The organism is Thalassotalea euphylliae (assembly GCF_042682785.1).
In the GTDB taxonomy this organism is placed as follows: domain Bacteria; phylum Pseudomonadota; class Gammaproteobacteria; order Enterobacterales; family Alteromonadaceae; genus Thalassotalea_F; species Thalassotalea_F euphylliae.
This window is the reverse complement of sequence record NZ_JBHUIB010000001.1, coordinates 115,344-346,029: the sequence shown is the minus strand read 5'-3', so window position 1 is coordinate 346,029 and position 230,686 is coordinate 115,344. Positions and strand designations below refer to the sequence as shown.

206 protein-coding genes, 8 tRNA genes and 1 riboswitch (2 of these 215 only partly in view) are annotated in these 230,686 nt (G+C 43.2%); of the genes, 139 read left to right on the top strand and 75 right to left on the bottom strand.

From position 1 onward, the window contains the following. From ACFSJY_RS01575 to rpsU, 5 genes are all read right to left on the bottom strand, one after another. Positions 1 to 272: the 5' portion of a hypothetical protein gene (locus ACFSJY_RS01575; RefSeq protein WP_386030404.1), read on the bottom strand. 343 nt of this gene lie to the left of the window's left edge; only the first 272 of its 615 coding nucleotides appear in the window; it begins with the start codon at positions 270 to 272; its stop codon lies off the left edge, out of view. A gap of 101 nt (positions 273 to 373) precedes the next feature. Further along, positions 374 to 2,227: an RNA polymerase sigma factor RpoD gene (rpoD, locus tag ACFSJY_RS01570; RefSeq protein WP_386030402.1), complete on the bottom strand. Its 1,854-nt coding sequence runs from the start codon at positions 2,225 to 2,227 to the stop codon at positions 374 to 376. Positions 2,228 to 2,351: 124 nt separating this feature from the next. Next, a complete protein-coding gene (dnaG, locus tag ACFSJY_RS01565) occupies positions 2,352 to 4,121 on the bottom strand; it encodes a DNA primase (protein ID WP_386030400.1) in 1,770 nt (589 codons plus the stop codon). 171 nt (positions 4,122 to 4,292) lie between these two features. Next, entirely contained in the window at positions 4,293 to 4,739 is a 447-nt protein-coding gene (locus ACFSJY_RS01560; RefSeq protein WP_386030398.1) for a GatB/YqeY domain-containing protein, read from the bottom strand. Between the two features lie 44 nt (positions 4,740 to 4,783). After that, positions 4,784 to 4,999: a 30S ribosomal protein S21 gene (gene rpsU / locus ACFSJY_RS01555; RefSeq protein WP_074500846.1), complete on the bottom strand. Its 216-nt coding sequence runs from the start codon at positions 4,997 to 4,999 to the stop codon at positions 4,784 to 4,786. A 217-nt stretch (positions 5,000 to 5,216) separates the two neighbouring features. On the opposite strand from rpsU, the gene tsaD reads away from it, so the two are divergent. After that, the gene (tsaD, locus tag ACFSJY_RS01550) at positions 5,217 to 6,254 is read left to right on the top strand and encodes a tRNA (adenosine(37)-N6)-threonylcarbamoyltransferase complex transferase subunit TsaD (protein WP_386030396.1); all 1,038 of its coding nucleotides are present in this window, start codon (positions 5,217 to 5,219) and stop codon (positions 6,252 to 6,254) included. Positions 6,255 to 6,297: 43 nt separating this feature from the next. Here tsaD and plsY read toward each other — a convergent pair whose 3' ends face one another. Beyond that, on the bottom strand, positions 6,298 to 6,885 hold the full coding sequence (gene plsY, locus ACFSJY_RS01545; RefSeq protein ID WP_386030394.1) for a glycerol-3-phosphate 1-O-acyltransferase PlsY: 588 nt from the start codon (positions 6,883 to 6,885) through the stop codon (positions 6,298 to 6,300). Between the two features lie 129 nt (positions 6,886 to 7,014). On the opposite strand from plsY, the gene folB reads away from it, so the two are divergent. The 6 genes from folB to ACFSJY_RS01515 all read left to right on the top strand — a co-directional run bounded on the left by folB (position 7,015) and on the right by ACFSJY_RS01515 (position 11,432). After that, positions 7,015 to 7,377, top strand: coding sequence for a dihydroneopterin aldolase (gene folB / locus ACFSJY_RS01540; protein ID WP_386030392.1), 363 nt, complete (start codon positions 7,015 to 7,017; stop codon positions 7,375 to 7,377). Next, complete coding sequence (gene folK / locus ACFSJY_RS01535; protein WP_386030390.1) at positions 7,370 to 7,864, top strand: 2-amino-4-hydroxy-6-hydroxymethyldihydropteridine diphosphokinase; 495 nt, start codon at positions 7,370 to 7,372, stop codon at positions 7,862 to 7,864. Before folB ends, folK begins: the two co-directional genes overlap by 8 nt. A gap of 4 nt (positions 7,865 to 7,868) precedes the next feature. After that, positions 7,869 to 8,696: an undecaprenyl-diphosphate phosphatase gene (locus ACFSJY_RS01530; protein WP_386030388.1), complete on the top strand. Its 828-nt coding sequence runs from the start codon at positions 7,869 to 7,871 to the stop codon at positions 8,694 to 8,696. Positions 8,697 to 8,823: 127 nt separating this feature from the next. Further along, positions 8,824 to 9,975: an acyl-CoA dehydrogenase family protein gene (locus ACFSJY_RS01525; RefSeq protein WP_386030386.1), complete on the top strand. Its 1,152-nt coding sequence runs from the start codon at positions 8,824 to 8,826 to the stop codon at positions 9,973 to 9,975. Positions 9,976 to 10,080: 105 nt separating this feature from the next. Beyond that, positions 10,081 to 10,515: a BLUF domain-containing protein gene (locus ACFSJY_RS01520; RefSeq protein ID WP_386030384.1), complete on the top strand. Its 435-nt coding sequence runs from the start codon at positions 10,081 to 10,083 to the stop codon at positions 10,513 to 10,515. A gap of 68 nt (positions 10,516 to 10,583) precedes the next feature. Beyond that, positions 10,584 to 11,432: a co-chaperone YbbN gene (locus ACFSJY_RS01515; protein WP_386030382.1), complete on the top strand. Its 849-nt coding sequence runs from the start codon at positions 10,584 to 10,586 to the stop codon at positions 11,430 to 11,432. A 69-nt stretch (positions 11,433 to 11,501) separates the two neighbouring features. Here ACFSJY_RS01515 and msrA read toward each other — a convergent pair whose 3' ends face one another. Continuing rightward, a complete protein-coding gene (gene msrA, locus ACFSJY_RS01510) occupies positions 11,502 to 12,041 on the bottom strand; it encodes a peptide-methionine (S)-S-oxide reductase MsrA (protein WP_386030380.1) in 540 nt (179 codons plus the stop codon). A gap of 67 nt (positions 12,042 to 12,108) precedes the next feature. Next, positions 12,109 to 13,236, bottom strand: a complete 1,128-nt coding sequence (locus ACFSJY_RS01505) for a DUF3083 family protein (RefSeq protein ID WP_386030378.1) — start codon at positions 13,234 to 13,236, stop codon at positions 12,109 to 12,111. Between the two features lie 253 nt (positions 13,237 to 13,489). Here ACFSJY_RS01505 and ACFSJY_RS01500 point away from each other — a divergent pair, with 253 nt between their 5' ends. Further along, positions 13,490 to 13,690 carry a DUF3820 family protein gene (locus tag ACFSJY_RS01500; RefSeq protein WP_386032193.1) on the top strand — a complete coding sequence of 67 codons (201 nt, stop codon included), beginning with the start codon at positions 13,490 to 13,492 and terminating at the stop codon, positions 13,688 to 13,690. A gap of 24 nt (positions 13,691 to 13,714) precedes the next feature. Here ACFSJY_RS01500 and ACFSJY_RS01495 read toward each other — a convergent pair whose 3' ends face one another. Beyond that, on the bottom strand, positions 13,715 to 14,095 hold the full coding sequence (locus ACFSJY_RS01495) for a MaoP family protein (protein ID WP_386030376.1): 381 nt from the start codon (positions 14,093 to 14,095) through the stop codon (positions 13,715 to 13,717). A 394-nt stretch (positions 14,096 to 14,489) separates the two neighbouring features. Between ACFSJY_RS01495 and rmf the strand changes: the two genes are divergently transcribed. Continuing rightward, a complete protein-coding gene (gene rmf, locus ACFSJY_RS01490) occupies positions 14,490 to 14,663 on the top strand; it encodes a ribosome modulation factor (RefSeq protein ID WP_386030374.1) in 174 nt (57 codons plus the stop codon). Between the two features lie 116 nt (positions 14,664 to 14,779). On the opposite strand, the gene ACFSJY_RS01485 is transcribed toward rmf, so the two are convergent. From ACFSJY_RS01485 to moaA, 10 genes are all read right to left on the bottom strand, one after another. Beyond that, on the bottom strand, positions 14,780 to 15,526 hold the full coding sequence (locus ACFSJY_RS01485) for a HesA/MoeB/ThiF family protein (protein WP_386030372.1): 747 nt from the start codon (positions 15,524 to 15,526) through the stop codon (positions 14,780 to 14,782). A gap of 9 nt (positions 15,527 to 15,535) precedes the next feature. Next, positions 15,536 to 16,612, bottom strand: coding sequence for an ATP-binding cassette domain-containing protein (locus ACFSJY_RS01480; protein WP_386030370.1), 1,077 nt, complete (start codon positions 16,610 to 16,612; stop codon positions 15,536 to 15,538). Beyond that, the gene (modB, locus tag ACFSJY_RS01475; protein ID WP_386030368.1) at positions 16,609 to 17,325 is read right to left on the bottom strand and encodes a molybdate ABC transporter permease subunit; all 717 of its coding nucleotides are present in this window, start codon (positions 17,323 to 17,325) and stop codon (positions 16,609 to 16,611) included. The genes ACFSJY_RS01480 and modB overlap by 4 nt, the downstream gene beginning before the upstream one ends. Next, on the bottom strand, positions 17,322 to 18,092 hold the full coding sequence (gene modA, locus ACFSJY_RS01470) for a molybdate ABC transporter substrate-binding protein (protein WP_386030366.1): 771 nt from the start codon (positions 18,090 to 18,092) through the stop codon (positions 17,322 to 17,324). The genes modB and modA overlap by 4 nt, the downstream gene beginning before the upstream one ends. A 2-nt stretch (positions 18,093 to 18,094) precedes the next feature. After that, positions 18,095 to 18,538, bottom strand: coding sequence for a molybdopterin synthase catalytic subunit MoaE (gene moaE, locus ACFSJY_RS01465; protein ID WP_386030364.1), 444 nt, complete (start codon positions 18,536 to 18,538; stop codon positions 18,095 to 18,097). A gap of 2 nt (positions 18,539 to 18,540) precedes the next feature. Then, a complete protein-coding gene (moaD, locus tag ACFSJY_RS01460; RefSeq protein ID WP_386030362.1) occupies positions 18,541 to 18,792 on the bottom strand; it encodes a molybdopterin converting factor subunit 1 in 252 nt (83 codons plus the stop codon). Positions 18,793 to 18,795: 3 nt separating this feature from the next. Further along, on the bottom strand, positions 18,796 to 19,272 hold the full coding sequence (moaC, locus tag ACFSJY_RS01455) for a cyclic pyranopterin monophosphate synthase MoaC (RefSeq protein WP_386030360.1): 477 nt from the start codon (positions 19,270 to 19,272) through the stop codon (positions 18,796 to 18,798). Next, on the bottom strand, positions 19,272 to 19,814 hold the full coding sequence (gene moaB / locus ACFSJY_RS01450; protein ID WP_386030358.1) for a molybdenum cofactor biosynthesis protein B: 543 nt from the start codon (positions 19,812 to 19,814) through the stop codon (positions 19,272 to 19,274). Before moaB ends, moaC begins: the two co-directional genes overlap by 1 nt. Next, entirely contained in the window at positions 19,792 to 20,379 is a 588-nt protein-coding gene (gene mobA / locus ACFSJY_RS01445; protein WP_386030356.1) for a molybdenum cofactor guanylyltransferase, read from the bottom strand. Before mobA ends, moaB begins: the two co-directional genes overlap by 23 nt. Position 20,380: 1 nt before the next feature. Beyond that, entirely contained in the window at positions 20,381 to 21,352 is a 972-nt protein-coding gene (moaA, locus tag ACFSJY_RS01440; RefSeq protein WP_386030354.1) for a GTP 3',8-cyclase MoaA, read from the bottom strand. After that, a riboswitch (molybdenum cofactor riboswitch) is annotated at positions 21,339 to 21,482 on the bottom strand. It overlaps the preceding gene by 14 nt. Before the next feature lie 115 nt (positions 21,483 to 21,597). Between moaA and moeA the strand changes: the two genes are divergently transcribed. Next, positions 21,598 to 22,833 carry a molybdopterin molybdotransferase MoeA gene (gene moeA / locus ACFSJY_RS01435; RefSeq protein WP_386030352.1) on the top strand — a complete coding sequence of 412 codons (1,236 nt, stop codon included), beginning with the start codon at positions 21,598 to 21,600 and terminating at the stop codon, positions 22,831 to 22,833. Between the two features lie 131 nt (positions 22,834 to 22,964). Here the strand turns inward: moeA and ACFSJY_RS01430 are convergent, their stop codons facing one another. Continuing rightward, entirely contained in the window at positions 22,965 to 24,722 is a 1,758-nt protein-coding gene (locus tag ACFSJY_RS01430) for a cyanophycinase (RefSeq protein WP_386030350.1), read from the bottom strand. 425 nt (positions 24,723 to 25,147) lie between these two features. On the opposite strand from ACFSJY_RS01430, the gene ACFSJY_RS01425 reads away from it, so the two are divergent. From ACFSJY_RS01425 to iadA, 3 genes are all read left to right on the top strand, one after another. Further along, positions 25,148 to 28,060 carry a TonB-dependent receptor plug domain-containing protein gene (locus ACFSJY_RS01425; RefSeq protein WP_386032191.1) on the top strand — a complete coding sequence of 971 codons (2,913 nt, stop codon included), beginning with the start codon at positions 25,148 to 25,150 and terminating at the stop codon, positions 28,058 to 28,060. 99 nt (positions 28,061 to 28,159) lie between these two features. Beyond that, positions 28,160 to 29,632: a putative basic amino acid antiporter YfcC gene (yfcC, locus tag ACFSJY_RS01420; protein WP_386030348.1), complete on the top strand. Its 1,473-nt coding sequence runs from the start codon at positions 28,160 to 28,162 to the stop codon at positions 29,630 to 29,632. 19 nt (positions 29,633 to 29,651) lie between these two features. Continuing rightward, positions 29,652 to 30,812, top strand: coding sequence for a beta-aspartyl-peptidase (gene iadA / locus ACFSJY_RS01415; protein ID WP_386030346.1), 1,161 nt, complete (start codon positions 29,652 to 29,654; stop codon positions 30,810 to 30,812). 98 nt (positions 30,813 to 30,910) lie between these two features. Here iadA and ACFSJY_RS01410 read toward each other — a convergent pair whose 3' ends face one another. Continuing rightward, on the bottom strand, positions 30,911 to 31,258 hold the full coding sequence (locus ACFSJY_RS01410; RefSeq protein ID WP_386030344.1) for a DUF3718 domain-containing protein: 348 nt from the start codon (positions 31,256 to 31,258) through the stop codon (positions 30,911 to 30,913). 383 nt (positions 31,259 to 31,641) lie between these two features. Between ACFSJY_RS01410 and ACFSJY_RS01405 the strand changes: the two genes are divergently transcribed. The 8 genes from ACFSJY_RS01405 (at position 31,642) to thrC (ending at position 40,021) form a co-directional block, all read left to right on the top strand. Then, positions 31,642 to 31,962, top strand: coding sequence for a YebG family protein (locus tag ACFSJY_RS01405; RefSeq protein ID WP_386030342.1), 321 nt, complete (start codon positions 31,642 to 31,644; stop codon positions 31,960 to 31,962). Then, entirely contained in the window at positions 31,962 to 32,684 is a 723-nt protein-coding gene (locus ACFSJY_RS01400; protein ID WP_386030340.1) for a M48 family metallopeptidase, read from the top strand. The genes ACFSJY_RS01405 and ACFSJY_RS01400 overlap by 1 nt, the downstream gene beginning before the upstream one ends. Before the next feature lie 453 nt (positions 32,685 to 33,137). Then, positions 33,138 to 33,503 carry a response regulator gene (locus tag ACFSJY_RS01395; RefSeq protein ID WP_386030338.1) on the top strand — a complete coding sequence of 122 codons (366 nt, stop codon included), beginning with the start codon at positions 33,138 to 33,140 and terminating at the stop codon, positions 33,501 to 33,503. Beyond that, positions 33,503 to 34,108: a chemotaxis protein gene (locus tag ACFSJY_RS01390; protein WP_386030336.1), complete on the top strand. Its 606-nt coding sequence runs from the start codon at positions 33,503 to 33,505 to the stop codon at positions 34,106 to 34,108. Before ACFSJY_RS01395 ends, ACFSJY_RS01390 begins: the two co-directional genes overlap by 1 nt. Further along, positions 34,108 to 35,058 carry a sensor domain-containing diguanylate cyclase gene (locus ACFSJY_RS01385; protein WP_386030334.1) on the top strand — a complete coding sequence of 317 codons (951 nt, stop codon included), beginning with the start codon at positions 34,108 to 34,110 and terminating at the stop codon, positions 35,056 to 35,058. The genes ACFSJY_RS01390 and ACFSJY_RS01385 overlap by 1 nt, the downstream gene beginning before the upstream one ends. 262 nt (positions 35,059 to 35,320) lie before the next feature. Then, the gene (gene thrA / locus ACFSJY_RS01380) at positions 35,321 to 37,777 is read left to right on the top strand and encodes a bifunctional aspartate kinase/homoserine dehydrogenase I (RefSeq protein WP_386030332.1); all 2,457 of its coding nucleotides are present in this window, start codon (positions 35,321 to 35,323) and stop codon (positions 37,775 to 37,777) included. Continuing rightward, positions 37,777 to 38,718, top strand: coding sequence for a homoserine kinase (thrB, locus tag ACFSJY_RS01375; RefSeq protein WP_386030330.1), 942 nt, complete (start codon positions 37,777 to 37,779; stop codon positions 38,716 to 38,718). The genes thrA and thrB overlap by 1 nt, the downstream gene beginning before the upstream one ends. Positions 38,719 to 38,737: 19 nt before the next feature. Then, positions 38,738 to 40,021 carry a threonine synthase gene (gene thrC / locus ACFSJY_RS01370; RefSeq protein ID WP_386030328.1) on the top strand — a complete coding sequence of 428 codons (1,284 nt, stop codon included), beginning with the start codon at positions 38,738 to 38,740 and terminating at the stop codon, positions 40,019 to 40,021. On the opposite strand, the gene ACFSJY_RS01365 is transcribed toward thrC, so the two are convergent. Continuing rightward, the gene (locus ACFSJY_RS01365) at positions 39,997 to 40,572 is read right to left on the bottom strand and encodes a GNAT family N-acetyltransferase (protein WP_386030326.1); all 576 of its coding nucleotides are present in this window, start codon (positions 40,570 to 40,572) and stop codon (positions 39,997 to 39,999) included. The genes thrC and ACFSJY_RS01365 overlap by 25 nt on opposite strands. A 77-nt stretch (positions 40,573 to 40,649) precedes the next feature. Here ACFSJY_RS01365 and ACFSJY_RS01360 point away from each other — a divergent pair, with 77 nt between their 5' ends. Beyond that, positions 40,650 to 41,987: an NAD(P)/FAD-dependent oxidoreductase gene (locus ACFSJY_RS01360; protein ID WP_386030323.1), complete on the top strand. Its 1,338-nt coding sequence runs from the start codon at positions 40,650 to 40,652 to the stop codon at positions 41,985 to 41,987. Positions 41,988 to 42,054: 67 nt separating this feature from the next. Here the strand turns inward: ACFSJY_RS01360 and ACFSJY_RS01355 are convergent, their stop codons facing one another. Then, positions 42,055 to 44,466 (bottom strand): Ig-like domain-containing protein, encoded by a 2,412-nt coding sequence (locus ACFSJY_RS01355; protein WP_386030321.1) that lies wholly within the window; start codon positions 44,464 to 44,466, stop codon positions 42,055 to 42,057. A gap of 123 nt (positions 44,467 to 44,589) precedes the next feature. Continuing rightward, the gene (locus ACFSJY_RS01350; protein WP_386030319.1) at positions 44,590 to 45,546 is read right to left on the bottom strand and encodes a D-2-hydroxyacid dehydrogenase; all 957 of its coding nucleotides are present in this window, start codon (positions 45,544 to 45,546) and stop codon (positions 44,590 to 44,592) included. Between the two features lie 161 nt (positions 45,547 to 45,707). On the opposite strand from ACFSJY_RS01350, the gene ACFSJY_RS01345 reads away from it, so the two are divergent. Next, on the top strand, positions 45,708 to 46,244 hold the full coding sequence (locus ACFSJY_RS01345; RefSeq protein WP_386030317.1) for a GNAT family N-acetyltransferase: 537 nt from the start codon (positions 45,708 to 45,710) through the stop codon (positions 46,242 to 46,244). Positions 46,245 to 46,266: 22 nt separating this feature from the next. Here the strand turns inward: ACFSJY_RS01345 and ACFSJY_RS01340 are convergent, their stop codons facing one another. Beyond that, the gene (locus tag ACFSJY_RS01340) at positions 46,267 to 47,049 is read right to left on the bottom strand and encodes a DUF2189 domain-containing protein (protein ID WP_386030315.1); all 783 of its coding nucleotides are present in this window, start codon (positions 47,047 to 47,049) and stop codon (positions 46,267 to 46,269) included. A gap of 144 nt (positions 47,050 to 47,193) precedes the next feature. Between ACFSJY_RS01340 and ACFSJY_RS01335 the strand changes: the two genes are divergently transcribed. Further along, positions 47,194 to 47,451 (top strand): DUF3081 family protein, encoded by a 258-nt coding sequence (locus tag ACFSJY_RS01335; RefSeq protein WP_386030313.1) that lies wholly within the window; start codon positions 47,194 to 47,196, stop codon positions 47,449 to 47,451. A 45-nt stretch (positions 47,452 to 47,496) separates the two neighbouring features. Here ACFSJY_RS01335 and ACFSJY_RS01330 read toward each other — a convergent pair whose 3' ends face one another. The 4 genes from ACFSJY_RS01330 to ACFSJY_RS01315 form a co-directional block, all read right to left on the bottom strand. Further along, positions 47,497 to 48,225, bottom strand: a complete 729-nt coding sequence (locus ACFSJY_RS01330; protein ID WP_386030311.1) for an SDR family NAD(P)-dependent oxidoreductase — start codon at positions 48,223 to 48,225, stop codon at positions 47,497 to 47,499. Continuing rightward, positions 48,222 to 48,674 carry a thiol-disulfide oxidoreductase DCC family protein gene (locus tag ACFSJY_RS01325; protein WP_386030309.1) on the bottom strand — a complete coding sequence of 151 codons (453 nt, stop codon included), beginning with the start codon at positions 48,672 to 48,674 and terminating at the stop codon, positions 48,222 to 48,224. The genes ACFSJY_RS01330 and ACFSJY_RS01325 overlap by 4 nt, the downstream gene beginning before the upstream one ends. After that, positions 48,671 to 49,102, bottom strand: a complete 432-nt coding sequence (locus ACFSJY_RS01320; RefSeq protein WP_386030307.1) for a DUF3429 domain-containing protein — start codon at positions 49,100 to 49,102, stop codon at positions 48,671 to 48,673. Before ACFSJY_RS01320 ends, ACFSJY_RS01325 begins: the two co-directional genes overlap by 4 nt. Positions 49,103 to 49,167: 65 nt before the next feature. Then, positions 49,168 to 49,407 (bottom strand): DUF2164 domain-containing protein, encoded by a 240-nt coding sequence (locus tag ACFSJY_RS01315; protein WP_386030305.1) that lies wholly within the window; start codon positions 49,405 to 49,407, stop codon positions 49,168 to 49,170. Positions 49,408 to 49,598: 191 nt separating this feature from the next. On the opposite strand from ACFSJY_RS01315, the gene ACFSJY_RS01310 reads away from it, so the two are divergent. The 13 genes from ACFSJY_RS01310 to ACFSJY_RS01250 all read left to right on the top strand — a co-directional run bounded on the left by ACFSJY_RS01310 (position 49,599) and on the right by ACFSJY_RS01250 (position 65,934). Beyond that, positions 49,599 to 51,911: an aminotransferase class V-fold PLP-dependent enzyme gene (locus ACFSJY_RS01310; RefSeq protein WP_386030303.1), complete on the top strand. Its 2,313-nt coding sequence runs from the start codon at positions 49,599 to 49,601 to the stop codon at positions 51,909 to 51,911. A gap of 230 nt (positions 51,912 to 52,141) precedes the next feature. Then, a complete protein-coding gene (iscX, locus tag ACFSJY_RS01305) occupies positions 52,142 to 52,345 on the top strand; it encodes a Fe-S cluster assembly protein IscX (protein WP_386030301.1) in 204 nt (67 codons plus the stop codon). A gap of 137 nt (positions 52,346 to 52,482) precedes the next feature. Beyond that, positions 52,483 to 54,174, top strand: coding sequence for an NAD-dependent malic enzyme (locus ACFSJY_RS01300; protein WP_386030299.1), 1,692 nt, complete (start codon positions 52,483 to 52,485; stop codon positions 54,172 to 54,174). Between the two features lie 232 nt (positions 54,175 to 54,406). Continuing rightward, positions 54,407 to 54,838 (top strand): nucleoside-diphosphate kinase, encoded by a 432-nt coding sequence (gene ndk / locus ACFSJY_RS01295; RefSeq protein WP_386030297.1) that lies wholly within the window; start codon positions 54,407 to 54,409, stop codon positions 54,836 to 54,838. Positions 54,839 to 55,153: 315 nt separating this feature from the next. Then, positions 55,154 to 56,311, top strand: coding sequence for a dual-specificity RNA methyltransferase RlmN (gene rlmN / locus ACFSJY_RS01290; RefSeq protein ID WP_386030295.1), 1,158 nt, complete (start codon positions 55,154 to 55,156; stop codon positions 56,309 to 56,311). Positions 56,312 to 56,428: 117 nt separating this feature from the next. Next, entirely contained in the window at positions 56,429 to 58,249 is a 1,821-nt protein-coding gene (gene pilW, locus ACFSJY_RS01285) for a type IV pilus biogenesis/stability protein PilW (RefSeq protein WP_386030293.1), read from the top strand. A 9-nt stretch (positions 58,250 to 58,258) separates the two neighbouring features. Then, complete coding sequence (locus ACFSJY_RS01280) at positions 58,259 to 59,242, top strand: RodZ domain-containing protein (protein WP_386030291.1); 984 nt, start codon at positions 58,259 to 58,261, stop codon at positions 59,240 to 59,242. A gap of 9 nt (positions 59,243 to 59,251) precedes the next feature. After that, a complete protein-coding gene (gene ispG / locus ACFSJY_RS01275; RefSeq protein WP_386030289.1) occupies positions 59,252 to 60,370 on the top strand; it encodes a flavodoxin-dependent (E)-4-hydroxy-3-methylbut-2-enyl-diphosphate synthase in 1,119 nt (372 codons plus the stop codon). A 71-nt stretch (positions 60,371 to 60,441) separates the two neighbouring features. Further along, entirely contained in the window at positions 60,442 to 61,716 is a 1,275-nt protein-coding gene (hisS, locus tag ACFSJY_RS01270; protein WP_386030287.1) for a histidine--tRNA ligase, read from the top strand. Between the two features lie 9 nt (positions 61,717 to 61,725). Then, positions 61,726 to 62,364, top strand: coding sequence for a YfgM family protein (locus ACFSJY_RS01265; RefSeq protein WP_386030285.1), 639 nt, complete (start codon positions 61,726 to 61,728; stop codon positions 62,362 to 62,364). Between the two features lie 26 nt (positions 62,365 to 62,390). Beyond that, positions 62,391 to 63,587 carry an outer membrane protein assembly factor BamB gene (gene bamB / locus ACFSJY_RS01260; protein WP_386030283.1) on the top strand — a complete coding sequence of 399 codons (1,197 nt, stop codon included), beginning with the start codon at positions 62,391 to 62,393 and terminating at the stop codon, positions 63,585 to 63,587. Between the two features lie 119 nt (positions 63,588 to 63,706). After that, entirely contained in the window at positions 63,707 to 65,164 is a 1,458-nt protein-coding gene (gene der / locus ACFSJY_RS01255; RefSeq protein ID WP_386030281.1) for a ribosome biogenesis GTPase Der, read from the top strand. Positions 65,165 to 65,247: 83 nt separating this feature from the next. Beyond that, positions 65,248 to 65,934: a PilZ domain-containing protein gene (locus tag ACFSJY_RS01250; RefSeq protein ID WP_386030279.1), complete on the top strand. Its 687-nt coding sequence runs from the start codon at positions 65,248 to 65,250 to the stop codon at positions 65,932 to 65,934. Between the two features lie 18 nt (positions 65,935 to 65,952). Here the strand turns inward: ACFSJY_RS01250 and xseA are convergent, their stop codons facing one another. Then, positions 65,953 to 67,293 carry an exodeoxyribonuclease VII large subunit gene (xseA, locus tag ACFSJY_RS01245; protein WP_386030277.1) on the bottom strand — a complete coding sequence of 447 codons (1,341 nt, stop codon included), beginning with the start codon at positions 67,291 to 67,293 and terminating at the stop codon, positions 65,953 to 65,955. Between the two features lie 175 nt (positions 67,294 to 67,468). On the opposite strand from xseA, the gene guaB reads away from it, so the two are divergent. Both guaB and guaA read left to right on the top strand, forming a co-directional pair. After that, positions 67,469 to 68,941, top strand: a complete 1,473-nt coding sequence (gene guaB / locus ACFSJY_RS01240) for an IMP dehydrogenase (protein WP_386030275.1) — start codon at positions 67,469 to 67,471, stop codon at positions 68,939 to 68,941. A gap of 242 nt (positions 68,942 to 69,183) precedes the next feature. Next, positions 69,184 to 70,761, top strand: a complete 1,578-nt coding sequence (gene guaA, locus ACFSJY_RS01235; RefSeq protein ID WP_386030273.1) for a glutamine-hydrolyzing GMP synthase — start codon at positions 69,184 to 69,186, stop codon at positions 70,759 to 70,761. A 221-nt stretch (positions 70,762 to 70,982) separates the two neighbouring features. Here guaA and ACFSJY_RS01230 read toward each other — a convergent pair whose 3' ends face one another. Continuing rightward, positions 70,983 to 71,132, bottom strand: coding sequence for a hypothetical protein (locus tag ACFSJY_RS01230; RefSeq protein ID WP_386030271.1), 150 nt, complete (start codon positions 71,130 to 71,132; stop codon positions 70,983 to 70,985). A 132-nt stretch (positions 71,133 to 71,264) separates the two neighbouring features. Further along, positions 71,265 to 72,110, bottom strand: a complete 846-nt coding sequence (locus tag ACFSJY_RS01225) for a M61 family metallopeptidase (RefSeq protein ID WP_386030269.1) — start codon at positions 72,108 to 72,110, stop codon at positions 71,265 to 71,267. A 120-nt stretch (positions 72,111 to 72,230) separates the two neighbouring features. On the opposite strand from ACFSJY_RS01225, the gene chrA reads away from it, so the two are divergent. The 3 genes from chrA to ACFSJY_RS01210 are packed head-to-tail and all read left to right on the top strand — an operon-like array spanning position 72,231 to position 74,400. Next, the gene (chrA, locus tag ACFSJY_RS01220) at positions 72,231 to 73,403 is read left to right on the top strand and encodes a chromate efflux transporter (protein ID WP_386030267.1); all 1,173 of its coding nucleotides are present in this window, start codon (positions 72,231 to 72,233) and stop codon (positions 73,401 to 73,403) included. Positions 73,404 to 73,424: 21 nt separating this feature from the next. Then, positions 73,425 to 73,850, top strand: coding sequence for a hypothetical protein (locus ACFSJY_RS01215; protein ID WP_386030265.1), 426 nt, complete (start codon positions 73,425 to 73,427; stop codon positions 73,848 to 73,850). 52 nt (positions 73,851 to 73,902) lie between these two features. Next, complete coding sequence (locus ACFSJY_RS01210; protein WP_386030263.1) at positions 73,903 to 74,400, top strand: LURP-one-related/scramblase family protein; 498 nt, start codon at positions 73,903 to 73,905, stop codon at positions 74,398 to 74,400. A 12-nt stretch (positions 74,401 to 74,412) separates the two neighbouring features. Here ACFSJY_RS01210 and ACFSJY_RS01205 read toward each other — a convergent pair whose 3' ends face one another. The 6 genes from ACFSJY_RS01205 to ACFSJY_RS01180 form a co-directional block, all read right to left on the bottom strand. Beyond that, the gene (locus ACFSJY_RS01205) at positions 74,413 to 74,583 is read right to left on the bottom strand and encodes a hypothetical protein (RefSeq protein WP_386030261.1); all 171 of its coding nucleotides are present in this window, start codon (positions 74,581 to 74,583) and stop codon (positions 74,413 to 74,415) included. Positions 74,584 to 74,660: 77 nt separating this feature from the next. Beyond that, positions 74,661 to 76,256 (bottom strand): AmpG family muropeptide MFS transporter, encoded by a 1,596-nt coding sequence (locus ACFSJY_RS01200; protein WP_386030258.1) that lies wholly within the window; start codon positions 76,254 to 76,256, stop codon positions 74,661 to 74,663. An 89-nt stretch (positions 76,257 to 76,345) separates the two neighbouring features. Continuing rightward, a complete protein-coding gene (locus ACFSJY_RS01195) occupies positions 76,346 to 76,675 on the bottom strand; it encodes a hypothetical protein (protein ID WP_386030256.1) in 330 nt (109 codons plus the stop codon). Between the two features lie 210 nt (positions 76,676 to 76,885). Then, the gene (locus ACFSJY_RS01190; RefSeq protein WP_386030254.1) at positions 76,886 to 77,470 is read right to left on the bottom strand and encodes a peptidylprolyl isomerase; all 585 of its coding nucleotides are present in this window, start codon (positions 77,468 to 77,470) and stop codon (positions 76,886 to 76,888) included. Positions 77,471 to 77,474: 4 nt separating this feature from the next. After that, positions 77,475 to 78,044: a YajG family lipoprotein gene (locus tag ACFSJY_RS01185; RefSeq protein WP_386030252.1), complete on the bottom strand. Its 570-nt coding sequence runs from the start codon at positions 78,042 to 78,044 to the stop codon at positions 77,475 to 77,477. 11 nt (positions 78,045 to 78,055) lie between these two features. Continuing rightward, the gene (locus tag ACFSJY_RS01180) at positions 78,056 to 79,192 is read right to left on the bottom strand and encodes a methyltransferase (RefSeq protein ID WP_386032189.1); all 1,137 of its coding nucleotides are present in this window, start codon (positions 79,190 to 79,192) and stop codon (positions 78,056 to 78,058) included. Between the two features lie 122 nt (positions 79,193 to 79,314). Here ACFSJY_RS01180 and ACFSJY_RS01175 point away from each other — a divergent pair, with 122 nt between their 5' ends. From ACFSJY_RS01175 to ACFSJY_RS01110, 14 genes are all read left to right on the top strand, one after another. Beyond that, a complete protein-coding gene (locus ACFSJY_RS01175; RefSeq protein ID WP_386030250.1) occupies positions 79,315 to 79,869 on the top strand; it encodes an alpha-ketoglutarate-dependent dioxygenase AlkB family protein in 555 nt (184 codons plus the stop codon). Positions 79,870 to 80,011: 142 nt separating this feature from the next. Then, complete coding sequence (bolA, locus tag ACFSJY_RS01170) at positions 80,012 to 80,332, top strand: transcriptional regulator BolA (RefSeq protein ID WP_386032187.1); 321 nt, start codon at positions 80,012 to 80,014, stop codon at positions 80,330 to 80,332. 156 nt (positions 80,333 to 80,488) lie between these two features. Beyond that, positions 80,489 to 81,031 (top strand): TRAP transporter small permease subunit, encoded by a 543-nt coding sequence (locus tag ACFSJY_RS01165; protein WP_386030248.1) that lies wholly within the window; start codon positions 80,489 to 80,491, stop codon positions 81,029 to 81,031. Beyond that, the gene (locus ACFSJY_RS01160; RefSeq protein ID WP_386030246.1) at positions 81,022 to 82,407 is read left to right on the top strand and encodes a TRAP transporter large permease; all 1,386 of its coding nucleotides are present in this window, start codon (positions 81,022 to 81,024) and stop codon (positions 82,405 to 82,407) included. The genes ACFSJY_RS01165 and ACFSJY_RS01160 overlap by 10 nt, the downstream gene beginning before the upstream one ends. A 4-nt stretch (positions 82,408 to 82,411) precedes the next feature. Then, complete coding sequence (locus tag ACFSJY_RS01155; protein WP_386030244.1) at positions 82,412 to 83,503, top strand: TRAP transporter substrate-binding protein; 1,092 nt, start codon at positions 82,412 to 82,414, stop codon at positions 83,501 to 83,503. A gap of 128 nt (positions 83,504 to 83,631) precedes the next feature. Continuing rightward, positions 83,632 to 84,822: an enoyl-ACP reductase FabV gene (fabV, locus tag ACFSJY_RS01150; RefSeq protein ID WP_386030242.1), complete on the top strand. Its 1,191-nt coding sequence runs from the start codon at positions 83,632 to 83,634 to the stop codon at positions 84,820 to 84,822. A gap of 323 nt (positions 84,823 to 85,145) precedes the next feature. Continuing rightward, a complete protein-coding gene (locus ACFSJY_RS01145; protein ID WP_386030240.1) occupies positions 85,146 to 86,483 on the top strand; it encodes a Na(+)-translocating NADH-quinone reductase subunit A in 1,338 nt (445 codons plus the stop codon). A 2-nt stretch (positions 86,484 to 86,485) separates the two neighbouring features. Next, positions 86,486 to 87,697: an NADH:ubiquinone reductase (Na(+)-transporting) subunit B gene (locus tag ACFSJY_RS01140; RefSeq protein WP_386030238.1), complete on the top strand. Its 1,212-nt coding sequence runs from the start codon at positions 86,486 to 86,488 to the stop codon at positions 87,695 to 87,697. Further along, positions 87,687 to 88,475: a Na(+)-translocating NADH-quinone reductase subunit C gene (locus ACFSJY_RS01135; RefSeq protein ID WP_386030236.1), complete on the top strand. Its 789-nt coding sequence runs from the start codon at positions 87,687 to 87,689 to the stop codon at positions 88,473 to 88,475. The genes ACFSJY_RS01140 and ACFSJY_RS01135 overlap by 11 nt, the downstream gene beginning before the upstream one ends. After that, positions 88,475 to 89,098, top strand: a complete 624-nt coding sequence (locus ACFSJY_RS01130) for an NADH:ubiquinone reductase (Na(+)-transporting) subunit D (protein WP_386030234.1) — start codon at positions 88,475 to 88,477, stop codon at positions 89,096 to 89,098. Before ACFSJY_RS01135 ends, ACFSJY_RS01130 begins: the two co-directional genes overlap by 1 nt. 5 nt (positions 89,099 to 89,103) lie before the next feature. Continuing rightward, positions 89,104 to 89,727, top strand: coding sequence for an NADH:ubiquinone reductase (Na(+)-transporting) subunit E (gene nqrE / locus ACFSJY_RS01125; RefSeq protein ID WP_386030232.1), 624 nt, complete (start codon positions 89,104 to 89,106; stop codon positions 89,725 to 89,727). A gap of 64 nt (positions 89,728 to 89,791) precedes the next feature. After that, positions 89,792 to 91,015, top strand: a complete 1,224-nt coding sequence (gene nqrF, locus ACFSJY_RS01120) for an NADH:ubiquinone reductase (Na(+)-transporting) subunit F (RefSeq protein WP_386030230.1) — start codon at positions 89,792 to 89,794, stop codon at positions 91,013 to 91,015. A 240-nt stretch (positions 91,016 to 91,255) separates the two neighbouring features. Beyond that, positions 91,256 to 92,209 (top strand): ATP-grasp domain-containing protein, encoded by a 954-nt coding sequence (locus tag ACFSJY_RS01115; protein WP_386030228.1) that lies wholly within the window; start codon positions 91,256 to 91,258, stop codon positions 92,207 to 92,209. Positions 92,210 to 92,377: 168 nt separating this feature from the next. Beyond that, positions 92,378 to 92,929 (top strand): flavodoxin family protein, encoded by a 552-nt coding sequence (locus ACFSJY_RS01110; protein ID WP_386030226.1) that lies wholly within the window; start codon positions 92,378 to 92,380, stop codon positions 92,927 to 92,929. A 71-nt stretch (positions 92,930 to 93,000) separates the two neighbouring features. Here the strand turns inward: ACFSJY_RS01110 and ACFSJY_RS01105 are convergent, their stop codons facing one another. Continuing rightward, positions 93,001 to 94,509: a leucyl aminopeptidase gene (locus tag ACFSJY_RS01105; protein WP_386030224.1), complete on the bottom strand. Its 1,509-nt coding sequence runs from the start codon at positions 94,507 to 94,509 to the stop codon at positions 93,001 to 93,003. A 167-nt stretch (positions 94,510 to 94,676) separates the two neighbouring features. Here ACFSJY_RS01105 and ACFSJY_RS01100 point away from each other — a divergent pair, with 167 nt between their 5' ends. Both ACFSJY_RS01100 and nqrM read left to right on the top strand, forming a co-directional pair. Further along, positions 94,677 to 95,708, top strand: a complete 1,032-nt coding sequence (locus ACFSJY_RS01100) for an FAD:protein FMN transferase (protein ID WP_386030222.1) — start codon at positions 94,677 to 94,679, stop codon at positions 95,706 to 95,708. A 166-nt stretch (positions 95,709 to 95,874) separates the two neighbouring features. After that, the gene (nqrM, locus tag ACFSJY_RS01095; protein ID WP_386030220.1) at positions 95,875 to 96,096 is read left to right on the top strand and encodes a (Na+)-NQR maturation NqrM; all 222 of its coding nucleotides are present in this window, start codon (positions 95,875 to 95,877) and stop codon (positions 96,094 to 96,096) included. 11 nt (positions 96,097 to 96,107) lie between these two features. Here the strand turns inward: nqrM and ACFSJY_RS01090 are convergent, their stop codons facing one another. Then, positions 96,108 to 96,854 (bottom strand): substrate-binding periplasmic protein, encoded by a 747-nt coding sequence (locus ACFSJY_RS01090; RefSeq protein WP_386030218.1) that lies wholly within the window; start codon positions 96,852 to 96,854, stop codon positions 96,108 to 96,110. A gap of 127 nt (positions 96,855 to 96,981) precedes the next feature. On the opposite strand from ACFSJY_RS01090, the gene dinB reads away from it, so the two are divergent. The 15 genes from dinB (at position 96,982) to ACFSJY_RS01015 (ending at position 112,472) form a co-directional block, all read left to right on the top strand. After that, on the top strand, positions 96,982 to 98,046 hold the full coding sequence (dinB, locus tag ACFSJY_RS01085; RefSeq protein ID WP_386030216.1) for a DNA polymerase IV: 1,065 nt from the start codon (positions 96,982 to 96,984) through the stop codon (positions 98,044 to 98,046). Between the two features lie 85 nt (positions 98,047 to 98,131). Further along, on the top strand, positions 98,132 to 98,980 hold the full coding sequence (locus ACFSJY_RS01080) for an MBL fold metallo-hydrolase (RefSeq protein WP_386030214.1): 849 nt from the start codon (positions 98,132 to 98,134) through the stop codon (positions 98,978 to 98,980). A gap of 156 nt (positions 98,981 to 99,136) precedes the next feature. After that, positions 99,137 to 99,577 (top strand): regulatory protein RecX, encoded by a 441-nt coding sequence (locus ACFSJY_RS01075; RefSeq protein WP_386030212.1) that lies wholly within the window; start codon positions 99,137 to 99,139, stop codon positions 99,575 to 99,577. An 18-nt stretch (positions 99,578 to 99,595) separates the two neighbouring features. Further along, the gene (gene alaS / locus ACFSJY_RS01070) at positions 99,596 to 102,220 is read left to right on the top strand and encodes an alanine--tRNA ligase (RefSeq protein WP_386030210.1); all 2,625 of its coding nucleotides are present in this window, start codon (positions 99,596 to 99,598) and stop codon (positions 102,218 to 102,220) included. 6 nt (positions 102,221 to 102,226) lie between these two features. Then, the gene (locus ACFSJY_RS01065; protein WP_386030208.1) at positions 102,227 to 103,456 is read left to right on the top strand and encodes an aspartate kinase; all 1,230 of its coding nucleotides are present in this window, start codon (positions 102,227 to 102,229) and stop codon (positions 103,454 to 103,456) included. A gap of 134 nt (positions 103,457 to 103,590) precedes the next feature. Beyond that, complete coding sequence (csrA, locus tag ACFSJY_RS01060; RefSeq protein ID WP_386030206.1) at positions 103,591 to 103,788, top strand: carbon storage regulator CsrA; 198 nt, start codon at positions 103,591 to 103,593, stop codon at positions 103,786 to 103,788. 118 nt (positions 103,789 to 103,906) lie between these two features. After that, positions 103,907 to 106,636, top strand: a complete 2,730-nt coding sequence (locus ACFSJY_RS01055) for a M16 family metallopeptidase (protein WP_386030204.1) — start codon at positions 103,907 to 103,909, stop codon at positions 106,634 to 106,636. A 223-nt stretch (positions 106,637 to 106,859) separates the two neighbouring features. Next, positions 106,860 to 106,952: transfer RNA gene (locus ACFSJY_RS01050), tRNA-Ser, on the top strand. 21 nt (positions 106,953 to 106,973) lie between these two features. Beyond that, positions 106,974 to 107,050 (top strand) — tRNA-Arg (locus ACFSJY_RS01045). A gap of 70 nt (positions 107,051 to 107,120) precedes the next feature. Continuing rightward, positions 107,121 to 107,197 (top strand) — tRNA-Arg (locus tag ACFSJY_RS01040). Between the two features lie 118 nt (positions 107,198 to 107,315). After that, a tRNA-Arg gene (locus ACFSJY_RS01035) sits at positions 107,316 to 107,392 on the top strand. 699 nt (positions 107,393 to 108,091) lie between these two features. After that, positions 108,092 to 108,355: an OadG family protein gene (locus ACFSJY_RS01030; protein ID WP_386030202.1), complete on the top strand. Its 264-nt coding sequence runs from the start codon at positions 108,092 to 108,094 to the stop codon at positions 108,353 to 108,355. A 16-nt stretch (positions 108,356 to 108,371) separates the two neighbouring features. Continuing rightward, complete coding sequence (oadA, locus tag ACFSJY_RS01025) at positions 108,372 to 110,150, top strand: sodium-extruding oxaloacetate decarboxylase subunit alpha (RefSeq protein ID WP_386030200.1); 1,779 nt, start codon at positions 108,372 to 108,374, stop codon at positions 110,148 to 110,150. 9 nt (positions 110,151 to 110,159) lie between these two features. Further along, complete coding sequence (locus ACFSJY_RS01020) at positions 110,160 to 111,293, top strand: sodium ion-translocating decarboxylase subunit beta (RefSeq protein ID WP_386030198.1); 1,134 nt, start codon at positions 110,160 to 110,162, stop codon at positions 111,291 to 111,293. Positions 111,294 to 111,728: 435 nt separating this feature from the next. Next, positions 111,729 to 112,472, top strand: coding sequence for a PEP-CTERM sorting domain-containing protein (locus ACFSJY_RS01015; RefSeq protein ID WP_386030196.1), 744 nt, complete (start codon positions 111,729 to 111,731; stop codon positions 112,470 to 112,472). A 482-nt stretch (positions 112,473 to 112,954) separates the two neighbouring features. Here the strand turns inward: ACFSJY_RS01015 and ACFSJY_RS01010 are convergent. The 7 genes from ACFSJY_RS01010 to mutY form a co-directional block, all read right to left on the bottom strand. Next, positions 112,955 to 113,030, bottom strand: a tRNA-Thr gene (locus ACFSJY_RS01010). 74 nt (positions 113,031 to 113,104) lie between these two features. Beyond that, positions 113,105 to 113,180 (bottom strand) — tRNA-Phe (locus ACFSJY_RS01005). Positions 113,181 to 113,303: 123 nt separating this feature from the next. Further along, positions 113,304 to 113,379: transfer RNA gene (locus ACFSJY_RS01000), tRNA-Thr, on the bottom strand. A 72-nt stretch (positions 113,380 to 113,451) separates the two neighbouring features. After that, positions 113,452 to 113,527 (bottom strand) — tRNA-Phe (locus ACFSJY_RS00995). Positions 113,528 to 113,757: 230 nt separating this feature from the next. Then, on the bottom strand, positions 113,758 to 114,048 hold the full coding sequence (locus ACFSJY_RS00990) for a TMEM165/GDT1 family protein (protein ID WP_386030194.1): 291 nt from the start codon (positions 114,046 to 114,048) through the stop codon (positions 113,758 to 113,760). Further along, entirely contained in the window at positions 114,048 to 114,320 is a 273-nt protein-coding gene (locus tag ACFSJY_RS00985) for an oxidative damage protection protein (RefSeq protein ID WP_386030192.1), read from the bottom strand. The genes ACFSJY_RS00990 and ACFSJY_RS00985 overlap by 1 nt, the downstream gene beginning before the upstream one ends. 158 nt (positions 114,321 to 114,478) lie before the next feature. Continuing rightward, on the bottom strand, positions 114,479 to 115,555 hold the full coding sequence (mutY, locus tag ACFSJY_RS00980) for an A/G-specific adenine glycosylase (RefSeq protein ID WP_386030190.1): 1,077 nt from the start codon (positions 115,553 to 115,555) through the stop codon (positions 114,479 to 114,481). 146 nt (positions 115,556 to 115,701) lie between these two features. Between mutY and ACFSJY_RS00975 the strand changes: the two genes are divergently transcribed. The 3 genes from ACFSJY_RS00975 to trmB all read left to right on the top strand — a co-directional run bounded on the left by ACFSJY_RS00975 (position 115,702) and on the right by trmB (position 117,391). Next, positions 115,702 to 116,037: a YggL family protein gene (locus tag ACFSJY_RS00975; protein ID WP_386030188.1), complete on the top strand. Its 336-nt coding sequence runs from the start codon at positions 115,702 to 115,704 to the stop codon at positions 116,035 to 116,037. Continuing rightward, on the top strand, positions 116,028 to 116,570 hold the full coding sequence (locus ACFSJY_RS00970) for a GNAT family N-acetyltransferase (protein ID WP_386030186.1): 543 nt from the start codon (positions 116,028 to 116,030) through the stop codon (positions 116,568 to 116,570). The genes ACFSJY_RS00975 and ACFSJY_RS00970 overlap by 10 nt, the downstream gene beginning before the upstream one ends. A gap of 95 nt (positions 116,571 to 116,665) precedes the next feature. After that, positions 116,666 to 117,391, top strand: a complete 726-nt coding sequence (trmB, locus tag ACFSJY_RS00965) for a tRNA (guanosine(46)-N7)-methyltransferase TrmB (RefSeq protein ID WP_386030184.1) — start codon at positions 116,666 to 116,668, stop codon at positions 117,389 to 117,391. A 117-nt stretch (positions 117,392 to 117,508) separates the two neighbouring features. On the opposite strand, the gene fbaA is transcribed toward trmB, so the two are convergent. From fbaA to ACFSJY_RS00920, 9 genes are all read right to left on the bottom strand, one after another. Next, positions 117,509 to 118,570: a class II fructose-bisphosphate aldolase gene (gene fbaA, locus ACFSJY_RS00960; protein ID WP_386030182.1), complete on the bottom strand. Its 1,062-nt coding sequence runs from the start codon at positions 118,568 to 118,570 to the stop codon at positions 117,509 to 117,511. Positions 118,571 to 118,614: 44 nt separating this feature from the next. Continuing rightward, positions 118,615 to 119,232: a bifunctional 4-hydroxy-2-oxoglutarate aldolase/2-dehydro-3-deoxy-phosphogluconate aldolase gene (eda, locus tag ACFSJY_RS00955; protein ID WP_386030180.1), complete on the bottom strand. Its 618-nt coding sequence runs from the start codon at positions 119,230 to 119,232 to the stop codon at positions 118,615 to 118,617. A gap of 69 nt (positions 119,233 to 119,301) precedes the next feature. Then, positions 119,302 to 120,264 (bottom strand): sugar kinase, encoded by a 963-nt coding sequence (locus ACFSJY_RS00950; protein ID WP_386030178.1) that lies wholly within the window; start codon positions 120,262 to 120,264, stop codon positions 119,302 to 119,304. Between the two features lie 16 nt (positions 120,265 to 120,280). Next, positions 120,281 to 121,621, bottom strand: a complete 1,341-nt coding sequence (locus tag ACFSJY_RS00945) for an MFS transporter (protein WP_386030176.1) — start codon at positions 121,619 to 121,621, stop codon at positions 120,281 to 120,283. Between the two features lie 7 nt (positions 121,622 to 121,628). Continuing rightward, a complete protein-coding gene (locus ACFSJY_RS00940) occupies positions 121,629 to 121,970 on the bottom strand; it encodes a cupin domain-containing protein (RefSeq protein ID WP_386030174.1) in 342 nt (113 codons plus the stop codon). A gap of 14 nt (positions 121,971 to 121,984) precedes the next feature. Further along, complete coding sequence (locus ACFSJY_RS00935) at positions 121,985 to 124,246, bottom strand: heparinase II/III domain-containing protein (protein ID WP_386032185.1); 2,262 nt, start codon at positions 124,244 to 124,246, stop codon at positions 121,985 to 121,987. 87 nt (positions 124,247 to 124,333) lie between these two features. Then, positions 124,334 to 126,643 (bottom strand): chondroitinase-B domain-containing protein, encoded by a 2,310-nt coding sequence (locus ACFSJY_RS00930; protein WP_386030172.1) that lies wholly within the window; start codon positions 126,641 to 126,643, stop codon positions 124,334 to 124,336. Between the two features lie 178 nt (positions 126,644 to 126,821). Next, on the bottom strand, positions 126,822 to 127,703 hold the full coding sequence (locus tag ACFSJY_RS00925) for an NAD(P)-dependent oxidoreductase (protein WP_386030170.1): 882 nt from the start codon (positions 127,701 to 127,703) through the stop codon (positions 126,822 to 126,824). Positions 127,704 to 127,910: 207 nt separating this feature from the next. Then, complete coding sequence (locus ACFSJY_RS00920; protein WP_386030168.1) at positions 127,911 to 131,027, bottom strand: TonB-dependent receptor; 3,117 nt, start codon at positions 131,025 to 131,027, stop codon at positions 127,911 to 127,913. 596 nt (positions 131,028 to 131,623) lie between these two features. On the opposite strand from ACFSJY_RS00920, the gene ACFSJY_RS00915 reads away from it, so the two are divergent. The 7 genes from ACFSJY_RS00915 to ACFSJY_RS00885 all read left to right on the top strand — a co-directional run bounded on the left by ACFSJY_RS00915 (position 131,624) and on the right by ACFSJY_RS00885 (position 142,475). After that, entirely contained in the window at positions 131,624 to 133,021 is a 1,398-nt protein-coding gene (locus tag ACFSJY_RS00915) for a polysaccharide lyase family 7 protein (RefSeq protein ID WP_386030166.1), read from the top strand. 18 nt (positions 133,022 to 133,039) lie between these two features. Continuing rightward, positions 133,040 to 133,582 (top strand): hypothetical protein, encoded by a 543-nt coding sequence (locus ACFSJY_RS00910; protein WP_386030165.1) that lies wholly within the window; start codon positions 133,040 to 133,042, stop codon positions 133,580 to 133,582. A 198-nt stretch (positions 133,583 to 133,780) separates the two neighbouring features. Further along, the gene (locus tag ACFSJY_RS00905; protein WP_386030163.1) at positions 133,781 to 135,799 is read left to right on the top strand and encodes a VCBS domain-containing protein; all 2,019 of its coding nucleotides are present in this window, start codon (positions 133,781 to 133,783) and stop codon (positions 135,797 to 135,799) included. Between the two features lie 169 nt (positions 135,800 to 135,968). Continuing rightward, positions 135,969 to 137,012, top strand: a complete 1,044-nt coding sequence (locus ACFSJY_RS00900) for a polysaccharide lyase family 7 protein (protein WP_386030161.1) — start codon at positions 135,969 to 135,971, stop codon at positions 137,010 to 137,012. Between the two features lie 349 nt (positions 137,013 to 137,361). Next, complete coding sequence (locus ACFSJY_RS00895) at positions 137,362 to 138,090, top strand: FadR/GntR family transcriptional regulator (RefSeq protein ID WP_386030159.1); 729 nt, start codon at positions 137,362 to 137,364, stop codon at positions 138,088 to 138,090. Between the two features lie 643 nt (positions 138,091 to 138,733). Next, positions 138,734 to 141,652, top strand: coding sequence for a TonB-dependent receptor (locus ACFSJY_RS00890; RefSeq protein ID WP_386030157.1), 2,919 nt, complete (start codon positions 138,734 to 138,736; stop codon positions 141,650 to 141,652). Between the two features lie 76 nt (positions 141,653 to 141,728). Beyond that, positions 141,729 to 142,475 carry an SDR family NAD(P)-dependent oxidoreductase gene (locus tag ACFSJY_RS00885; protein ID WP_386030155.1) on the top strand — a complete coding sequence of 249 codons (747 nt, stop codon included), beginning with the start codon at positions 141,729 to 141,731 and terminating at the stop codon, positions 142,473 to 142,475. Between the two features lie 110 nt (positions 142,476 to 142,585). Here ACFSJY_RS00885 and ACFSJY_RS00880 read toward each other — a convergent pair whose 3' ends face one another. Then, complete coding sequence (locus ACFSJY_RS00880) at positions 142,586 to 142,957, bottom strand: hypothetical protein (protein WP_386030153.1); 372 nt, start codon at positions 142,955 to 142,957, stop codon at positions 142,586 to 142,588. A 157-nt stretch (positions 142,958 to 143,114) separates the two neighbouring features. On the opposite strand from ACFSJY_RS00880, the gene ACFSJY_RS00875 reads away from it, so the two are divergent. Then, positions 143,115 to 144,140 carry a S1C family serine protease gene (locus ACFSJY_RS00875; protein WP_386030151.1) on the top strand — a complete coding sequence of 342 codons (1,026 nt, stop codon included), beginning with the start codon at positions 143,115 to 143,117 and terminating at the stop codon, positions 144,138 to 144,140. A gap of 115 nt (positions 144,141 to 144,255) precedes the next feature. After that, positions 144,256 to 144,882 (top strand): TetR/AcrR family transcriptional regulator, encoded by a 627-nt coding sequence (locus tag ACFSJY_RS00870; protein WP_386030149.1) that lies wholly within the window; start codon positions 144,256 to 144,258, stop codon positions 144,880 to 144,882. Here the strand turns inward: ACFSJY_RS00870 and ACFSJY_RS00865 are convergent. Continuing rightward, positions 144,872 to 146,104, bottom strand: a complete 1,233-nt coding sequence (locus tag ACFSJY_RS00865) for an NADH:flavin oxidoreductase/NADH oxidase family protein (protein ID WP_386030148.1) — start codon at positions 146,102 to 146,104, stop codon at positions 144,872 to 144,874. The two genes, ACFSJY_RS00870 and ACFSJY_RS00865, sit on opposite strands and share 11 nt — an antisense overlap. Before the next feature lie 198 nt (positions 146,105 to 146,302). Here ACFSJY_RS00865 and ACFSJY_RS00860 point away from each other — a divergent pair, with 198 nt between their 5' ends. Further along, positions 146,303 to 147,121: a hypothetical protein gene (locus ACFSJY_RS00860; RefSeq protein WP_386030146.1), complete on the top strand. Its 819-nt coding sequence runs from the start codon at positions 146,303 to 146,305 to the stop codon at positions 147,119 to 147,121. A gap of 6 nt (positions 147,122 to 147,127) precedes the next feature. Here the strand turns inward: ACFSJY_RS00860 and ACFSJY_RS00855 are convergent, their stop codons facing one another. Continuing rightward, positions 147,128 to 147,607: a methylated-DNA--[protein]-cysteine S-methyltransferase gene (locus ACFSJY_RS00855; RefSeq protein ID WP_386030144.1), complete on the bottom strand. Its 480-nt coding sequence runs from the start codon at positions 147,605 to 147,607 to the stop codon at positions 147,128 to 147,130. A 10-nt stretch (positions 147,608 to 147,617) separates the two neighbouring features. After that, the gene (locus ACFSJY_RS00850) at positions 147,618 to 149,072 is read right to left on the bottom strand and encodes an AlkA N-terminal domain-containing protein (protein WP_386030143.1); all 1,455 of its coding nucleotides are present in this window, start codon (positions 149,070 to 149,072) and stop codon (positions 147,618 to 147,620) included. Between the two features lie 301 nt (positions 149,073 to 149,373). Between ACFSJY_RS00850 and ACFSJY_RS00845 the strand changes: the two genes are divergently transcribed. From ACFSJY_RS00845 to ACFSJY_RS00820, 6 genes are all read left to right on the top strand, one after another. Then, positions 149,374 to 151,980 carry a TonB-dependent receptor gene (locus tag ACFSJY_RS00845; protein WP_386030141.1) on the top strand — a complete coding sequence of 869 codons (2,607 nt, stop codon included), beginning with the start codon at positions 149,374 to 149,376 and terminating at the stop codon, positions 151,978 to 151,980. Between the two features lie 133 nt (positions 151,981 to 152,113). Further along, a complete protein-coding gene (locus ACFSJY_RS00840) occupies positions 152,114 to 153,157 on the top strand; it encodes a helix-turn-helix domain-containing protein (protein WP_386030139.1) in 1,044 nt (347 codons plus the stop codon). Between the two features lie 108 nt (positions 153,158 to 153,265). Further along, positions 153,266 to 153,883 (top strand): c-type cytochrome, encoded by a 618-nt coding sequence (locus ACFSJY_RS00835; protein ID WP_386030137.1) that lies wholly within the window; start codon positions 153,266 to 153,268, stop codon positions 153,881 to 153,883. A 4-nt stretch (positions 153,884 to 153,887) separates the two neighbouring features. Next, complete coding sequence (locus ACFSJY_RS00830; RefSeq protein ID WP_386030135.1) at positions 153,888 to 155,117, top strand: cytochrome-c peroxidase; 1,230 nt, start codon at positions 153,888 to 153,890, stop codon at positions 155,115 to 155,117. A gap of 1 nt (position 155,118) precedes the next feature. Next, on the top strand, positions 155,119 to 156,624 hold the full coding sequence (locus ACFSJY_RS00825) for a parallel beta-helix domain-containing protein (RefSeq protein ID WP_386030133.1): 1,506 nt from the start codon (positions 155,119 to 155,121) through the stop codon (positions 156,622 to 156,624). Positions 156,625 to 156,852: 228 nt separating this feature from the next. After that, on the top strand, positions 156,853 to 158,442 hold the full coding sequence (locus tag ACFSJY_RS00820; protein ID WP_386030131.1) for an ATP-binding protein: 1,590 nt from the start codon (positions 156,853 to 156,855) through the stop codon (positions 158,440 to 158,442). 25 nt (positions 158,443 to 158,467) lie between these two features. Here the strand turns inward: ACFSJY_RS00820 and ACFSJY_RS00815 are convergent, their stop codons facing one another. Further along, complete coding sequence (locus tag ACFSJY_RS00815; RefSeq protein WP_386030129.1) at positions 158,468 to 159,025, bottom strand: nuclear transport factor 2 family protein; 558 nt, start codon at positions 159,023 to 159,025, stop codon at positions 158,468 to 158,470. Between the two features lie 222 nt (positions 159,026 to 159,247). On the opposite strand from ACFSJY_RS00815, the gene ACFSJY_RS00810 reads away from it, so the two are divergent. From ACFSJY_RS00810 to ampC, 5 genes are all read left to right on the top strand, one after another. Continuing rightward, entirely contained in the window at positions 159,248 to 159,631 is a 384-nt protein-coding gene (locus ACFSJY_RS00810) for a winged helix-turn-helix transcriptional regulator (RefSeq protein ID WP_386030127.1), read from the top strand. A 74-nt stretch (positions 159,632 to 159,705) separates the two neighbouring features. Further along, positions 159,706 to 160,371 carry an HAD family hydrolase gene (locus ACFSJY_RS00805; protein WP_386030125.1) on the top strand — a complete coding sequence of 222 codons (666 nt, stop codon included), beginning with the start codon at positions 159,706 to 159,708 and terminating at the stop codon, positions 160,369 to 160,371. Between the two features lie 594 nt (positions 160,372 to 160,965). Then, entirely contained in the window at positions 160,966 to 161,265 is a 300-nt protein-coding gene (locus ACFSJY_RS00800) for a hypothetical protein (RefSeq protein WP_386030123.1), read from the top strand. A gap of 37 nt (positions 161,266 to 161,302) precedes the next feature. Further along, positions 161,303 to 161,752, top strand: a complete 450-nt coding sequence (locus tag ACFSJY_RS00795; RefSeq protein ID WP_386030121.1) for a DUF6174 domain-containing protein — start codon at positions 161,303 to 161,305, stop codon at positions 161,750 to 161,752. A 391-nt stretch (positions 161,753 to 162,143) separates the two neighbouring features. Beyond that, positions 162,144 to 163,340 (top strand): class C beta-lactamase, encoded by a 1,197-nt coding sequence (ampC, locus tag ACFSJY_RS00790; RefSeq protein ID WP_386030119.1) that lies wholly within the window; start codon positions 162,144 to 162,146, stop codon positions 163,338 to 163,340. 88 nt (positions 163,341 to 163,428) lie between these two features. On the opposite strand, the gene ACFSJY_RS00785 is transcribed toward ampC, so the two are convergent. Next, positions 163,429 to 164,691 (bottom strand): NAD(P)/FAD-dependent oxidoreductase, encoded by a 1,263-nt coding sequence (locus ACFSJY_RS00785; RefSeq protein WP_386030117.1) that lies wholly within the window; start codon positions 164,689 to 164,691, stop codon positions 163,429 to 163,431. 258 nt (positions 164,692 to 164,949) lie between these two features. Between ACFSJY_RS00785 and ACFSJY_RS00780 the strand changes: the two genes are divergently transcribed. The 6 genes from ACFSJY_RS00780 (at position 164,950) to ACFSJY_RS00755 (ending at position 171,437) form a co-directional block, all read left to right on the top strand. Further along, positions 164,950 to 165,867: a dihydrodipicolinate synthase family protein gene (locus ACFSJY_RS00780; protein WP_386030115.1), complete on the top strand. Its 918-nt coding sequence runs from the start codon at positions 164,950 to 164,952 to the stop codon at positions 165,865 to 165,867. A 4-nt stretch (positions 165,868 to 165,871) separates the two neighbouring features. Next, positions 165,872 to 166,885, top strand: a complete 1,014-nt coding sequence (locus ACFSJY_RS00775) for a 4-hydroxyproline epimerase (RefSeq protein WP_386030113.1) — start codon at positions 165,872 to 165,874, stop codon at positions 166,883 to 166,885. A gap of 11 nt (positions 166,886 to 166,896) precedes the next feature. Beyond that, positions 166,897 to 168,420, top strand: coding sequence for an aldehyde dehydrogenase (NADP(+)) (locus tag ACFSJY_RS00770; RefSeq protein WP_386030111.1), 1,524 nt, complete (start codon positions 166,897 to 166,899; stop codon positions 168,418 to 168,420). 129 nt (positions 168,421 to 168,549) lie between these two features. Further along, positions 168,550 to 169,212, top strand: coding sequence for a GntR family transcriptional regulator (locus ACFSJY_RS00765; RefSeq protein ID WP_386030109.1), 663 nt, complete (start codon positions 168,550 to 168,552; stop codon positions 169,210 to 169,212). Positions 169,213 to 169,446: 234 nt separating this feature from the next. Beyond that, positions 169,447 to 171,003 carry a SulP family inorganic anion transporter gene (locus tag ACFSJY_RS00760; RefSeq protein ID WP_386030107.1) on the top strand — a complete coding sequence of 519 codons (1,557 nt, stop codon included), beginning with the start codon at positions 169,447 to 169,449 and terminating at the stop codon, positions 171,001 to 171,003. A gap of 119 nt (positions 171,004 to 171,122) precedes the next feature. Beyond that, entirely contained in the window at positions 171,123 to 171,437 is a 315-nt protein-coding gene (locus tag ACFSJY_RS00755; RefSeq protein ID WP_386030105.1) for a DUF1289 domain-containing protein, read from the top strand. Between the two features lie 79 nt (positions 171,438 to 171,516). Here ACFSJY_RS00755 and ACFSJY_RS00750 read toward each other — a convergent pair whose 3' ends face one another. Then, positions 171,517 to 172,074, bottom strand: a complete 558-nt coding sequence (locus tag ACFSJY_RS00750) for a YceI family protein (protein WP_386030103.1) — start codon at positions 172,072 to 172,074, stop codon at positions 171,517 to 171,519. A gap of 44 nt (positions 172,075 to 172,118) precedes the next feature. Then, entirely contained in the window at positions 172,119 to 172,655 is a 537-nt protein-coding gene (locus ACFSJY_RS00745) for a cytochrome b (protein WP_386030101.1), read from the bottom strand. Positions 172,656 to 172,956: 301 nt separating this feature from the next. Between ACFSJY_RS00745 and pulA the strand changes: the two genes are divergently transcribed. Next, on the top strand, positions 172,957 to 179,979 hold the full coding sequence (gene pulA / locus ACFSJY_RS00740) for a pullulanase-type alpha-1,6-glucosidase (protein WP_386030099.1): 7,023 nt from the start codon (positions 172,957 to 172,959) through the stop codon (positions 179,977 to 179,979). Positions 179,980 to 180,059: 80 nt separating this feature from the next. On the opposite strand, the gene ACFSJY_RS00735 is transcribed toward pulA, so the two are convergent. After that, positions 180,060 to 183,161 carry an efflux RND transporter permease subunit gene (locus ACFSJY_RS00735; protein WP_386030097.1) on the bottom strand — a complete coding sequence of 1,034 codons (3,102 nt, stop codon included), beginning with the start codon at positions 183,159 to 183,161 and terminating at the stop codon, positions 180,060 to 180,062. Between the two features lies 1 nt (position 183,162). Further along, positions 183,163 to 184,191, bottom strand: a complete 1,029-nt coding sequence (locus tag ACFSJY_RS00730; protein WP_386030095.1) for an efflux RND transporter periplasmic adaptor subunit — start codon at positions 184,189 to 184,191, stop codon at positions 183,163 to 183,165. 348 nt (positions 184,192 to 184,539) lie between these two features. On the opposite strand from ACFSJY_RS00730, the gene ACFSJY_RS00725 reads away from it, so the two are divergent. The 3 genes from ACFSJY_RS00725 to ACFSJY_RS00715 all read left to right on the top strand — a co-directional run bounded on the left by ACFSJY_RS00725 (position 184,540) and on the right by ACFSJY_RS00715 (position 187,244). Next, on the top strand, positions 184,540 to 186,513 hold the full coding sequence (locus tag ACFSJY_RS00725) for a GAF domain-containing protein (RefSeq protein WP_386030093.1): 1,974 nt from the start codon (positions 184,540 to 184,542) through the stop codon (positions 186,511 to 186,513). A gap of 114 nt (positions 186,514 to 186,627) precedes the next feature. Then, positions 186,628 to 187,050, top strand: coding sequence for a hypothetical protein (locus ACFSJY_RS00720; protein ID WP_386030091.1), 423 nt, complete (start codon positions 186,628 to 186,630; stop codon positions 187,048 to 187,050). Then, positions 187,047 to 187,244 carry a helix-turn-helix transcriptional regulator gene (locus ACFSJY_RS00715; protein WP_386030089.1) on the top strand — a complete coding sequence of 66 codons (198 nt, stop codon included), beginning with the start codon at positions 187,047 to 187,049 and terminating at the stop codon, positions 187,242 to 187,244. Before ACFSJY_RS00720 ends, ACFSJY_RS00715 begins: the two co-directional genes overlap by 4 nt. Positions 187,245 to 187,306: 62 nt before the next feature. Here ACFSJY_RS00715 and ACFSJY_RS00710 read toward each other — a convergent pair whose 3' ends face one another. Beyond that, complete coding sequence (locus ACFSJY_RS00710; protein WP_386030087.1) at positions 187,307 to 188,875, bottom strand: DUF3369 domain-containing protein; 1,569 nt, start codon at positions 188,873 to 188,875, stop codon at positions 187,307 to 187,309. Positions 188,876 to 189,105: 230 nt separating this feature from the next. Beyond that, positions 189,106 to 189,324: an EF-hand domain-containing protein gene (locus tag ACFSJY_RS00705; RefSeq protein ID WP_386030085.1), complete on the bottom strand. Its 219-nt coding sequence runs from the start codon at positions 189,322 to 189,324 to the stop codon at positions 189,106 to 189,108. A gap of 348 nt (positions 189,325 to 189,672) precedes the next feature. Between ACFSJY_RS00705 and ACFSJY_RS00700 the strand changes: the two genes are divergently transcribed. Beyond that, positions 189,673 to 190,185 carry a hypothetical protein gene (locus ACFSJY_RS00700; RefSeq protein ID WP_386030083.1) on the top strand — a complete coding sequence of 171 codons (513 nt, stop codon included), beginning with the start codon at positions 189,673 to 189,675 and terminating at the stop codon, positions 190,183 to 190,185. Here ACFSJY_RS00700 and ACFSJY_RS00695 read toward each other — a convergent pair whose 3' ends face one another. Continuing rightward, a complete protein-coding gene (locus ACFSJY_RS00695) occupies positions 190,186 to 190,653 on the bottom strand; it encodes a hypothetical protein (RefSeq protein WP_386030081.1) in 468 nt (155 codons plus the stop codon). A 147-nt stretch (positions 190,654 to 190,800) separates the two neighbouring features. Between ACFSJY_RS00695 and ACFSJY_RS00690 the strand changes: the two genes are divergently transcribed. The 13 genes from ACFSJY_RS00690 (at position 190,801) to ACFSJY_RS00630 (ending at position 204,715) form a co-directional block, all read left to right on the top strand. Continuing rightward, positions 190,801 to 191,670 (top strand): universal stress protein, encoded by an 870-nt coding sequence (locus ACFSJY_RS00690; RefSeq protein WP_386030079.1) that lies wholly within the window; start codon positions 190,801 to 190,803, stop codon positions 191,668 to 191,670. A gap of 92 nt (positions 191,671 to 191,762) precedes the next feature. Then, a complete protein-coding gene (locus ACFSJY_RS00685; protein WP_386030077.1) occupies positions 191,763 to 192,173 on the top strand; it encodes a hypothetical protein in 411 nt (136 codons plus the stop codon). A gap of 180 nt (positions 192,174 to 192,353) precedes the next feature. After that, positions 192,354 to 193,802, top strand: a complete 1,449-nt coding sequence (locus ACFSJY_RS00680; RefSeq protein WP_386030075.1) for an alpha/beta fold hydrolase — start codon at positions 192,354 to 192,356, stop codon at positions 193,800 to 193,802. A gap of 12 nt (positions 193,803 to 193,814) precedes the next feature. Then, complete coding sequence (locus ACFSJY_RS00675) at positions 193,815 to 194,552, top strand: ABC transporter ATP-binding protein (protein WP_386030073.1); 738 nt, start codon at positions 193,815 to 193,817, stop codon at positions 194,550 to 194,552. Beyond that, positions 194,552 to 195,727: an ABC transporter permease gene (locus tag ACFSJY_RS00670; protein WP_386030071.1), complete on the top strand. Its 1,176-nt coding sequence runs from the start codon at positions 194,552 to 194,554 to the stop codon at positions 195,725 to 195,727. Before ACFSJY_RS00675 ends, ACFSJY_RS00670 begins: the two co-directional genes overlap by 1 nt. Before the next feature lie 36 nt (positions 195,728 to 195,763). After that, positions 195,764 to 196,357 (top strand): RNA polymerase sigma factor, encoded by a 594-nt coding sequence (locus ACFSJY_RS00665; protein WP_386030069.1) that lies wholly within the window; start codon positions 195,764 to 195,766, stop codon positions 196,355 to 196,357. Then, positions 196,354 to 196,929, top strand: coding sequence for a hypothetical protein (locus ACFSJY_RS00660; RefSeq protein ID WP_386030067.1), 576 nt, complete (start codon positions 196,354 to 196,356; stop codon positions 196,927 to 196,929). Before ACFSJY_RS00665 ends, ACFSJY_RS00660 begins: the two co-directional genes overlap by 4 nt. A gap of 249 nt (positions 196,930 to 197,178) precedes the next feature. Beyond that, positions 197,179 to 198,432 (top strand): serine hydroxymethyltransferase, encoded by a 1,254-nt coding sequence (glyA, locus tag ACFSJY_RS00655; protein WP_386030065.1) that lies wholly within the window; start codon positions 197,179 to 197,181, stop codon positions 198,430 to 198,432. A gap of 364 nt (positions 198,433 to 198,796) precedes the next feature. Next, complete coding sequence (locus tag ACFSJY_RS00650; RefSeq protein ID WP_386030063.1) at positions 198,797 to 200,914, top strand: tetratricopeptide repeat protein; 2,118 nt, start codon at positions 198,797 to 198,799, stop codon at positions 200,912 to 200,914. Between the two features lie 94 nt (positions 200,915 to 201,008). Then, the gene (locus ACFSJY_RS00645) at positions 201,009 to 201,635 is read left to right on the top strand and encodes a chromophore lyase CpcT/CpeT (RefSeq protein WP_386030061.1); all 627 of its coding nucleotides are present in this window, start codon (positions 201,009 to 201,011) and stop codon (positions 201,633 to 201,635) included. A 347-nt stretch (positions 201,636 to 201,982) separates the two neighbouring features. Further along, positions 201,983 to 203,065: a 3-deoxy-7-phosphoheptulonate synthase gene (locus ACFSJY_RS00640; protein ID WP_386030059.1), complete on the top strand. Its 1,083-nt coding sequence runs from the start codon at positions 201,983 to 201,985 to the stop codon at positions 203,063 to 203,065. A 5-nt stretch (positions 203,066 to 203,070) separates the two neighbouring features. Then, positions 203,071 to 204,198 (top strand): bifunctional chorismate mutase/prephenate dehydrogenase, encoded by a 1,128-nt coding sequence (tyrA, locus tag ACFSJY_RS00635; protein ID WP_386030057.1) that lies wholly within the window; start codon positions 203,071 to 203,073, stop codon positions 204,196 to 204,198. Between the two features lie 37 nt (positions 204,199 to 204,235). Beyond that, a complete protein-coding gene (locus ACFSJY_RS00630; RefSeq protein WP_386030055.1) occupies positions 204,236 to 204,715 on the top strand; it encodes a thioredoxin family protein in 480 nt (159 codons plus the stop codon). 72 nt (positions 204,716 to 204,787) lie between these two features. Here the strand turns inward: ACFSJY_RS00630 and ACFSJY_RS00625 are convergent, their stop codons facing one another. Beyond that, positions 204,788 to 205,405, bottom strand: coding sequence for an outer membrane beta-barrel protein (locus tag ACFSJY_RS00625; protein ID WP_386030053.1), 618 nt, complete (start codon positions 205,403 to 205,405; stop codon positions 204,788 to 204,790). Between the two features lie 57 nt (positions 205,406 to 205,462). Continuing rightward, positions 205,463 to 206,119: a hypothetical protein gene (locus ACFSJY_RS00620; protein ID WP_386030051.1), complete on the bottom strand. Its 657-nt coding sequence runs from the start codon at positions 206,117 to 206,119 to the stop codon at positions 205,463 to 205,465. 191 nt (positions 206,120 to 206,310) lie between these two features. Here ACFSJY_RS00620 and ACFSJY_RS00615 point away from each other — a divergent pair, with 191 nt between their 5' ends. Then, positions 206,311 to 207,363: an efflux RND transporter periplasmic adaptor subunit gene (locus ACFSJY_RS00615; RefSeq protein ID WP_386030049.1), complete on the top strand. Its 1,053-nt coding sequence runs from the start codon at positions 206,311 to 206,313 to the stop codon at positions 207,361 to 207,363. 2 nt (positions 207,364 to 207,365) lie between these two features. Continuing rightward, positions 207,366 to 210,455, top strand: a complete 3,090-nt coding sequence (locus tag ACFSJY_RS00610; RefSeq protein WP_386030047.1) for an efflux RND transporter permease subunit — start codon at positions 207,366 to 207,368, stop codon at positions 210,453 to 210,455. Positions 210,456 to 210,528: 73 nt separating this feature from the next. On the opposite strand, the gene pheA is transcribed toward ACFSJY_RS00610, so the two are convergent. Together pheA and ACFSJY_RS00600 are read right to left on the bottom strand one after the other, a co-directional pair. Beyond that, positions 210,529 to 211,704, bottom strand: coding sequence for a prephenate dehydratase (gene pheA, locus ACFSJY_RS00605; protein WP_386030045.1), 1,176 nt, complete (start codon positions 211,702 to 211,704; stop codon positions 210,529 to 210,531). Positions 211,705 to 211,906: 202 nt separating this feature from the next. Further along, entirely contained in the window at positions 211,907 to 214,273 is a 2,367-nt protein-coding gene (locus ACFSJY_RS00600; RefSeq protein ID WP_386030043.1) for a penicillin acylase family protein, read from the bottom strand. A gap of 325 nt (positions 214,274 to 214,598) precedes the next feature. Between ACFSJY_RS00600 and ACFSJY_RS00595 the strand changes: the two genes are divergently transcribed. The 5 genes from ACFSJY_RS00595 (at position 214,599) to ACFSJY_RS00575 (ending at position 220,561) form a co-directional block, all read left to right on the top strand. Continuing rightward, a complete protein-coding gene (locus ACFSJY_RS00595; protein WP_386030041.1) occupies positions 214,599 to 214,952 on the top strand; it encodes a hypothetical protein in 354 nt (117 codons plus the stop codon). A 204-nt stretch (positions 214,953 to 215,156) separates the two neighbouring features. Then, on the top strand, positions 215,157 to 217,061 hold the full coding sequence (locus ACFSJY_RS00590; RefSeq protein WP_386032183.1) for a putative bifunctional diguanylate cyclase/phosphodiesterase: 1,905 nt from the start codon (positions 215,157 to 215,159) through the stop codon (positions 217,059 to 217,061). Between the two features lie 156 nt (positions 217,062 to 217,217). Next, positions 217,218 to 217,829, top strand: coding sequence for a nucleotidyltransferase family protein (locus tag ACFSJY_RS00585; RefSeq protein ID WP_386030039.1), 612 nt, complete (start codon positions 217,218 to 217,220; stop codon positions 217,827 to 217,829). Positions 217,830 to 217,838: 9 nt separating this feature from the next. Continuing rightward, on the top strand, positions 217,839 to 218,312 hold the full coding sequence (locus tag ACFSJY_RS00580; RefSeq protein WP_386030037.1) for a (2Fe-2S)-binding protein: 474 nt from the start codon (positions 217,839 to 217,841) through the stop codon (positions 218,310 to 218,312). Further along, on the top strand, positions 218,309 to 220,561 hold the full coding sequence (locus tag ACFSJY_RS00575) for a xanthine dehydrogenase family protein molybdopterin-binding subunit (protein WP_386030035.1): 2,253 nt from the start codon (positions 218,309 to 218,311) through the stop codon (positions 220,559 to 220,561). The genes ACFSJY_RS00580 and ACFSJY_RS00575 overlap by 4 nt, the downstream gene beginning before the upstream one ends. A 70-nt stretch (positions 220,562 to 220,631) precedes the next feature. Here the strand turns inward: ACFSJY_RS00575 and ACFSJY_RS00570 are convergent, their stop codons facing one another. Continuing rightward, positions 220,632 to 221,828: an HD-GYP domain-containing protein gene (locus ACFSJY_RS00570; RefSeq protein WP_386030033.1), complete on the bottom strand. Its 1,197-nt coding sequence runs from the start codon at positions 221,826 to 221,828 to the stop codon at positions 220,632 to 220,634. 173 nt (positions 221,829 to 222,001) lie between these two features. On the opposite strand from ACFSJY_RS00570, the gene ACFSJY_RS00565 reads away from it, so the two are divergent. The 4 genes from ACFSJY_RS00565 to ACFSJY_RS00550 all read left to right on the top strand — a co-directional run bounded on the left by ACFSJY_RS00565 (position 222,002) and on the right by ACFSJY_RS00550 (position 223,965). Next, positions 222,002 to 222,553: a DUF2058 domain-containing protein gene (locus ACFSJY_RS00565; RefSeq protein ID WP_386030031.1), complete on the top strand. Its 552-nt coding sequence runs from the start codon at positions 222,002 to 222,004 to the stop codon at positions 222,551 to 222,553. 20 nt (positions 222,554 to 222,573) lie between these two features. Then, positions 222,574 to 222,861, top strand: coding sequence for an Rdx family protein (locus tag ACFSJY_RS00560; RefSeq protein WP_386030029.1), 288 nt, complete (start codon positions 222,574 to 222,576; stop codon positions 222,859 to 222,861). Between the two features lie 21 nt (positions 222,862 to 222,882). Next, entirely contained in the window at positions 222,883 to 223,383 is a 501-nt protein-coding gene (locus ACFSJY_RS00555) for a GNAT family N-acetyltransferase (protein ID WP_386030027.1), read from the top strand. Positions 223,384 to 223,521: 138 nt separating this feature from the next. Then, positions 223,522 to 223,965: a hypothetical protein gene (locus ACFSJY_RS00550; protein ID WP_386030025.1), complete on the top strand. Its 444-nt coding sequence runs from the start codon at positions 223,522 to 223,524 to the stop codon at positions 223,963 to 223,965. A 91-nt stretch (positions 223,966 to 224,056) separates the two neighbouring features. Here the strand turns inward: ACFSJY_RS00550 and ACFSJY_RS00545 are convergent, their stop codons facing one another. Next, positions 224,057 to 224,674: a hypothetical protein gene (locus tag ACFSJY_RS00545; RefSeq protein WP_386030023.1), complete on the bottom strand. Its 618-nt coding sequence runs from the start codon at positions 224,672 to 224,674 to the stop codon at positions 224,057 to 224,059. Positions 224,675 to 224,979: 305 nt separating this feature from the next. Between ACFSJY_RS00545 and ACFSJY_RS00540 the strand changes: the two genes are divergently transcribed. The 7 genes from ACFSJY_RS00540 to ACFSJY_RS00510 form a co-directional block, all read left to right on the top strand. Next, a complete protein-coding gene (locus ACFSJY_RS00540; RefSeq protein WP_386030021.1) occupies positions 224,980 to 225,753 on the top strand; it encodes a DUF3450 domain-containing protein in 774 nt (257 codons plus the stop codon). 14 nt (positions 225,754 to 225,767) lie between these two features. Further along, the gene (locus tag ACFSJY_RS00535) at positions 225,768 to 227,147 is read left to right on the top strand and encodes a MotA/TolQ/ExbB proton channel family protein (RefSeq protein ID WP_386030019.1); all 1,380 of its coding nucleotides are present in this window, start codon (positions 225,768 to 225,770) and stop codon (positions 227,145 to 227,147) included. A 3-nt stretch (positions 227,148 to 227,150) separates the two neighbouring features. After that, on the top strand, positions 227,151 to 227,678 hold the full coding sequence (locus tag ACFSJY_RS00530; protein WP_386030017.1) for a MotA/TolQ/ExbB proton channel family protein: 528 nt from the start codon (positions 227,151 to 227,153) through the stop codon (positions 227,676 to 227,678). 44 nt (positions 227,679 to 227,722) lie between these two features. Beyond that, on the top strand, positions 227,723 to 228,136 hold the full coding sequence (locus ACFSJY_RS00525; protein ID WP_386030015.1) for an ExbD/TolR family protein: 414 nt from the start codon (positions 227,723 to 227,725) through the stop codon (positions 228,134 to 228,136). Positions 228,137 to 228,142: 6 nt separating this feature from the next. Next, positions 228,143 to 228,763, top strand: a complete 621-nt coding sequence (locus ACFSJY_RS00520; RefSeq protein ID WP_386030013.1) for an energy transducer TonB — start codon at positions 228,143 to 228,145, stop codon at positions 228,761 to 228,763. A gap of 10 nt (positions 228,764 to 228,773) precedes the next feature. Continuing rightward, a complete protein-coding gene (locus tag ACFSJY_RS00515) occupies positions 228,774 to 230,087 on the top strand; it encodes a tetratricopeptide repeat protein (RefSeq protein WP_386030011.1) in 1,314 nt (437 codons plus the stop codon). Between the two features lie 571 nt (positions 230,088 to 230,658). Beyond that, on the top strand, positions 230,659 to 230,686 hold the 5' end (the start) of the coding sequence (locus ACFSJY_RS00510) for a hypothetical protein (protein WP_386030009.1). The gene runs 410 nt beyond the window's last position; 28 of the gene's 438 nt are visible here — the first part of the coding sequence; its start codon is at positions 230,659 to 230,661; its stop codon lies off the right edge, out of view.

The window sequence follows — 230,686 nt, the reverse complement described above, 5'->3', positions numbered from 1 at the left end:
ATGGCAAGACCTGGGCTATCAAAATTAGTTTCGTAGTGGCTTACTAGAAACTCTCCTTGGCGCTTTCTATCGAATTTCCATGCCGCAATAGCCCCAAACGAGGTACCTTCTTCTAAGTCTATGGTGATATCTTGCTCTGTATCTTCAAACTCACCACTCATTCGATAACCGACGATGGGGGTAATTTCATAGTCAGGCACTTCTGTCGTTTTTGCACTGACCGCGAAAGAGCAAATAGCTGCTGCATAAAGCAAGCAATGGGAGAGGCGCATAATTGTAATCCAGTATTGTTCTTTTCGCTAAGTATTGATTTTAATAATAAAAAAATCCAGCGCAATGGCTGGATTTTTAAAGTCTTAACGAAAAAGTAACGTTATTCGCCGTCTAAGAAGCTCTTCAATTGCTCAGAACGAGAAGGGTGGCGTAGCTTACGTAGTGCTTTGGCTTCGATTTGACGAATACGCTCACGTGTTACGTCAAACTGCTTACCAACTTCTTCAAGTGTATGATCTGTATTCATATCAATACCGAAGCGCATACGAAGTACCTTCGCCTCACGAGCTGTTAAACCTGCTAACACTTCATGTGTTGCATCTTTCAAGTTTTCAGATGTTGCAGAATCAACCGGCAATTCACCGCTACCATCTTCGATAAAGTCACCTAAGTGCGAATCTTCATCATCACCGATAGGCGTTTCCATCGAGATTGGCTCTTTTGCAATCTTCAATACCTTACGAATCTTATCTTCTGGCATTACCATACGCTCTGCTAATTCTTCAGGCGTTGGCTCACGACCCATTTCTTGAAGCATTTGACGAGAAATACGGTTCAGCTTGTTGATGGTTTCAATCATGTGAACAGGTATACGAATCGTACGTGCCTGGTCCGCAATAGAACGCGTGATTGCCTGACGAATCCACCATGTCGCATAAGTCGAGAACTTATAACCACGGCGATATTCAAACTTATCAACCGCCTTCATTAGACCGATGTTACCTTCTTGGATAAGGTCTAAGAATTGTAAGCCACGGTTGGTGTATTTCTTCGCGATAGAAATAACAAGACGTAAGTTTGCTTCAACCATTTCTTTCTTCGCGCGGCGAGCTTTCGCTTCACCAATTGACATGCGACGGTTGATATCTTTAATGCCATGAACGTTTAAGAACGTTTCTTCTTCAAGTTGCTTCAGCTTCATTACGCTGCGCTCAACTTCAAGTTCAATATCACCTAAGCGAGCTGACCAAGATTCACCTGCATTACGCTGTGCTTCGAACCAGTCCATTTCTGTTTCGTTGCCAGGGAAAATCTTGATGAATGTTGCTTTTGGCATACCCGCACCAACAACACAGTGCTTCATGATTAAACGCTCTTGAACACGTAAACGGTCCATCACGTCGCGCATGTTTTTCACAAGTTTGTCGAATACTTTTGGTACTAAACGGAATTCTTTGAAAACGTCAGCGACAGCGTCGATTGCTTTTTGCGAATCTTCATGACCACGGCCTTTTTTGTCGATCACTTTGTTTGCTGCTTCGTAAGCTTCACGCAATGCGTCAAACTTTTCTTTCGCTAGCTCTGGATCTGGACCTGTATCTGCCTCTTCTTCGTCATCATCACTTTCGTCATCGCCTTCAACATCCGCATCTTCATCTTCTAACTCTTCTTCAGACAGTTCAGAGCCAACATGCGTTGCCGCAGCTGCGATGTCTTCTTCTTCTGCGTCAGGGTCGAGGAAACCTACTATGATGTCACTTAAACGAATTTCTTCAGCAACAAAGTTGTCCCATTGTTCTAATAGGAAATTAATCGCAGGCGGGTACTCAGACACGCTGCGTTGTACTTCTTTAATACCTTCTTCGATACGCTTAGCGATAACAATTTCGCCTTTGCGTGTAAGTAGCTCTACAGTACCCATTTCACGCATGTACATGCGCACAGGGTCAGTGGTACGGCCAATCTCACTCTCAACAGTCGCGAGCGCTTGTGCAGCGGCTTCAGCAGCATCTTCATCAGTATTTGCTTCGCTCATCATTAGTTCATCGGCATCAGGTGCGTTTTCAAATACCTGAATACCCATGTCATTGATCATGCGAATGATGTCTTCTACTTGATCTGTCTCTATGATGTCCTGAGGGAGGTGATCGTTAACTTCTGCAAAAGTTAAATAACCTTGTTCTTTACCCTTGGTTATTAACTCTTTAAGTCTAGATTGTGGGGCTTGATCCATTGACGAAAGTCCACCTATTTATGGCTATCAAATTTTAAACATTAAGCGGTAAATTCTAGCAAGTTGATGATAAAATTACCAGCGATTTAACCAGTATCTTTAGGGACATTGGTTACTGTTTTTGTCAGCGATTCTGCTCGTTTAGCAGGACCTGTAATTCTCGTTTTTCGTCCGGTGAAAGTTGCCCTAATCGAGCGTTGTGAAGCAGAGATTCCGTTCGCTGTTCAACCAGAGTATTGAGGAGTTTCTCAATACTATCAAGGAATACATCTTCAGCATGTTCACTGTCTATTTGATGTTCCCAACACAGCAATTTAGAAAGTTGAGCACCTTGTTCGCGCTCTCTGAATTGCTCAATAATTTGTGCGCTGTTGATCTGTGGGCTAGCAGCACAAATTTCAAGGATTTCGTTCAGCAAATCGATTCCCGGTACAGACAGTTGACGCAAAATTGTCGTATCAGGTAAGGCTTTTACCAATTCTGGTTTTTCCAGCAATAATGCAATAGCAAGGCGAACGGGGGTTGCCCTAGTTGGCTTTTTAGCCGCTTGCTGAGCAGGGCTCGCTGGTGCTTTTTGACTCAGTTGTTTAACTAAATGTTCACTACCTGTACCAAACTTATTGGCGAGTTCGTTGATGATGGCATCTTTGAGGATGCTTTCTGGTAGCTTAGCCAGGTATGGCTGGAACGTATCAGCAAGTGCAGCCCTTCCTTCAATACTGTTGGTATCTACCTTTGCGATCAGATTTTCAAACAAAAACTCTGATAACGGCTGTGCTGAATCCAATATATGCTCAAACGCCTGCTGCCCTTGCTGTCGAACTAGGCTGTCTGGGTCTTCGCCATCAGGCAAGAAGACAAATTTCAGTGAAACGCCATCTTTGATCAAGGGTAAGGCGTTTTCCATAGCTCGCCAAGCAGCCTCTCGACCAGCTCTATCACCATCGTAACAACAGATAACATCATTAACGGTGCGGAATAAGGTTTGTAATTGCTCACCTGTGGTCGATGTGCCTAGGGACGCGACCGCATATTCAATACCATGTTGAGCAAGAGCTACGACATCCATATAACCTTCAACAACGACTATACGTTCAAGGTTTTTGTTTGCTTGTTTGGCTTCGAATAGGCCATATAACTCTTGGCCTTTATGATAAATACGCGTCTCTGGCGAGTTCAGGTATTTTGGCTTAGCATCACCAAGTACGCGACCACCGAAACCGATGACTCGACCGCGTTTATCGCGAATAGGAAACATGATACGGCCGCGGAACCTGTCGTAAGGGCGTCCACCTTTATCACTTTCTATTGCCATGCCAAGATCAATTAGCTGTTTGGCAATGCTGCCATTGTGAGCAAACGCATTCATCATGCCGTCCCATGCGTCTGATACGTAACCGATACCAAAGCGTTTTGCAATTTCACCGCTCAGTCCACGTCCTTTTAAATAATCGATAGCGGTGTCTTTATCTGGAGCGACGCGCAACTGCTGTTGATAAAAACGGGCAATCTGCTCCATGATGTGAAAGTCATCTTGCTTTTGTTGCTGTGCTTGTTGGTATTTGCGCTGTTGTTCTGGCGTTTGGCGATTTTCTTCACGTTCGACTTCCATGCCATTAAGTGAAGCTAGCTCCTCAATAGCATCGACAAAATCAAGCCGGTCGTACTCCATTAAAAATGAAATTGCGTTGCCATGCTCTCCACAGCCAAAACAATGATAGAACTGTTTGTCCTGACTTACCGTAAATGAGGGGGTTTTCTCGGTATGAAAAGGACAGCACGCGTGATAGTTTTTACCGGCCTTTTTGAGAGGAACACGACTGTTTATTAGCTCGACAATATCGGTACGAGCAAGTAAGTCATCAATAAATTGTCTTGGAATCAAGCCGGCCATAACACTCAGTAAATCAGGATGAACAATACAAGGCTAAAGAATAGCGGGTTTGTGCATATCGAAAGAAAATATTTGCTCAAACAGCCCCAAAATAGCGAGGTATTCTGACATAAAAAAACCGTGAAGCCAAAGGCGTTCACGGTTTTCTCAACGATTAATTATTTTCGATAACTAAGCGTTTAATGCTGCTCTTACTTTACCACTCACGGCACCTAAATCAGCTTTGCCTTGCATTGCTGGTTTGAGCACGCCCATCACTTTGCCCATGTCAGCCATTGAGCTAGCATCGACTTGGTTGATAGCGTCAGAAATCATTTTATTGATTTCTTCTTCGGTAAGAGGCGTCGGTAGAAACGCTTCCAAAGCGGCAACTTCGGCAGCTTCATTAGCGGCTAATTCTTCACGACCACCTTCGGTATACATGGTAATCGACTCTTTACGCTGCTTAACCATTTTGGTTAATACAGCAATAATACCGTCATCATCGAGTTCGGTTTTATTGTCGATTTCTGTTTGCTTAATCGCTGCAAGTGCCATACGTATAACACCAAGACGAACTTTCTCTTTCGCCTTCATTGCAACTTTCATTTCATCTTTTAATTGAACCAGCAAACTCATGTGTCAGTCTCAAGCAAATTGACTAATAACTGTAAAACAGTTGATTAGTACATACGAACGCGACGTGCGTTCTCACGAGAAAGTTTTTTAGCAGCGCGCTTAACAGCAGCAGCTTTCTTACGCTTACGTTCCCAAGTCGGCTTTTCGTATGACTCGCGACGACGTACTTCTGAAAGGATTCCTGCTTTCTCACAAGAACGTTTGAAACGACGTAGTGCTACGTCAAATGGTTCGTTTTCTCTTACTTTAATAACTGGCATATGCCTCTTACCTTAGATATTTCTATATAAATCTACTCACGCTTTCGGTGTTATTCACCTGGCGCTCGTACGCTCATATTGGTTAATTGGGGCGCGCATTCTATGCCGAAAAAGAGAAAATGTAAAGGCTAAATTCTCCCGAAAGTGAAGAAACTCGTGATCTCTGGCGATTTCGCAGGTAAAATCGCGCCACTTAGTAATAAAGGTATGTTTGTTTATGCGAATTCTGGGTATTGAGACCTCATGTGATGAAACGGGTATTGCCATTTTTGACGAGGAGCAAGGCATTATGGCTCATCGTTTATACAGTCAGATAAAGGTGCATGCTGACTACGGTGGTGTTGTGCCTGAACTCGCTTCACGTGACCATGTTCGCAAAACCATCCCGTTAATCAAAGAAGTGATGGCTGATGCAGGTCTTAGTCCTGAAGATTTAGACGGTGTTGCGTACACAGCTGGTCCTGGTCTTGTAGGTGCCTTGTTGGTTGGTTGTTCAATCGGTCGCAGTTTAGCATACGGTTGGAATATTCCCGCTGTGCCTGTTCATCACATGGAAGGACACCTTTTAGCACCAATGTTGGAAGATGATGTACCAGAATTCCCCTTTGTTGCCTTGTTGGTTTCAGGCGGCCATACAATGCTTGTACGCGTTGACGATATTGGTGAGTACGAATTATTGGGTGAATCGGTTGATGATGCGGCAGGAGAAGCGTTTGATAAAACGGCAAAGCTATTAGGCTTAGATTACCCTGGCGGACCCGTACTAGCAAAAATGGCAGAAAAAGGCACGCAAGGCCGTTTTAAGTTTCCTCGTCCAATGACTGACAGACCCGGACTTGATTTTAGCTTTAGTGGCCTAAAAACGTTTGCAGCCAATACTATTGCAAAAGAAGATGACTCAGCACAAACCTATGCCGATATTGCATATGCTTTCCAAGAAGCGGTTGTTGATACACTGGCGATAAAATGTAAGCGTGCATTGGAGCAATGTGGCTTAAAACGCTTGGTGATTGCCGGCGGTGTGAGCGCTAATACCTCGTTGCGTGAAAAGCTTGAGAATGTTACGGGTAAGCTGGGCGGAAAAGTCTATTACCCACGTCCTGAGTTTTGCACGGATAACGGCGCTATGATTGCTTATGCTGGTATGCAACGTTTAAAAGCTGGAGTGAGTGCTGACTTAACCTTTAAAGCAACGCCACGTTGGCCATTAGATACTTTGCCTTCCGTCAAGGCGACAGCTAAAGAGCCAGAATAAGAGTCGTTAGTGCGGCTCTTTTTCTTTTAAGCAATTAATTGCCTTAAAAGTTATTGCCTATTTTGGTTTCTGTGCCTTTTATTAGGCGCGAGATATTGTCTTTGTGCCTAAGAATTATCAATGCTGATAACATAAATACCGCATATACATACTCTGGCTTTAACAACCAAACGTAAAGCGGTGCGAGTGTTACAGTGACAATAGCGGCTAAACTGGAGTAGCGACTGCTCTTAGCGACAATTATCCACGTCAGTAACAGCAATAATCCCAAGTCTACACCTATTGGTAACAGCACCCCAAAAGCCGTAGCCACAGCTTTGCCACCTTGAAAGCCGAAAAAAATAGGAAACATGTGCCCTAAACATGCAGCGACAGCAACAACGCCTAGCATGATAGGATCTACACCAAGGAAATAAGCCCCCCAGACAGGTAGTGTGCCTTTCAAAACATCAAAAGCGAGTACACTTGCAGCAGTTGCTTTATTGCTGATACGGAGGACATTGGTTGCACCCGGGTTTTTAGATCCTGTTGCTCGCGGGTCTGGTAGATTCAGTAAACGACAAATAAGAATGGCACTTGAAATAGAGCCAACCAAGTAAGCCAATACCACCATGGCGATTGTCGTTACCATATCGTCCTTAACTTTCAATCATTTATCTGAATACTGCATTCTATCCATATTACAACTGGTTTTTCTATACCTTGGCAGGTAAACTCGCCATTTAATTTGTGTAAACACATAAATACAAGGGCAGAGAGCGTGGATAAGGTATTTATTCAAGGCCTAAATATTCAAACAACCATTGGCTTTTTCGAATGGGAAAAGCAAATCAAACAAACACTCGTTATTGATTTAGAAATGCTGTGGGATATCAAACCAGCGGCTGAGCGTGATGAGCTAGCGAAAACCTTAGACTATGCACAAATTTCTGAGGCGATAGCGGAATTTGCTAATAACAACCCAGTAGACTTGTTAGAAACATTGGCTGAGCGTATGGCACAGTTTCTAATGACGCAATATCAAATTCCAGGTTTGAAACTCCGCATTGGCAAACCCAATGCCGTGCATAATGCATTTACGGTAGGTGTAGAGATTGAGCGTGGCAGCTATAACAATGGCTAGAGTCTACATTTCAATAGGGTCGAATGTTGAACGCGAAAAATATGTGCAAAAAGGGCTTGATGCACTGGCCGAACTATTGGGTGAACTGAGGGTAAGTTCGTTGTATGCGTGTGAGGCCGTTGGCTTTGAAGGGCCTGAATTTTATAACCTAGTCGTTGCAGCCGATACAGGTATGTCACTTCTAAACTTGTCTAGTGCATTGCGAGATATTGAACTGGCTAACGGACGTTGTCCTGATGCAGTTAAGTACAGTCCACGCACGTTAGACTTGGACCTGCTACTATATGATGACGTGGTGTGTGATGACCCTGTGCAACTGCCACGAGATGAAATTACAAAGAATGCTTTCGTGCTTTGGCCACTCGCAGAAGTCGCTGGTAGTCATAAACACCCGCTCAATCACAAACCCTATCAACAGCTTTGGCAGGACTTTGACAAGTCTAGCCAGAAAATAAAACAATTACCGTTAACGTGGACACAAAAATAACACTATGGATTTAATTGAAATAATTCTACTGGCGTTGATACAGGGATTGACAGAATTTCTACCTATCTCCAGTTCTGCGCATTTGATACTGCCTTCGCAATTGCTTGGATGGGTCGATCAGGGGCAAGCCTTTGATGTAGCGGTGCATGTTGGCTCACTGTTGGCTGTATGCCTGTACTTCAGAAAAGAAATCGGCGATATGCTCATTGCATGGTATGCGACGTTGACCCCAAACAAAGAGGATGACGCGGCGCTGACAGCTGACCAAAAGTTTAATGGACGACTGGCGTGGTGGATTATTTTTGCTTCTGTTCCACTGGGTTTATTCGGATATTTAAGCGCTGATTTTGTTGAACAACACCTTCGCTCTGTTTTAGTTATTGCTGGAACGACCATCCTTTTCGGTGTGTTATTGGGATTTGTTGACGTAAAAGCGAAGCAAAACGTATCGATGGAATCGCTAGGTTTTAAAGGCGCAATGATTATTGGTGTTGCTCAAATGTTGGCTATTATACCGGGCACGTCTCGCTCAGGTATTACGATGACGGCCGGTTTAATGCTGGGACTTAATCGAGAAAATGCCGCACGCTTCTCTTTTCTGATGTCGATTCCTGCTATTTCGATGGCTGGTGGTTATTTAACACTGAAGCTAATAACAGGCACTGAAGCGGTTGATTGGACATCGATGGCGATAGGCAGCGTGCTGTCTTTTGTTAGTGCCTATGCTTGTATTCACTACTTCTTAATACTTGTGAATAAAGTGGGCATGATGCCGTTTGTTATTTATCGATTGATACTGGGCGCAGCCTTGCTTGTGTTTGCGTTGGCTTAATGTCAGTGTAATGAAAAATCTACAGTTAAAACGCACCTTAAGGTGCGTTTTTTTGTTATCAGGTCCAAGAACTGATAGTTGCTGAGTTAAACTAGCGAAAAATATAACACAACAGGTATTCACTGAGATGGATTTATCACTGACCGAAGAGCAACTGATGATTCAAGATATGGCGCGTAAATTTGCGGATAGCGAATTAGCCCCAGTTGCTGCTGAGCTTGACCATGATAATAATCAAACACTTTTTCAAAGCAACCTTGCTAAGTTAGCTGAACTGGGCTTTATGGGCCTTAATATTCGTGGTGAATATGGTGGTGTGGAAGCAGGCACAGTTGCGTTTAGTTTAGCGATCACAGAGTTGGCTCGCGCCTGCGCGTCAACAGCAGTTACAACGTCTGTGACAAACATGGTCGCAGAAGTTATTCAGGCGGTTGGTAATGAAGAGCAGAAGCAAAAATATCTACCGAAAATATGTAGCGGTGAATATTTAGCTGGTGGCTTTTGTCTTACTGAGCCTGCAGCGGGCTCTGATCCTGCGGGCATGCGAACAACAGCAATAAAAGACGGCGAAGACTATATTCTCAATGGCAGCAAAATCTACATTACCAGTGGCTCTTTCGCTGGGGTATTTGTTGTTTGGGCGGTTACTGATCCAGAGGCGCGTAAAGGTAAGGGCATCTCTTGCTTTTTGGTGGAAGCAGGCACACCTGGCATGACCATTGGCAAAGCAGAAGAAAAGATGGGGCAAAAAGCCTCACCAACCAACGAGGTGCATTTTGAAAATTGTCGCATTCCTGCCAGCGCTCTTATGGGCGAGGAAAACAAAGGTTTTGGTATTGCCGTTGGAGAATTAGCGGGTGGTCGCATAGGTATTGGGTCATTGGCTTTGGGTGTTGGATTAGCCGCTATGGATTACGCTCGCCAATACATTACTGAGCGCCAACAATTTGGTCAGCCACTGTCAAGCTTCCAAGGGTTGCAGTGGAAGCTCGCAGATCGCTACACAGAGCTCGAAGCGTCGCGATTATTATTGATGCAAGCGGCCGACTTAAAAGAAAAAGAGTTACCATTTAGTCAAGCAGCATCCATGGCGAAACTCTTTGCATCGGAGAAAGCTAATAAAGCCTGTTACGACGCACAGCAGCTACTCGGTGGTGCAGGCTATATTAAAGAGTATCCTCTAGAGCGCCTTGCTCGTGACGTGCGTATAACCTCTATTTACGAGGGGACGAGTGAAATTCAGAAAGTTATTATTGCGCGCGAGTTATTGAAAGCCTAAATAATCCCGTCAGTCGAAAGCCATCGTTAATACATTGTTAGCTTTGGCTTTTTGGTCATTTCTGCTTATAGTGTAAGTAACCCAAGGACGAGTTAACTTCCACTCATGAAATCGATAGTCTACATCAGCAAGGCGTGCCAACAATTTTCACAAGAAGACCTCAATCGACTTGCTCAAAAAGCAATGGAGAAAAACGGTCAGCTCGACGTGACAGGTTTTTTGAGTTTGCATGACGATCGGTTTATTCAGTATATCGAAGGTGACGAAAACACAGTTGAAGCGCTGTTTCAAACCATTCGTCTTGATGAGCGTCACAAAGTCATTAAAACGTTGAGTAAGCCTTTGGCAAATGGAAGGAATTTTCCCAAATGGCGGATGAAGCATATTTCTAGCAGTGTCTATCGTGAGCTTAGTGTTGAAACCTTTATACTAAAGCAACTTGAAATGATGCAAGACTGCACTATGGATGGGCCAGCTTGGCATGAAATGATCTGGCAGGGCATCGATATTCTTGCTGATAAAGCGGATACAATTAATTGAATTGATGTCTTGTAACCGACATAAATTGCCCCAACAATAGAAGCATACTTATTGTTAGGAAGCCTCACGTGAACCCAAATACTGTCGCTTTAACCCTGGAAAATTTCCAGCAGGTTGTATTAGAAGACTCTAAAGAAAAACTGCTTTTGGTAACATTTTTTGCTGAGCAAGTACCGGAAAGCATAGAGTTACGGGATACGCTCGCAGAAAAAACGGCTCATGCTGCCGACCACATTATTTTCGCTACTGTTGATTGCCAAGCGCAACAACAGATTGCAATGCAATTTGGCATTCAAGGTTTGCCAACCGCGGTACTTGTTAAAGATGGCCAGCCTATCGATGGTGTCTCAGGGCCACAACCCGCAGAAGCTATTGATCAGTTTTTAGAAAAACACTTACCTAAGCCTGAAGATGGGTTGCTATCAGAAGCTAAACAGCTTATCTCTGCGGGCGATGCCAGTGGTGCTTTCACTGCTGCAAAACAAGCGTTTGATTTAAATGCAGAGCGTGCTGATATTAAATTAGTGCTTGCGGATGCGTGTGTTTCTATAGGCAAAACAGAGGATGCACAAGCGTTGCTTGATACTATCATGATGGTTGATCAAGACAGTTATTATCAAGCGATTATCGCCAAATTAGAACTCGCTAATGAAGCGTCTAATTCGCCTGAAATTCAAGCGCTGGAAGAGGCGTTATCGGCCGCTCCCGATGATGTTAGTGTGCTCCACCAACTGGCAGCACAATACAACCAAGTAAATCGTCAAGAAGATGCGTTGCGCATTTTGTTTGCTCGCGTTCAAGCAGCAGGGGATGATGCAGAGAGTAAGAAGTTGTTGCTTGATGTGATTAAGGCCCTGCCAGAGGGGGATGGATTAGCATCTACCTATCGCCGTAAGCTATATACCCTGATGTATTAAAATCATCACGCCCATAAAAAAGCCGCTAGCAAGCGGCTTTTTTATGGGGTCGACTTTACTTTAACTGGATCATTTCAGTTTTGATGCAAAGGTTTTCTTAAACTTCAATAATTTGGGGGAAACCACTGCTTGGCAGTATTGGTTTTCAGGGTTAGCGTTAAAATACCCTTGGTGATACTCTTCACCACCGAAGAATTCTAAGGCTGGTGTTACTTCAGTTACCACCGGGTCTGGCCACACTTCCTCAAGTGTCATCTCGACAATAATTGCTTTAGCGGCTTCTTCTTGATCGACGTCGTGTGTAAATATTGCAGAGCGATATTGGCGTCCAACATCATTGCCCTGACGATTAAGTTGCGTTGGATCATGCAGCGCGAAGAAGATTTCTAATATTTCACGGTAGCTAATGGTGTCTGCGTCAAATGTTAATTGAACGACTTCTGCGTGATCAGTACTCCCTGTGCAAACCGTTTTGTAATCAGCGGTTTCAGCCGTACCACCCATGTAACCTGATATCGCCGATTCAATGCCTTGTAGCTGGTTAAATGCTGCTTCAATACACCAGAAGCAACCGCCTGCAAGTGTTGCAGTTTGTAGATTTTTCGCCATCAAAACGTCCTCACATCGATAGTTTTCGGTAAATATACATCATGGACGTTTGGACGTCTAGATGTTTTTAAGGGTGGTTTCTATTATCTAAGTTATACGCAATATGCTGATGGAAACGAATAATAATTTCATCGTTTACCGGCGACAGCTCTAGTTCGGTAGCCATCAGTTTCACCGCCATTTCAATTTGGTTGAGAAACTTGGCATGTGCGACATCAGTCTGTTTTTCCTTGGTAGCAACAAAAACGAGTTGAATATTATCAACGAGGCTACGCGCATCCCACTTGCTGATAAAGCCACAAGGAGACAGGTCTGGGTTATAGCCTAACATTTGTAATTCACCCACACGAGATACGGTCTCGTACTCACTTTTACGGACAATGGGTATTAGTCCATTAGCGATCAACGCACCGTTATTTAAATTGTAGCGTTTAGCCGCCACGGTAAAAGCGTCTGTTACTAACGTATAGAAAGGGTTATAAGGATCATCAGATTCGTGATCTATCTCTGCTAAACTGACTAAATGTTGTTTTACAGGAATGTTCACCGTTGCGTACGTCATTTGTCGCTGCGAGTCCGGTAATTCGACATGTTGGCTTGCGTAGCGAACATTAATAGTACGCAGCTTGTGCGCCTTAGTGTCTACGCCTGTTTTTTGTTTAGAAAACAAATCGTACGTTAAGTGTTGGTGGTCGCGCAATCTAAACGACAAGTCGCCAACATCTAGCGCGTCTTCAAAAGCCAGTAGAAGCTTACTTATACGCGCATGAAAATTAGCAGCATTAACACGTATGTCGCTGCCTGTGGCAAGAAACAGTAATGTTATTTTCTCTGCACGATATTCGACATCATAAAAAGACTTTTGTAATTCATGATAAGCCGGATTGTAGTAAAACAATATTTGTTGATTGGTTTGCCATTGGTGCATTTCTTGAGAGTAACGTACCCGTGCTAACTTATCATTGGCAATGAAAAGGCTATTAGCTACTTCGAACTTTTGGCTTACATCGAAAAGTGTTTTCGCAAGGTGTTTATATACACTAGCGTATTTGCCTTCATGTAGAGCGTCCTGCTGATTAAATGTGTCAATTAACTTATCGGTTAGTGGAAATTCTGCGAGAAGATAGTGATTGTCGCGAGCATTGGTTGGGATATAGGCCTTTTGATTAGCCGATCGCTTGCGAATGATTGACATAAAGTGTCCTTGATTCGTAACTGTCTAAATTTCGAGGCGAGTATAGGCAGGTGATGTGACACTTTTATTGCATTAATGTCGCTGGAGAAGGCGTAATTAGGCCGCTTTCAGCAGTTAATTCAATACTCTGCCGGTCTATATTAAGTTTTTGTGAAGTTGACCAGTTAAAGGTACTGACATTTGAAGAGTCCCCACTTACACTGTCGACTTGTCGAAAAGTGAGGATTAGGTTTTGCACATAGACCAGCAAGCTATGGTGGCGGCAATAAATACAGTAATGCCCTTTGGTAAATATGCCGGCAGAAAATTATTACAGCTACCAGAGCCCTACCTAGTGTGGTTCAAATCAAATGGCTTTCCTGAAGGAAAACTCGGCGAGCAACTCGCCCTTGTTTATGAAATTAAGCTTAATGGCTTAGAATCAATACTCCAGCCACTCTTGACTCAAGAGTGACTGACATCACTTATCCTAAGCTTTTTACTCAGTATCGATTTCGATAGGTTCGGCATCTGATGAGTTTGTATCATCGTCAGAGGCTTCCACTTTTGTTCTGCCAAAAAGCGTATGAAATTGTTTTGGCGAAAGCACCTTGTTTTGGTACTTAAGCCACGTTTTCTCGAGTTTGCTTTCAGCCAATTCCTTACCCTGGCAGACATCAACAAAACGTTGCTCTTCGTCGGTTACAGGTTCGCGAGTTCCATTGGTTAGCTCTTTAAAGGCAACACCATAGGTCTCTAAAATCTGTACCTCTTGAAGGGTGAAATCACCGCTACGGCTCATGCCACGCGGGTAGTTGTGATCATCGTAGAATTTCCGGCTAGCTTTAAAGCTATCTTTTGAAATGCTTACTGTGCTCATAACATCTCTCAAAAAATAAAAATAAAGTGTTCGATCGCTTTTTTATCCTAAGTTTTCTCGATTGGCAATATTTTTGTTTATGAAATTTTTATCGCAAATTTGTGACCTTAGTTATAACTCTGTTTAGTGTTTATTTTTATTAAAAAACTTATCTCTATATATCTGGGTTATATAAGAGGGAGATAATTTACTGTTTAAACAAGGCGTTAAAAGCGAGGAATAATTTGCCGAGAATGGACACAAGTTTACGTTACATTAAATGACATTTTTATGAAGAATTTATTATTGCAATCATTTCCTAATTGTTCTTAAATGAATTGTCAGCTGATGTTCTTAGTTGGCCGTTTAATCAAGAAATTCAATTAACTTTTCAATAAGTTACGGAGAAATATCTATGAGAAGACAAAAACGAGATCGTATGGATAGAGCGCATGCAAACGGCTATCAAGCCGGCCTAAATGGTAAATCTCGAGAAAACTGCCCTTATCAAAATACCGATGCCCGCTCAGAGTGGCTAGGTGGATGGCGAGCCGCTGTAACCGACCGAAATATGGGTCTCTTCAAATAACACCCAACAACCACATTCGAAAGAAAAAGCCCGCATTTGCGGGCTTTTTCTTTACTCAATTTATTCCACCTTGCCTATCGATAATACTTCGTTAGCGGTGAAATAAAATTCATTAATCACTTACTACCGCATACAGGGCAGTCGGGTGTTTTTTGCAGCGTAAATTGTTGCCACTGTTGGCTAAGCCCATCGAACAGGCACAGCTGGTTGATTGTCGTCGAATTATTCGTTAAATACTTAATTGCAGTCAGGGATTGCATACCCGCAATGATCGATAAAACAGGCCCTAAAATACCCAGTGTTTGACAGTTTTCCGTAGGTGCTTGCTGAGCTTTTGGGAAGACACATTGATAACAAGCGCTCTGTTGGCTGGGGTCTACTAACATAGTCTGACCGTCAAAGCCTGTCGCAGCGCCCACCACAAGTGGAATAGTGTGTTCGTGACATACTTGGTTAAGTAAATAACGAGTGGCGATGTTGTCGGTACAGTCGATAACAATATCTACCTCACCTAAATATGCGCTAGCGATATCTTTATCAAACATTTCATCAATGGCTTCAATCTCTACGAGCGGATTTTGTGCGGCAAGTTTGATGGCGGCAGTTTCAGCCTTATTTTGACCTATATCGTCTGGCGTATAGAGTATCTGTCGCTGCAAGTTAGTTAGTTCAATACTATCGCCGTCACACAGTAACAAATGTCCAATGCCTGCTGCAGAAAGATATTGCGCGGCAGGGCAGCCTAGACCACCCATCCCGACAACTAATACACGTGACTGCTGAAGCGCTAGCTGACCTTGCTCTCCTATTTGGGAAAGCATGATTTGACGCCCATACCTAAGTTGTTCTTGCTGTGATAACACGGATAATCCTTAGTGAGTGATCGGTTGCACTGCGCTTGCTTTAAATTGCACAAAAACAGGTTTACCCACGTGCAAAGAAAGGTGCTCGAGTGAGTATGTTGAAATCGATGCAAAAACGTTCTCGCCTTCGCAAGATATTGTGACAAGTGCTTGGTGGTTGTTAGTCGTAATATCAGTAATGTGACCAGCCAGCTGATTCACGATAGAGCTATCATGGGGTGCTACGGTACAGATGCTGACTTCACTAGCGGCGATCATTATTTGCTGTGTGATACCGAGCTGGTCAAATGTTGATGAGGTACCTTTTATCTGTAGACCATTGGCTGCGGTAAGTTCTGTCAAGCCATGTGTATCGAACATACTTGTTGAGCTGACATCAAAGGCACAAAACGCGGAAATTTGGGCTCCCGTCTTTAACTTGTTCATCACCGTATCCATATTGCCCATTTCTGTGATTCTACCCTCTTCAAAAACCATTAACTGATTACATAGTGCTTGGTGCTCATAAACATCATGACTTACGAAAAGAATAGGCGTTTGTGTTGCTTTTTGAAGGGCTTTAATGGTGCTAATTAATGACGACTTGCTCTTGGCATCTAAAGCACTCAGTGTTTCGTCTAAAATAAGCAAATCCGGCTCTGCAAGAATGGCTTGCAGTATCAGTACTTTTTGCGTTTCACCACCAGATAATGTGTCGATGGGTTGCTTAAGCAAGTGTCTAATATTTGCCGCATCAATTAGCTGCTCTACATCTAAATTTGGAGAAGGCAATCGATGCCTGCCAAACAACAAATTTCCAGTGACATCAAGGTGTGGAAAAAGCTTATCTTGCTGAAATACGGCGGAAACGTTTCGCATCCAACTCGCTAAATTGATTTTTTTGGGGGTGCTATGCAACACTTTATCATTAAGCAAAATCTCTCCTTCAAAACCACCGTGTAAACCTGAAATAGCTTTTAAGAAGGTCGATTTCCCCGCTCCTGAGTGTCCAAATACTCCAGTGATACCGTTTAGTGAAAAACGCTCATTAATCAAAACATCAAAGCGGGTTAGCGGTATCTTGATATTAACTAGTAGTTGAGTCATCTAATGGCGCCACCGTTTTTCAGCTTGGAGCGACTTAAAGCAAATGATCGCGGTTCCTTAAAGTTCAGTAAGTACACTGCTGAAAGAACTAGAAGGGACCCCATGAGTAGTCCTGCTGCAAGTTTGTGTGCTTGTGCATAGTCGAATGCTTCGACATGATCAAACAATGCTATGGATAATACGCGAGTCTCGTCTGGGATATTTCCGCCAATCATCAATACCACGCCAAATTCGCCAATAGTATGGGCAAACCCCAGTGTAGCTGCTGTGATGAAACTCGTTTTAGTGAGAGGAAAAACGACAGAGCGAAATTGATCAATTTTATTCGCGCCCAACATTGCAGCCTTATGCAGCAAGACTTGGTCTAGCTGTTCAAATGCTTTCTGTAGTGGCTGAACAACAAACGGCAACGAGTAAAATATGGAGCCAATGACGATAGCACTGAAACTAAATGCCAGTTGTTGCCCTGTCACATTCTGCCAGAGCTGACCGGGCAAGTATTGCGGTGAAAAGGCTATTAAGAGATAAAAGCCGAGAACTGTAGGGGGCAACACCAAAGGCAGAGCTACTAGTGCTTCAGCAACCACTTTCCATTTGCTTTGCCAGCGACTTAGGCCCCAAGCGATGGGCGTACCAATAACAAGCAGTAATATAGTGGTAACCGTGGCTAATTTTAATGTGGTCCACGTCGCCAACCAGTCCAATTCTGTCATCGACTTTCGCCACTAACTGATAAAATAGGTTTGTAGCCAAGTGCTGAAAGTTGTCTTTGGATCGGCTCACTTGTAAGGAAATTCAAATAGCTATTGGCAATTGATTGATGTTGGCTGCGGGCAAGCACTCCACCGTATTGGGTTAACAGTGAATCGTCTACTTCGAGCAATGTAAAGGGCAGGTTATGAACAATTAGCTGACTCAATGCAACAAATCCTATATCTACAGCGCCGCTTCGTGTTTGCTGGAACGTTTGAGCAACATTCAGGCCTAGAATATAGCGCTTGTTGTCTTGCCAGAGCGCTTGTTCTTCTAACCATGCCTTTGCGGCTAGACCATATGGAGCGAATCTTGGATTGGCAATCGCGATGCGCTGTAGTGCTGGTAATGTTTGTTTTAGCTGCTTGATATCAGTGGGTATTTGCTTAGTAGAGTACACAGCAAGCTGGCCTATTGCGAATGGTGATAAGGACTGCATTGTGAGCTCACCAGTATCAGCAAGTTTGCGCGGGCGTTCTTCATCTGCTGCTAAGAATACATCGTAAGGTGCGCCATGTTTAATCTGCTGAAATAGGGTACCTGTGGCGCCAGTAATCCATTGAAGTTTTACGTTGTGTTGTTGCTCGAAAACAACACTAAGCTGTTTTGCTGTGGCAGCAAAGTTACTTGCAACAGCAATGTTGAGTGTGAGTGTTTTAGCAGTACTCGATGGTGAGAAGAAAATGAGCACTAGGGCGAAAATGGCGATATACAATCGAGTGAACAAGCTTACCAACCTTTTGCTTTATCTTCGTCGCTTTGCTTTGCTTCAACCCAGGCATCACCCGAAGTTCTTGTTTCTTTTTTCCAAAAGGGCGCGTTGACTTTCAAAAAGTCCATAATAAATTCCCCTGCGGCAAAGGCATCACCTCTATGGGGACTGGTTACGCCGACAAAAACAATATTATCGCCCAACTGCAACTGACCCACTCGGTGAATTACAGTAACGCGATTTATATCCCAAGAGCGTTTTGCTTGTTCCACAATGTTGTGCAAAGCCACTTGCGTCATTGCGGGATAGTGTTCAAGAAAAAGCCCTGTGACGTCGTGTCCATCATTGCGTGCGCGGACTCGCCCGGTAAATGTGACAATGGCACCATCGTTAATATTTTCTCGTTCGAGCTTTTCCATCTCTTCGGCAAAAGAAAAATCAGCATCGCTTACTCTAATCACGATTAACCGCCGGTAACTGGTGGGAAAAAGGCAACTTCATCGCCAGGTTCTACAATATGCTCACCGTTAACGACTTGTTGGTTAACAGCCACCATTACCGATTTTTCTGCCAGCGGTTTGTGCCAATCAGGGTGTTCACTAACAAGTAGGGCAATGATTTGGTTTACAGATAAGGCGTCTGAGACTTGCTCTAGAACGATGTGCTCTTCTCCGAGTTGTTCCCTCAAGCGTGCAAAAAAAAGTACTTTAACCATAAATTAACGTTCCCAATGTCCGGTTTTCCCGCCCGACTTTGTCTCAACTTGTATGCCGTTTATCGTCATTGCCGGATCAACGGCTTTACACATATCAAATAACGTTAGGCACGCTACGGATACTGCTGTAAGTGCTTCCATTTCCACGCCCGTTTGCCCGGCAAGTTTACATAAGCTAGTAACATGAACACACTGGTTGTCGTAATCTAACTCAAAATCAACTTGTACTTTAGTTAGCATCAAGGGGTGGCATAATGGGATTAAATCGCTACACTTCTTGGCAGCTTGAATCCCGGCAATTCTGGCGACGGCAAAGACGTCACCTTTTTTGTGTTCGCCTTGGCCAATCATCTGGAGTGTCTCAGACGACATACTAATAGAGCCACGAGCTGTTGCTTGGCGTTGTGTTACCGCTTTTTCAGTAACATCCACCATATTGGCTTCGCCTTGCGCATTTAGGTGAGAAAGCACTTTATCCATTAACCACGACTCTCACATTGCTCAAGTACATTTTTAAGGTGAGGAACAAAGTTACATGGCTTATGGCTGGCATCAAGCTGTTCACCAATCAGTTTGTCCCATGCTGTTTTGCAGGCATTGGTAGAACCGGGTACACAGAAAATAACTGTTTGGTTTGCCATACCTGCAAAGGCTCGGGATTGCACGGTTGAGGTCCCTATTTCGCCGAGAGAAATGTGCCTAAATACTTCGCCAAAACCTTCTATGTTCTTATCAAAAAGTGGTAAAAGGGCTTCAGGAGTATTATCGCGTGCAGTGAAACCTGTACCACCCGTTGAGATTATCGCGTGAATATTGTCATCGGCGATCCATTTGGAAACGATAGCACGAAGCTGGTATACATCATCTTTGACTATCGCTTTTTCAGCCAGCGAATGTCCTGCGGATATCACTCTGTCAACCAGTGTTTTTCCTGATGTATCTGTGTCTTCTGTGCGAGTATCAGAAACGGTTAGGACCGCTATATTCAATGGAAAAAATTCAGCGAGCGACGCTTTCGCCATGAGTCAATCCTCTTTGGTTATTCATATGTTCTAATGCTTGTTGCCACTGTTGTGGCGTATTGGTATTAAACAGAGCGCTGTCTGTTTTGCACGCTACTTCTTGATGAGGTACTGATGATAAGAGTTGTCGCACCGAAGGCCCTTTATTCCCTGGTTGTGAAAAACAACGATTAAAAAACAGTTCAGTGTAGCTGTTTATAGGAAGATAAAGGGGAAGCGAATGTCCACTAAAGTAGGTAGCTTTTTGGCTAAGTGAGCCAAGATGCTTGAGCTCAGCTAATACATTTGCTGTCATGAGCGGTAAATCAACGGGTAATATTAACGCGGCTTGGCAATTTGTTTGGGTCAATACACTGTAAATGCCGCCCACAGGGCCTTGCTGCTCGTAAATATCCGCTATGTCATGTGTATTTCCACTGACGACAACGTTCTCTACGCCAGCCTCAAGAAGCAGTTGCTTGGAGAATTCCACCATCGGTTGATTGCGACGCTCAAGAAACGCTTTATCTTTGCCCATGCGAGAAGATAAGCCGCCGGCCAGCACGATACCTAAACAACCGATCACATTAGCCTCCCAACATCGACAGGTGTTTAGTGGCGCCGGTTAATTTTTCGTGCAGGAAATGGCTCACTTTTTTATCACCTAGCAGTGCGGTGATTCTGTCTGCTATGGCATCTGCATCATTTTCTGCAAGCAGTGGTCTTAAATCGTGCCCTTGTTCCGCAAACAAGCACAAGTGCAATTTACCTAACGAACTAATTCTTAATCGATTACAGCTTTGGCAGAAATCCTTACTGTATGGCATGATCAAACCAATTTTGCCTACATAATCTGGGTGATAGAACTCTTGTGCGGGCCCTGCAGTTTTGTCTTTAATGGCAGGTAACCAACCCGTTTTCAACAAATACTCTTTGATGGTTTCGCCGCGAACATGTTGCTCACCAAAAAAGGTGGCATTGTCGCCAGTTTGCATGAGTTCAATAAAGCGCAGTGAGACTGGACGTGATTTAATCCACGCCAAGAAACGCTCTAATTCGCCAAAGTTAAATTGGCGCATTAATACCGTATTTATTTTGACGGTCAGGTTTTCTTCGGCAAACGCTGTGTCTAGCCCGTCGAGTATGGTGTTCAGTTTGTTGTGACCCGTAATAAGCTTAAACTGGTTAGTGTCTAAACTGTCGATACTGACATTTAACGCGTCTAATCCAGCCTCTAACCAACTCGGCAAATGCTCAGGTAATTTAAAGCCATTGGTGGTGATAGCGACCTTTTTAATACCGTCAGTTTGTTTGCACGTGTCGATAATGTCGGGTAGGTCTTTTCTAAGCGATGGCTCACCGCCAGTGATACGAATTTTCTCTGTACCTAACTTAGCAAATGTTTGTGCGAACAGTTTAATTTCAGGCAGCGTGAGGAACTTCCTGTCATGGTCACACTGGTAACCATCAGGCAAGCAATATTGACAACGGAAGTTGCATACGTCTGTTATGGACAGCCTGAGGTAGTAAAACCTTCGGCCAAAAGTATCAGTTAACATCTCACCTTTCCAAATACGGGAGGCTACTCGGTTTCCCTAATAACCCTGGTAACTATTGTTACGGCCAATAGCACATATTCTCAATACATCTTAAGGACTTAGTGCAAAAGGCTCGGCGAACAAGTATAGTTTAAGCATAACAAGTATTTAACAAACTACAAGCGATTGCGGTTGTTAATCGGGCATAAAACTTCGTATATTGTTCTAGCGCAAATTTTTATCCCAGCATTTATTGAGGCGTCGATATGGCATCTTGTTTTTCTCAGCCTGGTTTGCTTCCGTTTGAGCAAGCATTCTCCCTAATTCAACAAAATATTCCTGTCGTCAAAACCAGCGAAACAGTATCAATAGAAAAGGCATGTGGTCGCATTTTATGCGAAGCGGTTATCAGCCCTGTCAATGTGCCGCCGCATGACAACTCTGCGATGGATGGTTATGCATTTGCTTCATCGAGTGCTGCTGAAGGCCGGCCACTAACACTAGTCGGTAAGGTCTTTGCGGGCTCGCCTTATACAGAGACCGTCAATCGCGGCGAATGTGTTCGTATCATGACAGGTGGCAAAATACCTACTGGGTGCGATAGTGTCGAAATGCAAGAAAACGCCATGGTCGATGGAAATCTTGTGACGTTGCAGCAAGCGGTACGTGAAGGTCAGCATGTCCGTCGTTGTGGAGAAGACATCAAAAGTGAGCAGGCCATTTACCAACCTGGTCATAAGTTTACTGCAGCAGATATAGGTGCGTTAGCGTCGTTAGGGATCAGTGAAGTAACCGTGCAAAGAGCGTTGAAGGTCGCCCTTATCGCAACAGGTGATGAGTTAAAGTCGCCCGGTCAAGAATTAACAGATGGCGATATTTATGAAAGCAATCGCTACTTTTTAAAAGCGTTACTCGAGCAGTTCGGCGCAGATGTACTGGATTTTGGCATTATTCCAGATGTGCCTGAACAAATTGAACAGGCTTTTCAAGACGCGAATGAACAGGCCGATGTATTAATCACCAGTGGCGGTGTATCGGTAGGCGAGGCAGATTTTACGAAAGACGTATTGGAAAAGTTAGGTGACATCGGATTTTGGAAAATAGCGATGAAACCCGGCAAACCATTTGCCTTTGGAAGACTGTCGAAGGCAATGTTTTTTGGTTTGCCAGGCAACCCTGTTTCGGCATTGGTGACTTTTTATCAATTAGTTCTGCCAAATCTGTATGCCATGTTAGGCACAAGTATGCCTCCAAGAGTAAAGCTAAATGCTATCGCGGGTGATATCCTGAGAAAATCTCCAGGTCGTACTGACTTCCAACGTGGCGTTTATGGTATTGATGAGAGTGGCCAGCTCGTTGTAAAGAGCACGGGGGCCCAAGGCTCTGGTATTCTAACCAGTATTGCAAAGGCAAATTGCTTTGTCATTCTTGAAAAAGAGCGCGGTAGGGTAGAAGTGGGCGAACAGGTAACTATCGAACTTTTTGATCAATACCTTAGCTAGTACTACCTAATCTAAATTTGCAGAACACTCGATAGTAAACCGCATCAAGTGGCTTCCCCAACGACTATGCACTGCCTTAGTTCATTGAGCTGTTAGCCACTTTTAGCGGATAAATTATTTGATAGCTGGCGTTATTTGATGTCCACCTGCAAATTTTGATAGCTACAGTACACTTGTCCTACTTCTTGTGTTTTAAGAATACCAATTGCGCGCGTCCACGCACTTGTCTGGCTGAAGGTAATATTGAAGTGTTGTGCCTGCCAATGACTTGTCGCTACATACTGTTGTTCGTTATTAATACAATGATGCTGCGCTAATTGTTTGTAGCGCAATCCTTCAAAGATTTGCTGGTTTTCCTGTGACTCAGTTGAAGCGAGTTCAGTTATATTTTTCCATGGTGCAAATGCTAGAGTCAGCTTGCCATTATGTAACTTGGCTCTATCCTCGCGAGTCAGATAATGCGTGATATAGCTGTTTTTAATGTTGCCCGGTTCTGTGATGAAAACACCACCTTGGCCAACAACAGTCATTTCCACGGTATCTTTTGTTAATGGAGCAACCAGCAGCGCAGTGGCTTCATCCACGCCAAAGCCAAATGATGCGTTTGTATCTTGAACTAATTTCATCAAACGGCCCTGTCGACCGCGCTCAGAGAAGTGAGTGTCCATCACGCCATAAGGAAACAACGACAAACCTCCTTTTGAGTTATACGTTAAATCATCTTGCAATAGCGTTTCTGAGCATTGATTGTCTTTAGCACAGCCCGCATTTGGCAACAGATCTGCCTTTGCACCGCGCGCGAGCGCCACTTCACTTCGACCATTGGTGATCATGGGAGGTGTCGTCTTTGCTGAGGTTTCGCCCATAACTGCTATATCGCTGCCACCGGACATAACTGCTGTGCCAGCACTGGTACCGCCGACAATCAGGCTATTGTTCGTCACTTCCGTTTTTATCGCTTTTAGGATGGCGTTGTCTCTTCCATCTTTATTTTTGAACGCCTCTTTGGTCAGTGATTGGTCACCACCATTGATAAACAGGCCATCTGCCTGTTCGATCATTGCGACAAACTCATCTGGTTGTTTACATAAGGTTTGCTGGGTCGAGAACCTGTCAGGATAAACAAACGCTCTATTCGTTGTAGCCAGAGCGCTTAGCTGATATTGCGACAGTAATTTACATGATGTTGGGCTGCTACCGTGTTCCTGCCATAACCGGTTGACGGCTGCATCTATTGGTAACCATGTGACGTTGGCACCTGCCTGAGTGAATACTTGCTCATAAAAGTCGACTGCTTCGTAAGGATCTCTGGCAGACGCTGTCACGACCAAAATATTGGGTCGTTTATCGGTATTCGTGTTTTTTGAAGAAGCAAGCGCTACAAATTTATTGAAAATTTCCTGGTTAAATACATTACGCGTTTGGCTGAGCTTTACTTGCTCTTTTTTTCGCTCTCCGTTGTTGTGTTGTACAGGCATTTCGAGTGAATCGAGCAATAGGTAATACTCTCTGTCGGCAAGTTGTCGAATAACGCCTTGTTTGTCATGTTTCTTCAAAATCGCTCGTAAGGCATTTTTGTCACCAGAAAATTGTTTACCTTGAACCTTGGCCAACAGTGATAAAACCTTCTCTCTATGGCGTGATAGGTGGTTTTGAGGCCAAATATCTGCGAGCTTTTCTATTTGCATGGCTGATATACGGTAAAGGGGATGTTGCTTGTCGCGGTCAGATAAAAAAGATTTGTCTGTACATTGACTTAGCGACATCGACGAACAAGTTTTAAGCCCTCCTCCAACAAGAAATAATTGGCTTTTGTTTACGGAGGCTAGGGTGTGAATTGGCGACAAGATGAATACAAATGTCAGCGCTTTTAGAGCTTTTGGCAGCATTTTTATGAATTCCCAACGTCTAGGGCTGATGCCCGAAAAATGTTTAACTCATAGTTGACAACTTAATTCAACCAGAGTATTTCTGTAATAGAGAGTTAAGAAATTGCTTGCGCCAACAAGCAGCCTATCAATCAACTAACAGGCCATATGCCTAAGTTTGGATAAGACTTTTTAATATGTACAAGAAAGCGTTCGCTCTATCAACATATTCTTATCAAAACTACTACCTTTCGGAGTGGTTTGACGAATAAACCTTGAACCCCAATTGGGCTTCGAGGGCTTTGTTTTTCAAATGCCGCTCAACTTCAAAATACATTCAAAATTAATTTTACGCGCAGACACGCTCATAAATACAACACAATAATTGTGTCTGTGCTTTGTCACTTTTCCGTGGCAGGCAAGATAGAAAGGGTAGATAAATGGCAATGTTCAAACCACGTGCGTTAGCACTCACTATTGCGAGTTTAATGGTTTCTTCGGCAGTAACAGCGCAAGCCGCAAACGAGCAAGAAATTGAAAAAATCACTGTCACCGGTAGCCAAATCAAAGGGGTTGACCTCGAAGGTATGCAACCAATGGTGGTGCTTTCTGCTGAAGATATTCGTAACTCCGGGGCAACCACCGTTGCAGAGTTAATGCTTCAAGTGAATCAAACTCGTGGTGGTACGGGCTCTTTTAACACTTCCGAAAGTGGTGCAACCTCAACCTCTACGCCAGCTGGGCAAGCGGCGGCATCGCTTAGAGGCTTAGGCCCAAGCTCCACATTGACCCTCATTAATGGCCGTCGTGTTGCGGCAAGCTCATTTGCTTCAGGAACGCAGAACTTTGTTGACGTAAATAGCATTCCGCTAGCCGCTATTGAACGTATCGAAGTCCTTGCTACCGGTGCTTCTGCAATCTATGGTGCAGATGCTGTAGCGGGTGTTATTAACTATATTTTAAAAACCGATTATCAAGGCGCTGAAGTGAATGCGACGTATGGTAATAGTTTCGAAAGCTCCGATGAGGGCAAATATAGCGTAAATTTGGTTTGGGGTGGTGAACTGGCAGGGGGCCAATTTACAGTATTTGCTGACTACTTTGACCGCAACAGTTTCCACGCAAAAGATCGTGACTATACCCGTGATCCGGTATTGGCAAGCAATTACTCATACTTACCAAAAGATACACCAAATATTTATTATTTTTCGTCTCGTTCAGGCAATGAAATTGGTGCACCGAATTGTAAAACTGACTTTGTCACCACAGAGTTTGGTGAAGAAATTTGCGCATATTATCGCAACGAAGACGATGAACTACTGAGTGAATTAGAGTCTGCCTCGACAGGTTTTATGTTCAACAGAAGCTTTGATGATATCACGTGGAATACCGACTTTTTCTATAGTCGCACGAAATCAGTGGCTGTTTCCTCCCCTGCACCCATCAATCAAGTTGATGACAGTGAAGGCCCATGGGTTGATGAGACTGCACTTAATGCGTTTAGTGACGACATTCGTGATGACTTGCTTGACCAAATGTATATCGACCCATTTGATACCATTGTGGGCCGCGAACTATATGGATTTCAGTACGATGCACGCTTTGGTACGCCTCGCACCGTTGAAGTAGAAACGGATGCATTTCGGTTAGTGTCAGCGTTAAGCGGCGAGTATCAAGGGTGGGATTGGGAAACTGCGGTTACCTTGTCTAAATCAGAATCTGAACAAGTGGCTATTGCCGGTATTTACAACCGATATAAGTATCATGCAGCGTTAGCGGGCGAACTTTGCAGTGACGGCAGTATTGCTAATTATGACCAAGATAGTGATGTGCTCTCTTGTGCAGGAGGCTCTCCACTTGCTATGTATAATCCGTTTTTAGCAGGCGATAGTGCGAATGACGCATTACTGGCTATGACTCAAGAAAAGCCGACTCGCGACGGAGAAAGCACGGTATATGGTTGGGATGCGCGAATCTCGGGCGAGCTATTTGAGCTTAACGATCACATGATCAGTGCCGCATTTGGGGTTGAGTTTAGAAAAGAAGAAATCACTGATGTGCCATCACTCAACTCTCGAGCTCGTGCAGAAAATGACTACCTAGTTGATGTCTTTGGCTTCGGTTCAAGTTTGTCAGAGGCCGATCGTCAACAGTGGGCTGCTTTCGCTGAATTTTATGTACCTGTTACCGACGAATTAGAGCTGCAACTAGCGGGTCGTTATGATGATTACGATGACTTTGGTGACACCTTTAACCCTAAAATTGGTTTTAGTTATCGCCCAACCGATAGCCTTATTTTACGCGGCTCATGGTCAACGGCATTCAGAGCACCTTCACTCACTCAAGCGGGGGTTAAGCTTCGCACAACAACGGCGACCTTTGATTGTGGGGCGAACCAAGCTGTTGCAGACTTGTATTGCGAAGGCTTTGGCGATGAGCGCAGCCCTAACGTTCTTGAATTAGGTAACCCAGATTTAGTGGCAGAAGAATCAGAGTCTATCAGCGTAGGGCTAGCATTTAGCCCAACCCAAGATACAACACTAACCGTTGATTATTGGCAATTTGAACATGAAGATCTTGTTGATACAGATATGACGGCAACGCTGGATGCCGCAATCAATGATCACACCTTACGCCATTGCGGTATTGTTCCAGAAGGCGAAATGGGCATATCTTACGATCCAGATCTCTGTTTAGTGTCAGACAATGCTGGATTAACCATTGAGGAAGCAGGCGCTAATCTCACTGAAATTCTCGATGCATGGGTTGCGTTTGACGACCCTCGCTTCGCAGAGCTGCCACTCTATCGTGACCACGTTATTCAACTACAGAATACGGGTGAGCAAACAGTAAAAGGCCTTGATGTCGCTTTTGACCATCGTTTTGGCTTCGATTCAGGCAGTTTATCTATTGCCATTGATGCAACCCACTACTTGGAGTTTGAGCGTAATAAGCCGGGCTCTGATGAAGTTGAAGAGCTTATCGGCACATGGCGTTACCCAGAAAACATCGCCAGCGTCCGTGTCGCTTGGGAGCAAGATAAATTTTATGCCAGCTTAACTGCTCAATATACCGATAGCTACGAAGACGATATTGAGGGGCTTCGCGGTCGTCAAATCGATGAGCTGACAGACATAGGGAAGCTAGATGAAAATGGTGAGCGTGATGTTGATTCATGGACAACAGTAAGGCTAAACATGGGTTACGATTTTGACGATGCAAATCTAAACTTTACAATCAATAATCTATTCGATGAAGAGCCGCCTGTAGCTTATGGTTCATCTCGAGGTTTTGACTCAATCAACCATAACGCACTGGGTGTGAACTATAGTGTATCCTTAACCTACTTTTTTAAATAAAACTGGGCGGTAGGTGGGTTCTACCTACCGCTTTTATTTGAATATATTGGCATAGGGCGTATATACGTTGTGTTACGCCCAAAATAAGTAGAGTAGGTTATGACGAATCCTCAATCGACGAATGCATCCGGTAAATCGATGCCTGATGCATTTGTTATCTTATTTTTTGTTGTGCTGTTTGCTGCGTTTGCAACACATGTAATCCCAGCAGGTCAGTTCGATATAACCACTGATGAGGCAACCGGTAAGTCTGTCCTTGTTGCTGATAGCTATGAGCAAGTTGAGGAAAGCTACGGTGTTCCTTTGTTTGCCGAAGGTGGCGGCATTGGTTTCTTAAACTTTGCGTTCGAAGGTATGGTCTCGGGCGACAAATGGGGCTCAGCAATCGGAGTTATGATGTTTATCATCTTAACCGGTGGTGCATTTGGTATCGTGATGCGATCAGGCGCAATAGATAACGGTGTTCTGGCCTTGATAGAGCGTACTAAAAACTTGGATGTGCTGTTTATTCCAATTTTGTTTGTTCTATTTTCACTTGGCGGTGCGATTTTTGGTATGGGCGAAGAGGCAATTGCCTTTTGTATTGTCCTGTTACCGCTGATGCTGGCTATTGGCTACGATGCGATAACCACGGTAATGGTAACCTATGTGGCAACTCAAATTGGCTTTGCTGCTTCATGGATGAATCCTTTTAGTGTTGCCATTGCACAAGGTATCGCGGGCGTTCCGCTAATGTCTGGCATGGGTTTTCGTATTGCCATGTGGGTTATTTTTACCTTGATTGGTTTGGTATTTACTATGCGTTATGCCAACACGATAAAAAAGACGCCATCGTTGTCTCCGAATTTCGACATTGATGAAAAGCATAGACAGGAACAAAGTGCGAATAGTGCGGTCAATTACAGTAATGTAGATACCGCAATATTACTGAGTTTCTTTGCGGGTATTTGTTGGGTTATTTGGGGCGTAATTGCCCGTGGTTATTATATCCCTGAAATTGCTAGCCAGTTTTTCACCATGGGCATTGTTGTTGGTGCCATTGCTGTGTTGTCAAAACGGCTGTTGGTTAATGATGTCGCAGACGCTTTTAAGCACGGGGCAAAAGATTTACTCCCTGCCGCCATGATTGTCGGGATGGCAAAAGGCATTGTTATCATTCTTGGCGGAGATAGTGCCGACCAGCCTTCGGTGTTAAACACGATTTTATATTACGCAGCAGGTGCTATTGGTGAATTGCCAACGATGCTGTCAGCACTACTGATGTTCGTATTCCAATCGGTGTTTAACTTTTTTATTGCGTCGGGCTCTGGGCAAGCAGCACTGACAATGCCATTAATGGCGCCATTAAGTGATCTCGTTGGCGTCTCTAGACAAGTTGCTGTACTAGCGTTTCAACTCGGTGATGGCTTAACCAACCTTATTATTCCTACCTCTGCATCCTTAATTGGCTGTTTAGGTGTAGCGCGCATTGACTGGCTTGTATGGGCTAAGTTCATTGGCAAATTCATGCTATTGATGATGAGTACTGCTGCTTTATTTATTGTTGTGGCTGTTGCTATCAACTTTCAATAGCTAAACATATGGAAAAAATATGAAATTATTTAAACAGGCTGAGGTGTATTCACCTCAGTACTTGGGTACTAAGGACGTGCTTATTGCCGGTACCAAAATCCTCAAAATAGCGGATGAGCTAACATCTTTTTATCGCGATGATATTGAGGTGATAGATTGCCAGGGCAAGATATTATGTCCGGGATTTGTCGATTCTCTTGTACACATTACCGGTGGCGGTGGAGAAGGCGGGTATTCAACCCGAACACCCGAAATGTCGATAGAAGAAGCAATAGTCGGTGGAGTTACAACCTTAGTGGGCGTTCTTGGAACCGATTCGATTACCCGTAGTTTAGAAAACTTGCTCGCCAAAAGTTATGCTTTGGAAGAGCAAGGCCTCAATGTTTATTGCCACACTGGCTCTTATCATTTGCCTGCAGTCAATATTACGGGTTCAGTCACTAAAGACATTATGCTAATTGATAAGTTTATTGGTGTTGGTGAGGTTGCAATAGCTGATCACCGAGGCTCACAGTTAACGGTAAATGAGCTGGCGAAAGTTGCCTCTGAAGCAAGAGTTGGGGGCATGTTGGCGAACAAGTCAGGCATTGTCAGTATCCATGTCGGTGACAGTGAGGAAGGGGTGTCGCTTATTCAGCAAGTAGCAGAAGAAACGGATATCCCTGTAACACAATTCTACCCTACACATATGAACCGAAGTGCTGAATTACTTGAACAAGGAATTTCATTGGCGAAAGCGGGCGGTTATATAGACTTTACGACCAGTACAAATGAGCAAATTTTGGCATCGGGAGAAGTGTCAGCGGCGCACGCTATGGCTATAGCGTTAGATAAAGGCGTGCCTGTTTCTCAGATAACGATGAGTTCAGACGGTAACGCTAGCCTACCACTGTTTGATGATGCGGGTAAGTTAGTGGATTTACAAGTGGGTAAAGTCGCAAGTTTGCATGAATCGGTTGTCGAGGCCATCTTAGAGCATAATGTGTCTATTGCCGAGGCTATCGCGAGTGTAACCCAGTCACCAGCAGACATTTTGAACCTTAAAAAAGGTAGGATAGTGGAAGGAGTTGATGCTGACCTTAATGTGCTTCGTGCTGACTCTTTCGCTGTTGAGGATGTTTATTCAAAAGGCGCAGAATTAATGAAAGCGGGTAAAGTGGTCATTACATCTCACTTTTGAAGCAGCTATATGCAGCGCGCTTAGTTGATAAAGAAGTGGCGTGCTCAGTGATTACTGGAGCACGCGCTTTTTCTTTACTTGAGGCATGGTAGTTATCTTTATTGTTCAAAAGTTACGTTAATTTTATTTACTGCTGCCACATCAATAATATCTACACCACCAATACTGCTTTGTAGGCGAGATGCTGTTTTGTTTGCACCATTGTTTGCTGCAAAGCTAATGATGTCTTCACCATTGCACATAACATTCAATGCGACTTCACGCGCTTCAAGGTTATAGTCTTCCATTGCGTGCTTCATACGAATAGGCTTGTCGCTTAACGTAGATTTACATACTTTAACTAAAGCTGCTTCAACCTGGCGGTCTAAAGCTAATGCAGATGTGCTCGCTGCTGACATAGAAAGACCTGTAATAATTGCAATTGCTGATACTTTTACTTTGTTCATGTTTCTTCTCCACTTATTAAATGTGCGTCCTGTTTCGCACACTTATATAGTGGCTTGTTTGAACCAAAAAGTTGTTAATACCAAACGTCGGGATGTAAACAACTTTACCGCTAAAACCTAGCATTTGGTCGCTAAGTGACTGAATTCCTTAACTAGCTAAAATGCATAAAAATTCATCAATGACATTAACTTTTACATTCGTTGATAAATAGACATACACCGCTACAAATCGACATGGTTTACGGCGTTGAAAATTGCTTTGTTTAGCAAATCTCATTTCTTATCTTGGTAAAAATGGTGAGTTGTGTTACTGTTGATTCATACAGTTTATTGTGCATTATTTTATCGCTGAAAAATTATCTTTCAGATTGGAGAGGAAAGGCATGGCAGTTGAAAGTCGTTTTGTAGTAATTAGACAGGGTAAGGAGGTACAGACATTTATGGATAAGAAGGCCGCAGATGAATACGACAAAATGTTGGATATGGCCGACAACCTTACTGAAATGTTTGCCGATGCACCAATTGAGCTTGACGAAAAAATGACTGAGGATTTAAGTATCTTCCTTGCTAAACATCGTGAAGATGTGCTGATTGCACTGCAAGCTAAAAAACCAAAAGTCACGAAGCCTACACCAGCAAAAGCAGAGAAAAAAAGCCCAAAGCTGAAGGCGGTTGATAAAGAAGAGTTAAGCGAAGCGAGTTAATGCCATCAGCAGAAATATCGCTGGACTATGAACTTGTAAAAAGTCACCGCCGCAAAACTATTGGATTACAGATTAAAGAGGGTCGCTTAATTGTACGCGCCCCTTTTTTTGTGGCTGATAGTTTTATTGAACGCTTTATTGCAGAGAAGTCAGTTTGGCTCCAGAAAAAGTTGGCGAATCACCAGAGCCGTAAAGCACAGTATCCTGCTTACCAACTTGTTGATAGTGGATGTTTATTGGTAGCTGGGCGTAATGTTCAATGTGAAGTGGTTGAAGCCAAGCAAACGCGTGTATTTGAGACATTAGATACATTGCGATTTGAACTCTCGCGTAGGACATGGAATTCATACTCAACAGACCAGAACCGAAACAAAAAATTGAAGTCGCTACTGAATAGCTACTTTAAAAGAGAAGCTGAAAAGATACTGCCTTCTCGCGTTGATGCATGGTCAGCGGTAATCGGCCTAGAACCCACTGAGTTAACCATTAAAACCTTTAAAGGTCGTTGGGGCAGCTGCACTGCATCAGGAAAGGTTAGCCTCAATAGTTGGTTGATGGCTTGTCCTGACTGGGTGGTTGACTATGTCATCGTGCATGAACTCTGTCACTTAAAATACCTTAACCACTCCCGTGATTTTTGGGGGTTGGTTGCCAACTATTTTCCGCAGCTAAAAGATGCCAAAGCTTGGCTGAAACATCACCACCGTATATTACTTGTTTGACGGTATTGGATGCAGAGCTGAATTTTTAACTATAATGTGTAATTTTTCATCAGTTTGATGGTCTAACAATAAACAGCATGCATCTGGCGCACGGTGGAAAAACCGTGGATATGGATTAAATCTTGCTTGTTTAATATTTGAGCAGTACATGGCATATAGTCAATTGCGAGAGAATATGATGAAACTATCAACTAACACGATGAAAATGATAGCGATTTATGTAGCGTCAGCGCTTATTTCGTTGATATCTTTACAGCTTATTGTTGCCAGCTGATAGCGCCGTCATAAAATCGTCAATTTACTGAAACAGTAGCGAATTAGTGCTGATTACGCTGCTAAGTGGCGTAATTGTCCGAAAATCTTACAACATTTCCTGTAAATATCATTAACAAACTTCCTAAATTGAGTTAGATTAAAGCTCCTAAAGAATAATAATAACGATGGAAGTTATAGATGAAATCGTCAGTTTTGATTTGTGATGATTCAAATTTAGCCCGCAAACAAGTACTTAGAAGCTTGCCAGAAAAATGGGAAGTGGACGTCCAGTTAGCTACCAACGGCTTAGAAGCTTTGGAAGTGCTTCGAAACAATCGTATTGATGTCTTATTTCTTGATCTAACCATGCCTGAATTAGATGGTATCGGTGTACTTGAAGGTATAAAAGACGAAAATATAACGGTAGATGTATTTGTTATTTCTGCCGATATCCAACCTGAAATGCAAAACAAGGTGATGGAGCTTGGCGCCAAAGCCTTTTTACGCAAACCCGTTAAAGCAGACCTATTAGTGTCTACATTGCAAGATCACGGAATGATGTAATGTCCTATGAGTTGAACGAAGATCAACAAGACTGTTTGCAAGAACTGATCAATGTTGCCATGGGGCAAGCGAGTGATCAGTTAGCGCGCTACCTTGATACCTTTGTTTTTTTGACCGTTCCAAGTATCGACCTAGTTGATGGCGAGGGACTCACTGAAAGCTTGGTCAACGATGAAGAGTCGACGTCCATGGTAAGCCAGGGTTTCTTTGGTTATGAAGGTATTCGTGGCGAGGCTATTCTAGTTTATCAACACCAAGACTCTGATCGATTGGCGGATTTGTTGGGATATGAACCCGACGAATTATCAATTGAAGAGCAACTCATTGATATCAGTTCAATTCTCACAACTACGTTTTTAAATGTGTTTGCAGGACAAATTGAAAATCAGATGTCGTATTCCGCACCTCGCCTGATGTCGTCGGTAGAAGGATCGTTGTCTGAACATTTAGATCAGCTATCCTTTGATTGCGATACGGCACTGAAAGTGAATATCAATTACCAAGTCACCGATTATTCCTTCAACTGCGAAATGGTGCTCCTGATTCCTGCTGAAGCCATAGAAAATATAAAAGCGGTTATCGATAGGATTTTGGAGTCGTTCTAATGAACGCTGATGTAGAACTTACTCAAATTACGGACTCCTTGAATTCCGGTATTCTGATTTTAGACTTGTCACTCAAGGTGCTTAGTTGGAACAGGTTTCTCGCATTACACGCGAATAAAAACTTAGACGATTTTAAAGGTGAATCCATCTTTGACGTGTTTCCCGAATTACCTAAGAAATGGTTTGAGCGAAAAGTCGCCAGTGTCGTTCAACTTGGCACACCTACCTACAGTTCTTGGGAGCAACGTCACCACTTATTTGAGTTGCCGCACACACGTCCAATTACGACAGAAAATAAATTGATGGCGCAAAATTGCTCTTTCTTACCTTATTTACAGGAAGGAACACTCGCCGGTATTTGTCTATTGATTGAAGATGTGACTGATGTTTGTCATTACCAGTCAAGGCTCAAAGAAGCAATGGATGAACTTGAGAGAGCTAGTCGAATTGATGGTTTGACACAGATCTATAATCGCCGTTTTTGGGAAGAAAGTCTCAGTCGTGAATTCTGTCGATGCGAGCGCTATAAAACGGCCATGAGTCTTATCTTGTTTGATTTAGACCACTTTAAACGATTGAATGATACATACGGACATCAATGCGGCGATATGGTGTTAGAACAAACCGCAGCTTGTATTAAAAGTCTGTTGCGAGACGCCGATATCTTTGGTCGCTATGGTGGTGAAGAATTCGCTATTATTCTGCCTGAAACACGTTTGCCAGGTGCCGCAGAGGTGGCAGAACGCGTTCGAAAGAAAGTAGCTGAGCAAGAGTTTGTCTTTGAGGGCGATCGCATACAGGTTTCTATCAGTTTAGGGGTTGCAGAGCTATCGGATGAACATCAGCGTTATGAACAAGTCATATCAAGTGCTGATAATGAGCTGTATAGGGCCAAGTCGATGGGACGTAACCAAATTTGCGTCGCCCAACAGCTAACTAAGTGCTCCTAATAGATACTCATAACTATCTGACGAATAATTCACAAAAAACGAATAACTAATCACTATCTTTTCTCAAAATTAGAGTTGACATTCTAATTTTGCAATGGCATTTTAAACCCATGCGTACAGTAAATAGCCACACCATTATCATTATTACCACTACCATTCTCAACGGATGGTGGTCATAGGCTGACGCGTAAAAAAAACAAGAATTTACCAAGCCCGTGACCCGAAAAGGTCGCGGGCTTTTTCATTTTTAGAGGAAGAGAAAATGCGAGTACTTAAGTTTGGTGGTTCGTCTTTAGCGTCGGCAGAACGCTTTGTGGCGGTAGCCAACATTGTTGTCGATAAAGCACAATCATCTCGCCTAGCGGTGGTTGTTTCTGCGCCACAAGGGGTCACCAATCACTTAGTGGCAATGGCAGAAAATATTAAGAATGAAGCGCAGATGCAGCAAGACTTGTCGCATTTTAAAACAGCCATTCAAAATATTATTGACGACTTAACCGCGACTCTACCTGAATTCAGTGTTATCCATGCAGAGCAAACTTTAGCGCATTGTGAACAACGCCTTTCGCGCTTTATGCAGGGCGCGCACTTGTTAGAATTTTGTCCTGACCATGTTCGAGCAGAAATCATTAGTACGGGTGAACGCTTAAGTGTTGCAATCCTTTCTTCAGTGCTAGCAGCAATGTCTTATAAGTCTGAGGAACTGTCACCTGAGAAGTTTTTGCACACAAATGACGTTTCGTTAAACGCCGTTGCTGATTTGGTGCTGTGTAAAGAGAAATACCAAACGGAATACCGTGAGCTAGCGGATATCGCCATTATGCCAGGATTTATTGGTGTTAATAGCTATGGTCAAGTAACGACACTTGGTCGTAATGGCTCAGACTATTCCGCTGCTGTGTTGGCTGTATGTGCTGAAGCTGAGTGTTGTGAAATTTGGACAGATGTTAATGGTGTTTATAACGCTGACCCACGTGTTATCAAAGATGCACGTCTTCTTGACTACTTGTCTTATCAAGAGGCGATGGAGCTATCGTATTTTGGGGCGAAAGTTTTGCACCCCAAAACAATCGGTCCGATTGCGCAATATCACATCCCTTGTCTAATCAAAAACACAAGCAACCCAGCAGCACCAGGTACACGGATTGCCAATGAAACTGATGACAAACAACAAGTTAAAGCGATATCAAATCTTGATGACTTGACTATGGTTAATGTCTCTGGTCCTGGCATGAAGGGCATGGTTGGTATGGCTAGTCGCGTTTTTGCTGCAATGAGTCGAGAAAATATTTCGATGGTGATGATCAGTCAATCATCAAGTGAGTACTGTATCAGTTTCTGTATTCACTCTGCTGACGCTCGTATGGCAGAACAAAGCTTGAAGCAAGAATTTGAACTTGAGCTACTGAATGGTCTGCTCGAGCCTGTCGATTTACAGAGTAACTTGTCTATCGTTTCACTCGTTGGTGACGGTATGCACCATCAACGCGGTGTTGCTGCCAAGCTCTTTTCATCTCTTGCGCAAGCCCGCGTTAACGTGGTTGCCATTGCGCAAGATTCATCTGAACGCAGTATCTCTGTGGTCATTGAACAACGTAAATGCACTGATGCACTGAAAGTGTGCCACCAGAACTTCTTCTCACATAGGCCAACAATTGATGCATTCGTTGTTGGATGTGGCGTTGTTGGAAGTGAGTTACTGAGTCAAATCGCTAAACAACAAGCGTCATTAAAAGCGCAGAATATCGACTTAAAAGTCTATGGTTTGGCAAATTCTAAAGGCATGGCGTTCAATAAAGAGGGCGTTGATTTAGCAAATTGGCAGTCAGTGTTTGAGAATGAACAAGAAGTGCTAAACGTTGATAACCTAAAAGCGTTTGTCCGCGACAACCATTTAATTAACCCTGTGTTAGTGGATGTCACCTCAAATGAAGAGTTAGCGTTGTCTTATGCAGACTTCTTGGCAGAAGGCTTTCATGTCGTAACGCCGAACAAAAAAGCAAATACCGATAGTTGGGAATACTACCAACAAATGCGCCAAGCGGCACAAAGCACAAATCGTCGTTTTCTTTATGAGACAACGGTAGGGGCAGGTTTACCAGTTATTGACACGCTTCAGAACTTGCTAAAAGCGGGTGATGAATTGATTCAATTTGAAGGCATTTTATCTGGCTCATTGTCTTATATTTTCGGCAAGCTAGAAGAGGGGATGTCGTTATCTCAAGCAACAGCTATTGCCAAGGAAAATGGCTTTACAGAACCAGATCCTCGTGATGACTTGAGCGGTATGGATGTCGCTAGAAAGCTACTCATTATGGCACGTGAAGCAGGCATGCCGTTGGAGTTGAGTGATATTGATGTGGATTCAGTATTGCCATCAAGCTTTGACGCCAATGGCAGCGTGACTGATTTTATGACAAACCTGCCAAGCCTAGACGCGCAAGTTGCTGAGCAAGTTTCATCTGCTCAAGCTGAGGGGAAAGTGTTGCGTTACATCGGCACGATTAATCAAGGTAAGTGTAAAGTGTCTATCCAAGCTGTAGGCGTGGATCATCCATTATATGCCATCAAAGATGGTGAGAATGCGCTTGCTATCCATTCTAAGTATTATCAACCATTACCCTTTGTATTACGTGGTTATGGTGCAGGTGCAGCCGTTACTGCAGCCGGTGTATTTGGTGATCTCCTAAGAACATTAGCGTGGGAGCAACAACACTAATGGCCGTGTCAGTTTTTGCACCCGCCTCAATTGGTAATGTCAGTGTGGGTTTTGATGTTCTTGGTATGGCTGTGCAGCCAGCCGATGGCACTTTGTTAGGCGATGTTGTTTCTGTTGAGGCGGCAGAGAAAAATGAGCTTGCCGTTGTTGGCCGCTTTGCGGATAAATTGCCAAGTCAGCCAGAGCAAAATATCGTGTGGGATTGTCTTGTGCACTTCAATCAAGCGCTTGCTAAAACTAGCCAAAAAGTACAAACAGTAAAATTGACGCTAGATAAGAAGATGCCGGTTGGGAGCGGTTTAGGGTCAAGTGCTTGTTCCGTTGTTGCTGCTCTTCACGGTCTAAATGCGTTTTACGATACCTTTTTTTCTCAAGAAGTCATGCTGAGAATGATGGGGGAAATGGAAGCTCAAATCAGTGGTAGTTTGCATTATGACAATGTTGCTCCTTGTTACCTTGGTGGTCTTCAGTTAATGGTGGCAGATCCAGACATTATTACTCGCACTTTGCCAAGTTTTGATGATTGCTTCTTTGTCATGGCTTATCCGGGGATTGAAGTCTCTACCAAGGCTGCGCGTGAGGTTTTACCATCAGAATATTCTCGTGCAGATCTCATTACTTATGGGCAAACACTGTCTGGCTTTGTTGATGCGTGTCACAGACAAGATAAAAGACAAGCGTTTGGCTTATTTGACGATGTAGTTGCTGAGCCCTATCGCCAACACCTATTACCTGGCTATCAAGCCGCCAAAAACTATTTAACAGAAGAATTATGTATAGCTGTCGGTATTTCCGGCTCTGGCCCAACGCTCTTTGCGGTTGCTGAATCAAAAGCACAAGCAGAGGCTACTGCAAAGTGGCTTAAAGAACATTATTTGCAAACTGATTTGGGCTTTGTGCATGTTTGCCAAGCTGACAATCAAGGCGCTCGCCGTATTTAAAATTTGAAGGACAAACATTGTGAATTTTTTTAATTTAAAACATCCCGAAGAGCAAGTCAGCTTTTCTCAAGCGGTAAGACAAGGCTTGGGCAGTAACCAAGGTTTATTTTTCCCAGAAAATATCCCTGCTTTAGACAATATTGATGAGTTGCTTGCTATGCCTTTGGTTGAGCGCAGTGTGCATGTATTAGCCCCCTTTGTGGCAGGTGACTTATCTAAACAAGAACTGACAGAAATTGTCACTAATGCATTCAACTTTCCTGCGCAAATTCAGCCAATTAGCGAGCAGCGCGCTGTGCTTGAACTTTTTCATGGGCCAACGCTCGCGTTCAAAGATTTCGGCGCACGTTTTATGGCGCAGTGCCTGCAAAAATTTAGCAAAGATAAAAAAATTACGATACTGACAGCGACGTCGGGTGATACTGGCGCTGCTGTTGCACACGCGTTTCATGGATTAGACAATATCAATGTCGTTATCCTTTATCCCAAAGGTAAAATCAGCTTACTGCAAGAAAAAATGTTCACCACACTGGGCGGTAACATTTCAACAGTTGCTGTTGAAGGTAGTTTTGATGATTGTCAGGCGTTGGTTAAAGATGCGTTTGATGACAAAGGGCTAGCGCAAACTATTGGATTGAATTCTGCCAATTCAATCAATATCAGCCGTTTATTGGCGCAGGTGTGTTATTACTTTGAAGCCGTTGCTCAACTAAAGCGTCAAAATACCAATGTTGCCGATATTGTCTTCTCTGTACCGAGCGGTAACTTTGGTAATTTAACGGCAGGCTTGTTCGCTAAAGCGATGGGTTTACCGATTAAGCGATTTGTTGCTGCGACGAATGTGAATGACACAGTGCCCCGTTACTTAGCCACCGGTGAATGGGCACCAAAGGCAACCATTCCAACGATGTCTAATGCAATGGATGTCAGCAATCCAAACAATTGGCCACGTGTAGAACATATGCTTCAAACTGGTATTGTTGAAGAGTGTGTCTCAGGTATTTGTGTAGATGAAGAGCAGACCTCGGCAACGGTTATCGGACTGAGTAAGTTAGGTTATATTAGCGAACCTCATGCTGCTATAGCTTACAAAGCATTAGGCCAATGTAGTGAAGAGGAGTTTGGTGTTTTCTTAGGTACAGCACACCCAGCGAAATTCAAAGATGTGGTGGAAAACACATTAGGTCAGCCAATCGCTTTGCCTAAGGAATTGGCTGATTGTGCGGGTGAGAAAATTCTTTCTGTGGATATGGCCGCTGATTTTGCTCAACTGCGCGACTATTTGTTGTCAGAAGTAAAATAAATAATCATTTCTGCAGCTTCGCAGTGGCAGTCATGTCCACACAGCACACAATCGTATCCATTCAAGGCATCTTCTCGCCATTTGTCTGGGTGCGATTGCACTAGCTCTCCGCCACATTTGGTGAAGTATTTTACTGCACTATTACCTGGGCTTTGTTTCCACAGATGACTTACCCCTGCACTAGCTCCTTGCATGTGCGCGGCGTTAATAGACAGTTTTAACAGCTCACTACCTATGCCAAAGCCACGGTAATTGGCGTCAACAGTATTACACTTAAAGTAACAAACTTCGTCTGGCGAAACACGCCATTTTGTCGGTGTGCTCCACTTGTCGATATCCCATTGACCAACCGCATAAGTAATGCGAAAGCCGACGAGTTTGTCGTTATCATATGCCACAAAGCCGGCATTAATGTTGTTTTTAAGCCCTTTTTCATACCAGTCTTTGATATTTGTCTGGTCTAAATATCCATCCCCATGCACAGAGTTGCCTAGAACAATAACTTGTGCAAAGTCTTCAGGCGTAAATGGGCGGTAGTTAATTTCAGCCATAAATTCTTGTATACAAATGACGAAAGGTAATGGCATAGTTTGCCACTGTTCTGAACACTTCGCATTAATAATTCCTTATGTACGATCCACTTCATGATTTATCGCCAGGCCAAAATACTCCCTATCCTGATAGCTATTGGGCCAATATTTCTGGCTCTGCGCCAACATCAAACGGGGAGTTACAATCGGATATTGACGCCGATGTTGTCATTATCGGTGCGGGGTTTACCGGTTTATCATGTGCTTACCACTTAGCAAAAGCGCACGGTATTCATGCGGTCGTGTTAGAGGCAAACCAAACCGCTTGGGGCTGTAGTGGCAGAAACGCGGGCTTTGTCTTGAAGTCTTCTGGTCGAAAACCTTTTAGTGCGATGGCGAAAGACTGGGGTGAAGAAGTGATGCGCGGAATCTACCAAGAGATGTCTGCAGGTGCTGAAACGGTCAATGCGTTAATTGCAGAAGGGATTGATTGTGACAGGCAAGCGCCTGGTTATCTAAAAGTGGCGCACAAACCATCAAAGCTGCAAGAACTTGTGGACTTGGCGGAGATTCAAGCGAAGCAATTCGGCTATCAAGTAGAGGTGCTGACGAAAGAACAAGTTCGACAGCAGTTTATGGATGATCAAAATGCATACGGTGCGATTCGATATCATGACGGTTTTGGTTTGAATCCACTGAAGCTTGCATGGGGTTATCAATCGTTGGCACAAAAAGCAGGTGCAATGGTATACACCGGCTCTCCTGTTATCGACTGGCAGCAGCAAGGCACTAGACATACGTTAAAAACACCTAAAGCAACAGTGACTGCAAGTAAGGTAGTATTGGCGACGAATGGTTATACACCTAAAGGTTTTCATGCCGCCGTGAATAATCGCTTTTTGCCTGTACTTTCCCAAATTATCGTTACTGAGCCGTTAACAGAAGAACAGCTTGCCGCCTGTAATTGGCAAACCAACAATGTTGTGATGGATACAAGAGCATTGAAGTATTATTACCGCAAATTACCGGATAATCGCATACTGTTTGGTGGTCGAGGTGCCATCACAGGAAAAGGCGCTGAAGACCCTTACTATGCCAATAGGTTGTTGTCTGTATTAAAGCAAAGTTTTCCTGCCTTACATGCATTGCGTTATGATTATGCTTGGGCGGGTTGGATTTGTATGTCGCTTGATGATATTCCTCATATTTATCATGATGAAAAGCAACAAGTGTTTTATTCTATGGGATACTGTGGTGCTGGTCTCGCTTTTTCTGCACAAGGTGGTAAGCGTCTAGCTGAACGTGTCGCTGAAAAGAAAGTGCCAGATCTACCGATATTCAATAAACCTCTACCAACGTTTCCGTTTGCGCCGTTGAGGCGTGTAGGGCAATGGGGCTATTTTCAATACGGCAAAGTAAAAGACAATTACTTCTAATTACTCTGATATCACTAAAAAAGCCACGCGTAGCGTGGCTTTTTACTGTGAAATGTTCAGGCTACAGCTAATCGAGATTGATTTCTCTGCTTAGTGTCGTCGTGACGCCTGATGGCGCTACAATTTCAATCGTTAATACGCCAACCTCTGCATCACCGTCTGCTGGGTTAATAACAAAGAAGCTCATTGAATGACCATTTAGTGCATTTCCTACCGTGAACGATGTTACGCCATCTAAATCGCCAACACTTGAAGTGACCGTGACCTGTGTGTCTTTCGGCATGGCTCTGAAGAATGGATTGCCGTCAGCATCAACAGCATTATCGTAAAAGTTAAAGGTGAATCGTCTTACGCTTCCGTCAGCAATCGATGGAATAGCAACGTTATTGCCTGTGTTGTTATTGGCATATTCGACATCAGAATCCCCATCAACAAGGCTGTAAAGCGCTGTTGAGCTTGCCATGACCATCAACAACGCTTTACGGACATGGATCGAAGTTGCACCGTCTGCACCACATAAGCTGCCTTCACATTGTGGTCCATTAAATACGCCATCACGGGCAGAAAATGTGTTGTCGTTATTGAAGTCGATAAAGGTTTCACCGGCATCAAAGGCGTTATTCTCGTTATCATCTCGCCATGCTTCGCTCATATCAATAAAGCCGCTATCTTCTGCGAACTGACGGCCAAAACCTGAGCTTACATTGTCATTTGGCGATGCAGTACCGTCGTCGTTATCGAATACGTTGTTACCGTTAGTATCAAAGAATGTTTCATGGCCAATAGCCGTAGCTAAAACGGTTATTCTGTGATCTTCCACACGCGGCTCTGCGCTAGTCCAAACCACAGAACAGTTACCATTGACTGTGGTACAGCTTGGTTCTATTTGACCACCTTCGGTTGTAAAGTTAACCGTTGTACCATCGGGTACTGGGTTGTTGAAGTTGTCTGCCAGATATGCAGTGATTGTTTCTTGCACGCCGTTGATGCTATTAGCTTCTGGGTTTGGCGTTGTTGTTGAAATGGTGATAGAGCGCTGTTCAGGCAAACCAGTGTTTACTGACAAAATGTCTGATTGCGTTTGAATAAGTTCCTCGCCTTCTCCTGCTGTTGCACTAACACGAACAGCAGTAGGTACGGTACCCGCCGACACTTTGGTGGTAACCAAACCTTGGCTATTGGTTTGTGCGCTTACAGGGTTAAGTGCAATACCACCTACCTGCGTATCGAGTGCGAAGTTAACCACTTGTTGGGCGACAGCATTGCCAAGTGCACTTTTAACTTGGAAGGTGAGTGTGGAAGTTTCTTGCTTACCTTGACCACCAGTCCCTCTCAATACAATGGAGGTTGGTTCTGCAGAGACAAATTCAATTGACCCTAATTGCTCGCCTGTAATCGTAAGTGTTGCGCTTGCTACACTGGTAACGCCATTGATGGTAATTGAAGCAATAATTTCATCATCGGTTCCTGTAAGGCCCGCACAGCTTATATCTTCGTAAGTTGCTTCAGCGCTACCAGCAACACTGTTGACGGTTTCATCAATCGTAGCATTCGTGTTTTGTACACAACTAGAAGTAAAGGTGATCGGCGTAGGTGTTGTGATCAGATTACCACTGCTATCTACCAGATTTACGGTCGCGCCAACAGTACCACCGGCACTAATTTGGCTGGCGCCCAAACCCACTTGGCCTTCAACAAATTCGCCGCTTTCATTAATGAAACCAATACGTACTTCATCTTCGATAATGACTGAATCTGATGCAATTATTTCGTAATTCAGTTGTGCAGGAACAACATCTTCTGCATTGGTGATTGTGCCAATGGCCACACCAGCTCCAATAGCGGTATCACCGGTCAATGTCACAGCCGCCATCCCTAGGCTGTCAGTTAACGCAGTTGCTGTATTCAGCGTACCGACATCAACCGTAAATGTGACGATTTCACCAGCAATCGGTTGGTTATCATCATCAGTAAACGTCGCAACTAATTGCGCTTGTTCATCAGCTTTGAACTGGCTGACAGGTGCACCGTCTAGTAATAGCTGCAAGGCAAGCTCTGCCGGCTCTTCCCCAGCGGTAAGGGTATATTCGTAGTCACTAGAATCTGATAGTTCTGAGAGTGTAGCTGTTGCCGTGCCAGCACCAGCAGCACCGTCAGCATTGCTTATGTTTACAATGGCTTGCCCACTACTGTTGGTTAACTTTGTTGCGACACTGAGTTCGCCTATCGTGGCGCTAAAACTTACGGTTCGGCCAGAGATAGTGTCGTTATTTTCATCGTAAAGCGTAGCAACAAGCTGCACGACATCGTCTCTATCAAAACTTTGTTGCTCGTCTCCATCGGCATTTTGTATCGAGAGTACAAGAGTAGTTGGGGTTTGGCTTTCACCAGGTGTGGTAGGGTTATCGCCTGAACTGCCGTTACAACCAGTCAATAATCCAAAACTCGCAATCAAAAATGCGGTGAAGAGTTTTCTCATCGGTGTGACCTACTGAAAAATATAATTTTTATAAACATTACGAAGCATAAAATTACCGCTGTAAAATGTCTATGTTTATCGGTTGAATATTTCCACAACCATGCATAAATACGGGCTATTGCGCTATTTATTGACTACGTTTAGGGGAGAGCCGGCTAGAAAACTTTCGATGTTTTCGCCTAGTATACGTATTAACCTTTGTTGTGCTTGTTGACTCGCCCAAGCCATGTGAGCGGTTATGACAAGATTATCTGGTTGTGCCTTTAACAAAATAGACTCAGGTGGAGGCGGTTCGGTTGAAAGCACATCAAGCATAGCAACACTTAATTGGCCAGAAGTAAGCGCGTCCAATAGTGCGTGTTCTTCAACGATCTGACCACGTGCAGTGTTCACTAATATTGCACCTTTTTTGCATTGGCCGAATGTCTCAGTGTTCATTAGATGCTTAGTTTGTTCTGTCAAAGGGCAATGTAAAGAAAGAATGTCTGAACGTGAAAGTACCTCAGTAAACGGTAATCTTCCCGTTCTAATCGCCGTGGCACCTGGCCTTTCAGCAATGAGAACATCCATTCCAAAAGCAATAGCAATTTTTTCGACCTGTTGGGCTATATGCCCATACCCTACAAGCCCTAATGTTTTTCCTGCAAGCTCTTGAATAGGGTTTCCTAAAAAGCAAAATGAAGTACTTGAAGCCCACTTGCCATCAATAACGTTTTTATTATGATGATTTATATTTTGAAAGTGGTTAAGTAACTGCGAAAAAATATATTGTGAAACAGACGGACCCGCGTAATCACTGGCGTTGCAGACAGTAATGCCACGCTTTTTAGCTGCTTCAAGATCGATGTTGTTGGTACCTGTTGCTGCAACACAAATCAGTTTTAAAGCCGGTAGTTCGGCCATAATTTCATCGTTAATAACAACTTTGTTGGTGACGATTATCTCTGCTTCTGCTGATCTCTCAATGACTTCTGATGGTGAGGTTAGTAAATAAGTATCAAGTTGACCGACTTGTTGGTTAATCGGGGTAAGTTCTATCGAGTTACTAAAGGTAGCTCTATCAAGAAACACGGCTTTCATCGAATCGTCTTGGAAACTCTCAAATTAATTTGTGGTCAGCTTATCGACAATCCGACATTGCCTCAAGTAACCTTATTACTAAACCCTTTTGAATTCAGCGCTTCATATAGATTAAGTGTGTATGAAGACAACAAATAACAACAACTAAATGGAATAGAGAGATGGATATTAAAAACTCTGCACGCTTGTCCTATCGGTTGCTCACAGCAAATGATGCGCAATTGTTGTTTGAATTAGATCAAGATCCCGCGGTGATGAAATACATAAACGGGGGGAAAGTGCATTCTATGGAAGATATCAAGAACATGTACCTACCTCGACTAAACAAGTTCACCAACCCTACCCAAGGTTGGGGATTGTGGGGGGTATTTTTGACTGAGAATAATCAATTCATTGGCTGGATTTTGATTCGTCCTATGGACTTTTTTGGCGACGAACCTCAGTGGGATGAATTGGAGATAGGCTGGCGTTTTAAGCAAGCAACTTGGGGCAAAGGATTTGGTACAGAAGCAGCGAAGCAAGTGAGCGACGCAGTTGTTGATTTAGGCATAGCTAAACATCTTTGTGCTATCGCCATGGAGGACAATATCGGATCAATAAGTATTATGAAAAAACTGGGTTTAAAGTACGTAAAAACCTATTTTCATGAGGATCCGCTAGGTGACTCTGAGGTTGTCTACTATCGGCTAACAGTGTAGCCGATAGTTAAGCAGGTTCGAGCTATTCGTAGTTACGCTCTCGTTTCGTTTTGATCACCGCGATGTATCCATGCCAGCTAGCATAACTCAGCAACGGCATAATTAGCACGAATCCATAGCCTGACGTTAAGAAGCCCAGTGCTACAAAGCTAACAATAACTAAAGCCCAGACAAACATAGCACTTACGTTATTGTTCACGGCTTTCACAGAACTGGCTACCGCTGTCATAATATCCACTCTACGCTCTACCATAATTTGTGGCGTAAAGGCGCTAATGGTGAACACAACGGCAGCGATAATCGCACCCACAACTGTGCCTAATCCCAAGAAAGCAGCTAGTTCTTCCATCGTTGGATTTACGGTGTTTGGGTATAGGGCGTGCAGCAGCGCTGCTATGCGCGTCCATGCCACCATACATATCATGAGTAAAATAGCAAAACCCCACTCGCCAACAGGGTTTCTGAACATTGATTTTAGGCTGTGGGACATGGTCGGTGTGTGGCCTTTCTCAAGCTCCCAAGCAACATCATATAAACCGGTGGCAAATGCAGGGCCTATTAACGCAAACGCGATAGTTGCCGGTAAAATAATGAGATGGTTTTCTGTGGTCGATACTAGGTAAAAAATCGCTACAGGTACCACGCTAAAAATGAGCCCGTAAATTATGCTAATGATGGGGGCTTTCATAAAATCACTGACGGCTAGACTCAGCCAATGGAAGGCAGCGAATGTGCTTACTTTATTGCTTTCTATCGTTCTGGCAAAAGCCGGCTGACTCTGAGATGACGTTTGGGTACTCGGCATATCGTATTCCTCGCTCTACATCTATTTTTGTTTGTAACGGCTTACTATTTTTGTACGGCGTCATATTAAACATGGTTCATTTTTGTTAATTGAGCCAATTTACATGCGATTTCGTAGATATTATTATCAGCGTGAGAGGTGAAAATGCAGAATGAATTGGATGTGAAGTACTGTTTATCAGTCTTCAATAAAGTGTTGTCCGATGGAGACAACGTCGATGGCAAACGACAGTGGCAAGGCTTATCTGCTTGGGCAGATTTTGACGGATACACCTGCTACTTGCAGTTTAATCAAGTTATCGTCACTTTGCTGTTCCACGGAAAATATGCGATCGAAAAGCCAAACGAAGACGCTTGGCAGCAGTTTCTCAAGAAGCTTAAACAAGTGTCTGAAAAGCTGTAACGAAGTAAAGGTGATACTAGAATAAAATTTGCTCGTTAAAGTCCGTTACCAGTCGATTGGTTTATGGGCCCAGTCAAGATAGCTAGCCTGACCGTCGAATTCGACTGCATCTTTGGCCGCAAGTAGTTGAGTGGCAACAAACGCTGGTGTAAACAGCTTATCTTTTTTGACATTCCGCTGAAATGGTTTGGATAGCGGAGAGTCTGTAGTGCCGGGGTGAAATAATATAAATTTTAGGTTTTTAGCCCGTCTACAACATTCAATGGCTAGGCACTTTATTCCCATATTTAACGCTGCTTTAGACATGCGGTAGCTATACCAACCACCGAGTTGGTTGTCGCTAATACTGCCAATACGTGCGCTTAATATAGTGATATAACAATGCACTTTTTGCTTCTCTAATACCGGAATAAGATGTTTTAACCAAGTCATCGCGGTCAAAGTGTTGGCATTCATCACTTTTCCTATTGAAGCTAAGTCGAGCTCTTCTATTTTCTTTTCGGGGAAAAAGTCGTCACCGTGCAGCACGCCATTACAAATAATGACAGACGTAAAATCATACTCCGCAGCGAGTGATGAGCATATTTCTGCGATAGTGTGCTCGTTGTAGTGTGACTGAATCCACCGAATATCAGTGGTAAACTGCTTCAGTTCGTCAGCAAGAGTACTTCTGGATATTGCGACAACTGAATTGCCTGATTTAGCGAGCTCTGCGGCTGCAGCTATCGCAATTGCACTGCTGGCACCGATAATCAGCACTGATGGCGTTTTCATGGCTTAGCTCCATTGTTATGCTCTTCAGAGCTGTTGCGTGGTGTTGAACCGCAGTCGCAGCTTTCAGTTGTTGAGTACTTACCTGTGATACGCGCATAAAGTGTCGATATGGTGTGTCGATTTGCGGCAAACAATTTGTATCCCAGCTTTGCAAATGGTCGTGTTATCTTCCATTTGAGTGGCGCAACCCAATGTTTTTTTCCCACCAGCCGCCATGCATGGTAATTGACGTCAATGCCCGTTATCACTTGTTTTGATTCGCCATAAAGTATGCCGTGAATAGAAGACAATGCAGCTGACTTCTCTATTTCTGGGTATTGTGATAACGCGCTCTCATCATGGAGATTTTCGAACGCTATTTTCTGGTCGACATCACGTTTTTGTAACGCTGATATTTCAGACATACAGAGTGGGCAATTGCCGTCGTAGAAAAGTATCATTTCGCTCATGTCTGCTCCGGCAAGTTGATGATCATCAGTAGGTGACAAACCACAACAATAGCGGTCAACACGGTGCGCAGCAGCAGGTAACCTTCGGGCTTGTTAGTAAACAGCCCAAGTTTAAATTCGCTTGCAAGTAAGGTCAGGTAACCGATAGCTAAAAGTGGTAATGCAAAAATTGGCGGTAGCAGTAGGCCAGCGAATGCTACCAGTGTAAAAGCATTTGAAAGAAAAGTGGGGGCAGTCTCTTGTTCATTATGATGTTTTAACCACAAGGTGCCTGCTAAAAAACTCAGAATACATGCGCTATACGCGCTAAAAATGAGGTAATTCGAGACCCCGACAATGTCGGTGTTACTATTCGTTGTCATGACTACTGCGACAAAAGGAATAAGTCCGAGGTAGCCAAGCGTTTGCCAGCTGGTCATATTGGCCATGTTTTCCACTCTGAAATGATTAATAGAGGATACGTTTGGCCAACACTTGCCGATCAGAAACCGCTCTAATCAACCGGTAGTGTTTGCTCGTCTACTGCATCAGCGATGGTGTCAACTTGTCGGCGAATGATCGTTTGCGCGTCTAGCAAACCTTGATTGTAAAAGTGTGGGCCAAGTTTTTCAGTAATAAAGTCAAATAAAAATACCGTATCAAATTGCCCCATTTCGATATGCAGTTCGTCCGCCATATATTGCTGCATTGTCTCAACTAGCTGCTCTTTTTGTTGTTTTGTCAATGTAATCATGGATGTGTCTATTAGATGGTAAAGTGGTAACTATCACTTTTAGTTATAAAAAAACAACGTTATCTACTTAAAAGATTTAATTATAAGATAGAAATATAAGTTATATACAAATAGAATATGCGCTCTTTCCTGATTGAATGATCTCGTTATCGCTCACAAAGGCTAACCAACGCGACAATAGAAGTGTATTTATGCTGTCATTAACTGATATTCAACCGCAAAAAAACGAAATTTATCTAGACAACAACGCTACCACACCAGTGCTTCCGCAAGCTGCTGAAGCGGCAATGCACACGATGCAGCTTTGCTACGGCAACCCAAGTAGCAGTCATATCACGGGTATTAAAGCGAAGTACATTTTGGAAACCACGCGAAGCTTGGTCAGAAAGGTCATCGGCGCGAGTGCAGGTGAAATCACGTTCACTAGCGGAGCAACTGAAGGTATTCAAACCGCTATTATTTCTGCATTGCAGGCCGCTAAAGAACGCGGAATTGAACAAAAAAAGCCTTTACTTTTATACGGAGCCACTGAGCACAAAGCGGTTCCTGAAACGTTGAAGCATTGGAATCGTATGCTGGATATCGGTGGCGAAGTTCGTGCTATTCCGGTCGATGAGCGAGGCATACTTGATATAGAGTTTATCAGGCAGCATGCGGCAGAGGCGATCGTGATTTGTACGATGGCGGCAAATAATGAAACAGGTGTATATCAAGACCTTGCTCTATTAGAGCAGGCTATTCGACATTATAATGCCGACGTATTTTGGATGGTTGACTGTGTGCAAGCGTTAGGGAAAATCCAATTGTCTCTTGACGATATATCTATTGATTATGCGCCTTTCAGTGGCCATAAACTCTATGCGCCAAAGGGAATCGGCTTACTTTATGTGCGTGCAGGGGCACCTTACACACCGTTTATAGCCGGTGGTGGTCAAGAGAGCGGTTTGCGCTCGGGCACAGAAAATTTGCCTGGCATTGCAGCTTTACATGCAGTGCTTTCACTACTTGATGACGAAAATGACGATACATTCAAGTCAAGCAAAATTCTTGAACAATACCGATCACAACTCGTGGAAACGTTAAAAGATGTGTTTCCTGACATTGTGTTTAATCACGATCTTTCATGCTCATTGCCAACTACGCTAAATTTTTCGGTCAAAGGGTTGTCGAGTAAAGACATTATGGATCTATTCGATGCGGCACATATTCGTGTAAGTTCGGGCTCGGCGTGTTCATCAAAAGTCAACGGCTCTTTTGTATTAGATGCAATGGGAAAACCAAAGTGGCAAAGTGAGTCTGCAATTCGTATGTCGTTTGGTCCGGCAACTTCACAACAGGACATAGATCAAGCATGTCAAGCGATCCGCCAAGCTGTAGAGGCACTTAAACACAGCTGTTTAATATTGGCAGATACAGAAGATAATAGTGAGTTTGGTGTTGATGGTCTTCAGCAATGGATTTATGACCAAAAATGTACATGGTGTTATGTCGATAAAGCCAGTAAAGAGTGTGTACTGATAGATGCAACGCCTGAGCTAGTTAATAAATTTGAAACCTTGGTGCGTTGCCAAGGCTATTCCGTAAAAGCCGTGTTGGAAACACATCGCCATCAGCAGCAAGTTCTCAATACAGACATGATAAGAGAACTGGTGCCAGAGTTTATGGCGTATGATCAATTTGATGCATTAGGATGGCCTGAAACCCAATCCCAAGTAATGTTAGCCGACGGTTCAATTGTACCAGCCCTTGCTATCGGCCCTAAAGTTATCGTCAAACTACCCATTCCTGGTCATACCCTAAATAGTGTTGCATATTTACTTGGGCAACCCGCAGGCGATAAATTACCTCCCGAAAATATTGAGTTTGCTTTTACCGGTGACACGATACAGATAGGTGGGTTGGGCAGGACCGATTTGGAGAGCGGTAATGTTGGGCAGCTTTATCATTCGATACAGCGTCTGGCTCGCGTGACGGCAGAAAGCGCGCTGCTGTGTCCTAGTCATGACTATCAAGCGTTGTTTAGCACGACACTTGCCATGGAAAAAAGCACTAACAGCCTATTGGCAGGAGTCTTATCTGGCGAACTTTCTGAAGCTGAATTTGCGCTGCAAAAAACGGCATTGGATCAAAAACTGCCAATGTCTGATGAACTGTATACCTGCGGGGCTTTTGTGTCAGTAGGCAAAGCCATTCATAATGTGGCGCCCAATGAGCTCGCTAAATTTATTGAGTCTCACCCAAATGTTACCGTCGTTGATGTTCGTGAACCACACGAGTTTGAAGCGTTTCCAAACGCGTATGTAGCAGGTAAACGATTGGTAAACATACCATTGACGCAAATAACACAGTTTGTAAATCAACAACGTGCGCAGAAAAATATCGATGAATTTATCTGTATTTGTCGCAGTGGTAATCGCAGTGATGCGGCAGCTAAAACGTTGCAACGCAATGGCTTTGCTAATGTGTATCACGTGCCAGGTGGTTTTGCATTAATAAATGAATAGGTTGATGCAGAGTTAAAAGTAAAAGGTCGCACCGCGGCCTTTTTTGTTGTAAACGCGTATACTTGACGTCAGTTATAAACAAATTGAAAGCTTCCTATGTTTACAAGGCTAAAAACGCTGTGGCATACCGATTGTGCGTTTTGTCGTAAAGCACGATATATGCTGTTGTGGCTTATACTGATGTTGGTAATGGATTATTTCTTTTTCCATCTTATTTTCTAGGAGAGGACATGGGACTTAAATGGATAGACTCATTAGAAATTGCACTGGATTTAATGGAAGCGCACCCCGATGTGGATCCAATGAAACTGCATTTTCCAGAATTAATGCAGTGGGTGATCGCACTGGAACGTTTCGATGATGATCCCGCGCACTGTGGTGAACGCGTGCTTGAAGCCATCCAACTCGCCTGGATTTCAGAAATGGATGATTAAACTTGGAACGGTAACGAGTTGTACAGAAAACCAATGGTCGGCTTTTTTGTCTAGGTTTTCTCTACTATACTGACACCCAATCTTGCTAAACTGTTTAAATAATAAACGTTTAGCGTCTTTTTTATCGAAAGAGCATCATGACAGAATCCAAAAAACGTCCGTTATATATCCCTTATGCTGGGCCAAATTTATTAGAAACACCGTTGCTAAACAAAGGCAGTGCATTCACCAAAGAAGAACGTCAAAATTTCAACCTAACAGGGTTGCTACCGCCGTCTTATGAAACAATCGATGAACAAGTCGACCGTTGTTACCGTCAATTTAGTAGTTTTCAGACCAATCTAAACAAACATATCTATCTGCGTGCTATTCAAGATAAAAACGAAACCTTGTACTACAAGCTAGTGCAAGAACACCTAGAAGAGATGATGCCAATTATTTACACGCCGACTGTTGGTGATGCGTGTGAGCAATTCTCTGATATTTACCGCAGTAACCGTGGCTTGTTTATTTCGTATGACGAACGCGACCAAATGGACGATATTCTTCGCAATGCCACGAAAGGCAAAGTGAAGGTTATTGTGGTAACCGATGGAGAGCGTATTCTTGGTCTTGGAGACCAAGGTATCGGTGGCATGGGTATTCCAATTGGTAAGCTTGCACTGTACACCGCTTGTGGCGGTATTAGTCCTGCTTACTGTTTGCCGGTTATGCTCGATGTGGGTACAAATAACGAAAAATTGTTAAATGATCCAATGTATATGGGGTCACGCCGTCAGCGTATTAGCCAAGATAAATACGACGAATTTGTTGATCTGTTTATTCAAGCGGTGAAGCGTCGTTGGCCACATGTGATGTTGCAGTTCGAAGATTTTGCACAGCCTAATGCAATGCCTCTGTTATCGAAATACCGTGATGAAATTTGCTGCTTTAACGATGACATTCAAGGTACTGCATCGGTGACAGTAGGGACGCTATTGGCAGCATGTCGTACGCGTGGTGTTCAGCTTTCTGAGCTAAAGGTTGCCTTTGTTGGTGCAGGATCCGCTGGGTGTGGTATTGCAGAGCAGATTATTACTCAGATGATTAGCGAAGGTGCATCACCAGAACAAGCGCGCAGTCAAATTTATATGGTTGACCGTTTCGGTCTGCTTACTGAGGGCATGGACGGATTACGTGACTTCCAAGAAAAATTAGTACAATCAAAATCAGCGGTAAGTAGTTGGGCAGTTGCCGGTGATTACGCGAACTTATTAGAGCTAATGAACAACGCTAAGCCTGATGTACTGATTGGTGTATCTGGTCAAGCAGGCTTATTCACGGAAGCCGTTATTAAAGCCATGTATGCTCAATGTTCGAAACCTATCATTTTCCCGTTGAGTAATCCTTCTCGTCAGGTAGAAGCGACGCCAGAGCAGGTGATTACATGGACAGAAGGCAATGCAATTGTTGCTACAGGCAGCCCATTTGAACCGGTTGAATACCAAGGTGAGCTATATCCAATAGCACAATGTAACAACAGCTATATTTTCCCTGGTTTAGGTCTGGGCGTTGTATCAGCAAACATCAATCGTATCACTGATGAGATGATTATGGTGGCGAGTGAGACGTTAGCTGAAGCGTCACCGGTGGCCAATACTGGCAAAGGTGAGTTGCTACCGCCGCTTGAGAGTATTTCCGAGCTAAGCAAGAAAATAGCGTTTGCTGTTGCCAAAGTTGCTTACGCACAGGGCTTAGCATTAGAAATGTCGGACGATATGCTGATTGCGAAAATTGAGCGCAATTTCTGGACACCGCGATATCGTGAGTATAAGCGCGTGAGTATTTAGTGTTCGAGAATGACTTATTATCTAAAAGCCTGCTTCAGCAGGCTTTTTTGTTAACACACGTCAATGCAATTACAGCACTTTTAATGAAAAGTCTTTCAGGTGGTAAGTTGTTTAACAATAACATTCATTCCCTCGCCATAACTTTGTCATAGTCATTTGTAATCACTTGGTCTATAATCGCGCCCAAAATTTATACCCTATTTATTCAATAAAAATTTAAGAGGCTTAATCGATGGCTATCGAACGTACTTTTTCTATCGTAAAACCAGATGCAGTTGCTAAAAACGTAATCGGTCAAATCTACAACCGTTTCGAAACTGCTGGTCTTAAAATCATTGCTTCAAAAATGGTTCACCTTTCTCAAGAACAAGCTGAAGGTTTCTACGCTGAACACAAAGAGCGTCCTTTCTTCGGTGCTTTAGTTGAATTCATGACTTCAGGTCCAGTTATGGTTCAAGTGTTAGAAGGCGAAGGCGCTGTTCTTAAAAACCGTGAAATCATGGGTGCTACTAACCCAGCTGAAGCATTAGCAGGTACTTTACGTGCTGACTACGCAAACTCAATCGACGAGAACGCTGTTCACGGCTCTGACGCTTTAGAATCAGCTGCACGTGAAATTGCTTACTTCTTCTCAGACGAAGAGATTTGCCCACGCACTCGCTAATTCACCTTTAATCTGCGCCTTGGGCGCGATTTCAGCGTCGAGAATGCTCACATACACATGTATGTTGCGCCCTCTCTTCTTGAACTCGCACCAAACGCTTTGATTAAACACTGAATTACTAAAAAGGGTTTTATCGAATTATCGGTAAAATCCTTTTGCTTTATATTGATATCGTGAAAGCGGCGAATGATAAGGGTTTTTGTTGTTTATTGAAGACAAAGAACTTTTATCATTATCCGAATTAGAATTGTCTCTTTTGTCTAAAAAGTGTACAATTTTGCGCCTTTAAATTTTGTTGTTTTGAGAAATTGATTTATGTCTGAAGTGGTACAAGTCGCCGAAAAAGCGGTTTCTAAAGTCAATCTACTAAACTTTGATCATCAAGGATTACGTGAATACTTTGCCTCAATTGGCGAAAAGCCATTCCGTGCCGACCAATTGATGAAGTGGATGTACCATTTTGGCTACGACGATTTCGAGAAAATGACGAACTTGAACAAAAAGCTTCGGGAAAAATTGCAACGCAATTGTGAAATTGTCGCGCCTGAAATTTCACAAAAGCAGGTGTCTAAAGACGGCACCATCAAGTATGCGTTGAAGTTGGAAAGCGGTCAGGAAGTCGAAACGGTTTGGATCCCAGAAAACAACCGTGCAACTTTATGTGTGTCATCTCAAGTAGGTTGTGCCTTAGAGTGTAGCTTCTGTTCTACGGCCCAGCAGGGCTTTAATCGTAATTTGAACGTCGCTGAAATTATTGGCCAAGTATGGCGTGTTGCCAATGACATTGGCGCAACACGTATTGCAGGTACTCGTCCGATTACCAACATCGTAATGATGGGTATGGGTGAGCCACTACTCAACATGAAAAACCTTATCCCCGCATTAGATAACATGCTTAATGATCTAGGTTACGGTCTTTCGAAGCGCCGTGTAACGGTAAGTACTTCGGGTGTTGTGCCAGCGCTAGACATGTTGAAAGAAAAAATTGATTGTGCACTCGCTATCTCGGTGCATGCGCCAACCAATGATCTTCGTGATGAATTGGTGCCTATCAATAAAAAATACCCGTTAGAAGATTTCTTAGCGGCTTCTCGCCGTTATATCGATGGTTCAAAAGCGCAAAAAGCGGTCACGGTTGAATACGTGATGATTGATCATGTCAACGACAGTATGGAACAGGCTCACGAACTTGCGCATGCGTTAAAAGACACGCCGAGTAAAATTAACTTGATCCCATTTAATCCTTACCCAGGATCACCTTATAAGCGTTCGAGTAATTCTCGCATTGATCGTTTTGATAAAGTGCTTCAGTCGTATGGTTTTACGGTAATTACTCGTCGTACACGCGGTGATGATATTGATGCCGCATGTGGTCAATTAGCCGGTGATGTTTTAGACAGAACAAAGCGAACAGCGCTTAATGCAGCAAAAAAAGGCGTGAAAACTGAAGACATTTCAGTGAAAATGGTGTAATTACATGGTCTTTTGCAAGATCCTAACTTTTTAGGTCCTTGCAAAATTTACCGATTTAACGGCAACAGGATGTTGTCGTGCATGCAGAATTACAACAAGAAGTGATCACAACTCGTTATGGTTAAAGCGTTTAAACTCATCTTAGTGGCGGCATCATTCACGTCACTTAGTGCTTGTGTAACTCAGAATTATGAAAATTCTGATACACCCGTTATTCAAAATGAATCATCTAACAATGATATCGCCATGACGCGTATTTCGCTTGGGTTGGGTTACCTAAAAATGGGTAACACTACTCAGGCTAAGCTCAATCTCGAGAAAGCAAAGCGCTTTGCTCCAAACTTAGTGCAAGTTTACACGGCCTTTGCGCATTATTACGAGACAGTGGGTGAAGACAAACTTACCATTGAATCCTATGAAAAAGCCTTGTCGTTAAAACCGGACGATGCCGACACTCTCAATAACTACGGTGTATTTTTATGTCGTCAAGATCTGTTACCTGAAGCTGAAATTCAATTCTTGCGTGCTATCGCAGTACCAAGCTATTTATTGGTATCAAAGAGTTATGAAAACTTAGCGCTTTGCCAGCTCAAAGCACCAAACTTTGAAAAAGCAGAAACCTATTTAAGCAAGGCGATAGATCACAATCCGACAAATGCAGCCACTTTGTACCAGATGATGCGCTTGCAATACGCAAAAGGAGAGTACGATGATGCGCTAGGGTACGCAAAGCGGTTTGAAAAGGCGACACGCCGCTTTAATCCAGATTCATTGGCGTTAACCTATAAAATCTATACGAAAATGGGCAACGATCGCATAGCTAAAAATTATGGCTCAATGCTGGTGAAAATGTTCCCTGAATCATGGCATGCAAAACAATATCTCCTGAATAATTTGGAGCAAATAGATGCGGACGAATTAGCAGAAAAATATCAGTTACTTAAGTTAGGTGCTTACGACAAAACAGAGACTAAGCGTGTCGTTGTGCTTAGTCCAACAAACAAGCCTGCCATGAGTATGAAGCCAAAAAGGCAGTCTTCAACGGCTTCTAAGTCAACCAAAAAACTGATTGAATTAACACCACCGAGTGAAGATGTTATTGCGGCGAGTGAAACAACAAAACCCGTTAAGAAAACGGTTGTTTTGCGCTCGTCTAAACCGAAAGTGAAAAAAGCTGTTCAGGACGACACTAACTCTACTGTTGTATCTGAGCAAGATGCGGATGCCAACCAAAGTGGCGTTGTAGAAGAGGCCGCCGAAGCCGCAAATGTGACGACCGAAAACAATGACACCCTGTTGGTGGAAGAAAGTGTCAAAGCGCAAGAGGAAACGCTTGTTGGCAGTGCTGCAGAAGCCATTGCATTAGCTAAAGCAGAACTGGCGGCTATCGAAGAGCAGTTGGGTGATGAGGCTTTCGAGGTTGATGAAGAATTAAACGAAGCGCCAGTTGAGCCTGAATTTGTTGACAGCTTGAATGACACCACATTAGAAAGTGAAGAGAGTTTAGAGGCATTAGAAGCGCAAGTTGCTGAGGAAGAGGCAGCGTTGGAAGAAAATACGGATGACATTATTGCGCTTATTAATGAAGAGGAAGACCAAGCTGTTGAACTTATTGATGATATGAATGTCAGTAATGTAGACGAAAGCGAAGTCAGCGATAACTTAGAGCCATCGATTGATGAAACTCAAGTGAGTACAGCACCAATTGTCGATAATGAAACACCAGAAATTGCAGATCAAGAATCTGTGTATTTAACTGTTGAGTCGTTGCCGCAGCACATTATCACTGATGGCGAGAACCTGTTTACAATTTCAAAACGTTATAACATTCGCATGAAAAGCTTACGCCAATGGAATGAATTGAAAGAAGATTCAGTCATTCATGTCGGCGATGTCATTTATCTGGCTGATCCGAGTCAAGTAGTAGAACAAGAGTAATAGCGATAAATGAGTAAAGAGTCGAACGAGTTGCCAGAAGATATCGAGGTCATTGGTCCCGGCCAAATGCTGGCGGAAGCTCGACAGAAAATGAATCTCACTCAGCAGCAAGTTGCTGAAAAGCTTAACTTTAGAGTGACGCTTGTTGATGAAATTGAGCACGAAATTTTTGATAAAACGCTTCCTGATACGTTCAACCGCGGTTACCTCAAAAATTATGCGAAGCTTGTAAACGTAACTGAATCTGAAGTACTTTCAAGTTACGAAATGTTGGGTGTTGCAGCTAAACAACGTACTGAAATGCAAAGCTTTTCGAAAATCACAGAAAAGCAGGCTCAGCACAGCCGTTTGATGTGGGTAAGCTATCTTATTTTAGCTGCACTTGTCGCATCAACCGTCGTATTTTATCTTCAAGACAGCCAAAACAATATGACCACCTCTGCAGCGCAAAATGACGTTGAAAGCCCAGTTTCAGAAGGTGAAAGTTCAATTGTAGAGCCCTCAGTAGGTGAGTCTTTAACGGCTAATGAAAACGCGTCACCGATTGAAAGTAGTGATATCCAGTCAGTTAATACGGTTTCTCAACTTGGACAGCTTACTGAGGATGGTGGCAATACAGATACAGAGTTACCACCAACAGCTAAAGGTGGCAGCTCATCGAACACAGTACAAGAAAGTGCAACAGCCGTTGAACCCGTCATTGAATCGGCGAGTGATGAGGTGATTGTGTTAGCCGAAGAGGCTCTAGAGTCAATCGCCATCTTCACCTTTGCTGGTGATTGCTGGGTTAATATTCAAGATGCCAATGGCGAGCGTATCGCTTATGGTATCAAAAAAGCTGGATATGTGATGGAGCTTAGAGGTACAGCACCTTTTGAAGTGACCGTAGGTAAGCCTGAACTTGTGCAGGTTGACTTTAATGGACAGTCAATCGATATGTCGAAATATAACGTCGGTAATATTGCAAAATTTACCCTACCTGAATCATCTTAGTTTATTTTTATGTTTACAGAATCTCCGATAAAACGCCGTAAATCCCGTCAAATCATGGTGGGTAATGTACCTGTTGGTGGTGATGCACCGATCAGTGTGCAGTCAATGACCAACACGTTAACAACAGATGTTGATGCAACGGTCGCGCAAATAAAATCGCTTGAAGCTGTTGGGGCAGATATTGTCCGCGTTAGTGTGCCAACAATGGATGCAGCAGAAGCATTTAAAGAAATTAAAAAGCAGGTTAACGTGCCGCTTGTTACAGATATCCACTTTGATTACCGCATTGCGCTAAAAGTAGCCGAATATGGCGCTGATTGTTTACGTATCAATCCAGGGAATATTGGCAAAGAAGATCGTGTAAAAGCGGTTGTTGAATCGGCACGCGACAAAGGCATACCAATTCGAATTGGCGTAAATGGTGGCTCGTTAGAGCGAGACTTACAAGAAAAGTATGGTGAACCTACACCGGAAGCCTTGCTTGAATCAGCAATGCGTCACGTCGATATTTTAGACCGTCTGAATTTCCATGATTTTAAGGTGAGCGTTAAAGCATCTGATGTCTTTTTGGCTGTCGGCGCTTACCGTTTACTTGCCGCACAAATTGATAATCCTCTGCATTTGGGCATCACTGAAGCGGGTGGCTTCCGCTCTGGTTCGGTAAAATCAGCAATCGGGTTAGGGATGTTACTTGCCGAAGGTATAGGTGATACGCTCCGTGTTTCGCTGGCGGCGGACCCTGTTGAAGAAATTAAAGTGGGTTTCGATATTCTGAAGTCACTAAAAATTCGCAGTCGCGGTATAAACTTTATCGCTTGTCCAAGTTGCTCGCGTCAAGAGTTCGATGTGATCGGTACGGTTAACGCCCTAGAGGAGCGTCTTGAAGATATTATTACACCGATGGATGTGTCTATCATTGGTTGTATCGTTAATGGGCCAGGTGAAGCAACGGTGTCAGACCTTGGTTTAACGGGCAGTAGTAAGAAGAGTGGTTTCTATCTAGATGGCACCCGTCAAAAAGAGCGCATTGACAACAATGACATTGTTGATCAGTTAGAAGCTAAAATCCGCGCAAAAGCGCAGATGATGGATGAAGAAAATAAGATTGATGTAAAGGCCGTCGACTAAGCACGGTTGTTTACGTTTTCCCCAGTAGCGCCTATAATGCGCCGTTGATTTTTTGATAAGAGATAAGTTACGTGAGTAAAGCAATTCAAGCTATTCGAGGCATGAATGATTGTTTGCCAAGTGAAACAAATGTTTGGCAAATGGTAGAGGAAGTATTGCGCCGTGTGGCGAGCAATTATGGTTTCGCTGAAATTCGTATGCCAATCGTAGAGTCTACTGCTTTATTTAAACGTTCTATTGGTGAAGTGACTGATATCGTTGAAAAGGAAATGTATACCTTTGACGATCGTAACGGTGATAGTTTGACACTTCGCCCAGAAGGCACGGCAAGTTGCGTACGTGCAGGAAACCAACACGGTTTGCTGTACAACCAAGAACAGCGTCTATGGTACATGGGGCCAATGTTCCGTCATGAGCGCCCGCAGAAGGGGCGTTACCGTCAGTTTCATCAGTTCGGTATTGAAGCGTTCGGTATTTCTACCCCAGATATAGATGCTGAAGTTATTATGCTATCAGCGCGTTTATGGAAAGAGTTAGGTATTAGTGAGTTCGTTACGTTAGAGCTTAATTCGCTTGGGTCTAGCGATGAACGTGCCGCATACCGAGACGCGCTAGTAGCTTATTTGGAAAAGCATGAAGACAAGCTGGATGAAGATAGCAAACGCAGAATGCATACTAATCCACTGCGTGTATTAGATAGCAAGAATCCAGATGTTCAAGCTGCACTAGTTGACGCGCCAAAACTGAGTGATTACTTTGGTGAAGAAACTACTGCTCACTTCACGCAATTAAAAACCTACCTAGACAATGCTGGTATTAAGTATGTTATCAATGAACGCCTTGTACGTGGGTTGGATTACTATAACCGCACAGTGTTTGAATGGGTAACGGACAGTTTAGGCGCACAAGGTACAGTATGTGCTGGTGGCCGTTATGACGGTCTTGTTGGACAGTTAGGTGGTAAAGATTCGCCAGGTATTGGTTTTGCTTTAGGTATCGAGCGCTTGGTGCTAATGATGACTAGTCTGGAAAAAGCCAATAATATTCGCCCTCAAGTAGATGCCTATGTTATCGCGTTAGGTGAAGGTGCGGATCTGCAAGCTATTAATTTAGCCGAGCAATGGCGCGATGCAGTGCCAAGCATTCGTATTCAAAACCACTGTGGTGGTGGCAATATGAAGAAACAGATGAAGCGTGCTGATAAATCAGGCGCGCAGGTGGCGTTAATTTTAGGTGAAGATGAGCTTGCTAATCAGCAAGTGACAGTGAAATACCTGCGCGGCCAACATGAACAACAAAGCTTGCCGTTAGTGCAAGTAGCTAGCTTACTAGCTGAGTTAATTTAAGGAATTATTGTGGAACAATTCGAAACAGAAGAACAACAAGTCGAAGCGATTAAGAAGTTTTGGCAAGAAAACGGTAACTACATTATCTCTGGTTTAGTTGTTGGTTTTGCGGGCTTTATTGGTTTTAACTACTACCAAGATACTAAGCTAGCGCAAGAAGAAGCGGTAGCGTCTGAGTATACAGCTCTACTGGAGAGCAAGGATACAGACAATGAAGCATTCAAAACGGATGCAGACAAGTTTATTCAAGCTAATAGCGAATCAAGCTATGCGTCGCTTACCGCTTTTAGTTTAGCGAAAGATGCTGTAGAACGTGAAGACTATGAAAAAGCGGTGGCTTTTTTAAATACAGCCATAGAAAAAGCACCAACTGATGCAATCAAAGCGATTGCTGTCATCCGCCTTGCACGCGTGCAAATTCAATTAGGTGAGTTTGATACCGCACTAGCAACAGTTGGTCAGCCGCTACCTGAAGGCTTTAAAGCATCAGCTGAAGAAATCAAAGGTGATGCATACCTTAAACAAGGTAAGAAAGAGCTAGCCCGAAACGCTTATCAAGCAGCGATTGATGCGGATGGCTTAGCAACCAACCCAACGTTGCAAGTAAAAATCGACGATTTAGCACAAGCGACAAACCTTACACAGTAATTGAATAAACCGTGAGCAGAAAATCAATGATAACGACAAAAACAAAACTCGCGGCAATGGTGTTGCTGGCAAGTTTAGTGTCAGCGTGTTCGTCAACTGATGATGAAGATGAAGCAATTAAGGTTGCCGAACTTACTGAAATTAACGAACAGTTTGAGCCAGAGGTGCTATGGGATGCCAGTGTTGGTGAAGGGGTTGATGATTACTTCTCTCGCTTAAAGCCCGCACATGGTTACAACAAAATCTTCAGTGTTAGCCGTGATGGCGATGCCTATGCATACGATGCGATAACAGGCGACCAAACCTGGCATGTAGATTTAAGCGACTTAGATAGTGAACGTGGCTTTTTCGATAATCGTCAACCTGCACTCATTGGTGGTGGTCCAGCAGTTGGTATCAATAAAGTCTTTTTCGGCACCGAAAATGGCGAAATATTTGCGTTGAACGCAGATACTGGCGAACTTGAATGGACAGGCAAGGTAAAAGGCGAAATGATCGCTAAGCCTGCGTTAGATTCAGGTATTTTGGTTGTTAACACGGCTTCAGGTGTATTGAAGGCATTTAATGCAATAACTGGCGAAGATGCATGGGAAGTGACTCTTGATGTACCACCTTTAACACTTCGTGGCATCAGTGCACCAACGATTGCAGCTGGTGGTGTGCTTGTAGGGACATCATCGGGTCAGTTAACCGTATTTATGCTTGAGAAAGGTCAACAAGGCTGGACGGCTGAAGTTGGTGAACCAACAGGGTCAACTGAACTAGAGCGCGTTATTGATGTCGACTCTTCTCCGCTAGTATTTGGTGACAAGGTATATGCAATATCTTCTCGCGGTAATTTAGTTTCAATTGATATTCGAAACGGACGTGTTTTGTGGAAGCGCCAGTACTCGTCATATCGCCAATTGGCGATAGATGGCAATACTCTTTACCTGACGAATTTAAAAGGTCATGTCTACGCTGTTGATCGCATTAATGGTCTAGAGAAGTGGAGTAACCTTGCGCTAACAAATCGTGGTGTTACAGGCCCAGCTGTTGTCGGTAACTACGTAGTTGTTGGTGACTTTGAGGGCTACTTGCACTTTATTGACCAGGAAACCGGTGAGTTTGTGGCACGTCATGAAGTAGACAGCAGTGGTGTTTATGCAACGCCTATTGTCGAAAACAATGTGTTGTACGTCCAAACTAGAGATGGTTCATTAGAAGCTGTAAAAGTACCATAAGGTCGTGTTACAGCGACTGTAGTCAGATTCGACTATAGTTATTAAATACTTTCAAACGGCTCCATACATCGCTTATGGGGCCGTTGTTAATTTCATAGCGATATTTTTTTGAGGTTTTCATGCTACCAGTAGTTGCATTAGTGGGTCGCCCTAACGTTGGCAAATCAACACTATTTAATCGTTTAACACGCACACGAGATGCGTTGGTAGCTGATTACCCGGGTCTTACACGCGATCGCCAATACGGCCAAGCATCGGTAGAAGAGCATCCTTTCATTGTCATAGATACTGGTGGTATTCATGGTAATGAAGAGGGGATTGATGCGTTGATGGCTGAGCAATCGTTGATGGCTATCGAAGAAGCTGATGCAGTACTTTTCCTGGTGGATGCGCGTGCAGGATTAACCTCGGCAGATGAGGCTATTGCTAACTATTTGCGGAAACAAGACAAGAAAGTCTTTCTAGTCGCCAACAAAATTGATGGTATTGATGCTGATTCTGCTATCGCTGAGTTTTTCAGTTTAGGCCTTGGTGACACCGTTCATCAGATTGCTGCAGCACATGGTCGTGGTGTTACGCAGTTACTAACGCTCGCCTTATCACCTCACATCGAAGAGTTAGGCCAAGAGCCAACAGAAGGCGAGGAAGACGAAGACGCGCTTTACTTTGAAGAAGGTGAAGAGGTTGAAGTCGATGCGCCGGAAGAAGATGACAAAATTAAACTTGCTATTATTGGTAAGCCAAATGTCGGTAAATCGACCTTAACCAATCGTATTTTAGGTGAAGAGCGTGTTGTGGTTTACGACATGCCAGGTACCACACGAGACAGTGTGTATATTCCTATGGAACGCAATGATCGTGAGTATACGCTTATTGATACTGCAGGTATTCGCCGTCGTAAAAACGTTAGCGATGTCGTTGAGAAATACTCGGTTATTAAAACTCTTCGCGCGATTGAAGATGCTAACGTGTGTTTGTTAGTGATTGATGCGCGTGAAGGTATTACCGATCAAGATTTAAGCTTACTCGGCTTTATTTTAGAGGCTGGTCGTTCATTGGTGCTAGCGGTGAATAAGTGGGATGGAATTGACCAAGAAATCAAAGACAATATCCACAAAGAGCTAGATCGTCGTCTGGGCTTTATTGACTTTGCTCGTATCCATTTTATCTCGGCGTTACATGGCACGGGCGTTGGGCACTTGTTTGAATCTGTGGAAGAAGCATTTGTGTCAGCGACCAAACGTATTTCCACATCTATGGTGACGAAAATATTGGATATGGCAGTGTTTGATCATCAACCACCTATGCATAACGGCCGTCGCATCAAACTTAAATATGCTCATGCTGGTGGTTACAACCCACCAATTGTTGTTATTCATGGTAACCAAACCAAGCATTTGCCGCCGTCATACAAACGTTATTTGATGAACTACTATCGTAAGTCATTAAAAATTATGGGTACACCAATTAAGATTGAGTTTAGAGAAACCTCTAACCCATTTGCAGGCAAGAAGAAGCTTACCTATACCGAACAGAAGAAATTAGCGCGTGCTACACAAGGCTATAAGAAAGATTAAGCCATAGCATAACATTGCTTTTGGCTGCCTATTTCGCTAGGGTAAACAGCAATTAACCGCTAATTGCTGGGATCAAAGTTTTAATGCCGGGTACGCAACAAGTTGATGTTATTAATCGCTTAAATCGAAATCTTGGTTTATTAGATGCCGGTGCCACGGTAACGATTGATATCGTGACGCCAGCAGGTAAAAAGGGCAAGTTCAGAACAACTTTTATTGGCTACATGCCTAAGCAATTTGTGCTTATTCAATTTCCTGATAGCAGCAAGCTTGGCAGTTTTTCTCATTATATTTCTCAAGGTACCAACATCACGGTCCGTGGCCTTATAGAAGGTCATGAAGGAGCGGTAGTTGCCTTTGTAAGCCCAGTTCGGCAAACCATCCAAATTCCTTCACGCATGATGGTACTGGAATTCCCCAAAACAGTTAGTCTCCAATCGCTAAGATCTTCCATGCGTATAGAGACTGATATCAAAGCAAAAATTCGCGTTAATAATGACTATTGGCAAGCGTCAATCATGGACTTATCAGTCAATGGCTGCCAGCTGTTTATAAACAACGGCGACTCCTTGTTGCTAAACAAAGATCAGCAAGTGCAAATTACCGTTGAAGAGTTAGATGGTGGCAGTAAATTAAAGGTAGATGCCAGTGTCTGTAACGTGAAAAATCAAGTAGATGGCATTGCTATCGGTGTTCAGTTTGATGAAGCCGCTAAAAAGCAAGTATTACAATTAATGCAGTCGACAATTGCCACAGAGTTAGAAGACTAGCAACAAGTTATTCGTGACTTAATCGTAATGTTTATCTCGCACCGTAGCTTTTATAATACCGTCACTTACTTGGACTGAAATATCGTCACCCAACACTACCTGCTCCGTTGATTTCACAATTGTACCTGTCTCACTGCGCGTAACACTGTAACCTCGAGCGATTGTCGCTAATGGACTAACAATATTTAGCTGCTCTACGATGTGAGCAAATGCATTTCGCTTAGTCGTTAACTGATGTTGCTGACAACTAATTAGGCGCTCTTTTAAATATTCAACGCGCGATACATAGCTCTCTATAGCGCGCGCTGGCGAGAGATGAGATATGCGTTGTGATAACTGCAAGGACGAGACCTGTCTTTCACGCATTTGCTGTTGCATCGCTATTTTTAAACGAGTGCTAAGTTCATCACTTCGTTGACCATGCATCATTAACATACGTTCAGGGTGTTGCTTAGCGAGCTTAGCTGAGGCTACCTCAGATTGCTGTTTATTGAGCTTTAGTTTATTAACAATGCCTATGGCTAATCTGCTTCTTAGCTGCTGTATTTTTGCCGCTAGTTCACTTTGATCGCCGGATACTAACTCCGCGGCAGCTGAGGGTGTTGGTGCTCTTACATCTGCAACATAATCAGATAAGGTGGTATCTATCTCGTGCCCAACTGCACTAATGACGGGGAGATGTGAGCGCGATATCGCTTGTACTACGTGCTCATCATTAAAGCACCATAAGTCCTCAAGAGACCCTCCACCGCGTCCAACAACAAGCACATCAACTTCACAGCGAGCGTTAGCAATATCAATACTGGCTATAATATCGTTTGGTGCCAGCTCGCCTTGAACAAGCGCTGGGTAGATAACAACCTCAATTGCCGGGTTACGTCTCGCTAAAACACTAATAACGTCTTTTACTGCAGCGCCTGTTGGAGAGGTAACAACGCCTACTTTATGAATGACAGAGGGTAATGGCTGTTTCTTTGATACATCAAAAATGCCCTGCGCGGTAAGTTTCGCTTTTAATGCTTCATACTGTTGACGCAATAAGCCTTCGCCAGCATCTTCCATTTGCTCAATAATAAGTTGAAAGTCACCTCTCGGCTCATACAAAGAGACACGGGCTTTAACTAGGACTTGTTGGCCGTTTCCCGGTTTGATTCGGACATAGCGATTGTTCCCTTTGAACATCGCACATTTTACTTGAGACTTACTGTCTTTTAGCGATAAATACCAATGACCTGAGCTCGCTGCGATGAAATTCGATATTTCACCTGTTAACCATACAGTATTGAGTTCACTTTCTAAGATGAAACGTACTTTTTTAGTTAGCTCGTTTACTTGTAATATGTGCCTGTCGGTTAACATTATTATAGTTTTATACGCTTTTACGAAATATCTAACGCTAGTATAACTTTGTTATAACCTTTATTGGCGAATTATTTTCATAATTTCATAAAATAAAGTTTACCTAGCGCCACAAAAGGGTTAAAATTCTGCCGCAATATTTACTCCATTCCTCCCATATAAGCGAGATATTGTGATGCTAAGAATTGCTCAAGAAGCGTTAACTTTCGATGACGTTTTATTAGTACCAGCCCACTCTAAGGTACTGCCTCATACTGCCGACCTAACAACTAAACTAACGCGCAAAATTTCTCTGAATGTGCCAATGGTTTCTGCGTCTATGGACACGGTAACAGAAGCGCGTTTAGCTATTACTCTTGCGCAAGAGGGTGGCATTGGTTTTATCCATAAGAATATGACCATTGAAGAGCAAGCTCGCAATGTTTCACAAGTAAAGAAATACGAAAGCGGTATTGTTTCAGACCCTATCACTGTGTTTCCTGACATCACGATTGAAGAAGTTATCGCGCTTGCTAAAGAGCAAGGTTTCTCAGGTTTCCCTGTTGTTGATAAAGAAAACAATCTTGTTGGTATTATCACGAGTCGTGATTTACGTTTTGAGACAGATCTTTCTAAGAAAGTAGCTGACCTTATGACAGGTAAAGAGGACCTAGTCACGGTGGCTGAAGGCACAGAGCGTGAAGATATCCTTCACCTTATGCACGAGCACCGCATTGAAAAGCTACTTATGGTTGATGATGCATTCAAACTAAAGGGTTTGATCACTGTAAAAGATTTCAAAAAAGCTGAGCGCAAGCCAAATGCATGTAAAGACGAGTTCGGTCGCTTACGTGTAGGTGCAGCTGTTGGTGTTGGTGCAGGCACTGACGAGCGTATCGACGCACTAGTCGCGGCAGGTGTTGATGTACTTCTTATCGATACATCACATGGTCACTCTCAAGGTGTATTAGATCGCGTTAAAGAAACTCGTGCTAAATACGCTGATTTACAAATTATTGCTGGTAACGTTGCAACTTCTGCAGGCGCTAAAGCATTGGCTGATGCTGGCGTTGATGCAGTTAAAGTTGGTATTGGCCCTGGTTCAATTTGTACAACGCGTATCGTTACAGGTGTTGGTGTTCCTCAGTTAACGGCAATTTCTGACGCGGTTGATGGCTTAAAAGGTACTGATATTCCAGTTATTGCTGACGGTGGTATTCGCTTCTCAGGTGATATCGCAAAAGCATTAGTTGCTGGTGCGCATTGCGTAATGGTGGGATCAATGCTTGCGGGTACTGAAGAATCGCCTGGTGAAGTAGAGCTTTACCAAGGTCGTTACTACAAATCATACCGTGGTATGGGCTCATTAGGTGCAATGGCACAGAAAGAAGGTTCTTCTGATCGTTACTTCCAAAAGACAGATGGAGAAGCAGATAAGTTAGTACCAGAGGGTATTGAAGGCCGTGTCGCATACAAAGGCCCTGTAGCAGCAATTGTTCATCAGCAAATGGGTGGCTTACGTTCATCAATGGGCTTAACCGGTAGTGCAACGATTGAAGAAATGCGCACTAAGCCGCAGTTTATGAAGATTTCAGCGGCTGGTATGGGTGAGTCACACGTACATGACGTAACAATCACCAAAGAAGCACCTAACTACAGAATGGGCTAATGAATACGTTAGTTCTTCATGGCTAAGCTGTTTACCTGCATTGGAAGTGCTCACTTGGTTTACCAAGCTCCGCGCTTCCGCTTTGTTAAACAACTTCCCACTATGAACTATCATTATTCATCACTTTAAAAAGATTTATATAGGCTGATTTACTGAAACGTAAATCAGCCTAGTTTTTTAAGAAATTATCTTGCTCTGAATAAAATTTGATTTATGAAGAGCCACAAAATGAGATATATCTAATGAGTAAAGATATCCATGATTCTCGAGTCCTAATTCTAGACTTTGGTTCTCAGTACACACAGTTAATTGCGCGCCGCGTTCGTGAAATTGGTGTTTACTGTGAGCTATGGGCATGGGACGTTACTGAAGCGCAAATTAAAGAATTCAACCCAACTGGTATTATCCTAGCGGGCGGCCCTGAGTCGGTTACTGAAGCTGATTCACCACGTGCACCTGAGTACGTTTTCAACGCAGGTGTTCCGGTATTAGGTGTATGTTACGGCATGCAAACCATGTCTGAGCAACTTGGCGGTAGTGTTCAATCTTCAGATCACAAAGAATTTGGTTATGCCGGCGTTGAAGTTATTGCACAGTCTGAGTTATTCAAAAACATTGAAGACCATATCGGTGACAATGGCAACGCAGTATTAGATGTGTGGATGAGCCACGGTGACAAAGTCGCCACGATTCCAGAAGGTTTCACTACGATTGCACAAACACCTAGCTGCGCGCACGCTGCAATGGCGAATGAAGAGAAGAAATTCTACGGTGTTCAATTCCACCCTGAAGTTACGCACACTAAGCAAGGTATGCGTATGCTTGAGCACTTCGTTGTCGATATTTGTCAATGTGAAAAGCTTTGGACCCCAAGTTCAATTATCGATGACGCTGTAGCGAAAATGAAAGAGCAAGTAGGTGACGACGAAGTTATCTTAGGTCTTTCTGGCGGTGTTGACTCATCAGTTGTTGCGATGCTTTTACATCGCGCGATTGGCGATAAGTTAACGTGTGTATTTGTTGATAATGGTTTGTTGCGTCTAAACGAAGGCCAGCAAGTCATGGATATGTTTGGTGATCACTTCGGTCTCAACATAGTTCATGTAAATGCTGAACAACGTTTCTTAGATCGCTTAAAAGGCGAAAATGATCCAGAAGCTAAGCGTAAGATCATCGGTAACGTATTCGTTGAAGTGTTTGACGAAGAAGCGGGAAAACGTAAAAACGCGAAATGGTTAGCACAAGGTACAATTTACCCTGACGTAATTGAATCAGCAGCTTCTAAAACAGGTAAGGCACATGTCATTAAGTCTCACCACAATGTAGGTGGCTTACCTGAAGATATGGAACTTGGCCTTGTTGAGCCTTTACGTGAGTTATTCAAAGACGAAGTACGCAAAATTGGTTTAGAGTTAGGCCTTCCTTACGACATGCTATACCGCCACCCATTCCCTGGTCCTGGTTTAGGTGTTCGTATCTTGGGTGAAGTGAAGAAAGAGTACGCTGATTTATTGCGCCGTGCTGACGCTATCTTCATTGAAGAGTTACATAAGCATGACTTATACAATAAAGTGAGCCAAGCGTTTACGGTATTCCTACCGGTACGTTCAGTAGGCGTAATGGGCGATGGTCGTAAATACGACTGGGTTGTGTCATTACGTGCTGTAGAAACAATCGACTTTATGACGGCTCACTGGGCGCATTTACCATACGACTTCTTAGGCCTGGTTTCTAACCGTATTATCAATGAAATTGATGGTATTTCACGTGTGGTTTATGATATTTCGGGTAAGCCGCCTGCAACAATCGAATGGGAATAATCCTTCTTTAAGCTTGCTCTTTTACTTTGTAGCGTTGTTGGTAAATGCTCATGTACGTTTGTACATTCCGCTTTACCGCCTACCTCCAAAGGAAAATTTCAGCGCTTAAATTAAATTATTAACATCTGAGTAGATATAAAAAAGCGCCTTTCGGCGCTTTTTTTGTAGGAGAAGATGAAATGTTTTGCGTGTGCTGTCGGTTTACATCCAACTGCAAAGGGTTACTCGTAAGAGCGCTCCATCCACATAATTTGCATTTTAAGATCTTCAATTTCCTTTTGAGCGTCAGCTAACTTCTGTGCTAGCGCTTTGCTTTCCTGTGTGTTCTCTTCTGCAATACTCGCTAATGCTTTGTCGTCGTCGTGTGCCATGACTACCCCTTATAAATGTAATGACATATGTAATATTACATGAAAGATTACATTAAGTCATAAGTGGAGGCGAAATAGCGATCATAGCGATTGTTTATTGATGTAAACTAATTCGCACAAAATATAGGCAAGTCATTGTTTTCTTTCATAGTAGTCAGCAATTTTTATAATGGCTTTGCTACCTATATCCGGAAAATCTTGGCGATATTTGTATTGGTGATAAAGGGTTGAGAATGCATCTGAGTTAGAAATTTGATCCAGTGTTTTGATCAATTCACTACCGTATGCGTCGCTTGTTAAGCAGCAAGAGACATATTGTTTGATGACCTCAATGAGGTCGCTGCCTTGTTCTTGAAGTAGAGAGTCTACTTCTAAAAAGTAAGCAGTGCCTGACCAATACACACGCATGTAAGCGCGTCTGCTCCACATGTTGTTTGAGACAGAAGATAGTGGCCCACGCTGTTTGGCAGTATTTTTTATGCCTCTACTAAACCCTGCTTTAATGCGCCGAACAAAAGTGTCTTTATCAAATACATCGTTATCCAACATAATAATTTGCTGAACGTAAGTGGCGAAACCCTCGCTCAGCCATATCGAGCTATCATCCAAAAACGGTAAATATAAATGTGCGATTTCATGATAAAGCGTCCAGTCGTCAATAAAGCTTTTTGTAGGAAATTTAGTGTCTATTTTCAGCACGATTATGTTTCCGTCTCGGTCAACTTGCCCCCAAGGCACTGGTTCTCTGGCGTTAGGTTGTGGGCTGACGTTGAACCGCAGTGTTTGGAAAGGAAGCAGTGAAAACGTTTGCTGAGATGCGGTTACACCATTGGCTAGCCATTGGTCTATTTGGGTTTGTTCAGATTTAGTGAATTTGTATTTATTGTGCCATTCATAAAGCGCTGAAGCATTTGCAGTGTTGAATAAGCAAAGCAATAGTAAAAAAGGAAAGAGTAACTTCATAAGAACAATTAGCATGTCGTTTGTTTGAATTACGTTGTCTTGCAAAGTTTAGATGATAAAGTAAACGCCAAAATTGACGGTTTGTGACAAGTTGTGAACATCCAGCTTTCACTGTATCCATGATGAGGCCATTGCATGTCTTCACTGATAGAAATATTTTCGCGCTTTTTCTTACTTGGCTGCACCAGTTTTGGTGGACCAGCAGCGCATATTGGTTACTTCCAACAAGCTTTTGTGCAGAAGCACAAATGGTTGAGCCAACAAGACTTCGGCAATTTAGTGGCGCTAAGCCAATTTTTGCCGGGACCTGGTTCAAGCCAAGTAGGCTTTGCGATAGGGTGTCATCGCGCTGGTCTTGCGGGTGGTATTGCTGCCTTTATTGGGTTTACAACACCTTCAGTACTATTGATGCTGACTCTCTTTTTTATCGGTCTAGAGTTTGCCAACACGATAACGTTTAAAGGCATTGTCACCGGACTTAAATTACTTGCCGTTGTCGTTGTTGCTGACGCGATAGCGACCATGGCAAAAAGCTTTTGCCAGCAACTTTGGCAAAAAGCACTTGCACTCGTTGTTGCGTTGCTGCTGATTTTTCTACCGTTACCAGGGTTGCAAATAGGGCTGCTTGCCGTTGCCGCAGTGATAGGGCGTCTAGTCTTTTCATCACCAGAACCGAGTTCTACAGAGCCGTTAGAAAGCAATAAATCGTCGCTTGATTGGCCGAGTTTTGCGTTGTTTCTCATTTGTCTTGTCGCTGGAATTGTCGTTAGTGGTGGCAATGCATTGACACAGATGATGAAAGATTTTTATGTAGCAGGTAGCTTAGTGTTTGGTGGTGGCCATGTGGTTCTTCCGCTATTACAAGAAGCCGTTGCAGGCAGTCTAGCGCAAAGTGAATTTTTAATTGGTTACGCAGCGGCACAGGCGGTTCCTGGACCAATGTTTACACTTGCAACTTATCTTGGGGCGAGTATGTTTGAATCGGCACCTATTATAGGTGCGCTTGTGGCAACCATTATGATCTTCTTGCCTGGCTTTCTCCTCATCATAGCGTTCCAGCCGGTATGGCAGCAATATGCTGCAAACCCCAAAGTAGCTGGCGCATTGTCAGGAGTAAATGCTGCCGTCGTAGGGCTTTTAATGGCAGCCTTTTATCAACCTGTTGCTGTATCAGCGATAAGCGGTTGGTTGGACGGTATTATTGTTTTACTGGGGTTATGCTTGTTAAGAGGGCTCAAAGTACCTGTTATTACTCTTGTGTTGTCATTTGCAGCGCTAGGCGTACTTTTGGTACAACTAGTCTACTAAGGCATGTCCATGGGGAATCACATGGCACGACAACAGACACTAAAAATTTACTATGCAGCTTCAATTTTCAGCGTCATATTTGCTGTTATTGGCTTTGGGTACAACGCTTGGCGGTTGGAAGTTAGCGAGCAAAATACCACAGTCAGAACGGCATCGTTTGAAGTGATGACAGCAATAGCTGAACTAGAGCAGAATATATTTTCTGCGGTATATGACAACGATAGCATTACAGGGTCTGCTCGGATTGGTTGGGTTAAAGTCGGGCTAATCAATGATCTGAGTTTATTGATTAGCCCAAAAGCGGCTGCACAAGCTGACAAGTTAAAAAATACATGGCAAATACACTGGTCATCAATTGCAGAAAATGAAGAATCACTTGCTGCCGTTAATAAGGAAGTAGCCTTGCTACGAGATGCGATTAAACAAGAACTGAGAACACTTAATTAGTCTTGATATAGCATTTTTGATGCTCTGAAATAGGCATATTTATGGAGAACTTATGCGATTTGTAATGAAACAAAAACTTTTGTCTTTGCGGGACAGTTTCGAAATTTTTGATGATAAAGACAGGTTAGCTTATGTCGCAAAAGGGAAGTTTTTCAGCCTAAGAAAATCGTTAACAGTTAGAGACGTCAATGAGCGTGAAGTAGTTTCTGTTAAACAAAAGTTACTGGCAATTAAGCAAACGTTTTTTATTACCTTTCCTGATGGCACCCAGTGTCGCATTAAAAAACGATTTTTCCCGTGGATAACAAGTCGCTTCATCATTAAAACGCCAGGCGCTGATGTAGAGGTGACTGGTGATATTTTTTCTCATGAGTACCAATTTGTTGCGGCTGGTCAACTTATCGCTCAAGTGTCAAAACGCTGGTTTAGTATAGGTGATACCTACGGTGTCGATATTGCACATGAAGAGGATATTCCTCTTGTGTTAGCGGCAGTGGCCATCATTGATATGAGCATGCATGGTGACAGCGGCAGCATTGGTAGTGACTAACAGGGTTAGTCACTAATTGGTTATATACATCATCACCAATAAAAAGCCGAGCAATATACCGTTAAGCCCCAAAATATAAATAAAGCCCTTGAGTCCATCTTTTGCGCTATAGCCACGCTGATTAAGATAGAACCACCAAATGCCACACATCAGTAGCGGTAATAAAAAAAATAATCGAATCATAAAGTTATTTTTCTAACATAAGTATCATTAGCATAATTCAAAATCCGCAGTCTTGCTGGTACTGCTCTTCACAGAGTTTATTTTGATTGTGGTTCTTGTTGATTTATGAGTTCCGTAAGTGGCTTTCTTATACTGTACAGAAATAACAAGCTTGGGATCACCATTAATGCTGTAAAAACAAAAAATAATGCCCAGTTGCCATCTAGCCAGTCGACAAATATACCTGAATATGAACCCAGCATAACGCGGCCAAATGTGCCCAATGATGCCATCAACGCGTATTGACTAGCAGTGAATGTTCGGTTGCACAGCACTGATAGTAAGGCGACAAATGCGACAGAGCCCCATGCTGAAGTAAATCCATCAACAAAAACGGTAAAAGCAAATAGTGCTTTATTAGGACCCACAAGCGCCATCACTGCGAACAAAAGGTTGCTAGCGGCCATCGCTATACCACCGATAAATAAGCCCTTTAAAATCCCATAGCGAATAGTAAAAATACTGCCCATCAATGAAAATACGATGGTTACTGACCAGTTAATCATCTTGGAGTAATACGCAATATCTTCGTTACTGAAGCCGACTTCTCGATAGAACACTATCGACATTCTGCCTAAATAGGCTTCACCTAATTTAAACAAGAAAATAAATAATAAAATTGATAAGGCCAAACGCGTGCCATTGCGGTCGAAAAACTCTTGAATAGGCGCTACAAGTGTCGTTAATAACCATGCACTTAATTGATGGACTTTAGAAGGGGCTATGGCAGGCGTGCTTTGTTCTAGCGTCATTAAACTGCGGTTGAGACCTGAGAGTTGCTTAGAGAACAAAAACAGTAACCCGACAACAAGCAAACTTATTGATAAAAATTGGTAGTCGTTGCTGATGATATCTGATGGCCAAGCGACATATCCTGTGTTTGCATAAACGATGGTAAGTAGAATCAGTGGCAGCAACAGTAAAATGAAAAGTGGCTTGCGACCTTGCGTTGGCAATACGTTCAGATAACGTTGTTGAATGTCGTTGTGCTCTTGTTCTCTATTACTCACAGGTTCATTAACGACGATAGCTGTAATCATTAATCCGACCATTATGGCAGCTAATACAACGTAAACTTCCGCCCACTGCCAATTTGGCTGGCTTACTAAAATAAATGGAATACTGCCAAGGCCTGCAAAGCCGGTCCACCAGCCTGACGTGGCCATTGCTGAACCAGCTGCCATGTAGTTTTTATCTTGGTCATTAAGAATATCAATACGGTAAGCATCAATAGCAATGTCCTGGGTGGCGCCAGAAATAGCGATAGCAAGACCGAACAATGCCATTAGGCTGAGTTGTGCTTGAGCGTCTAACTGCGACATGGTGACAGTGGCACTGACAATAATACCTTGGGTAAACAAAATCCAACTGCGTCGTTGACCGAGTGCCCTCAATATTGGGATTTTTAGTCTGTCGACCAGCGGAGACCAGAGAAAATTGATACTGTAAGCAACGAAGATCAGGCCAAATAAGCCAATGCTGGAACGACTTAAACCTTCATCTTTAAGCCAACCTGACATCGCTGAGCCAATCATTACCCATGGGAAACCACTGGCAACACCAAAACAAAACACGGTAAGAAGGCGACGATCACGAAAATACTGAAACGACTGGAGGAGAGACTGCTGCGACATGAAAATAGGTGATGGCTAAAAGTAGCTTAAGCCTACCAAAGCCCTATCCGCTAAACCAACATTTATTTTGTGTCATGCAGTAACAATGCCTAAGGCAGTGGTCTCCAACCTATGCAGTCTATCGGGTAGCTGCCTCGATTGGCAAAAAAGTCTAAACAGGTGGTTATTTCGCTTTTAAAAAACAAATCGTTGTTCAGTGATTGCGCGCCATGCAAACTCAGTTCATGTACTACATGCCAAAATACCCGTTCCTTGGCGCTACTGGGTGTTTCATCAGTCACTGACAATAAGGTCCACTCTTCCATGGTGTCCACAATGAATTTGTCTAGTTCGGTGTAATGTATAGTTCTGTCGATTACTGCAATTATGTATGCGCGTATTTGATTACTCTTCTCACTGATAAACTGCTCAATTATCATGATGTTCACTCTTGCCTTTACTGGCTTTAATCTCGGAAAACGCGTGTTATATCTAACGTGATAATAATTATTATTTACTTAAGTTATTGTCGATGAATGGACTCTTGTCAAAGCGCTTTGACAATTTATTACATTATTTTGACAGTCGTCAGTTTGAAAAGTTTGAAAGGCAACAAAATTTTGTTGCCAGACAAAAATGTAAGGATTTACTTATTCGGCAGGCAGCAATGTAGCTTTGATGAGAGTTATAGGCTCAATAGGCACATCATCCCAGCCCATTAACTCATTATACTCAGTTTTCACTTTTCCCATCGCTTCAATCACGTCGAGTCCCTCAACTACTTCACCAAAAACTGCATAGCCCCATTCTCGACCTGGATCTAAGTTAGTGTTGTCACTTAAGTTGAAAAAGAACTGGCGATTTGCGGAGTGGGGGTAGCGCTCTTTTGCCATGGCAATGGTGCCAAGGTCGTTTTTGTTGCCATTACCTGATTCGTTGACAATATCGGGGTAGGTTTTCTTCATCGTGAAGTCTTTATCGTAACCACCGCCTTGGACAATGAATTCCTCTATCACGCGATGGAATACCGTATTGTCAAATTCCCCTTCCACCACGTACGTTAAAAAATTATTGACGGTAACAGGCGCTTTAATACGGTCAAGCTCAACAATGATAATGCCCATTGATGTTTCAATTTTGACTTTAGGGAATAGGTTATCGGGGTCGATATTATTTTTTTCTGCAATCGCAAAAAAGGTGATGCAACACGCGATAAGCAATGTAATAAGGCGCATGATGTTATTCCTTTATAAAGTTTATGAGCTCTGCATTGGTCGCTATGTCAGTAATAAATTTGCCCAACTGCTGATTCAAGTCGCGTTCTAATACGGCAAGATCTGCTGAAAGTGGCCCATTACTGTTGCCTCGTGTTGTGAACACGTTTGTTTGTGTTTTATCGCCATTGGTCACTTTCAACTCGAGTACAATTTCACTGTTTGCTGTGTATTTCATCAACTCTTGGTTGACGCTAACCAAGGCTTTTTCGATAGTGACAGTAATTGTTTTTGAACCGCTAGAAGTCAACATTACCCCCTGTTTTTTGAGGGTGTCAGAAAACGTTTGTGAAAGTACATCACTGAGTGGTGTTTGAGGAGAATACAGCGTTGCTGCTTGATCTTTTTTCAGTATTTGAACGATATGTTGACTTGCTCGTAAGTCTTGAACAGAGAAAGTGACAGGCGTTTGTTGGTATGTGGCAACGACAGGTTGGGTTATTTGAGGTGCCAAAATAACGTGGCTTGGAGTTTGGCTACAGCCTACAACGGCAAGCGAAAATAATGCAGAAAAGCCTAACTTAACAAGTTTCATTCAATATCCTCTTATTGTTTTATGCTAGATAAAATAACAAATTTTTTGTTAGCTGAAATGGTTTGGCAGTTGCCAAACAAGCGTTTAAGTTTAACGTGGTAGCCCAATTGTCGATTACCAATAATGCGGAGCTCGCCTCCAACTTTAAGGATTCGTTTGGCATCTTTAAACATTTGCCAAGCAATATGGTCGGTAACTGCGTGTTGCTGATGAAAAGGGGGGTTGCAAAGTATGATGTCTGCACTGTTTTTCGGAGATGCTGCCAAGCAATCATCTGCTTCAAATTGACACTGTTCAATCAGGGCAGGGAAGTTCAATACGACATTTTCTCGCGCCGAAGCCACGGCCATAAAGCTCTCATCTTTGAAGGTAACTCTTGCATCAGCTGTTTGTGCTAAAACCGCTAAACCGAGAACACCGTTACCACAACCTAAGTCAATAACCTGTTGTTGTGAGCCAACATTAGGTAGATGTTCCAGTAAAAATCGTGCACCTATATCCAAGCTTTCTCGAGAAAAAACGTTAGCTAGATTGGTGAGTGTTAACTTACTTGTAGGTTCTTGCCAGGTAGTTTTTTGCCCTTCTTTACTTCCTGAATTTTCTATCACTGAAAAGACCAAACGTGCCTTTTTTACAGCCAACGATGTTTTGGTTTCACCGAGAGATTTTTCGAATATTTGCAACGTAGATTTGTGAATATCTTTGGCACGCGCTGCGGCAATAAAATTTACACGTTGAGAGTAGGTTTGGGCAATAGCGTTCAATTGATGCTGCAACAGCGCATTGATTTTAGGAATTTTGTAAAGAATGATATCGACGTCTTTTGGCAGCTCCGCCATTGAATCTATGATGGTTAGCTCATCAATATCTAAATTGTTTTGTTCGGCATTAAAACGGATACCTTGGTGGCTAACATAAGAGTCTGAAACCACCGTCACTTTGTAACCAGTCAATGCCAGCGCTAGTGCGCCAAAACTGTCATTGAACACGAGTACATGCGTTTGCTCAGCAAGTATAGCTTGTTCACTTAAGTGGTTAAGGAGTAGCTCATCAGCTGCATCCCAAGCCTGCAAGCTTCTATTAATTTGTGCAGGAGGAAACCTATCTAGGTGAATTGGCGTATCGTTAACTATAAAAGGGCTGAGCATAAACGTATGAGTTTGATAAAATGGTTGGCTATTGTCGCAAATATCTTTTTCGCTCACCAGCTATTGGTGGCATAAAGTCAGACTAGGAGTAGACCATTAATATTACCGCGCCTGATGCAAGTTTGAGCTTTGAGCCTAATTTTATCGGTAATCCATTGGCAGCTGAATATTATCAAACCCTCATTGATGAAGTACCTTGGCGTGAAGATGAGATAAGGATGTACGGTAAATGGGTAGCCATTCCACGATTACAGCAATGGTATGGCGACCCTGGCATAGATTACACGTATTCAGGACTTACATTGAGCGCCATGCCTTGGCATCCGGTGCTGGCATCGATAAAACACCAAATAGAGCAGCTTACGGGATGGTCACTCAATGCATGTTTGGTCAATTGTTATCGAGATGGTAATGACACCGTTGGCTGGCATAGCGACGATGAGCCAGAGTTGGGGGAATTTCCTAATATTGCCTCTGTTTCACTGGGTGATCAGCGAGATTTTCAAATGAAGCACAAAGCGACTAAACAAAAATTGGTCGTGCCATTGTCACACGGCAGCCTATTGCTCATGTCAGGCACTACGCAGCGTTATTGGCAGCATTGTGTCCCTCGTACGAAGCGCGTAAAATCGCCGCGCATTAACCTGACATTTCGTAAAATATTTGCCCCAAATTAAATTGTTATGAATTGTCGATAGTTAACGCATTATTACCAACAATTTGATAACTATCGCTGGCGGTCCAGCGAAGAATTACTAAAATTAATAAATAAAGTTCTGCACATGGAAAGGTGTCATGAACGCTGTTAAGGGAGCAGATATGAGTATAGAAGCGACTATAGAAAAGAAGTTATTGAGCGCGTTTTCTCCATTACATTTAGACGTTGTCAATGAAAGCCATCAACATAATGTGCCTGTGGGTAGCGAGTCACATTTTAAGGTCACCATTGTCTCAAAAAATTTTGAAGGTGAGCGTTTAATTAAACGTCATAGAGCGATTAATAAAGTACTTGCTAATGAGCTCTCAGAGCACATCCATGCTTTAGCACTTCATACATATACTGAAACGGAGTGGCATAATTATTATGCTGATGACAATGTCCCGCTGTCACCAAAGTGTTTAGGTGGTAGTAAACGTTAATTATCATAACCTTCCAATTCAAATAAATGCGAATTCTTATTCGCATTTATTTTCAGCCCGTTTTCTGGTATTACTAGCTGATTGAATGTCACACATTCAATGTAGATCTAATGATCACATCAATAATAATTAAAAATCTTCAGGGGAAACTGGTCAATGAAAGCGCTGTATAGCTTTGTCTTGCTAGTAGACAAAGTTACAGAGCAGCTTGGTCGTGCTGTGTCTTGGTTGACATTGGCGATGGTGCTGCTCACTTTTCTTATTGTAGTGCTAAGGTACGGATTTAATATTGGCTGGATTGCCATGCAAGAATCTGTTTTATATTTGCACGGTCTTGTCTTTATGCTAGGTGCCGCTTTTACATTGAAAGTTGACGGGCATGTTAGAGTCGATATTTTCTACCAGCGTTTTAGCAACAAACATCGCGCTTGGGTTAATTTGCTCGGTAGTTTGTTCTTGTTACTGCCTGTTGTCGTCTTCCTTTTTTATATCAGCATTGATTATGTCGCTACCTCTTGGCAGATCATGGAGAAGTCATCAGAAGCGGGCGGTTTACCTTTTGTTTACGTATCAAAAACCTATTTATGGCTATTGGCTGTGACTTTGGGTCTGCAAGGTTTAGCTGAGGCAGGCCGCAATATCTTAGTCATTCGCGATAAAATCGCAGTCGAGAAAACGGGAGACATGAAATGGAATTAATCCCGTTATTTATGTTTATTGCTGTCTGTGGCGTTTTATTACTCGGCTATCCCGTGGCATTTACATTAGCAGGAGTCGCACTTATTTTCGCTGGTATAGGTGTAGCAACGGGGACATTTGATGGTCTGTTTCTTAGTGCACTGCCAAGTCGTTTGTACGGCGTTATTAACAATCAAACCTTGTTAGCCGTGCCTTTATTCGTCTTTATGGGGGCAATGCTAGAGCGCTCTAAAATTGCGGAAAACCTGTTAAATGCCATGTCCATATTGATGGGGCGGTTTAACGGTGGTTTGGGTATAGCGGTGACATTGGTTGGCATGCTGCTCGCAGCGAGCACAGGCATAGTCGGTGCAACGGTAGTCACCATGGGGTTACTGTCACTACCTACCATGCTTAAGCGTGGTTACGATCCAAAATTTTCGACTGGAATTATCTGTGCGACAGGCACATTAGGGCAGATTATCCCTCCGTCTATTGCCCTGGTATTACTGGGAGATGTGCTTTCTAGCGCGTATCAGCAAGCGCAGTTAAAAATGGGGGTTTTTAGCCCTGAAACAGTGTCAGTCGGTGAACTGTTTGCCGGCGCTGTGGTACCTGGACTTATTTTGGTTGCCGTTTATGCGCTTTATTGTGTCGCGGTAGCAATAATAAAGCCTGAATCCGTCCCAAAAGTAAGACGTGAAGATATTGCTGGACTTGATGAAAGTAAGTCGACAGTTGCGCTATTATTAACCGCGTTAATTCCGCCTATGTTGCTTATTATCGCTGTGTTGGGCTCTATTCTTTTTGGGTTTGCGACACCTACTGAGGCCGCAGGGGTTGGGGCGATGGGCGCCACCTTTCTTGCGTTGTGGCAAGGACAATTATCAAAAACAAACCTACAAGCGGTGATGACATCAACAGTTAAGATTACCTCGATGGTATTTTTAATTCTTATCGGCGCAAGCTTGTTCTCACTTGTTTTCAGAGGCTTTGGCGGTGAGGAGCTGGTCCATGGATTCTTTGAACAAATGCCGGGTGGTGTTGTCGGTGCCACACTAATTGTGATGCTCGTTATCTTCCTCCTTGGTTTTATCTTAGATTTTATCGAGATTACCTTTGTTGTTATTCCTATTGTGGCACCTGTTCTATTAATGATGGGACTTGATCCAATTTGGTTAGGAATTATGATAGCGATTAACCTGCAAACTTCGTTCTTAACACCGCCATTTGGCTTCGCCTTGTTCTATTTACGCGGTGTGGCAGACAAAGTTGTGAAAACTGCAGATATATACAAAGGCGTCATTCCCTTTATAGTGATGCAATTATTATTACTTGGCGCTTTAGCTATCTGGCCACAGTTGGTCACTTGGTTACCTGAAGTGATGTATGGATAACAAAATGAAAAAAACAATTAAACGAATTTCTCTCGCAGTGTTAACACTGACAGCTCTTTTTGGCTGTGGTGAAAAAGCAGCGGAAGGCACGAATGCTGCCGCACCTGCTCAAACGTATAAATGGAAAATGGTAACGTCGTGGCCGAAGAACTTTCCGGGACTTGGCTTGGCACCAGAAAAGTTTGCGACTATGGTCGATGAAATGAGCGCTGGACGATTAAAAGTCCAAGTGTATGGTGCGGGTGAACTGGTGCCGGGTTTTGAGGTGTTTGACGCGGTTTCCCAAGGTACCGTGCAAATGGGACACAGTGGCAGCTATTACTGGAAAGGTAAAATTCCTTCGTCACCCATTTTTGGTGCCATTCCTTTTGGGATGACAGCAACTGAGCTTAACGCTTGGTTACATCATGGCGGTGGCCTCGAACTCTGGCAAGAAATGTACAAGCCGTTTGGAATTATACCAATGGCTGGTGGTAATTCAGGTGGCCAATTCGCTGGTTGGTTCAAAAAAGAAATCAATAGCATGGAAGATTTGAAAGGCCTGAAAATGCGTATACCTGGCTTAGGCGGTGAAGTACTGCAACGAGCAGGCGCAGTGCCGGTTACGTTAACGGGCGGCGAAATTTTCTCGTCACTGCAAAGTGGTGCAATTGACGCGACGGAGTGGGTGGGGCCATATAACGACTTAGCGTTCGGTTTTTATCAAGCCGCAGACTTTTACTATAGCTCTGTGTGGCATGAGCCAGGCACTGGTTTAGAGTTTTTAATTAACGAAAAAGCGTATAACGAGCTACCTAAAGATTTGCAAAAAATTGTCGAAGTTGCGGCGCGAGCAGTTAATGAAGATACACTGGATGAGTACAACGCGCGAAACAATGCAGCAATGCAAACACTGAAAGAAAAGCACAATATTGTGCCACGTGAATTGCCGCCTGAAGTCATTGAAGGTTTGCGTAAAATCACAGAAGACGTCATTGCTGAACAAGTAGCAGCGGATCCTGGCTTTGCTAAGGTATGGACTTCATACAGTGAGTTTATGGCGTCTATACGTGCTTATCACGACTCTACATTACGTGCTTACTTAAACAATCGATAAACCTCAGTTTTACTCGTTAAAGCCAGCGTTCAGCTGGCTTTTCTTTGCTGCTCGTACCTCTTTAAAGGTAAAGACGGGTACACTATGCAGCAATTTTGACAAATTCCATAAAAAGAAAAGGTCTTCCTATGGTAATTAAACCAAAAGTTCGTGGCTTCATTTGTACTAATGCACACCCTGCAGGTTGTGAAGCGCACGTACAAGAACAAATTGCTTACGTAAAAAGTCAAACGCAAGCGGATCAAAAGCCTCAAAATGTCTTGGTAATTGGTTCTTCTACAGGTTACGGGTTAGCTTCTCGCATTACTGCTGCATTCGGTAATGGCGCGAAAACACTCGGTGTATTTTTTGAAAAGCCACCAACAGAAAAGAAAACAGCAAGTGCAGGTTGGTACAACACTGCAGCCTTCCAAAAAGCCGCTGATGAAGCAGGTCTTTGGGCAAAAAATATTAATGGTGATGCGTTTTCTCATGAGATCAAAGCGAAAGCCATTGATGTCATCAAAGAAGAGTTGGGTCAAATTGATTTGGTGATTTACTCATTGGCTTCACCGCGTCGAACAGATCCTGATACTGGTGAAGTTTACTCTTCAACGTTAAAGCCCATTGGTGAAACAGTAACAACGAAAAACTTGAATACATCTAAGCGCGTGATTGATGAAGTCACTGTTGAAGCGGCGAATGACGCTGAAATACAAGGCACTATTGATGTAATGGGCGGAGCCGACTGGGAATTGTGGATTAACGCATTGTCAGATGCCGGTGTACTAGCCGATGGCTACAAGACTGCTGCATACACCTATATCGGTAAAAAGCTGACGTGGCCAATTTACGGTCACGCCACGATAGGTAAGGCAAAAGAAGACTTAGATCGTGCGGCAAAAGCAATTAACGCTTCAACAGCTGATAAAAAAGGTCAAGCATTTGTTGCTTCACTAAATGCTGTTGTTACGCAAGCGAGCTCGGCTATTCCGATTATGCCTCTCTACATTTCGGCCATGTTTAAAGTGATGAAGGAGCAGGGCACTTACGAAGGTGTCATCGAGCAAATTCAGGGCTTATTTGCGGAGAACCTTTACGCACCAACACCGCGTTTAGATGATGCAGGTCGCTTATTTCAAAACCACAAAGAGCTTGAAGATAAAGTACAAGACGCTGTGCAAGAAATTTGGGATGCTGTTACCACTGACACCATTGATGAATTGACGGATTATGAGGCTTACCATACAGAATTCTTAAAACTGTTTGGTTTCTCTGTTGCTGGCGTCGATTATGATGCGGATGTCAGTCCATTAGCTGAAATTAATCATCTTATCTAGTTCGAAAAGAACCAAGAAAAAGCCGACATTTTCTGATGTCGGCTTTTTTATTTTCTGCACTTTTTCATATCTTGACTAAAATTTAACCTGAGTTGTTGTTTATTTAGTGAATTTGTAATTAAAAGTGTCTAGCTCGGATAGCATATTAATGTTTTTTTATGCTAAAATTCGGCGCTGAAATTTTTAACTTAAGTCCGGTGGCCAATAATTTATATAAGTTATTGTAACCACTGAAATACACTGAAACTAATTAGCTGTGAGAATGCCTCGCGTTTTTGTAGTTTTCTAGTTTTATTACTCCCGTCAAAGTAGTGCAAGTGTTTATGATTACAATAAAAAAAGGTCTGGATGTTCCTGTTTCAGGTGCTCCCCAGCAGGTAATCCATGATGGTCCGTCCATCAAAACCGTTGCAGCGCTTGGTGAAGAGTTTGTGGGTATGCGCCCTACGATGCACGTCAAAGTAGGTGATCGCGTTAAAAAAGGTCAGATTCTTTTTGCTGATAAAAAGAATCCTGGCGTGATTTTCACAGCTCAAGCAGCCGGTGTTGTTACCGAAATTAACCGCGGTGAGAAGCGTGTATTGCAATCAGTTGTTATCGAAATAGATGGCAATGAGCAAGAAACCTTCGCAAGTTATGCCGCCAACGAACTCGCTTCACTTTCGCGCGAAGATGTTGTTAAAAACCTAGTTGATTCAGGTTTATGGACAGCATTACGAACTCGCCCATACAGCCGAATCCCTGCGATTGACGCTGTGCCTGAAGCTATCTTCATCAGCGCTATGGATACTAATCCACTAGCAGCGAACCCAGAAGTTATCATCAACGAGCAAGCGGAAGCGTTCAAACACGGTTTAACTGTGCTGTCTCGTTTAACTGAAGGTGAAGTATTCGTTTCTAAAGCACCTGGTGCGAATATCCCTACTAACTCTTCAGAGGTAGTAACGGAGTTTGCAGGCAAGCACCCAGCTGGCCTTGTAGGTACTCATATTCACTTCTTAAAACCTGTTGGTGCTGAAAAATTCGTTTGGCACTTAAACTACCAAGACGTAATTGCGTTCGGTAAGTTGTTTACAACAGGTGAATTAGATACATCACGTGTTGTTGCATTCGCAGGTCCTGCTGCAAAAGAAGCTCGTTTAGTTCGCACTGTTATCGGTGCAAACGTTGACCAGCTTGCAGAAGGAAACCTTACTGAAGGTGAAACACGTATCGTTTCAGGTTCTTTGCTCCAAGGTCAAACCGCTAAGGGCGTTCATGCGTACTTAGGTCGTTACCACATGCAGGTTAACGCGCTACTTGAAGGCCGCGAAAAAGAATTTATCGGTTACATGTACCCAGGTCCAAATAAGTTCTCAGTGACACGCGCGTACATGTCTCACTTGTTCAGAGGGAAGTTATTCCCAATGACAACGACTACCAATGGCTCAAGTCGTGCAATGGTTCCAATTGGCAACTACGAGCGTGTAATGCCACTGGATATCTTACCGACGTTGTTACTTCGCGACTTAGCCGCGGGTGACACTGACAGTGCTCAACAGTTAGGTGCGCTAGAGCTAGATGAAGAAGATTTAGCGTTATGTACCTTCGTATGTCCTGGTAAAACAGACTACGGTGTACTACTGCGCGATTGCCTAACCCGCATTGAGAAGGAAGGTTAGACATGAGCATCAAACAGTTTATTGAAGACATCGAACCGCATTTTGAGAAAGGCGGTAAACACGAGAAGTGGTTTGCTTTATACGAAGCAATCGCGACAGGTCTATTTACTCCGGGTTATGTAACCAAGGGTAAAACGCACATCCGTGACTCTATTGATCTGAAACGTATCATGATCACTGTATGGTTGGCAGTATTCCCAGCAATGTTCTGGGGTATGTACAACATCGGTTTCCAAGCAGTAGAAGCCTTAAATGCAGGTTACGCACTTAGCGACTCTTGGCAGGTAGGTTTATTCCACATGCTAGGTGGTGAGCTAACAGCGCAATCGGGCTGGTTCGCGATGATGCTATACGGTGCCTGCTTCTTCCTACCTATCTACATGACAACGTTTATTGTTGGTGGTTTCTGGGAAGTACTTTTCGCAGCAGTACGTAAGCATGAAGTTAACGAAGGTTTCTTCGTCACCTCGATTCTTTTCGCACTAATCCTTCCTGCAAGTATCCCGCTATGGCAAGTGGCTATCGGTATTACATTCGGTGTAGTGATTGCGAAAGAAATCTTCGGTGGTACTGGTAAGAACTTCTTGAACCCTGCATTAGCGGGTCGTGCATTCTTGTTCTTTGCTTACCCAGCGGAAATATCAGGTGATGCAGTATGGGTTGCCGTAGATGGCTTCTCTGGTGCCACACACTTAGCAGCAGGCGCTGCAGCAGTTCCAGGTTCTATCGACTATTCAATGAATGCTGACTGGTGGAATGCATTCTGGGGTCTGATTCCAGGTTCTGTAGGTGAAGTAAGCACGGCAATGATTTTACTTGGTGGTGCATACATTCTTTATAAAGGTATTGCATCATGGCGCATCGTATTAAGTGTGTTCCTAGGTATGGTTGCAACAGCAACGCTATTCAACATGATTGGTAGTGATACCAATGCAATGTTTGCAATGCCTTGGTACTGGCACTTAGTAGTTGGTGGTTTCGCGTTCGGTATGATGTTCATGGCGACGGACCCTGTAACGATGTCATTCACGAATACAGGTAAGTACTGGTTCGGCGCGCTAGTTGGTGTCATGGTAGTTCTAGTACGTGTGGTTAACCCAGCGTTCCCAGAAGGTATGATGCTAGCTATTTTATTCGCTAACTTATTTGCACCGTTGTTTGACTACTTCGTAGTGCAAGCAAACGTGAAACGGAGAATTGCACGTGTCAGCTAAGAAAGAAACATTTGGCAAAACGGTCGGTTTCGTATTTGCGGTATGTTTAGTGTGTGCTTTGTTAGTATCGTTCGCTGCGGTACAACTTAAGCCTCTACAAACGGCAAACAAGTTACTCGACAAACAAACTAAGATTTTAGAAGCTGCTGGCCTTATCGGCATGACTGACGGTTCTTCAACGTCAATCAAAGAAACATACAAGCAGTTTGTAGAAGCGAAAATGATTGACCTTGATTCAGGTGAATTCATAGAAGGCAACCCAGACTTATTTGACGAGCGTCGCAACGCTCGTGACGTGAAATTATCTGACAAGCCTGAAAACGATATCGCTGGTATCAACCGTCGCTCTCACGACGCTGTTATTTACCTAGTGCGCAATGGTGCTGGTGAAATTGATACGGTTGTATTTCCTATGGTTGGTTCAGGCCTCTGGGACCTTATGTATGCATACGTAGGTGTTGAAGCTGACATGAACACAATTAAAAACGTAATTTACACGGCCGAAATGAAAGAAACTCCGGGTCTAGGTGCTGAAGTACTTAACCCTAAGTGGATTGCATTATGGCCAGGTAAGAAAATCTTTGACGAGCAAAACGAAGTTCAAGTTGAGCTTGTAAAAGGTGGCGTTAAACCGGGTAACCCAATGGAAGTGCATCAAGTAGATGGCTTGTCGGGTGCAACACTTACGGCTAACGGCGTAACCAAAACATTCAAGTTCTGGTTTGGTGACGAAGGTTACTTACCTTTCATCAATAAGAACCGTGGAGGGCTGAACTAATGGCTTCTGAATCAACTAAGGTTTTAACAAGACCGATTTTTGATAACAACCCAATTGCATTGCAAGTACTTGGTATTTGTTCAGCACTTGCGGTAACAAGTTCAATGGCGAATGCGTTAGTAATGACTCTAGCGGTTGTTTTCGTAACATCATTCTCAAACTTGTTTATCTCAATTATCCGTAACCACATTCCATCAAGTGTACGTATCATCGTACAAATGGCGATTATTGCGTCATTGGTAATCGTGGTTGACCAAGTGCTTAAAGCTTTCTCTTACGCGCTCTCTCAGGAACTGTCGGTATTCGTTGGTCTAATTATTACCAACTGTATCGTTATGGGCCGTGCAGAAGCGTTCGCAATGAAAGAAAAGCCAGGTGTGAGCTTTATGGATGGTATCGGTAACGGTTTAGGTTACGGTTTCATTCTAATGTCGGTTGCTTTCGTACGTGAATTATTAGGTTTCGGTACCGTATTCGGTATGGAAATTTTACCACTGATCCAAAACGGTGGTTGGTACCAAGCAAATGGTCTTCTTGTATTACCATTCTCGTCATTCTTCATTATCGGTTTAATCATCTGGGCAATTCGCCAGTGGAAACCAGAGCAGGTTGAGAAGGACTAATCACGATGGAACATTATTTATCACTATTAGTTAAAACGATTTTCATCGAGAACATCGCCTTATCATTCTTCTTAGGTATGTGTACTTTCTTAGCGGTATCCAAGAAAGTGAGCACGGCGATTGGTCTTGGTGTAGCGGTTGTTGTTGTATTGGGTATTGCGGTACCAGTTAACCAAATTATTTATCAAGCAATCTTGGCACCTGGTGCTTTAGATAGCGTGTTTGGTGTTACTGACCCAACTCAGTCAATTGACTTAAGCTTCTTATCTTTTATTACCTTTATCGGTGTAATCGCGGCATTAGTACAAATTCTAGAGATGGTTTTAGATAAGTACTTCCCGCCTCTATACAACGCGCTAGGTATTTTCCTTCCGCTAATTACCGTTAACTGTGCAATCTTCGGTGCTGTGTCTTTCATGGTTGCGAAGAACCTAACGTTAGGTGAATCAGTTGTTTACGGTATTGGTTCAGGTATCGGTTGGGCATTAGCTATCGTTTTACTTGCGGGCTTACGTGAGAAAATGAAGTACTCTGATGTACCAGACGGCTTGAAAGGTTTAGGTATTACGTTTATTACCACTGGATTGATGGCATTTGGCTTCCTATCTTTTGGTGGTATTTCGTTATAATAAGATTAACGCAGAAGGCGCTAGCAATAACGCCTTCTCCTAGAGAAGTGTAAAGGAAAAGTCGATGGAAATTATTCTCGGCGTAAGCATGTTCACTGCAATCGTTGTCGCTTTGGTACTAGTAATCTTATTTGCTAAATCAAAGTTGGTTGCTGAAGGTGACGTGACTATTTCAATTAACGGTGACCCTGAAAAAGCGGTTACCACAGGTGCTGGTGGCAAATTACTAGGCGCTCTTGCTGACAAAGGTATTTTCATTCCTTCAGCATGTGGTGGCGGTGGTACATGTGGTCAGTGTCGTGTAGAAGTGCACTCAGGTGGTGGTGATATCTTACCAACTGAGCTTGGCCACATTACTAAGCGTGAAGCTAAAGAAGGCTGTCGATTAGCATGTCAAGTTAACGTAAAACAAGACATGGAAATCGAAGTTGAAGACGAAATCTTCGGTGTACAGCAATGGGAATGTACAGTTATCTCTAACGATAACAAAGCAACATTCATCAAAGAGCTTAAGCTTGCTATTCCGGATGGTGAATCAGTACCTTTCCGTGCAGGTGGTTACATTCAAATTGAAGCACCAGCGCATCACGTGAAATACAAAGATTTCGATATTGAAGAACAATATCGTGGTGATTGGGAGCGTTTTGGCTTCTTCGATATCGAGTCAAAAGTTGATGAAGATACATTACGTGCTTACTCAATGGCGAACTACCCGGAAGAAGAAGGCATTATCATGCTTAACGTGCGTATCGCTACGCCGCCTCCTGGTCAGCTTCACTTACCAGCAGGTAAAATGTCATCGTACATCTTTAGCTTGAAAGCAGGTGATAAAGTGACGATTTCTGGTCCATTCGGTGAATTCTTCGCGAAAGACACTGACGCAGAAATGGTATTTATTGGTGGTGGTGCAGGTATGGCGCCAATGCGTTCTCATATCTTTGACCAACTTAAGCGCCTTAAGTCTAAGCGTAAGATGTCTTTCTGGTATGGTGCTCGTTCACTTCGCGAAATGTTCTACGAAGATGATTACAACATGCTAGCTGCAGAGAATGATAACTTTGATTGGCATGTAGCGCTTTCTGATCCGCAGCCAGAAGATAACTGGGAAGGTCTAACAGGATTCATTCATAACGTTCTTTATGAAGAGTACTTGAAAGACCATGAAGCGCCAGAAGATTGTGAATACTACATGTGTGGTCCACCAATGATGAATGCAGCTGTTATCGGCATGCTGAAAGATCTTGGTGTAGAAGATGAAAATATCCTTCTAGATGACTTCGGTGGTTAATTCTTAACAACTGAATTTGAAAAAGAGCGACCTAGGTCGCTCTTTTTGTATCTAAAGTAAAGTTTAAATGGCAACTACCACTCTTCTAACAAGCATTAACGCCTTGGTTTAACTCTGCTCGAACACTAAACATTTACCCCTTTTTTAACGTATTCCAACGGCAGTTTTATATTTAATTTTTATTGCTGTTAGAATTCCTTGAAAAAGTATTTGATAGTTAACGTTAAAAGTATAAATAACATGAAAAAGATTTACGTGATTCATGAGAATCAAGAGTGGACAGTGCATCTAGAAGATAGGTTGAAAGAGTTAAATGCTCCTTATGAATTGTGGCATTTTGATGAGGGTATGATTGATCTCTCAAGTGAACCGCCTGAGGGTGTCTTTTATAATCGTATCAGTGCTTCCTCACATACGCGTGATCATAGATATGCACCTGAATTCACTGAAGCGGTATTGGCTTGGTTGGAAAAGCATGGACGAACGGTTGTGAACGGCACGCGCGCGCTTAGGCTAGAAGTGAGTAAGGTAAACCAGTACATGGCGCTCAACCAAGCTGGCATCGCGACACCAAAAACGCTAGCAGCAGTAGGTAAAGAAAATATTGTTAAAGCAGCAAATGAGCTAGCTCAACCTTCTTTCATCACCAAACATAACCGAGCTGGCAAAGGGCAAGGGGTGCAGTTATTTCACTCCGTTAGTTCATTGAATGACTATGTAAATGGAGAAACATTTGATGAACCAGTAGATGGTATCACCTTGATTCAACAATACATTGAAGCACCAGAACCATTCATTATTCGACACGAATTTATTGATGGAAAATTCTTATATGGTGTGAAGGTGGATACGTCCGAAGGTTTTGAGCTATGCCCTGCAGACGCATGCTCTATAGAGGATATGTTTTGTCCAACGGATACGAAAGATGCTCAAACAGAAGGATCGCAGAAAGCTAAGTTTGAAATTCTTAGTAATTACCGCCCAGCGTTTATCGATTTATATGAGCGTTTTTTGGCTGACAATAACATTGACGTTGCTGGCATCGAAGCGATAGCGGATGCTGATGGCAATGTATATACATATGATGTAAACACAAATACAAATTACAACTCAGATGCAGAAAACGCTGCGGGTATATTCGCAATGTTAGAGTTAGCAAAATATCTTCAATCTAAGTTAGTCGACTTGAATTAAATAGCTTATATCAGTCTCAGTGCTTGCCATTTCTCTTGCGCAACTTATCAGTTATTAAAGCCCTAATTTTTACTTAGGGCTTTTTCGTCTTATCTTTTCAAAAAATGTATTGACCTCAAGTTAGGTTGAGCTTTTAACCTATTGTTAATTATGAAAAGAGAGGTCTTTATGAAAATAGCAATAATACTTGGTTCAAGCCGCCCTGCGGGCAATACGGCGCATTTTGTCAGTGAACTATGCAAATGCACGCAGCATCACATGAAAGTGTTTGATTTAACTGACTATAGAGTTGAACCATTTGATTACGACTATAAGAATCAAGATGACGACTTTATGCCGCTTATGCGTGAAATTATTAGTGATTACGAAATTATATTGTTCGCCTCTCCTGTTTATTGGTATTCACCAAGTGCTCAGTTAAAAGCGTTTTTGGATAGACTCTCTGACCTATTGGATATCGATAAACCATTGGGGAGGAGCCTTAAGGGGAAATATGCAGGAGTGATCGCGACTGGTGTTCAAGAGAATAGCCCTTCGTGCTTTGAGGAGATATTCAAATTAACGTTTTCGTATTTGCACCTCAACTATATCGGTTTGCAATATTGTACTTACGTGGACGAAAAAGCTGAATTATCTGATATAGCTGAGCAGTCTCTTCAACTCAGGAATAGGCTTTTGGAGGTTGAGCATAACTTTGAAGAAAATACGCAATATGCATGACTTTTATGTCAGGTGTATCAAATAGCGCAGATATACGCTGCGCTATTAGACTCTTGAAGTAGTAGAGGGTGTTATTTAGTTTGGTGTTGATTCAAAATCCATTCAGTGAGCAGACGAACGCCATAGCCAGTGCCGCCGACTGCGAGTTCATCTTTTGCAGTTGCAACCAATGCATTCCCTGCCATATCAATGTGTGCCCAGCGTGTATCACCAGTAAACTGCTGTAAAAAAGTTGCTGCTGTTGTGGCACTTGGCCCACCTGTACCTGTATTGCGAAGATCTGCAATAGGACTCTTAAGCTTGTCTTTGTAGCCAAGAGGTAGTCGCCATAGTGGCTCATTCACTAGATTTGAGGCGTCAGTAAGTTCTTGCACAAGCGCATCATCAGCACTGAATAGGCCGCCAAGTTCGGTGCCTAATGCGCGATATTTACCTCCAGTCAATGTAGCAATATCTACCATAACGCTAGGTGCAAACTTTTCTCGCGCATACCACATAGCATCTATTAGCACTAGGCGGCCTTCAGCGTCTGTATTTGTTATCTCAACTGATAAACCTTCCGCGGTTCTGATAACATCACCTGGTGCTTGTGATGTGTCAGAGACCATATTGGCTGCCATCCCCATAACGGCAACAACATTCACTTTCGCTTTCATTTCAGCGAGTGCTTTTACGGTACCAAGTGCAGCTGCAGCACCGGCCATATCAGATTTCATGCGCACGATATGTTCGGAGGTTTTAATATTGTAGCCGCCAGAATCAAAGGTGATACCTTTACCTGCAATGGCTATTGGTGCACTGTCACTATTGTCGTAGTGCGCAACAATTAAACGTGCGCCGTCTTTACTTCCTCGGCCCACACCTTCTAGTGCGTTCATACCCAATTTTTTAATTTCTTTGGGGCCTAGCACTTTGACTTTTACACCAAGCTTTTTAAGCTTTTTCGCTTGTTCTGCAAAGTCGACAGGCGTCAGTTCGCTGGGTACCTCATTGGTTAAATCACGTGCGAGAAAAATACCTGATTGAATATCTTCAAGTGTTGCGTATGCTGCCTGTGTAGCTGAACTGTCGGCAACGTCAAAGGTGTACGCTTTTTCCTTGTTTTTCTCTTGTTTGTATTTATCAAAATTATAGGCTCGTAAGTTAATGCCATGCGCGAGGAAAGAGGCTTGGCTCGCATCAAAGTTTTCTGCTGCAACAGAAACATTGGTTATGTATTTGCTGTTAAGTTTGCCTGCGATATTGCCACCCAGTTTGGTCAATTTTGGTCTATCTAAAATATCTTCACCGATACCAACGATTAAGACGCGCTCATAGCTTAGCTGGTTTGGCGCAAGTACCTCGACAAAAGTGTTGTAGGTACCATCAAATTGATTGGCTTTAAGCGCACGACTTAGCTGGCCGCTGGTTTTAGCGTCGAAAGTCTTAAACTCAGAGGAGTTACTGTCATTTTTGAATAGGACAAGAGTGTCAGATTTTTCATCAACGTTGGACGTAAATGTGAACGTTTCGGCAGTGGCAGCGTGTGACATGGCCAATGCCATGACAATCGACGATAGCTTAGTCAATGTTGCTTTCATAAGTACGGTTCCTATGGAGTTGTTTAATTATTGTAAGTTGCCATAAATATAGCGGCAAACAGACTACAGGGTAAGTTTACTCGTCTTACTACGCTGTTTATTCGTCAGTATTTTTGCGTTTGGGTATTTGCTAGAATAGCGACAAATTTTCAAGGGCACGCTTTTTCATGGTTCGTTTTTTAAATTTAAAAGTCTATTACGTCTTCGCGCTTACATTGGTTCTCACCGCCTGTTTTCCTGCGCCAGATCCAAATGGAAAACAAGAGTTTCTGCTGCAGGGCAGCACAATGGGCACCACTTACAATATCAAAGTAGTGGCTAAAAAAGATGCTTATGACTTGGCCACATTACAGCAAGATATCGATGCTGCTTTGGTGCAAGTGAACAATGAAATGTCGACCTATCAGAAAGATTCTGAAATCAGCACGTTTAACCAAAGCAGCGGTGAACAGCCTTTATCGATTTCGCCGGGCTTTAGAACAGTGTTGGTCGAAGCTTTGCGTTTAGGAGACATCACTAATGGCATGTTAGACGTGACCGTTGGACCTTTAGTTAATTTATGGGGGTTTGGTCCAGACTACAAACCAGAGCGAGTACCGACACCTGAAGAACAGGCAAGCGCAAGAGCACGAATAGGTCTAGAGAAAATCATATTGGATGAAACGGGGTTGTCGAAAACCCAGCCAGACATCTATTTAGACTTGTCGACTATCGCGAAAGGGTGGGGAGTTGACGTAGTTGCCGACTTACTGGAAGGGAAAGGCATTAACAATTACCTTGTGGAAATTGGTGGTGAAATGCGTCTAAAAGGCTTTAAAGCCAATGGCACCTTGTGGCATATAGCGGTTGAAAAGCCAGTTACTTCCGAGCGCAGTGTTCATCAAGTTGTCGTGCCTCAAGACAACGCAGTGGCTACATCAGGCGATTATCGCAATTATATTGAAGTCGATGGCAAGCGATATTCGCATATTATTAATCCGGAAACTGGTTTACCGATCGATCACAAGCTTGTTTCCGTAACAGTAATTCATCCGTCATCGATGACGGCAGATGGTTTGTCCACCGCGATAATGGTGATGGGCCCAGAAAAAGGTTTGGCGTTTGCTAAGGCGCAAGATTTAGCTGTGATGATGATAGTCAAAACTGACGATGGTTTTGAAGAGATTAATACGGTAAAATTCTTGCCCTATTTGAAATAATTTATTTTCCGTTGCGATTTCAGTTTCACACTGCGCTGGTAATACTTGCATATGTTTATATGCCGTGTGTTTACAGCACGTCTGAACCCGAAATCTCTCAGCACAATAAATTATTCGCTAGCGCGCTTTTGGCGTTAATTTTTGATTCAAATGCTTGGAAACATTGATGGCTGTATTTCTTATTACGTTAGGGTTATTTCTACTGATCGCGCTAGGCATGGCAGTGGGTTATATTTTCCAACAAAAATCGCTGGCTGGAAGCTGTGGTGGGTTGAGCACAATTGGCATTGATAAAGAATGTGATTGTGATAATCCATGTGAAGCAAGACAAGAGCGTGAACGTAAAGCCGAGTTGGAAAAAAACCGCATAGATATCAAAAATATTTAGTACCAAAATAGTTAGGGGGGCGTAATCTCCAACAAGGATTTTACGCTGCCCGATGTTGGCAAGTTCAAATAGTGGTTGTAGGTTTCAAAAATACTATCTGTGTTAACCTTTCTTATATAATAGTCCAGCTCATTTCTTAAAATCCTTCCTTCTGGGCTATTCGATACCGCCAGTGAGGCAGGTGTTATTGCCAATTGATGATAATAAATACCATTATCACCAGTCTGGCGAATCGTTTCTGTTACAGCAATTCTCTCAAAAATAATACCGTCGATTCGTCCTATTGATAGCATCTTCGTGAGTTGATTGAGGTGAGTGACTTCTACAAAGTTGGTTCTGGGTATATTGAGTAATTCACTGAAGAAGTCGGCATTTCCGGTGGGTACACCGATGTACATCGATTTATAGTTCGCTATTTTTGCTTTATCCGTGACAAACAAATCGACACTCGCTGGTATTTCCCAGTCAAGTTCTTGGGCAAAATCGTAAAACTCTTCTGTTTCTTGTTGTTTTGGGGTTAATCCGATTAACTGTGCTCTTTTACTGAACAGTTCTCTTTTAGAGCGGGCGTAGGTCATGATAGACACTTCAAATTGATAATTTGATTTAGCTTCTATTTCTTCTAGCAAATCAATAACGAGGCCTTTTCCGTCTGCCGTTATCAGAGGGGGGAATGCCTCAAGTGCAGTAACTATCTTAGACTTCGCAGCGAGTGCGCTAGAACACCAAAGACAACATAGTGCAAAAAAATACTTCATAGTGATGGACAGGTTCGGCTTTAGTAGAAGTTTAGCAGTATATCTAAAGTTTGCTTCTTGGTGACTTGTTCTTTGGGTGTCAGTTTGTGTACTATATAAATATACAGTTGTTTGTCGAGTAGGAACCATGCGAAAAATTATTCATGTCGACATGGATTGTTTCTATGCTGCGGTTGAGATGCGCGACAATCCTCAGTATCAACAAGTGCCATTGGCTGTTGGCGGCGATGGTAAGCGAAGTGTACTTTCTACATGCAATTATATTGCTCGTCGGCATGGTGTGCGATCAGCGATGCCTGCAATGCGTGCGAAACAACTGTGCCCTGATTTAGTTATAGTGCATGGGCGCATGGATGTATATAAGGAGGTATCTGCACACATTCGAGAGATATTTTCGCGCTATACTCAGCTTATCGAGCCGTTGTCACTCGATGAAGCTTACCTTGATGTAACCGATTGCCCGCAGTGCCAAGGCAGTGCAACGCTGATTGCAGAAGAGATACGGGCCAGCATATTTCGCGAGTTACAACTTACTGCGTCGGCTGGCGTTGCACCCAATAAGTTTCTTGCCAAAATTGCTTCAGACGAAAACAAACCTAACGGACAATGCGTGGTGTCTCCCGATAAAGTGGCCGCTTTTGTTGAAGAATTGCCTTTGCGAAAAATTCCTGGAATTGGGCCTAAGACCGCTGAAAAGCTTGCTAGTCAAGGCTTTACGACCTGTAAAGATATCAGGGAAAGTTCGGTAGCTGCGTTGACTAGCGTTGTAGGAAGTTTTGCAGAGCGGCTTTATGACTATGGCTTTGGTCAAGACCACCGAAGCGTCAAGACTAATCGCGTGAGAAAATCGGTGGGGGTAGAGCGCACTTATCAGGATGATTTGCCAACTGCCGGCGCATGTGTTGCGCAGCTTCCTAACTTGATGGAAAAGTTACTTCACCGGCTTTCACCGCATAAAAGTAAAACGATCAGCAAACTAGGCGTTAAGCTTAAATTCAATGATTTCACACAAACCACGATGGAGACTCAAGGTATGGAACCTGATGAGTCGATCTTCGCTGACCTTATTGAGAAAGCCTTTCTGAGAGGCGAAGACAAGCCGGTAAGATTAGTGGGGATATTTGTAGGGTTTCGAGAACACAAGACGTCTCCTGAGGCACAGGAAGATATTCAATTAGCCCTAAATCTCTAGCCTTGGTTACGTACTGTACAATTGATCTTAGATCTTCTAGAGTCGTAATAGCTTCACGATATATAAAAACTAGAAGAAAACTTTTATGAAAAAATTCATCGTTACCCTATCAGCACTGGCACTGAGCTTGTCCGCTCAAGCAAGAGACTTTTCAGACGTTAACATAACCGCACAGAAGGCGGCTGGACAGGTATACATGCTACAAGGTTCTGGCGGCAATATCGGTGTGCTTGCCACTCCGAAAGGGTTGCTGATGGTTGATGACCAATATGCGCCTCTTGCAGAAAAAATTGAAGCAGCGCTGAAAACATTAGAAGACAAGCCGCTAAAATACATTGTTAACACCCATTACCATGGCGACCATACCGGCAGTAATAGCTACTTTTCCCACAAAGCACCTATTTTTGCGCATCATAATGTTCGCAACCGTTTGAAGTCTAATGAAAAACTAACTGAAGATGCGCTACCTGTCGTTACTTATGACCAAGGCGTGACGATTCATTTAGATAATGAAGAAGTGTTGTTAACACACTTACCAGGCGGCCATACCGACAGCGATACAGTGGTTTACTTTAAAAATGCGAATGTGCTGCATACTGGTGATTTATTTTTTGAGCTTGGCTTTCCCTATGTTGATACCAAAGGCGGCGGATCTGTGGATGGCTATCTGAAAAATGTCGAACATATGATTGCTAACTATCCTGACGATGTAGTGATTATTCCCGGTCATGGAAAGCTAACAGACAAAGCCGGTTTGAAGGCGTTTGCTCAAATGATCAGAGACTCAATTAAACTGGTCAAAGGTTACCTCAAAGAAGGTAAAACAGAAGAGCAGATTTTAGCAGCCGGTATTCAACCTCAATACAAGCATTTGTCATGGCGTTTTATTACGGAAGAACGTTGGTTAAAAACCCTAATAGCCGCCTATAAATAACCACATCAGTTTTCACAACACTCAATTGGGCAGCTACTTCGTTGCCCAATCCCATTCTACATGCGATTTTGCGCGCAAAAATCGAATAAAAGCACTACACATTGCACGGGTTTTATAGGTAGAATACCGACTATTATTTGTCTGTCGTTTTAGTTGTTGAATAAAGAAATACTGCACTCGGCTATTGGATTGCTTTCTCGCCGTGAACATTCTGAAAAAGAGCTGCTTCAAAAGCTTACAGTACGTTCATTTGATCGCGACGATGTGAAAGTTGTGATTGCGTTCTTAATCGAGAACAACTACCTGTCCAATATACGTTATGCCGAAAGTATGATTCGCAATAAGGTCAGCCGAGGCTATGGTTGGCAGCGTATTCGACAAGATTTAGCGCAAAAGGGTGTGCATAAAGATATCTACCAACCTGTGTTAACTGAACTTGGTGTTGATTGGTATGAACAAGCGCAACAAGCCTACGAAAAACGATTCGGTGGCACCTCAATTGCTGATCAGAAAGACAAGGCAAAAAGATTAAGATTTTTACAGTACCGCGGCTTCTCGATAGATGAGTGCATGGCGGCATTGAACCCAGAATATTAAGTTAATTGGAATAATCCCATGATTAGAAGTAGTGCTGAAATACGTCAGGCATTTTTAAATTTCTTTGCCTCGAAGCAACACCAAATTGTTCAAAGTAGTTCTTTGGTACCAGGAAACGATGCCACATTGCTATTTACGAACGCCGGTATGGTGCCATTCAAAGACGTTTTCTTAGGCGCGGAAAAGCGCAGCTATACGCGAGCTACTTCTTCACAGCGTTGTGTGCGCGCAGGTGGTAAACACAATGACTTAGAAAACGTAGGTTACACAGCACGTCACCACACATTTTTTGAAATGCTAGGTAACTTCAGTTTTGGCGATTACTTCAAGCAAGATGCAATTAATTTTGGTTGGGAGTTCTTAACCAAAGTATTAGGCTTGCCAGAAGAAAAATTGCTTGTAACGGTTTACGAGACAGATGACGAAGCGTTTGATATCTGGAACAAGCAAGTTGGCGTGCCAGCAGAAAAGATTATCCGCATCGGTGATAAGAAAGGCGGCAAGCAATACGATTCAGACAACTTCTGGTCAATGGGCGATACAGGTCCATGTGGCCCTTGTTCAGAGATCTTCTATGATCACGGCGAACACATTTGGGGAGGTCCTCCGGGCTCTCCTGAAGAAGACGGTGATCGCTTCATTGAAATTTGGAACCTAGTTTTCATGCAATTTAACCGTCATGGCGACGGAACAATGGAACCATTACCAAAACCGTCAGTAGATACAGGTATGGGGCTTGAGCGTATTTCAGCCATTATGCAAGGCGTTCACAGTAACTACGAAATCGATATTTTCCAAGGGCTTATCGGCGCAGCTGCAAAGCTTCTTGAGGCTGATGACTTAGAGAACAAGTCACTACGTGTTATTGCCGACCATATCCGCTCATGTAGCTTTATGATCGCGGATGGTGTGATGCCGTCAAACGAAGGGCGTGGTTACGTTCTTCGCCGTATCATTCGTCGTGCTATTCGCCACGGTCATAAGCTTGGCGCAAAAGACTTTTTCTTCCACAAACTTGTGGCAGCATTGATTGAGCAAATGGGCGAAGCCTATCCAGAGCTTGTGCAACAGCAGGCTGTTGTTGAAAAAATGCTACGTATTGAAGAAGAGCAGTTTGGTCGTACGCTAGACCGAGGTATGGCGCTACTTGAGGATATTATCAAGGATCTTGAAGGCGACACTATAAACGGTGACGACGTCTTTAAATTGTACGACACGTATGGTTTCCCTGCTGATTTAACAGCGGATATCGCACGTGAGCGTATGCTGAAGATTGACCAAAATGGCTTTGATGTAGCCATGGGTTTGCAACGCGAGCGTGCGCAACAAGCTAGCCAGTTTGGTACTGATTACAACGAACAGTTGAAGTCTGATAAGCAAACGCAATTTAAAGGCTACGACAAACATGAATATTCAGCGACTATTGTTGAGCTATTTAAAGACGGTGAGCCAACGGCAGAATTACAACCGGGTGAGAAAGGTGTGGTTGTTCTAGATAACACGCCATTTTATGCTGAGTCAGGTGGTCAAGTAGGCGATACTGGTATTTTGCACTTAGACGGTGGCGTATTCGAAGTAACTGATACGGTAAAAGTTGGTAATGCCTTTGCGCACCATGGTGTGGCAAAAGTAACCATGGGTGTTAACCGTCGTGTGAGTGCTGAAATTGATAGCGAACGTCGCGCAAAAATCATCAAAAACCATACGGCAACACATATTTTACATGCGGTGTTGCGTGCAGAATTAGGTGAGCACGTGACACAAAAAGGTTCATTGGTGGACCCAGATAAATTACGTTTTGACTTCTCGCATTATGAAGCGGTGACAGCAGAGCAACTGCGTACTATCGAAAAGAAAGTAAACGAAGAAATTCGCCGCAATATTTCTCAAGAAACTGATTTAATGCATATCGACCAAGCGAAAGAAAAAGGCGCGATGGCCTTGTTTGGCGAAAAGTACGATGACGAAGTCCGTGTTGTCTCATTTGACGGTTGCTCTATCGAACTATGCGGTGGTGTGCATGTAGAGCGCACAGGTGATATTGGATTATTCAAGATTGTCTCTGAATCAGGAATTGCCGCAGGTATTCGCCGTATAGAAGCGGTGACTGCAGAAGCTGCATTGAGCTTCATCGACAGCCAAGCAGATACATTGGCGATGATTGCTTCGTTAGTGAAGTCTGATGTCCCAAGTTCTACATCAAAAGTAGAGCAAATGATCACACGTACTAAGCAATTAGAAAAAGAAATTAGTCAGCTTAAGCAGCAACTGAATGCTGCTGCAAGTGGTGACTTGGTAAGCCAAGCGGTTGAAATTAACGGCGTAAAAGCACTCATTGCGGACTTAGATGGTGTTGAGTCGAAAGCGCTTCGTGGAATGGTTGACGAACTTAAAGTGAAAATGGGTTCAGGCATCATTATGCTGGCAACAGCTAATGGTGGAAAAGTAGGCCTGATTGCTGGTGTGACTAAAGATTTAACTGATCGTGTTAAAGCTGGCGAACTAGTAAATATGGTCGCTCAACAAGTTGGCGGTAAAGGTGGTGGGCGCCCTGACATGGCCCAAGCTGGCGGTAGCCAACCAGAAAACATTGGGACAGCGTTAGAAACCGTTCAACCTTGGTTAGCTGAAAAACTTAGTTAATCACTAGTGGCGGTCATCGTTCAAAAATATGGGGGAACCTCTGTGGGTTCCCTTTCTCGTATTGAGGCGGTAGCTGAAAATATCATTGCTACCGTTCGACAAGGCCATCAAGTGGTTGTCGTGTTGTCAGCAATGTCTGGCGAAACTAATCGTCTATTAGGGTTAGCACAACAGCTAGACAGCGAACCTGCGACAAGAGAGCTCGATATGCTTCTCTCATCTGGCGAGCAAGTCAGCATTTCGCTGTTGTCTATTGCACTTATTCAGCGCGGTATTTCTGCTATTTCACTACTAGCTCATCAAATTGGTATAAAAACCAATAATCGATTTGGCAATGCGAGAATTGAGCACATAGAAACCGAGCGACTTCATCAAGCATTGGCACAAGAACAGGTTATCGTAGTTGCAGGCTTTCAAGGTCAGGATAGAGATAATAATATCACTACCTTAGGTCGCGGGGGGTCAGACACGAGTGCGGTTGCATTAGCCGTAGCTCTGGGGGCTAGTGAATGTCAGATATTTACTGATGTTGATGGTGTATATACGGCAGATCCTCGACTGGTTAATAATGTGACCAAGATCCCCGCCATCAGTTTCGACGAAATGTTAGTGATGGCTAGCCTTGGTGCAAAAGTGCTACAAGACAGAGCTGTCGAGTATGCCTTCAGGCACGAAATGCCAATAAGAGTATTGAGTAGTTTAGTAAAAGGCACAGGAACACAGGTCATGACAAAACAGACACTACTTGCTGAACATCAGCGTAACAAACCCGTGACCGCAGTTTGCCATCAACAGCAAGAAGCATTGGTGACAATAGACGATATTGACCATCAAACGATCGCACAGGTGTTTAAAACGCTCGAAGAGGAGGGTGTTACAACCAACCTAACAACGTTATGTGATAACCAAGAGAAATTAAATCGATTGGCTTTTACTATCCCGAGAAACACGTTGAGTTGTACAAAAAGTGCGCTTGAGCGGATTACAAAGTGTAACAAGTTTGGTACTATTCACGTCCTCGACTCTGTTGCTACAATATCTGTAGTTGGAGTGGGCATAAAATCTCACGCAAATGTAATCGGCGACACGCTGTCGGTGCTCGCGTCAGACCACATTGAAATTAAATTAATTTCAACCTCAGAAATTTCACTTTCTGTTGTAATCGATGAGTCAAAGCTGATTCAGGCTGTACGTATGTTACACAGTGAATTTGGTTTGGATTTGTCAGCTAAGTAGTTATTTTTAGGCTTTTTATGAATTAAGTTCATGAATTTTTGTTAAAAATAGACTAACTTAAATTAGGTCGATGACCAAAAACTAGCTTTTAAAATATTTAGTGGATCTCAATTCATACTTAAAGGAACGGTAGAATGTTAATTTTAACTCGTCGCGTTGGTGAAACGTTAATGATTGGTGACGATGTCACAGTCACGGTGTTAGGTGTTAAAGGTAACCAGGTTCGAATTGGTGTTAATGCACCGAAAGAAGTCTCGGTTCACCGTGAAGAAATTTACATGCGTATACAAGCCGAAAAAGGCGATTCGGACGCAAACGGTAATCAATTCTAAAGAAAGGTCGGCAATGCCGGCCTTTTTTCTGCCTAAAATATCTATACAAATCTATTCCATTCCTTTAAGTTCTTGTCTGCACTAACGTTAATAATTTGTAAAAAATAAGGAGAACGGGATGTTCTTGTTGAATGCCAGCCGCCTTGCTGTCGTTGGCTCGCTGCTTCTCTCTGTTACAACACTCTCATCATTTGCTTTGGCTGCTGAAAAGGTAACTGAGATTGAGGGGATTTCTGAATACAAGCTTGATAATGGCTTGCAGGTACTATTATTCCCTGATCAAACCAAAGAGACCGTTACAGTCAATGTGACTTATCGAGTTGGTTCTAAACATGAAAATTACGGTGAGACTGGTATGGCTCACTTGCTTGAGCATTTGGTGTTTAAAGGCACGCCGAGACACCCAGATATTCCTGCCGAATTAAGTGCGCACGGTGCTCGTCCCAATGGCACCACATGGACTGATAGAACTAATTATTTTGAAACTTTCACTGCAAGTCCGGAAAACATTAACTGGGCGCTAGATATGGAAGCTGATCGTATGGTCAACTCCTTTATCGCGAAGAAAGATTTAGACAGTGAAATGACGGTAGTTCGCAATGAGTTTGAACGTGGTGAAAATAGCCCATTCCGTATCACGCTCCAGCGTATGTTGGCATCAGCGTTTGAATGGCATAACTATGGTAAATCAACCATAGGCGCGCGTTCAGACCTCGAAAATGTCAATATTGAACGTCTACAAGCGTTTTATAAAAAATATTATCAGCCGGATAACGCAACGCTTATTGTGGCGGGTAAGTTTGAAAATGATGACATGCTAGCGTTGGTTGAAAAGTACTTTGGTGTTATTCCTAAGCCAGACCGAGTCATTCAACCTCTATACACTGAAGAACCTGCTCAAGATGGTGAGCGAGAAGTAACGGTTCGCCGTGTAGGAGACGCTCAGCTGGTTGGAGCTGCATATCATGTACCTGCAGGTTCGCACCCTGAATTTGCAGCACTAAATGTAGCAACAGAGATTTTAGGGGCTAACGCGACAGGTCGTTTACACAAGACATTAGTTGAAAATAAAGTTGCCGCGCGTACCTTTGGTTTTAACTTTCAGTGGCAGGACCCTGGTGTTGCACTTTATTTCGCACAAGTTGATAAACAGAAAGACATAAAAACCGCTGAAATGGGCTTACTAACGGTACTAGAGTCTATAGAGAGTAAACCTTTTACCAACGAAGAAGTAGAACGTGCTAAGCGTACGTTGATGAAAAACATAGACTTAGCATTTAATTCCTCTGAAAGTATCGCACTTGAACTAAGTGAGTGGCTGGGAATGGGCGATTGGCGTTTAATGTTTTTAAACCGTGATGGTATCGAGAAGGTTACGGTACAAGAAGTGCAAGCTGTTGCCGAAAAATACCTACAACAGAATAACCGTACGTTAGGTCGCTTTATTCCAACAAGTGAATCCCAACGTATCGAGATTCCTAAAGTCGAAAGTGTTCAAGCGCTGGTTGAAGGCTATAAAGGTCGTAAAGGGGTTGCCCAAGGAGAAGCTTTTGATCCTAGCCACGACAATATCGACAAGCGCACTAAGTCTTTCACGTTAGACAACGGCATAAAAGTATCACTGCTTAAAAAGAAAACGCGTGGTGAAACGGTGCAGGTTCGTTTAGCAACGCAGATGGGAACACTTGACTCATTGCAAAATAAAGCGTTGATTGGTGATTTAACGGGTTCGATGCTGATGCGTGGTACGCGTACTATGAACCGAGAACAACTAAAGGATGAGTTTGATAAAATTAAAACCAATGCTCGGATTGGTGGTGGCGCAGAGGGTGCTTCTGCGTCGTTAGAAACGGTTAAGTCTAATTTAGTTCCTGCAATGAAGTTAATGGCTGAAGTATTGCAGGCTCCACGCTTTGATCAGAAAGAATTCGAGCAAGTGCTTGCTGCTGCTAAGGTTGACCTTGAAACACAGTTACAAGATCCACAGGCTATTGTCTTTAGAGAGTACAGTCGTCGTCAAAGTCCATTCGGCAAAACGCATCCTCGTTATATATCAACGATGGAAGAAGAGTTGGCCGCGCTTAAGACAGTTAAGTTAGACGATTTAAAGGCGTTTCATAAACAGTTCTATAGCGCGAATAGCATGCAAATCAGTGTTGTAGGTGACTTTAATGAGAAAGCCGTCGTTGATCTGATAAATTCGTTATTTGGTAACTGGAAGTCGAGAGAAGCGTACCAGCGTATCGCTCACCCTTATCACAAATTAAAAGTGAAAGATCAGGAGTTCAATACGCCAGACAAAGAAAATGCCGTGTTTGTCGCGTTAACCAGCTTGCCTGTTGGTGTTAATAGCAAAGATGCACCAGCACTGGAACTTGCTAACTACATTTTTGGTGGTGGCTTTTTGAATAGTCGACTAGCAACCCGTTTAAGACAGCAAGACGGCTTAAGCTACGGAGCGGGCTCTTTTGTTCGTATGAGCAGCAGTGATGCTCGTGCTTCAATGGGGGCATATGCTATTTGTGCACCGCAGAACCTCAACAAAGTCGAAATTGGCTTTAAAGAGGAACTTGCGCGCTTAATCAAAGATGGATTTACCGAAGAAGAAGTAGAATCTGCAAAATCAGGTCTATTGCAAGGAAAACGTGTCAGTCGTTCACAAGATAATGAACTAGTGGGTAAACTGAACAGTAATCTATATCATGGTAAAACGATGCAATTCAGCAAAAAATATGAAGAGAAATTAGCGAAATTAACCGCTAAGGACCTTCATAAGGTTGTTAAAAAATACCTTAAGCAAGAGAATTTCTCTATCTTAAAAGGTGGCGACTTTAGCAAGGTGAAATAGCATTGTTAACGATAAGAAAAAGGCTGCTATTAAAGCAGCCTTTTTTATTTACTGATGAAATATATCTGTCTAATAAATACATAGTTAGGTGTCGTAATTACGGTGATTTAATCGATTGAACTGTCTTAAATCTGCACGTGTTGATTGAAATCTCGACAAACGGTCGAAAAAGTTAAAAAACCAATTGACTTATTTTTCTAAACCATTAATATTCGCACCCACTGGTGAGATGGCCGAGAGGCTGAAGGCGCTCCCCTGCTAAGGGAGTATACAGTTTGTAGCTGTATCGAGGGTTCGAATCCCTCTCTCACCGCCATTGACTTCAATGGTTTGCGACGGACGCGTAGCTCAGCTGGATAGAGTACCTGGCTACGAACCAGGCGGTCGCAGGTTCGACTCCTGCCGCGTCCGCCACTTTTCTTAAAGTGGTAATTCGTATTTTTGCAGCTAATATTAAGGCTGGATAAAGAAGTTAGTATACCGCGGACGCGTAGCTCAGCTGGATAGAGTACCTGGCTACGAACCAGGCGGTCGCAGGTTCGACTCCTGCCGCGTCCGCCACATTGATATAGAACCAGTCGTAAGGCTGGTTTTTTTATCTTTACAGGGTAGCGACTAGTAAGCTAGATAAATAAGAACTAGTATCCTTACATCGGGATATAAAAAAACGACTGACCGCGGACGCGTAGCTCAGCTGGATAGAGTACCTGGCTACGAACCAGGCGGTCGCAGGTTCGACTCCTGCCGCGTCCGCCACTTTTTCTGAAACCGGCTTTTTGCCGGTTTTTTTGTGCCTTTTATTTAGGGCTTTCGTGAAGTTTAGCTGGATAGCTTGTCTAGAATAGTTGGTTACGGAACCCTTTTGCGGTCGCAGGTTCGACTCCTGCCGCGTCCGCCACTTTTCCTAGAAACCGACTTAATTGCCGGTTTTTTTGCCTTTAGAGACTAATTTCTCAACCCCCGCTAGACCATCTATCAGTTTGACGACCCATAACTTTGAAGCGTTGTACGCATAGCTCAATGGGAACTTTGAGTAGCTAAAGTGCTTAGTAAGGCGCTATTAAGTATATTTTTTGATGTGTTAAAGCCAATTTAGTCTATAGTTTTTTAAAACTACTACTTTTCTACCTTGCAAAATAGCGAAACTGGATAGTTATTTAGTCAAAATACGCCGTTCTATTCATTTTGTATATACAACTTTAATGGTGATTCATGTCCTTAAACTATTAGATGTATGGACTATGTCATTAACCATCAGTAGGAATACGATATACAAAGTGTTCTTTTTATGTGACTTTGTATGAATAAATATCAAAATAAACTGAATTATTAATAAATTTTGACTTTTTTGCTCTTGACGAGAAGCTTTTTATGCAAATTGGTTAATTCTTGATTGATTTTTTAATATTGGAGTGATTATTCTAATATGACTAATAATTAGAAAGAGAGTAACAAATGGAGTCACTTAGCCAAACATTTGTCGAAGCTGGTACCTTAATGCTGGCTGGAATGGTATTCGTATTTGCCTTTTTGGGTATATTGGTGGTTATAATCAACACTGTTCTTGCCCCCTTAGCCAATAAATTCCCTGATCCGGTTGCACAATCTGTTACTCGTCCTACAGTTAATAAAGTCACAGACAAGGACGGTGTCTCACCCTCTGTAGTCGCCGCAATTTCAGCGGCAGTCACTCAATACCGCCAGAAGCATAATAAATAATAATAGGAGCATGGTCATGACAAAACCACTAGGTATCACAGAAGTAGTCTTACGCGATGGACATCAATCTTTATTAGCAACGCGTTTGCGCTTGGAAGATATGCTTCCTATCGCGCCGAAACTCGATGAAATAGGCTTTTGGTCGATCGAATCTTGGGGCGGAGCAACATTTGATTCTTGTATCCGTTATTTAGGTGAGGATCCATGGCACCGTATTCGTGAACTCAAAAAGGCAATGCCTAATACCAAGCAGCAAATGCTATTTCGTGGTCAAAACATTTTGGGATATCGCCACTACGCTGACGATCTTGTCGAAAAGTTCGTTGAGCGTGCACATGTTAATGGCGTTGACGTATTCCGTATCTTTGATGCAATGAACGACACCCGCAATATGGACACAGCAATAAAAGCGGCGGTAAAAGTGGGGGCTCATGCTCAAGGTACGTTAAGTTTTACGGAAAGCCCTGTTCATACCATGCAAGGCTGGCTAGATATGGCCAAAAAGCTTGAGGATATGGGCGCACATTCATTGGCGATTAAAGATATGGCTGGTCTTCTTAAGCCTTATGTTGCTGAAGAGCTTATTACCCGCTTAAAAGAGACTGTAGCCTTACCTATTGCTGTTCATTGTCATGCTACAACAGGTTTGAGTGTTGCAACGCATATGAAGGCTATTGAGAGTGATATTGATGTTATTGACACATCTATCTCGTCGATGAGTCAAACCTATGGCCATTCGCCAACAGAAACTGTTGTGTCTATGGTTGAAGGTACAGAAAGAGATACCGGACTGGATCTGGAAAAGCTTGCCGAAGTAGCTGCTTACTTCAGAGATGTTCGTGAGAAATACGCAAAATTTGAAGGTAGCCTAAAAGGTGTAGACGCGCGTATTTTGCTCGCGCAAGTACCTGGCGGCATGCTAACAAACATGGAAAGCCAGCTGAAAGAGCAGGGGGCTTCCGATAAGTTTGACGCGGTATTAGAAGAGATCCCTCGCGTACGAAAAGATCTCGGTTATATTCCCCTAGTTACCCCAACATCACAAATCGTCGGTACTCAATCAGTATTAAACGTGCTAACAGGCGAGCGCTACAAAACTATTACCAAAGAAACATCTGGTGTCTTAAAAGGTGAGTATGGCGCGACACCTGCAGAGGTAAACGCAGAGCTACAAGCCCGTGTGCTTGATGGCGCTGAGGCTATTACGTGTCGTCCGGCAGACTTGCTTGATCCAGAAGTGGACAAGCTCACCGCCGAGCTTGAGGGTATCGCAAAGGAAAAAGGCTTAACCCTTGCGGATGATATTATTGATGATGTATTAACCTACGCGTTGTTCCCTCAAATTGGTCTTAAGTTCCTGGAAAATAGAAACAACCCTGAAGCATTTGAGCCGGTACCAACAAAAGAAGACATTGCGCCCAAAGCTACATCTGCGGCTCCAGTAGCTGGCCCTACCGAGGGATACTCAGTTAGCGTGGATGGTAAAGTGTTTGAGGTAGTCGTAGGGCCTAGTGGCTCAGTGACCTCGGTAGCGCCTTCTGCAGCCGACGCTGCTATTAAACAAACTGCATCTGTATCAGGTGAAGAAACACTAAATGCGCCTTTGGCAGGTAATATTTTTAAAGTGCTTGTCAGTGAGGGGCAAAACGTCGCTGAAGGTGATGTGGTCATCATTATGGAAGCGATGAAAATGGAAACTGAAGTCCGCGCTGTTACGGGTGGAACAGTTGCTAGCTTGAATGTTCGTGAGGGCGACTCTGTTGCCGTAGGCGACGTATTGTTAAGCTTGTCATAGGGGTTCGGAATGGAGCAGTTACATACGCTTTGGATGTCGACAGGCCTAGCCAACTTCGAGATGGGTCAAATCATTATGATGTTGGTCGGTTGTGGCTTGTTATTCCTAGCAATAGCAAAAAACTTTGAGCCGCTTTTACTATTACCGATGGGGTTTGGTGCCATTCTCACCAATATCCCTGTTGCAGGCTTTTCAGAAATAGGTGGTTTACTTCATTACGTTTACTATGTAGGTATTGATACTGGTATTTTCCCTTTGCTTATCTTTATGGGCGTTGGGGCAATGACTGACTTTGGTGCCTTGATTGCAAATCCTAAGACATTGTTTTTAGGAGCGGCGGCACAGTTTGGTATTTTTGCTACGCTGTTTGGTGCTATTGCACTGAATGCAGTGCCAGGTTTTGAATTCACACTACAAGATGCCTCTGCTATCGCGATTATTGGTGGTGCGGATGGGCCAACGGCTATTTTCTTAGCATCTAAATTAGCGCCAGAATTATTAGGGGCAATAGCGGTAGCAGCATACTCTTACATGGCATTAGTGCCAATTATCCAGCCGCCTATCATGAAGTTATTTACCAACGAAGAAGAACGTAAAATTGAAATGGCGCAGCTTCGACATGTTACTAAGGTGGAAAAAGTCGTTTTCCCACTTGCTGTGTTATTGATGGCTATTTTCTTCCTACCTGCAGCTACACCGTTAGTGGGTATGTTCTGCTTAGGTAACTTGATGAGAGAGTGTGGCGTAGTGGATCGCCTGAGCTCTACCGCACAAAACGAGTTGATCAACATTGTGACTATCTTTTTAGGCTTAGGCGTTGGTTCTAAGTTGAGTGCTGACGCTTTCTTAAATGTTGAAACGCTGGGTATTTTGGCGTTAGGTGCTGTTGCATTCTCTATTGGTACAGCGTCAGGTGTGTTGATGGCTAAGCTGATGAATAAAGTAAGCAAAGAGCCTATTAACCCACTGATTGGTGCAGCGGGTGTGTCAGCTGTGCCTATGGCGGCTCGTGTAGCGAATAAAGTTGGACTTGAGGCGAATCCTCATAATTTCTTATTGATGCATGCTATGGGACCTAATGTAGCGGGTGTACTAGGCTCTGCGGTAGCAGCTGGTATTCTTCTTGCTCTAGTAGGCCAATAATATAGGCCAGTAAATAAAGCGCTGCCCAATCTCACTGAGGGGGGGGCAGCGATAACAACTGGTTCTTCATACTCGCTTCGACTACTAAATACCTAGTAAACGATGCATACAATTATTGAGCATAGAAAAATATTATTTGCTCAACCCCTCTTTAATCGCATCAGGTAAACGTTTTTCGAAATTTGGCATAAGCTGATGAATGGGTTGCTTAGCATAAAAAGTTAACTTTTGTATTCAGAAATACAGGGTTTAAATCGAGAGCTGGCTCAGCAATCCGTTTGCAGGACTCGCATTTTGCAATGCACTACTTGTAAAATTCAAGCCAAAGAAACATTGCCCTATATAGATTACTGAAATATAGGGCTTTTTTATTTGGCTTAAATTCTGCAATTCCCCTAGTACGTGACAACCATGGTGGGTTGAGAGGGGATGATAATGAAAAACTTGGTTTCTAACACTTTTAGTGCAATTGCTTTTTCCTGTGCATTGAGTGCAAATGCAGGGCTTATTGATTTCGAACTGACCCATAATGGCTTAGTGCCTACCGATAACGCAGAAATCGCGTTAAATGATACGTTCAATGTTGATGGCGTCGCTGTGCGTTTTGGCTTTGACAGCGACTACGATGGTGTTTTAGACACCACCGCGGTATTCGAAGAGGTAGGGAATAACGATACAGGTGGTGATACCGGTTATAAAACCAAAGGCGGCCCAGCAGATTTTGCCATGCCTGGTTTTGAAAGCCAGATGGGACGTTTCTTTTTGCGTCAAAGCAACCCGTACCAGGCATTTGGTATCTTTACCATTCTTTATGATGCTAATAACCCAGTTACAGCAGCCTCGGGAGAAATATGGGATATTGATGGTGGCAAAAAAACGGAGCAGTTTCAGGTTAAGGCTTTCAACGGTAGTGCGTTGCTGGCATCGGTCATGTCGCCTCTGGGCAATGACAAAACATTGGATGGAAAGCCTTGGACTTTTGGCTTTAGCGGGCTGAGTAATATTACTAAAATAGAAATTACATTCACTGGCACTAAAACCCAGGGAATAGGGCTAGCATTTAACAACTTCTCTCCTGTTATGGATATATCGCAGACAGCGTCTATTCCAGAGCCAAGCGTACTGGCACTAATGCTACTAAGTGTTGGAGGTTTGCTAGTGACGAGAAGAGCAGGGTAGTGCTCACTACAGGTTTTACAGACAAATTTGAGAAGTAAAAAGTCAGCTTAAGCTGGCTTTTTTGATCTGTTTAGACAAAGGGGCTTCGGCTGCCTGAGCCGCATTATTAAAGTGTTATTGCTGCTGACGCTAATTAGTAAGGCGATTTATTTAGTTTACAAAACAAAAAAGCCTCAACCGAAGTTAAGGCTTATCTGGTAAATAGTGCTAGCTGCCAGAGTCGAACCGCCAAGACGGCTTAGCTACTGATTGCCAAATCAGTACTCCAGTTCTTTAATCGAAACATATAATGGTTGAAATCCAGACGAAAAAAAAACTCGCTATTGCGAGGTTTCTTATGAATGGTGCCGACTACCGGAGTCGAACTGCCAAGACGGCTTAGCTACTGATTACCAAATCAGTATTCCAGTTCTTTAATCCAAATATATAAAGGTTGAAATTCAGACGAAAAAAAACCTCGCTAGTGCGAGGTTTCTTATAAATGGTGCCGACTGCCGGAGTCGAACTGGCGACCTACTGATTACAAGTCAGTTGCTCTACCAACTGAGCTAAGTCGGCACACAAAACTGTGTGCGATAAACAAATGTTTACCTTGGCACCGAATTAATGAAACATTCACCAATTCAAAATGATGGTGCCCAGAGGCGGAATCGAACCACCGACACGGGGATTTTCAATCCCCTGCTCTACCGACTGAGCTATCTGGGCAAAACTGGCATAGTAAAAATCCATTCGGGATTTTCAATACAATTCCAAATGGCTCTACCAGTTGAGCTATCTGGGCGTTCTGATTTAACAGAACAGCTTAAGTAATACTTAAGCCTAAAAGAATGGTGCCGACTGCCGGAGTCGAACTGGCGACCTACTGATTACAAGTCAGTTGCTCTACCAACTGAGCTAAGTCGGCACACGAAACTGTGTGCGATAAACATTGTTTATCTTGGCACCGAAGTATCGATATAATCGTTACTTCAAAATATGGTGCCCAGAGGCGGAATCGAACCACCGACACGGGGATTTTCAATCCCCTGCTCTACCGACTGAGCTATCTGGGCAAAATTGGTACAAGGTGAAAAACTCTTAGAGATTTTCAATGCAATTCCAAATGCTCTACCAACTGAGCGACTTGGGCAAACTGTCAAAAAGGGTCGTGCCTTCAGGACGGGCGCTATTAAACTTCTTTTCAGAAAATAGGTCAACTACTTTTTTCAAAATCTTGACCGTTTGATGCTTTTTTACGCGCTGTTATAGGCGGTATTTGGCATATTCTGAGACTAAGGCCTTGTTACGCTTTGATTAAGGTGAAAATACCAATCAAAATAAAACCAACACCGGCGATATAGGCTAATACTTTTTCGCTAATGTAAGCTGATAAAACAGAGCCTGCTAGCACGCCAATAGCTGACGCTACCACCAAAGCAGCAGAGGCCGCAGCAAACACCATCCATTTACTGGTTTCTTTGTCTGCCGCGAAAAGCATAGTGGCAAGTTGCGTTTTATCGCCGAGTTCGGCAATAAATACTGAGACAAATATTGTTATAAATACCCGCCAGTCAATGCTAAACCATGATTCCATTATTTTTTCTCAGGTACGTAGCCTTCAATTTCTGGCTCTTTACCTTCAAATAAGTATTCCACCATCGCTTTTTCAAGAAACGCACGGTCGTCAGGATTCATCATGTTCATCTTCTTCTCATTAATGAGCATGGTTTGTTTTTTCTGCCAATTTCCCCAAGCTTCTTTGCTGATGTTGTCAAAAATGCGCTTACCGATCTCACCAGGATAGAGTTGAAAATCTAATCCATCAGCGTCTTTTTGTAAGTTTTGACAAAATACTGTACGGCTCATGTTTACTGCCTATAAAGGTGAAAATTAAAGTGGCGCTATTCTACACCTTTATTTAATACTTTGCGAAAGCATGCGCGATAACATGGGAAAAAAGGTAAACGAGCGGAGTGCAAGTGCAGCAATAGGGGCGCAAGTGCCCCTTTAACGGAAGTTGTTAGTTAGCCCTGATACAACTGCTTTAATAACTTTACGGTTGGTGCGGCGAAACCTAATTCACTTGGGCTATCTATGGTTAACCATTGCACATCTGATTGCTCTGCTACTATATGTTTGCCCGATGGCTTGCACTCTACAATTAGAGGCGTAATGTCTAAATGAAAGTGGCTGAAGGTATGCCTAAACGTTTCGCCTTCGGTTAAAACGTTTTTTGAAAGCTGGTGTTTAGCGAGCAACGCGTCAACTTCCGCTTTATCTGTAATTTCAAAGAAACTCCATAATCCCCCCCAAATGCCTGAACTTGGGCGTTTTTCTAGCAGCACTTTATTGTCCTGCTTTGCAATAACAAAGTAAGTGGCCTTTTCGGGGATTTTCTTTTTCGGCTTTTTTTGTGGGTAGTTGGCTTGTTCGTCAGCCAATCTAGCCATGCAATTTTCTTCAACAGGACAAAGCTCACACTTGGGTTTTGAGCGTGTACAAATAGTTGCGCCGATATCCATCATTGCTTGGTTGAATTGCGCCACACCTTTTTTTGGGGTTAAGGCTTCGGTAATTGGCCACAAGGCTTTTTCATATTTAGATTGGCCATTGTGACCTTCCACCATGTAAAAACGTGCAAGTACACGCTTAACGTTGCCATCCAGAATAGGGTGGTGCCGCTCTCTTGATAGGCTAAGAATGGCACCAGCAGTTGAACGACCTATACCCGGTAATTCAATAACTGCGTCAATATCGTCTGGAAAATCTCCATTGTGTGTATCCGCTAATGCTTTGGCGGCTTTGTGCAAGTTTCGCGCACGAGCATAGTATCCAAGGCCAGTCCAATGGTGCAGTACATCGTCTTCAGGCGCATCCGCTAGTGCTTGAACTGTTGGGAAGCGCTCCATAAAACGCTGGTAATAAGGAATTACAGTGGCCACTTGCGTTTGTTGCAACATGATTTCAGATATCCAAACACGATACGGTGTTTTGTTCTGTTGCCAAGGAAGGTGTTTGCGACCAAACTCGTGGTACCAGGCTAAAATATTATCGCTGAAGTGGCGTGCCGATGAAGGGCTAATGGTTACTTGATTTGTCATAGCGGCGACAGTGTAGCTAAATCTTAAGAGTGAGGTAAGTGACAAAATACAATAACTCGTGATTTGTAGATCATATTTTCTTGGCAAATCATGGATAAGCCTCTATCCTCTCGCTAAATTATTGGATATCCATATTGGAAAATACCATGAAAATAAATGCAAAAAATCGTTCACGCCGTATTCGCAAAAAGTTACGTGTAGAAGAATTCCAAGAGCTCGGCTTTGATGTTGCTTGGCAACTACCAAAAGAATCAACGGATGAAGACGTTGACAACTTTGTTACTCGTTTTTTTGATGAAGTTATTGAACCAAATGCTTTAGGTTACGGTGGTGAAGGTGACACGTTGTGGCACGGTTTGATTTGTACACAAAAGCTCGGTAAGTGCACAGACGAACACCGTAAAGCCGTTGAACAGTGGTTAAACGCAAACGGTGCTACAGCAGTAGCAGTTAGTGAACTTTATGATGTTTGGTGGGCGTAGTTATCGAACTTCGGTCGCATATCGATATATCGCCATCGCTTTCATTGCAGCTTTTGCAGCTAGATGACGCTGGCGATATATGGCAACTGGTGCAACGACATCGCGCTGAGCTAGCTAAATATCTCTATTGGGTTGATAGTGTTAATAACCTCGCCACAACTCGACGTTATATCGAACAGCGGTTAACGTCTGAATTACCTAATCCCCACTGGTATAAAATAGTCATCCAAAACAGAACGGCAGGCGTATTTGGTGTCAAAACTATTAACGAAACATCAAATTGCGCTGAACTTGGCTACTGGGTATCTCCCCAAGAACAGGGTAAGGGCATTGTAAGCAGTGCTATTCAAGCCTTGATTACTGAACTTAAAAGTAAACAAGTAGCGCATATCAAGCTAGACGTATTTGCTGAAAATAAGGCGAGTCAACGTGTGGCAGAAAAAGCAGGCGCTAAACTTATTGCGGTAGAGCCGAACGCTAAACTGGCTAATATGCGCAGTAAGGCATTGTTGACCTACCAAATTGAATTGTAAGCGCGTTTGTTTATCTAACACGCTAGGTTAGGTGGCTTGAGTTTAAACCGCTAAAATACGATAATACGCGGCCGCAAAATTGAGACCATGAGATTATGACCGAAAGAACGCATAAAACCATTGAACAAGCCAAGGAAGAAGGCAAGTACATTCGCACAGTACGTAGCTTTGTAAAACGTGAAGGCCGCCTGACTAAAGGGCAAGCACATGCGCTTGAAAATCATTGGAAAGATATGGGCTTAAACCACGAAGACGGCATTGTTGACGTGGAGAAAGTGTTCGGTAATAACAATCCTATGGTGTTAGAGATTGGTTTTGGCATGGGTAAGTCATTAGTCGAAATGGCAAAAAATGCTCCTGAGCTTAACTACATTGGCGTAGAGGTGCACCGTCCAGGCGTAGGTGCATGCATCGCAACAGCGGTTACTGAAGAAGTCAGTAATTTACGTGTGTATGAGCACGATGCGATTGAAATTTTAGCGGATTGTATTCCAGATGGCAGTTTAACGACGGTGCAACTTTTCTTCCCAGATCCGTGGCATAAGAAAAAGCATCACAAACGTCGTATTGTTAAACCGGAGTTTATTGAGTCAATTCGTCAAAAGCTAAAAGTAGGTGGTGTATTCCACATGGCGACTGACTGGGAAAACTATGCTGAATGTATGCTTGAAGATATGCAAACAGCGCCTGGTTTTAAGAATTTGTCAGACACAAATGATTATGTCCCGCGTCCAGATTCAAGACCACTGACTAAGTTTGAAAATCGCGGCCAACGTTTAGGTCATGGCGTTTGGGATTTACAGTTCGAAAAGCAAAGCTAGTCTGGGGTAGATGATTCGTTAGCACATGCCTAGCGATAAACACCAGAAAAGGTTATACAAAAAAGGCAGCAAAGTTATCTTTGCTGCCTTTTTCTTTTATTGTTGATCAGAAAAGTGTTAATTGCGATTCACGCAGTTTAGGTCTGAGAAACACTGCTCAAGGCGAGTAACCATGCTTTCTTCACCTTTTCTTAACCATACACGCGGGTCATAAAACTTCTTGTTAGGCTTTTCTGGGCCGTCTGGGTTACCAATTTGCCCCTGTAAGTAGTCGCGTTTGTCTTCATAGTAGTTCTTAACGCCGTCAAACGTTGCCCATTGAGTGTCGGTATCAATGTTCATTTTGATTACGCCATAACTAATAGCTTCGCGAATATCACTGAGTTCTGAACCCGAACCGCCATGAAAAACAAAATCCAGAGGCTGCGCATCCAAGTCAAACTTGTCAGCAACATAAGCTTGCGAGTTCTTTAAAATCATGGGGGTAAGTACCACGTTGCCTGGCTTGTATACGCCGTGAACATTACCAAATGATGCGGCAACCGTGAACTGAGGGCTAATAGCGTTTAAAGTTTCGTAAGCATATGAGACGTCTTCTGGCTGCGTGTACAAGGCAGAGTTATCTAAGTGGCTATTATCAACACCATCTTCTTCACCGCCCGTACAACCTAGCTCTATCTCTAGCGTCATACCAAGAGGCTTCATGCGTTTTAGGTACTCTGCGCAGGTAGCAATGTTTTCCTCAAGCGGTTCAGCAGATAGGTCTATCATATGCGAACTAAATAGCGGCTTTCCTGTCGCTTTGAAATGTTCTTCAGAAGCGTCGAGTAGGCCATCTATCCATGGCAAAAGGTTACGCGCCGCATGGTCTGTGTGAAGCAGTACGGTAACCCCGTAAAACTCTGCCATTTGTTGCACATACTTTGCGGCAGCAATCGCACCCTGAACAGGGGCTTGATGTCCATCAAGTTTTAACCCTTTGCCGACAAAAAAACTAGCGCCACCGTGTGACAATTGAATAATTACTGGTGATTTAGCATTGGCCGCTGCTTCTAAACACGCGTTAATTGAAGAAGTACCAACAACATTAACCGCTGGTAAGGCATATTGTTCTGCTTTTGCTTTTGCAAAAACAGCTTGAACGTCAGAACCCGTGACAACACCTGGAGCAAAACTCATAGTGGTTTCCTATTGATTTACAATGTCTTTATCTTTGCACAGCGCTATGCATTGCCAGCAATGCAAGCGTCTGTGATAGCTTGCCAATTTTCGGCTGCTACCCATTCCTTCTTCGCCACCCAAGTGCCACCAACAGCAAACACGTTATTCAAGGATAAGTAATCCACTTTATTGTCGGCTGTAACACCACCCGTTGGACAAAAGCTTATATCTTGAAATATAGACGAAATTGATGACAAAAACTTTGCACCGCCAGATAAAGCTGCAGGAAAGAGTTTCAATTCTTGATAGCCAAACTCGCGCGCCATCAGAATTTCTCCTGTATTTGATACGCCAGGTAACACCGGTAAACCGCAATCAGCAAGCTTAGCAAGTAGGCCTTCTGACACTGCTGGAGTAATGATGAAATCTGCACCTGCATCAATAGCTTGCTTTAATAACTTTTCATTGGTCACTGTACCTGCACCAACAATAAGATCTGGTAAAGCGGCTTTGATTGCACTTAATGCTTCTAGAGAAGCTTCAGTACGCAGTACAACTTCAACGAGGTTCAGGCCAGCTTCGGCCATCGCTTTTGCTATAGCTACGCCTTCTTCTGGTTTGTCGGCTTGAATAATAGGTAATAAAGTTTGGTTTCCCATCAAAGATGAAAAGGAAGTCATGGTGTTAATCCTAAAAAGTATTCAACCTAAGGCAGGTATAGCTATAACTGCTATCCCTACCACTGGTTATCAGTTAAAACGAGATGAGAATGCGGACTTATCTACAATCGCACCTTTATGTTGAATCACAAAGCCAGCGACTTGGTTTGCTAACTCAACAGATTGAGAAATGGAATGACCCGCCATACGCGCGCCTAAGTAACCGCCGTTGAAAGAGTCTCCAGCAGATGTTGTGTCAACCACGTGTTCAACAGGCGTGACATCAACGATGTCTTGTTTTTTATCTGATGCCGTTTGTGACAAGCAGTAAACGTTTTGCTCACCGTTTTTAATGATCAGCTCTTGATATTCATATTGGTTAAAGTAATCAATAATGGCTTCAACTGTATCGAGTTCAAAAATAGCGGCAAAGTCGTCAACGCCAGGCAGTAAAATATCGGCTGCTTTGAAGGCGATTGAAAACTGCTCGCGCGCTTCTTGTTTGCTTGCCCACAGTTGGTGGCGATAGTTTAAATCGAACGCTATTTTTACCCCAGCCACTTTCAGCTTACTGATAAAGCACCAGAATTTTTCACGATCTTCTGGCAGCACAACACCAAGTGAAATTCCGCTAAAGAAGAAAATATCGCCTTCACTCAACGTTGAGATAGTGTCATCGTTGATGAAACTCATAATGGTGCGCGCGGCAGAATTATTGCGCCAATAAGTAAAGCTTCGCTCACCATGTTCATCAAGTTGAATAGCATATAAGCCGGGAATTTTGTCTTCAGAGCGGAAAACGAAATCAGTGCCTAAATGCTCTGCTTCAAAAAATGAGACCATGTCGTCACTGAATTGGTCGTTACCCACCGCTGTGACCATGTTCACTTGGGTGTCTTTGAATAGACGTTTAAGGTAAACAGCGGTATTAAATACATCACCAGCAAATGACTGCTTTAAGTCTTTTGGCGCTGATGACGGCGCCTGCTCGGTTTGAGCGGGTGCTGTCATCAATTCAACCATACATTCACCGAGTAAATAGATGTTTTTCATTACGTTACCTTGTTATCTACTCTGCTGCCTTTGGAGTGTTATTGCTTGAGCTGGCAGTGTGCACCGACTTGAGTGGCTCAACTTTTGGAATCAACAACCAAACTGCTGCCATAGCAATAATCGCAAGTGATGCGCCGATAACAAACGCTGGCGTATAGTTACCATCAGCGGTTAGCCAAGGTACCAGAGAGGTTAGGCCAACAGCACCTAGTTTTGCCGCCATACCAGCAAAGCCTGCAAGAGTTCCTACGGCTTTTTTGCCGAGTAAATCACTTGGTAGTGTTTGCACGTTACCGATAGCCGTTTGGAAACCAAATAGGATAACGGCCATGATCAATACTGCTGTTGTAGGGCCACCTGGGTTTGCCATTGAAAGTAGGGCAGGTAGCATAATTAGACAGCCTAGTGAGATAACAAATTTCCGTGTTTTGTTAGTATCCCAACCCGCTTTTATTCGGTTTTGTGCGAGTAGGCCGCCAAACCACGCGCCAAACATGGCACCCACATACGGTACCCAACCGTAAATACCAATAGATTTAACATCCATTGCATATACTTCGTTTAGGTAGATAGGAATCCAGAAAACGAACAGCCACCAAATAGGGTCGATTGCGGCAGACGCAATGATAACGCCCCAGCTTTGCTTACGTGACAGTAGCTCGCCAGTTGATGGGTTGTATTCCTCTTCTTCTTTAGAAGGATCTTCATCATCAGTGCGCTTTTGACCTGTTAAGATGTACTGCTTTTCTTCTTCAGTGATCCAAGGGTGTGAACCCGGTGGCGCCTTAACCAAGACTAACCAAGGAATTAGCCATAAAAGACCGACAAGACCGACAACAACAAATACCATTTGCCAGCTGAAATAAACCGTTAAGAAAGCGATAAGCGGAATTGCAACGATACCGCCAATAGCTGCACCAGAATTAAAAATACCTTGCGCAAGCGCGCGTTCTTTTGTTGGGAACCACTCGGCATTACCTTTGGTTGCGCCAGGCCAGTTACCTGCTTCGGCAACACCCAAAATAGCGCGGAAAATGCTAAAGCTTAAAACCCCTTGAGCAAAGGCATGAGCAACCGTCGCTAGTGACCAAACACCAATGGATAACACGAAACCAAGTCGTGTGCCTATCCAGTCGAAAATCTTACCGAAAATCGCTTGGCCAAACGCATAGGCGAATACGAAGACAATCGAAATGTTGGCATAGATTTGCTTGCGCTCAAGCGCTGATTCATCAGGGAATAAGTCTTCGACAATATCTGGCCACAATACGCTGAGCGCTTGACGGTCGATATAGTTGATAATGGTAGCGAGTGCGATCAGTGCGATGACCCACCAACGTAAACCTTTTACTTGCATGAGCCTGTTACTCCTCTAAAAAATCTTCACGCGCAGGGCTGAAGGTATCAATTAAAATACCACCTGTTGGTGATGTCGCGCCGTGTTCAGCGTGTGGCGGAATGTAGCAACTGTCACCTGCTTTAAGTACTTTTGTGACGCCGGCAATCATGAAGTGGAATTCACCTTCTACTACATAAGTCACCTGAGAGTGACGATGCGAGTGGGTATAAGCGGTAATACCTTCATCGAACCAGATTTTTACCGCCATGAGTTCATGGTTGTAGCCCAGCATTTGACGTTTTAAACCGCCGCCAAGATCTTCTATTTCAGCTTCGTTACCAAAGGTAAAGTGCGCACTTTCGCTCATGATGAATCCTCGTTTTAATCCTGGTTTTCAATTTGTATGATCGTCATACGACCATCAAACGAATAATTTTTGTTGTCGTAGGTAAATGTGCCGCTCTTGTCGGTAGCGTTATTTATTGCCAACAAGTAACGACTATTGTTCTTCAATACCAGCTCGACAATATCGATTGTGTCTACCACTTTATACTTAAGCGACTTCACGTTTGATTGAGCTGACAAGGTAAATTCTTTTGCCGGGTTATATTGCCCATGCGGTTCTAAAACACTAACAAATTTATGATTCTTCGACGCTTTTTTACGGTAAATAAAAGCAGATTCGTTGCGTAGGTTAAATTCTGGATCGTTAGCGCCAATGCGCGTAAAAAGGACTTCCGTGTCTCCGTCTACCGAACTGGTTTGCGTGTAAAATCGTCCGTTATCATTGAGCCAAGTGATTTGTGCAATACCTTTTGCAGGTGTCGCGTTGGCGGTAAGCCATAGATGTTGATAGCCATTGTTATTGCCAAGCGCGCTTAATTGCTGTGTAAACGCGTCACGCTCAAAGTTGCTTTCAATGAGCTGACCTTGGTAGTGCAGTGGTAAGTCATACTGATGTGTTTCGCTGCTTGATACGGCAAAAATGTCTAACGCAATTGGGGTATTTACGGCTTTTGAGTCAGTGGGTAGCTGAACAAGCGCGACTGTGCGCGTAAGCGTAACACCGTCATAGGCTGTGTTTATTGTCGCTGAAGACACTGAACCATGTTTATTGTTCTCATAAAACAGTAACTCTGGGTGGTTGGCATTGCCTACTTTTACTTTGGCGTTAAAGTGGCTAGTTTCGTCAACCACGACAGTATTGTGTGCGACCGTTTGTTTGGCGTACGAGTTATTTTCAGGTAAGTAGCGACCACCAAATTTAGCCTCTACGTTGAGAAAGCGCGCAGCGCCGTAATCAGAGACTATTTCCGCACCTTGGTCGTAAAATTGCCACGTCAGTTTATCAAAATGACCATGTCCTAAACCTTGAGCTGCTGGTTTAAAAAGTAAGGTTTGACCAAGTTCGCTTGGCGTATTTTTATCATGCTGACGCATAACGACTAATGCACCCTCGTTGCCATTAGCGCCGTCGCCAAATGCAACAGATTGATATTGATATGGAGTAGCTAAACCAGCATCTAAAGCTCTCGCGACTTTAAGCCCATCACCCGTCAAAATGATTTGCTGTTGCTGGCCAGCTATGTCTAGTAGACCCGTATCGCCTGTTCTGCCGTAGGCCACGGTGACGCCGTTCACCAATTCAATGGTGTCTATACCTTTTGACTTGATGGCGTCATTAATAGGAAAGAACAGGCCGTTGTAACTGAGTTCAATGGTGGTGGTAATAGCTTTGAGCACGATACCATCTCGGTATTTGAAAATGTTGCGCTGAGGCTCATTGTTTTCAATTGCTTTTGCGAAGGTCACGAATGGCATTAACGCATAGCGCTGATAGTAGGGGCCTTCGTTGTAGTAACCTTGTGGTGAGAATAGTTCATCGAGCTGGCGAAGAAAGCCTCCTTTTCCAGATTTGTCTAAATCTAGGAGTGCTTTTTCTACCCACTCGGGTTCATTCATTACATAACCCGCCATGCCGACTCCTGCGGTGGCCCATGTGCCATGATTATGTACTTTGTTGAATGTGGAAGGCTGGCCTTCTGATAAGAAAATAGCGACTGGCTTTAAGAGCTTTTCTTCAATTGAAGCAATGTCTTGTTCGGTTAATGCGTCCCTAACAAGGTCATAGGCCTGTATGGTGTATACCAACCAAACAGCCTCGTTTAAGCTTTGCCAAAAGAACTTGCCGGGATTTTGTGATTTCACTTTGCGCTTTGGGTGAAGGCCAATGGTTGGATATAGCGCAACATAGTCGAGCAAGATATTACGCACGAAATTTGCGTACTTTTTGTCTTGGCTAATTTGGTAAATCACACCCGCGTTGTACATCAACTGATAGTTCTTTTTGTGGCGCTCATGCGTGTATCCACCGCCGCCATCAGCAGGTACTGGCACATCAATCGCCAATGTTAGCTGCTGATCAATATTTTCTTTTAGCTGGTGATATTTATCGGCAAAGCGTCCTGGTGTTTTTACTGCCGTTCGCATTTCAGGTAAATCTTTATAACTTACCACTAAGTTAGGTGATAGGTTAGGTGAGCTATTAGTCGTTTTATATTCTTTGGCTATCGCAGTGTTTGAAAAGCCAAGTGCTACCGGCAAACATACAAACGCTATCGTAAACGACAATGCTGCTAACATAGGTTTGGGTATTGATTTGCGCGCTGAAGTAATCACCGATGTGAACGTTGGTTTAAACATTGAGAGTACAGGAAACATCATCACACCTTAAAGCGTCGGCTTAGCACTAGTAGCGTTGCTTTTGTTGTTGATAACGTTATTGCTAAGTGTGGCAGTATGCTCGCCTTTAGCTTTTAACGCCTCAACACGAAGTTCAACCACCGAAGGCGATTTGTTTAAGGTGTTATCCGTAATGCGGGTGATAGGTTCACCTACAGTATGTTCAACGATAATTGGCGCAGCATTGGTTAACTGGTTTTTCTCTACATCAGTGACCTGTACACCGTGTAAAAATAAGCTCGCGCCCGATTTGTTGCGTTTCCCTAAACCAAGGTTGTTAACCTTGTTGTTCGTCATCAACAGGTGCGGGCCAAAAGTACTTTCATCACTTCCGCCACGATACAATTTAATCAGTGCGCCTTTCACTTCGCTGAATTCGTTGCCGACTAAGGTCACGTATTCCGCGTTGTAAACGCCTAAGTCTTCTATTTCTTTATCAAGGCGAAGTACATCACCAGAGATGTTTGTAAAGGTATTGTTTTTCAGCGCAATTTCATTGGCAAACGCACCTTTGCCAGACTCAAAGACATGGAACGAGTGGTTAATGTCCAGATTGTTAATTGCTGAGTTTTCGATGACTATACGGTAATTGGCTGTCATGCCCCATTTCTTTGTGCGTACAAGCGTGTTGCCCGAGTAATCTGGGCTGTTACGGCCGTCAATCACTAGACCGTCCAGCTTCAAGTTACCGCCATCTAGAATTTCAAAGAAAGTACCACGTTCGAACGTCAGCTTTGCTTGTTGTTTTTGTGCCGCTTTAATTGACAGTGTTTTATCGATATAAACAACTTTTCGAGCGTTGTAGTCACCATTAGCAAGAACCAGCACGTCACCATCTTTTGCATTTTTAACGGCGTTAAATAGCGCATCTTCGCCAGGTGCTACCGTGATGATTTTACCTGAAGCAAATGCGGTTTCACCTGCAGTTTTTGGATACCAACTTGGGCCGGTTTGTACTTTGGTAATTGGTGTTAAATCTTTACTTACGCCAATGTTGTTTGCGTCCTTACCCTGAATATCTGTCGGGTAAAGCAGACCGTTTGCTGCGCGTTTAAAGGTCAGTTTCTGTTGTGAAATACCGGTTTCGAGTTGCTTTAAAGGCTGAGTGTTGGCGACGTTGTTGGTAAAACGAACACCGGAAACATCGTCAAATAGCGTAAAAGGTTGTGTTTGGTTTTCATTGAAAATAAGGTTGTTTTCAACAACTGAATTAATCGGTACTGCGCTTCGTTCAGCATCACTGCCAGCGGCTAGTTGGACATGAGCAACATTAATCAACGTATTATTGCTGATTTGCGCATTTTCTACTTGGTGGTAGCGGTTAATAGGTGAGTTAGGTACACCATTCATGACCGTTAGACCACTACCAAAGCGGTAGCCCGTTAAACCTTCTAGGTAATTATTGCGAACCACTTGGTCCTTGTTAATAACGCGAATACCGCCGGTGTGGTCAACGCCATTACCAAAGAAAATGTTATTCTCGATTATATTGCCGTTACCGTGACGTAAAGTCAGTGTGCCTCGTGATTCAAAGAACACGTTGTTGCGTAGCTCATTCTTACCAGATTTCACTGAAACAATTTCAACTTCACCATTACATTGATCAAAGTAATTGTTCTCAACGACAGTAAATGAGTTACTCAGTGAGTGATGGCTAGTGCCAATGCGTAAAGTTTCCCCGCCATTTGAGCCGAAAATTGGGCGAGGGCCAAAATAATTATGGTCGATGCGATGATGATTTTCTTGGCTGTCTTCACTGTTCAAACGTACGGCAAGCGTGACACCTTTATTGCGTTTTCCTGCTAAGTAGTTATGGTCAAAACGGTTGTGTTTACCATACAGCGCTACCCAGTAATCGCCCTCGCGCTTGTCTGGGTTTGAGTAATCTTCAATAACGGTTTCAGTAACGCGTGAATGGTAAGCAAAGTCTGTTTTGTTGCGGCGAAACGCTATTACTTCACTACTTGGTGTGTAGCCGTTTTTAAATACTAAGCCTGAAACTACCAAATGCTCGCCCGCTAAACGCAGATTTGATTGACCAGATAAAACTACCTTTCCTTTCGTCTCTGCCGTTAGGGTAATAGGTTGTGTTTCCGTGCCGTTACCGACAAATAAAATCTCAAAGTCTTGATAGGTACCATTGGCAAGTTTAATCGTGTCACCAGGTGCCAGTTTTTTTACTGTTCTTTTGTAGGTACTCGGTGAATCAACAAGGTACTCTGCAGCAAAAATTGGTAAGCAAACTAGGTTTGCCATAACCAACGATATTAATGTTTTTACGTGTTTACTGAAGATCATGTATATACCGACAACCTATTAACTAATGTTGATTTAACGAGATAAAGTGTGAAAATTAAGGCTTTCCCAACTCCATGTAATAGAAAGCCTTAGGGTTGTAGTGGGAAAACTTTGAGGGAGATTAAACCCACTACACTTTTACAACTCACACTAACTCAATCGTCTGTTGGACAGAGCGTTATGCTTTCGCTAATTTTGTAAAGTAATCAAAGATTACAGGTACGTCATTTTGTGCAAGACCCGCATCAACAGCTGCTTGCAAGTTTGCTGAAGTACCCTCTGCAATAAGTGATTCAGTACCCAAGTCTTTGACCATCTCTAGGAAGTAGCCCAAATCTTTGTTTGCGTTCGCGACAGAAAAACCGAGTTTCTCTTCACCGTCTACCGCATAAAATTTACAGAACTGCATAAATGGAGAATTAGAAGGGCCCGCTGACATAATGTCGAACAACTGTTGGCCATCAACACCTGAAAGTTTCGCAACAGCGAAGGCTTGCGACATAGTGGCTACCGTTGTCATGCCCATAAAGTTGTTGATAAGTTTTGTTGTGTGGCCAGCGCCCAAAGCACCAAGGTGGAATACGTTTTCACCTTGATCTTCAAGTACAGGTTTAACTTTATTGAACGTATCAATATCGCCCGCTGCCATAATGTTTAATAGGCCATCTTTTGCATGAGCTGGTGTGCGACCAAGCGGAGCATCAACCATACCCACACCTTTAGCCGCTAAATCAGCGCCAATCTTGCGCGTTGACGCAGGAATTGATGTACCAAAATCAACTAATACAGAGCCTTCTTTCATTCCAGCTAAGATGCCATCGTCAGCATAAATAAGCTTTTCAACAACCGCTGAAGTCGTTAAACACAACATGACAATGTCACTTGCTTCTGCCAATTCTTTAGCTGAACTTGCTGCTGTTGCGCCACGTGCAACACATGTCGCGACTGCGTCAGGGTTTAAGTCCATTACGGTTAACTGATAGCCGCGCTTTTGAAGGTTCTCGACCATATTGCCGCCCATCAGGCCAAGACCGATAAATCCAATCGTTGGTTTTGACATCATATACTCCTAATTAAGTTCATCAGTGCAGCAGAGCGTTTTAGCGAATTTTGCTCTTGTTTTGTTGCACTAAACTTCAAGTTAATTGTTGGAATGTCATGCTCATTGGCCTTACAGCACTCCGCCTATTTTATTTGCGGTAAGTAGCAGCGAGCACTACTTACCTAAATTGTTGGGTTACCGTTAAAAAGTAACCTTAGATATTCATTAGAATTTCGCTTTTACGCCAAACTCCCATTTAGTGCCCGAACGCGAGTAGTCTGCGATAGTGGTGTCATTACCGCGTGTCATCACTTGTGGCTCATCGGTTAAGTTCAAACCTTTCAGGAAGAAGCTGACGTTAGAGTTCAGTTTGTATTTCGCTGACATGTCTAAGTAAGTCGCATCCTGCACATAGCGGTGTGAGCGATCTGGGAATGGCAGGCTGTTAGGTTGTAAGTACTCTGAACGGTACTTCCATAACAAGCGCACGGTTGTCTTTTCGCCTTCCCAGTAAATAGATGCTGAAGCTACATCTTCAGAGAAACCGAATAAGTTAGCATCTGGCACGATACCTGGGCTTGCTGGTTCGTCAGTTACAAAGTCTGAATCAGCATGGTTCCAGGCGATTTTGGTACCTAAGCCATTGAATGGTTCTGGCAGTTCGACAAAATGTTTTTGTGCCGTAATTTCAAAACCTTTTATGGTGGACTCATCACTTGAGGTTTGTTTTACGATATGGCTGACATCAGGGTATGTGCTGTCCACACCGTCTAGGTTTACCGTAATATCACGCTGTTCCGTAAGTGTTTCATAACCACCCGTGAATGACTTGTAGTAAAGCGCTAGACTGACTGCAGCATCTTCAGAAGGGTAGTACTCAAATGATAAATCGTAGTTATCTGCCGTGTATGGGTCTAAGTGGTTACCATTTGCTTCACCACCGCGGATAACTTCTGAGTAGTCGGTATTGGTATTTGGATCACATACCGTGTCGTCTTCATCTTCACAGGTTTCATAGCTTACACCTGCAGACATTGCATTCATTTGGAAACGAGACATAGAGCGGTATGCGGCAGTACGGATGTAAAGGTCATCTCGTACAACAAACGTTAAATTCAAACTTGGCAGCACTTCGGTGTAATCTGAATCAAGCGTTACACGCTCAATTTCACCCGTTGGGTTAATCACTGAATCCCAAACAATGTCGCCTTCATCTGTCTCGCGAGAGGTGATGTAAACTTTGTCACCCCAGCCATCAGAATGCGTCTCTGTTTTTACAACGCGAACACCAACGTTACCGAACACCGGAATGTCTGCTATTTCCGTATCAATGTTACCCATGATGTAAGCTGCGGTGATTGTTTCCTCTACATCACGGTCACCACCGTCACGGCCATCTTCACGCTCACCAATATCGTAAAAATCGGTGCTCGTTGCGCCAGGTAACTGACCTAACACTTGACCAATAAAACACTTGTGGTCGTAAGTAGCGTATTGAGTGGCATCACCACCTTCACCAGGTTCTTCAACAAACTGAATATCGTTTTCGTGATCGTTAACACAGTTGTTGATAATGCCGTTGATTAACGCTGAGTTTGCTTCTGGGTTGAGTTCGTCCCAGTTGTTATCTTCATTGTCACTTGCGCCGTTGCGCTGTTCACCCGTAGCAATGACGAGTGACACGTCGTTATTGACGTAATCAACCAAGTTCTCAACAGAGTAGCGAACACCTGCTTTGATGCTTGAGAAGTAGTCGTTGTCTAGTTCATATTCACCGCTAAAGTCGACTGCCCAAATATCATCTTCACGCTCTTCGTGAGTACGTCGGTATTCAACATATGCATGATCATCGTGAACAAAGTTACCCATATAGCTCGCATCGAAGGCTTCCCACGACGCAAAACCAGAATCGCCAGGGCCTAAACGATTACTGTCTAACCATGTTAATGTCGGTACATTGCGGCCACGGAAATCTAAAGCGTAGTTATATCGTTCTGTTGAACGGAATTTTGTGCGATGACGTAAACGGTAGCGGTAAGATTTCGAATAAGATAAGTCTAGTGCTAGCGCCAAGCGGTCAGTGGCTTGGTATTCTATTTCTAAACCACCACCGCGATATTCATCTTCTTGGTTTCGGAATTCACCTTGCAATGTTGGGCGCGCTTCGCCCGTTGCATAAAGTAAGGTGTGATCGTCGGAAATAATATGGTCAGCTAAATCATCACGACGCGTATCAAGGGCTAGCTCCATACGCTTTTCTGTGTACTCTAAATCAGAGTACTCGATGTCGGCATTGATATTTAGCTTGTCGTTAGGTACCCACTGGAAGGTAAATACAGCACCGGTACGGATATCTTCATCTTCACCTGTACGCCAGTAAGCGTCATTCGGTACATAGAAAATACTGCTTTGGTCGAAATCTTCCAAGTTAGTATCAACACCGAGTTCAGGTGCTCGGCCTACACGGCCTGCACTAACGCCTTGTTGGCCTGTTGCACAGTTGCTACCGCCAACTAATGGTGTGCCATCAGCTGCGCGCAGGGCACACACCGCCATTTGCGAGCTACCGCCATAGTTTTCTTCAGGGTTCGCTGAATCTGTGTGGTTAAGACCAAGAGTGAAACCCATGTCACCGTAGTCGGTTTCCCATTGTTGAACGGTAGATGCGACTATTTTTCCACCCCACGGAGAGATGTCACCACCTTCCATATCGTTGTAGTATTCGTTATAAATACCTGATACTTGGAAAGTGGTTTGCTCTTCACCGTAGTCTACTGCGCGTAAAGAATTCACATCTATGGTACCTGACGTACCACCTTCTACTAAGTCAGCTTGTTGTGATTTGTAGATGACGACTTTATCGACTAATTCTGATGGGAATTTTTTGAAGTTAACTGCTCGGCCAGGACCGGCATTGGTAATTGTTCGACCATTAAACGTTGAGTAGCCCCAGTAAGAGCCCAAACCACGGATAGAAATTTCGTTCTGGCTGCCTTTTAGACGGTGACCAGAAGCACCTGAAATGTTCTCTATAACATCGGATAACGATAGACCTGGCAATTCACCAAAATCTGCGGCGGCAACAGCATCTACAATCGCAGTGTTGTTTTTCTTTTCTGCCAAAGAACGTGTCATGGTTCTTTGTAAGGCACCGCGAACTTCGATTACTTCTACTTCGTCAGCGTCAACTTTTTGTTCTGCTTCTTGCTCTGCGGTCGCAGGGAAAGCCATCAAGGTAAGTAATGTAGATGCGCACAACAGTTGCTTATACGGCTGTTTTCGGTCGCTGTCCCCGTGGCGTATTGCCCAGCTGACTTTGTTTAACTTGTTAGTAGTAGCCATTGTTTTATCCGATTAATTATAGTTTTTTTATATGTCGATTTAGCCTTATTCAAGCAATACAAAATCGTATTGTCAACCATTTTGGTAAAACAATAATGTGATTGGTTATATTTTTAGTTATTACCAAAAATATTGATGTAGAAGCCTGTTTTTGCTATTAAGTGTTTGAAAAATATATGTAAGTGTTTTTGTTGGTTAGTTGATGTTAAATATCTCTAGAATTTGATGTCTGCGCTACAAGCCTTATGTTTAGTGAACTTTGTAGCATATCCTAAATTTCTTTTAATAAAACCAAAAAGCCTTTTTTGGTTGACCAAAAGGTGTTCTGTGGTGTAAAGATCTTCGTAATGTACTGAGCAGTATTCGCTCATTAACGAGGACTGAGTATGGCGATTTTTCAGATGATAGGGGGCGTTACCTTATATTCTGTGTTCGACATCATAGGTTAGTTGATCGGAATTAGTGATTAGACAAATGGTTAAATATCGACAATGAATTTGCTTACTAGTTTGCTGAACCCCTTAATTATTAAGCTGGACATACGCAGGAAAATGAGGGAAAGAAATCATGCGTTCTTCGTCTCTTTGGTCACGTGTATGGGTTTAATTTTAGTGGGCTGCGGTAGCTCTGCTGGTGGAAACTCACCAGCAACCGATAATATTGGATCGCCAACACAACCGGGGGATTCTCAAACACCTACGACGCCGCCAATTGATATCGCAGACATTAGCTGTGATGTCAGTTACAAACTCGAACTTTCTGATGCGTATTCAACGGGCGAAGACACATCACCTTCTGAAAGTATTGCCGAGTTGATCGATCAAGATAAGACCCACAATTCAAGCTGGACAGCACCCTTGATTGATAACTCGCTTGTTATAAAACTTGCGGCGCCTGCTTTGGTTAAAGAAGCGGTGCTCACATGGGGAGACAATCAGGTATCTCATCATTTCAGTGTCTTTGCTTCTAAAGACAATGAGAACTGGCAATTATTGGTTAACCAAGAGCAAAGCCAAGTGAATGCGTTGATTCCAGATGTAACCGAGTTGACGTCTCTAACAAGTGCAACAGCTAAATACATAAGATTCGATTTAACCGGTACTTCGCTATCACAGCCCAGCGAATTGCTTGAGGTTGAAGTGTTTGGTTGTGAGCAAAATGTTAGTCATGACATTGAATTAGTGGATTGGTACTTGAGTGTACCGACGGATGAAGATAGTAATGGCCGCTCAGATAGCATTAAAGAGCAAGATCTGGCAGCAGGTTACTTCGACCCTAGATTTTTTATGCTTTCTAAAGATGGTGGCATTACGTTTAGTACGTCAGTATCCGGCTATAAAACCTCTACTAATACCAATTATGTGCGTTCTGAACTCAGAGAAATGTTGCGCAGGGGCAATACGAACTTCAGCACACAAGGCGTGAATCAAAACAACTGGGTTTTTTCGTCTGCACCACTATCTGATCAAAACAATGCGGGCGGAATAGATGGTGAAATGTTGGCTGAATTGGCGGTAAACCATGTTACGACTACCGGTGAAGGTTACCAAATTGGGCGGGTGATTATTGGTCAGATACATGCGAATGATGATGAGCCTGTTCGTCTCTACTACCGTAAACTGCCAGACAACGTCAATGGCGCTATATACATAGCGCATGAGCTTCTTGGTGGCGAAGATACCTACTACGAATTAATCGGCAGCCGTGGCAATAGTGCCAGCAATCCGCCAGATGGTATCCCACTTAACGAGCGTTTTAGCTATCGCATATCTGTTGATGCAAACGTGCTTACAGTTGCTATCACTAAAGCTGATGGCAGCGAGGTATCAGAGCAGGTAGACATGTCTGCCAGTGGCTATGATCAAGGCGGGCAATACATGTACTTCAAAGCTGGTACGTATAATCAAAATAACTCGGGTGATCGCCATGACTATGTGCAAGCAACCTTCTATCGAATTGAGAATAGCCACGATGGCTATTCTCCAACCAACTAATAAATATCGAGAACTTATATGAAGCTACAACATTTTCTCGCCGCATTATTCGCGCTATCCACGAGTGTTGCGGCGTATGCAGGCAACACGACACATTATCAGTTTTTTGAGAACCAACTTGGTATTGCATTGCCAACCGAGCTCAAGCAACTGTCAAACAACGCGCTGAATAAACGCTATGGCAAACAATCGGTGCCGCCTTCGTTTGCATTTACTGATGGGGACAACAGTGTCAGTTTTACGTTTACCCAATACCCAACACCGGCAAGCAAGAAAGACATGAATAAAATCCACAAGTCTATTTCAAATATGCTGAGAAAGGCCAGTGGTAAAGCAAGTTGGAAGAAGGACAAGGTTTACACGCGGCTAGGCACCAAAATAGCTGTCTATGAATACGAAACAAAAGGTGTTGGAAAGTATCAATACAACCTTACTTATGCCTTACCAGTAAACGGACAGCTTACCTTTATTTCTTTTATTACCACTGACAAAAAATACAAAAAGAAATGGTTGGCACTTGCGCGAGAAAGCTTAGAAACACTGGAGTTAGAGGAGAGCTAAAAGGATCTTTGTAACACCTTAGGTTGCTGAATTTATTACGCTTTAAGATGCACATGAGACCAAAGAATCAGGCTCTGGAATACCAAAAAAGAAGTAAGTCTCGACAAAGTGGTTGACAAAATGGTTATACAATAAAATACTAAAACGTAAACCAATCTTTGACTTGATTGTTTTACCAGAGACGACAGGATTATAATAATGAAAATACAAATGAACAAAAAAGTTGCAATGGCAGCGATGGTACTCGCCATAGCTGGTTGTGATTCAGATAGTTTGCCAGACAAAAACGGTAATTCATTTGGTCAGCTTGCACTTTCAGGGACACCTTTAGTTGGGGAAACGTTAACGGCCACCGTAACGGATGCTAACGGTGTTGATGGCTCAGCAATCAGTTATACGTGGATGGCAGATGATGCAGAAATTTCTGGCGCATCTGGCAGCACTTTAGTACTGACTGATGCGCAAGTAGGTGCAAGTATTTCAGTGTCAGTTGCTTACACGGATAATGATGACTACGAAGAAAGAATTAAGTCTTCTGGTACATCTGCCGTAGCGGGCGTAGATGTGCCTGCTACATTTAGCGGTTTAACTGCAAGTGTTGCCAACAATGTGACTGAAGCACTAACCGGTATGGTGGTTATTCAAGATGACGACCCAGGCGAGGATATAGCTGAGCCGCAATCTGATGTAGTCACAACGTTCGGTGTATTTTCAATTGATGCGACGGGTGCATGGGTTTATACGCTTGATACGACAAACTCAACAATCTCATCATTAGTGGATGAAAACGATACCGTAACTGACACCATCGCAATTGCGTCGGTAGATGGCACAGCAGCAGAGCTTGTTATTACTATTTTTGGTGCGCCGAATACCGGTGGTGGAGAGCCAACACAAGTTGCCCGTATTACCGATAACATGACCGATGATGCTGGTGAACTTCGTTTGAAACTAGATTCGGCAGTAGCACAAGGTAAGCTTACCGTATCTTTCCTAAAAGAAGATAATGCCGTAACAGCAGATGGTGTAGCCAAAGATGCTTATATTGGTTTGTTTGGCGAATCAACCAGCACCAGTAACGCCATTGTTGACCTTCGTATTCAAGCAGACAAGTTTGTGATTCGTGATAAAGACGATATCGAAGTGACTATTCCATTCATTCCTGATGTGTGGACTGATGTAGAAATGACATGGGATGCTTCTGCTGCATCTGACAGTGTTGCACCATTAGTCACTATTACCATTAACGGTACAAGTGTGACGACAGAAGCATTCTCGTCTGCATCTTCTTCTCTGAGTGATGTAATGACAGGTATGCGCCATGTAATATTTAAACTTGGTGACAATGGCTCGACTATTCCTGATGCGGCCTACTTTGTAGATAACGTAAAACTGTACTCTGATCTAGCAGGTACAGCAGTATTGTTTGAAGATGACTTTGAAAGCTATGCTGACGGCGTCTCTTTAGATACAGATAATGCTGATTCACCATACAACTCAAGTACTGCAGAAACTGTTGTGGATACCATTGATGGTCCTGGTACAGGTGCTGGCGTTCAAAATCCTGATAACCAAGTGGCGCAGATTACCGATAACATGACAGATGATGCTGGTGAACTTCGTTACAAAGCAGATGCCGGCATTCCGCAAGGTAAATTAACGGTCTCTTTCTTCAAGGAAGACAACGCTACTAATGCAGATGGTGTAGCCAAAGATGCTTATATTGGTTTGTTTGGCGAATCAACCAGCACCAGTAACGCCATTGTAGACCTTCGTATTCAAGCAAATAAGTTTGTTATTCGCGACAAAGATGATATTGAAGTGACTATTCCATTTGTGCCAGATGTATGGACAGATGTAGAAATGACGTGGGATGCTTCTGCTGCCTCAGCATCAGTTGCGCCACTGGTAACGGTGACAATTAACGGCACAAGCGTGACGACTGAAGCGTTCTCATCTGCGTCGTCTTCATTAAGTGATGTAATGACAGGTGTTCGCTACGCAATTTTCAAGTTAGGTGATAACAGTTCAACAATTCCAGCAGCAGCGTACTTTGTGGATGACGTGAAGTTATACTCTGATATGGCGGGAACAGCGATTGTATTCGAAGATGACTTTGAAGGATACGCAGAAGGTGACTCATTAGATACGGATAATGCAGCATCGCCTTATAACTCGAATTCTGCTGAAGTAGTTGTGGCAGTTAAAGGTAAGTAGAGTACTGGGTTACTTGATGTATTAATGGCGCGTATTGGTTATCACAGCCGAACGCGCTATTTTTTTATAAAGACCTTCCTATAAAGCGTGATAGCTGCAAGTGAAGTATTCATACCACTGCACTCATTGCGATTAAGAAAGTTTGGAAGAGGTAGAAATGGAGAAGAAGATGCATAAGCTGGTTGCATGCGTTTCATTAGCATTGTTAGCAAGTGCTTGCGCAAGCACGTCGGAAAAGCCTGCAGATAAATTTGATTTATCTCATTGGAAAATAACTGTACCGCTTGATAGTGACGGTAATGGAAAGGCTGATGACATTAATACTAAAGAACTGCAGTCCTATCAGCACCCTGATTTTTTCTATCTAGACAATCAAGGTAACTTAGTATTTACCTCACCAAATAAAGCTGTGACCACACAAACGTCATCAAATACACGCAGTGAATTAAGGCAGATGATTCGAGGCTTAGATACTTCTATCGGCACCAAATCATATGGTAATAATTTCGCGCTTGCTTCACACCCAGATGCAGACTTGTTCAACCAAATAGGCGGTCGATTAGACGCAACACTAAAAGTAAATCATGTTGCTAAAAACGCTAAGCATGCTAAAAAACCTGCTTACTCTGTGGTTGTAGGTCAAATTCACGCAGGTAAAGATAAAGAGTTAATTGCTGAAGGCAATGGCTTTGGATATGGCAATGAACCGATCAAAATTTATTACAAGAAATGGCCTGAGCACAATACAGGTTCTGTCTTTTGGAATTATGAGCGCAACCTTGCCAAAGACGATCCTGACCGCACGGATATCGCTTACCCTGTGTGGGGCAATACTTGGGAAAACCCTGCTGATCCACTGGATGATGGTATCGCGCTTGGTGAAGAGTTCAGCTACACGATTAATGTCGTGGGTAATGTCATGTACCTCACATTTTCGGCGGCAAACAAAGAAACGGTCAACTACCAAATCGACTTATCAAATAATGTCGATGCGTACGGTGAAATTGATAAAAAAGACAACCCCGCAGGCTACACAGGCGACTGGCACTACTTTAAGGCAGGGGCATACAATCAGTGTTCTACTAAAGATGCAGATGGTATTTGGTACGCAGGGTGTTCAGGCACGGGTAATTGGGTGACAGACAAAGCTAATGGTGACTATACGAGCGTGACCTTTTCTGCATTAACACTGAGTCACTCTACTCAACCCTAAGTTGAACAGGCCCAGTTTCTTGACGAACAAGAAGCGGCGGAGAAATAGATGAGTTTTGGTAAAGCCAAAGGTCATCTATTTTAATCAAAATTACACACTGTATTTAATTTTTTCATTCTAACTTGCTGATACTTAATGTATAAATGAAAATAATTCAGCTGTACTGTCTAGCTGGTCAGTAATTTTACTTTGGCCTAACCATATATTCGCTAATTTATCAGTTATTGGTTTTACATGTTGAATATAACCCTTTATTATGTGAGTATTAACTATCATGCATTGGTATAGAGCTAGTGTAGTTCGCCAATATGCGTGAGTAACATCTTAACTATCAGCGTCGGGGTTTAACATGGCATCGAAAAGACTCTTCTGGGGAATTGTTGAGTTAATTGAGGCATCTATTAATTCTGGGGATTATCCTGCTGGAAGTAGGTTGCCGCCAGAGCGTGAACTTGCTAGCAAGTTTAACGTTAGTCGCCCAACCATTCGAGAAGCTATCATAGCTTTAGAAGTGCGTGGTCGCGTTGAAGTAAAAACCAGCTCAGGTGTATATGTCTTAGCATCGTCTAATGCTGAGCACGCTAAACAAAAGATAAACGCGTTTGAAGTAACTCAAGCAAGAGCGCTGGTTGAAGGAGAAGTAGCGGCGCTTGCAGCTACAACCATATCTGATGATGAGTTAGTTGAACTAAATCAAACGCTTGTTGATATGGAAGAAGGCAAAAACATGGACGCAGCGGATAAAAGCTTCCACCGTATTATTGCCAACGCTACCCGCAATGAAGCAATGAAAAACTTAGTACAAAACCTCTGGGATTTGAGAGCATCTTCGATTGAAGTGATCAAAGATTACGACAGCGTGTGTAGCAAAGACAATCAACGAACAATTGCAGAACACAAAGCAATATACAAAGCGCTTAAATTGCGCGATGCCACTAAAGCACGTACTGCAATGCATGAGCATTTCGACCGCCTAATTAATACACTATTCGACGCAGAAGAGACGCGAGCGTTGGAAGAAATTAAGCGTAAAGCCAGTGAGAAGCGCGATCTCTATTCGATCAAGCGACAAGCGTAAATCAAAATACTAAAATCAGCTTTAGATATAAAAAAGGCTAACAACCTGTAGTTGTTAGCCTTTTTTATATCTGTTTTGGCCAAATATGTCCTAATATGTGAATTAAACAAGTTTCATATTGGTCAACCACTTTTCTTGTCGACTAAGGCTAATAAGCCGTTAAAAGCTACTGCAACTCTCTGCTCACATAATTTTCTTTTCTGAACTTCAAATTGAAACAATATGCAATTTCTAAAGTTGTTTCTCAGACCAGCCTTTTTTATTTACCGTTGCACTTTTAAATAGGTTGAGTGAAGGAGCATTTATAACCTGGCTTATATCTAAATCGTTTTTAATATGACAAAAATATTTTCATTTAAAGATACGAAATAGTCAGACTCTCAATTTGTCTTGCCCGCCTTGTCTGACAATGGATTTAGTATTTCTATTGCATTTTATATGTTGTTTGTTTGGCATTATTGTAAGACCAAAAGGGTTTTATTGGTCAAAAATAATTTGAAATTGGTTATTAAATGCCCTATAAAAGATCTCAGTGTTTATGTTTTACAAATAGATTACAAAATTAAACGCTGTTTATTCATCATTGGTCATACCAAAAATATAAAAGTGACTAAGGTAGAAGAAGTAAAGGGGAGACACATACATGCAAAACAAATTATCGAAAATTACGATAGCGATTTTGTCTGCTACTACATTGAATATGTCAATGTCAGCTATTGCGGCAGAAGCAGAGTCGGGATCGAAAGAAGCAACAAACAATGATGTAGAGGTCATTGAAGTTAGAGGTATTCGCGCCTCGCTAGCTAGTGCACTTGCTGAGAAAAAGTCCGCTAACAATCTCAAAGAAGTTATTAACGCTGTTGATATCGGTAAATTACCGGACCAGAATTTAGCGGAAGTACTTGAAAACGTGACTGGTGTTCAAATTACAAGAACCGCAGGTGTAGGTACTGGCGTTCAAATCCGTGGTACTAACGCTAACCGCGTTGAAATTAATGGTGTATCGACAGTTGGTGCAGGCTCAGGTCGAAATGGTATTAGCTTTGAAGATATAAACCCTGCGATTATCTCAGCGGTAGAGGTGACTAAAGCGCCAGAAGCTAAAACAATTGAAGGCTCTGTTGGTGGTACCGTAAACCTCCGTACTATTCGACCGCTGCAACTATCAGAAATGTTAGGCTCTATCAGACTTCAAGCTGAGGATAGTAGCTTGAGCGATGAAGATCTATCTCCGCGTTTATCTGGTGCATTTGGTAATAACTGGGAAACAGATCACGGCAGAATTGGTTTCGTTATCAGCGGTAGTTACACAGAGCAAGAAGCGGTTTCTTTCCGCCCTCGTGCTGACCGTGATAACCTTGCAGATGCTGGCTATCAAGGTATTCAGTTCTTAGTTCAAGAACAAGAAAATGATGACTACGAAACAGTTAACATCGCAACCACATTTGAATGGGAGCCAACTGAAAACCTAAAATTTCATGCCGATGTCGTTATTAATGACCAGGAAAGAAGCCGAGATCAGTACCGACTTCAAGCATCGGGTGTAAGTGCGCTAAAGAATTACCCATCAAGCATCCCATCGCAACTTGAAGAAATTAACTATGGCTATGGTTTGCCTACTTACCAAGCTGCGTTAGTGGGGGTGCTACACCCTGATTTATCCCAAGACGATGATGATCCTAACCTACGTTTCACAACTGAAACGGGTTCTCGTGTCACTGATACGTCTTTGTTTGCTATTGGCGGTGAGTGGCAAGGTGACAATCTCTTTATCAGTGCAGAAATCTCTACATCAGAGTCTGAGTCGTCAAGCCCTACACTAAATACAACGGTTAACTTTATTAACCCAAATTGTCCGCTTGATGGTTCAAGTAATGATAACTGTGTGCCATTCAAATATGACCTATCAGGAAATTCCTTGGCGTTTGGTATCGACTTTGACAATCAATACGCACCTACCGTAGACCAGTTATTGGATCCTAACAACGTAGTACTCGATCAAGTTGACTACGGACGTGATACGAATGACAACGAAGAAAATGCCATTCGCGTAGATTTTAGTTACTACTTAGATGATGTGCCAATGCTTACGTCGGTTGACTGGGGTGTTCGCTACAGTGAAACAGAGCATGAGTTCAGAGACGTCAGCGGTAAAATAGGTGGCTTTAGTAAAATGGTAGACAGTGCAAACGGTTCTGCTTTTGCTGATCTACTTGTTAAAGGTCCATCAAACTACGGCGACGGCGATGACAGAAGTTTGTTTATCAAAAACTTCCTACTTGTTGACCCAGATAAGTCATTCGAAGATGCGCTAGGCGTTTGGAATACCTTAAAAAATGCCACACTAAATCACAACCCAGACGCGAGTATTCGTGAAATTGCTGAAAATGATCAGGGTTACCGAAAAGTTGAAGAAGAAACAACAGCTTTATATGCACAAGCAAATTTTGAATACGATGACTATATTCGCGGTAACATTGGTGTTCGCTATATCGATACCGACGTAACGTCGACAGGTTTCCAAAACGGTGTCTTAGGCTCTACTAAAGGTAGCTATGACTTCGTATTACCTCGTATCAACGTTGTTGTTGATGTAGCAGAAGATGTAATGCTTCGTGTCGGTTACGGTACAGATATTCGTCGCCCTGATTTTGATCAGCTAGGTGTTGGATATTCTTTAGATACTAGTGAAAATGATGCTGTAGACTTAGGTAACCCAGGACTGGAGCCTGAGGAAGTTGATTCATTCGACTTGTCTGTTGAATGGTATTTTGCTGAAGGTGCGCTAGCAAGCATAGGCTACTTCAAGAAAGAACGTACCAATATTTTCGGTACTGATTTTGAAGGTGCACAGCTTTATCCATCCGACACGACGACTGGCGGCTTAGAGCGTGACCAAGTAGGTCCAGTTTGTGAAGACGGTGGTTTCTGGAACCCAATTGCTGAAGCGAACCAATTAGGTGACCCAAGTATTATTGGTATGTGTGTTGACCAAACAATGCCAGGTAATGACCCAGATACTACTGAAGTCGATGGCTTTGAATTTGCCTTCCAGTATGGCCTTTCTGAGTTTGAAGACGAGCTAGGTTGGGCTTCAGGTTTTGGTATTATTGCTAACTACACGACACAAGACTTCTCTGGTGGTTCAGTAGAAGACTGTACGTCAGGCCGTGGTGAAACGGTACTTGGTGAACTTTGTATTGACCGTGGGTTATTAGATTTCTCTGAAAATGCATATAACTTCACTCTGTATTATGAGAAATACGGTTTATCAGCTCGTATGCGCTACACATGGCGTGAAGCGTTCCGTACACAAGACTTTGCAGGTGGTGCAAACTCTAGCGGCTCAAGTACGCTCAGTTTCCCAGTTGTTACGGACGACAGAGGCCAGTTGAATGCCAGCCTTAGTTATGATGTAAATGATCAATTCAATATTGGTATTGAGGCGGTTAACTTAACAGAGGAAAGTATTGAACAATACTGTGTAGCAGAAGATGCGCTGCTATGTTTCGTTGGTCTGCCAGATAGACGCATCACATTCGGTGCAAGCTACAAGTTCTAGCAACGAAAGCCCAAGGATAAAACCTTGGGCTTTTTTCTTTCCTATCCTTCAAATCAATATGTTCACAGGAGGCTTTATGTCTTTAGCAGGAAAAGTTGTGTTGGTTACCGGTGGTGGCAGAGACATTGGCAAAGCATGTGCCATTGACTTGGCAAAACAAGGCGCAAACATTGTCATTACTTATTTGGCGAGCAGCAAATCTGCAGAAAGAGCTGTTTCTGAAATTGAATCGCTGGGGCAAAGCGCATTAGCATTGCAAGCCGATCTAACGGTGCAAGCTGATGTCGATCGAATTGTGCAAAGTACACTAGAGAGGTTTGGTCTACTTAATGCATTGGTGCATGTATCTGGTGGGCTTATCGGCCGTGTTAACATTGATGAAATGTCGGACGAACATTGGAACAGTGTTATCGATGTAAACTTAAAATCGCTGTTTATGATGAGTCGAGCCTGCATACCGCACATGAAACCGGGTAGTTCTATCGTTACTTTTGCATCTCAAGCTGGCCGCGACGGCGGAGGTCCTGGTGCGGTCGCTTACGCAACGGCTAAAGGTGCTGTAATGACTTTTACTCGCGGACTAGCTAAAGAACTTGGGCCGGATATTCGCGTAAATAGCGTTTGCCCAGGCATGATAAATACAGACTTCCATAATACCTTTACGCAGGACAATGTGCGAAAGAATGTTGCTGGTGCAACATGTCTCAAGCGTGAGGGGGAGTCCATAGAGGTTGCCAAACTCGTGACATTCTTAGTGAGTGATGATGCCTCTTACATGACTGGCAACTGTATTGATATTAATGGGGGCTTGCTATTTTCGTAGCGGGATATATGTCATTCGATGCGTTTTATCTTAATCACGTTTCGCCGTCAACTAGTGAAGAGGCAATGTGCCTCTGAGCCAATTGATGGTATGCGGACGGTGGATACGTATTACTTGTGGCTTTCTTCTAGCTCTTTTATATCAGCAAGCTTGTCGCTATCAATTGCCATCAAGTGCTGACATAAGCGCATATTTCCCGTTTCCTCTAACCAGCTTTTGTCTATTACATTAAAGTGAAAAGCGGCTTGGATGGTACGGGCAGGGTGTATAGTCCAAAACACTTGGCTGGCTTCTATATGTGCTTCTGTGTTTGGGGTGAGCTCTGATCTAGATTCTTCAAGAACAATGACTAGTTTAGCTCTGACTTTTGGTGCCAACTCTTGTTGGATCATTAGCTTAAACTGATTGAATTGTTTGGCTCGATATAGTTGCCACCCCAACCAACCCAAAAATGCTAACGCTAAAACTGCAAGTATTTCCACCACGTACTTCCAACATGACTTCTGATTATTCGCTCGCATATTAGCAGTTAAGTTAAGTGTTGATAAGTAGGGAAAAATTTCACCAAAGTGTTGGTGAATTGTTATACAAAGGTCGCTACAATCGAGGTGAGTCTTAGATGTTAAAAGGGAATGTTTAGTGAAGAAACTGTTATGTTTTATGGCATTAGCGTTGAGCTTTTGCGCGTCTGCGAATAACTCCATTCAAAAGCTTTATCAATCAGTTAACGACAGTGTCGTTGAATTGCATGTAAAAGCACTTGCAGAGCCCAAACCTGGACAAGTCCGATTCAAGGTGTCTACAGCTGACTCGCTTGGTTCTGGCGCGGTTATATCTAAAGAGGGACGCATTCTGACTGCTGCTCATGTGGTAGATAAGGCTACAGACATTGAAGTAATTTTTAATGATGGCACCAAAACATCAGGCCATGTGGTATGGGTGGACAGTTTAATAGACCTCGCCATGATCCAAGCATACAAAGTACCAAGTTCAGTTAAGCCGCTGAAGCTGGCTAAACCGGGTGACTATGAAGTAGGTGAGCAAATTATTGTTATCGGTGCGCCATTTGGTGTGAGTCACAGCTTATCAGTTGGCTATTTGAGTGGAATTCGTGATAAAGAAAAAGTGCCGGGTACTGAATTGAAACCTCGTTTTTTGCAAACCGATGCGGCTATCAACCAAGGTAACTCTGGTGGTCCTATGTTTAACTTGGAAGGTGAAATCATCGGTATTGTTAGTCATATTCTTTCTAGTTCCGGCGGTAGCAATGGTCTCGGCTTTTCGGTATCGACGGATACCATTCATACGCTAATGGAAAATGCGCCGAGTGTTTTCTTCGGCGCGATCCCGCATATGTTGAGTAAAGATGAAGCATTAGCGTTGAATAACCCTTATGGTCATGGTGCGCTAATTCAGCAAGTAGTGCCTAACACGCTGGCTGATCGTTTAGGGTTCAAAGGTGGGTTTGTTAATGTCATGGTTGGACGAACTCCCGTGTTGCTTGGTGGCGACATTATTCTGGAGATTGCTAGCATTCCATTAAAAGATGTTAAATCTGCTATTGAAATTCGTAATCGATTTAAAGAGTACAGCAAGGGTGACAAAGTTATCTTCAAGTACTTACGTAATGGCAAAATGGAGAAAACCTTCTGGGAAGTCGACTAAACCAGTCAACTAATCGCTTAAATTTGCGGCTCTAGGCGTTTATTAAAACGTCTAGACGATTTTTAAGAACGAGTAAAAGTGCTACTATAACCAAAACTATCTCCCGTTCGATTTAATGACACAAATTAAACAACGCGCTGTTGGTGCTGAACAAAGGCAGCAGCGAATTCAGCAAATTCTTACCGCAACACAACGCCGTTTCGAGCAGCAAGACTTTCACGCGATACGCCTTATTGATATTGCTGCCGATGTGGGAATTACAAAGGCTGCGCTGTATCGCTATTTTCGAAATAAAGAAGTGTTGTTTCTTGCGCTTTATGAACAAAACCTTGAAGTGATGGTGTCAAACGTTAAAGAAAACCTCAATCAGATGCCTTTTCTTGACGCGTTGGCAAAGGGGGTGGCAGATGCACCGATGTATTGCAAACTCACTTGTATTCTTCATACCGTATTAGAGAGCAATTTAACGGTAGAAGAAGCTATTACGTTTAAACGTGAATTGGCTGCTCAGCTCGCAGACAAAATGACACTGATGTCACAGTTCCTGTCTGCGACACCAGAGCAAACCACGCAATTGTTTCTGATGATGCATCATTGTGTGATCGGCGCGTGGGCAAATTGTTCACATGGCGAGGTTATCGCTCAGGCACTTGAAACACCTGAGCTCTCAATGTTCAAAGTCGATTTTTCAACGGTGATTCGAATTCACATCCAGCAAATATTTGGCGAATTTATTCTTTGATGAATTGCTTTCTGTAGCGCTTCGTCAGTAAAGCTTTGCCTACTTGATCTTTGATAAGGCTAACGATCGGCGAGGGCGAATCGTGAGGCGATTTTCCTTTTGCCACCCGCTTAAGCTGTCGTTTGACAACTGCCATTGTGGCAAGTCCACTTAATGTTTTGTCCTGCCATGTAACGGTGGGAATTTCACCAACAAAACTGCTATCTTGCTGCCATTTATTCGGTAAATCAGGCGTCATCGCTAGTGCTGTCGCCATGCCTGCTAATTGCACATTGGCTGCGAGCACTTGCTCCGCTACGGGTAATCGCTTTATACCACCTGTGACCATAATTGGCATTGTCGCCGTTGCAGCAATTTGCTCTGCAAATTCTAGGAAATACGCTTCACGTGCAAGTGTTCTCTCATCAGCCGTTTTACCCTGCATTGCTGGCGCTTCATAGCTTCCGCCAGACAGTTCAACAAAATCGAGGTTAAGACCTTCCAACATATTCACGACTTGGTGGGCGTCATCAGTATCGAAGCCACCGCGCTGAAAGTCAGCAGAGTTTAATTTTACCGAGACAATAAAGTGTTCATCTACATTAGCGCGCACGAGCTTTAGCACTTCCATTAAGAAGCGAGCACGGTTTTCAATACTGCCTCCCCACTTATCTTCACGTTTGTTAGTCAGTGGCGACAAAAATTGCGAAATTAAATAGCCATGTGCAGCGTGAATTTCTACACCGTCAAAACCTGCTTCTTGTGCCTTTTGTGCGGTTACGGCAAAACGCGTAATAACATCTTCAATGTCTTCTTCTGTCATTGCTTTTGGCTTTGGAAACATATGCGAATGTTTTCCCATATCCAAGGCAATATCTGAGGGAGAAAGCACTTTTCCACCCATATTTTTGAACACTTGTCGGCCTGGGTGATTGATCTGCATAACCACTTTTGTGTCATTGTGCTTGGCGGCAAGTGCCCAGCTACGAAATGGTGTTAAGTCTGTTTCAGCTTCTAGCGCTACACCACCTGGTCCTGTCATCGCCATATGATCGACCATAACATTGCCGGTAATAATTAGGCCTACGCCACCTTTGGCCCATGTTTGATATAAGTGCATCAATTCTGTACCAGGCAATTGGTTTGGTGCTGCTAGGTTTTCTTCCATCGCCGCTTTAACTAAGCGATTTTTAATTTTAATACCGGAAGGCAGTGTAAGGGGTGTAAAAACAGGACTATTCATCGGCAGTATTCGTTATTCATGTTTGTTACATCATACTGGCTTTCACAATAAGCGATAGCGGTTTTGTGATAATTCTGGTTAACCAGTTAGCAAAAATAGCATGGAGCGCTATAGTTACAGGGCACTTTCATGAATAAAGGAGTGGCAGTTTCACTCGGTAGCTTATTCATAAAATCAATTACACATACAGGAGGATGTATGGCAGTAATATTTTATGAGGACGGCAAAGAAAGTAAGTATGTAAAAACCCGCTTTGCAAAATCCATTCGAGAAAAGGCACGCTCTGACGAGCTGGCTGAAGCCATTGTTGATCATGTTGAAACCAGAGTTATTACAGCAGAACGCACTCATGTATCAACACTTAGAGAATACATAAACTTATCACGCACTGGGACATTTGTGCCGTTGATGGAGGAAAGGCATAGTCATCTGTGGTCACTTGATGATGATTGCGAGGATATGCCAGATGACTTATTTGCGACTCAATTGAATCATGGGAAGCGGCTGATGGAGGTCGTTCAAGCATTAGAACCGTATACCAAGCCCATAGAGGTAGCAGGTAAGACCCAGCTAAAGACTTTTGTGCCTGGTGGTGTCGAGTTAATGGGGTTAACCGCGTATGACCATAGTTACTATGATATGGGGTTGAGCTTTACCAATTATCAATTACTCACAGGCCAAGTATTGTTAAATCGCTTTTATGCACTTGCCACATATGCGTCTGGCACCACACCCAATGGCGGTAAGTGGACTTTTGAGCAGGGCTGGGTAACGATTTGTCTTTGCTTTGACAAGCCCGCCGTTGACTGGCTAATTGCTCAGCTTGGACGCGGCGAAGCAGCGGCAGCTGCCGCCATCATTGCGGCAATCCCTGACATTGGTCCGTTGTTATTAGCGGCAATTGGTCTTTATGCCCTGGCGTTAAAAGCAGCAAGTGAACTTAGCGGTAAAGGCGCTTGCTTGTGTTACACCCCTTTTATCCCTATGCCTACGGTGATAGTACTACCCAACTATTAAAAGCCATTATTCGATAAAGTCGGCCTGTTCGTGACGAAGCAGCTTTGCTTTTAACGGCAGGCCACCGGCGTATCCTGTCAGTTTGTTGTTTGCACCAATCACTCGATGGCAGGGCACAATAAGTGCTATTGGGTTTTTGCCGTTAGCACTGCCAACGGCACGGACCGCTTTATCATTGCCTATTTTGTTAGCAAGCCAAGCGTAGCTTACAGTCTCACCGAACGGAATTTCAGTAAGTGCCTGCCAGACTTGTTGTTGGAACTGTGTACCTTTTGCTGCCAGTTTTAGCGTAAACACTTCACGTTTACCGGCGAAGTACTCGGTAAGCTGCTGTTTAGCATCTGCGAAAACAAGTTCATTATCTTGTTCATTTACTTGTGGTGAAATTGGCGCATTACCTGCCTGAAACGCGAGTGCTGTAAGCCCCTCATCCGTTGCTGTCATGGCAATTTCACCCATGGGTGATTGGAAAGTCGTGAAATACATAATCGTGTTCCTACTGAGAAAGTGATAGCCAAAGGTAAAGCGTTGCGTAAGCGCGCCAGGGTTGCCAGGGCTCTGCTCGTGCAATGATTGCTTTTGTTGATAACCTGTTGTCGCCAACACTAAGTGCTTTGATAACTCCTAAGTCACTTGCTGGAAATGCATTAGGGTCGCTCAGACCTCGCATGGCTAAATAGTTTACTGTCCATGGCCCAATGCCTTTGATATCCGTCAATGTTTTCTCAAGCACTGCTAAATCGGTGTAGTTATCAAAAAGCGAAGCATTGTTGCTGAAGAATTCTACCCAGCGTTTCAGTGTTGCAATGCGCGTTTGTGTCAACCCAATGTTCTCGTAGTCGGCGCCGTGCAATTGCTCAACACTTGGGAAACATTGATGTAAACTTGGGTGGGTAAGATTGAGTTCACCGCCGTATCGACTGGCAATTCGCCCAGCCAATGTTGTGGCTGCTTTTACCGATACTTGTTGACCTAAAATGGCTCGGATAGAAAATTCAAAAATGTCCCAGCATCCCGGCAAGCGAATACCCGGATTATGACGAATTACCCTGGCTAGCAGTTCATCTTGACTCAGATGGTCATGAATTAGTGGCATTTCTGCGTCCAGATCAAACATCGCTCTAACCCGAGAAATGACCTGATTGAGCAAACTGATGTCTTCGATAGCAAGGGTGAGCTTCAACGCATGCTTGTTAGGAACTTCTTCTACCTCTATCCAGCCTGTACTGCCATCGAGTGTGATACTACGCATGTATTTATCGTCAGTAACTTGTTCTATCCCCGGAAGTTGCCTCAACCGAAAAAAGGACAACATCGCTTGCCAATCAAAAGGTGGGCGATAACTGAGTAGTATGGTAATTTCGCTTTCTCGCGTAATTTTTCCTGAGCGTTTACGCATCTGGGTAGGTGTCTCGCCATATGTCGCTTTGACTGACTCGTTAAAGCGCCTAACACTGGTAAAACCCGCGCTAAAACAGATGTCGGATACAGGTAAGCTTGTGCCAGTAATCAACTTTCTTGCTGCTAATAGTCGCTGATGGTGCGCATATTTACTTGGCGCCATACTAAACTGTTTCTGAAAAAGGCGTCGAACGTGGCGTTCCGACAAATCGAATTTATCCGCTAACTCGGCAACTGTCAGGCCTTCATTGACAAGTGACTTGGTTAAACGCTTTATTTCAACGGGCAAACTTTGCTCAGGAGCCAACTCTGGTAAACAACGTTTACATGGCTGGTACCCAGCATTCTGTGCTTGCTCGGCATTTTCAAAATAACGCACGTTTTCTTCTTTGGGCGCGCGTGCTGTACAGATAGGACGGCAAAAAATACCTGTCGTCACAACAGCAGTGAAAAACTTGCCGTCAAATCGGGCGTCTTTGCTTAGTCTGGCTTGTTGACAGGTTTGTGGATTTAGCATCGAATGCAATTGTAACGTTGAGAAAGTGGTCATCAGTGTATCAAATTAATTGGCTGATACTGGCGAAAATCGGACATCCATTTTCGAAAACTGTGAAAAGTGCTTGGCTTTTTTTCAGTGAACATGAGTTCGCTGAATCACTTGAAAACACTAGGCTTTCGAAAAATCACTCAGATTATTTTAATCATTCGTCAGGGTTTTTTAACAATCCGCAAGCATTCAAAACCTGTGTTTATTTATAGTCAGGAGTAACAAAAATAAAAGCACACGGGAAAGTGCAAATAAACAAACAGGGAAAAACAATAAGCCATCGGCAACGTTCAGGGGGAAGGTTATGACAAAACAAGGTCAACCATCAGGTAAGGTACATCCTTGTCAGAAAAGTACACTCGCTACAGCAATAATCGCGGCACTGTCATTCACACCATTGTGGTTATCTGCAGCAGAAAACGAGCAACCTGTGGATTCAGATATTGAGGTTGTGACGGTAACGGCGCAAAAGCGTGTGCAAAATATAATGAAGGTACCGGTAACCGTTGGTAGTGTCAGTGGCGACACCATTGAGGAAAGTAGCTCTATCCTGCTGAGTGATGTAGATAAATTTATTTCGGGATTTGAATTTAGCGACGGTAACATGACTCAGGCAGGTATCACTATGCGTGGTATTTCTAGCCCTAACATTAGCGTAGGTGGTGACCCGTCCTCTGCGACCTTTTACGATGATGTATATATGCCACGGGCCGCACAAAATGTGATTTTCTCTGATATGGCGCGGGTAGAGGTGTTAAAAGGTCCGCAAGGCACCCTGTTTGGCCGAAACGCTGCAATGGGTGTTGTTAACATGGTACCTAATGCGCCAAATGACGAGTTTGAGGGTTTTGTAAAAGCATCGTTTGGTACTGACAACCTCCAGCGCTATGAAGGTATGATCAATATACCGCTGAGCGATACGTTTTTTATGCGAGCAAATTTTCTCACAAACTCTCAAGACGGTATCGTTGACAATATTTCAGAACCCGAATGGAATGATGACTATAAAATATGGGATCTTGGGGAGCGCTCTCACGACGCGGCGCGTGTTTCATTACTGTGGGATATTTCGTCAAGTACACAATTTCAAATTGCTTACGACTGGGATGATTTAGAGCAGGCACCTCCCATGGCCGTGGGAGTAAGTGAATTTGCTTACAATGGCGGCCAAACACCTTTTGCTTCAAAGGCCGAAAATGACGTCCGAAATGGCGTTGAAAAACGTGATATGTATGGCATTACTGCAAAGTTAACTCATGAGTTTAATGATAATTGGTCGATGAAATATGTGGCGAGCATTCGCGACTGGGAAACAGTCAATCGCGAAGATGAAGACGGCACGGCTGATCCAACACGCTATTTTGATACATCAAACAACGAAGACTCAGATATTTTCTACACCGAGCTACAAGTGAATTATATCAGCGATCGCATCAACGCAGTTGCAGGTTTCTCATACTCCAAAGAGGATGTAAGCCAAACCACAGAGCTCAATATTACCGCTGATACTGCGGCTAGACTGATTACAGGTGAACTCAATAACTTTATCAAAGGCGGGGTGGCTGAGCAGGTGGCGGCAATGATCGGTGGCAATACCGATGCACATGCCGAAGCGGCATTTGGGCCCGATGTGACGTTTGATGGGGCAGTAGATACGTTCTTTACTCTCAATGGTTTTCCTATGGACCATATGTGGAACGCCAATGAGTGGTCAGGCGCACTAAACGCTCTAGGTTTTGCTGATGATATTATGGCGGCGATTGGTATGCCTGGCGTGCCGTTAACACCAGAAATTGTGACGGGCACGGGCGACTTAACTTACGATATTGTCTCGATGCAACTTGGGATAGCAGAGGTCATGGGGCCCAGTTATAGCGGCACTTGGTGGCAAGAAACGGTAAACAATACGGGGGATTTCACCAACTGGGGAATCTTCGCGGATGTTGATTATAAAATTGATGACAAGTGGAATGTTATCGGCGGTGTCCGCTATTCGAAAGATGAGAAAGATTTTACTTGGTTGATTCCTGAAACGAGCTTTGCTGCGCTTCGACCAGGTGTCAGTAATTTACTTTTTCCACAGGTAGATTTAGCGGCTTCAGATGAATGGGACAAAGTGACTGGCCGACTAGTGACCAGCTATCAAATGAGCGATGATCACATGTTCTTCGCTTCTTATTCGACAGGTTATAAATCTGGCGGTTTTGACTCTTTAACACCAAGTACAGAAGCATTCGAACCTGAAGATACAAGCAACTTTGAGCTTGGCTACAAAGGTATTTTATGGGGCGAGGTAGTTGCCAATGTAAGTGCTTACTATCTAGAGTTGGACAACTTACAGCGCAGTGTTGATTCTAAACCACCAGGCTCACCTCAAGCGGTACCAACAATTATCAATGAAGATCGTGAAATAACAGGTCTAGAATTTGATGTTCGTTGGTTTGCAACGGAAAGCCTAACACTAGGTATTGTGTCTGAGATTCGCAGTACGGATAACTTTTCACCAGAATTTTACAATGGTGAAGGTGAGCTAATTGCAGCACAAAAAACGGAAACCGATGCTGACCTTAACTACACGCTGACCTTAGATTGGGCGCCAGATTTTGAGTACGGCATGATTAATTTACACATTGATTATGTTTATCTAGAAAACACCAACGAAGACGAGCCCGGCATTGAAGATTATAAACTTGCCATACCGGAGTATTTTGATGACTACTCATTACTCAATGCGCGATTGTCTTGGACCAGTGATGACGACATGTTTGAAGTAGGGCTTTGGGGCAAAAACCTATTTGATGAACGTTATATGTTAAGTGTGGGCGGTTTAACCGCAGACGTGCTGGGTACACCGTTTGGCAGGATAAATCGAGGCATAGAGACAGGTATTGATTTGAAGTACAACTTCTAAATATCCATGAAGTCGAAAGCCTAGCATTTGCTAGGCTTTTTTGATGACGTATCTTCCCAGATTGTATATCTTTTACTGAGAAAGCGGTTAGTATTAGCCGACAAACGATAATTAAAAAAAACTTGAGTAGTTCATGCTAAGTACCTTCTTTTCTCATGTTGCATTAGCACAAATGTTGATGTGCATTCTATTGTTATTCAGGCACTGTCGAGGCAATTTATCTGTTACGCTTTTCTCACTACTTATGTTGTGTGGTGCCGGTTATATCGTCGGTGACTTGTATACGTATGCCCATAACCCGGTTTTCTTTTACACCGGTTTTATTGCTGGTAATGCACTGCCTGGAATTTTTTGGTTAACCGCGCAAAGTGTATTTGCAGACAAGACGCATATTAAGCCTTGGCAATATGCATTAGCGCTTTCAACGTTAGTATTGCCGCTATTCGCAAAGCTGCTTCAGGTGACGTTTAATTTTGAACTCAGTGACTACATTGGTGCTGCGCTAATTTATTTTTATGTGCAAATTATTCTAGAGCTCAGTCTTATCTCTCATGCACTCTTTATTTCAATCAAAAGCTGGCGCGATGACTTAGTGCAAGAGCGACGTTATATCCGTGGTGGCGTTATTTCTGTTTCTGCCGCGTACATCTTTTTGGTTATTGTGCTAGAGCAAGTGTTTTTAATTGAATGGTCAGGGCTCGATGTCATCAAGAGCTTGTTGTTAGCCAGCCTAATTACCGGCATTAACTATTTCTTATTTGATACCAAGTTATCTGTACTTTTTGCCGCACCAGAAAAAGTCGAGGAACCACAAGAAGAAGTCTCCGTACACAGCAAAGCGTTAGCAAAAATTACCGAAGCAATGGAACAAGAAAAACTGTATCAGCAAGAAGGATTAACCATTGCCAGTTTTGCGAAACATTTAGCGATTCATGAGTACAAATTACGACACCTGATTAATGGTGAATTAAACTATCGCAACTTTAACGATTTCTTGAATTTTTATCGCATTAAAGAAGTTGCGATAAAACTGACCGAGGCAGAATTCAGTCAAACGCCTGTCCTCACACTAGCGCTTGAAAGTGGTTTTCGTAGTTTGAGTTCGTTTAATAAAGCGTTCAAAACAACCCATGGCGTAACCCCAACAGAGTATCGGAAAAAGCATAGTCATTCTTGATATTGCTGAGTTATTTCAGAATTCGTCAGCTTTTTTTTGGAATCCGTCAGCATCACAAACCCCAAAGTCATAGAGTAACCTCAAGATGTTCACATTGTTGAGGTTGCTATGGCATCCACTGCTAAATTATTTGGCGTACTTGTCTCGATTATTCTTTTCAGTACAAAGGCGTTTGCAGAAAACACGGAAGTACTTTATCAAACATGCGCAGCTTGTCATGGTGACAAAGGTCAGGGTAATCAGTCATTAAAAGCACCAGCCATAGCAGGTCAGCATGTCTGGTACATAGAGCGCCAGCTTAAACACTTTATCGATGGTACGCGAGGCAGCCAATCAACCGATGTGGGCGGCCAACAAATGCGTGCCAGTGTAAGCCAGTTAAATAAAGACACGGATGTCCCCGCTTTAGCTGCATACATCGCTGGTATGCCAAGTTTATCCCTACCAGACGCTGTCAAAGGCGACTTAATGAATGGCTCACGTTACTACCAAGCAAAGTGTGGTGCATGTCATGGTGGTAAAGCCGAAGGAAATGCCTCTTTTAACGCGCCAAAGTTATCAAATTTGCATTCTGAATATTTGATGCAACAAATGAAAAACTTCATTAACGGCAATCGCGGCTCACACCCTGAAGATACGTTAGGTAAGCAGATGTCGATGATGGCTCGAATTGTCAATGAAAAAGAGCTGGCTGACATTGTTTACTACATTTCGCAGCAGAAATAACCCTATGCACCAAGTTCGATTTATTTACTTACTGCCGCTTTTTGCCTTAGCGCTGCATGTTTCCCTGAACGCCGCTGAGTTTGTGCTGAAAGATAACTGCCCACCAAGTTTTGAGAAGACGCCACAAGGCACTTGCAAGTTAGTTAACTTATATCAGTTTTATGATTCGGTGCAGGGGCGCGGTGTGGGAGGCACGCAAACGTCGCTGCCAACCCATCGTGACGGATTTACGCCTGCCCAAATTGATCTTGGTCGTTATCTTTTCTTCGATCCGGCGCTTTCCAAAGATGGCTCAATCAGTTGTGCTAGCTGTCACCAACCCGACAAAGGTTTTAGTGATGACTTAGATCGCAGTATCGGCATTACTGGCGAAAAGGTTGGCCGGTCGGCGCCAACACTATGGAATGTTGCGTTTCTTGATAAGTTTTTCTGGGATGCGCGAGCATCGTCATTGGAACAACAGGCTGCAGGCCCACTCTTTGACCCTAAAGAAATGGGCAACTCCCCAGAACAGCTGTTATTGACGCTGAATGAAAACTCGGCATACCAACGTATGTTTGCTCAAGCATTCCCAGACACCAATAAAGTAGAGTTGCATCAGGTATATACCGCTTTAGCAGCATTTCAAACGTCCCTTATTTCGCTAAACAGTCGCTACGACAGATACGCACATGGCTATCACGATGCGCTAACTGAAAATGAAGTGAAGGGGCACAACATCTTCAGATCGTTTGTCGCCCGCTGTGCCGAGTGCCATCAGCCGCCTTTATTCACAAACAACCAAGTAGCTGTGATTGGTGTACCTGAGGCCAAAGGCGTGCCTTTTGACCCAGGTGCGGAAACCACCTATAGCGCTAAAAAATTGCGTGGTGGCTTCAAGGTGCCAACGTTAAGAAACATCACTAAAACTGCACCGTATATGCACGCTGGCAATATGACAACGCTACGAGATTCCGTTGAGTTTTATAACAAAGGACGTGGTCATGCCGTGCCAAAAGAGGAGAAGTTGCAACTGCATTGGCATATATGGGAGCCCAAGCTTACCGAAGAAGAGCTTGATTTAATCGTTGAGTTTCTTGGTGCACTGACCGACGAAAGTCTTACACCTGAAGTTCCAACTAGGGTTCCGTCAGGTCTCGCGCCTATCGATAAACAATACCAATTATCACAACAGCAAAAATCGACTATTCAACATTCTAATAATAAAGAAACACACCACGTGGTGGGAGACTAACATGAACAAACTACTTGGCATTATATTGATTGCTGCCGCTTTTGTTGTCGGCATGCAGTTCGGGGGAAAAGGCTCACCAACGATAACGTCTAGCAGCGACGGTGCTAGCTATTCCGGTGGCTATGATAAGGCGCAAGAAGGACAAGCTTCGACAGCAAAGTCTGCCGTTATCAAGCGCACGGCAGAAGGGCAAACGCATGTCGTTAATGATGGAGAATCTATCATGGAAGCGGTAAAGCGTGCTAACCCGGGCGACACTATTCAAGTAATGCCAGGTACGTATCATGAAACGGTTTACATCGACAAAGATGACATTCGCATTATTGGTGTTATTCAAGAAGGCAATCGAGCAACAATGGATGGTAAAGGCGTGTTAAATGATGCCATCTTGTATTCAGGTAACAACATTGTCGTGCAGAACATGTTAATTACCAAATACAAAGGCAACGCCATAATGGGGCAAGCGGGTAATAACTTTGAAATCCGTGACAATGTCATTGTCGACACTGGGGTGTATGGTATTTTCCCGCAGCTTGGTAAGAACGGCATTGTCGAAGGCAATATCATCTCTGGAATTGAAGATGCAGCAATTTACGTAGGTATGAGTGACAATATTCACGTATCTCGCAATGAAGTATTTGACTCAGTGGCAGGCATTGAGATTGAAAACTCGCGCCATGCCATTGTGGAGAACAACTACGTTCACAATAACACTGGCGGCATATTAGCGTTTATCACGCCGGGACTGCCGATTAAAACCACATTTGACGTTATCATTCGAGATAACTTTATCGTAAACAACAATACAAAGAACTTTGGTGCGCCAGGCTCTACCGTGGCTGGTATTCCTGCGGGTACAGGTATTCTTATCATGGCGGCTGATGAAGTGATTGTTGAAGATAATATTATCACGGGTAATAAAACCGCAGGCATTATCATTACAGACCATGAAAATGCGCCAAACACCACCATTGACCCTGAAGCAGATTCAAAACCTGACAAAATCATGATCTTGAATAATCTGATGATGAACAATGGTTATGACACTATTGATGAAGCTAAGGCGCTAATGCTGACTGAATTCAAGCAAGGAAATCCTGATATTCTGCGTGTAGGTACCAGTCGCGACAGCTGCATTATTAATCGCCATCGCTACGTAACCGTTGGAGTAAGTGATTGGAACGAATGTGCTTTTACTAATACCGACGGCATCGATACCTATATTCTTGATGAGCCGGTGCCTCCGCGTGAAATTAAGGGTAGTGAAAAAGGTAAAATTGCCTACCTAGGTATTTGTACCGGGTGCCACACCTACAGTGGGCGCATGATTGGTCCGCCAGTTCAAATTATTCAAGCCCTGTACATGGATAACCCAAAAGGTTTGGCTGATTACATAGCGAACCCGGTAAAAAAACGTGAAGACTACCCCGAAATGCCACCGCAAAACTACTTAGATGAGGAGACGCGTTTGGCTGTTGCACAATACATGTTATCTCGGACGAATTAGGTCTGACTCTATTCGCAGGCGACAATGGTCGCCTGCATATTATGCCGAATTTAGTTCGCTCAAATTATTGAAATTCCCACAAAAAGCCAAAATTTGTTGAAATTATGTTAATAGTTACTCAATAACTGGCTATTTTATTGACAACTCTCCTAAACTCGCTATAAATGAGTAATTCTTTTCACAAGATCATTTGTGTAATACTCGCTAAGCGGTCGAAGGGGTAACTTGATGAGCAAGTTATTTGATTTCAACAACAAGCTCAGTCAAAGGGTGTTAGCTTACATATTGTTATGTAGTGCTTTTTTATCCGTGCTGTCTACCGCTATTCAGATTTATTCCGACTACCAAGACGACATCGTCAGCCTTAATCAACGCTTTAAAAACATCGAACACAGCTATATTCCATCAATGGCTACTAGCCTTTGGGACTTCAATAACAACCTTATTGAACAGCAAATCAAAGGTATCGTTGATTTACCGGATATTGGCTATGTCAAAGTGGTCTCAGACCTTGGCAAAGAGTATGACTTTGGCGCTAAAGCAGTTGTTGACCAAGGGATATTCAGAGAGTACAAAATTATCTACGGCGACGATGAAATAGGCGTGCTGAATGTTTACGCCACCTATGAAGATATTTATCAACGACTGTGGCAAAAAGCGGGATTCATCATCACATCCGAATTTATCAAAATATTCATCGTAGCTTTAGTCATTGTGTTTGTAGTGCATTGGATGGTGACTCGCCATATCTACCAAATTACTCAATACGCCCAACAATTGGCTGGCGACAACTTAGATAACTCACTAGAGCTTGATAGTCGCCCCAAGGAAAAAGACGAACTCGATTTTCTTGTTGATGCTATTAACGAAATGCGAGAGAAAATCAAAACCGATATTCTTAAGCTTGAACAAGCCGAAGACGCGCTATTAAAGCTTAATGGCGAGTTGGAAGTAAAAGTGTTTGATCGCACCGCAGAACTGCAAGAATCGAATAGCCAGTTGCAGCAGTCTTTAGACGATTTAACCTTGGCGAAAGACCAGTTAGTACAGTCAGAAAAAATGGCATCATTGGGTCAATTGGTTGCCGGTGTAGCCCATGAGGTTAATACACCACTTGGTATCTGTGTCACGTCTATCACTGCGCTGAAAGAGAAAGTAGATACGCTGCAAAAATCCGTAGAAGCGCAAGAACTGACCAAAACGCAACTTACCGATACGCTAAATCTGTTACTTGAATACCAGCAGATTATTGAACGTAGTTTGAATAAATCGGTAGAGCTGATACGAGGCTTCAAGTCAGTGGCCGTAGAGCAGCACACGGATCCTGAGCTGAAAATCAATCTTGCACAACATGTAAACGACGTGGTGAACACGGTCAAAACCATGTTTAAGCGTAAAAAGTACATGATTGCTATTGATGTTGATGAAGAGTTTGAATTTGTTACCTATCCCAGTGCGTGGAACCAAATTCTGACAAACTTCTTGATGAACTCTCACATTCATGGCTTTGAAAACCGAGACGAAGGCCAAATATCGATTAAGTTCACACAGAACAATGGCTATTTGACCCTACTATACAAAGACGATGGGCACGGTATTTCTGACGAGGTAAAGAAAACCATATTTGACCCGTTTGTCACCACTAAGCGTGGTCAAGGTGGGTCAGGTCTGGGCCTTAATATTGTATTCAACTTAGTGCACTCCAAGTTAGGCGGCACCATTACCTGCCTAGACGTAGACTCGGGTTGCTGTTTTAAAGTAAAAGTGCCAATTGAGTACGTTACAAGTCAAACCATTACAGATACGTCTGTGGCTTAACAGCTAACGTATTGTTAATCGCTAGTTAGAAAACACCATTTTCGTTGCGAATATTGCCGCCACTGACCAGCGAATAAAATCGCATAAAGCTATCAAGTGCTTGAATAGAGTCCCAATGTTCAACAATGCGGCCATTCTCTAAACGCCAAGTATCGATAATGTTCATACCTTTTTCATCATTGCCTCTGTCCTCTCTGTCTAACGTTGCGTGAGAATGGAAAATGACATAGTCACCATCAACATAAATATGTTTCACGTCATAGGCGTAGTCTGGGTAGTCTTCGACAAACTCTTTCAAAAAGCCTACTAGACCAGTAACTTTGTCAGGCAGGTTTCGGTTGTGTTGAACATAGGCACTGTCGTTATAGTTGGCAAGCACATAGTCAAAATCGTGGTTATTCATCAAGTGTTGAACAAAGTCTGTGATAAGTTTTGCATTGCTCAACTCTTCTGCTGTCCAATGTGGTTTTTGAAAAGATGCAAGGTCGATATGTAACGTGTTCTTTTGGCCAGCAAACGCGAAGGCAGTGTTTATTGAAACGATAAAAGCAATGAAGGTTTTCCACATAATATTTTTCATCATAGTAATCTCCAAATGGTATGTTAAATTGACTATATTAGTTACTAATGAATACATGGTAATTAAAAGTAACTGTAGGTACAATAAGGCACAAATAAGTGCGCTAGTTACCTTTTGGTAACTCATGGGAAAATCTATGAGCGCCGCTCGATAGAAAATAAGAGAACAAGAAAAGGCTATTTATCAAGCCCTATTCGCCGACGTTTTCAGAGAGGACTTGGTTTAATGACGACACCGAATAACAACGAAAGACGTATTTTTTTCAATGATGACAAATGCCCGATACGAAATGTGGTTTTGCAAATTGGTGATAAATGGTCGGCGCTTATTTTATTTGCATTGGTCGACGGCGCTGATCGCTTTAGTTCGCTGAAAAAGCGTGTAGTAGGTATATCACAGCGCATGCTAACGCAAACATTGAGAGACTTAGAGCGAGAAGGGTACGTTAGTCGAACCGTATATCCTGAAGTGCCAATTCGCGTTGAGTATGCGTTAACAGAACTCGGGCGAAAACTCGTTAAGCCGCTATACCAACTGGTATCTTGGGCCGATGACCATCATGATGAAATCAAGCAAAACCGTAAAGCTTATGACGAAAACGTAGACTAAAGTAAAACGGCAATATTTATCAGAGTAAAGTGAACGTCATGTTTGCGTGATAAAGTCACTCACCAGAGAGGGAAATGGGTAAAGGGTTATATGTAATGTTGAATTACAATGAAATTGAAGCAGTTTTGTTTGATATGGACGGCACCATTTTCGATTCGGAAACCGTTCATAGAGAAGCATGGAAAATAACAGCAGGCCAATTTGGGCAAGTATTTACCAACGACATGTATTTACAGTTTATTGGTGTGACAACGCCAGATTGTATGAAGCTTGCGGTTAATATGTTTGACCATGCATTTGAACTAGAGCAGTTTTCGCCCTGTTATTACGACAATTTAAAAACACTGGCACAAACCGCAGTGCCTTTAAAACAGGGCTTCCAAGCCTACTTGAACAAGCTTAAGCTGCTCAATAAACCGCTTGGGCTAGTGACCTCTAGCGGTCAATCAGGTGTTGAAAGTAATTTTGCTCATTATGATTTTCTTGATGACTTCACTGTGATTATCTCTCGCGATGATGTTAGCCATTTTAAACCCCATCCCGAACCCTACCTAAAGGCATGTCAGAAACTAGGTGTTCAGCCAAGCAAAACGTTAGTATTTGAAGACTCTAATACAGGAGCAACGGCTGCTATTGAAGCGGGTTGCGTTACTGTTGGTATTCCGGATTTGATGCCGTTTAATGAAGATGTGGCAAAGCGTTTATCATTAAACCTAAAAAGTTTTGAAGCGTTACTGTAGTTAATAGCCGGCAGGAAGATAGGGAGAAAGTGCGCCTGATAGTCAACGCGCGCAACCATGCCAGTTGTTATATTTCGTTCGCGCTAAAAATGAAAAAGCGCACTTTAAAGAGTGCGCTTTTTGATCACATGGCGGAGGGGTAGCAGTTTAGCTAATATAAATAGCAGCCTTTTCGGCCCTCCACTTTAGTAAACGCAGATTTTTACGTAATAGATCACCTGAAATTAAAAAAGCGTAATTCGCCTCCGAGGGACGACTTCTGATTACTCGTTTAGTATCTCGAAGCCCCGTCGTCTTCCATAGCCTAGAAAACGACCCAATGGGGCGTTTTCTACTTTTTGTAAAAGGTGATTAATCAAAAAATGATTATTTAGCAATGGGTTAACGGGTATGATAAAACTGGTTCAAACAGATAAACGACCCAAACTATGGTAGATAAACGATCCATTGGGTCGATATTAAATTGTTATATTTCAAGGAGAGAAAGTGCCTTCGTTGAAGCCACTCAAATCATTGGCTCATAATATACCTCACCATTTTGCGAGTACTTTGTTTTACTGGAAAACTGACTACGCTATAAACCATTTGGAAAAGGTGGCTAAAGCAAACTGCATAGATATCGTCGAAATTGATTTGCTGGCTTTTGAGTACACTCCTGAAATTTTAAATACAGGGATAACAGGTGAATTGTTAGTTCCATTACAGGATTTTGTTCGCCAGCAAATCGTAAAATATGGTTTTGAATCTATTCAGCTAAGTCAGTTCAAAATTAAATACGACTTTTCAGTTTCAAGAAAAATAGCTTATGAACTCCCAACCTATGATTGTACTTGCACAATTCAAACGGAGTCAGGTCGCAAATATGAAGTCAAATTGACTGAGGCAAACAATTGAAATATAACAAGCTGTTTAATATGGACGTTAGAGTTTCATGCAAATATTTGATAATCGAAATCCTATTTCAATAATATTCATTCTGGTTACAGCAATTGTTTTTATTCATGCATTCGGATTTGCAGGGTTGCAATCATTCAATAACCAGAATAAGCAAGCAATAGTTAGTAAGTTTGAAACATGGAAAAGAAATGAACCATATAGTTATAGTTACAAAGTCGACTCTGGTTGCATGAGCGCGCTATCTTCGAACGTTTTAGTTGTTGATGGCGTTGCTCTTTTCGAACAGACTAGTGAATACGAGTTAGAACTGACAATCGAAGATATTTTTAAACAAGCTATTAAAGGTGCAGCTCAAGCGGCAAGTATGGAAGTAAATTATCACTCAAAATATGCTTACCCTTTAAGCATCAAAGTAGATTGGAGTAAAGATGTTACTGATGATGAGTGTTTTTATTCCGTCAGTAATTTCAAGGAAATAGAGTAACAAAACTTCGACAAGCCAATTAAGCGTGGGACTGCTAAAGCTTGGCTCAGTTCCGCTTCGCTACGCAGTTTAGCCAAGCATTTATCAGCCCCTTTTGATTACATAGCTTTTTGCTAAAAGCACTCAAATCAATATTTGTTGTCTCTTCTTTAACTTAGGCGACTAACTTCCATTTAAATAGCTTTTGAAGCCCTCCTCGGAACAAGTGCCATATTTTCGCCATAATTCATCTTTTTTCTAACATTTTGTTGAGCCAGATTGGTGATATATTTCTGTGCCAGCAGACGTTAATTCACAGCAAGTGCTTGTTTAATAGAACCAACTCGCAGTCGAGTTAACACTTAGAAAGACTGCTGGAATTGCTAACAATTAATTTGAAGGAACAAAACTCATGTTTGATGTAAAACGGTGTTTGTTAAATCGGGTAGCAGCAATTTTTGTTATTGCACTGGGCGGCTATTCTCAACTATCTAATGCCGCAGAGAAATCAAGTGTTTCATCATTGGTTGACAAACTTATTCCTGAATTGATGACAGAATATGAAATTCCAGGTGTTGCTGTCGCAATTACGCACGAAGGGAATGACTACCTCTATGAGTTTGGTGTTCAAGATGAGAAAACCGGCACTCCCGTTACTGAACACACTTTGTTTGAGGTTGGTTCTATTTCTAAATTGTTTACGGCGACTTTGGCGGCCAAAGCTGAAGTTCAAGGTATGATTTCTTTAGATAAGCCGATAGCGACATATGCTGACGCTTTGACAGGCACGCCTCTTGGTAAAGTTCCAGTATTTCATTTGGCGACCCATACAGCTGGCGGATTTCCACTGCAGCTACCTGGCAATATTGAGTCTTACGACTCTTTGACAAAATACTATCAAAACTGGGCACCTCAATTTCCCGAAGGTACGAGAAGAAGCTACGCAAATCCAAGCATAGGTTTGTTAGGTATTTTAACGGCCAGCGCCCAAAACGCTGAATTTGTCGCCTTGATGGACAAGGAGCTATTTCGACCGATTGGGCTAAACAACACGTATATCGAGGTTCCAGATACGGAATTTGTAAACTATGCGTGGGGGAAAAGCCGACAGGGTAAAAACGTTAGAGTGACTCCTGCAGTACTGGCAAATGAAGCCTACGGCATCAAAACAACAAACCAGGATTTACTCCAATTTCTCAAACTACATTTGCTTGATATGGAGAAGAGTAACGTGATGAGAAAAGCGGCACTCGCTACTCACAAGGGATATTTCGACACAGGGCCTTACTATCAAGCCTTAGTGTGGGAAAAGTATCCGTTCCCTGTTGATCCTTGCAGTCTTAAAAAAGGCAATTCTTACAAAATGATTTTTGAAAGCGGTACGGTTAAAACCGTTGCCTCTGAGAAGAAAGGCTATGAAAACTACCTCCTCAGCAAAACAGGCGCAACTAATGGCTTTGGGGCCTATGTAATTGCGGTGCCGCATCGAAAATTTGCAATGCTTCTGTTAGCTAATAAAAACTACTCGATGAGCGCGCGTATTGAAACGGCATACAACATCATGTCAGAAGTATTGAGTTTGAATACAACATACTGCGAGAAAAGCTGATAAGCAGTCTCTATTGGCAAGTGTCCTAAACAAGCTAAGCATTGAAATTGTAAGGCGGCTTTGAACTGAATAAATCAGCAAGGCCACTTTAATTAAAGCGCTTTATATTAAAGGCGCTGATATCAATATCCGTTCTTTCACCTGCAATAAGTTGCGCAATTAATTTTCCGGTTATCGCCCCTTGGGTCAACCCTAAGTGGTGATGGCCTGCGGCAAAATATACATTTTGATGTTTATGTCCTTGGCAAATAACTGGCAAGGAGTCGGGTAGCGAAGGGCGAGCCCCCATCCAATTTTTTTGTTCACCGTCGATCGGCTCTGGGAGCGATTTAAGTATATGCTTCGCGTGATCTTCAAGCATGCTTGCTCGTTGGTAATTGGGTGGTGTTTCCAGTTTGGCGTATTCCACTGTACCCGCAAGACGCAAACCAGCCGACATGGGGGTCATAATAAACTTGCGTTCTGCTGAGGCAATTGGTCGTGACAGTGTGGCGTGTGCAGCGAGTTGGAAGTGATATCCCCGTTCTGCTTGCATTGGCAGACGATAACCTAACTGTTTAGCTAATGGTTTTGAATACGCACCCGTAGCAATAACGAGGCTATCAAAGGCGTGTGTTTGCTCACTCGTTTTTATTGAAACCTTATCTGGCTCTGCTGTAATAGCAATAACATCTCGCTCTATAACGATAGCGCCAAGTGATTGTGCGTACTCAGCTAATACATGACAAAGCTTTTGTGGGTTTATGGTGTGGCTAACGTCAGTAAAGTGGAGCGCATATCGAATGCCGTCATGCAGGTCTGCCTCAAGCGCGAGCGCTTGCCTTTTAGTGAGTAGCTTAACTTTTACCCCTTGCTCACTAAACTGTCTTTGCAAAGTTTCAATTTCGCCAATTGGGGTTTGTTCAAACACGAGCAAGCTGCCATTTAACGTCATTAACTCTTCAGCTTGTGCTTCTTGGAGAAGCTCCTGATAACACGCAATTGCAGAAGCGTTCAATTGCTTTAGCGCTTCTGTTGCATGGCGATACTTACTTGGCAGCATATTGAACAAAAAGCGCGTTAACCAGGGGGCGGTAGTAGGTAAATCTTTGCCAACAATGCTGAGTGGGCTTTTTTTGTCTAATAGAAATTTGGGGAGTTGTGGCAACATGCTCGCGCTTGCTAAAGGAAAAACCTGTTCAGTGGCAAAGTGCCCTGCATTGCCAAAAGAGCATTGCTGTCCAATGCCTTGCCCATCAAACAAGGTAACTTCATATCCTCGCTTGGCAATAGCAACAGCACAGTTAACTCCAATAATACCTGCGCCAATAACGGCTACTTTATTACGTTGCGCAGTATGCATATTCGACATTTTCTTTTCATTCTCTTTGTATTTGGCAACTAAAAGCGGTCAGTTCCATGATGGTATCTCATTGCGCTTGTTTAGGTTTGCGTACCAATAATAATTTTATTTAAAGAATAAACTATTATTTAACAATGCGTTAGTAACACACCAGACATGTACTTTATGTTTAGTTGCTGTATAACTCTTGTACGCCACAAATAATTGTATACAATATACGTTAACTTACAATCAAAACACAATTATTACTTAGCAAGCGTGAACAATATGAATTCAATTAACTGGCAAGGTGTTTACCCTGCAATTACTACACAGTACCACGAAGATTTATCTATCAACTTTGAAGCCACCAGAGCAATGGTTAACCAACTTATTGTTGAAGGTGTACACGGTATTATTGCAATGGGGACGGTAGGCGAAAACTGCTCACATACACGCGAAGAAAAGCTAGCGGTATTAAAAGCGGTAAAAGAAGAAGTGGCGGGTCGGGTTCCTGTGATTTCAGGTGTTGCTGAAACTACAACACAATTCGCTGTGGATTATTCAAAGGCGTGTGAAGCTATTGGCATCGACGGACTCATGGTGTTACCGGGAATGGTGTACCGTTCTACCGAAGCTGAAGCGATTTACCACTATCAACAAGTCGCACGTAACTGTGGCTTACCTATTATGATTTACAACAACCCAGTAACCTATGGTGTTGATGTGTCTATCGAAGGTATGCGCACGTTAGCGAAAGAGCCGAATATTGTGTCCGTCAAAGAAGCAACCGAAGATACACGCCGTATTTCTGAGTTATTCGCTGCCTTTGGCGATCGCTATGTTGTTTTTGGCGGTGTAGACGACATTGCATTAGAAAGCTTAATGCTGGGTTGTACGGGCTGGATCTCTGGTTTAACGAACGTGTTTCCTCAAGAGTCTGTAGCGATTTACAAGCTTGCACAACAAGGGCGCTACGAAGAAGCATGTGAAATTTGGCGTTGGTTCTTACCTTTGTTGCGTCTAGACACTATTCCAACGTTGGTGCAATGTATTAAGTTCTGTGAACAACTTGCAGGTCGTGGTTCAGAATTAACACGCCCGCCTCGTTTACCACTAAGTGGTGAAGAGCGTGCTCGTGTTGAAGCGCTCTATAATGAAGCCATAGCAACACGCATTGACCTAAGCAAATTCAACTTAGATTAATTTTATGATCAAAGGTACTTTCTTTTGTATTGACGCACACACCTGTGGCAACCCAGTGCGCTTGGTGACAAGTGGCCATCCAAACTTATTGGGTAATACCATGAGTGAGAAGCGTCAGCACTTTCTACAAGAATACGACTGGATTCGACGTGGCTTAATGTTTGAGCCACGCGGGCATGACATGATGTCGGGGTCATTTTTGTACCCACCATGCAGTGACAATGCTGACGCATCCATTCTATTTATTGAAACCTCTGGCTGCTTGCCTATGTGTGGACATGGCACTATAGGTACGGTAACCGCCGCGCTGGAAGCTGGTTTACTGCGGCCTAAACAGGCGGGCAAGTTAGTGCTTGATGTACCGGCCGGACAAATCACCGTGCAATTTGAACAGCAGGGCGATAAGGTCAAAAGCGTGAAGATATTCAATGTGTCAGCCTATTTGGCACATCGCGATATTACTGTTGATATTGATGGTCTTGGCCCACTTACTGTTGATGTTAGCTACGGTGGTAACTATTACGTGATTGTTGAGCCGCAGGCGAATTTCCCTGGCATTGAACATTGGTCAGCGGATGATATTTTGCGCTGGTCGCCCATAGTGAGGGAAGCGGTAAGTAACGCGGTGGAATGTGTTCATCCGCAAGACCCAACCGTGAAAGGCGTGAGCCATTTGCTGTGGACGGGTACACCTAAAAACGCCGATTCCAGTGCAGCAAATGCCGTTTTCTATGGTGACAAAGCAATTGACCGTTCTCCTTGTGGCACTGGTACAAGTGCGAGAATGGCACAGCTTTTTGCCAAAGGAGAACTGCAAGTAGGCGAGAGATTCGTCCATGAAAGCTATATTGGCAGCCAGTTCGTTGGTTGTGTTGAAAGTACCGAAGAAATACAAACGGACAAAGGCTTGGTAACGGCTATCAAGCCAAGTATTGAAGGCTGGGCGCATGTGTTTGGAAAGAACTGCATCACTATTGATGATGATGATCCTTATGCGTTTGGTTTCACTGTTAAATAGAGATAACTGACATGAATATTTCTGGAAAAAGTTTAATTGCAGGGCAGTGGCTAGGTGACACCTCAAACGGTTTTAGGTCAACTTATGTAGCGGACAATAAGCCTTCGCCGCATACCTTTGCTAACGCTTCCGAACAAGAAGTTGAAAAGGCTATCTCGGCTGCCCATCAAGCGTTTATGAGCTATAGCAGCTTGTCTGCGGAAAAAAGGGCGACTTTCTTGCAAACGATTGGTGAAGAAATTGTTGCGTTGGGTGATGACTTAGTGACTGCTGCAACTAGCGAGACGGGCTTACCTGCTCAGCGCATTATTGGTGAACGTGGCAGAACGGTTGGCCAACTTAACTTATTTGCAAACCTGTTGTTATCCGGCGAGTATCAGGCTGCGGTAGACCATGCTGATCCCCTGCGTGAGCCGCTGCCAAAGCCTGATACACGTTTGGGCTACCTTCCTTTGGGGGTCGTAGCGGTATTTGGTGCGAGTAATTTTCCTCTGGCATTCTCAACGGCTGGCGGTGATACGGCATCAGCACTAGCAGCTGGTTGCCCTGTGGTGATGAAAGCACACACAGCGCACCCTCAAACCTCTGAGTTGGTTGCCCAAGCTATTCAAAAAGCAGTACAAAAGTGTGGTTTGGATGCTGGTGTGTTCTCCTTGATTCAAGGCGAAAACTACGACATAGCCAGTCAAATCGTGAAGCACCCGTTTGTAAAAGCGGTTGGTTTTACCGGCTCTGAGCGTGTCGGCATGATTTTGCAACGTCAAATCAATGAACGCCTTGAGCCAATTCCATTTTATGGTGAGTTAGGCAGTACAAACCCACAATTTTTGCTGCCGAATAAAATAGCATCAGGCGCTGAAGGTATCGCAGAGGGCCTAGTGAATTCGTTAATGATGGGTGTAGGTCAATTTTGTACCAGCCCCGGTGTGTGGTTGTTGATAGAAGACGATCACTACGCACGTTTTGAATCACAGGTCGCCAAAACTATTGAACAACAAACGGCAGGTGTGATGTTATCAGCTGGTATTGCAGAAACATACCAAGCTGCTGTCACTGATTGGCAAAAACTAGACGGTGTTGAGTTGGTTGCTCATGGTCAAAGTGGCGATATAAATCAGTGCTGTGCTGCTGTCTTTGCTACAGACTTCTCAACCTATCAAGCGAATCCTTCGCTTCAAGAAGAGGTGTTTGGTGCTTGCGCGTTAATCGTGAAATGCCAAGATATAGCGCAATTAGAGCAGTACATCGCTATCATGCGTGGTAACTTGACGGCCTCTATTCATGGTACGGACGAAGATTTAGCGTTAACTTCACAGATAGCGAAGCCACTTGTGCACCGAGTAGGGCGGGTTATATATAACCAAATGCCGACGGGAGTTGAGGTGTGTGACTCTATGAATCATGGTGGGCCATTCCCTGCAGCAACAGATGTACGAACAACGTCTGTCGGCACGCGTGCTATTGATCGCTACCGTCGCCCTATTTGTTATCAAAACTTCCCACAAGCATTGCTACCTGAATTATTACGTGATTAATTAACGAATTGTTAATAAATTGCGGGAAAAGGGCCTTAATTGTTCAAATTATTGCCCTTTTTCTAATTAGGGCTTTGCATTCGCTGTTCAATCTCTATAATAACTTTCGCTAAATCCAGGAACTTTGATATGGCGATTGTATATAAAACTCGAACTCAACTTGTTGTTGAGACCATCCGCGAAAAGATTTTGTCGGGCGAGATCAAGGCAGGCCAACCGCTAAGACAGGCGGCATTGGCTGAAGAATTAAACGTGAGTCGTATTCCCGTGCGCGAAGCGTTATTGCAATTAGAAGCGGAAGGCCTAGTGGCTTTTGAGCCGCATAAAGGCGCAACGGCGACGGAACTTAATGTTGAGCAAGTTGACGAGCTATTTGAATTACGTGCCATGTTGGAAGCGGAGCTACTGGCTGCGTCTATTCCTCATTTAACGGATGAAAAGTTAGGCGAAGCAACGGCATTGTTGGAAAAACTAGATGATGCACTTGGTAAAGAAAACTCTGCGAACACATGGAGTGAGCTCAATTCTGATTACCACAATTGCTTATATTCAGCGGCAAATCGTCCTCAAACTCAAGACTTAGTCGATACCTTGAATAAGAATGCTGATCGTTATATTCGCATGCACTTGCTGTGGGCGGGTGGTATTTCTAAAGCGGAAAATGAGCACAATAGCATTCTCACATTTTGTAAATCGCGTGATGTAGATGGTGCCGTTGATATGTTAAAACAGCATATTCTTGGCTCTCGTGACGAAATCAAAGCATTTTTGTTAGAACGCGAAAATCAATAATCGCTCAAGTATCTTAAAAACCATTAAATAACAGTAAGATAGATTGAAGAGTAAGTAGTTACTATCTTGCTGTTATATTGACATTTTTCATACAACTCTATACCATCCCCGACCTTTAAAATGCCCGAGAAAGCAGTAACACGCTGACCACTGGCTTGGTGCATTACATGATTTATGTCTAGGCTTAACCCTAGCGCCTAAGTTTCTATAATTTCTAACTAACGCGAGATAAGAATGTTTGAGTTACACGCGAGTAAGGTAACAAGCCTTAAGAACGATGTGTTATCAGGCTTAACCGTCGCACTAGCTCTGGTACCCGAAGCGGTTGCCTTTGCTTTTGTTGCTGGGGTAGAGCCTTTGGTAGGTCTTTATGCTGCCTTTATGGTGGGTTTAATTACCTCTGTATTTGGTGGTCGCCCGGGTATGATTTCTGGTGCAACGGGTGCAATGGCCGTCGTTATGGTGAGCCTTGTTGCTTTGCATGGTGTTCAATACCTCTTTGCTACGGTCGTGCTCTGTGGTGTTTTACAAATACTCGCTGGTATTTTCAAACTCGGTAAATTCATTAGACTTGTACCGCACCCCGTTATGCTGGGCTTTGTAAACGGTCTCGCGATTGTTATTTTCCTTGCGCAGCTTGGTCAATTTAAAGTTGCGAACGAAGAAGGTATCTTCGTTTGGATGCAAGGCAACCAGCTAATGACTATGCTTGGTTTGATTGCCTTGACCATGGGTATTATTCATTTCTTACCGAAACTAACACGCGCGGTTCCATCGTCGTTAGTGGCAATTATTGTTGTGACGTTGCTCGCACAAAGTATGGATTTAGATGCTCGCACTGTGGTTGATTATGTGCGTGATATGACAAATGACCCTGCAGCAACTATTGCCGGTGGTTTGCCAACCTTTGCGATTCCAGAAGTACCATTTACCTTTGAAACGTTACGTATCATTTTCCCATTTGCGTTAGTTCTAGCAGCTATTGGTTTGATTGAGTCACTATTAACGTTAACACTTATTGATGAATTAACCGGTACTCGTGGTCGCGGTAACAAAGAGTGTATTGCACAAGGTGCATCTAACACAGTTAATGGTTTCTTTGGTGCGATGGGCGGCTGTGCAATGATTGGTCAGTCGATGATCAACGTAAACTCGGGCGGTCGTGGCCGAGCTTCTGGTATTACAGCGGCACTGGGTTTGTTAGCGATTATCTTGTTCGCTTCTAGTCTAATTGAGCAAATCCCACTAGCGGCGCTTGTAGGTGTAATGTTCATCGTCGTTATTGGCACGTTTGAGTGGTCAAGTTTCCGAATCATGAACAAAGTACCTAAGGCGGATGCATTTGTTATTGTCTTGGTATCAGGCGTAACAGTTGCCACTGACTTAGCAGTAGCTGTTATTGTTGGGGTGATTGTTTCTGCTCTAGTGTTTGCTTGGGAACACGCTAAACATGTGAATGTTATTCGCTCGAAAAATATTGCTGGTTCAACGGTTTACGAAGTTCACGGTCCACTTTTCTTCGGTTCCGTTCAAAGCTTCTTAGAGCAGTTTAACGTAGAAGATGATACTGATGATGTCATTGTTGAGTTCAAGAACTCACGCGTAGCTGACCACTCTGCTATTGAAGCGATTGATACGCTAGCTGAACGTTACATTGCAAAAGGTAAAACCATGCATCTTGTTCACTTAAGCCCAGAATGTAAGTTATTGCTGAAAAAAGCAGGTGACTTAGTAGAAGTGAACGTTATTGAAGATCCTGATTACCATATTGCGACAGATAAGTTAGCATAAGCATTAGTGCCTCGAATGCTACAATAGGCGATTCGAGGCAGGCTATACTTAATGAGTTGCTAGGTATCTTGCATCAACACTAAAAGGCAGGTTTTGGTTTTCGCTTTAATGACTACACTATGACGACAACGCAGTTAGAATTTTTTGACGTCCCCAGTCCATGTATTGGGGTTTGTCAGTCAGATGACAAAGGCTATTGTAAAGGCTGTTTTCGTACTCGCGACGAGCGCCAACAATGGATCACGCTGTCTAGTGATGATAAGCAAAAAGTGGTAAAACGTTGCGTACAACGCAAAAAGCGCAAAGAAGGTGTAAAAAAGACTAAGGAAGAAGTGAAAGCAGAGCAGAAGCCGCAGCCTTCGTTATTTGATCCGCCAGAGCGTACAACGTTATCGACCAGTGATGACCTTGATTTCGGTGATTTCGAATTATAAAAAAAGCCCGCATTTAGCGGGCTTTTTGTTGTCTGTAACCAAGCGGTTAAACAGCGGTGAATATTTCAAAATTATTCAATTACTTGCGAATACCTTCAATGTGCAGATCGAACACTATGTCACCAAAATCCATTTTGTAGCCAAAGTCTTTCATGGCAATTTTTGTTGTACCTGAGAAGCCAGCACGGTATCCGCCCCATGGATCTTTACCTTCGCCTATTTTGACGGCGTCAATGACGATATCTTTTTTAATACCTTGAAGGGTTAGCACACCTGAAATTTTTAGCTTGTCGTTACCCAAGTCTTCAATCTTGTTGCTCTCAAACGTTGCCGTTGAGAACTTACCAACATCTAAAAAGTCATCATTGCGCAAATGCTTGTCGCGTTCAGCATGGTTAGAGTCAACGCTTGCTGTATCAATGTTTACCGAAATTTTACTCGCAGTAACATTCGCACTGTCATAGCTAAAGTTGCCTGAAAACGTATTAAAGCGACCAGTTAGCCAGCTATAGCCGAGATGTTTCACTTTAAAGTTAATGGACGCATGAGCGCCTTTTGTATCGATAACATAATCTGCCGCTAATGACGGCATCGCTAAACCAGCAGAAAGTATCGCCGTTGCTATCAACTTCTTCATCGTGTGTTGTCCTTATCGTTTGTAAAAGCTTTGTAACTATCTAATCACATCATGCGCGATAAAGTCTTATCCTTATCGACAAAGTGGTGTTTTAACGCGGCAAGTGCATGTAAAACAGCAAGACCTATAAGGCCATATGCCAGGTACTCGTGTATGGTGCCGGCAATGTCTTCTTGGTTTTCGAAAAGTTCTCCCAAGCTTGGCACTTCAAACCATGTAAACACTTCAATCCCTCGCCCATCGGCCGTAGATATTAAATAACCGCTGAGCATGATGATGACCATGAGTAGGTACATTACGCTGTGCCCAAGTTTTGAGATTTTTACTGTTGCTGCAGAGTGCTCTGCCAGTGCTTTCGGTGACGGGGTCAGCAATTTCCAGCCTATCCTAGCTATCGTAGCTATCAACAACAAAATTCCGATACTTTTATGCCAATGCGGTGCCGTGCGATACCATTCACTGTAATAATCAAGCTCCACCATCCACCAGCCTGCAGCGAACAAGCCGACAATACACAAGGCGCTTAGCCAGTGAAATAGCTTGCTTATTAGTCCGTATTGTTGGTCTGAGTCTTTAATCATGAGCATGCCTTTAACGAAAATCGACATTTAACCTTGTTGTTGGATGTTATGCAAACGTATTCATTAAACGTTGCAAACGTATTCATAAGGTCAATCTAGACAATGTCATTTTGCTGAAAATATAGACGAGTAAAGGGCTAACGCTATTTGTATGTTAATTAAGTGTTAAAAAGTCGTCTGTTAGGGCACGAATTTTCCCTTCTTTTTCACTTTATACTCTGTTGATGCTGTAAAAATCGAATAAAAAAGCAGCATGAAAAACAACATTAAAGACATAACAAAAATAAACGGGGGAGAGCGTATGAACTTTTTGTTCACGCGTTTGGCAGTGTATTGGCTGGCGTGCCTATGCTTGTTTGTAAGCACCATGGTGCGAGCGGATATTGAAGATGAAGTAATATATTTTGTGCTTCCTGACCGCTTTGCAAATGGTGATCCGAACAACGACGATGGCGGTGTCGCTGGCGAACCATCACTCAATGGATTAGATAAAACGCATCCAAAGTATTTCCATGGTGGTGACCTAAAAGGGTTAACCAACAAATTAAGTTATCTGAAACTAACCGGTATTACGGCAATTTGGATAACACCACCTTTCAAAAATATGTGGGTACAGGGTGAAAGCGCTGGCTACCATGGCTATTGGGCGACTGATTATAGTCGTATCGACCCACACTGGGGGACCAATCAGGAATTTGCCGCATTCGTCTCTCGCGCACATCGCTTAGGGATTAAGGTATTCCTTGATGTCGTAGTCAACCACACGGGCGATGTCATCAAGTATGAAGAATGCCACAACCCTGATGGTTCGCTCAAAGACGGTTTGTCAAACTGCGCTTATTTGCCACTTGCTGATAAGCAAAACTCTCCCTACACGCCATTTATTCCTGCTGGTTTAGAAAATGAGAAATGGCCTGCATGGTTAAATGACACGCAGTATTACAATAATCAGGGTGATAGCACGTTTAGTGGTGAATCTAGCGTGTATGGCGATTTCTTTGGTTTAGACGATTTAGATACGACAAATCCTGATGTAGTGTCGGGTATGACGGACATTTTTAAGCAGTGGATCACTGATTATAAGATTGACGGTTTTCGTGTAGATACCATTAAACATGTCGACATTGCACTATGGCAGCAATGGATACCCGAGATCAAAGCGCACGCAAAAGCGCAAGGCGTTAATGATTTCTTTATTTTTGGTGAAATGTTTGATGGTTTACCAAAAAACTTAAGCCATTTTACACGTGTTGGTAAATTCCCATCAGTCCTCGATTTTGGATTGTACTATGCTATTAAAGATGTCGTTGCTGACACGCAGGGCACAGACCGACTAGCTTGGTTATTCTCTCAAGATGATTATTACACCAGTGGTAATAGTCATGCCAACCAACTCATGAACTTTGTGAGTAACCATGATGTTGGTCGTATAGGTCACTTTATTCAACAAATGCCGGGTATTACTCCGGATGATCAACTAAAACGAGCCATGCTTGCTGAAACCATGATGTATTTCCTTCGTGGTGTGCCAGTTGTGTATTACGGTGATGAGCAAGGCTTTACCGGCGACGGCGGTGACAGTGACGCGCGTGAAGATATGTTCCCGTCGCTAGTAGATGTCTACAATGATAACGACTTGATAGGTACGGACGATACAACGGCTGACGATAACTTTAATTATCGTCATCCTATCGCTAGGCATTTGCGTCGTTTAGCGTTATTAAAGCGGATTTTCCCAGCATTAAATCATGGACATCAGTTTGTCCGCCACAGTGAGTCTAGGCCTGGAATTTTTGCTGTGTCACGTTTTGACGCAGAAAAGCAACGTGAAGTTATTGTACTGTTCAACACGAGTACTCAGCCTCAGACAATAAGTGTTGAAGCAATGACAAACAAATATGCGCAAGTTTGGCCTTTTGGTGCTAGCCGTCGCGCACTTGACCAACAAATGACGATTGATGTTCCTGCGTTAGATGTTGTTGTGCTGTCTTCAATTCCAAAAATTCCTTGGCCAGAAAATGTGCCTGAAATTGCTATTACTAGCTTGGCTGAACAGGAGCTTGTTTCTGGCTTAGTAGAAGTAAAGGCATCGCTGTCAGGGTACGACCAACGGGCGTTTCCGCTTCATCGTGTACATTTTTCCGTGAGTGTTGATGGCGGAGAGTTTGAGTCGTTAGGTACAGATTTTACTAATGATCCTGATACTGGTGATTATAAGGTGTTTTTTGATGTCAGCGAGCTGGCTGATGGTTCGCAGCTGACGTTCAAAGCCTCGGTAGATAACTATCAATCGACCAGTAACACCACGCAATTAACGGTTGAGAAAGGTGTCCTTCCGGGTATGAAAGTCGTCTTCCAAAAGCCGGAAGAATGGGCAGACGTCAATATTTATTGGTGGAATGCAAACCCTCAAGGATCTCCAGAATGGCCAGGTGTCACGATGGAACAAATCAATGGCGATTGGTACCAATTCCAATTTGACGATGGGGTTAAAAGTGCGAATATCATCTTCAACGACGGCGCAGGCAAACAAACGTCTGACCTTTATCGCGAAGGCGATGGATGTTACCTAATAGAAAGTGATACTTGGCAAGACGCCTGTGACGTGCCTGAACCTGGCATAACTGCCTACTTTAAAAAGCCTGACGAATGGGGTGAAAACGCCAATATTTACTACTGGAATGCAGACCCTGCTCCTAGTGTTGAATGGCCTGGAATAGCAATGGAGCCAGTTGCAGGTGGTTGGTACAAATTCCAATTCCCAGACAATGTTTCCATGGCAAATCTTATTTTCAATGATGGCAGCGGTAACCAAACTGTTGATCTGAACCTTTCTGCAGATGGCTGTTACGCTGACGGTGAATGGTTGGTTGATTGTGAGCCGCCAGTAGCGGGTATCAAGGTTTACTTTAAGAAGCCAGATGCGTGGGCAAATGATATTAACGTTCATTTTTGGAATGCAAACGGTGAAGTAGCTGCTTCAGATTGGCCAGGTGTCGCCATGACGGATGAGGGCAACAACTGGTACAGTTATCAGTTTGGTTTAAACACCACACAAGCCAATATGCTTTTCCATGACAATAATGGCATGCAGACGACAGATCTCTTCCGTGATGCTGACGGCTGTTTTGTTTCTGACGCATGGCAAGACAGTTGTGTCATCGATGTGCTGGACCCTGGCATGACAGTGTATGTGCGCCGTCCGTTATCTTGGAATGTACCTAACATCTATTACTGGAATGTTGAAGGCTCGCCTGAATGGCCAGGTATCGAGATGGATGCCTTGGGTAATGACTGGTTTAGCTTCCAATTCCCAGACGGTGTGACTGCTGCAAACCTTATAATTAACGACCTTACTGGTAATCAAACGGCTGACCTCTACAGAGAAGGTGATGGTTGTTTTGATATTGAATCTGCGACTTGGAGTGACAGCTGCGCTACCCCAGGATATACCGCCTACTTTAAGAAGCCGAGCGAGTGGCAAAATGCGTATGCTTATTTCTGGAATACGTCGCCGAATACTACAGCTAATGTTGGTTGGCCTGGAGAGGCGATGACAGCTTTGGGTGACGACTGGTTCAGATACCAGTTGCCAGACGGCGTGCAAGCAAGCAACATTATTTTCAATAATGCAGGTGCGCCGCAAACCTCTGATCTGTATCGCGAAGGAGATGGCTGTTATGTAGAAGGTGAAGGTTGGAGTGATAGCTGTGACATACCTGAGCCAGGCATGACAGTTTATTTCAAAAAACCAGATTCATGGAGCGATAGTCTCAATATTTACTATTGGGATAATCCTGGTGCACCTGGGTGGCCGGGTCTAGCGATGACATCGCTTGGTAATGGGTGGTATAGCTTTACTTTCCCTGCAGGTGTGCAGCAGTCTAATTTGATCTTTAATGACGGCAATGGCAATCAAACCGCTGACCTGTATCAAGAAGCAGGTGGTTGCTACGGCGAGTTTGGTAATTTCTGGCGTAATTCCTGTGTGTTACCGGAAGAGCGAGATGTTGAAATACTGAATCGTTCTGGGCACTGGTTGCGTGCAGATACGTTGGCATGGCAGACGACTGACAACAGAGCAAATGTATTCAAATTGCACTACTCGCAATCTGCGGCAATTACCACTGAAAATGGTGTTTTGGTCGGGAGTGATGGTGATATTGCCATGACCATATCAGGGCAGTTGTCCGAATCATTAGGTAGTGAGAATCCGCATCTATCAAACTTTACACAGTTTACGTTGGCTGATGCCTCGCAAGCGGCAGAATTATTAAAAGCTCAGCTTGTGGTTGCGGCTTACGACAGCAACGACAATTTGTTAGAAGCCTCATTTGTGCAAACGCCTCGCGTTATCGACAGTTTGTTTGCGACTAATGCTGCTCTAGGTCCTGAGTATCAAGCAGGTGTGCCAAGCGTGAGTGTTTGGGCACCAACGGTGCAAAGCATAATGCTTGTGGTATACGACCAAGCGGGCAACGAGTTAGAGCGTGTAGCAGCGTCATCGGTAAGTAACGGTGTATATACGTTTACGGGAGATGCCAGCTGGGACAAACAGTATTACCGCTTTGATGTGACAGCCTATCACCCCGTATCGAACGCCATAGAAAGCTATTTGGTAACAGACCCATACTCGGTTAGCTTAGCTGAAAACAGTAGCTACAGTCAGTTTATTGATATTTATAACGACTCGACGTTAATGCCTGCTGGCTGGGATAGCTTGGCGAAAACTTTACCTGCGCCGAAAGACATTACTTTATATGAAGGACATGTCAGAGATTTCAGTCAATTTGATACCTCTATACCGGCCGCAGATCGTGGTAAATATAAGGCGTTTACCTACAATGGTGAAAATGGCGCAGCGCTTTCAACGGGTATGTCGCATTTGAAATCATTGGCTGATGCGGGGCTAAGCCACTTCCACCTACTGCCTATCTTTGATATTGCGACCGTCAATGAAGATGCTGATGGCCGCATAGACTTAGATAGTAGCTTTGACGCGCTTTGTGCACGCTCGACAGTGGATGCGGTGCAATCTCGCTGTGCTTCTGCTACTGGTTTGACTGTGTCGGAAGTGCTGACAGAGCTCGCGAATCAAAACCCTGCAGATCGAGATATTCAAGAAATTGTTGCTGCTATGAGTAACTTTGACGGTTTTAACTGGGGTTATGATCCGCTGCATTTTAATGCCGTAGAAGGTAGCTACGCGTCAAGTGCCGATGGTGAAATCCGTATTCTTGAATTTAGAGAAATGGTAAAAGCGCTGGATGATATCGGTCTTAATTTTGTCATGGATGTGGTCTACAACCATACTTCAGCATCTGGCCTTTGGGATAACTCTGTGCTGGATAAAATGGTACCCGGTTATTATCACCGCTTAAACCCAATCAGTGGTGCTGTTGAGAACAGTACCTGTTGTGACAATACGGCGACAGAGCACCTGATGATGGAAAAACTGATGGTTGATTCATTGGTGTTGTGGGCAAAAGCGTTCAAAGTTGATTCCTTCCGATTTGACTTAATGGGGCATATTCCAAAATCTGCCATGGTGAGAGCGCAACAAGCGTTAGCTAAGTTAACCTTGGGTGTGGACCAAGTCGATGGTGCTAATATTTACCTTTATGGTGAAGGCTGGGACTTCGGTGAAGTGTCAGGTAATCAGCGCTTTGAACAAGCTACTCAGTTCAACATGGCTGGCACAGATATAGGTACCTTTAATGATCGCCTGCGTGATGGTGTGCGTGGCGGAAACTTTACCGACAGCGGTGCTGCACAAGGCTGGGTAAGTGGCAATGACACGTTTGACAATGGTGCAGGTGTTAATGGTAGTGCTGGCAGTCAAGCTGATCGTATTCGTATCGGTATGGCTGGTAACCTTCAAACTTATAGCTTTGAAGACCATCAAGGCGCAGTTACAACGGGTATTGACTTCCAGGGTGTTGGTTACACCTTAGATCCACAAGAATCTGTTAACTACGTGGACAAACATGACAATGAATCGCTATGGGACAACACACAAGCTAAGTTACCTGCGTCAATGTCTGCTGACGATCGTGTACGTGTGCATTTGTTGAGTAATGCCATTGTTAACCTAGGACAAGGTATACCTTTCTATCAGATGGGTACTGACTTGCTGCGCAGTAAGTCGTTAGATAGAAATTCATATAACTCGGGTGACTGGTTTAACCGTGTTGACTTTAGTCAACAAGACAATAACTGGGCACGTGGTCTACCGCCTGCACAAGACAACGAAGCACGTTTTGATACCATGGAAACGATTATCAACAATGGCAATATTGTGGTGTCGCCAGCGCTTATTGCTAAAGCGCACAATGGTTTCAAAGAGCAGTTGCAAATACGCTACTCATCACCACTGTTTCGTTTAGATGCTGAAAGTGATGTACATACACGCGTTGGTTTCCATAATACAGGCACTAGTCAACAGAGTGGTCTGATTGTTATGACGTTAAGCGATGGCCTATGCGCAGGAAGCGATATAGATGCATCAGTGGATGGCATCACTGTTTTATTTAATGCAGATGACCAAGCGCAAGACTTTACGCTTGCTGGTGTAGCTGGCTCTACATTACATGTAACACAGCAAAATGGTTCTGATGAAACGGTTAAATCGGCAACGCTAAGTGGTGATACGTTTACCATTCCTGCGTTAACGACTGCGGTATTTGTAAAAGCGCAGAATGGTGCACAAGGAGAGTTCCCTTGTAACCCTGTTGCTGGCGAAGAAAACCAACCTGGAATGACGGTGTATTTTCAAAAGCCAGATGCGTGGGGTGATGCATATATCTATTATTGGAATACCTCGCCAGTAAATAGCTCTGTTGGCTGGCCTGGTAACCCAATGGCTGCTATCGGTGATAACTGGTATAGCTACCAATTGCCTAACGGTGTAGATGCAGCGAATGTCATTTTCAATGACAATAGCGGCAACCAAACCGTTGATCTATATCGCGAAGGTGACGGTTGTTATGTTCAGGCGACTGGCGAATGGAGCGATAGTTGTGTGTTACCAGGGCTATCTTTTTACTTTAAAAAGCCTGCAAATTGGACTGACGGCGTGCATCTCTACTATTGGCAAGCGCAGGGTATTACCGACGCTAGCTGGCCTGGTGAATTGATGCAGTCTTTAGGCAATGACTGGTTTTTTTACCAAATGCCTGAAGGTGTTCGCCAAACCAACCTTATTTTCAATGATGCGGCTGCAGGTGGCAGTGGTGGTCAAACAACTGATTTAACTCGCTCACAAAGTGGTTGTTATGAATACGACACCGGTGTGTGGTCAGAGACTTGCGCACCAATGCAATAGCCCTCGGACTAGAGCAAAAAGAAAAAACCGGCTTTCGCCGGTTTTTTTGTAAGAGCACTTTCGCGAATGGTGCGACAAGGCTATTGAGAGCTTGTTTCTGCCTCTAATAACTCTGTGGCTAAACGTTTTTCTTGGTCTGCTCTAGGTTTAGCAAATCGCGCTAACCAGAAATATAATACTGGCGTTAAAAATAGTGTGAAGACAACGGCAATCCCCAGCCCGCCAAACACAACCCAACCAATAGCATTGCGCGCTTCTGCACCTGCGCCAGTAGACATAATGAGCGGAAGACCACCTAAAACGGTCGACAACAAAGTCATCATAATTGGTCTTAGCCTTACTTTGCCCGCTTCAATAATAGCTTCTTTTATCGGTGTGCCGCGGTCACGCAGTTGATCGGCAAATTCAACCAATAAGATAGAGTTCTTTGCCAATAGGCCAATCAACATGACAAGACCAATTTGTGAATAGATATTGATGGTTGTGCCTGTTATTGATACGGCGAAAATGGCAGCGGCAATACCAAAAGGTACGGTTAACATAACGACCACCGCGCTAGTGGCACTTTCAAACTGTGCGGCAAGTACCAAAAGTACTATGAGGAACGCGACTAAGTAAGTCATAGTGACTTGTTGATCTGTCTCTTGGTACGTTTTCGCTTCACCCAATAGCACTAAGCCATATCCGTTGGGCAAGTGCTCACTCGCAAGTGTCCGTAAAATAGTGACTGCTTCTGCAATAGGCAGGGTATCTGGTAGCTCTAAATCAACTTCAATTGCGCGGCGCTGTGCGTGGCGTTCAAGCTCTGCGGCCACGCCTTCCTCTGAAATGTAAGCAATAGAAGACAAGGAAACGAGGTCGCCATTTTTCGCTGACACATAAAGATTCGTTAAATCTGAAGGATTTGCTGAATTTTTATATGAAGATTGCAAAATAATGGGAATGGCTTGGTCACCAACATTTAAATCGGTGAGGTCATCACCACCAATGGCAGCGCGCAGGGTTTGGTTGATATCGCTGAATGGCACACCCAACTCTTCCGCACGATTGCGATCGATATGTACGCGCATTTGTGGCTGCGTAGGTTGGTAAGAGATTCTCGGGCGACCAAATTCAGGATAGTTGGTTTCGATAAGGTTGCTAAATTCTTGGGTAACTTCAAAAATACTTTCGTAATCATTTCCTGTGATCGCAAACTCTAATCCGCCACCTTGACCACGCAGGTTTAAACTATTTGCGCCAAACGCACGACCTGGCGCACCAGGAATAGCAGCCAGCTTAGGGCGGATATCGTTGATGATCTTTTGCTGGCTGTTCTCGCGATCTGCCCAGTCTTTTAAGTTCACTGTCATAAAGACAATATTAGGGTCCCACTGCCCTACAACGGTTCTAATAGAATCAATGTCACCTTGTTCGGAATAGGGCAGTAATATATCTTCCATAGCCGTTGCTTGACGATCCATGAAAGAGATACCTACACCATCTGGTCCACGTGCAAATATTCGAATATTGCCGCGATCTTCTGAAGGTAAGAGTTCTTTATCAACTTTGCCGTATAAGAATGTCGCATAGGCGGCGGTTAATATACTTGCCAATAAAATTAGCCAACCGTATTTAATACAAACGGATAACGAACGACTGTATCCATTGACGACTTTGTTGCCAATGCGCTGCATGAATGCATTGTCTTGTTTTGCTTTTTCACTAAGCAATTTTGCTTTTAATGCGGGGACGAGCGTTAGGGCAACAAAAGACGAAATAATAACTGCACCAGCTAATACACCACCAAATTCTCGAAATAATTTTCCTGCTGTCGATGGCAGAAAGGCTATTGGTACAAACACCGCAACTAGTACTGCCGTGGTTGCAATGACGGCAAAGAAAACTTCGCGTGAACCAACCACCGCCGCCGCTTTTGATTTCAGCCCTTGTGATTTTCTGCGCTGAATGTTTTCGGATACCACAATCGCATCATCGACGATAAGTCCAGTTGCCAACACTAAGGCAAGCAAGGTAAGAATGTTAATCGAGAATCCAAGTGACCACATAATGGCAAGCACGCCAATCAGTGAGACAGGAATAGACAATGCTGGCACTAGCGTGGCACGCCAGCTACCTAAAAATATCCATAGCGTGATGACCACTAAAGCAATGGTATAACCTAGCGACTTGATTACTTCCTCTACTGAGCTTCGAATAAACTGCGCGTCATCTGATGTTGTGTAGATATCGAGTTCCGGGAAACGCGTGTTTAACTCTTCTACCATCGCAAGGGCTTGATCTGAGATTTCTATGGTATTCGCGCTTGCTTGCCTAATAACACCGAGGCCAATGACCGGTCTGCCATTAAGGCGCACAAAACTGTTCGCATCGGCAGGGCCAAAGTACACTGTTGCCACGTCACCAATACGGGTATTGCCGCTGATAATAATGTTTTCAACTTGTGAAGCAGAAATTGACGTCGCGTCTGCGCGGACGATAACTTGATGGTCTGTTGAGCGCAGGCTTCCAGCAGGTACATCGAATGGCGCAGAACGCAATGCCGTAGATACATCCGTGAAAGACAAACGGTAGCTCGCTAAGCGCATTGGATCTACAGTAACTCTCAACACGCGTTGGCGCTCACCGTTCAACCTAACATCGGCAACACCGGGAATTGATAAGAATAATGGTGCTATATCGCGTTCAACAATTTCAGCAACGGTTTCCATATCAAACTCGTCACTGGCTACGGCTAAACTCAATACGGATTGCGCATCATTGTCGGCTTTGACAATCGCTAATTGCTCAACCTCTTCAGGCAATTGACGTTGAACACGGCTTATAGACTCGCGCATTTCATTCGCAGCGTCTTCTAAATTGATGCCTGGCCTAAACTCAACCACAATGCGAGAAAAGCCTTCTTCACTTTGAGCGCGAATTGACTTTACACCGCTAACCCGTGCAGCAGCGCCTTCAATACGACGTGTGACTTCATTGTCAACTGTTTCTGGTGCAGCTCCGGGAAAGTTTGCGCGAACACTGACGATAGGACGGTCCACATCAGGTAGCTCTCTCACTTCTAAGCCAAGAATGGCGGACAAGCCAGCGATGATAATCAGTATGTTCAGTACAATGATCGTTATCGGGCGTCTGACAGATAACGACGGAAGATCGTCTTTGTTTTGGAATAAATTAAGCATGTTATTCCTTATTCGCTAGCATACTGGCAGGTGCTACTGGCGCGCCTTGACGAAGGCGTTGAATACCCTCAACAATGAGTAGGTCGCCATCTTGCAAATCACCTTCAACGAGAATCGAGCCTCGCAAACGTTGCCTGATTTCAACGGGAATTTTTGCCGCTTTGCCCTCTTTGGCTAACCAGATATATGAACCAGTTGCCCCCCAGGCCAGCGATGCTTCTGGTACAATTGGGTAGACAGTGCCTTGGGCACTTAAATTCACTTTAAAGCTCAAGCCGGGTCTGAATTGGTCGTCACTGTTGTCGAGTATTGCGCGTACTCGCAGTGTTCTGTCTTCAGCATCTATTCGGCTATCTAACTCTGAAAGACTCGCGGTAAAAACGTCGTCACGATTGTTCCAAGGTTGTACTTGCACTTTGGTTTGTTCGTTCACTAAATTGTATGCAGATTCAGGTACTGAGAAATTCACGAATAGCTTGGCGCGATCATCAATGGTGGTAACCAACGTTGATTCGTTAATCCTGTCACCGACTTCGACATCCGTTAACCCTAAATAACCACTAAACGGTGCTACTACTTTCCTGTCATCTAAGTCAGCTTGTGCTTCTATAACCGCGACATCAGCAAGGTCTAGTAAAGCTTTAGCCTCGTCGAGCTCTGATTCTGTTACAGCTCCGTTGGTTAAGCTCTTGGATAATCTGTCGACGTTACGTTGTTTGTCAGCTTGTTCGATTTTTGCGCGCTTTAACGCAGAGACCTGTCTTCTTGCATCGAGCTCGAGAATTACCGTGCCTTGTTCAACATAATCACCGGGGCGAAATAGCACCTTGGTTACCCGGTCTGCAGCAGCAGGAAATAGGCTCACTGACTTTTGAGCCTCAGCGGTACCGACAGTTTCTATGGCAACCTCTATTGGAGCGAATGAAATATTTTGCAAAATAACGTTTGCAGGTGGGCGTTTTCGTTCTTGGGCGTGCACTGGGAATGACGCTATTAGGGCGATAATAACGTGGATTATAATTATTTTCATAGTGTCCTCAGTAAAGGGCTCATCAACTGGTTTGCCGTTAAGCAGTCGATGTAAGTACATACTATTTAGTTAATACGAATATACAGTAAATGCTGATAAGGCGATCAACCTAGGCGCCTTGATTTGGCTAAAACACGTTGAGTGAACAAAAAAATACGTTGATTCACAGAAGTTACAAATTTTTAACGTGAACAAGGGCTGCGATTGAATAGTAAATCAATCTGCAACAAAGACTATGGGGTAATTTTTATCGGCTTTTCAGGTGGTTGAAAAGCGAGTGGCAGGTAGTTCGCTTTTTATAAGTCATTGACTAAGCTTACATTAAGATGCAGAAAGAGTGAGTGACATGTGGTAGCAAGCGAAGCACGAATTCATCGGTTAGAACAAATATTTCACACCTTTATCAAGCTCGACAAATTCTACATTGAGGCAACGTCGCTATACGAGTACATGGAGTACGCCCACAAACTGTTAGGCGAGCTGATGGATGCAAGAAACTTTTACTTGGCTAGCTATAACAACCAAGAAAATACCATTCAATATTTATACAACGTCGATGAAAAAGACGAGCCAATAGAACCAGACAGGAAGTTTACGTTGGCGACACCGCAACAGTCGCCGACAGCATGGGTGATCGGAAACAAACGAAAGCTGGTAATTCATGCGAGCGATGAGTCTAAATATACCGACGATGATCACCAATGGGGATTTGGCACTCAGTCACATCATTGGGTTGGCATCCCGCTCATCGCTCAGAACGGACAGTGTCTCGGTGCAATAGTTATTCAAAGTTACGAACCCGATATTAATTACAGCAGCGAAGATAAAGCGATCTTTAAGTTGTTTGCTTCTATTATTGCTTCTGCGTTGGCGAAGTACCAAGTGGAAAGCGCGATTCAAGCAAGTACGGTCGATACCCATGACATACTGAGTAAGGAGCTTGCTGAACGAAGGCACGCAGAAAAGCTGCAACATGCGCTTTATAAAATTGCTTCGCTTGCGGCCAAAGCACCTGAACTTAACGACTTATACAAACAGGTGCATCACATAATTGATACGTTGATATTTGCTAATAACTTTTACATTGCTTTGCTTGATGAGGAAAAGCATGAGTTATGTTTGTCTTACTTTATTGACGAGATTGATACAGAAGTAGCGCAAGGCACTATTTTACCTATTGGCATGGGGCTTAGTTCCTATGTGATTAATACTCGCGAACCTCAATTATTGACACAAGAACGCGTTTCAATGCTGATTGAACAGGGCAAAATTGGAGAAGTAAAAGGCGCTCAAAACTTCACATGTTGGTTAGGCGTGCCGATGATTTCTTCTAATATTCTTCATGGCATTATGGTGGTGCAAAGCTATGACGACAAAGTGATTTTTACCCAACAAGACTTAGAGCTATTAAGTTATGTGGGTAATCACGTTGCCAAAGCTATTGAGGCGACAGTGAATGTGCAGCAGCGCAAAGAAGCCCAATTAAAACTCGCCAAACAACACAGAGTATTGGAGCAGCAACACAAAGAATTACAACAAACACTCGACAAATTAAAGCGCACGCAACAGCAACTCGTACAGCAAGAAAAAATGGCATCGCTAGGCGGATTAGTTGCAGGTATTGCGCATGAAATTAATACACCGCTTGGTATTTGTGTCACAGGCGTGAGCCACCTTCATGAAGAAACTAAGATTTTAGAAAAAGGCCTAGCCGACGGTAGCCTGACAGAAGAGGGACTGACAAGCTATTTGGACGAAGTAAAAGAAGCCAGCACTATATTGGATACTAACGTGCAGCGCGCAGCTGATTTGGTGAAAAGTTTTAAGCAGGTGGCTGTGGATCAGTCGTCAAATAGCATTCGAGAAATCTGTTTCAAACAGTATATCGACGAAATTTTGTTGAGCTTAAGACCCACGTTGAAGCGGGTAAAACATGTGATACGTGTAGAGTGTGATAATGGGATTACCGCGAATACTAATGCAGGTGCAATTTCTCAAATTATCAGTAACTTGCTCATGAATTCTATCAAGCATGGTTTTGATGGCATTGAACAGGGCAACATTGTTATTGCTGTTGAAGAGAAAAACAATTTTATCATTCTTCGTTATGCTGATGACGGACTGGGCATTGATAAAGAGGCCATGGCACTATTATTCGAGCCGTTTTATACGACTAAACGGGGCGATGGAGGTAGCGGCCTAGGCACACACCTTGTTTATAACCTCGTTACTTCAGCATTACACGGAAGAATTGAAGCAAAAAGCGAGTTAGGGAAAGGACTTGCGTATCTCATTAAGTTTCCCTCAAATATTGAAGAGTAAACGTCAATTACTTGTGTCTATGTTATTTAACTAAAAGTAAAGTGAGCTTTACTTTTAGTTAAGGTTACTCTATAAAGTAAAAGGTACTTTACTTTTTGTTAAGGAAACTAATCTATGAATACGGATGCATTGGAACAATCGCCTCGGGAAAAAGCGACAAAATCGAACACTATTAATCTTGCCATCTGGACTTCACTGTGGCTGATTTCACAAGCGTTATCGATATTTGGCAAACCCTATGTGGGTACAGAACAGCAGTGGATAGTCTATCTCTTAGTGGCTGCTAATGTCGGTACAGGCATTATGATGATTCTAGCGAATAAAAAACATTTGTTGGGCTTAGATGAGCTGCAGCAGCGCATTCATCTTAATGCGATGGGTATAACCTTAGGAGTGGGACTTGTATTTGGTATTGCTTACTCAACCTTAACGTCTCTGGGAGTTATTGAGGCGGGCGCTGAAATTAGTCATTTAATGCTTGCCATGGGGATAAGTTATATTGTGATGGTTTTGTTGGGAACTAAGCACTACTCATGAAAAATCGATTAAAAGTATTACGTGCTGAGCGTGATTGGACCCAAGCTGATTTAGCGAAAAAGCTGGATGTATCTCGCCAAACCATAGTGGCAATAGAGAAAGGGAAGTTTGACCCGAGTTTGCCATTGGCATTTAAAGCTGCCCGGCTATTCAAGTTGAAAATAGAAGATATTTTTTCGGACGAAGATGCATGAGTTTCACTTGTGCTACTTGAACGGTTAAAAGCGTAGCGTCTCTTTTCGCTACTTTTTAATCGTTATGAATTCTCTTCATCTTCCCCGCTGGTATCGCGGTACATTTGATTAATCTTAACTGCTTTATCTGCATTGTTAAGTAGTGCTTTAACCACAATAGGATCTAAGTGAGTACCAGCAGCTTCCTCTAAAAATTCAGTCACTTTGTCGATGGGCCATGCTTCCTTGTAACAGCGTTTGTGTGTAAGCGCATCAAAGACATCGGCAACGGCGACTATCCGTGCAAAAATATGGATGTCTTCACCCTTTTTCCCATCAGGATAACCTGAACCGTCATACTTTTCGTGGTGCTGTTGAGAGATAATCGCAGCTGAGCTCAGGATAGGGCGATTTGAACCATGCAGAATGTCGTAGCCGACACTTGGATGAGCCTTCATCGTTTCCCATTCTTCTTCGGTTAACTTACCTGGCTTCAATAAAATCGCATCTGGCGTCGCAATTTTACCGATGTCATGCATTGGTGCGGCTTGTTTAAGTAATTCCGCTTCCTCTTCCGGCATGCCTATTTCTTTAGCAAGCATGTAACTTACTTCTGACATTCGTCTAATGTGATTGCCTGCTTCTTTTGAGCGAGACTCAACAGCATCGCCTAACCGATAGATTAACTCTTCTTGTGTTTCAATAATTTCTCGGTTTAGCAATAAGTTATCGAAGGCTAAGCTGACATTGCCAGAAAATATCTCTAGTAGCTTTATGTCGATATCGTTGAGTTTTGTAATACCTTTCAGGTATAGCAGGCTAATCTTCCCTGAATGACTGGGGAAGTAACCCACTAATACGTCATCTTCAAAAATACTGTGTTTCGCTTCAATTGCTTTGTTGAGATAGTACTGAATATTTTCATCAATATTACTGGGGCTATCCTCGTTAATGGCGGCAAGCACTTCGTAATCATTTTCTGAGTACACTGCGCTGAGTCCCTTTAGCTGAATTAGCATGCTTTGGTCATTTATCCTGAGCAATGAGACCACTTGCTGTAATATGCCACTAAAGAACTCTTTCAATGTTCGCTTTTCGAGGACACGTGTGGTGGAGTCTATTACCCGCTCTAAGCCTGAACGGTAAAGCTCTTGATATCGGCGTGCTTCTTCCACATGAATAATGTCACGGTAAGCACGCAAAGCGGTAAAGGTTGTGGTGAACAATTTTTTACGATCAAGCTCAGTCTTTTCTTTATAGTCATTAATATCGTAGTCAACGATAACTTGCTCTTCAGGTGCCTGACCCGGCTGGCCTGTTCTTAATACAATGCGGGTGAAGTGGTTGTCAGCATCTTGCCTCAACCATTTTGCGAGGGTTAATCCAGCATCATCCGTTTCCATGACTACGTCGAGAAAAACTAATGCGATGTCAGGTTGACTCGCCAGTAATTCTTTCCCTTCTTCTGCGGAATATGCGTCATGAAATTCTAGGCCTCTATCGTCCAATGTAAAACGTTTCAGCGCCATTTTCGTTACACTGTGTACATCTTCTTCATCATCGATGATGGCAATTTTCCAAGGGGGGAGTGTAGGTTTTTCTTGTTGCTTTAAAAAAGACAGCGGCATATCGGAACATTTGTTTAAAACCATAATTTAGGTATAGACAAAAGCCTGTGATTTCTCAAAGAAAAATACGTATAGACAGGGGCGTCATAGCTGATTGATAGAATTCGCTATCGCGAATAGTTACTGAGATTATATTAAAGGAGGTCTTTAAGTGGTTATCTTAATCTGGACTGAAAATAATGCGGGAAGAAAGCCGCCAAAACCAGAAGGAATTGACGTAGAATAAGTAGTTGCGAGTTAACGTTGAATTAGCACTACAGCGCTAATTCAATCACCATTTCGCGCAACTCTTCTTTTGAAATGCAGTTGTCGTGGTTTGTGTCGAAACGCTTAAAAATTGTTTCACACATGCGAATGCCTTTGTCTTGCAATAGACAGTCGATTAATTCGACAAATTCACTACGGTTGATAACACCGTCTTTGTCTTCATCGAAAACTTCAAATAATTCATCTACCCATTGATTGAGTTCCATATCGATCCCTTAAAATACGAGGAAAGAAGATAACCTGACTTTATCGTGTCTTGACACATAATGGAATGGATTATTTTGCTTTTCTTAATGGTCTAAGCAGTTGAAAAAGTAACAAGTTGTTGTTATTGCTGATTTATTGTTCTTTCTGCTTGGTAAATATACTGAAACACTTCAACATGATTTCGATGTATTCAATTAACTTGCTTGGCATAGTTTAGCTAGCCGTATTTTAACCGACTGACTGAGGTTAAATGTAAAGGATTAACTATACTATTGATGGGGGACAAGGACGTTTGAGGTAGGAAGGATTCGACCTTGTCTTTTGCACACATTTCAAGGATGCATAAGATGAACACAATTAACGATCTCACCACTGAACAATTTACGTTACTTTTAGATGAATACTTCGCGCCTCCTCTAAAGCGGCACAAATTAAAGGAAGAGGAAATTAAGGCACTTGCTAAAGAGCTAAATGAGCGCATCAATGTGCCTCTTGTTTCGGAAGCTAAAGAAGAAAAAATATTGATCAAAGTGGTTTTAAAGGTTGATAACTTTCTGTACGACAACTTACCAAACGAAGTTTATGATCTTATTCGAAGCTTACAAGACGGCATCGATGATTCGGAAGCAAAACGCCTAATCAAACGGTTGTCAAAACTGGCAAACAAGAAGATAGACATTCCTTATATTCCAGAGACGGCCGAATATTTTGCCATCAGATTTGTCATTTCCGTTGTCATTAACGCGGCACGTAAACATTTAAACTTCGGTAAAGCGGCTGCTCAAGCAAAAAGGCTTGTAGTGCCTAATCGTGAAGATGCCAGTGACGAAGAACTGGAAGCATTGCTGGTTAGCGCCTAATTAGACTTTAAATTCGCGAGACGCTTGCTCGTTCTTCTTTAACAGGCGAGTAATTTTGTGAATAAGTGATAACTGTTGGTTTTTGTTTGAATCTGTCAGGGCAGTTATCACTAAATTATTGCCGTGTGTTTTAAGGCAGACTACGCTGCTATTACCGTAGTAAATTTTTCCTTCATCAACTATGACTTCTTCAATGTCGTCGAATGAAATCATGCATTTCTTTTTGCCTAGAATTGAAAATTGGTTGAGCAATATCTGCTTAGACTCGCTATCAAAAAAGGTAAGCTTGTAATCCATTGCTACCAGAAAAACGGTGGGTACAAGAAAGCCGATAATGGCGACAGCAGTGTTAGTCTGCAATGTCATTGTGGCGTACAACGTTGCAAAAACAACGAACAAACAAAACCAAGCCGCTTTATATGGGTAGCTTGCTACAACGATACAATCTTGTTTTTCGATAACTTTCAATGGCTACCCTTGTACGCTGACATATAACATTTAGTCTAGTTTACTTTTATGCGTTTCACGTGTTTAACGAAAAATTTATGACGTACATCAATGCGTTAATACTAATTATAGGTTATCTTTCTAGTAGTTCATTTAAAGGAGACAGGTATGAGTAACATTTTAGTCATTGCGGATCTTAAGCAGGAACAGACACTAGCAATTGAGCGAGCACTTACTATTGCGAAACAAAGAAGCTTACCTCTGCATGTCGTGTACTTTTGTTACGAAAGCTTGCGCTATGTTTCAGGGCAAGAAGACGAGGTGAAAGCAAATGTGCTGACGAGATTAGATGAACATGCTCAGCAACAGCTAGCCAATATCGATTTTGACGGTGTGAGCTACAGTTACGAGGTGTGCTGGGAGAAATACATTCCAAATTGGGTTGAAGAATATACGCAAGCTAATGATGTAAAATTGGTGGTAAAAACTGGGCACCGAACTGAACGGTTGCTTTACACCCCACTTGATTGGCAGTTGATGCGAGAGTGCTCTGCTCCTGTAATGATTGCTGCACCAGAGACATGGCGAAAAACGCCGAATGTGTTAGCTGCGATAGATTTAGGTACCAAAACCGATAGTAAACAGGCGTTAAATAAACTCGTACTAGAAAAAGCACGTGCTTTAGCTGACTGCCAAGAAGCTGAATTGTTCGTTTGTTATACCATTAGATCATCAAAACTCTTGCGAGATATGGGCTTTCAGTATCTAGACGAATTAGAAATTGCTGCTGAGCGAAACCTTAAAGATAAAGTTGCTGAAATATCTTCCATATACGGTGTACCTGAAAAGAACATCATTTTAAAAGCGGGCGAGGCAGAAAAAGTAATTCCTAGTCAAGCTGCTGCAAATAAAGCGGGGATTGTGGTGATGGGCACAGTAGGGCGCCGCGGAGTTAAAGGTAAGTTAATGGGTAACACTGCTGAAAAAGTGCTAAAACTACTCAAATGTGACGTAGTTGCTATAAAACCGGAGCAATAGTTTTTAGTAACCGTGCAACTGAAATCCCAGTTGCACATTTTTTATACATTCGTTATAAGTTTTATGACAAAAATAATAAAAACGGATGTAACATGCAGAAGAATAATAAGAAATTTTGGTCGCTGGTGATAGGTTGTCTACTGACGAATGCTTATCTTAGTTTGGTAGAGCTTGGGCTAAGTGCTCAAGTACCTGCTTCTTTCCATCGAAATGTTGATTTCATTGTCAATTACTACCCCTACCTTGTAACAGCGAGTTTAGCACTCTGCCTTACCACACTCATTGCTGTTCTTATGCCTAAATTCGTCAATACGCGTGTGAGCGATCATGTGCTGTGGCTTATATTACCAAGTATCTCATTTCTGGTTTTTACCTCGTTTACGGCTCATGTTTTATTACCTCAACTGGTATTCGCAGCGATACCTTCACTGGCGGTTATAGCACTATTTTATTTGATAGAGAAACGCGACAGTTATTTACCTGCACGTGATAAAGTGTGGTAAATCGCCTTTTTCTATATATTGTTTTTACCCCTTATTTTACTGCTTTATCTCGCCGTTTAAGTAAGGGGGCAGGGGACTATATTTTCCCTAATTAAAATTTTTTTCTTTATTGTTGTAATAAATTTAATTTTCTTTGTACTAGTATCGAGAACGCTTTACACAAAGGAATTGGAAAACAACATGTGGAAAAAAATATTGAGCGTTGGCTTAGTATGCGCTTCTGCGTCTAGCTTCGCTAACCAATCTGCACTCAAACTCGACGAGTGCCATGTCGACGGTATAAAAGAAAAAATCAAATGTGGCACGCTTTCTGTGCCAGAAAACTATGAAAAACCTGACGCAACAAAAATAGATATAAACTTCACAGTCATTCCCGCTATTGACGATTCTGGAAAAAAAATACCGTTAATGTTCTTAGCGGGTGGCCCAGGACAGGCTGCATCTGAACTGTCGGCCATGCTGCGCAATCGTTTTTATGAAGTGCGTAAAACGCGAGACATTGTATTAGTTGACCAGCGCGGTACAGGACAATCTTCACAGTTAAAGTGTGATATCCCAGAAATGCAAAATGCGGATGTTTATGGCACGTTCACTTTTGATATCGATAAAAATGATATCGCAGAGTGCGTCGGTCAATTTACGCAGGATGTCAGTCAATACAATACTGAAAATGCGATTCGAGATTTTGATGCGGTTCGCGAAGCACTTGGTCATGAGCAAATAAATGTCTATGGAGGCTCTTATGGCACGCGTGCAGCACTAAATTATATGCGTATGTTTCCTGATAGCCTGAACAGTGTTGTTCTAGACAGTGTTGCGCCGATGGATATTCGCATTGGCTTGTTTGGCCAAACGGCTGAACGTTCTTATCAAAAATTAATTGAAAACTGCTTTGCAGAGGAAACGTGTAAAGCGGCGTTTCCGAACCTTGACGAGGACTACCAAACGGTATTTAGACGTTTAGTTAAACAACCGGTTGAAATGACTATTCCACACCCCCGCTTAGCGACACCGACAAAACTGATTATTGACTCTGAAAAGTTTGTGTCGACCATTCAAATGCAACTATACAGTGTAACGGGTCGCAGCATGTTGCCGTTGCTCATCAGCGAAGCCGCGAAAGAAAACTATATGCCATTTGTCGGCGTTCTTGCGCAAAGCGATGAATTGCAACCGCCTGGTTCAGTCTATGTCAATGTGTTAATGAATATTGCCTGCAATGAAGATTTCCCTCTAATAGAAGAAAAAGATTGGATTGATGATGCCAACAATACGTTTGCGCGAAATATCAGTCATCGAGGATTACGTCTAATTTGCCCGTCTTGGCCAAAATACCGCGCTTCAGAGGCCTTGTATGAACAGGTTCGTGCAGATATCCCAACGCTGATTTTATCAGGTGACTTGGACCCGGTAACACCACCAGCATATGGTGATATAGCAGACGAAATGCTACCCAATAGCCGTCATATAGTGGCCGAAAAGTTATCTCATATTGTTGCTATTAATGACTGTGGTGTTGGCATAGTTGCCAAATTTATCGAAGACAAAGACTTAGAAGCCGTTGACGACACTTGTCTAACGGAGCTGCCAGCTGAAACATTTATGACCAGCTTAAACGGCAACATGTAAGGGATTAGTAACATGATAATAGTAGACAATTTACACAAGACATTTGGTAAAGATGTTAAAGCGCTTGATGGTTTGTCGTTTAAAGCAAATGATGGCGAAATAACTGGGATATTAGGGCCCAACGGTGCAGGTAAGACAACCTGCTTACGCACACTGTATGGTTTGTTAAAAGCGGATCAAGGAACGGCAACAATTGACGGAATTAGTGCGGTTGAAAGTCCAATCGAAGCGCGTTCAAAATTAGGTATATTTCCGGATAAATTCGGCTTGTATGAGCGTTTAACCGCCTATGAGCAGATTGACTATTTTGCCAGTATTCATGGTATGTCGGGTGACACTAAAAAAGCAGCGATTGAAGAGATCATCAAAGATCTCGAGATGGAAGCATTAGCGCACCGTAAAACGCAAGGCTTCTCTCAGGGCCAACGTATGAAGGTAACACTGGCGCAGGCGTTGGTGCATAAACCGCGCAACTTTGTGCTTGATGAGCCGACTCGAGGTTTAGACGTGATGAGTACTCGCATACTGCGCGATTATTTAAGCCGCTTTAAGGAACAAGGTCACTGTATTTTGTTTTCAAGTCATGTGATGCAAGAAGTTGCTGCACTTTGTGACCGTGTCATCATAGTTGCAAATGGCAGATTAGCCGCTGAAGGAACACCAGCAGAGCTTTGTGAGTTGGCAGGCGAAAGTCAGCTAGAAGAAGCTTTTGTTAAGTTGATTGGTTCAGACGAAGGAGTGGCAGCGTAATGAGTTCAGGATTTAACCAATTTAAGGCACTTATCACAAAAGAGTTTAAAGAAGCCTTTCGCGATAAACGCGCATTAATGGTGGCATTTAGTATGTCGCTATTGGCACCAATCGTTATTATTGCAATGTCTAAAACCATGATTAAGGAAATGGTCGAAAAGCCAGCCGTTTATGCCTCTATCGAAGGCGCGCAATATGCCCCAAAATTAATGAAGGCTTTTCGTGATGACAATATTTTACCATTGGAAGAAGCTGACGAGAGTGCTAAGCCGATTTGGGAAAAGCGCAACATTGCTATTTCTATCCCAGAAACATATGGCGAAGACATGGTGGCCGGAAAAGTTATTAATGTGGTTCTGAACGCAGATTATAGCGACAAAGCTACATTAGCGCCGCTTCGTCGCGTAAAAGATGTGGTGCGCGATCATGCTCGCAGCATTGGATACAAACGACTGGTAATGCGTGGCATAGATGTTCGTATCTTGCAACCTATCAAGTTGGTTGAACAGGACAGAGCACAGCCAAGTGGCAATGCTATGATGATTAGCCTAATGCTTGGTTTGTACTTGCTAATGGGGGCATTTATGTCTGGTTTATCAGTAGCGATAGACTCAAGTGCTGGTGAGCGTGAACGAAACGTACTGGAAATGTTGCTTTGCCAGCCCGTAAGCACCATAAAAATAGTACTCGCCAAGTTGACGTGTGCAAGCTCAATCTCTGTGATTTCTATAGTGCTGATGTTAGCTGTTACGTCCGCATCCATCGGCTTTGTCGACTTAACCAAAGTTGGGATGACGTTCAGTATTGACGCCTTTACCTTTGTAACCTTGTTATTGCTATTGATACCTATTTGTATTGTTGCAGCTGCACTTCAATTGTTTGTAGCGTTTCAAGCCAAAAGCTTTAAAGAGGCGCAGTCCACCGTCACTATGTTGATAATGGTGCCTGCTTTTGTCCCTTTTGTGTTGATGTTTATCGACAACCGACCGTTGTGGCTTGATTGGATTCCTGTTGCTGGTCAATCGATTATCATGGAAGACCTGTTTAAAGGCTTACCGGTTAATTGGGCTGCTCTAGGCGTAACGAGCTTGGTCACTCTAGTCTTCTCAGCGATATTAGTGTCGGTGCTAGCGAAGAAACTACAATCTGAGAAAGTCGTCATGGCCCTTAGCTAATGTGTTGTTAACAAGTTTGGCTCAGAGATTTTTCATATGTTAGAGTTTATCGCCGATTCACAAGTTAATCGCTTCAACGCGTTAGCGAGAAACAGGCAGACCAAAAATAATAACAAGGAAGGTCTTTTGAGCCATAAACAACAGTTTACTGAATGGATGGTAGAGCATGAAAAAATGCTAAAGCATATCATCATAGGTTTTGAGGCAAAACCAGCTATTCAAGAAGAACTATTCCAAGATATTGCGTTAAATATTTGGCAAGCCCTACCTCGATTTAAAGGGCAGGCCAGTGTAAAAACCTTCGTTGCCCGAATTGCCCATAATATTCTAGCCACGCATGTCGCTAAAGCGGTACGTACCGTAAAAGCGGATAGTGATATTGATGAGCAACACGATATCGCAACGTCTGACGCAACACCTTATCAACAACTCAGCAAAGCGCAGAGGCAACAGCGGTTGTCTGCTGCTATTCGAGAACTGAAACTAGAGCAGCAGCAAGTGATTACTTTGGCACTTGAAGGCATGAGTTATCAAGAAATGGCGGAGATACTCAATATTACGACTAACTTAGTGGGCGTTCGCTTACAACGCGCAAAAGCGTCACTCATGAAGCGTTTGGAGGCCAAATGAGCGAAAAATCGCCGATAGATGAGCAGTGGGATTCTTTGGTTGATGATTGGCAATCGCAGCCCTATGAAAAAGTAGATACTAATAAACTGATCAAACAACTGAAGAAGAGAACCTTTTATGCCAAATTAGTGTTGTTTTTAGATGTCATTGCCACCGTTGGGCTAGCATGGTCATTCTTTTGGTCACTGGACAATGATGACTTTAATTTACCGACGACTATCTATCTTGGAGTAGGTGCCGTAGGTTCACTTATTTATACGATTTTGGCATTTAACATTCGTTTTGCTACTTGGAGAATGGATGCAAGCGATCCTGAACAAGTCTTCCACAAGAATATGAGTGCGCTTAAAGGCGCTATTCAATATGCCAATCTTTGGGTATATAGCTGCTATATAATATTGCCTTTAGGTAATTGGTTTGTCTGGGAAATCGGCAAGACAACGGAAAAAAGCATGTTTTACGGATATGTGTTTATGAATAGTCTTACACTGTTCATGATAGCGTGTGGATTGGTATTCAAGGCGAGAAGACAACGCGAATTAGACAGTATGAATGAAATAATAAACGGTTAATTATCTTTAATCCGTTTATTTCCCGGTTTTTTATGTTAATTGTGAATTTTATTTGTTGAAACCTGGTTTTATCTTTCCTATATTTAATAACCACTGAATTCGTAGCTTTTATTGAAAGCTTTTGGTGGTTATAACATTTCTGTTTTGCCGAAAACTTGAACGCTTTTACATATACAAGGCGGTTGTTTTCAGGCAAAATATGCCGCCTTAAAATACAAACATTAACGCTATCACCACAGAGGATAAAACATGCTTACTCGTGATATGAATATTGCTGATTTCGATGCAGAATTGTGGCAAGCGATGCAAGACGAAGTTGCTCGTCAAGAAGCTCACATTGAGCTGATTGCATCTGAAAACTACACCAGCCCGCGCGTTCTTGAAGCGCAAGGTTCTCAACTAACAAACAAGTATGCAGAAGGTTACCCTGGTAAGCGTTACTATGGTGGTTGTGAGTTTGTAGATAAAGCAGAAGAGCTAGCTATTGAGCGTGCTAAAGAGCTATTTGGTGCTGATTACGCCAACGTTCAACCTCATGCTGGTTCACAAGCAAATGCTGCGGTATTCCAAGCGTTAGTTACGCCAGGTGGTAAAGTATTAGGTATGAGCCTAGCACATGGTGGTCACTTAACCCATGGTTCTCACGTAAACTTCTCTGGTAAATCATACGAAGCATTCCAGTATGGCTTAGACGAAAATGGTGACATTGATTACGCAGAAGTAGAGCGTTTAGCGTTAGAGCACAAGCCAGAAATGATTATTGGTGGTTTCTCTGCGTTCTCTGGCATCGTTGATTGGGCACGTATGCGTGAAATCGCTGACAAAGTAGGCGCTTACTTCATGGTTGATATGGCTCATGTTGCGGGCCTTATTGCTGCAGGTTTATACCCTAACCCTGTTCCACATGCGCACGTTGTAACAACAACGACACATAAAACACTAGCGGGTCCTCGTGGCGGTCTTATCATCTCAGGTTGTGGTGATGAAGACGTTTACAAGAAACTTAACTCTGCAGTTTTTCCAGGCGGCCAAGGTGGTCCTTTAATGCACGTGATTGCAGCTAAAGCAGTTGCATTCAAAGAAGCATTGCAGCCAGAGTTCAAAGAATACCAGCAACGTGTATTAGACAACGCTAAAGCGATGGTTTCAGTATTGCAAGAGCGTGGTTACAAAGTCGTATCTAACGGTACTGATAACCACTTGTTGTTACTTGATTTAATCGACAAAGACATCACAGGTAAAGATGCTGATGCAGCGTTAGGTCGTGCACATATCACAGTAAACAAGAACTCTGTACCAAACGATCCTCGCTCTCCGTTTGTTACTTCAGGCCTTCGTTTAGGTACGCCAGCAATCACACGTCGTGGTTTTGGTGTTGAAGAAACGCAACAGTTAACTGGCTGGATCTGCGACATTCTTGATAACATGGGTGATGAATCTGTGATTGAGCGTGTTAAAGGTGAAGTAGCAGAAATCTGCTCGCGTTTCCCTGTTTACGCATAATATTACAGCCTATTGTTAGGTAGGCATTGTTAGTTAGGCTTAGTTAAGTAGACTAGGTCTACAACTGTTTAAAAAAGGTCGCTTAGGCGACCTTTTTTGTGTTTTATTTACGGTATGCATCTGTGCACCTTACATTAGTCGTAACAAGCCTGTTACGATTTATCACCTAAACTCCATATTTTGCACACATTTGACAGGTCTAATAGGAGCAGCTTGGGCACAATGGTGCCTTTAAGCCAGATAAAGTCTTAGTGGTAAACAAAAGGGGAATGTTCTGATACTTCACCAGCCTAACAACAATCATGTATTTAGAAAGCGACTGAGAAGCGTATGCCTCGTTTTTGTCAGCGTTTTTTCTTTTTATGTGTTTGCACAATCAGAGTGGGGAGAACAGGAGGAAAATACCTTACAGGCTAAACTTGCTCAAATTGATTCTGCGTCAGATGAAAATTTCGCTATCTTGGAAGAGTTGCTGCAACAAGCGACAAAAAATGCGTCAGTGCAGATTCGTCTAAAACAAGCGGCACTTTATCGTCGTAGCGGCCAGTTGGACAAAGCAGAAACCATTGTTAATGACTTTGAGAAAAGCCTTGAAAGCTATGACAGACTGACAAAAATTGCAATATTGCGTAGTGCTGCTGCGTTGCAAAGAAGCAGGAACAACTATCAAGGCGCCGAACAGTTGATCAAGCAAAAAGTTATGCCTTTAGTGATTTCTGACGATGCGATATACGGCGAGGTACACCATGAACTTGGCCGATATTTGCGGCTTCAGTTTCGACTCTCTGAAGCGAAAAAGCATTTCGAAGTAGCAGAAGCCTTCTTTGAAAAGACACAAAACATTTTGGAGTTAGCAAGTGTTTATAGCAGTTTAGGTGTACTCCATGAATCGCTAACCGATTATTCAGTCGCACTTTCCTATGAACAAAAAGTGTTAGAGATATACAAAGTCCATGGCGCAAGTAAATCAGATAGGGCCGGTAACTATTTTAACCTTGGTGAAGTATATTACCGAACCGGCGAATATGAGCTCGCATTAGGGTATTTTAATAAGGCGTTAATACTAGATACCGAGCTCAATAGTATTAATGACATGGCGTTTGATTATCATCGTATAGCGTCTCAATATTACGAGATGGCTGAATATAATGATGCGCTAAAGTTCACAAAATTAGCGATTACTCTGCTTATCCAGCAGCAAGCGAATCAGGCGTTATCTCGTTCCTATGCCCAGGAAGCACAAATTTATGCTGCACTTAACCAACAAACGCAACGAGAAAATAGTTTGCTGTTAGCGCAGCAAGCCAATGATAAATCGCCCACTGATCTACAACAGAGCCGACTATGGTATGACTACGCTGAACTCTATAGTGATAAAGGCGATCTTCAACAAGCCCTCGAATTCGCTAAAAAGGCGACTGAATTAGGACAAAAATTGGAAACTGCACGGTATGGGGTTCGAGATAACAAATTGCTGGCCGAGCTTTACTTTAAAACAAATGCATTTGAATCTGCTTACCTTCACCTTAATAAAGCCTATGAGCTTAATCAGACAATAACCGATGAAAGTCGTATTAAGGAAAGTGAGAAATATAAACGTGATGTTCAACTGCTCGAAGAGCGGCTAAAAGTTGAGGAGCTTGAGAAACAAACTGCACAGCAAAATGACCAAGCTGCGCAAGTCCTAGTTGAACGGCAACGATGGTTATCCTTTGGGATTTTTATTCTCTTTGTTTTGATTTCACTCAAATACTACTTGTGGCAAAAGCATAAAACAGCAGCATATGAAGCACGTTTGTATGCAGGCGTGATAAGACAGAAAAACCAACTACTGGCAGATGTTTCTCATGAGCTTCGAACGCCTTTATCAACACTGAAGCTGCATATTGAAGCGTTGCAGCATAATTTAATAGAAGATGTGTCTGCCAGTTATGACATGCTCAATAAAAAAGTGACAGAAATTAATCGTCTCATCACAGATATCTACCAGCTGGCGCAGTCAGATATTGGCACGTTGACCCTAAATATGGTGCCATGCGACATTGGTAAACTACTTGACCAATGTGCGCATGATTTTAAGAAAAGTTTGAGTGAAGAGTCTTTAAGTTTTTCTTACGATATTCAGATTGAAAATGTGACGCTGCATTGTGACAAAGAAAAGATTAAGCAAGTGCTATCTAACTTATTTGCCAATAGTCGCTTCTACACTTCCCAGCCTGGTGTCATTCGTTTACACGCGTATACCCGAAAAAATTTGCTCTTTATCGTTTTAGAGGACTCCTCTCCGGGGGTTGATGCTGACCAAGTTGAAAAAATATTTTCCAGGCTTCATCGTGTAGAGGCCTCACGTTCACGTCAAACGGGGGGCTCAGGGCTAGGGCTAGCAATTTGTCGTAGCTTAGTAAACAACCATCAAGGTCATATAGTGGCCGAGCAAAGTGAACTTGGAGGCTTGAAGGTGACAATCTCTCTACCGGTCTAGTGTCATTTTGCTCTCACCGTGGAGCGCTCTTGCGAAACGTCATAGTCTTCTTCTATTATCCCCAACCGAGATAACAATAAAAACAAGGATAGCTATGAAATTTAAAGCACTATTTGTATCGCTTGCCATGTTAAGCCCCATTGCTTCTCATGCAACTGATCTTGAAACACTCGCTGATTGGATGACGGGCTCTTTCAACAGTAAAGCGCAGTCTGTTACTAACGAAAAGTTCTACAATATAAATTTGGAAATGACGCAAATATGGCCGGGAAGTGAGAGTGTTATTTGGTTGTACGTTGAACAGGCAGTAGCAACAGACATCGACAAGCCTTATCGACAAAGAGTGTACAAGCTGGAAAAGGTAGCAGCGGGACAATTTTTGAGTACTGTCTATGCCATGCCGGATCCTGATAAGGTAGTGGGTGCCTGGCAGAAAACAGAAAAGCTGGCGGGTTTAACCCCTGAGGCACTGCTATTACGAGAAGGGTGTCATATCAACATTTCGTTAGATGATAAAGGCGTTGCATTCGTCGGTTCTACAGACCAAAAGCTATGTTCGAGCAAATTACGCGGTGCAACCTATGCAACGTCACACGTTGATATTCAAAGTGATGTGCTAACAAGTTGGGATCAAGGATTTGATTCAGACGACAAACAAGTTTGGGGTGCTATTGAAGGTCCGTATGTCTTCGATAAAGTGAAGAATTACACGATTCGATAAAAACTTTGAACAACAAAGGCCACTTCAGTGGCCTTTTTTATTGCCCGTAAATCAATAAAAACAATGGGTGTAACCTTAAGTGTACAAACGGTGAAAATAATACTTTACAGTTGTAGTGTTTGCCGTGTAGGATAACCAGCAATTAACGTCGAGTATTTACTCGGCATTTTTATATACATTTACTCAAGACCTACAGCGCTGATAATGAACAACCTTCTCTATACAATCAGTTATCTAAGCCTCCGATATTTGGGCTATTTGCGCTTTACCCGCTTTATTAAGTAAGCGTTGCTTACTGACCCCCTTACTCTATATTTATTTTATTAACGACTTCACTGGAAGACATTATGGGCACACAACCACACGTAAAGACGTTGAACGATATTCACGTTAATGCAGAAGAAGTACTGATTACACCAGAGCAACTTCGAAATGCACTACCTCTTTCAAATGACGGGCGCGAGTTCGTTAAAGCGTCAAGAAAAGCTATCTCAGATATTATTCACAAGCGTGATCATCGCTTGTTGGTGATCAGCGGACCTTGCTCCGTTCATGATGTGGATGCTGCAAAAGAATACGCACATAAATTAAAAGCGCTCGCGGAAGAACACAAAGATAGCTTATACGTGGTAATGCGAGTTTACTTTGAAAAGCCACGTACAACGGTTGGCTGGAAAGGCATGATCAACGACCCTCACATGGATGGTTCGTTTGATGTTGAAACAGGTCTTTTAAAGGCGCGTGAACTACTTCTTTACTTGGTTGAGTTAGGCTTGCCCCTAGCAACAGAAGCACTTGATCCTATAAGTCCACAATACCTTGCTGAGTTGTTCAGTTGGGCAGCTATTGGCGCACGTACTACTGAATCTCAAACGCACCGTGAAATGGCAAGTGGACTTTCTATGCCGATTGGCTTTAAGAACGGTACAAATGGCAGCCTTGACGTTGCTATCAATGCCATGCAGTCGGCCGCATCTTCACATCGCTTCATGGGTATTAACAAGCAAGGCCAAGTCGCATTGATCAAAACGTCTGGAAACCCTGATGGCCATGTTATTTTGCGCGGCGGTAAACAACCTAATTACGACTCAGTCAATGTAGCTCTGTGTGAGCAAGACTTAAAGAGTAGCGAGCTCGAACCGTCAATTGTTATAGACTGTAGTCACGGTAATTCGAATAAAGATTACCGCCGGCAACCATTAGTGGCTGAAAACGTGGTAAACCAAATTGTTGAGGGTAATAAAAGTATCATTGGAATTATGTTGGAAAGTCACATTAATGCGGGTAACCAAAGTACTAACTTACCGCCAGAACAATTGAAATACGGTGTTTCGGTAACGGATGCCTGTATTGATTTTGATACGACCGTTGGTATTTTTGAACAAGCGAGTGTCAAACTTGCTGAGTCATTAAAAAGCAGAATTGCATAGGCCTTATGAAAGATATCTCGCAAGAGCTGTCCGTTTTACGAGACGAAATAGACGACATAGACAGTGAACTTGTTAAGCTGCTGGCCAAGCGTCGGCAAGTAACATCGAAAGTTGGTGCGTTAAAAAGCACTGTTGGTATGCCAATATACGCACCGGAGCGAGAGGCTGCATTACTTAAAATGCGTCGAACACAAGCAGAGCAAGAGGGCATTAATCCAGATGTGATAGAAGATGTTCTGCGTCGATTGATGCGAGATTCATATTCCAGTCAAGATGAAAGTGGCTACCGCTGTGTGAATCCTAATTGCAAGGAAGTGATTGTCGTCGGTGGACAAGGGCAATTAGGCGCTATTTTTGTCGATTTATTCAAACGCTCTGAATACACCGTTCATGTGATCGAGAAAGATGATTGGGATTACAGTGAAGCGATATTAGCGAAAGCTAGTGTTGTTATTGTTGCTGTGCCTATTCGCCTTACGGCTATGATTATTCAGCGCCTTAACAGTTTGCCTGATGATTGCATACTCGCTGATGTCACCAGTATTAAAGAATCGCCTTTGTACGAAATGATGCGTGCCCATAATGGTCCTGTTGTCGGCTTGCACCCGATGTTTGGTCCTGACGTATCAGGTCTTATTAAACAAACGATTATTACGTGTGAGGGTAGAGGTGCTGCGCAGTATCAATGGCTGCTGGAACAATTTAAAGTATGGGGCGCAACGATATACCCTGTTAGTGCCTATGAGCATGACAGAGCGATGGCGATGGTGCAGGTGATGCGTCACTTTTCAACTATTGCTTACGGTTATCATCTCATGACAGAGGGGGCTGACCTGCAACAGCTTGTAGACATGAGCTCGCCTATTTATCGATTAGAGCTTATTATGGTTGGACGCTTATTTGCGCAAGATCCTGTTTTATATTCTGATATAATTTTTGCCAACTCAGATAATGTCGCTATGATGAAGCGCTTCGCTTATCGATTCCTTGAGCTATTGGAAGATGTTGAAATGGGAGACAAGGAAGCGTTTGTCGCCATGTTTAACCAGGTCTCGGAATGGTTTGGTGATTATGCTGATATTTTCCTCGCCGAAAGCAAAACCATGTTGCTAAAGGCTAATGAAATAAAGTAGCAGGCATTTAACCAACAAAAAATTGGCCATACATACTATGCAAAAAATAATAAAATGTTTCAGCGGCGCCTTGCTTGCTGCTGCGCTATCAGCTTGCGCTTCCACGGAAAATAAAGTTGACGATTATGTTGGGGAAATTAGCCAACAACAGTTGTTAACTGACTATGCCGTGTTTGCAAACGGCCACTCAAGCTTTGCGTTAACGGAAGTGCAGAAAAATCAGTTAACTGCGTTACCTAGAGGGACTTCGTTGGAAGTCTATTTTGGGACTTGGTGTCATGACAGCGAGCGTGAGGTACCTCGTTTGTTAAAAGCGTTTGCGCAACGCCCTGATATCCCCGTGACAATGTATGCACTTGACTACCATAAACTGGATCCTGACGGTCGTGCTGAAGACGCAGGTGTAAAATTTACACCAACGATTATTGTTAAGTTCAAAGGTCAGGAGATGGGACGAATCATCGAGAGACCGAAGATTAATTTAGTTGCTGATATCAGTGCAATGTTTGATCGTTGATTAATATTTCATAACAACAAAAAAGCCAGCATATGCTGGCTTTTATTCGCTGAAACAAAGAGTTTTAGAGTGTCAAAAAGCGAATGCTAAACCAACAGAGATCGAGGTGTCATAGTAAATAGCATCATCAAACTCTGCGATGCAAACATCGTCTCTACAAAACGTTTCATCATCTTCATCGGTATACGTGGCATACCCTCTTATTTCAGTGAACATCGCGAAAAACGGTGTAAATTCGTAACGTGTGCCCACTGCTAAGGTAGCAGAGGGGAATATTTCACTTTCATAATCAGTGTCGATATAGGCTCCGCCTAAACCGATAGAGAAGGTGGTTACATAGTTTCCATCTCTAAATTCAGCTACCCCATTAAAGTGCGTGTAAAGTACGTTGAGATCTTCTTTACCGCCGTCACTGGGATTATCGAAGTCGTGGCTCACATAATTAATCAGAATTTGGCCTTGGCCATTGGGGGAATCGCGCCATGAAAAAGCTAGCCCTAAATGTGCATCGTCTGAAATGTCGATATCGCCGCCATTTCCGTCACCTATTTCAGGACCAAACATATAGCCGAAATACGGCGTGATTTCGTATCCGCTAGGCGTTTCAGAATCTTGGGCGTGCACACTAAAAACACCTAAAAGAAGCGTCAGTATACCTATGTAAGTCTTTGTTTTGATGAGGCTAAACATGCATGCTGTCCTTGTTGTTTTTATTTAAGTATATAGCATCCATGCTATATCGACTGATTATTTTCCTTGGGTTGTTAAGCTTTGTTCAGCAGCTAATATTATTGTGCTCATAACTTTAGCGCCAGCGACACTCATTTGATTCGGTCCGGTAAGGGTGTCTGATGAGTGAATCAATTTACTGTCAATAACTTCCTCAATAGGGGTTTCGCCATCTTTTAGTGTGATATACAAGTTATTAATGGTGACTTTGTTGATACTTAATTCAAATTCCTTTCGACCCGCTAAGCCTTTCTGATTTTGTTCTGCTGTATCAACGAGTGCTTCAATAAAGCCGTTTAGTACATTAAGCGCTTGCTTCGGTGCTTGGTTTGGAAGCTCAAACTGCGCATTTTCAATCATGACCCATTCAGTATTTACTACTTTTTTCTTGAGGCTTCTGCCTTCATATTGCCATTGCATGGTGTCAATGTTGAGGGTTGCGTATTCACCGTTAAAAACAGGTGTTTTCAAGGTTATTCCGGTTATAGCGCCGGCGTTATCTTGGCGAGAAAACTGAACGTCTTGTATCGAAAATTCACTGCCTTTAGGTAATTTCTGGGAAACAGTGTTTTGGTAGTCGTCTATGTATTGACGCATGGAACCACTGGCAGCAAACCACATTAAGCCACCAAGAATAACAAAAGCCAATATGGCGAGATGAGCAGGTTTAATCAAAGCTGTAGCTCTGTCTGTTGTTGGTAACTCTAGATTATATCTGAATTTTTTAGAGCAAACGATTTTTAATCTTATTTTACCTCTTGGTAACAATTTTACGTTTAACGTCCTATATTTTCAGATGAATAGCCTCGTTGGGTTATCACTACTTTGATAAATTTGCTCGACTAAATTGAGAGTGTGTATCTGCTATGCCTAGAACTATAAAAAGTCGTCTTCCGTTTTTAACTCTTTTGCTGCTGATAGCAGGGTTAATTGTTTATATTAATTGGCCGCAAGAGGCTGGGGAGAAGAAACGTCATCAGCGTACGGTGGCTGTTCGAGTCGCTCAAGCACAGACAGAAGAGTTCAAAGACGTCATTGAAGCGCTAGGTAACGCCCGCGCAAATGAACAGGTACTTATTACTTCAAAAAATGCAGACTTTGTTGAAGGCGTGTACTTTACCGATGGCCAAATAGTCAGTAAAGGTGACATCCTGGTAAAGCTGAACCATGCGGAAGAAGATGCAAAAATTAAAGAGCTTGAAGCAAATTTAGCAGAGTCTGTGGCTCAACTTAATCGTTTCCAAGGACTTTTACAGAAAAAGGCGACGTCAAAATCTCAAGTAGATGAGCAGGAAGCGAAAACTAAAGCAATAGCTGCTCAGCTGCTCAGTGCTCGCACTAAATTGAACGAATTAACTATTTCAGCACCTTTTGATGGGGTGTTGGGCTTTAGAGAAATCAGTGTTGGTGCGTATATAGAATCAGGCGCACTTATTACCTCGCTAGATGACCTCAGTATTGTCAAAGTCGATTTTTCTGTACCAGAACGCTTTTATACCACTGTAAAAATAGGTCAAGCGATAGAAGCAACGAATACCGCATATGGTCAGCGAGTGTTCATGGGGAAAATTACATCGATAGACCCTCGCATTGACAATGTAACTCGCATGGTCAAAATCCGTGCTGAAATCCCAAACTCTGATTATGCACTTCGCGCCGGTATGCTACTCAATATTAACGTAGAGCGTAGCGTTGAGAATGTTCTTCAAGTGCCTGAGAGTGCAGTTATCCCTATCGAAGATAGACACTACGTCTTTGTCACCAATGAAGGTAAAGCGGTCAGAAAGCAAGTAACAGTTGGTCGCCGTAAACCAGGCAAAGTAGAAATTATTGGGGGGCTAGTGGAAGGCGAAGCTGTTGTGGTTGAAGGCGCGTTGAAACTGCGAGAAGGCAGTAGCGTTAACATTCTGGAGAACTAGTCGTGATTTTATCTGATTTATCGGTAAAACGACCTGTTTTTGCCACCGTACTGAATTTGCTGATTGTTACCTTCGGTGTCGTCGCCTTCTTTTTGTTACCACTGCGAGAGTATCCAGATATAGACCCGCCTGTAGTCAGCATTAACACCTCGTATCCTGGTGCTTCAGCTGCCATCGTTGAAACGAAAATTACGCAGGTATTAGAAGACAGAATTAGTGGTGTAGAGGGCGTTAAAAATATCACATCAAACAGTCGTGTTGGTCGCTCAAGTATTACCATTGAATTCGAGCTAGACAGAGATATAGATTCAGCGACCAATGACGTACGAGACCGTATTTCTCGAGCATTGAGGCAGTTACCTGAACAGGCGGATCCGCCGGAAGTTTTCAAAGCCAATAGCGATGAGAACGTCATTGTGTGGTTTGTGATGCAAAGTGACACAATGAGCACACTACAACTTACAGACTACGCAGAGCGATATATAGTCGATCGTTTTGCTGTTGTTGATGGGGTGGCGCAAGTACGTGTGGGCGGTGGCCGTACATATGCGATGAAGGTATTCCTTGATCGTGTTGCCATGGCTGCTCGCGGCGTCACCGTTGATGATATTGAGTCAACATTGCGCGCCCAAAATATTGAATTGCCGGCAGGTGAAATTGAATCTGTTGATCGAGACTTTTCGATTCGAGTTGAACGCAGCTATCGCTCTGAGAATGACTTCCGCCGCATGGTTATTGCCAAAGGTGAAGATGGCACGTTAGTGCGACTTGGCGATGTTGCTCGCGTTGAGGTTGCTGCTGAAGATGACGAGAACATGTTCCGTGGTAACGGTAAAAACATGGTTGGTCTAGGAATTATCAAGCAATCTAAAGCGAACACCTTAGAGGTAGTTAAAGCGGCTCGCAGTGAAATGGGTAAAATTCGTGAGTCATTGCCGGTTGGTACAACCATCACCAATAGCTATGACTCGTCGGTGTTTATTCAAGGTTCGATAGACGAGGTGTACAACACCTTATTTATCGCCATGATGATGGTTATTTTGGTGATATTCCTCTTCTTAGGAAACATCCGCGCTACGATTATCCCTGCCATTACAGTGCCGGTTGCGTTAATTGGTTCGATGATGGCACTGACTTGGTTAGACTTTTCAATCAACTTACTGACCTTGCTAGCGCTCGTTCTTGCTATTGGTTTGGTTGTTGATGATGCCATCGTTGTTCTAGAAAACATCTACCGGAGAATTGAAAAGGGACAACCGCCATTGGTTGCTGCTTATGAAGGTGGGCGAGAAGTCGCGTTTGCCGTTATCGCAACGACATTGGTGCTTGTTGCGGTGTTTGTGCCTTTGGTTTTCTTATCAGGCAATATGGGGCGATTGTTTACTGAATTTGCGCTTGCAATAGCTGCTGCGGTGATATTCTCTAGCCTTACGGCATTATCACTAACACCGATGTTGTGTTCGAAAATGCTTAAACACCGAGAGCGCAGTTCTAGCCTAGGGCAGCTGTTAGACAAAGGCTTTACTAAGCTTGAAAACTCTTACGCAGAGGCGCTGAAAACGTCAATTCATCAGCCGATGATGCTTGTGTTAATTATTTCAGGCTCTCTATATGCCGTTTATAGTTTGTTCCAGATGTTGCCAAACGAATACAGCCCAAAGGAAGATCGTGGCGATTTATTCGTAGTTATGCGCGGTGCTGAAGGCGCGAGCTATGAAAATAATGTGAAGAACATGAAGCAAATAGAATCTAAATTACTGGCCTACCAAGAAAAAGGCGATTTAGACCGTGTTATTGTTCGTGTACCTGGTTTTGGTGGTACAGGTGGCATAGCCATTGTTGGATTACCTAAATGGGATGAGCGTAAATTCTCAACATTCGAATTTGCAGGAACGTTTACCCGTGAACTAGCTGATGTCGCTGATGTGCGTGCTTTCCCAATTATTCGCCAAGGCTTGCGAGGTATGGGCAATAGCCAACCTGTAGAGTTTGTTATTCAGGGTAATACCTACGAGGAGCTTGCTAGGTGGCGAGATATTGTTGTCGCCAAGGCCCAAGAAAACCCAAATTTATTGAGTGTACAGAGCGACTACAAAGAAACATTCCCACAGTTACTCGTAGAGATTGATCACAATCGGGCATACGACTTAGGCGTACCTATCGGGGATATCGCAAAGACGCTCGAAACCATGTTAGGCCAGCGTCGAGTGACAACGTTTGTTGACCGTGGTGAAGAGTATGATGTCATTATTGAAGGTGATGAAGCTGACTTTAGCAGTCCGACGGATATCGATAACATCTACGTTCGCTCACAGGACTCTGGCGAGCTTGTACCGCTGTCAAACCTTATCAGTATTCGTGAAAATGCAACATCGTCTCAGTTGAACCGTTACAACCGTTTGCGTAGCGTGACGATTGAAGCAAATTTAGCTGATGGTTATGCCTTAGGTGAGGCACTTGATTACTTGAATCAAGTCGTTGCTGAACACTTACCAGATGAAGCACAAGTTGATTACAAAGGGCAATCAATGTTGCTGAAAGAGTCTGGCACATCGGTACTATTTATTTTTGCGCTAGCGCTCTTAATTACCTACCTTGTGCTGTCAGCCCAGTTTGAAAGCTTTATTCATCCGTTTGTTATCTTACTAACTGTTCCTTTGGCACTTGTTGGCGCGCTTGCTGGTCTAGAGTATATGGGCATGAGCCTTAACATATATAGCCAAATAGGTATTGTGATGCTAATTGGATTAGCAGCCAAAAACGGTATTTTAATCGTTGAGTTTGCAAACCAATTACGTGATAAAGGTGAAGCATTTGAAACGGCGCTTATCAACGCGGCGCAACAGCGTTTACGTCCAATTGTGATGACCACATTTACCACAGTTACGAGCTCAATTCCTCTTGTAATAGCGACAGGCCCTGGGCATGAAAGCCGCATGGTTATTGGTGTGGTTATTTTTGCAGGTGTTTCACTGGCGAGTATCTTTACACTCTTTGTTGTGCCTGGCGCATACTATTGGCTATGTCGCAACACTGGCTCGCCACAAGCCATTAGCCAGGAATTAGAACGTCTGAAGAGTAACGAAAAGTAGGACGTATAACGTTAAAAAAGCGCTCAATGAGCGCTTTTTTTATCGAAGTTTTTTGCTAGTGACGGAGAGCTAACTATAAGGCAGAACTTGGCACGCTAGTCGGACTTATATGTTCAATAGGGTAGCAACCGAGCACTTTGATAAAGTTGGTCAAATTTGTCAGGTCAGCAATCGCTTCTTGCATAACCACAGTTTTCGCATTTGCTTCCACGTCAATGTAGAACATTTCTTCCCAAGGGCGGCCTTGAATAGGGCGCGACTCCAGCTTACACATATTGATGCCTTTTTCTTTTAGCACCAACAAACATTCTACTAACGCCCCTGGTTTTTGACCTGTCGCTAAAATAAATGTTGTTTTCGCTGGTATTTGCTCGGCAACATCAATTGGTTTTCTCGCTACCACGATAAAGCGACTGTGGTTCTCGTCTTGATTTGCGATAGATTTCTCTAGTGCATGCAATTTGTATAAATGGCCGCCTTCTTCGCTACCGATGACAGCAACCGTTTCGTCTTGCAGTTCATATACTTTTGCCATGGCATCTGCAGTACTGTCACAGTATTCAATACGCATTTCGTGCTGCTTATCGAGGAAGTTACTGCATTGCGTAAATGGTTGCCCATGTGCGTAAATCGTCTTAATGTTTTCTAGTCGTGTGTTTACCGCTGTTAATAGGCAGTGCTCAATGGGTTGTGTAATCTCACCGACAATCGAAAGGTTAGTATGCTGCAATAAGTCATACACTTCGTTAATACTGCCTGAGCTTGTATTCTCAATAGGTAGCACGCCGTAATCAACGTGACCTGCTTCAACCAGCTGCATGATGTCTGCAAAGCTCTGGCAGCCAGATTCAATCAGCTGTTCAGCGCGTCTTGAGAAATAGCGATGACTCGCTAAGTAACTATACGAACCCTTATCTCCAAGAAAAGCAACGCTTACAGCCGGCATTTGCAGGTCTGGGTTAGTAAGTGTCTGTAAGTATGCTTGTTGGTTTAATACCGAATCTTCAATAATCGTTTGGAATACACTCGTCACATAATGAGCGTCTAAGCCAAGCTCTTTACCTTGGTTGATCAGGCGAATCAGCAACTCTTGCTCACGTTGCTGATCACGAACAGGGCGTACCTGATGTGCTTTGCTTTTTGCAACATTAAGGGTCAGAGCTCTACGTTTGGCAAACAGTGCGAGTAACTGTTGGTCAGTGTCGGTTATTTGTTCACGAATTTTGTTTAGGTCGAGTTCTTGCTCCACGATATTCTGCCTTCAATGTTGTTTAGTCAAAAAAAAACCTCCTAAAGAGGAGGTTTTTGCTAGTTAAGAATTTTTCTCACAAAAACGCCCCTCAGCTAAGCAAGGTAAAAAAGAAAATAAAGAGAAGCGTTGTATGTTTTGCGTTCATGCGATTAATGTATCTAGCCTATACGTCGGTTGCAAGCATTAATTACACAAAGTCTTAGTAGCTAAGCAAGGTTAACTTATACTTGGCTTCACCCGGTAAAAACGGGCTAGGCTTACCTTGCACCCAATCTTGGTGGCCCTTTCCAAAATAAGGGCTCCATGGGTGACCTGCTTGGCTAGTTGGCATATGGAAAATACCAGATTCTTCGTTACCTGGTGATACCACCATACGTTCAGACGCGCCAAAGCCAGCACCATCAACGCGAGGAATATACGTGTCGCCCGGTAAAGGATCGGCAGGCATATTCAGGTACTTTCCGAATAAAGGAATTGAGCTTGCCATGGGGTGTTCAATTTTCGCGGCGTTCTCAAGACCCCATGTTGCTTCTTCAAGCGGCTGGTCTTTAGTCAGCTTTTCAAGGGTGTTATCCATTGCTTGAGCCATCACTTGAGACCAACGTTGACCGTCCGGTAAAAAGTCTTCGGGCTTGTTAGATACCAATTCCCACAAAGGCACTTCAATGCGGCGCTTTATGGCGTTTGGGGTATAGTTCTCATCTTTACTTGTTAGATAGGCAGAAAGCGAAGCAAATACTAAGTCTTTGAGTTCATGGCGGTAGTTTTGCGCGAGGCGATAGGCAACAGAGTCTATATCTGCAAACAACTCTGGTGTGTCCAATACTGCTCGTGCTTGTTGCCAATTGCTTTGCGCTGCAAGGTTTTCATCCGTTAATACTTCTTGCAATATGAGTGTTTGCCAGCGCTTCATAAATAGTGCTTCGCTATCAAGAGCGATATTAAGTAAGTCTTGCTCAGAAAACGCTTCTCTCTCAAACAATCGCTGTTTTATTTGTTGCGCACGTGCACCTAGTGCATAACCACCGTTGCCAAGCTTTGCGTACATCTCGTCACCAACAATACGAGAGTTTGCTGTCCATAGTCGACCATGCTCTGGGTTATATACTTGCGGGTAATCTTCAGCTTTGAGGTAACCCGTCCAGCCGTTTTCACCGGTAGACCAGTCTTGTGGAAGTTGGCCAACATCCCCTTGTTTTGTTGGAATTGGCCCCATAATGGTCCAGCCAATGTTGCCTTGCGCGTCACCAACCATCATATTTTGCGCCGGTATGCCCGCCGTTGCCGCGATAGCAAAAGCTTGCTCGACAGTTTTCGCTGTCTCCAAACGTGTTGGCGTTAAGTTAACTGCATTAATGTCGTGAGCGACCCAGCGATAGGCTAAAAGTTCTCCTTCAGCTGTTTCTCCAATAACAGGGCCCCAAATAGTATCTCTCACCAAATACTCAGTAGATTCTTTACCTTTGATAGCGATCATTTGAGTGCTTTCGCTAAATGGTTGGTAACCGTCAGGTGTTAAATATTGGCTTTTATCTTCATTCGTTTTTAATACGATGACGTCACTGTAATCGCCATAGCTATTTGTAAAGCCCCAAGCAATAGACCCATTACTTCCCACAACAATATTCGGAGTGCCAGGAAGCGAAGCACCGGTGACTTTGATTTGCTCACCATTTTGCCTGTATGTGATAGACGCCCTAAACCAAGTGTTTGGGACGCGAATACCCAAGTGCATATCGTTAGCTACGATTGCTGCTCCTGTGGTTGAACGAGCGCCAGATACTGCCCAATTGTTCGAGCCATAGCTGTCATAGTCAGTAATCGGTAACGCGGCGGTTTCTGTAGCTTCATGTAGATCGACTGGCCAGGTATTTGGCATACTAGCTGGTGCTATATGTGTGTCATCAATAGCAGCGTCCCAGTGGCTTCCTTGTGGCGTCAGAAAATCGAAAACGTCTTTCGGTAAATGCCTAGCCATAATGCCAGCACTAATTTCACTATTGCCGTCACTTTCTTGAAGGTCTAGATACATACTAAGCACGGCAAGGACGGTGTCTTCTTCCTGCCACAATACGGGTGTTTGGCGTAGTAGCAAATATTCGAATGGCGTGACACCCAGACGCTCTAAGCCCTGATTTACGCCGCGAGTGTAGGCTTGCAACATATCAAACTCAGCTTTTTCCATCTGCTTAATGATATCGCGAGCGCGTTCGCGAAAACGATGCGTTCTGATCTTCTTGTCATAGTCAATGGCGACTTCCCCGAAAAGGCTGGAAAGCTCACCAGCTGAGTTTCGGCGTAATAAATCCATCTGAAAGAAGCGTTCCTGTGCATGCACAAAACCTAAAGCCATTGCCGCATCGTTCCGGTTTTCCGCACTTATCATGGCAAAGCCATTTTCATCACGCTCTATTTGGGCGGTAGTTGTTAGACCAAAAAGTGTTACTTTACCGTCAAGTTTGGGTAAGGCACTGTCAATACGGCTGTAGATCCAACCTGAAACAGTGGCCAACAAGAAGAGAATAACGAGAACAGAAGCGATAGATAGTTGTTTTAAGTTTTTCATTAACGCATCACATTATCAGTAGGTAGTTGCCTGTAAGCATACTGGCAATAACGCTCTGATGCATTAATATTTGATGGTTTTATAAGCATTAGCGTGCAATTTATTAAACATAAGCCAATGTTTTCTTTTAATAATTAATTCTGATGGAATTTTGTTTAGAAAATTTGTGAACCAAATGTAATAATATTGCGACAAGGTGCTTGGTAGCATGCCCGTCTCAGGAAGTAGCAGTTTGTCGGAATGAAAGGAGTTCTCGTTCCCAAAGCTCACCTTTACTCATTATTGCAATTAATCATGCCACGATAATAAAAAAAACGGAGTTTGCATGTCTGACGAGATCAATAAGCATATTCAGGTAGGGGATTGGTGTTTCGAATTGAAGATGGTTCGTGCCCTGCGCGTAGACGAATATGGTGAGCCATACTCGGCTATCGCCAACTGTAATATCAATGGCGATTCCATGTACATTGATGGTTTGTTAACCAAAAATGGCGACGACTTCACTAAAGATGACTTTATGACCTTTTACAAGTTTACACAGTTACTTGGACTCGAAAGTTTTTCATATCATAGATACCACAACGGCGAATCGCACACTAAAGAGGTCAAAGTGAAACCTTCTGAAGCGTCTGAGAGTGCGAAACAAAATGACACTCCGCTGATAAAACTTGTTAAATAATACGTTTTTCATTAACGTATTTTTAACCTGCTCAACTGGTCAGAGCGCCCATTTTTACTGACCTATAGGTATGGCTAACGTATTACAATTTTGTTACTATAGCGCGCAATTTTTGGCCTAAGTAAATTTGTGATACGTTTGTTGTATATCATAAAACGAAAGTTTTACTTTCTTTTCAGTATATTAGCTGTCAGTGCTCTCGTGATGTTCTTTTTAGCATCGATGAGCCCTTTTCAAGCTTTTTTGGCGGTAGGCGGCGTAGTGCTCACTTCACTGTACCTGTATCGTCGTCAAATTAGTTGGCAGTTATCGCAACGTATTGTTAGCGCACTTAAATCCGATTCAACGAGCCGTAAGCGAGATTCGTCATGGATTACTGCGTTTTTCTGCCACTTTGAACGAAAGCTAAACAACCTCATTTTTGAGCGAGATAGCTATATCTCAACGCTCGATGCGCTGAAAGAAGCTGTTATTCGCACTGACGCCCATGGAAAAATAGTTGCGGTTAATCAAGCGTGTACTCAGCTATTCAATTGTGAAGAGTCATCACTGATTGGTGCTGACTATGACTTATGCCAACGTGCTATTGAGGCACCAGAGGATCATGTAGATTTTGCTGACATCCTCGAAAAGCTCAATCAATATGAACGCCGTCAAAAACACTATAAATCAATTTTTCATGTTGATATGAACAACGCTGTACTGGCTATCGAACGACAAGTCTCGCCTATTTACGATAAGTATCAGACGTTTATTGGTACTGCGGTGGTTTTAAGAGATGTCACCAAAGCCGAGAAGCTTCGTCAACGTTTAAGGTTTCAGGCAAATCACGACAACGTCACACGTTTATTTAACCGCTACAAGTTTGACCAACGTCTCACAGATGCTTGGCATGATGCTATAGATAACGATCTTCAGCACGGATTGCTGCAAATCGACATGGATAGATTCAAGTTAATCAATGACAACGCCGGTCATGCAGCGGGAGACCAGTTATTACGTGATGTTGCGGGTGTAATTCGCCAAAGTGTTCGTGATACGGATGTATGTGCACGCACCGGTGGAGATGAGTTTGCTGTGCTTCTTTACGACGTTGACGTAGAAAGTGTGCAAACGATCATGAATAAACTCAACACCGAGCTTAAGCTGCTACCGTTTAGTTATGCGGGCCAAGTATTTGAAATAGGGGCGAGTATTGGCGCAACTCTAATTACATCGAGTTCTCCACCATTAACTGAGCTGAAACGACAAGCTGACGCAGCCTGTTTTATCGCTAAAAATAACGGTATTAATGGCAATCAATTGTTCAGCCAAAATGATGATCAATTGATGTCACTTCAGCAAGAACCACGCTGGGCTGCTCGTATTCATAAAGCGTTGGAAAATGATGGCTTTTCACTGTTTTATCAGGCAATCCATGCGCTTGACTCAGATCAGGAGCAAAAACAACATATTGAGATTCTGTTGCGCTTGCGTTCAGGCGAGCAGTTGCTGAGCCCTAATGTATTTTTACCGGCGGTAGAGCGCTTCCGTTTAACAGATAAGGTCGATTTTTGGGTAGTGTCACGCACTTTTGAGTGGTTCCAACAGTACCCTGAACTGTGGCACAAACAAGTGATTGCTATCAACCTTTCCGGAGATAGCATTACGAATGAAGGCTTCATCAGCAAAGTATTAGCTTGTCATCAACAGTACCAATTTCCAGCAGACGCGATTTGTTTCGAAATTACAGAAACGGCAGCCATTGGTGATATGCAAAAAGCGCGTCAAATGGTCGATAGGCTGCGAGAAGTTGGCTTTAACATCGCTTTGGATGACTTTGGTAAAGGGTTTAGTACCTTTAGCTACTTAAAAAGCCTACCTGCTCAATACATCAAAATAGATGGTAGTTACGTTGAAGAGATTCTGACAAGCGAAAGTGACCATTCGATTGTTAAAGCGATCGCAACGATGGCGAAAACAATGGAAATGAAAACTATCGCTGAATTTGTGCAGAACCAAGATACGATTAACGTACTTAATGAACTGGGTGTCGACTTTGTTCAAGGGTATGGCATCGCGACACCTAAACCGCTAGCGAACTACAAAGAGCACTATCACATTCATTAACCGTTACAATTATCGTTTGGTCAATTCGTTGCGTTTCAGTATGCTAGAACCATAATAACGATAATTGTGACAATGGGTTATGTGCTCAAGTCCTTTCTTTCTTTTTACATCGACGTGCTTTACAAACACTGCTGCAGCTAACGTGGATGCGCTAGCATGACCGATTGCTCAGTTATTCTTCTCGCTGCTGGAAATTCGTCGCGGCTAGGACAGCGTAAACAACTTGTTCATCTTCAAGGTCAATCTTTAGTTCGTCGGCAAACTAAACTCGCATTATCGTTCAGTCCTCATGTCACTTTGGTGGTGGGGTGTGAATCAGACACAATAAAAGAGCACATTGCTGATTTACCGGTAACTATCGTAAAAAACAACGACTGGCAACAAGGCATGGGTAGCTCGATTGCGACTGGTGTTGCGCACATAAAAGACAAAGGATTTAACGCGGTAATGTTATTGCTGGTTGATCTGTGGCGGCTGGAACTCGCTGATCTACAAGGCTTGTATCAAGCGTACCAGCATTCGCAGAGGACAATAACAAATAGCACTTGGAAGCAGGGGGGACACGATGTTTGTGGCCCGCCGGTGGTATTTTCCTCAAAATATTTTGACGAATTAACTCGCCTAAATGGGGAGCAAGGTGCTAAACCTATTCTAACTAACTACAAAAATAAACTGACCCACTATGTTATGGGGAATGCTCGGTATGATTTAGATACACCTGAGCAGTTAGCAGAGATGGTTCAATATTCTAATCAAACTGGGCTTTAGGAAACGATTATGATCACCCTCAACGTAAACGGAAAAGCGCATCAATACGATGATGACGAGAGCATGCCGCTATTGTGGGCATTGCGTGATATCTTGCAATACACGGGAACAAAATATGGCTGCGGGAAAGGGCTGTGTGGTGCATGTACGGTGCATTTAAATGGTCAGCCGGTGCGCTCTTGTACGTTGCCTGTATCGGCAGTCGGTGCCCAAAAAATTACGACAATTGAAGGCTTATCAGAGTCTGGTGATCATCCTGTACAACAAGCCTGGCAGAAATTGAATGTACCGCAATGTGGCTACTGCCAATCAGGACAAATGATGTCGGCTGCTGCCTTGCTTGAGACCAACGCAAAGCCGACAGACGAACAAATCGATAACGCTATGAGTGGCAATATTTGTCGTTGCGGTACGTATGAACGCATTAAAAAGGCCATTCATTTAGCATCTGACTTAGCCATTGAAGTCAAAGGAGTGAAATGATGAAAACGATAGAAAATGTTTCACGTCGCTCCTTTTTGAAGACCATGGGGATTGGCTCTGGCGCGCTAGTTCTTGCGGTTAATTTTCCTGAAGTCGCAGGTTTGCCTAAGGCATTTGCCGCAGACGGTGTTAAAAAGTTCGAACCCAGTGTCTATGTGCATATTAACAGCGATGACACGGTGGGCATTGTTGTCCATCGCTCTGAAATGGGGCAAGGCATAAGAACAAGTATTCCTATGGTGGTCGCTGATGAGCTTGAAGCTGATTGGGAAAAAATAAACGTTATTCAGGGCTTGGGCGACAAAAAATACGGTAGCCAAAATACCGATGGTTCTCGTTCAATTCGAAACTTTTACCAACCCCTTCGTGAAGCGGGAGCGACAGCGCGTACCATGCTAGAGCAAGCTGCTGCATCAAAATGGAATGTACCAGCGACAGAATGTAAAGCGAAAGCAAACCAGGTTATTCACAAACCTTCGGGTAAATCTGTTAGCTTCGGTTCATTGGTTGCAGTTGCAGCCACATTACCCGTACCTGAGCCAAGTACGTTAACGCTAAAAGACAAGTCAGATTTTAATTTTATTGGCAAATCAGATGTCGCATTAGTGGATGGCCATGACATCGCAACAGGTAACACAACCTATGGCTATGATGTGCAACTTCCCAACATGGAATATGTCGTCATAGCGCGCCCGCCAGTATTAGCGTCAAAACTCGTCAAGTTTGATGCAACGAAAGCCAAAAAAGTGAAAGGGGTTATTGACGTTATTGGCTTGGAAAATCTTGAAGAACCACCTTTGTTCAAGCCGTTGGGTGGCGTCGCTGTCGTGGCAACCAACACGTGGGCGGCAATGAAAGGGCGTGAAGCACTCGATATTGAGTGGGACAATAGCGCACACGCAAGTTACGAGTCTGTTAGTTACAAGAAAATGTTAGCAGATAGCTGTGATAAACCTGCAGCAACACTGCGCAATGGTGGCGATGTGGATAAGGCACTGGCGAGTGCGGCCAAGATCATGTCTGCTGAGTATTACGTGCCAGAGATGATTCATGCACCTATGGAACCGCCTGCGGCTGCAGCGCATTACCACGACGGTGTTTTTGATGTTTGGGCGTGTACGCAAACACCACAATCTGCGCAAGGTACTGTGGCTCAATTGCTTCAAGTACCGCCTGAGAACGTCAATATTAATGTCACTTTGCTTGGCGGTGGTTTCGGCCGTAAGTCAAAGCCTGACTTTATTGTTGAAGCGGCAATGCTCTCTAAAATGCGTGGTAAGCCAGTCAAAGTATTGTGGACGCGTGAAGATGAAATTCAAAATGGCTACTATCACGCTGTTAGTTACCAAAAATTGAAAGCGGGTCTAGACTCGAACAACAAGGTGACTGCTTGGCAGCACAACGTTGCTCTACCTACTATTAGCTCTACCTTTAGCAAAGGGGCAGACATCATCGCTTTTGAAGGTGATTTAGGCTTAATTGATATGCCTTTTGAAATTGCCAATGTTCAATGTAATGCCGGTAAAGCGACTGCACATACCCGTATTGGTTGGCTTCGCTCGGTAACTAATATCAACCAAGCGTTTGCGGTATCTTCCTTTGCGGATGAATTAGCACATGAAATGAAAGCCGACCCTAAAGACTATTTAATGTCTTTGATTGGTACGGATCGCCAAATTGATCTCGCTGCGGAAAATGCAAAGTACGGTAACTATGGCTCTGATCTAAACGCTTATCCAATCGATACTGCTCGCATGAAAAACGTGCTAGAGCGTGCTGCGAATATGGCTGATTGGGATAAACCTCGTCCTAAAGGAAAAGCATTAGGTATTGCCGTTCACCGTAGTTTTGTGAGCTACGTAGCTTGTGTTGCTGAAATTAGTGAACAGAATGGGAAAATTAAAGTCGACAAAATGTGGTTTAGTGTTGATTGTGGTACCGCGGTGAACCCAGAGCGAATTCGCTCGCAAATGGAAGGTGCAGCGGTATTCGGTATCTCGCTCACCTACTTTGGTGAAGTCACTGCTAAAGACGGCGTCATTCAGCAAAGTAACTTCCATGACTACCCTATGGCACGAATGACTGATACACCGACAACTGAAATTGATATTGTCGAAAGTGATGCGCCTCCGGGAGGGGTAGGTGAACCTGGTGTACCGCCTGTGGCACCGGCTATCACCAATGCCATATTTGCGTTAACAGGCAAGCGTTATCGTGAATTGCCATTGTCACAATACGGTATTGTGTAGTTCATCTACGCACAAAAAAGCCGCCATTTGGCGGCTTTTTTATGCGTTGTTTCTAAGGTGAAAGGGTTAGTTACATGGTCATATCGCGAATCAGTCTAGGTAAGTTAAGCTGATAATCTTCGCTACGCACAGCTGATACAATAGAGATGTCTTCCTGCGTTAAGTCACAGTTTTTCGGGGTTACTAAACTACTGATTTGGGTACTGTAAATAACCTTGAGTTTGGGTTTTAGTGGCTCTTCTCGGTTGCCCTCAGTAATGATACCGAGTTTGTCATTTGACAGTTTAACCAGTGAGCCTACCGGGTATACGCCAGCGAACTTTATAAACTTTTGCACTAACTGCGGATCAAATTTTTCTGATTCAGACATTAAATGGCGCATTGCAGCGATAGGCGGAATACCTTTTTTATAAGCTCTGTCGCCGGTCATTGCGTCATAAACATCAATAATGGCGGTGATGCGGGCAAGCTTTGACAGCTTGTCTTGTTGAATACCTCGAGGATAGCCTGAACCATCTAAGCGCTCGTGGTGATTTGCCATCATATCAATCACCACGTCGTTTAAAATGTTGTCACGTTTTCCAATTTCTATTCCCCATGAAATATGTTTTTGAACAACAGAGTTTTCGTTCGTTGTCAGTGGCCCTTGTTTCTCTAGAATTGCCTTTGGAACACGCGCCAAGCCAATATCGTGAAATAACGCACCTAAGGTGATTTTCTTCACAGTTGGCTTGTTCAGACCAAGGTACAAACCAAAACCACACATCAAAATGGCAGTGTTGATTGCGTGCTCCCAGTGGTAATTCGCCTGCTGACGAATACGTGTCAAAATCGTCATGGCATATTCATTACGAAAAACCGATTCCGTAATTTCGTCAGCAAGGACTAATATTTTTTCTGTGGTGAGCTGCTGACCAGAGGCTGCTTCTGAAAACAGCTTTTTAACGTTTTCTGTCGCCTCATCATACACTCGGCAGGAGTTAGCAAACTCATCGGAAAGCGAGACGCTACCTTTGGGGGAATCAGATGTGTTGTCGAGTTGAGTAGCTGTTGTTGAAGACGATTGATTTGCTTGTTCTAACTTAGCGATTTGTTCAGGGTTAAGTTTTACGACAACGCTTGCTGCACCTTGCTTCCTCAATAACTCAATAGTGCGAGGCGAGTTTACTTTACCCTGATTTTTCACCTTGTGGTCACTGTTCTTCAGTTTTATTTCCTGAACAAACATGCCTACTTCTAATTCATCAATGGCTAACGTCTTTAACATGCCATACTACTCATTTAATTATAATTTTTGATGTCACCTCTATAGTTGCTTATTTTTACGTCAGTTTCAAATGTCTACGGAATATCAAAACGGCGTGTATCTATTTATATTGAATGGCATAACACCTGCAATTTTTGTTAGCATTGTCGCAGATTTAAAGAGTGAGACGTTATATGGCTTCCCTACAAGACCAATTATTAAAAGCGGGCTTAACCACTAAACAAAAAGCACGCCAAGCAAATTCGGATAAGCGTAAGAAAAATAAGCAAAAGCGCAGTGGTGCACACGTTGAAGAATCAATGCAAGAGCAAGCAAAACAAAGCATTGCACAGCAAAAGGCAGAAAAGCAGGCAAAAGATGCAGCGTTAAACGAAGAGCGTAAAAAAGCACTCGAGGCAAAAGAGCTTCATCAACGCGTATCGCAAATACTGTCACATCATCATATTAAAGAGATTGATGGTGAAATTGAGTACAACTATACCTTCGATAACAAAATTAAAAAGCTGATGGTTAACGAACAAACACAAAAGGCGCTTGTTAACGGCCGTTTGTCTATTTGTGGCTTAGATGAAACCACATATGTTGTGACCGCAGAAACGGCTGACAAGTTATCTTCGCTGATGCCTGACGTGGTCTTGCTTAAAAATGAAAAAGCGGCAGATGCAGATATTGATGAAGACGATCCGTATGCTGAGTTCCAGATACCTGATGATCTTATGTGGTAAATGCTCCTAAGAGTTTCGCTATGAATAAAATAGACATTAAATATTGTGCTAAGTGTCGGTGGTTAATGCGCTCTACGTGGATGGCACAAGAAATATTGTCGACCTTTGACGGAGAAGTTGATGAGCTATCGCTTCATCCAGGCACGGGGGGCATTTTTGAGATTTATGCCAACGGTGAGTTGATATGGTCGCGCAAAGCGATGGGTGGGTTTCCAGAAATCACAGAGTTAAAACAACGTGTAAGAGACGTCATAGCGCCCGAGCGAGACTTAGGCTGTATTGATCGTAAGACACAAAAAGTTAATTGATATCGTTAGCACCACCAATATATGGAATTAGTTAAACCCTCATCACGTTATAAGCAAAGCTACTTGGCATACATCAAAGAGTTAGGTGATGAGGAGCGCTACCCGTTTACCTTAGATTTAGACTTCACGCACTTTGACCAATTGTTAATTACGCTTGACGATTATTCTCAAGGTAAAAACTTGCCGAGCTTTACCGTTCAAAATACCACCTTGTGGTTAGTTGAGGGTGAAGAGTTGGTAGGCGTGACTAATCTGCGACATTGCTTAAATGCGCAGATAGAACATTGTGGTGGACACGTCGGCTTGGGTATTCGGCCCAGTTCTCGCGGTAAAGGGCTGGGTAACTTACTCATGCAGTTGTCGATAGAAAAGCTGACAACCATGGGTGTAAAGCACGTCCATATCCACTGTTACAAAAGTAATGTGTCTTCAGCTAAGACGATTACCAACAACGGTGGTGAATTAGCTTCAGAATTTGAAGACGCGGGGCAAACCATTCAACGCTACCTTGTAAACGTTTAATCTTTGTAGTGCTTTGTTTTAATGAGTAATAATAACAATTAGGTGACTCAGGCAAATCGGTTGTTTTCTTCAAGCTTGGAAGGTAGCCTACCTTGCAAGGTTTCGCTAATACCGCTGTTAGAGTTTCAAGGAAGATTTGTGAAAAATTTCTGGTTATTCATTCTTTATTTAGCATTGGCTGCTTCTTTCGCTACAAATGCATCAGACAATATAAAATGGGAGGGCGTAGCTGAAATCAATCATCATTCACTCGCCATGAAAGCAGGTGATTACATCAAATCAACTTTCCCTGAGCTGAAAAATGTTGAGATTAAACTAATTAAGGTTAATGCCAGTTATTCGTTTCAACACCAGCATTCCAATCTGAGTGTAATGTTTATGCACTCTGATTCACTTGTAGAGGGCTCGAGCCATAAAAGTACTGTTTATTTAGATGGTAATACCCAAGAAATTGAAATGAATATGATTCATTATATATTTGTAGATTTTGATGAAAATGGAGAAGCGATAAATCATCGAGTAGAGCAAGTTCCCTTTCACGGATCTCAAAAAGAGTTCGACAAAGAGTTCAAGAAACTCTGAAAAGTTACTTAAAAGGACGAAAAATGCTTGGCTTGTGCTTTTTCGTTGCAAATTTTAGCCAAGCATTTACCAGTACCATATTGAAGCGTTATCACGCCGCTACATTGTTCTCACAATTTAACTCTTCGCCTTGCTCTTCCATTTTTTCTGCTTGCTCTTTGATATCAATACCACTTAAAAACTTGAAGTAGCCGTCTTTAGTGTCGGTTTGTAAATATACATCAATCAGTAAGTCGCGCTCTGGCAGTGAGGTAGGTAAGCAAAAGTCGTCTAAGCCTATACCTAATGAACCGGTACCTTCTTTATCTTGCGCCTTGTGGGCGAGGATGATTTTCTGATTCTGTTGAAACTTTTTGGCGTCTTCTTCACTTAATGAAAGCACCGTAATTCGGTCTGTTGCTTTAATATCATCAAATAACACGCGAGCGCCTCGGTCGTTTTTACTAATTTGCACTAAAAAAGTGTCTTCAATATTGATAGTGCCGTCATCACTTTTGTAACCAAAGTTAATTTTTGCTGAGCCGTCTTTCACCTCTATTGTTTGGTCGGTTTTTATGGCCACTTTAATTTGCGCTGGATCGGTTGTCAGTGGGTTCATCTGGCTCATTTTGTACATGCCAACAAACGACATAGAAGAGCAGCCGACTAGGCCAAGAAAGAGCATTGAGGTGATGACAGAGAGAAGACGAATTTTCTTTAAAAAATCCATAAAGCATAGTCCTTTATTTCTGGGTTTATCAATATAGCGTTGAGCTGTTTGAGTACGTTTATTGTGCCTAAGTTCCATTAAGCTATTTAATTATTTAGCAATTTTTCAGTTTGCTGAGTTTTATGAATTTATTTTGATAAGTGTAAGAAAAACGTCACTTTTTTGTAATTTAATAAAGCTGAAACATTGCTGAAACTTATCTGTCACATTACAGACTTAAAATTTTGCCCATCTTAAATTGAGCTGTTTTTCTGTGCAAGTAAGCGCAGGGGAATGCTATTTATTAAATTACTTAAGGTTCACTTATGAAATTGTCAAAACTGGCGCAAGCTGGGCTGTTTTTCGGCATGACCACAGTAGCATCAAACGCTGCTTTTGCTCAGGCAGATGAGCAACTTGAGCAAGTTGTTCAAGCTGGTCAAGAAATTAATCAGTCTGCGGGCAAGTCTCAGAAAAAAATCGATAAAATTGCAGACCAAATCCAAAGCAAACTTCAACAATTTAAAGGCGTTAATAAAGAAATTGACGGCTTAGAAGTTTACAACGGCCAAATGCAAAAGCAGATTGACAACCAGTTGCAAGAGTTAAATGACCTAGCAGTATCAATGGAGCAAGTGAGCATCATTGAACGTCAAATATCGCCATTAATGGCACGCATGATTGATACGCTAGAAGCGTTCGTAAGCTTAGACGTACCTTTCCTTCCTGAAGAGCGCAGCAAGCGCATTGCAAACCTAAAAAGCATGATGGAGCGAGCTGATATTGCTGCTTCTGAAAAGTTTCGTCGTGTATTAGAAGCGTACCAAGTTGAAGTGGATTACGGTCGCACAATTGAAGCGTATAGCGACATCTTAAACCTGAACGGTCAAGAAATGGATGTGGATTTCCTACGTATCGGTCGTGTCGCTTTTGTTTACCAAACGCGCGATGGCAACCATATGGGGGCTTGGAATACGCAAACAAATAGCTGGGATGAATTAGATGCTAGCTACCGTACTGACATTAACAAAGCATTACGTATCGCACGTAAGCAATTGGCACCAGACTTAGTTGTTGTGCCAGTTAACGCAACAGAATAATGAGAGACCATTCCGTGAAAAAGCAAATTTCTACTTTTATCGCTGCTGTTACGTTAACGTCTTCAGCTGTGTTTTCACTGGCAGCTTCAAGCCAAGAAGCGGCAAACCTAGACCAACTACTTGACCAGCTTGCACAAGGTAAAGTGGCTCAATCTCAGCAAAACAAGCAACGTGAAGCAGACTTCATGGCGCGTAAGTCTGAGCAAGACAAATTGTTGGCTGATGCTATTCAACAGCGAGATGGTCAAATTGCGCTAAGTACGCAACTTGAGTCTCAATTCCAAGAGAATGAAATCGCATTGGGTAATCGCCAAGACGCATTAAATAAGCGCTTAGGTGAATTGAAAGAGCTATTTGGTGTACTTCAGCAAGTGGCTGGCGATACTAAAAGCAAATTCCAAAACTCTGTTATTTCGGCACAAATTCCAGGTCGTGAAGCTTTCTTAGATGAATTCGCTCAGTCAATGGGCTCGTCGTCTAAGCTTGCGTCAATTGAAGAAATTGAAAAAATTTGGTTCGAATTACAACGTGAAATGACAGAAAGTGCGAAGGTAACGCGCTTTGACCGTGAAGTGGTACTAGCAGATGGTAGCAAGCAAAACGCAACAGTAACGCGTATTGGTAGCTTCAACTTAGTCGCCAATGGCAAGTACTTAGAGTTCATCAGCGAAACAGGTAGTGTTGCTGAATTGATTCGTCAGCCTTCTGGTCGCTACTTGGGTTCTGCTCAAGAAATGACGAACGCAAGTAACCAACAAGTTGCGTTTGCACTTGACCCAACCGGTGGCTCAATTTTAAGCCTATTGGTACAAGCACCAGATACACAAGAGCGTGTTGACCAAGGTGGCCCTGTAGGTTACGTCATCCTGGGTATTGGCTTAATTGGCCTGCTTATCGCACTTGAGCGCTTCGTTGCACTGTTCTTGGTGGGTAACAAAGTTAACCGTCAGTTGAAAGCCTCTGCGCCTTCTAACGACAACCCACTTGGCCGTGTATTAATGGCAAAAGAAGAGTTCAAGAACGTTGACGTTGAAACGCTAGAGTTAAAACTTTCAGAGCGTATTTTGAAAGAAGTACCTCAACTGACTTCACGCTTAACCATTATCAAGATTATTTCTGTTGTTGCACCGCTTATCGGTCTACTAGGTACAGTAACGGGTATGATTAACACCTTCCAAGCTATTACGCTTTTCGGTACAGGTGACCCTAAATTAATGGCCGGTGGTATCTCTCAAGCACTTGTCACTACGGTTCTAGGTCTTGTAGTGGCGATTCCAATGGTCTTTATCTTTACCTTATTAAATACGCGCAGCCGCGGCATCATCAACGTGTTGCAACAGCAAAGTGCGGGCATTGTTGCTGAACGTGCCGAACAAGTAGAGAAAGGAGCATAAACCATGATCATATTCATCGAAATGATGAATAGCATCCGTGAGTTTATCGATACGGGCGGCCAAGTATTGGCCGTCATTGCAGGCGTCATTTGCTTAATGTGGTTATTGATTTTCGAACGTTTAGTCTTTTTCCTAAAAAGCTACAACGGCATAAAAACATCGATCATCGATAGCTGGAATGCGCGTTCTGATCGCAGTTCATGGAACGCAGAGCAAATTCGCATTGCCCAAGTATCGCGTGCAACCAACATGCTTAATCACAACGTTGCATTGATTCAGAGCCTGGTAGTGTTATGTCCTCTATTAGGTCTACTTGGAACGGTTACCGGCATGATTCAAGTATTTGATGTCATGGCAATCTCAGGTAGCGGTAACGCGCGCTCAATGGCGTCTGGTGTATCACGCGCAACCATCCCAACAATGGCAGGCATGGTAGGTTCACTTTCAGGTGTATTCGTCGTGACTTGGTTACAACGTAAAACCAAGCGCAGAACTGAACAGTTAGAAGATTCATTGGTGCTACAACACTAATGCCAAGGCATTAAGCACACAAATAAAAGAGTAGGAAGGCAAGTATGCGTTCTCAATTAGCAAAAGTTTTACAAGAGCAAGAAGAAGCTGAAGAAATTAACATGACGCCAATGCTGGATGTTGTTTTCATTCTTCTTATTTTCTTCATCGTTACAGCCTCTTTCGTGAAAGAAGCGGGTATTGAAGTTAACCGTCCAGAAGCTGCTACGGCAGTGAAGAAAGAGCGCGCCAACATCTTAGTGGCGATTAGCGACAAGGGTGAAATCTGGATCAACAAACGTCGTGTTGATGTGCGTGCAGTACAGGCCAACATCGAGCGCTTAAAAGCTGAGAATCCTCAGGGTACTGTTGTTATTCAAGCAGATAAGAAAGCGACAACAGATGTGCTAATCAAGGTAATGGATTCTGCGCGTGCAGCGGGCGTATTTGACGTGTCAATCGCAGCGCAAGAGGCATAAGCTACCATGAATAATTCGTTAGCTCGTTATGGTTTAGCACTAGGTTTAGCGGTTAGCGTTACCTTTGTGCTGCTATGGAGCATGCAAATGTTAATCACGGGTGGCAAAAACGCACTGACTGAGCCGCCACGTGGCAACGTGCTTGACTTCATTCGTTTGAAGCAAGAAGAAGTGGTTCAAAAGAAAGAGCGAAAGCCGCAAAAACCACCTAAACCAGAAACACCACCGCCGCCAATGCAGCAGCCGCAGATGCAACAGGCGAACCCTAATGCAGATGCTGTGAGCACGTCGTTTACTGCAGACGTGTCTGCAGATACCGGCCTTGCGGGTGGATTGAGTTTAGACAGCGGTGACGGCGACTATTTACCCATTGTGAAAGTGGCGCCAATTTACCCTCGACGCGCACAATCACGTGGCATTGAAGGCTACGTTATTGTGGAGTTTACGGTAACCACTAACGGTTCAGTAAGAGATCCAATTGTTGTCGAAGCTAAGCCAGAAGATATCTTCAACCGTGCTGCCATTGATGCCGCAATGAAGTTTAAGTACAAGCCACGTGTTGTTGACGGTACACCAACAGAAGTTGCAGGTGTTCAGAACAAAATTACGTTTGAGATAGATGGTTAGGAGCAGAAAAATGGCAAAGTCCCTTTTTAAATCTAGGCTACTGTTATCGCTTATTGCTGCGGGTGTGTTGTATGGCGCACCGCTAGTAGCGCCTGATATGTTTGGTACAGCTAAAGCCGTAGCTGCCGAACCGACAAAGCGAGAAGCTAAACGTGTTCCAGCCATGCGCAACCGCGTTTATCAGCAGCTTGCGCGAGCGCAACAGCTTGCCGATGCTGGTGATAAGGCTGCTGGCTTTGAAGTATTGAAAGAAGTAGAAGGTCGTATTGACCAACTTAACAGTTATGAAAAAGCAATGCTTTGGAATTTCTATGGTTTCATGTACTACGGCAATGATGATTTGGCAAACGCCATCAACAGTTTTGAAAACGTTATTGCGCAAGAAGCCATTCCTGAGAGTTTATTTCTTTCAACGGTATACTCTCTAGCGCAGCTTGCAATGCAACAGCAAGATTACGCGAAAGCACTTACGTTTTTGAAGCAATGGCAGGTCAATAACCCGAAAGAGCTAAAGGGTAGCCAACACATCCTTTTTGCACAGGTGTATTACCAAGACAGAAAGTTTGCTGACGCGTTAACGCACATCAACAAAGCGATTGAATTAGTGCGTGCTGAAAATGGTAATCCAAAAGAAAACTGGCTTATTCTTCAACGCGCTTCTTACTATGAATTAAAGCAACCCAAAAAAGTCACAGAAGTGATGGAAGAGTTGGTTCGTTTATACCAAAAGCCTGAATACTGGATTCAACTAGCGGGTATGTATGGCGAGATTGGAGAAGAGAAGAAACAGCTTGGTGCGATGGAAACTGCATGGCAAGCAGGTTACGTGACTAAGTCGTCTGACATTATTATGTTGGCTCAGCTATACCTCTTTAATCAGTTGCCATATAAAGCTGCTAAGCTTTTAGACGATGCTATTGAGCAGGGGATTGTAGTTGCTGATGAGAAGCGTATTCAGTTAATGGCACAAGCTTACGTGATGGCAAAAGAGGACGCAAAGGCTATTCCCGTCCTTATTAAAGGTGCTGAAATTGCTGACAGTGGCAAATTTGATGAGCAGCTTGCCCAAGCTTACCTGAACACTGAGAAGTGGCAGAAGTCGATAGATTCGGCAAACACTGCCATTGAACGTGGCGGTTTAGATAACGAAGGTAATATGCACTTAGCCCTCGGTATGTCTTACTTCAACTTAGGCGATTTTGATAGCGCATTGAAAGCGTTTGAGAACGCTGCAGGTTTTAAGAAGGTAGCTAAAACTGCAAAGCAGTGGACTAACTACGTGAAGAAAGAACGTGATCACCAACTGCGCTTAGCAATGAATTAGTTAAATCTATTAAGTGAGAAGGCCGCAATAGCGGCCTTTTTTGTACGTGCTACATAAGTAATCCGTCACTGTTATATCGCTATTGAGAGAACACAGGTAACTTGGCCAACATAATCTGTGTTCCATTCCTCCTTCTAACATAGTGTCTAGAGCGCCTCTGTACCAAAACTATTGTTGATAGTGTCATCTCGTTCAGTCCCTTACTTAAGTACTAAGCAACTCTCGTTCACTCATAAATTCGTACTAAATGTTATTTGTGAAAGTAAATTACGGTTTTGCAAACGTATTCATTCTGCTGCAAACCTTGTTTTGTAGGCGTTTTTTATATTGGTAATGCTACGTAGGTCTGAGGGTCGGTATGTTGTAAAATAAATAAGTGGATATAAAACAATTATTTACGTGTTTTCTTTTTGTTTATGTAATTAAATTACAATAAATTGGTAACAATTCGGATGAATAAGCTCTTTATGAAATAAAATTACAAAATAAATTTACATTAGAGTTTAGACTCTATATACTAATCACCAATTCGAGAATACAAGTTTTTTTAAGTTATTAACTGAGGTGAGATATGAAAACTGCATTAGTTGCTGTATTAA

What these genes read in the sequence shown, in the direction of transcription:
- rpoD (WP_386030402.1), bottom strand. Translation starts at nt 2,227, where the DNA reads ATGGATCAAGCCCCACAATCTAGACTTAAAGAGTTAATAACCAAGGGT.
- dnaG (WP_386030400.1), bottom strand. Translation starts at nt 4,121, where the DNA reads ATGGCCGGCTTGATTCCAAGACAATTTATTGATGACTTACTTGCTCGT.
- ACFSJY_RS01560 (WP_386030398.1), bottom strand. Translation starts at nt 4,739, where the DNA reads ATGAGTTTGCTGGTTCAATTAAAAGATGAAATGAAAGTTGCAATGAAG.
- rpsU (WP_074500846.1), bottom strand. Translation starts at nt 4,999, where the DNA reads ATGCCAGTTATTAAAGTAAGAGAAAACGAACCATTTGACGTAGCACTA.
- tsaD (WP_386030396.1), top strand. Translation starts at nt 5,217, where the DNA reads ATGCGAATTCTGGGTATTGAGACCTCATGTGATGAAACGGGTATTGCC.
- plsY (WP_386030394.1), bottom strand. Translation starts at nt 6,885, where the DNA reads ATGGTAACGACAATCGCCATGGTGGTATTGGCTTACTTGGTTGGCTCT.
- folK (WP_386030390.1), top strand. Translation starts at nt 7,370, where the DNA reads ATGGCTAGAGTCTACATTTCAATAGGGTCGAATGTTGAACGCGAAAAA.
- ACFSJY_RS01530 (WP_386030388.1), top strand. Translation starts at nt 7,869, where the DNA reads ATGGATTTAATTGAAATAATTCTACTGGCGTTGATACAGGGATTGACA.
- ACFSJY_RS01525 (WP_386030386.1), top strand. Translation starts at nt 8,824, where the DNA reads ATGGATTTATCACTGACCGAAGAGCAACTGATGATTCAAGATATGGCG.
- ACFSJY_RS01520 (WP_386030384.1), top strand. Translation starts at nt 10,081, where the DNA reads ATGAAATCGATAGTCTACATCAGCAAGGCGTGCCAACAATTTTCACAA.
- msrA (WP_386030380.1), bottom strand. Translation starts at nt 12,041, where the DNA reads ATGGCGAAAAATCTACAAACTGCAACACTTGCAGGCGGTTGCTTCTGG.
- ACFSJY_RS01505 (WP_386030378.1), bottom strand. Translation starts at nt 13,236, where the DNA reads ATGTCAATCATTCGCAAGCGATCGGCTAATCAAAAGGCCTATATCCCA.
- ACFSJY_RS01500 (WP_386032193.1), top strand. Translation starts at nt 13,490, where the DNA reads ATGGTGGCGGCAATAAATACAGTAATGCCCTTTGGTAAATATGCCGGC.
- ACFSJY_RS01495 (WP_386030376.1), bottom strand. Translation starts at nt 14,095, where the DNA reads ATGAGCACAGTAAGCATTTCAAAAGATAGCTTTAAAGCTAGCCGGAAA.
- rmf (WP_386030374.1), top strand. Translation starts at nt 14,490, where the DNA reads ATGAGAAGACAAAAACGAGATCGTATGGATAGAGCGCATGCAAACGGC.
- ACFSJY_RS01480 (WP_386030370.1), bottom strand. Translation starts at nt 16,612, where the DNA reads ATGACTCAACTACTAGTTAATATCAAGATACCGCTAACCCGCTTTGAT.
- modB (WP_386030368.1), bottom strand. Translation starts at nt 17,325, where the DNA reads ATGACAGAATTGGACTGGTTGGCGACGTGGACCACATTAAAATTAGCC.
- moaD (WP_386030362.1), bottom strand. Translation starts at nt 18,792, where the DNA reads ATGGTTAAAGTACTTTTTTTTGCACGCTTGAGGGAACAACTCGGAGAA.
- moaC (WP_386030360.1), bottom strand. Translation starts at nt 19,272, where the DNA reads ATGGATAAAGTGCTTTCTCACCTAAATGCGCAAGGCGAAGCCAATATG.
- moaB (WP_386030358.1), bottom strand. Translation starts at nt 19,814, where the DNA reads ATGGCGAAAGCGTCGCTCGCTGAATTTTTTCCATTGAATATAGCGGTC.
- moaA (WP_386030354.1), bottom strand. Translation starts at nt 21,352, where the DNA reads ATGTTAACTGATACTTTTGGCCGAAGGTTTTACTACCTCAGGCTGTCC.
- moeA (WP_386030352.1), top strand. Translation starts at nt 21,598, where the DNA reads ATGGCATCTTGTTTTTCTCAGCCTGGTTTGCTTCCGTTTGAGCAAGCA.
- ACFSJY_RS01430 (WP_386030350.1), bottom strand. Translation starts at nt 24,722, where the DNA reads ATGCTGCCAAAAGCTCTAAAAGCGCTGACATTTGTATTCATCTTGTCG.
- ACFSJY_RS01425 (WP_386032191.1), top strand. Translation starts at nt 25,148, where the DNA reads ATGTTCAAACCACGTGCGTTAGCACTCACTATTGCGAGTTTAATGGTT.
- yfcC (WP_386030348.1), top strand. Translation starts at nt 28,160, where the DNA reads ATGACGAATCCTCAATCGACGAATGCATCCGGTAAATCGATGCCTGAT.
- iadA (WP_386030346.1), top strand. Translation starts at nt 29,652, where the DNA reads ATGAAATTATTTAAACAGGCTGAGGTGTATTCACCTCAGTACTTGGGT.
- ACFSJY_RS01410 (WP_386030344.1), bottom strand. Translation starts at nt 31,258, where the DNA reads ATGAACAAAGTAAAAGTATCAGCAATTGCAATTATTACAGGTCTTTCT.
- ACFSJY_RS01405 (WP_386030342.1), top strand. Translation starts at nt 31,642, where the DNA reads ATGGCAGTTGAAAGTCGTTTTGTAGTAATTAGACAGGGTAAGGAGGTA.
- ACFSJY_RS01400 (WP_386030340.1), top strand. Translation starts at nt 31,962, where the DNA reads ATGCCATCAGCAGAAATATCGCTGGACTATGAACTTGTAAAAAGTCAC.
- ACFSJY_RS01395 (WP_386030338.1), top strand. Translation starts at nt 33,138, where the DNA reads ATGAAATCGTCAGTTTTGATTTGTGATGATTCAAATTTAGCCCGCAAA.
- ACFSJY_RS01390 (WP_386030336.1), top strand. Translation starts at nt 33,503, where the DNA reads ATGTCCTATGAGTTGAACGAAGATCAACAAGACTGTTTGCAAGAACTG.
- ACFSJY_RS01385 (WP_386030334.1), top strand. Translation starts at nt 34,108, where the DNA reads ATGAACGCTGATGTAGAACTTACTCAAATTACGGACTCCTTGAATTCC.
- thrA (WP_386030332.1), top strand. Translation starts at nt 35,321, where the DNA reads ATGCGAGTACTTAAGTTTGGTGGTTCGTCTTTAGCGTCGGCAGAACGC.
- thrB (WP_386030330.1), top strand. Translation starts at nt 37,777, where the DNA reads ATGGCCGTGTCAGTTTTTGCACCCGCCTCAATTGGTAATGTCAGTGTG.
- ACFSJY_RS01365 (WP_386030326.1), bottom strand. Translation starts at nt 40,572, where the DNA reads ATGGCTGAAATTAACTACCGCCCATTTACGCCTGAAGACTTTGCACAA.
- ACFSJY_RS01360 (WP_386030323.1), top strand. Translation starts at nt 40,650, where the DNA reads ATGTACGATCCACTTCATGATTTATCGCCAGGCCAAAATACTCCCTAT.
- ACFSJY_RS01355 (WP_386030321.1), bottom strand. Translation starts at nt 44,466, where the DNA reads ATGAGAAAACTCTTCACCGCATTTTTGATTGCGAGTTTTGGATTATTG.
- ACFSJY_RS01350 (WP_386030319.1), bottom strand. Translation starts at nt 45,546, where the DNA reads ATGAAAGCCGTGTTTCTTGATAGAGCTACCTTTAGTAACTCGATAGAA.
- ACFSJY_RS01345 (WP_386030317.1), top strand. Translation starts at nt 45,708, where the DNA reads ATGGATATTAAAAACTCTGCACGCTTGTCCTATCGGTTGCTCACAGCA.
- ACFSJY_RS01340 (WP_386030315.1), bottom strand. Translation starts at nt 47,049, where the DNA reads ATGCCGAGTACCCAAACGTCATCTCAGAGTCAGCCGGCTTTTGCCAGA.
- ACFSJY_RS01335 (WP_386030313.1), top strand. Translation starts at nt 47,194, where the DNA reads ATGCAGAATGAATTGGATGTGAAGTACTGTTTATCAGTCTTCAATAAA.
- ACFSJY_RS01330 (WP_386030311.1), bottom strand. Translation starts at nt 48,225, where the DNA reads ATGAAAACGCCATCAGTGCTGATTATCGGTGCCAGCAGTGCAATTGCG.
- ACFSJY_RS01325 (WP_386030309.1), bottom strand. Translation starts at nt 48,674, where the DNA reads ATGAGCGAAATGATACTTTTCTACGACGGCAATTGCCCACTCTGTATG.
- ACFSJY_RS01320 (WP_386030307.1), bottom strand. Translation starts at nt 49,102, where the DNA reads ATGGCCAATATGACCAGCTGGCAAACGCTTGGCTACCTCGGACTTATT.
- ACFSJY_RS01315 (WP_386030305.1), bottom strand. Translation starts at nt 49,407, where the DNA reads ATGATTACATTGACAAAACAACAAAAAGAGCAGCTAGTTGAGACAATG.
- ACFSJY_RS01310 (WP_386030303.1), top strand. Translation starts at nt 49,599, where the DNA reads ATGCTGTCATTAACTGATATTCAACCGCAAAAAAACGAAATTTATCTA.
- iscX (WP_386030301.1), top strand. Translation starts at nt 52,142, where the DNA reads ATGGGACTTAAATGGATAGACTCATTAGAAATTGCACTGGATTTAATG.
- ACFSJY_RS01300 (WP_386030299.1), top strand. Translation starts at nt 52,483, where the DNA reads ATGACAGAATCCAAAAAACGTCCGTTATATATCCCTTATGCTGGGCCA.
- ndk (WP_386030297.1), top strand. Translation starts at nt 54,407, where the DNA reads ATGGCTATCGAACGTACTTTTTCTATCGTAAAACCAGATGCAGTTGCT.
- rlmN (WP_386030295.1), top strand. Translation starts at nt 55,154, where the DNA reads ATGTCTGAAGTGGTACAAGTCGCCGAAAAAGCGGTTTCTAAAGTCAAT.
- pilW (WP_386030293.1), top strand. Translation starts at nt 56,429, where the DNA reads ATGGTTAAAGCGTTTAAACTCATCTTAGTGGCGGCATCATTCACGTCA.
- ACFSJY_RS01280 (WP_386030291.1), top strand. Translation starts at nt 58,259, where the DNA reads ATGAGTAAAGAGTCGAACGAGTTGCCAGAAGATATCGAGGTCATTGGT.
- ispG (WP_386030289.1), top strand. Translation starts at nt 59,252, where the DNA reads ATGTTTACAGAATCTCCGATAAAACGCCGTAAATCCCGTCAAATCATG.
- bamB (WP_386030283.1), top strand. Translation starts at nt 62,391, where the DNA reads ATGATAACGACAAAAACAAAACTCGCGGCAATGGTGTTGCTGGCAAGT.
- der (WP_386030281.1), top strand. Translation starts at nt 63,707, where the DNA reads ATGCTACCAGTAGTTGCATTAGTGGGTCGCCCTAACGTTGGCAAATCA.
- ACFSJY_RS01250 (WP_386030279.1), top strand. Translation starts at nt 65,248, where the DNA reads ATGCCGGGTACGCAACAAGTTGATGTTATTAATCGCTTAAATCGAAAT.
- xseA (WP_386030277.1), bottom strand. Translation starts at nt 67,293, where the DNA reads ATGTTAACCGACAGGCACATATTACAAGTAAACGAGCTAACTAAAAAA.
- guaB (WP_386030275.1), top strand. Translation starts at nt 67,469, where the DNA reads ATGCTAAGAATTGCTCAAGAAGCGTTAACTTTCGATGACGTTTTATTA.
- guaA (WP_386030273.1), top strand. Translation starts at nt 69,184, where the DNA reads ATGAGTAAAGATATCCATGATTCTCGAGTCCTAATTCTAGACTTTGGT.
- ACFSJY_RS01230 (WP_386030271.1), bottom strand. Translation starts at nt 71,132, where the DNA reads ATGGCACACGACGACGACAAAGCATTAGCGAGTATTGCAGAAGAGAAC.
- ACFSJY_RS01225 (WP_386030269.1), bottom strand. Translation starts at nt 72,110, where the DNA reads ATGCTAATTGTTCTTATGAAGTTACTCTTTCCTTTTTTACTATTGCTT.
- chrA (WP_386030267.1), top strand. Translation starts at nt 72,231, where the DNA reads ATGTCTTCACTGATAGAAATATTTTCGCGCTTTTTCTTACTTGGCTGC.
- ACFSJY_RS01215 (WP_386030265.1), top strand. Translation starts at nt 73,425, where the DNA reads ATGGCACGACAACAGACACTAAAAATTTACTATGCAGCTTCAATTTTC.
- ACFSJY_RS01210 (WP_386030263.1), top strand. Translation starts at nt 73,903, where the DNA reads ATGCGATTTGTAATGAAACAAAAACTTTTGTCTTTGCGGGACAGTTTC.
- ACFSJY_RS01205 (WP_386030261.1), bottom strand. Translation starts at nt 74,583, where the DNA reads ATGATTCGATTATTTTTTTTATTACCGCTACTGATGTGTGGCATTTGG.
- ACFSJY_RS01200 (WP_386030258.1), bottom strand. Translation starts at nt 76,256, where the DNA reads ATGTCGCAGCAGTCTCTCCTCCAGTCGTTTCAGTATTTTCGTGATCGT.
- ACFSJY_RS01195 (WP_386030256.1), bottom strand. Translation starts at nt 76,675, where the DNA reads ATGATAATTGAGCAGTTTATCAGTGAGAAGAGTAATCAAATACGCGCA.
- ACFSJY_RS01190 (WP_386030254.1), bottom strand. Translation starts at nt 77,470, where the DNA reads ATGCGCCTTATTACATTGCTTATCGCGTGTTGCATCACCTTTTTTGCG.
- ACFSJY_RS01185 (WP_386030252.1), bottom strand. Translation starts at nt 78,044, where the DNA reads ATGAAACTTGTTAAGTTAGGCTTTTCTGCATTATTTTCGCTTGCCGTT.
- ACFSJY_RS01180 (WP_386032189.1), bottom strand. Translation starts at nt 79,192, where the DNA reads ATGCTCAGCCCTTTTATAGTTAACGATACGCCAATTCACCTAGATAGG.
- bolA (WP_386032187.1), top strand. Translation starts at nt 80,012, where the DNA reads ATGAGTATAGAAGCGACTATAGAAAAGAAGTTATTGAGCGCGTTTTCT.
- ACFSJY_RS01165 (WP_386030248.1), top strand. Translation starts at nt 80,489, where the DNA reads ATGAAAGCGCTGTATAGCTTTGTCTTGCTAGTAGACAAAGTTACAGAG.
- ACFSJY_RS01160 (WP_386030246.1), top strand. Translation starts at nt 81,022, where the DNA reads ATGGAATTAATCCCGTTATTTATGTTTATTGCTGTCTGTGGCGTTTTA.
- ACFSJY_RS01155 (WP_386030244.1), top strand. Translation starts at nt 82,412, where the DNA reads ATGAAAAAAACAATTAAACGAATTTCTCTCGCAGTGTTAACACTGACA.
- fabV (WP_386030242.1), top strand. Translation starts at nt 83,632, where the DNA reads ATGGTAATTAAACCAAAAGTTCGTGGCTTCATTTGTACTAATGCACAC.
- ACFSJY_RS01145 (WP_386030240.1), top strand. Translation starts at nt 85,146, where the DNA reads ATGATTACAATAAAAAAAGGTCTGGATGTTCCTGTTTCAGGTGCTCCC.
- ACFSJY_RS01140 (WP_386030238.1), top strand. Translation starts at nt 86,486, where the DNA reads ATGAGCATCAAACAGTTTATTGAAGACATCGAACCGCATTTTGAGAAA.
- ACFSJY_RS01130 (WP_386030234.1), top strand. Translation starts at nt 88,475, where the DNA reads ATGGCTTCTGAATCAACTAAGGTTTTAACAAGACCGATTTTTGATAAC.
- nqrE (WP_386030232.1), top strand. Translation starts at nt 89,104, where the DNA reads ATGGAACATTATTTATCACTATTAGTTAAAACGATTTTCATCGAGAAC.
- nqrF (WP_386030230.1), top strand. Translation starts at nt 89,792, where the DNA reads ATGGAAATTATTCTCGGCGTAAGCATGTTCACTGCAATCGTTGTCGCT.
- ACFSJY_RS01115 (WP_386030228.1), top strand. Translation starts at nt 91,256, where the DNA reads ATGAAAAAGATTTACGTGATTCATGAGAATCAAGAGTGGACAGTGCAT.
- ACFSJY_RS01110 (WP_386030226.1), top strand. Translation starts at nt 92,378, where the DNA reads ATGAAAATAGCAATAATACTTGGTTCAAGCCGCCCTGCGGGCAATACG.
- ACFSJY_RS01105 (WP_386030224.1), bottom strand. Translation starts at nt 94,509, where the DNA reads ATGAAAGCAACATTGACTAAGCTATCGTCGATTGTCATGGCATTGGCC.
- ACFSJY_RS01100 (WP_386030222.1), top strand. Translation starts at nt 94,677, where the DNA reads ATGGTTCGTTTTTTAAATTTAAAAGTCTATTACGTCTTCGCGCTTACA.
- nqrM (WP_386030220.1), top strand. Translation starts at nt 95,875, where the DNA reads ATGGCTGTATTTCTTATTACGTTAGGGTTATTTCTACTGATCGCGCTA.
- ACFSJY_RS01090 (WP_386030218.1), bottom strand. Translation starts at nt 96,854, where the DNA reads ATGAAGTATTTTTTTGCACTATGTTGTCTTTGGTGTTCTAGCGCACTC.
- dinB (WP_386030216.1), top strand. Translation starts at nt 96,982, where the DNA reads ATGCGAAAAATTATTCATGTCGACATGGATTGTTTCTATGCTGCGGTT.
- ACFSJY_RS01080 (WP_386030214.1), top strand. Translation starts at nt 98,132, where the DNA reads ATGAAAAAATTCATCGTTACCCTATCAGCACTGGCACTGAGCTTGTCC.
- alaS (WP_386030210.1), top strand. Translation starts at nt 99,596, where the DNA reads ATGATTAGAAGTAGTGCTGAAATACGTCAGGCATTTTTAAATTTCTTT.
- csrA (WP_386030206.1), top strand. Translation starts at nt 103,591, where the DNA reads ATGTTAATTTTAACTCGTCGCGTTGGTGAAACGTTAATGATTGGTGAC.
- ACFSJY_RS01055 (WP_386030204.1), top strand. Translation starts at nt 103,907, where the DNA reads ATGTTCTTGTTGAATGCCAGCCGCCTTGCTGTCGTTGGCTCGCTGCTT.
- ACFSJY_RS01030 (WP_386030202.1), top strand. Translation starts at nt 108,092, where the DNA reads ATGGAGTCACTTAGCCAAACATTTGTCGAAGCTGGTACCTTAATGCTG.
- oadA (WP_386030200.1), top strand. Translation starts at nt 108,372, where the DNA reads ATGACAAAACCACTAGGTATCACAGAAGTAGTCTTACGCGATGGACAT.
- ACFSJY_RS01020 (WP_386030198.1), top strand. Translation starts at nt 110,160, where the DNA reads ATGGAGCAGTTACATACGCTTTGGATGTCGACAGGCCTAGCCAACTTC.
- ACFSJY_RS01015 (WP_386030196.1), top strand. Translation starts at nt 111,729, where the DNA reads ATGAAAAACTTGGTTTCTAACACTTTTAGTGCAATTGCTTTTTCCTGT.
- ACFSJY_RS00990 (WP_386030194.1), bottom strand. Translation starts at nt 114,048, where the DNA reads ATGGAATCATGGTTTAGCATTGACTGGCGGGTATTTATAACAATATTT.
- ACFSJY_RS00985 (WP_386030192.1), bottom strand. Translation starts at nt 114,320, where the DNA reads ATGAGCCGTACAGTATTTTGTCAAAACTTACAAAAAGACGCTGATGGA.
- mutY (WP_386030190.1), bottom strand. Translation starts at nt 115,555, where the DNA reads ATGACAAATCAAGTAACCATTAGCCCTTCATCGGCACGCCACTTCAGC.
- ACFSJY_RS00975 (WP_386030188.1), top strand. Translation starts at nt 115,702, where the DNA reads ATGAAAATAAATGCAAAAAATCGTTCACGCCGTATTCGCAAAAAGTTA.
- trmB (WP_386030184.1), top strand. Translation starts at nt 116,666, where the DNA reads ATGACCGAAAGAACGCATAAAACCATTGAACAAGCCAAGGAAGAAGGC.
- fbaA (WP_386030182.1), bottom strand. Translation starts at nt 118,570, where the DNA reads ATGAGTTTTGCTCCAGGTGTTGTCACGGGTTCTGACGTTCAAGCTGTT.
- eda (WP_386030180.1), bottom strand. Translation starts at nt 119,232, where the DNA reads ATGACTTCCTTTTCATCTTTGATGGGAAACCAAACTTTATTACCTATT.
- ACFSJY_RS00950 (WP_386030178.1), bottom strand. Translation starts at nt 120,264, where the DNA reads ATGAAAAACATCTATTTACTCGGTGAATGTATGGTTGAATTGATGACA.
- ACFSJY_RS00945 (WP_386030176.1), bottom strand. Translation starts at nt 121,621, where the DNA reads ATGCAAGTAAAAGGTTTACGTTGGTGGGTCATCGCACTGATCGCACTC.
- ACFSJY_RS00940 (WP_386030174.1), bottom strand. Translation starts at nt 121,970, where the DNA reads ATGAGCGAAAGTGCGCACTTTACCTTTGGTAACGAAGCTGAAATAGAA.
- ACFSJY_RS00935 (WP_386032185.1), bottom strand. Translation starts at nt 124,246, where the DNA reads ATGTTAGCAGCATTGTCGTTTACGATAGCGTTTGTATGTTTGCCGGTA.
- ACFSJY_RS00930 (WP_386030172.1), bottom strand. Translation starts at nt 126,643, where the DNA reads ATGATCTTCAGTAAACACGTAAAAACATTAATATCGTTGGTTATGGCA.
- ACFSJY_RS00925 (WP_386030170.1), bottom strand. Translation starts at nt 127,703, where the DNA reads ATGTCAAAACCAACGATTGGATTTATCGGTCTTGGCCTGATGGGCGGC.
- ACFSJY_RS00920 (WP_386030168.1), bottom strand. Translation starts at nt 131,027, where the DNA reads ATGGCTACTACTAACAAGTTAAACAAAGTCAGCTGGGCAATACGCCAC.
- ACFSJY_RS00915 (WP_386030166.1), top strand. Translation starts at nt 131,624, where the DNA reads ATGGGTTTAATTTTAGTGGGCTGCGGTAGCTCTGCTGGTGGAAACTCA.
- ACFSJY_RS00910 (WP_386030165.1), top strand. Translation starts at nt 133,040, where the DNA reads ATGAAGCTACAACATTTTCTCGCCGCATTATTCGCGCTATCCACGAGT.
- ACFSJY_RS00905 (WP_386030163.1), top strand. Translation starts at nt 133,781, where the DNA reads ATGAAAATACAAATGAACAAAAAAGTTGCAATGGCAGCGATGGTACTC.
- ACFSJY_RS00900 (WP_386030161.1), top strand. Translation starts at nt 135,969, where the DNA reads ATGCATAAGCTGGTTGCATGCGTTTCATTAGCATTGTTAGCAAGTGCT.
- ACFSJY_RS00895 (WP_386030159.1), top strand. Translation starts at nt 137,362, where the DNA reads ATGGCATCGAAAAGACTCTTCTGGGGAATTGTTGAGTTAATTGAGGCA.
- ACFSJY_RS00890 (WP_386030157.1), top strand. Translation starts at nt 138,734, where the DNA reads ATGCAAAACAAATTATCGAAAATTACGATAGCGATTTTGTCTGCTACT.
- ACFSJY_RS00885 (WP_386030155.1), top strand. Translation starts at nt 141,729, where the DNA reads ATGTCTTTAGCAGGAAAAGTTGTGTTGGTTACCGGTGGTGGCAGAGAC.
- ACFSJY_RS00870 (WP_386030149.1), top strand. Translation starts at nt 144,256, where the DNA reads ATGACACAAATTAAACAACGCGCTGTTGGTGCTGAACAAAGGCAGCAG.
- ACFSJY_RS00865 (WP_386030148.1), bottom strand. Translation starts at nt 146,104, where the DNA reads ATGAATAGTCCTGTTTTTACACCCCTTACACTGCCTTCCGGTATTAAA.
- ACFSJY_RS00860 (WP_386030146.1), top strand. Translation starts at nt 146,303, where the DNA reads ATGGCAGTAATATTTTATGAGGACGGCAAAGAAAGTAAGTATGTAAAA.
- ACFSJY_RS00855 (WP_386030144.1), bottom strand. Translation starts at nt 147,607, where the DNA reads ATGTATTTCACGACTTTCCAATCACCCATGGGTGAAATTGCCATGACA.
- ACFSJY_RS00850 (WP_386030143.1), bottom strand. Translation starts at nt 149,072, where the DNA reads ATGACCACTTTCTCAACGTTACAATTGCATTCGATGCTAAATCCACAA.
- ACFSJY_RS00845 (WP_386030141.1), top strand. Translation starts at nt 149,374, where the DNA reads ATGACAAAACAAGGTCAACCATCAGGTAAGGTACATCCTTGTCAGAAA.
- ACFSJY_RS00840 (WP_386030139.1), top strand. Translation starts at nt 152,114, where the DNA reads ATGCTAAGTACCTTCTTTTCTCATGTTGCATTAGCACAAATGTTGATG.
- ACFSJY_RS00835 (WP_386030137.1), top strand. Translation starts at nt 153,266, where the DNA reads ATGGCATCCACTGCTAAATTATTTGGCGTACTTGTCTCGATTATTCTT.
- ACFSJY_RS00830 (WP_386030135.1), top strand. Translation starts at nt 153,888, where the DNA reads ATGCACCAAGTTCGATTTATTTACTTACTGCCGCTTTTTGCCTTAGCG.
- ACFSJY_RS00825 (WP_386030133.1), top strand. Translation starts at nt 155,119, where the DNA reads ATGAACAAACTACTTGGCATTATATTGATTGCTGCCGCTTTTGTTGTC.
- ACFSJY_RS00820 (WP_386030131.1), top strand. Translation starts at nt 156,853, where the DNA reads ATGAGCAAGTTATTTGATTTCAACAACAAGCTCAGTCAAAGGGTGTTA.
- ACFSJY_RS00815 (WP_386030129.1), bottom strand. Translation starts at nt 159,025, where the DNA reads ATGATGAAAAATATTATGTGGAAAACCTTCATTGCTTTTATCGTTTCA.
- ACFSJY_RS00810 (WP_386030127.1), top strand. Translation starts at nt 159,248, where the DNA reads ATGACGACACCGAATAACAACGAAAGACGTATTTTTTTCAATGATGAC.
- ACFSJY_RS00805 (WP_386030125.1), top strand. Translation starts at nt 159,706, where the DNA reads ATGGGTAAAGGGTTATATGTAATGTTGAATTACAATGAAATTGAAGCA.
- ACFSJY_RS00795 (WP_386030121.1), top strand. Translation starts at nt 161,303, where the DNA reads ATGCAAATATTTGATAATCGAAATCCTATTTCAATAATATTCATTCTG.
- ampC (WP_386030119.1), top strand. Translation starts at nt 162,144, where the DNA reads ATGTTTGATGTAAAACGGTGTTTGTTAAATCGGGTAGCAGCAATTTTT.
- ACFSJY_RS00785 (WP_386030117.1), bottom strand. Translation starts at nt 164,691, where the DNA reads ATGTCGAATATGCATACTGCGCAACGTAATAAAGTAGCCGTTATTGGC.
- ACFSJY_RS00780 (WP_386030115.1), top strand. Translation starts at nt 164,950, where the DNA reads ATGAATTCAATTAACTGGCAAGGTGTTTACCCTGCAATTACTACACAG.
- ACFSJY_RS00775 (WP_386030113.1), top strand. Translation starts at nt 165,872, where the DNA reads ATGATCAAAGGTACTTTCTTTTGTATTGACGCACACACCTGTGGCAAC.
- ACFSJY_RS00770 (WP_386030111.1), top strand. Translation starts at nt 166,897, where the DNA reads ATGAATATTTCTGGAAAAAGTTTAATTGCAGGGCAGTGGCTAGGTGAC.
- ACFSJY_RS00765 (WP_386030109.1), top strand. Translation starts at nt 168,550, where the DNA reads ATGGCGATTGTATATAAAACTCGAACTCAACTTGTTGTTGAGACCATC.
- ACFSJY_RS00760 (WP_386030107.1), top strand. Translation starts at nt 169,447, where the DNA reads ATGTTTGAGTTACACGCGAGTAAGGTAACAAGCCTTAAGAACGATGTG.
- ACFSJY_RS00755 (WP_386030105.1), top strand. Translation starts at nt 171,123, where the DNA reads ATGACGACAACGCAGTTAGAATTTTTTGACGTCCCCAGTCCATGTATT.
- ACFSJY_RS00750 (WP_386030103.1), bottom strand. Translation starts at nt 172,074, where the DNA reads ATGAAGAAGTTGATAGCAACGGCGATACTTTCTGCTGGTTTAGCGATG.
- ACFSJY_RS00745 (WP_386030101.1), bottom strand. Translation starts at nt 172,655, where the DNA reads ATGATTAAAGACTCAGACCAACAATACGGACTAATAAGCAAGCTATTT.
- pulA (WP_386030099.1), top strand. Translation starts at nt 172,957, where the DNA reads ATGAACTTTTTGTTCACGCGTTTGGCAGTGTATTGGCTGGCGTGCCTA.
- ACFSJY_RS00735 (WP_386030097.1), bottom strand. Translation starts at nt 183,161, where the DNA reads ATGCTTAATTTATTCCAAAACAAAGACGATCTTCCGTCGTTATCTGTC.
- ACFSJY_RS00730 (WP_386030095.1), bottom strand. Translation starts at nt 184,191, where the DNA reads ATGAAAATAATTATAATCCACGTTATTATCGCCCTAATAGCGTCATTC.
- ACFSJY_RS00720 (WP_386030091.1), top strand. Translation starts at nt 186,628, where the DNA reads ATGAATACGGATGCATTGGAACAATCGCCTCGGGAAAAAGCGACAAAA.
- ACFSJY_RS00715 (WP_386030089.1), top strand. Translation starts at nt 187,047, where the DNA reads ATGAAAAATCGATTAAAAGTATTACGTGCTGAGCGTGATTGGACCCAA.
- ACFSJY_RS00710 (WP_386030087.1), bottom strand. Translation starts at nt 188,875, where the DNA reads ATGGTTTTAAACAAATGTTCCGATATGCCGCTGTCTTTTTTAAAGCAA.
- ACFSJY_RS00705 (WP_386030085.1), bottom strand. Translation starts at nt 189,324, where the DNA reads ATGGAACTCAATCAATGGGTAGATGAATTATTTGAAGTTTTCGATGAA.
- ACFSJY_RS00700 (WP_386030083.1), top strand. Translation starts at nt 189,673, where the DNA reads ATGAACACAATTAACGATCTCACCACTGAACAATTTACGTTACTTTTA.
- ACFSJY_RS00690 (WP_386030079.1), top strand. Translation starts at nt 190,801, where the DNA reads ATGAGTAACATTTTAGTCATTGCGGATCTTAAGCAGGAACAGACACTA.
- ACFSJY_RS00685 (WP_386030077.1), top strand. Translation starts at nt 191,763, where the DNA reads ATGCAGAAGAATAATAAGAAATTTTGGTCGCTGGTGATAGGTTGTCTA.
- ACFSJY_RS00680 (WP_386030075.1), top strand. Translation starts at nt 192,354, where the DNA reads ATGTGGAAAAAAATATTGAGCGTTGGCTTAGTATGCGCTTCTGCGTCT.
- ACFSJY_RS00675 (WP_386030073.1), top strand. Translation starts at nt 193,815, where the DNA reads ATGATAATAGTAGACAATTTACACAAGACATTTGGTAAAGATGTTAAA.
- ACFSJY_RS00670 (WP_386030071.1), top strand. Translation starts at nt 194,552, where the DNA reads ATGAGTTCAGGATTTAACCAATTTAAGGCACTTATCACAAAAGAGTTT.
- ACFSJY_RS00665 (WP_386030069.1), top strand. Translation starts at nt 195,764, where the DNA reads ATGTTAGAGTTTATCGCCGATTCACAAGTTAATCGCTTCAACGCGTTA.
- ACFSJY_RS00660 (WP_386030067.1), top strand. Translation starts at nt 196,354, where the DNA reads ATGAGCGAAAAATCGCCGATAGATGAGCAGTGGGATTCTTTGGTTGAT.
- glyA (WP_386030065.1), top strand. Translation starts at nt 197,179, where the DNA reads ATGCTTACTCGTGATATGAATATTGCTGATTTCGATGCAGAATTGTGG.
- ACFSJY_RS00645 (WP_386030061.1), top strand. Translation starts at nt 201,009, where the DNA reads ATGAAATTTAAAGCACTATTTGTATCGCTTGCCATGTTAAGCCCCATT.
- ACFSJY_RS00640 (WP_386030059.1), top strand. Translation starts at nt 201,983, where the DNA reads ATGGGCACACAACCACACGTAAAGACGTTGAACGATATTCACGTTAAT.
- tyrA (WP_386030057.1), top strand. Translation starts at nt 203,071, where the DNA reads ATGAAAGATATCTCGCAAGAGCTGTCCGTTTTACGAGACGAAATAGAC.
- ACFSJY_RS00630 (WP_386030055.1), top strand. Translation starts at nt 204,236, where the DNA reads ATGCAAAAAATAATAAAATGTTTCAGCGGCGCCTTGCTTGCTGCTGCG.
- ACFSJY_RS00625 (WP_386030053.1), bottom strand. Translation starts at nt 205,405, where the DNA reads ATGTTTAGCCTCATCAAAACAAAGACTTACATAGGTATACTGACGCTT.
- ACFSJY_RS00615 (WP_386030049.1), top strand. Translation starts at nt 206,311, where the DNA reads ATGCCTAGAACTATAAAAAGTCGTCTTCCGTTTTTAACTCTTTTGCTG.
- ACFSJY_RS00600 (WP_386030043.1), bottom strand. Translation starts at nt 214,273, where the DNA reads ATGAAAAACTTAAAACAACTATCTATCGCTTCTGTTCTCGTTATTCTC.
- ACFSJY_RS00595 (WP_386030041.1), top strand. Translation starts at nt 214,599, where the DNA reads ATGTCTGACGAGATCAATAAGCATATTCAGGTAGGGGATTGGTGTTTC.
- ACFSJY_RS00590 (WP_386032183.1), top strand. Translation starts at nt 215,157, where the DNA reads ATGTTCTTTTTAGCATCGATGAGCCCTTTTCAAGCTTTTTTGGCGGTA.
- ACFSJY_RS00585 (WP_386030039.1), top strand. Translation starts at nt 217,218, where the DNA reads ATGACCGATTGCTCAGTTATTCTTCTCGCTGCTGGAAATTCGTCGCGG.
- ACFSJY_RS00580 (WP_386030037.1), top strand. Translation starts at nt 217,839, where the DNA reads ATGATCACCCTCAACGTAAACGGAAAAGCGCATCAATACGATGATGAC.
- ACFSJY_RS00575 (WP_386030035.1), top strand. Translation starts at nt 218,309, where the DNA reads ATGATGAAAACGATAGAAAATGTTTCACGTCGCTCCTTTTTGAAGACC.
- ACFSJY_RS00570 (WP_386030033.1), bottom strand. Translation starts at nt 221,828, where the DNA reads ATGTTAAAGACGTTAGCCATTGATGAATTAGAAGTAGGCATGTTTGTT.
- ACFSJY_RS00565 (WP_386030031.1), top strand. Translation starts at nt 222,002, where the DNA reads ATGGCTTCCCTACAAGACCAATTATTAAAAGCGGGCTTAACCACTAAA.
- ACFSJY_RS00560 (WP_386030029.1), top strand. Translation starts at nt 222,574, where the DNA reads ATGAATAAAATAGACATTAAATATTGTGCTAAGTGTCGGTGGTTAATG.
- ACFSJY_RS00555 (WP_386030027.1), top strand. Translation starts at nt 222,883, where the DNA reads ATGGAATTAGTTAAACCCTCATCACGTTATAAGCAAAGCTACTTGGCA.
- ACFSJY_RS00545 (WP_386030023.1), bottom strand. Translation starts at nt 224,674, where the DNA reads ATGGATTTTTTAAAGAAAATTCGTCTTCTCTCTGTCATCACCTCAATG.
- ACFSJY_RS00540 (WP_386030021.1), top strand. Translation starts at nt 224,980, where the DNA reads ATGAAATTGTCAAAACTGGCGCAAGCTGGGCTGTTTTTCGGCATGACC.
- ACFSJY_RS00530 (WP_386030017.1), top strand. Translation starts at nt 227,151, where the DNA reads ATGATCATATTCATCGAAATGATGAATAGCATCCGTGAGTTTATCGAT.
- ACFSJY_RS00525 (WP_386030015.1), top strand. Translation starts at nt 227,723, where the DNA reads ATGCGTTCTCAATTAGCAAAAGTTTTACAAGAGCAAGAAGAAGCTGAA.
- ACFSJY_RS00520 (WP_386030013.1), top strand. Translation starts at nt 228,143, where the DNA reads ATGAATAATTCGTTAGCTCGTTATGGTTTAGCACTAGGTTTAGCGGTT.
- ACFSJY_RS00515 (WP_386030011.1), top strand. Translation starts at nt 228,774, where the DNA reads ATGGCAAAGTCCCTTTTTAAATCTAGGCTACTGTTATCGCTTATTGCT.